Raw genomic sequence first — 226,001 nt, 5'->3', positions numbered from 1 at the left:
TTTGTGCACACCAAAAAAATGTGAGGATAACTCCATGATGTTATACACAAGCCAAGCCATTGTGGGAAATTCAAAAGCGGGCAATTGAATTACGGGGAAAACCTTCTGTTTTGGAATTTCAACGACTTTACGATTTTTATTTCACAATTTGAAGAAAGTCGTTGTTTTTATGTATCAAATTAAAATTAATCGGGTAAATATAAGGTTGCTGTGAGCAGGTTTTTCCGGCTTACAAAAATCTCGCCAATTCTGTGGATAAAAAAAGGTTAATAAATAATTAACAGAAAACACAGACTCTAAGAATCAGAATCCAAGATTCAAAATAATTTCTTTATTGAAACCCTCCTTTGGAAAAGCCAACATAAGCCATGACAAAAAAAGTTCTTGAAGTCCTAAGTGGTAAAACAATATCTCCCCCACCAATCTGGTTGATGAGGCAAGCTGGAAGATTCCTGCCGGAATACCGGGAAGTTAGGGAAAAAGCGGGAAGCTTTCTTGATCTTTGCTATAACCCTCAACTTGCTTTTGAAGTCACAATGCAACCGATCAGACGATTCGGTTTTGATGCAGCAATTCTCTTTTCGGATATACTCGTTGTACCCCATGCTTTAGGAAGGAATTTACGTTTTGAAGAAAAAAAGGGACCAATTCTTGATCCTCTATCAGTAAACGAAATTGAAAATTTAAATGTCGAAAAGGCTCAGGAAAAACTGATCCCGAGTTTTGAAACTCTCTCTCTTCTCAAAAATGCTTTACCTCATGACACAACACTGATCGGATTTTGTGGAGCTCCGTGGACTGTTGCAACCTATATGATTGCCGGACATGGCACTCCGGATCAGGCTCCTGCCAGATTGTTCGGCTTCAATCATCCGGAAGCAATGAAAACTCTTCTTGAACTTCTTGCCGATGTTTCGGCTGACTATCTTGTCAATCAGGTCAAGTCCGGAGCTGAGGTTTTACAGATTTTTGATTCCTGGGCCGGCGTTCTGGATGAACAGAGTTTTGATGAATATGTTATTTATCCGATAAACCGGATGGTCCGGCGGATTAGAAAAGTTTTTCCGGAAGTTCCGATAATCGGTTTTCCAAAAGGTGCCGGTGCACTTTACGAAAATTTTGCTCGAAAAACAGGGGTAACGGCCATCGGACTTGATTGGTCTGTACCGCTTTCCTTTGCCAAAAAACTACAAAAAATAACACCCGTACAAGGAAATCTTGATCCATTGCGGCTGGTTTCGGGTGGTACTGCTCTTGAAAAAGGAATAGAGACTATTCTGGAAAATCTCGGGAATGGACCCTTGGTTTTTAATTTGGGGCATGGAATAACACCACAAACGCCTATCAAAAACGTCGAAAGACTGGTCAAACTGGTGAGGAATTTTAACAAATGACGAATTCTAAAACGCATATGACAACGGGGACAATCTGGCTTCGCGCCATCGTTTCGCTATTGATTGTCGTGGTTGTTTTATGGGCATTGTTTCACGTGAATCCTGATAAATATCCGGAATCGACGTTATGGATTAAATCTTTTCATGTGATTTCTATCATCTGCTGGATGGCCGGTATGTTTTATCTGCCACGTTTGTTTGTCTATCATTGTCAGGCAGAAGCGGGATCCAAACAATCCGAAACGTTCAAAGTTATGGAAAGACGGTTGTTGCGGGCAATTATCAATCCTGCGATGATTGCATCGTGGGTTACGGGACTCTGGTTGGCATGGGAAGTTTATGCACTTCAGGGTGGTTGGCTGCATCTGAAACTTCTCGTTGTGGTTATTCTTTCCGGCTATCACGGATTGTTATCCCGCGGAGTTCGCCATTTTACCGAGGATAGAAATAACTTTTCCGAAAAGACATGGCGGATTTTGAATGAAGTGCCCACAGTGCTCATGATCATCGCTGTGATTGATGTCATTGTAAAACCGTTCTGAGTGAAAATGGCTTGATTTCTTAAGGCAAGGGGGGTAGATGGAATTTACCCTCCTTTTTTATTTTCCAAAGTTTCTGAATAAGGCACTTTTTCAAGGAAAATATTTTTCCATAATCACAAGAGTTTATATTGGATGCAGAATATTCAACAGATGAAACTACAAGAGCTGAAAAGCAAAACGCCGGTTGAACTTGTAGCTTTTGCCGAAACACTGGAAGTCGAAAATGCTTCGTTAATGCGCAAACAGGAATTGATGTTTGCCATTTTGAAAAAGCTTGCCCTTCAGGATGTTGAAATTATAGGTGAAGGTGTTCTGGAAGTTTTGCTGGACGGCTTCGGATTTTTACGTTCGGCCGATGCCAATTATCTTCCGGGCCCCGATGACATTTATCTGTCACCCTCCCAAATCCGGCGGTTTTCATTAAAAACCGGCGATACGGTCGAAGGACCGATACGCAGTCCTAAAGAAGGCGAGCGTTATTTTGCACTATTAAAAATCAATACGATCAATTTTGAAGATCCGGAGAAAATCCGTCACAAAATCCATTTTGATAATTTGACACCTCTCTATCCGAACGAGAGGTTGAAAATGGAGTTGAGTGACCCGACAAACAAGGATATGTCGGCAAGGGTCATTGATCTGATCTCGCCTTTAGGTAAAGGACAACGTGCGCTGATTGTTGCACCGCCAAGAACCGGTAAGACAGTTCTTCTTCAAAACATTGCCCATTCAATTACGGCCAATCATCCGGAATGTTTTCTGATTGTGTTGCTTATTGACGAACGTCCGGAAGAAGTGACCGATATGCAACGTTCTGTCAAAGGTGAGGTTGTTTCGTCAACATTCGACGAGCCGGCATCCCGCCACGTTCAGGTCGCTGAAATGGTCATTGAAAAGGCGAAGCGCCTTGTTGAACAGAGTCGCGATGTTGTCATTCTTCTCGATTCGATTACCCGTCTTGGTCGCGCTTATAATACTGTCGTTCCTTCATCAGGTAAGGTATTGACCGGTGGTGTTGACGCCAATGCTCTGCAGCGCCCCAAGCGCTTTTTCGGTGCAGCCCGCAATATTGAAGAAGGCGGTTCGCTCACAATTATCGCTACGGCATTGATTGATACAGGTAGCCGTATGGATGAAGTTATTTTCGAAGAGTTCAAGGGAACAGGCAACTCTGAAATTGTGCTTGATCGGAAAGTGGCCGATAAGAGAATTTTCCCGGCAATGGATATTTTGAAATCCGGAACCCGCAAGGAAGATTTGTTGGTTTCCCGTCAGGATTTGCAAAAAATATTTGTTTTGCGTCGTATTTTGGCTCCGATGGGCACAACCGACGCGATCGAATTTTTGATTGATAAATTGAAGCAGACAAAAACCAATGCCGAATTTTTCGACTCAATGAATACGTAATTCGGGAATACGTAATTCGGGAATACCTGATTTGGAAATACATGATCGGAGAACACCTGATCTCCGGTCACTTGATCGGGAATGTGCCCCGTCGGATCATGTCTGACAGGTGTTTTTCAAAACATACATATGTAGCTTTTTCCGTCCGGAAAATTTTTCGGGCGGTTTTTATATATCTGCGGTAGCACAATTTGATATGGCGAAGCGGAACGAAGTTTTTGTCAAAAATGGTTATAAAGTTCTGCTTCAAATGATTTGTAGATCATTGGCCGGCTTTTTATAATGCGTTTCTGCGTTGCTAAATGTGGGACATAGCTTCAATAAGACATTTTGACGAACGAGGATAACAACAGTGGATACTATTTTTGCTTTATCAAGCGGAAAACTTCCCTCAGGGGTCGCAGTCATTCGCGTTTCGGGAGATATGACCAAAACGATCGTCAAGACATTGCTCGGTAAGGTTCCGGCACCGCGTTTAATGACATATGGCAAACTTACGTCTCAAGAAGGCGAATTTCTGGACAATGCATTAACAGTGTTTTTTTCCTCACCACATAGTTTTACCGGTGACGATAGCGTGGAATTTCATCTTCATGGCGGCAAAGCCGTTGTGGACCGGTTTTTGAACGAGCTTGAGAAGTTCGATGCATGTCGTTTGGCAGAACCTGGTGAGTTTTCAAGGCGGGCGTTTATCAATGGCAAGCTCGATTTGACAGAAGCAGAAGGGCTGGCTGATTTAATCGAAGCGGAAACGGAAAGCCAAAGAAGACTAGCCATAATGGGAGCGACGGGCAAACTTGCAGCGCTTTATAGAGATTGGCGAAACAATCTTATCAAGGCCCGCGCCATGATAGAAGCAGAGCTTGATTTTTCCGATGAAGAAGATGTTCCGGGTTCTGTGAGCGAGATTGTTTGGGATAATTTACGAAATTTAAGCCGGTCAATTTCCGAATTTGTCGAGAAAAGCGAACGTGTAGCCTCCATGCGTGATGGTATAAAAATTGTCATCGCAGGTGCACCAAACGCAGGAAAATCTAGTATTATCAATAAGTTATCAGGTTTTGATGTTGCAATTGTTACAGATGAAGCCGGCACAACACGCGATGCTTTGGAAACCCGTATCGTGATTGATGGATATCAAATTCTATTGACCGATACAGCCGGATTGCGAGAGACAGAGAACAAAGTTGAAAAACTCGGTATAGAGGTTGCCTATAATCGACTGAAAGACGCCGATCTTGTTTTGCTGGTTGATGACTTGTCAAATCCGGTTCCGATAGAACTTCCTGAAACTGATGCAGACATTTGGCATGTTGGAAATAAAGTTGATTTGGCAAAAGGGTCATTGGAAAAATGGCCGATCCAGTTTTCGACCAAAACCGGTGAAGGATTTGATTCTTTTGTAAAAGCGATTGCTTCATTCTGTTCTTGCTTTTCATATGATGTCGGAGAAGTGGTGACTGCCCGAAAAAGGCAATTAACGCTTTTGAAAACGGCTATCTCTGAAATTGATCACGCGATTCGATATGAAGACCGCGATTTATCTCTAAGAGCGGAACATTTACGACTTGCTGCAGACTCACTGGGTCGTATTACCGGCGATATTGATGTGGAAGATATTTTGGACGTAATTTTCTCGCAATTTTGCATAGGCAAATGAGTCGTTCATAATAATTGGAACTTGATTTTCGAAAAATTGATTCACGTGAAACAGTAAATTGGTGATTCACGTGAAACATTTTGGAAATTAGATGTTCAATCTTCAAAAATAATGATTCACGTGAAACATCTCATATGTTAGAGAACTATTAATTGGTTAGAAGTTCTCCGAAAAAGGTGTTTCTTCTATTGTTTCACGTGAAACGTGATTAAAATAATGGTGTTGATAATAAATTGACTGATAAATTTGATGTGATTGTTGTTGGGGGCGGACACGCCGGATGTGAAGCTGCTGGTGCGGCTGCACGTACCGGTGCAAAAACGGCACTTGTTACCCACCATTTTGCTTCAATTGGAACAATGTCTTGTAATCCCGCAATTGGTGGCCTCGGAAAAGGACATCTTGTGAGAGAAATTGATGCACTCGACGGGCTGATGGGTCGTGCAGCAGATGAAGCCGGAATCCAGTTTCGTTTGCTTAACCGGAGAAAAGGACCAGCCGTTAGGGGACCGCGTACACAGGCAGACCGAAAATTATACAAAAAAGCTATGCAGACATTGATTTCGGAACAGCCAAATCTCACGGTCATAGAAGACGAAGTAATTGATATTATTGTAAAAAATAACGCTGTAACGGGCGTTATCTGTAAGGCTCATGGGCAGCTTGAAGCCGGTGCTGTGGTCTTGACGACGGGTACATTTTTGCGTGGGCTTATACATATTGGCGAAAAGACATGGCCTGCGGGGAGAATGGGCGAAGAACCGAGCAATCTCCTTGGTGAACGGCTTGGACAATATGGTATCCGGTTAGGGCGATTGAAAACCGGTACCCCTTCAAGGTTAAGTAAAAAGACAATTGATTGGGACAATCTTCCAAAGCAGACTGCTGACGACGATCCTGTACCATTTTCATTTTTAACCGAAACAATTCGCCAACCACAAATTGACTGTGCGGTTACCCGAACGAATCACAAAACCCATCAGATCATAAAAGATAATATTCATCGTTCGGCAATGTATTCCGGTGCTATTAAAGGTATAGGTCCTAGATATTGTCCTTCGATTGAAGACAAAATTGTCAAATTCGGAGAGCGTGACGGTCATCAGATATTTCTGGAACCGGAAGGACTGGATGATGATACGGTCTATCCAAACGGTATATCAACGTCATTGCCGGAAGAGGTCCAGCTCGACTTTATCAAGACCATCGAAGGCTTGGAACACGCCAAGGTGTTGCAACCGGGTTATGCAATCGAATATGATTTCGTCGACCCGCGCCAGCTTTATGCAACATTGGAATTGAAAGCGCTTTCAGGTCTCTTTCTCGCCGGTCAGATAAACGGAACAACCGGTTATGAAGAAGCCGGCGCACAAGGCTTACTTGCAGGGCTGAACGCTGCGAACAAAGCTTCCGGCAAAGATCAAATCACCATCAGCCGTTCAACTGCCTATATTGGTGTTATGGTGGATGATTTGATTACGCGCGGTGTCAGTGAACCATATCGGATGTTTACCTCGCGTGCAGAGTTTCGCTTGTCTTTAAGGGCGGATAATGCGGATGAACGGTTGACACCGTTGGGATTGGAATGGGGTATTGTAGGCTCGCTGCGTCATCAGCATTTTCAATATAAGCAAGACTTATTGACTAAAGCGCGTGACCTTTGTCAATCGGTAGCGATCACGCCGAACGAGGCTACGGAAAAAGGGTTGCAGATAAAACATGATGGAATTCGCCGTAGTGCTTATGATTTGCTGGCTTATCCGGAAATGTCACTGTCTCGCTTAATCGATATTTGGCCTATTCTTGGCGAGATTGATAAAAAAACGGCGGAAACATTGGAAATAGAGGCTCAATACGCAGTTTATCTTGATCGACAAGCTCAGGATATTGCCAATCTTCGACGGGATGAACGGCTGCGCATTCCGGCGGAACTCGATATTGACGTGATTTCAGGTCTTTCCAATGAACTTAAAGGAAAAATTCGTCAGCGCGCACCGCAATCCATCGCAGAAGCTCAAAAAATTGACGGAATGACTCCGGCAGCTTTGTCCCTCATCATTACCCATATCCAGCGCTTGAACCGCGAAAACAGGAGAAGCGCCTGATGACAGAATGGGTTGAAGAAAAATATCTGACGTTGAAGGAAATCGTGCCTTCTGTTTCACGTGAAACAGCGGCCAGTTTGATGGCCTTCGAGGAAGCTGTCAAAAAGTGGCAATCACATATCAATTTGATTGCGAATGCTACTTTGCCCGAGCTCTGGACTAGACATATATTGGATAGTGCACAAATAGCAGCACTTCAACCAGATGCAAAAAACTGGTGCGACATTGGTTCGGGTGGTGGCTTTCCCGGAATTGTAACGGCGATTCTCTTGAAAGAAAAAAGCGGTTTTCACATTGATCTCGTCGAAAGTAACAGCAAAAAGGCGGCATTTTTAAGAAGTGTCAGTGCTGAATTCAATTTGCCTGCCACTGTCCATACATGTCGCATTGAAACCAGCTACATTCACATTAAAAAACCGGAAATTATCACGTCACGCGCTTTGGCATCGCTCGGGAAGCTCTTTGAACTAACGCTTCCATGGTTTGAACAAGGTGCAACCGCCCTATTCCAGAAGGGGCGTGATTATAAAAAAGAAATGGCCGAAGCCGAACAAAACTGGACATTCAATTCGATAATTCATCAAAGTAAAATTGATCGTCAATCCGTTATTCTTGAAATTAGCAAGATCAATCCACGTAAGGGGTGAGAAAAATGAGCGAAACACGCATTATCGCCATTGCAAATCAGAAAGGTGGAGTTGGTAAAACAACGACAGCCATTAACCTCGCTACAGCACTTGCGGCAATTGGAGAAACTGTTCTGGTGATGGATATTGATCCTCAGGGAAATGCCAGCACAGGTCTCGGGATTGATCGTGATCAACGTCTCCTTTCTTCCTATGATGTTATTGTTTCGGGCACATCGGTTAATGACGCGGCATTGGAAACGGAAGTTCCTAATCTTTATGTCGTCCCCTCGACCCTTGATCTTCTTGGAATAGAAATGGAAATTGCACCGGCAAATGACCGTATTCAGAGGCTACAAAATGCCTTACGAAAAAATCCGAGAGTAACCGAGAAATTTTCATATATATTGATTGATTGCCCCCCTTCTCTCAATCTTTTGACGCTCAATGCTATGGGGGCAGCCAATTCTGTTCTCGTACCTTTGCAATGCGAGTTTCTGGCTCTTGAAGGACTAAGTCAACTGTTGGAAACAGTAAAACAGGTTCGTGGCTCCCTCAATCCTTCGTTGGAAATACAAGGTATTGTGCTTACCATGTATGATGGCCGTAATAATCTTTCCAATCAGGTTGTAGAGGATGTGCGATCCTTTATGGGTGACAAAGTTTATCAAACCGTCATACCGCGCAATGTTCGTGTATCGGAAGCGCCGTCATTCGGTAAACCGGCTCTTCTTTACGACTTGAAATGTGCCGGCAGTCAGGCCTATTTGCAACTTGCTTCGGAAGTCATTCAACGCGAACGCCAATTACGTGCAGCTTAAGAAATAAATTTAGAAAAAACGAGGAAATAGACGAGGAAATAGATATGAGTGACGATCAATCGAAAAAACGGCTTGGACGTGGTCTTGCTGCTCTTATTGGCGATATTGATCTTGGTCTTGATAAGCCGCTCGCAGCTCCAAATACCTCGTCGGAACGGCAGGTGCCTATTGAATTTATTTCTCGTAATCCGCAAAATCCCAGACGTAATTTTACGGAAACCGAGCTTGATGATCTTGCCCAGTCTATTCGTGAGCATGGAGTTGTGCAGCCGGTTGTCGTCCGTCCATCGCCCGATCATCCAAACCGCTTCGAATTGATTGCAGGGGAACGCCGTTGGCGTGCTGCACAGCGTGCTAATCTCACCGAAATACCGGTCATTATCCGCAATGTTGATGATCGTACCGCTTTGGAACTTGCCATTATTGAAAATGTTCAAAGAAGCGATCTTAATCCTCTGGAGGAGGGGATGGGGTACCAACAACTCATTGACGAGCATGATTATACGCAGGCTGACCTCGCTCAGGTGATCGGAAAAAGCCGCAGCCACGTTGCCAATACACTCCGACTATTAAAATTACCTGCTAAAGTTCAGCAATTCATCAATGAGGGGCAATTATCGGCAGGCCACGCCCGTTGTCTGATAACAGTCGAAGATCCCTTGGCACTTGCCGAGAAAATTATCCGTGACGGCTTGTCTGTTCGTCAGGCTGAAGCATTGGCAAATGGTCAATCAAATGCCAAATCAAAAAGACGCACGCCGACAGAAAAAGATGCCGACACCAAGTCGCTGGAAAAACTTCTTGCCGATGTTATCGGTATGAAAGTTGCCATCAAACACGGGAAAAAAGGCGGGGACGTAAAAATCCATTATTCTTCGCTGGAGCAGCTCGATGATATCTGCAGGCGTTTACAAAACTAGGAATTTTCCGAGGTTTCACGATTGATTAAACCGGTTTTGCTTCGGGTTCGCTAAAAGAATCCGATGAAAGACTTGGCGTTGCACTGCTAAAATGGTTCTTCGGGAAAAAACCGAATGTTTTTCTATAAAATACTTTTGCCAAACAGGCTTTTCTATCAAACAATTCGGGCATTGACTGCTTGAGGTAAGTTATTCCGGGATATTTCCGGAAGACTTTGCTTTGTCGGAATTTTGTTATGGCTTCGCCATGGGCATTGTTTTATTTGCAAACCGAATATTCATTAGAAAATAGCGGAAAATGACCCCGCCTTTTGCTATTTTTCACGGCGGATCCGATTACTCCTCAAAGTGTGACGAGACGTTAGCCACAATTGTTACTATCCGGTTATGCCGCAAAGCACATGGTATTCTGTCGGGTATATACTAACATATTGTTTTTAAGACGAATTTATTGATCAAGCAGTTTGCGGATGCGGTCGGCAAATTGTTTTCCGAATTCGAGATTCTCTTTTGAAACTGTTGCGCTATCATCAAAAAGTGCATCCTGATCGTCGAGAGAAGAAGCTGCTGCAAGAGAGGCTTGCAGGGCCAGATAACCAAGGACGTAATCTTTCGGTTCAAGTGCATTTTTTTTCAAAATGTTCATTATGCGTTCATTTTTGGAAATCGTTTTGACAAGGCCATCAACGCTCGCGTCATTACCGGTTTCGGATTGAGAAAGCTTGATGGACGCATCGGACAGCTCTTTTTGTACATTCTCCATTTTCACCAAAAACTCCTCATTGAGAGGATATTCGGCAACAACCTTGGGATTACCGGTTGGTGAAAGATAGAACTCGTTCTGCTTATTATCCTGTTTCGAGGCGTCGTCGCCAAAAGCGGCAACTGGAAAAACTATCAGACAAAGGGCAATGACAAATCGCTTGATAAACATTCAGAAATGATCCTTGCGTTTTCTCAATTCGGCAAAAACAGCGACATCCGAAGCATTTTGCATTTTTAATGTGTGGCGTATATCTGGGTCATTACAGCGCAAAAAGGGATTTGCCGCTTTCTCGGCTTTGATCGAGCTCGGAAGTGAGGTTTCCCCGACTGCAATAAGCCGGTCAACAGCAGCAGCCCGATTGATGAGCGCAACATTGTCAGGATCGACCGAGCGAGCAAACCGTGCATTTTCTTTGGTATATTCATGGCCACAATAAAGCTTTGTATCGTCAGGAAGAGCTTTGAGCTTTTCAAGCGACGAAAACATCATCTCGGCTGTTCCTTCAAACAGTCTTCCGCAGCCCAGAGAAAACAATGTATCACCGGTGAAAACCAGTTTGTCTTCAGGAAAATAATAGCAAACCGAGCCAAGAGTATGACCGGGGGTTTCAAGCACTTTGACATCGAATTTTGCAAATTTACAGCCCGATTTTTCATTCACCGCTTCATCAAGCCCACCAATTTTGTCGGCTTCTCGCTCCGGACCAATGATTTTCGTGCCATAAACGGCTTTAAGGGCTGCAATTCCCTCGATGTGGTCCATATGATGATGGGTTATGAAAAGAACATCAAGCTTATAACCTTTTTGGTCAAGCTTTTCACGGATTGCCTTGGCATCCGGCGCATCAATCGCCGCAGTTAGCCCGCTTGCCTCGTCATGAAGCAGCACTCCGAAATTATCACTGCGGCAGATGAACTGTGTAATTTCCATTGTTTCAATCCCATCGGTTTTAAAATTCTCGACTTATTCGTCGAGCTTTGTCTGTTTCACACCTATCGGCGAGGTTGCATGTTTCATGACAATCGGCATTTGTGCAATCATAAAGATAATGGTGATCGGCATGACACCGAAGACCTTGAATGTCGTCCAGAAATCATTGCTGAAATTACGCCATACCAATTCGTTCAACACAGCAAGAAAAATAAAAAACCATGCCCAGCGGCGTGTTAGAATTTTCCAACCTTCATCATCAAGTTGAAAGGCAGAATCAAGCACATAGCCGAGAAGCGATTTATTGAAAGCGAGACCACCGAAAAGGATAAGGCCGAAGAGTGTGTTGATAATTGTCGGCTTCATTTTGATGAACGTATCATTATGGAGCCAAAGCGTTAAAGCCCCGAAAATCAATACAAATACACCGGAGATAAGCGGCATGATCGGGAGTTTTCGTGCAATAATCCAAGAGGCCACGAGTGCAATAACAATGGCAACCATGAAAATTGCTGTGGCAGGAAAAATCGGTTTTTCAAATCCCTGAAACAGACCAACATGTTTGATAAGCCATTCGCCCTTGTAATTGGCAAAGAAAAACACCACCAACGGCCCCATTTCCAGAATGAGTTTGAGCGCCGGTGACATATGGAGCTCTTTTACCGCTTTGGTATCTTCGGGATCGGGTTCAAAAAGTGAATTGGTCATTCGTGTTTTCCTGCTATTGCTTCGGCAAAATCCGAAGCTGCAAAGGGCTCGAGGTCATCAATACCCTCTCCTACCCCGATAAAATATACCGGCAATTTGTATTTTGCTGCAATTGCAACGAGAATACCACCGCGCGCTGTTCCATCAAGTTTTGTCATGACAAGGCCGTTCACACCGGCAATGTTGCGGAATATTTCCACTTGGTTCAGCGCATTCTGGCCGGTCGTGGCATCAAGTGTTTGCAAAACAGTATGTGGCGCATCCGGATCATGCTTGCTTAAAACACGCACAATCTTGGCAAGCTCGTCCATAAGTTCGGTTTTGTTCTGCAAACGTCCCGCCGTGTCAATGATAAGAACATCACTTCCGGCAGCTTTGGCTTTTTCATAAGCATCATAGGCAAGGCTTGCTGCATCGGCACCAAGTTTTGTCGAAACAACCGGTGCATTGACCCTGTCTCCCCAAATATGGAGTTGTTCGATAGCAGCAGCACGAAAAGTATCGCCAGCGGCCAGCATCACCTTTAATCCGCCGGCGGTAAGTTTGGCTGCCAATTTTCCGATTGTTGTGGTTTTTCCGGTTCCGTTCACACCGACAACCAATATGACATGTGGCTTATGGCTCAAGTCGAGTTCAAGCGGGCGGGCAACCGGTTCAAGTACTTTCTTGATCTCGTCACTCATGATCGTGCGTACTTCGTCGGTTGATATATCCTTGCCATAGCGGCTTGATGCTAGGGTATCCGTAATACGGATAGCAGTTTCAAGACCAAGATCGGCTTGAATCAATACATCTTCGAGATCTTGTAATGTCGCTTCATCAAGCTTGCGCTTGGTAAAAATGGAACCGATCGAATCACCAAGTTGGCGCGATGAACGGGCCAAACCGGTTTTCAACCGTTCAAACCATGACATTTTTTTTGGTTCATGGAGGGGCAAATCCGGTTTGATGACCTTGTTTTCGTTCCTCGTTACCTTGTCGGTAATTGTTACGGTTTTTTCACTCGCATGGTTACTTGGAGTCTCCGCTGTCTCTACAGTTTGTGAACCAACAAATTCCGCTTCCGGAACTGTCGGTTTTTTTGCCGGTTGATTTTCTTTCTTTTTCTTTTCGGCTAAAGCAGGGTTTTGATTTTCCGATGGAGTATTCGGCCGCTCCTGTTTCGGTTCGGCTGGTTTTTCAGTGCTAGCGGTTTTGTTTTGTTCTTTTGCCTGAGCTGCCTTATAGGCTTCAAAAGGTGACAAAGCGGGTGTTGCCGTGTCTTTTGTCCCTTCGGGTTCAGAATCCGTTTTCGGGTTCGAGCCAAAAGAAAAAACTTTTTTAAATAAACCTTTAGCCATAAAAATCCCCGGTCAGGCAGCGTTACGTTCGGTGAGCTTGGCAATAAGCTTGTCGCCATCCTGGCCGACAATATGGCCTTTAACGATGGTTCCGGCAATTGCACCGTCGATTTTAGTCAGTGTGAAATCTTCCGTGCGGCCGATTCCATCATGTTCGACAAGAATCATGTGTTCGGTGTTTTGTAAATGCTCGAGATGCTTCTTATAGGCTTTTTGCCCCTCTTGCCGCAGTTTTTCCGCTCTCAGTTTAACAATATGGCGATCAACCTGTGGCATACGGGCGGCCGGTGTGCCTTCCCGCGGGCTATAGGGAAAGACATGAAGATGGGTCAGTTTACAATCATCAACAAGCGCCAATGTGTTTTGGAACATCTCATCGGTTTCTGTCGGAAAACCGGCAATAAGATCGGCGCCATAAACCATTTCGGGACGCCTTTCGCGTAAATCATTGCAAAACCGGATAGATTGATCGCGTAAATGGCGCCGCTTCATGCGTTTCAAAATCATATTGTCGCCAGCTTGAAGTGAAAGGTGCAAATGTGGCATCAACCGTGGTTCATAAGCCAGTAATTCCATCAATTCATCATCGACTTCTACCGAGTCTATTGAAGAAAGGCGCAAACGCGCAAGATCGGGAACGTTTCTCAAAATCGAACCGACAAGTTTTCCAAGCGTTGCCTTTCCGGGAAGATCAGGTCCATAGCTCGTAAGATCAACACCGGTAAGGACAACTTCCTGATAGCCGTTTCCGTTAAGGCGTTTTATCTGTTCGACAACCGCACCCATTGGAACGGAGCGTGACGGCCCCCTTCCATAAGGAATAATGCAGAATGTGCAGCGATGGTCGCAGCCGTTTTGCACTTGCACGAAAGCCCGCGAATGACCTTCGATCGAGTCAACCATATGGGGAGCGTTTTCTTTCACGTCCATGATGTCGTTAACTTTGAGTTTTTCGTAATTGTTGACACCAAAATCCGGAAGTTGACGATAGGAATGGGCATGCAGTTTTTCTTCATTTCCCAAAACCAGATCAACTTCATCCATATCGGCAAAATCCTGCCCCAGAGTTTGGGCTGCACAGCCTGTCACAATGATACGTGCAAGTGGATTTTCGCGCCTTGCTTTGCGAATTGCCTGTTTTGCCTGACGGACGGCTTCGGCCGTGACAGCACATGTGTTGAAGATGACAGCGCCGTTTTCCAATTTATCAAGGCCGGCTGCAGCACTTTCTTTGCGCATAACCTCCGATTCAAATGCATTAAGCCGACAGCCGAAGGTGACAATTTCAGTTGCCATTACGAAATCCTTTGATGTTCACCCGAAACCGGATCGAACTCACCGCTAAACTCGAATTCCGTTGGTCCCGTCATGATGATATGGTTGTCTTTATCCCATAAAATATCGAGTTTTCCACCCGGTAGAGTTACAGTCACATGCCGTTTTGTAAGCGAACGTCTTGATGCGGCAACAGTTGCTGCACAGGAAGCCGTACCACAAGCACGTGTAAGGCCTGCTCCTCTTTCCCATGTCCGCAAAGTTAAAGAAGTGGGCGATGTGACGTGGGCAATCGAAATATTGCAGCGCTCGGGAAAAAACGGGTCATGTTCAAGTTCGGGACCATATTTATCAAGAGCTATTTTCTGAATATCATCGCCAACGAAGAAAATTGCGTGCGGATTTCCCATGGAAACCAGCGAGGCATCACGAAGCGGCCCGCGACCAATATCGGCATGATTGGTGTCGGCAATAGCATGTGACACAGGTATTTCTTGCCATTCAAGATGCGGAATCCCCATATCGACCGACACCAAACCGTTTTCACGACGCTTTGCTCTGACTATACCGGCAGCTGTATCCAGTTTGAAATTATCGCCCAGATTTTGTTTATAGAGCCATTCAACGACGCAACGTGTACCGTTTCCACAGGCCTGAGCCTTGGATCCATCCGAGTTCCATATGACAATGTGGTAATCACTACCGGATTTTGTCGGCTTGTGGACTGCCATTATCTGGTCGAACGCCGTATCGCTTTTCTTTGCCAGAGCGATAGCAGCTTTCGGTGTCATATCGGTTTTGGCCTCACGCATATCGGCAACAATTATTTCATTGCCGAGGCCATTCATTTTTTCAAAAGGGATCATATTTTGCCATCTAGCTGATCTTTATTGCGATAATATGACTGAAACTTTAAAAAAATTCCAGCACAAGTAGCTTAAACAGTCGGAATAGACCAGAGATATATAAAACCCGGAAATGTTAAAAATATTGTCCGGATTTTGTAAATGATTGCGGTTCCCGTTGTTCAAAGCCGGTTTCCGGTCATATTTTATTGTGCTTTCTGATAATTTCTCGATTTAAGGTAAACAGCATTGCGGAATAGATCGGTTTTAAAAAATATTAATAAAAACAATATGTTATAAAAAATCTATCAATAATATCAATTTTTCTGGTCGTAACAAAGTCCCGTTCATTGTTCGGTTTCTTTGTGAATCATGAAGAGAAGTGGAGGTTTTTCTTTTTTTCTGACACTTTTTTGCTATGTATAGTCTTTAAATAAAATTTAACCATCGTGCCTTTCCTTTGTACGGATTTTTACTGCGCAATCATGCGATGAAGAAAGTAGGAATATGACAGTCTCGAAGAATTCACTTCTGGTATTGACCGTTATGGCAACAATGCTTGCCGGTTGTGCGAATTCACGATTCGGCAACAATGGCGGTGGTGAGCCACCGCAAGTGGTTATGCCGGGTCCGGCAAGTTCGGGTGGTGTCAGCCAATCCGAGTTGCCACCGCCGGATAATTTTCCGTCAGCGCCCAATAATAGCGTAAGTAGCAGTGTCCCGCAGTCGCAAACAGATGTCGCCAGCCTTCAGCCACCTTCAAACGCTGCCGATTTGACACCGGGAGCAATTGCCGGTGTATGGAAAGCCTCGGTTGGCGGGCTCAATTGTCAGATTGCGACACCGCAAACAAAATATGGTCAAGGCTATCGCGCCGGTCCGTTGCATTGTCCGGAAGCCTTCTCGAAAGTTGCTTCATGGGCAGTGAGTGGCAAGCAACTGAATTTCTATGATGGTTCAGGAAGTCCGGTTGCCACGCTTTATTCAGCTGGTCAAAGCCGGTTCGAGGGCAATACAGTAAACGGTCAATCTGTTATACTGAGTCGTTAAGCAGAATTTTTTATAGAGGCCGTCAACGTCCGGCCTCTTCGTTTTTGATACAAGAAGGGGCTTGTTGATGGGATTAATGCGCGAGCGCTATGATGCTCTGGTTGAAAACGGCGAAATTAGCCGTGATGAAGCGCAAATTGCGTTGATTTCCCATTTTGACCGTCTTCTTGATGAACTATCGGTAAAACGGATATCACAGAAAAGCTCGCCGCTTGGTTGGCTTTTCGGTAAAAATAAAGATAACCACAGTGGTGTCCGTGGTCTTTATGTTTATGGGGAAGTCGGGCGTGGAAAAACCATGCTCATGGATTTGTTTTTTTCGTGTCTCCCTGATGGTGACAAAAGGCGCGCCCATTTCAATGATTTTATGGCAGATGTCCATGACCGGATTAACCGTCACCGGCAGGCATTGACGCGGGGCGAGACCAAACAGAACGACCCTATCCCTCCGGTTGCGGCAAGTCTTGCCAAAGAAGCCAAAGTCCTTTGTTTTGACGAGTTTACGGTTACCGATATTGCCGATGCCATGGTGCTATCAAGACTGTTTACAGCTTTATTCAAGGATGGTGTGACGCTTATTGCCACTTCCAATGTAGCACCTGATAATCTTTATAAAGACGGTCTCAATCGGCAGCTATTTTTGCCTTTTATCAAAATTCTCGAAGAAAATGTCGAGGTTTTCAATCTGGATGCCGATACCGATTACCGGTTGGAAAAGGCTGACCGAAAACCTGTCTACATTACACCTCTCGGCCATGTTGCACAGGAAAAGATGGATGCTGCATGGGCTTTGATCGAACAGGGAAAAACCGCAAAATCCGAAATTGTCGAAGTGCGAGGACATCCGGTACATGTACCGCGCGTTGTGAATGATGCTGCCCGTTTCGACTATATTGATCTGTGTGACATCCCGTTGGCAGCGTCCGACTATCTCGCTTTGTCAGAACGCTATCATACATTTTTCATCGACAATGTCCCGATTATGGACGACGAGCATCGCAACGAGACAAAACGTTTCATTCTACTGATTGATACGCTTTACGATCGGCATATCAGATTGTTTATTTCGGCGGCTGCAACCCCTGACAAACTTTATCAGGGAAAGAACCAGACGACCGAGACATTCGAGTTCGAACGCACTGCATCACGTCTTTTTGAAATGCAAAGTCAGGAATATTTGGCCAATTGGACCGAAAAACAGGGTCAGTAAAGCCAAAAAACCGGTAAACACGTTTAAATTGTGTCAATTTGACGCACAAAAGTGAAGAAAAATTGACGTTTACGTAAAGTGAAGTCAATATAACCGATTGATTTTATTAGCTTTAGATAAATCTATTGTAATTTTCGGCGATTCAGCCTATCGACGTAAGAGGTGTAGGTTTTACGACTGTGCTTTTGTCGCAGGTCGAATCTATACGGGAGTATTAACAAACCCGATTTTTTATTCGGGCTTTCAAGCCGGATAAAAATGAGGGGAGTTTTGATCATGTCGGCGAGGAGCAAATCTGCTTTATTTTTCCGACAGTATTTTTAGGGAAGAAACCAGAATGGCACGCAATAAAATAGCTCTCATCGGTTCAGGGATGATTGGGGGCACATTGGCACACTTGATCGGATTAAAAGAACTTGGCGACGTTGTCTTGTTCGATATTGCCGAGGGTGTGCCGCAGGGTAAAGGTCTTGATATTGCCGAATCTTCACCGGTTGAAGGTTTCGACGCCAAATATACCGGCGCCAATAGCTATGCGGCTATCGAGGGCGCCGACGTTATAATCGTCACCGCAGGTGTTCCCCGTAAACCCGGAATGAGCCGCGATGATCTTCTCGGGATCAACCTCAAAGTTATGGAACAGGTTGGCGCCGGAATTAAGAAATACGCTCCCGACGCATTTGTTATCTGCATCACCAATCCGCTTGATGCAATGGTTTGGGCTTTGCAGAAATTTTCAGGTTTGCCGGCTAATAAGGTTGTTGGCATGGCTGGCGTTCTCGACTCTGCACGGTTCCGTTATTTCCTCGCCGAAGAATTCAAGGTTTCGGTCGACGATGTGACGGCTTTTGTTCTGGGTGGCCACGGTGACTCGATGGTGCCGCTTGCCCGTTATTCGACAGTTGCCGGTATTCCTTTACCTGATCTTGTCAAAATGGGTTGGACAACCGAAGCAAAGCTCGAAAAAATTATTCAGCGTACCCGCGATGGCGGTGCAGAAATCGTTGGTTTGTTGAAAACCGGTTCGGCTTATTATGCTCCGGCAGCATCGGCCATTTCGATGGCAGAAGCTTATCTGAAAGATAAAAAGCGTGTTGTACCGGTTGCTGCGCATCTTTCTGGCCAGTACGGCGTTAAAGACACATATGTCGGTGTTCCTGTTGTTTTGGGCGCTGGCGGTGTTGAACGCGTTATCGAAATTGAACTTGATAAGAAAGAAAAGGAAGCTTTCGATAAATCTGTTCATGCTGTTCATGGCCTTTGTGAAGCTTGCTTAAAACTAGCACCAAACTTGAAATAAGTGGGGGTGGCCCCACTTTTTCATTCACTTAAGTCGGATACACCGATTTTCCGGGACCGGACTTTCGGCCCATAATAGAAAAGGAAAAATGAATGAATATCCATGAATATCAGGCCAAGCGTCTGCTTCATGAATATGGCGCACCGATTGCAAATGGTGTTGCTGTCTATTCTGTAGAGCAGGCAGAGGAATGGGCAAAAAAATTGCCTGGACCTCTTTATGTCGTTAAAAGCCAGATTCACGCTGGTGGTCGCGGCAAGGGTAAGTTTAAAGAACTTGGTCCCGATGCTAAAGGTGGGGTCCGTCTTGCAAAATCGGTTGAAGAAGTTGTTGCCAATGTCAAAGAAATGCTTGGCAAAACACTCGTCACCAAGCAGACAGGTCCGGCCGGAAAACAGGTAAATCGTCTTTATATCGAAGATGGTGCCGATATTGAACGCGAACTTTATCTGTCGATCCTCGTTGACCGTACGGTCGGACAGATCGCCTTTGTCGTTTCGACAGAAGGCGGTATGGATATCGAAACCGTTGCTCATGACACACCGGAAAAAATTCTCACCCTTCCGATTGATCCGGATAAGGGGGTTACTGCTGAAGACAGCGCAAAACTTTGCGATGCTCTGAAGCTTGATGGTGTTGCTCGTGAAGACGGATTGAAACTTTTCCCGATTCTTTACAAAGCTTTTGTCGAAAAAGACATGAGCCTTCTTGAAATCAATCCGCTGATCGTCATGAAAAACGGTCATTTGCGGTTGCTCGACTCGAAGGTGTCGTTCGACAATAATGCACTTTTCCGTCACCCCGACATTGTCGAGTTGCGGGATCCTTCAGAGGAAGATCCGAAGGAAATCGAAGCTTCCAAACACGATCTTGCCTATATCGCTCTTGATGGCAATATCGGTTGTATGGTCAACGGTGCCGGCCTTGCTATGGCAACGATGGATATCATCAAGCTTTATGGTGGCGAGCCGGCAAACTTTCTTGATGTTGGTGGTGGTGCTTCCAAGGAACGCGTAACTGCCGCTTTCAAGATTATTACAGCCGACCCCCACGTTCAGGGCATATTGGTGAATATTTTCGGTGGTATTATGCGTTGCGATGTTATCGCCGAAGGTGTTCTGGCTGCGGTCAAGGAAGTCGGTTTGAAAGTGCCTCTGGTTATTCGTCTTGAAGGCACGAATGTTGATAAGGGCAAAGCTCTTATTAATGAAAGTGGTCTGAATGTCATCTCGGCGGATGATCTTGACGATGCCGCCAAGAAAATTGTCGCAGCCGTGAAGGGAGCTTGAAGTCATGTCGATTCTTATCAACAAGGATACAAAAGTTCTCGTACAGGGTTTGACCGGCAAAACAGGTACCTTCCATACCGAGCAGGCACTTGCCTATCATGGAACCAAAATGGTGGGTGGCGTTAACCCGAAAAAAGGTGGCGAGACCTGGCATGGCGCCAATGGTGAAGAACTGCCTATTTTCGCAACTGTTGCCGAAGGTAAGGACAAGACCGGTGCCGACGCATCGGTGATCTATGTTCCACCGGCAGGTGCTGCGGTTGCAATCATGGAAGCAATTGATGCCGAAATTGGCCTTATTGTCTGTATCACGGAAGGTATTCCGGTTCTTGATATGGTCAAGGTCAAGGCAAAATTGAGAAAATCGAAATCGCGCCTTATCGGTCCGAACTGCCCCGGTGTACTCACACCTGATGAATGCAAAATCGGCATTATGCCAGGATCGATCTTCAAGAAAGGTTCGGTCGGTGTTGTATCGCGCTCGGGAACTTTGACCTATGAGGCTGTTTATCAGACAACGGTCGAAGGTTTGGGTCAGACAACAGCTGTTGGCATTGGTGGCGATCCGGTCAAGGGTACTGAATTTATCGACGTACTCGAGATGTTCCTTGCAGATGACGAAACCAAGTCGATCGTTATGATCGGTGAAATTGGCGGTTCTGCCGAGGAAGACGCTTCCCAATTCCTGATTGATGAAGCCAAGAAAGGGCGCAAAAAACCGGTTGTCGGTTTTATCGCCGGTCGTACAGCGCCCAAGGGCCGTACAATGGGCCATGCCGGTGCGGTGATTTCCGGTGGCAAAGGTGGAGCAGAAGACAAGATCGCTGCTATGGAAGCAGCCGGTATTCGTGTTTCTCCCTCGCCTGCACAAATCGGCAAGACCCTCGTCGAGGTTCTCAAAGATTAATAGTAAAAGCCACCCGGGCGACTGGTTCGGGTGGCTTGATTTTTTTAACAGAAGCAAATGCTTCTTCAACACCAATTCGTAGGGTGTTCCCGCGGATATTAAGGAGACGGAACAGGTGTTCCGGCAGAATATATGGCAAGGCAGGACCAGACAAACGATCTTTTTGAACAAACTTCGTTTTTATATGGTGGCAATGCTGACTATATAGATCAGCTTTATGCCGAATATGAGAAAAATCCCGCTGGCGTAGATCCGCAATGGCGTGAATTTTTCGATAATTTAAAAGATAATAAGGAAGATGTGCTGAAAAATGCTGAAGGCGCATCCTGGCAGCGTGACAACTGGCCGGTAAAACCGGTTGGCGAGCTGGTATCGGCTCTGGACGGTGATTGGTCGGCTGTTGAAAAACATATGGGCGACAAGCTCAAAGGCAAAGCAGCAGAAGCAGCCAAAAAAGGCGGTTCGGCTGTAAGCGATGCCGATATTATTCAGGCTACACGCGATTCAGTGCGCGCAATTATGATGATCCGCGCCTATCGTATACGCGGCCATCTTCATGCGAAACTCGATCCGTTACAATTGCGTGAAGCACCGGAAGATTATAACGAATTGTCGCCTGAGACCTATGGTTTCACAACGGCTGACTATGATCGCAAGATATTTATCGACAATGTTCTCGGGCTTGAATATGCAACAATCCCGCAGATGTTGGAAATATTGAAAAACACCTATTGCAACACAATCGGTGTCGAATTCATGCATATTTCCGATCCGGCAGAAAAAAGCTGGATTCAGGAACGAATCGAGGGCCCGAACAATTGGGTATCGTTCACGCCTGAAGGTAAAAAGGCTATTGTCCATAAGCTCGTAGAAGCCGAGGGTTTCGAAAAGTTTCTGGATACAAAATATAAGGGCACAAAGCGTTTCGGCCTTGATGGCGGTGAATCGCTTATTCCGGCTCTTGAACAGATCATCAAGCGCGGTGGTGCTCTTGGTGTTGAAGAAATCGTTTTCGGCATGGCTCACCGCGGACGTCTTAACGTTCTTTCGCAGGTGCTCTCCAAGCCCCATCGCGCGATCTTCCATGAATTCAAGGGTGGCTCATATAAGCCTGACGATGTCGAAGGTTCGGGCGATGTGAAATACCATCTGGGTACATCTTCCGATCGCGAGTTCGATGGCAACAAGGTGCATTTGTCACTTCTTGCCAACCCGTCCCACCTCGAAATTGTCGACCCGGTTGTTATCGGTAAAACCCGTGCAAAACAGGATTTGCTTGCCGGTCCGAGCCGCAGTGATCTGGTTCCGCTCAGTGAACGCGCAAAAGTTATGCCGGTTCTTATCCACGGTGATGCAGCTTTTGCAGGCCAAGGTGTTATTCAGGAAACATTGGGTCTTTCGGGGCTGAAAGGTTTCCGTGTTGCCGGCTCGATCCACTTCATCATCAACAACCAGATCGGCTTTACCACCAATCCGCGTTTCGGTCGCTCGACGCCTTATCCGTCAGATATTGCCAAGATGATCGACGCGCCGATTTTCCACGTCAATGGCGATGATCCGGAAGCGGTTGTTTATGTTGCCAAAGTTGCAACAGAATTCCGCATGATTTTCCATAAGCCGGTTGTTATCGACATGTTCTGCTATCGCCGGTTTGGTCACAATGAAGGTGATGAACCGTCCTTCACGCAGCCATTGATGTATAAAGCCATTCGTGGTCATAAAACCACTTTGGAACTTTATGGCGAGAAGCTGGAAAAAGAAGGCCTTATCAAGGCGGAAGAACTCGACCAGCAAAAGCGCGAGTGGCACGATAAGCTTGAAAAAGAGTTTGAAGCAGCCACTTCCTATAAGCCCAATAAGGCCGATTGGCTTGATGGCACATGGACGGGCTTGAAAGCCGCCGACAATGCCGACGATCAACGTCGTGGCGCAACCGGTGTGCCGATCAAGACACTGAAAGAAATTGGTGAACGTCTTGTTGACATTCCGGCCGATTTCCATGTTCACAAGACCATTAAGCGTTTCCTTGATAACCGTGCAAAAATGTTTGAAACAGGTGAAGGAATCGATTGGGCAACCGGCGAAGCTTTGGCTTTCGGTTCACTCGTTATCGAAGGTGCACCAGTTCGTCTTTCCGGTGAAGATGTCGAACGTGGTACATTCAGCCAGCGTCATTCTGTTCTCTATGATCAGGAAAACGAAAACCGCTATATCCCGTTAAATAATCTCAAAAAGGGTCAGGCCATTTATGAACCTGTCAACTCGATGCTTTCGGAAGAAGGTGTATTGGGATTTGAATATGGATATTCACTGGCACAACCGCTCGGCTTGAACTTGTGGGAAGCCCAATTCGGTGACTTCGCCAATGGTGCACAGGTTCTTTTCGACCAGTTCATTTCTTCGGGCGAGCGCAAATGGTTGCGTATGAGCGGCCTTGTCTGCCTGTTGCCACACGGATTTGAAGGTCAGGGACCTGAGCACTCTTCAGCCCGCCTTGAACGTTATCTGCAACTATGTGCAGAAGATAATATGCAAGTTGCCAATTGTACGACACCGGCAAATTACTTCCACATTTTGCGCCGTCAGATCAAACGCGATTTCCGTAAACCCTTGATCTTGATGACACCGAAATCCTTGTTGCGTCACAAACGCGCCATTTCTTCGTTGAGCGATATGGGAGCCGATACAACGTTCCATCGCTTGTTGCTCGATGACGCCCAACAGCTCAAGGATCAGGCAATCAAGTTGCAGAAAGACAACAAGATCCGTCGCGTTGTTCTCTGCTCCGGCAAGGTCTATTATGACCTTTACGAAGAGCGCGAGAAACGCGGAATCGATGATGTCTATCTGTTGCGTGTTGAACAACTTTACCCGTTCCCGGCAAAAGCCTTGATCACTGTTCTTTCCCGCTTCTTGCAGGCGGAAATCGTCTGGTGTCAGGAAGAGCCGAAAAATATGGGTGCCTGGTCATTTATCGAACCGTATCTTGAATGGGTACTGGCTCATATCGGTGCGAAATATCCTCGCGCCCGTTATGCCGGTCGTCCTGCAAGTGCTTCGCCTGCAACCGGGCTTATGTCGCAACATCTTCAACAGCTTGCCGCGTTCCTTGAAGACGCGTTGGCTTAATTCTCAAATCACTCTGACGTATGGAAAAAAATTATGGCTAATGAAATCCGTGTTCCTACTCTGGGCGAGTCCGTTACTGAAGCAACCATTGGGAAATGGTTCAAAAAAGTTGGCGATGCTGTCGCTATGGACGAGCCCTTGGTTGAACTTGAAACTGATAAAGTAACAGTCGAGGTTCCCTCGCCTGTTGCAGGAAAATTGACAGAAATTGTTGCCAAAGAAGGTGACAATGTCGAAGTTGGCGCGCTTCTTGGCTCGATCGAGGCGGGTGCTGCCGGCAATGTTGCTCCGCAGCCAAAGCCTGCACCGGCACCGAGCGCTCCTGCACCACAACCGGCAGCAAGTGCACCTGCAGCCGCTTCCGGCTCGATGCAGCCTGCTCCTTCGGCAGCCAAGCTCATGGCTGAAAACAATTTGTCAGCCGGTCAGGTTGATGGTTCGGGCAAGCGTGGACAGGTTCTCAAAGGCGATGTTCTTGATGCTCTTGCAAAAGGCATTTCGGCCGCAGCTCCTGTTGCTGCACCGCGCGTGGCTTCCCAGCCGCAAGATGCTGCACGTGAAGAACGCGTCCGCATGACAAAATTGCGCCAGACCATTGCCCGTCGTTTGAAAGACGCACAAAACACCATGGCGATGCTCACCACTTTCAACGAAGTGGATATGTCTGCTATTATGGACTTGCGTAAACGCTACAAGGAAATGTTCGAGAAGAAACATGGCGTCAAGCTCGGCTTCATGGGCTTCTTCACCAAGGCTGTTTGCCACGCTTTGAAAGAAGTTCCTGCTGTTAATGCCGAAATCGACGGCACCGACATTATTTACAAAAATTATGTCAATGCCGGTATTGCTGTTGGTACAGCCAAAGGCCTTGTTGTTCCGGTTGTCCGTGACGCAGACCAGCTTTCAATCGCAGGAATCGAAAAAGAAATCGGTCGTCTTGGACGTCTCGCACGTGATGGCAAGCTTGCTGTCGCCGATATGCAGGGTGGCACATTCACCATCACCAATGGTGGCGTTTATGGTTCATTGATGTCGACACCTATCCTCAATGCTCCTCAATCGGGCATTCTGGGTATGCACGCCATCAAGGAACGTGCTGTCGTTGTCAATGGCGAAGTTGTTGCCCGTCCGATGATGTATCTGGCTCTCTCTTATGACCACCGTATCGTTGATGGTCAGGAAGCTGTTACATTCCTCGTTCGCGTTAAAGAATGCCTTGAAGATCCGGAACGTCTCGTTATCGATCTTTAAAATAGGATAGTCGTAAATGAATGCACCAGCAGCATTATTGGCCATAAGCGTCATATTGTTGTTGGTGCATATTTTTTTGCAGGCTTTTCTCACAACACGTGAATTGGGACGAAGCTGGAACGCCGGACCAAGAGATGGCGGAGAAACACCGAAATCTGTTTATGCCGGTCGGGCAATGCGAGCGAGTGCCAATTACCGCGAAACTTATCCGGCATTTCTGGCATTGATGTTGCTCGGTGATTTTGCACCCAATAACATCATGTTAACCGTGGCCGGTGGCTCCATATGGGTCGTAGCAAGAATTATCTATATTCCGCTTTACCTCTTGGGTATCCCCTACATCCGTAGCATCGTCTGGCTGGTTTCCATTTTCGGATTGGTCATCATGCTTTTTGCTGCTTTCTGGAGATAATTGATGGCTCCTTATTTTGTCGAATGGTCAACATTGATGGCAGTATTCGCAATTGCGGCAATAACGCCGGGAGCCGATTTCGCATTGATTTTGCGCCAATCTCTGGTTCATGGGCGTGAGGCTGCTTTTGCAACCGCTTTCGGCATCGGCGCGGCTTTGCTCTTTCACGTGAGTTACACAATTCTGGGACTTGGGTTGCTCATCTCGAAATCCCTTATTCTGTTTAATGTCGTTAAATGGCTCGGTGTTCTCTATCTTCTCTATATCGGCATTAAAAGCATTACCTCGCGTGGTATTGCGGGTGAAAAAAACGAAAATATGAAAAGTAAAAAAACACGGCAGAGTTTGAAAAAAGCATTTTTTGCCGGATTTACCGTCAATGCTCTTAATCCCAAAGCGGTGTTTTTCTTTCTTTCTATTTTCTCGACATTTGTCGCACCGATAACGCCTATGGCAGTCAAGTTTTGCTATGGCCTGTCGATGTCGGCACTTCTTATTGGATGGTTTGTTCTGGTTGGCATTTTTATGACAACCCCTGCCATTCGCTCATTATATCAACGCGCTGCCAAATGGATTGATCGCCTTTGCGGAGCCGTTTTCATCGCATTCAGTATCAGGCTTATGTTTCAGAAAGCCTCTTAAGTTTTAGAATTTTCAGGTCTCAGCGGCCGTAACGAAAGGAAAAAGAATGTCTTATGATGTTGTGGTAATTGGAGCAGGTCCCGGTGGATATGTTGCGGCAATCAAGGCAGCGCAACTCGGGCTAAAAACAGCAATCGTGGAAAAGCGCGATACATTGGGTGGTACATGTCTTAATGTCGGTTGTATTCCTTCCAAAGCTTTGCTCTATGCTTCCGAAATTTTTGCCGAAGCCCAACACGGTTTCGAGGCTTTGGGTGTTTCGGTTTCCAAACCCAAACTCGACCTTGCCGGCATGATGGCCCACAAGCAGAAAACTGTTGATGGTAACACAAGCGGTGTCGCGTTTTTGATGAAGAAAAACAAGATTGACACCGTTTACGGCACGGCAAAAATTCTTGGTGCAGGCAAAGTCGAAGTTGCTGCCAAAGATGGCTCGAAACAGACGCTTGAAACCAAAAATATCATTATCGCAACAGGTTCCGACGTTGCCGGTATTCCCGGTCTCAAGATCGATATTGACGAAAAAGTTATCGTTTCCTCAACCGGTGCTTTGTCGCTTTCCAAGGTACCTCATCACATGGTTGTGGTCGGCGCCGGTGTGATCGGTTCCGAGCTTGGTTCGGTCTGGAGCCGGCTTGGTGCAAAAGTCACAGTCGTCGAATTTCTCGACAAGGTTCTTGGGCCGATGGATGGTGAAGTTTCCAAACAGTTCCAGAAACTCATGGAAAAACAGGGCATTGAATATAAGCTCGGCGCAAAAGTAACCGGCGTTGAAAAAACCGCATCCGGTGCAAAAGTTACTTTTGAGCCTGTCAAAGGTGGTTCGGCTGAAACTCTCGAAGCTGATATTGTTCTCGTTGCTACCGGTCGTCGTCCTTACACGGAAGGGCTCGGTCTCAAAGAGGCCGGTGTAGTACTGGATGAACGTGGTCGGGTGAATATCGATTCACATTGGCAAACGAATATTGCCGGAATTTACGCTATTGGCGATGTTGTCAAAGGTCCGATGCTTGCCCATAAAGCGGAAGACGAAGGTGTTGCTCTGGCTGAAATTCTTGCCGGCCAGAAAGGCCACGTCAATTATGATGTGATCCCGAGTGTCGTTTATACAGAGCCGGAAGTCGCTTCTGTCGGTAAAACCGAAGAAGAACTCAAAGCTGCTGGTATCGAATATCGTGTTGGCAAGTTCCCCTTCTCTGCCAATGGTCGTGCCCGCGCTATGTTGAAGACTGACGGATTTGTAAAAATCCTTGCTTGTGCCAAGACCGACAAGGTTCTGGGCGGCCATATCCTTGGCTTCGGTGCCGGTGAAATGATTCACGAAATTGCTGTCTTGATGGAATTTGGCGGCTCATCGGAAGATCTGGCACGGACTTGCCATGCTCACCCGACAATGTCCGAAGCTGTAAAAGAGGCTGCATTGGCCGCTTTTTCAAAACCGATCAATATGTAAGTGAATTGACATATCATTCAAAAAGGCTGCCTTCGGGCGGCCTTTTTATTTAAATCAAACCGGATTGATAAGGTCACTCCGGAATTCTGGTGTCAGCTTGGAATAGGAGTGGCTTCTATTCAGTGCTTCCCGTTTTTAATTAAGGAAAACACGACGATAATATTCGTATCGACGAAAGCCGTGATAGGGATTCTCTTCAAGCTTTCCCATTTAAAGAAATCATTATTGATTTAATAGAAAAAAATGACCGGACTGAAAAAGAGAAACGCGTTTATCCGGTACCTGCCGCAATCGGGCCGCATGAGGTCGTAATTTTCCGCCTTAATGAGCCTTCAATATTGGCAGCAAAAGAAAACCTTCGGCCGTCTTGTTGCTTTTAAAATTGTCAGAATTTGATGGGGCTGACTTTATAGCCATGTTTGCGTAATTGTTCGACAAGCCCGCTATCGCCAACCATATGCGCTGCACCAACCGCTATAAAGCTGTTTCCTTGTTCAATCAAAGGAAGTGCGCGTTGAGACATGCGTAAGTTGCGTTTTGTCACCAGAATATCTTTGAAAATTTCCTGATCTTTTTTGCTGATCGTTGTTTTAAACATTGTATCAAGAACCAGAATTTCTCCAATGCGACTTTGTTTATAAAGTTGTGTTTCGGTATAAAACATATTGACGTAAAATTTGGGGTTTTCGAGGTAGTCTTCAATTGATCTTGCCTGAAAACTTAAAGGCAGTTTTTCAATTGCAGACAATTGTTCATCAAATGTTTCAAGACCAATAACCGGTTTTCCGAGTTTTTTGGCGTTTTGCCCGATTTCTACATCAAGTGCATGGTATCCATGAGCCTCCCGACGCGCCTCGCAGGCCGGTAGGCTCAATGTCATCCAGACGAACCATGGTTTGTTGTTGGAGATAAGATCAAAAGGCAAGTTGTGGTTTTCAAATGTAGCTTTGAGTTTATTGAATTCCTGCCGTGAAAGTCCATCCTTGAAACGTTCACCTTTCTTGGCAGTCAGAAAATCAGGAGAGGCAAGAAGCTTTGTTGCCATTGCTTTACCGTTATCATCTGCTGCTTCACTCAATTCGAGGGCGACACGATCTGCATTTTCAAGTGCTGTTTTGACTCTAGGAGCGAGATTGACGATTTCCGGATCGGTCACGTGCATTGTACCGAAAAGATAGGATGGTTCGGTTCCTTTTTTTTCAACCCTCCAGAATCGCGCATTGCCATTTTTTATTTTTCCGGCACGGCTCAAAAATTTCCGGTTTTCTTCTTTTGAAAATTTTTTAGTTAAATCCTCACCCGAACAGACGGGCGGCTCTGCCTGATTTTTTTGTTCAAGCAGTGCCTTCGGTAAAAATTTTTCAAACAGTTTTGGTTGTGGTGCTGTCTCGTCTTCACTCAATGCCGGTGAAGAAAAGCAAAAAGTGCCGGCAAACAAAGCCAAAAGAAAAGCGAAATGTCTCGATAATCTCGAGATTGTTTTGAAATATATTCGGCTTTTCTTTTGCATCATAACCTTCCGGTTTGCTGGCACTTGTCAGTCATTAAAGCTATAAATCGAGTTTTTTATCTTCTTTTCCTTCGCGAATTCGGGTGGGCAGCCCCATTTCATCAAGCTTCTTCAGAAATGGTTCCGGTGGCAATTCTTCCACATTGGCCATGGTTTTTACATCCCAATCGCCAAGTGCCACTAAGATAGCCGCTGCCACGGCCGGAACACCGGCTGTGTAGGAAATTGCTTGTGAACCTGTTTCAAGATAGGCTTCTTTGTGGTCGGCAATATTATAGATGAACAGTTCACGGTGTTTACCGTCTTTTTCACCTTTGATAAGGTCGCCAATACAGGTCTTGCCGGTATAATCCGGTGCGAGCGAAGACGGGTCCGGCAAAACAGCTTTGACCACTTTAAGCGGAACAACTTCCAAACCCTCGGCGGTTTTTACGGGCTGTTCGGATAAAAGTCCAAGATTTTTCAATACATTGAACACGGTGATATAACGTTCACCAAACCCCATCCAGAAGCGGATGTTCGGCACATCAAGATTCTTTGACAAAGAATGGATTTCGTCATGACCGGTCATATAGGTGTTGCGCCTGCCGACAACCGGCAAATCCCATTCGTGGCCGATTTCAAACATTTTGTTTGAAACCCATTTGCTGTCCTGCCACGACCAGACCTGACCGGTAAATTCGCGAAAATTGATTTCCGGATCAAAATTGGTAGCAAACCAGCGCCCGTGACTACCGGCATTAATATCGATAATATCAATGTCGCTGATCTTGTCGAAATAGTCCTGATGGGCGAGCGCTGCATAAGCATTGACCACACCGGGGTCAAATCCTGCTCCGAGAATGGCCGTTACTTTATGTGCTTCACATTCTTCGCGGCGTGGCCATTCATAATTGCCATACCAGGGGGGTGTCTCGCATATTTTTAGCGGGTCCTCGTGAATGGCGGTATCAATATAGGCTGCACCGGTCTCGATACAGGCGGAAAGAACCGACATATTGAGAAAAGCCGAGCCGACATTGATAACAATCCGGCTTTTTGTTTTGCGAATAAGATCTGCCGTCGATTTTACATCCATCGCATCGAGGTGGTGCGTTTCGAACACACCCTTCACCTTCATGGATTTTTTCTCTTTGACGGATGCGATGATCGATTCGCATTTTTGCAATGTTCGTGATGCGATATGAAGATCACCGAGAATATCGTTATGTTGGGCGCATTTATGAGCAACCACCTGAGCTACCCCACCTGCGCCAATAATCAGGATATTCTTTTTCATTCCCGGTTTGTCTCCTAAATTCTGCTTTCAAAATCTTTGTTAAACTTGGCGCCTTTTTCACGAAAGGCTTTCACAATAGTCTTTATACCCGAATTCGCGTTGAACACGAATGGTTCCATCCAATTCTTTTATCGCAATAGCGGGCATATTAAGACCATTAAACCAATTTTTTTTCACCATTGTATAGCCGGCGGCATCTTCTATCGATAAATGGTCGCCTATTTTCAACTTTTCAGGAAAATGGAAGGTTCCGAAAATATCGCCCGCAAGGCATGATTTGCCGCAAATCATAATTTCATGCGCCCCCTGATTTGGCGAAATTTTCGCTTTTTCCCGATAAACGAGAAGATCAAGCATATGGGCTTCGATGGAACTGTCAACAATCGCAAGATCTTTGCCATTATGCATTGTGTCAAGAACTGTAACTTCAAGTGTTGCGCTATTGGTAATCGAAGCTTCACCCGGTTCAAGATAAACCGTAACACCATATTTATCCGAAAAACGCTTGAGCCTGTCGGCAAAAGCTTCAAGCGGATAATCTTTACCGGTAAAATAGATACCGCCGCCAAGGCTCACCCATTCTACATGGTGAAAAAGTTGGCCGAATTTTTGTTCTATATCGGAAAGCATCCGGTCAAACAAAGCGAAGTCGCCATTCTCGCAGTTATAATGAATCATAAAACCGTTTACGAGCGGCAAAACTGCTTCGATCTTTTCGTAACTTGTTTCGCCAAGACGGCTGAAAGGGCGGGCAGGGTCGGCAAGGTCAAAGCCGGAACAACTGACCCCCGGATTTAATCGCAAACCTCTCCCGATATTTTCGGATTTTTTTTCAAATCGATGAAGCTGATTGATGGAATTGAATATGATTGTATCGGCATAAGTGATCGCTTCATCAATTTCGTAATCGGCCCAGGCAACCGAATAGGCATGGGTTTCTTTGCCGAATTTTTCTTTTCCCAAACGCAGTTCATAAAGCGATGACGATGTGGTGCCATCCATATAGCTCGCCATAAAATCGAAAACGCCCCATGTTGCAAAACATTTCAATGCCAAAAGCGATTTGGCACCCGACAGTTCACGAAGACGTGCAATTTTTTCCATATTGTGCAGCAACTTCGATTTGTCGACAAGGTAATAGGGCGTTTGAAGCATTTTTAAATCCTGCAATATCCGGTTTTTTCCGATGGCTCTTAAAGCCTCGACCACATATAGAAACACATTTCTATAAGCGCAAATATGTTCTTCATTAACTATAGCAAAAAAGAGTGCAGTTTTCTCGATTTGATGTCTGCTATAATTTTCTTGTCTCGTTCCGGGAAGGATTCTTAATGCGTAAATTCAATAAATCTTTTTGCTTGTTTGTCGGACTGCCATTGATCGGTTTGGTTGCGACTTTTTCGTCACTTGCTGCCGATCTTGATGAAAATCTCGTGATTGCGCAAAACGCAAAAACAACAGAATCCTCTGCCATTACAAGCACGAGCCGTGGCGAATTGAACGGGTTCAAAGGCTATCGTCATCACCGTACCGGTTATAAAAAACATACTGATGGCTGGTGGTATCCGGAAGCAGCATTTCAACCGGGAGCACATGCCGATAGCACCAATGTGAAACCTAAAAAAGCGTCACAAAAATCCAAAAAAGACGACGACAAGCCATGGCTTATCAAAAACCATGTCGATTTTTGTTCATCAAAATATAAGTCCTATACAAGTTCCGATAACAGCTACCAGCCTTTTGACGGTCCGCGAAAACAATGTGTATCGCATTATTATAGTCCGAAATGAACATCGTCCGATTGATGACAATCGGACTTCATAAACGCCCCATTCAGGTGAAATGAGGAAAATTTGGAAAAAACGGCAAAATTTTCTCCATTAAACTTTTGAAAAGGCTTGCGTTATATGCTTGAAAAAATCCAATATGGGATTGAGGTAAAACCGATTCATTTCCGGTGACCTATATAGAAACGAGGCCCCGAAAAACAGGATGGTGTACAGATAATGACAACACGGGAAGCAATCTTGATATTGCTGGTAATACTTCCCTTTGTTGGTAGTGCCATTATCGGTTTTTTTCGTTCCACAGCAAAAAATAATGAGGCATGGTTTGTCGGTGCGATTGCGCTTATGGCACTGTTTTGCACCATTATGCTTTATCCGGCCATTTCAGCCGACAATGTTATAAGGCTTGATATTTCATGGTTACCGCAATGGGGATTGAATTTCACCTTGCGGATAGATGGTTTTTCCTGGTTGTTTGCACTTCTGATAACGGGTATCGGCCTGCTCGTTGTTGTCTATGCCCGTTATTATATGAATCCGGCCGATCCGGTTCCGCGTTTTTTTTCATTCCTGCTTGCCTTTATGGGCTCGATGCTCGGAATGGTGTTGTCAGGCAACATTGTTCTCCTCGTTATCTTCTGGGAACTCACCAGTATTTTCTCGTTTCTTTTGATCGGCTACTGGTACCATAATGCAAGTGCACGTGACGGCGCACGCATGGCCCTAACGGTGACAGGGTTCGGCGGCTTTGCGCTTCTTGTCGGCATGTTGATTATCGGCCATATTGTCGGCAGTTATGATTTGGATGTGGTGTTGAATTCGGGTTCACTCATCAAGAGAAGTCCGCTCTATATTCCGGCACTTGTCTGTGTGCTTCTCGGAGCATTGACAAAAAGCGCACAATTTCCGTTCCATTTCTGGCTCCCTAATGCAATGGCCGCACCAACACCGGTTTCTGCCTATCTTCATTCGGCAACAATGGTCAAAGCCGGTGTGTTTCTTATGGTGCGGTTCTGGCCGGTATTGTCGGGAACAGAAGCATGGTTCTGGATTATCGGGCTTTGCGGCTTGATCACGCTTTTGATCGGTGCCTATTTTGCCATGTTCCAGCAGGACCTTAAAGGTCTGCTTGCCTATTCGACAATCAGTCATCTCGGGTTGATAACCACGCTCTTAAGTCTTGCAAGCCCGCTTGCGTGCGTTGCAGCAATTTTCCATATCGTCAACCATGCCATTTTCAAGGCATCATTGTTTATGGCAGCGGGCATTATCGACCACGAAACGGGAACCCGCGATATGCGCAAATTGTCGGGGCTTTTCCGCTATATGCCGTTTACCGGAACGTTGGCGCTGGTTGCAAGTGCTGCCATGGCAGGTGTGCCGCTTCTCAACGGCTTCATATCGAAGGAAATGTTTTTTGCCGAAGCGGTTGAAGTTCACATGGAATCATGGCTCGACAAGAGTACACCTTATCTTGCTACGCTCGCGGGATTGTTGAGTGTTACCTATTCGGTGCGTTTTATCCACGGGGTATTTTTTGGCGGGAAGCCGCATGATTTGCCAAAAACGCCGCATGAACCCCCGCATTTCATGCGTTTTCCCATCGAGCTGTTGGTGTTTTTATGCCTTCTCATCGGCATATTTCCGAAATTTGCCATCGGTGGCATATTGGGAACAGCGGTCCATTCTGTATTGGGGGCTGAAACACCGCATTATGATCTCGCTCTCTGGCATGGCTTCAATACGCCGCTTGTCATGAGCCTCATTGCTTTGATCGGCGGGCTTATACTTTATATTCTCACGCGCAAATATCTGAAATCATGTGAAGGTGGGCCGCCATTTTTCAGACATTTGAAAGGGCAGCGTATTTTTGAACGCGTATTGGTAACAATATCATGGAAATGGGCGCGTTCGGCCGAGGCTTTTCTTTCGACCCGTCGTCTGCAAGTGGAAGCACGCTGGATTATCCTTGCACCCATCGTTGCACTCTTGTTGTTAATTGCCGGCAATCAATGGATTGATGCGGGTGCATTGCCGCTTTTTCCGCTTGATCTACCGTTTTTAATTATCTGGCTGATCGGTGGTGTTTGCGCAATATTGGTTGCATGGCAGGCAAAATTCCACCGCTTTGCTTCGTTGATACTTTTAGGCGTAACGGGGCTTATGACCTGTGCCACATTCTTGTGGCTTTCCGCCCCCGATCTTGCATTGACACAATTGGTTGTGGAAGTTGTCACAACCGTTCTTCTGCTTTTGGGGCTGAGATGGCTGCCCAAACGCTTGCAAGCACCTGACCCTATGCCGGACGGTTTTACGCCATGGTTGAGAAGAGGCCGCGATTTGCTCATTGCTATTGCCGGCGGGGGCGGTTTGGCATGGCTTTCCTATTGTGTGATGACCCGTCCGCAAGGCGCAACAATTTCAGATTTTTTCCTCACCCATTCCTATTCCGATGCGGGTGGTCGCAATGTCGTTAATGTACTTCTCGTGGATTTTCGTGGCTTTGATACAATGGGCGAAATAACGGTGCTCGGTATTGTAGCGCTCACCGTTTTTGCCCTGTTGCGGCGTTTCCGTCCGGCAGTTGAAAGCATCGAGGCACCAACGCAACAACAGGTCCAGTCGGCTTTTGACGAAGCAAGGCCCGATCGGGAGGTTGGTGACACAGTTTCCGATTATCTTGTTATTCCACGCATTATCATGCATTGGCTCTTTCCGGTTATTATGGCCTTTGCGGTCTATTTGTTCATGCGCGGGCATGATTTGCCGGGTGGCGGTTTTGCCGGCGGTGTCACTATGGCTATCGGATTTATTCTGCAATATGTGGCATCGGGAACGCGGTGGGTGGAAAGTCATCTGAAAGTATTACCGCTGCGCTGGATCGGTTTCGGTATTCTTCTGGCTTTGGTAACCGGTATCGGTTCGTGGTTTTTCGGCTTCCCCTTTCTTACCTCCTATTTTCAATATACGAAGATTCCGTTTATCGGAAAAATGCCGACAGCCAGTGCTATGGCGTTCGACCTCGGTGTCTTTTCACTCGTTGTCGGCGCAACTGTGCTGATGCTCATCGCGATAGCGCACCAATCAATCCGGCATTATCGCGTTGGTAAAAGAACTGCTAAAAAAGAGGAGGGACGCTGATGGAAATTGTTCTTTCTCTCGGTATCGGTGTGCTTGCAGGTTCAGGAATCTGGCTCCTTTTGCGGCCAAGAACCTATCAGGTTATTTTGGGGCTTTCGCTTATTTCCTATGCGGTTAATCTGTTTATTTTTTCAATGGCGCGTCCCCGTTCGAATGCAGCACCGATTGTTGACCCTTCCAATCCTGTCAATCCGGCAAATTACGCCGATCCGATACCGCAAGCTCTGGTTCTTACAGCCATTGTGATCGGTTTTGCCACAACCGCATTATTTCTTGTTATTCTGCTTGTTTCACGCGGATTAACCGGTTCGGACCACGTCGATGGAAGGGAAAATAAATGATTGATTATTTTCTTCACCATCTCGTTATTCTGCCCATTCTCCTTCCTATTGCGACTGCGGCACTTCTGCTTTTTTATGATGAAAGACGCCGCAAACTCAAATTATGGATAAGCCTTTCTTCAATAGGGCTACTCGTTCTTGTTTCTATCGGGTTGATCGGGCGCGCTATTGATGTCTCACCCCATGCAGAGGTTTATAACCTCGGAAATTGGCAAGCTCCTTTTGGAATGGTTCTGGTGCTTGACCGGTTAAGTGCGGCCATGGTTTTTCTGGCAAGCATTCTTGCGGTGGCTTCATTGGTATTTTCGGCTGCCCATTGGCATAAAGCCGGTCCACACTTCCATTCTCTCATGCAATTCATGATTGCCGGTGTAAATGGTGCTTTCCTGACCGGAGATCTGTTCAATCTCTTTGTGTTTTTTGAAGTTATGTTGACAGCATCCTATGGGCTTGCCCTCCATGGTAGCGGGCTGGCGAGGGTGCGCGCCGGTATGCATTATGTGGTGATCAATCTGATTGCCTCTTCGTTTTTTCTGATAGGCGCAGCTCTCATTTACGGTGTTTGCGGAACATTGAATATGGCCGATCTTGCGTTGAAGCTCCAAACTCTCAAATCGGCCGATCGTATTATTTTCGAGTCCGGCGCGGCAATTCTCGGAATTGCCTTTCTGGTCAAAGCCGGCATGTGGCCACTCAACTTCTGGCTGACACCGACTTATAGTTCTGCTGCTGCACCAGTCGGTGCAACATTTGCTATTTTGAGCAAGGTCGGAATTTACGTTGTTTTGCGGCTTACATTACTGGTCTTTGGAACAAATGGTGGAACGTTAACCGGTTTTGGTAATGACATATTGTTTTATGGCGGGCTCGCAACTTTGATATTCGGTTTTATCGGAGTGCTTGCAAGTCAGGCTCTGGGACGGCTTGCCTCCTATAGCGTTCTGGTGTCGTCGGGAACGCTGCTTGCTGCTATCGGAACCGGCAATGCTTCGCTCACCGCTGGCGCACTTTTTTATATTGTTTCCTCCACTTTGTCGCTTGCGGCATTTTTCCTGCTCGTCGAACTCGTCGAACGTAGTCAGGATACAGCAGCCAATGTTCTTGCGGTAACAATGGAAGTTTATGGCGAAGACGAGGAAGATGAAGAGGATGAGGTCGGCACTTATATTCCGGCAACGCTTGCAATTCTTGGAGCGTGTTTCGGAATAACAGCTATTCTCATTATCGGTATGCCGCCATTTTCGGGGTTTGTTGCAAAATTCATGATGATTACCGGTGTTTTCAATCCGGATGGACTAAATGGCGATGGTTACCAACCAAGCGCGCGCGATTGGACTTTTGTCGCTCTTCTCATCTTTTCCGGTTTTGCCGCACTTATCGCCATGACGAGAACCGGCATCCGCACTTTCTGGGCGTCGATTGAAGGGAAAGTGCCACGCGTGCAAGTGATAGAATTTGCTCCCGTTGCAGGCTTGCTCGGCTTGTGTCTTCTATTGACCATCGCTGCCGGTCCGGTAGCAGGCTATATGGGAAAAGCCGCAGAAGAATTGCATCATCCGCAAAATTATATCGACAGTGTTTTGCCGCAGCAAACCGTAGCAGTGAGACCGATCCCGTCAAAAGAAATAACGGCGGGACTTATTGATAAGGTTGATGTTGAAAGGGGTGGGAAATGAAACGCATAATCCCCTATCCATTGTTGACCTTGTCGCTTCTTCTCATGTGGATGATTTTGAACGGCTTTACCTTGGGGCAGGGGATCATCGGCATTGTCGTTGGACTTGCAGGCGGGTTTTTAATGCGGCTATTAAAACCGCAGAAGGTGCATATCCATAATTGGGGCTCGGTTATCAGGCTGTTTTTTCGTGTTACGATCGATATTGTAAAGTCGAATTATGAGGTTGCCCTCTATGTGCTTTTCGGCGGTGCAAAACGGAAACAATCCGGTTTCATCACTGTTCCGCTTGAACTTAAAAACCATACGGGACTTGCTGTATTATCCTGTATTATGACAGCAACTCCCGGGACTGCCTGGATTGCCTATCATAGCAAGGATAGCAGTCTTCTTGTCCATATTCTTGATCTTGATATGGATAATGAAAATTATTGGAGAGATTTCATTAAAAATCGTTATGAAAGTCTGCTTCTGGAGATATTCCAATGAGTATTGTTATTCTTTATTGGGGCATCAATATTGCGCAATTGTTTCTGGGACTTGCGATGATCTTGTCGTTTATTCGCCTGATCCGTGGACCGCGTGCTCAGGACAGAATTTTGGGCCTTGATGCACTTTATACGGCGACTTTAATGTTGTTCGTCACTTTCGGTATGCGTTCTGGCACAACTGTTTATTTTGATTCCGCATTGGTGATTGGCCTTTTGGGCTTTGTTTCAAGTTCGGCTTTGGCCAAATTTCTGATGCGCGGGGAAGTGATCGAATGATTGAAGACTTTCCTCTCTGGCTTTCTATCGTCATTGTGTTTTTCCTGCTATTAGGCTCGGGACTGACATTGATCGGCGCCATCGGTCTTAATCGTGCAAAAAGCTTTTATGAACGTTTACACATGCCAACGCTTGGAACAAGCTGGGGTGTCAGTGGCATTATCATTGCCTCGATCATCTATTCAACGGTGAGTGGTCACAAACTCATTTCCCATTCTATATTGCTTGCAATATTTATTATCGTAACAACACCTGTCACACTCATGTTGTTATCGCGGGCAGTCATGCAGCGCGATCAATCCTCCAATTCATCCGAATTGCCGGAGAAAATGCGCTATCAAAAGATTGACGATTCTTTGCCGACGCAGCAAGAGCTTCTTGAAAAAACGCCGAGCCTTGACGATTTCAAATAATGACAAATGGTGAAATGGCTCAACGACTGTAGAGGCGAAACGGCACATTGATTAAGCCGATATAACCGAGCCGACGCTGGCATAAAAGAAATCCGGATTAACAAGAAGGCGCCCTATTTTCTTCGTCAAATATGGGCAATCATTGCTTATCGCTTGTTGCTTTTTGTTTTGAAAGCCTGTTGAGCTACACGGACATGAACCGATCGTCTCAGACAAATCCGGTTATAAGAGATAGTTAAAAGAAGCGCGTTTAATTTTGGCAAACACGCTTCTTTGTGAAGTCCGGTTATTTTTTTAGATCTTCGGGGTGTTTGCGAGCAACCTGACGACCAAAATCGGGTGCATCGACTTCCTGACCCGCATCAATAATGCCGCGTCTTACGGCACGTGTACGCGTGAAAAGGTCGAACAAAGCCTGACCATCTCCCCAGCGGATTGCGCGTTGGAGTGAAGCGAGGTCTTCACTGAAACGTCCGAGCATTTCAATGATAGCGTCTTTATTGTTCAGGCAGATGTCGCGCCACATTGTCGGGTCGGAAGAGGCAAGACGGGTAAAATCGCGAAAACCGGAAGCCGAATAGGCAATGACTTCGGAATTAGTGACTTTTTCAAGGTCGCTGGCCGTGCCGACAATGTTATAGGCAATAAGATGTGGCAAATGCGATGTGATTGCCAGAACCAGATCGTGATGTTCGGGATCCATTCTGTCAACTTTTGCACCACAGGCTTCCCAGAATTGCGTCAATTTGGCGATTGCTTTTTCATCTGTATCAGGAAGCGGGGTCAAAATGCACCAGCGATTGATGAAAAGGTCGGCAAAACCGGCGTCAGGACCGGAAAATTCCGTACCGGCAATGGGGTGACCGGGGATAAAGATGACATTATCGGGCAATTCCGGTTTCATCTGGCGGATAACCGATGCTTTGGTAGAACCGACATCGGTAACAATGGCACCGGGTTTTAGATGTGGTGCAATTTCTTTTGCAACCTGACCAGATGAACCGACCGGAACCGAAACAATAACGAGATCGGCATCTTCAACCGCTTTGCCATTGTCGGTGGTGTAGCTGTCACCGAGTTTAAGTTCGCGTGCCCGTTCAAGCGTTGTGCCTGTGCGGGTGGAAATGGCAATATGATCGGCCAATTTTTTCTGCCGGATGACACGGGCAAGAGAAGAGCCGATAAGGCCGATACCGATAAGGGCGATTTTTTTAAATTTTACTTCAGACATTTTTCTACTTCAAAAAATTTTTCAATGTGGCGACAACGCCGCGATTTGCTTCTTCGGATCCAATGGAAAGGCGCAACGCGTTCGGAAATCCGTATCCGGTAACGCGGCGCAAAATATACCCGTTGGCTTTCAGATAATCATCAGCCTGAGCGGCCGATTTATCCTTGTCTGCCGGAAAATGGATGAGCAGAAAATTGGTGACAGAAGGCGTAACCTTAAGCCCCAACGTTTCGATTTCATGTGTGAGCCAAGAACGCCATTTTGAATTATAGGCTATTGCATTCTTGAGATAGGCACGGTCGCGAAAAGCAACACTTGCAGCAGCCTGTGCCGGTACACTGACATTGAAAGCCCCACGAATACGGTTGACCGCATCAATGACATGAAGGGGCGCATACATCCACCCCACACGCAAACCGGCAAGCCCGTAAATTTTTGAAAATGTGCGTGTCATGACAACATTTTCGTTGACAGAAACAAGTTCTACGCCGGTATCGTAATCATCCTCGGTGACAAATTCGGCATAGGCACCGTCAAGGACTAAAAGCACATTTTTAGGCAGCCCTGCATGAAGCCTTTTGACCTCGGTTGCTGTCAGATAGGTGCCCGTCGGATTACCGGGATTGGCGATGAAAACGATTTTTGTTCTTTCTGTTACTGCGTCAAGAATGGCATCAATATCAATTCGGCAATCTTTTTCTTTCACAATAACAGGTTTTGCACCGGTCCCTCTGATTTGTATTTCGTAAACACCGAAGCCGTGCTCGGTCATAATACCTTCATCACCGGCTGTAAGATAGGTATTGGCTAAAAGACTCAACAAATCATCCGATCCGTTTCCCGCCATCAGATTGCTTCTTGCAAGTCCTGTCACTTCCGAAATGGCTTCAAGAAGCGGTGTGGCCGAACCATCCGGATAGAGTTCAAGATGTGCTGCGGCCTGCCGATAAGCATCAATCGCTGCAGGACAGGGCCCAAGCGGCGACTCGTTTGAAGAAAGTTTGAAAACTTTCTTTGTATTTTTTACCTCGCTTGATCCGGGAACGTAAGCTGCAATGTCCAGAATACCTTTTCTAGGCTGTGGACGGTCAACAAGAACATCTTTTTTCATCGATATTTATCCGGTCTGGTAGTTTAATATTTTACGAAATACCCTTGCTTTCATCCGAAGTCGAGAGAAAATCTTGACATTTGTCAGAGGAGGCGACTAGCTATTATTTTTCTTTCTAGACGGTGCAACCGACATGACACAAATAAAATCGTCCGGAAAATCTTCCGGCGCGAAAAATTCCCAAGCCGATTTTCCTGATAGTAAAGTAGCGCTGTTCGGGCCAGACGAGCCGCTAAAGCTTGATAGCGGCGTTGTTTTATCGCCTTTCCAGATTGCCTATCAGGACTATGGCACATTGAATGAAGACAAAAGCAACGCCATTTTAATCTGCCATGCTTTGACTGGCGACCAACATGTTGCCAACACCCATCCGGTAACCGGAAAGCCCGGTTGGTGGGATATATTGGTAGGGCCCGGTAAAATTATTGATACCGAACGCTATTATGTGATCTGTTCCAATGTGTTAGGAGGGTGCCTCGGCTCTACCGGTCCGGCATCGAAAAATCCGAAAACGGGAAAGCCCTATGCACTCGATTTTCCTGTTATCACGATAGGCGATATGGTGCGCGCACAGGCAATGCTTGTTGAAAAACTGGGAATCAAAACGTTGTTTTGTGTGGTTGGTGGTTCCATGGGCGGAATGCAGGCATTGCAATGGGCTGCAGCCTATAAGGAAAAAGTGTTTTCATCTGTTATTCTTGCGACCGGTGCGCGCCACTCGGCGCAAAATATCGCTTTTGATGAAATTGGCAGACAAGCCGTTATGGCTGATCCCAACTGGTTGGGCGGGCGTTATCTCGAAGCAGGAAAACGCCCGACAAAAGGCTTGGCTGTTGCCAGAATGACAGCCCATGTCACCTATCTTTCGGAAGCGGCACTTCATCGCAAATTCGGGCGGAATTTACAAAATAGAGACCAGATAACGTTCGGTTTTGATGCCGATTTCCAGATAGAAAGCTATTTGCGTCATCAGGGGATGACATTTGTCGAGCGCTTTGATGCTAATAGCTATCTTTATTTGACGCGTGCGATGGATTATTTCGATCTTGAAGCCGAATATGGTGGCCAACTGGCAGACGCTTTCAAGGGGTCGCGCGGGCGGTTTTTTGTCGCTTCGTTTTCCAGTGACTGGCTGTTTACCACCGCACAATGTCGTACTTTTGTGCACGCACTCAACGCTGCCGGAGCGCGGGTTTCTTTTGTTGAAATCAAAACCGATAAAGGTCATGACGCTTTTCTGCTTGATGAACCGGTGATGTTTTCTGCCATTCACAGTTTCCTGACAGCGGCCGCAGAACAGAGGGGATTGACGGCATGAACGAGGATGAAGAATTATTGTCGGCACTAAAATCCCGTACCGATTTTGAAGTGATCGCCAATTTTATCAGGCCGGGCGCCCGTGTTCTTGATGTCGGGTGTGGCGATGGCAGTTTGCTTTATCTGTTGCAAACGCGGCGCAATGTCGATGGGCGCGGTGTCGAATTGTCGCAACAGGGTGTTGACCAATGTTTGCTTAAAGGGCTCTCGGTCATTCAGGGAGATGCCGATAGCGATCTCGTCTATTATCCGGATTCGTGTTTCGATTATGTTATTCTCTCGCAAACCTTACAGGCAACGCACAATCCGAAGGTCGTGCTCGAACAACTTTTACGCATTGGCGAGAGGGCCGTTGTCTCCATTCCCAATTTCGGTTATTGGCGCGCCCGCGCACATCTGCTTTTTCTCGGCCGTATGCCGGTTACCAAAGAGCTTCCCTATAGTTGGTATGATACGCCGAATATCCATTTTTGCACGATTGAGGATTTTATCGATCTGGTCAATGAAATAGGGGCAAAAATCGAAGAAGCGGTGGTGTTGAATCGGCAGGGAAAACCCGTCAAAGGCAAATTGCCGTTGGGAGCCTGGAATTTGTTCGGGCAACAGGCAGTGTTTCTGTTACATCGATGATCAATAAAGCCGAAACCGACCTCCCGACTTTGATAAGGAACAATCTTGCTTGTTGGGATATTCCCAAGAGCGCCCGCATCGACCTTCTCACCATATCGGAAAATGCGACTTTTCGGGTGACTTTCGGGGACGAGACAAGAATTATACGGGTTTATCGGCCTTCCTATCATCAAAATGATGAAATTTTATCCGAACTCCTTTGGCTTCAGGCAATCGAGCAATCCGGCATTGTAACGGTTCCACATCTTTTCACTTCCCGTTCCGGTCAATTGTTTGTCGAAGCGGGCATTTTCAGGCTTGCCTGTTTTTCGTTTATACGGGGACAAGAACCTCAAGCTGATAAGGCGCTTGTGCGCCGGTTTTTTGAACTTGGCAAAATTTCCGCCAAATTGCATCGCCAATCCATGAATTGGGTAAGGCCGGAAAGATTCATTCGTAAACATTGGACTTATGAAACAATGATCGGCCCGAATGCGATCTGGGGAGATTGGCGAAAGGCCGAAAATCTTCGACCTGCCGATCGTGAAATTCTTGAACACTGCGATAAAACGCTTGAATTTTTTTCTTCAACTTTCCCAAAAGATAAAGCCCATTACGGTCTTATCCATGGCGATTTGCGGCTTGCAAATCTGTTGATTGATGGCAAAAACCTTGCCGCGATCGATTTTGATGATTGCGGCTTTTCTTGGTTCGGATTGGATCTTGCCAACGCATTGAGCTTTATCGAAGATAATCCATTTGTGCCAAGCTATATCAATGCATGGCTTGAAGGTTATGGAGAAGTGATGCCGGTAAACCGGGAAATGGCAGATATGATTGTCCATCTTATCATGATGCGCCGGTTGCAATTGACAGCATGGCTTGAAACGCACAATCAAACGCCAACGGCCAAAAAGCTTCGCAAAACTTTTTTGCAAGGCACAGTCGAACTCGCGAGAACTTATCTTGAAAGAGTTACCCCTCTTGCTGGTCGATCAGGGCAACGCCTTTAATTTGGGCATAAACATCCATTCCTTCCCTAAGCCCTAATATTTGCCATGAATGGCGTGTGAGGCGTGAAAGAAAATGCGCTCCCTTTCCATTATCACCCAATTCCAGTCTGACCAGAACTTCAAAATGCCCTTGTTCTCGCATTGTCAGAATGCGCGCCGGCATCACATTGAGGATCGAGCTTTTCAGCGGTTTTTCGACAGCAAGGCTCACATCATTGGCAGCAATGCGAATGCGCATTTTTTTACTTATTGCCAAAGGTGCGGACGGGGCAATGAACGTGCCACCCGGTACATCCACTTCGACAAGGCCGGTATGTTCGTTATAGGATTTGACATAGCCATCAAGATTGACAGCAGCTTCGCGAGTATTGGCAAGCGGCAGATCAGGATTTGCTTCGATTTCTCTCAAACTGCCGGAGGCAATAACTTTGCCACTATCCATCAACACCAATGTGTCGGCCAACCGTTCGACTTCATAAATATCGTGGGTGATATAAATGATCGGCATTGAAAGACGGTCACGCAAACCAATCAGAAAGGGAAGGATTTCATCTCTCGACCGTTTGTCGAGTGCCGATAGTGGTTCATCCATAAGGAGAATCTTGGGATGCGACAAGAGAGCACGGCCAATTGCCACACGTTGACGTTCACCACCGGAGAGGTTGTGCGGCGCACGATCGATAAGGTGGGCAATATTCAAAAATTCCACCACTTCGTCGAAAGTCGGCGAGAGATTGTTTTCGCCTTTCGCCATAGCAAAGGTAAGGTTCTTTCTGACAGACAAATGCGGAAACAAACTAGCTTCCTGAAAAACATAGCCGAGGGGACGTTTATAAACAGGAACGAAACCGGTTTCGTTTTGCCAGCATTCATTGCCGATCTCGACTTTTCCTGAAAACCGGTTAAGTCCGGCAATGCCGCGCAAGACTGAAGTTTTCCCGCATCCGGAAGGGCCGTAAAGCGCAATGACACCGCGAAGCGGTGCATGAAACGTGCAATCGAGCGAAAAATTGCCCAGTGTCCCTTTAAGATCGACAGAAATAGTTTCATTCATAATGTTCGTGCCTGCATAAATTTTTGCAAGAGTGAAACAGTAAGAATGATGCAGAATGAAAAGATAACCATAATGATTGATAGAACATTGGCTTCATGCATCTGACCGGCTTCGACATAGCTCATAATGGTGGTCGAGATCACGGCCGTTTTGCCGGGCAGGTTTCCACCAATCATCTGCACAACACCGAATTCGCCCACTGTATGGGCAAACCCCAAAACTGCGGCAGTCATAAAACCGGGGCTCGCAATCGGAAGGGCGACTTTCCAGAATGCTTTCCATGGCGAAGCACGCAACGTTGCCGCGACTTCCATTGGCCGCCTTCCCATAGCCTCGAATGAATTGCGGATGGGTTGAACAACAAAAGGCATGGAATAAATGACCGAGCCGATGACCAGCCCTTCAAAAGTGAAGGCAAATTTATCCATGCCGAACCATGGTGCAATAAAGCCACCCGGTCCATTAGGTCCCAGAAACACCAGAAGATAAAAGCCCAGAACTGTTGGTGGCAAAACCAAAGGTATGGAGATAATGGATGCGACGATTTCTTTTCCATAAGTTTTGGATCGCGACAGCCACAAAGCAATCGGCGTTCCGATAGCCATCAGAAAAAACGTGGTTACCGTCGCCAATTCGGCCGTAAGCTTGATCGCGGTCCATGTCTCATTGGAAAGTAGCATCATGCTTTCTACTTTGTTTCCGGCAAAGTGTAGCCATATTTTTTGATAATGGTTGCCGCTTCCGGACCTTTGAGGAAGCTCACAAAAGCCTTTGCCGCTTCATTATTTTCACCGGTTTTCAAAAGCACGGCATCCTGACGGATCGGGTTATAGTCGGTTTGTGGAACAATCCATTTCGAGCCGCCTTTTTCATTGATAATCTGCGAAAGTGCAACAAAACCGATTTCGGCATTTCCGGTTTTGACAAACTGGTAGGCTTGCGAAATGTTTTGCCCTTCGACAAGTTTGTCCTTGATTTTGTCGTGAACTTTGAGCGCATCCATTGTCTCGACAGCCGCCTTGCCATAAGGAGCCGCATCGGGATTGCAGAAGGAAATGTGGGTAATTTTGCTATCCGTCAAAGTTTCAGGACCCTTTACAAGGTCATCTTTTGCGCTCCACAGCACCAATGTGCCGATTGCATAGGTAAACTCTGTTCCTTTGACACCATAGCCTTCTTCAACGGCCTTGGTTGGCCTTTCGGTATCGGCAGCAAGAAATACCTCGAAAGGAGCACCATTCTTTATTTGTGTATAGAAATTACCGGTGGCACCAAATGAAAGTGTTGCCGTGTGTCCGGTCTTTTCTTTGAATTGTTCGGCAATTTCCTTGACGGGTTCAGTAAAATTGGCAGCCACCGCAACAACGGTTTCACCGGCATGGGCAAAGGTTACACTTGCCAGCAACAGACCTATCGATAAAGCGAGTTCGGATTTCATTGTCTTCTCCTAACATGTTGCAATAATGATGTTTTCAGCCTTGATAAGCGCAAGAACAGGTTGATTGGCCATCAGTCCATGAAGTGCGGAGTCATCCGGTCTCATAGTTGAGATGAGTGTTTTGTCTTCACCAATTTCAACGTTAAGCTCGACGCTTTTTTTGCCGACAGTGATTGATTGTAAAATTCCCGGAATACGATTTTGTTCAGAAAAATTGTCCTTGTCTTCAAAAGGTACGACCCTCACAAAGGGTGCTTTGATAAGAGCTGCAACCTGACGCCCCTTGACAAGTCCAAGCCGTTCGACACTTTTTTCAGTAATTTCGGCTTTGATGTCGATTTTTCGGGAAATACTGATGGTTACAAATGCGGCAGGTACTGCACTTTCGATCGATAAAATGTGACCCGATAAAACATTGCGTGCCGAGGTTCTCATCATGAAACCTTGTAAAAGTCCTGTCGAACTCAAACCTATTTCCGACAGATTATCGGAAGCTTGCTTCATCATTGTGGCAAGTCCGGTTTCAAGATGGTGAAAAGTTTCGATGAGTTTTAACGCTTCCGGTGTCAGGGTAGCACCACCGCCATTTTTCCCGCCGATATTCTTTTTCAAAAGCGGTTTTGCAACGAGGTTTTGCATGGCGCTAATGCCATCCCATGCAGCCTTGTAGCTAAGCCCGACAGAACGGGCAGCCGCAGAAATCGAACCTTCGCGGCCGACAGCCTCAAGAAGCTTGATGCGCTCCCGCCCGACCGAGCCGATATGATCTTCTGTGAAAGATAAGGTTGCTTTGACCGACATAGATATACCATTCTGTTATATAGTTTACCTATATAACGATTATGACGAAAGCAAGGTTTCCGCACCAATTTTTCTAAAGCCGGTTTTTGGTGGTTTTTCTTTGGCTTTGTCTAGATATTATTTTAATAGCCGCGCATCCGGTTGACGACAGACGGCAATTTTCCGGTTTTTCGCCAATTTGCTATATTTTTCGCCACAATTTTTGCGGCACTTTCTTTGTTTGTAGGCGCCGAAATATGGGGAAGCACGGTTATATTTTCATTCAGCCATAAGGGCGAATCGGGCGGCAAAGGTTCCTGATCGAAAACGTCAAGAACCGCATGATCGAGCTGACGATTATTAAGAGCGTCAAAAAGAGCATCTGTATCAATAACAGGCCCTCTGGAAAAATTGATCAGGCTTGCTCCCTTTTTCATATGGGCAAATTCATTTTGTCCAAGAAGCCCCGTTGTTTCCTTAGTGAGCGGTATAAGGAGAACGACAATATCACTTGTTTCAATCAGTCGCATAAAACCGGCTTTTCCGCTCGAACATGTGACATTATCAAGTGTCTTTTGGCTCTTTGACCAACCATTTACCTGAAATCCGGTAAGTGTCAGCAATTTCGCTGCAGCTCTTCCCAATTGACCTAAACCGAGAAGGCCGATTTTCCATTGTGAGGCGGGCTTATAGCTATGAGCTTGCCAGAGCCGCACCTGTTGCTGGCGATGATAGCGCGGCATATCGCGGGTTAAATAAAGCGTCCATGCAAGAACAGCTTCGGCCATGGCTTCGGTCAAAGCGGGATCAACGAGCCGTACAATTGGCGGTGCATTTTCGGGTAATTCCTTCACCATCCGTTCGACACCTGCCCACAGGCTTTGTATCCATTTCAGATTTGTGAGTTTTTTCAATTGGGCGGGATCGGGGTTTGCAACAATGGCAAGTTCGATTGCGCCATAATCTTCCGGTTTCAAATCGTTGAAATCAACAATCTTTTCATCGCCCAAATTTTCGGAAAGGACTTTTAACCAGTTATCCCTTTCGGTTTGTTCACTACGGCTGACAAAAGCAATCGGTTCTGCCATCGGATATTTTCCTTATGAAAAAAGCGGCACGAAATGATCGGCCGCGACATCTCGGCTATTGCTGCTCTGCCAAATCTGCCTTAAGTTTAGCCAAAATTCCATAGTGATTTTTAAACGCGGAAAATGATCGTCCGGAAAGAGTTGAAGGCTTCCGGTTTCTAAAACCGGAATATCCGGATTCTCTCCGGCATGATAAATGTTTTTCGCTGGTGAATGATGTTGAAGAGGTAAAAATACAATGACACGCACCGTTTATGTCAACGGCGATTGGTTTGATGAAACAAATGCCCGGATTTCAATTTTTGACAGGTCTGTCATGTTTGCCGATTCCGTTTATGAAGTCACCTCTTTTCTTGACGGAAAGTTTCTCGACTTTGACGGACATATCAAAAGGCTGAAAAATTCTCTGAAAGCGCTGGAGATAGAATTCAACGTGGATAGAGATGAATTTCTCGATATTCATCGCGAGCTTATCAAGCGAAACGGTCTTGACAACGGCACTGTCTATCTTCAGGTTTCGCGTGGCGCCGGTGATCGTAATTTTGTTTATGACAATAGTGAATTGAAGCCTTGCCTTTTCATGTTCACCCAGACAGGCATTGTCAAAAATCTTCAAAAAATGCCGCAGTTGAAAATGATATCGGTGAAAGAGGGCCGCTGGTGCCGCCGCGACATCAAGACGACGCAGCTTCTTTATTCGTCTCTGACCAAGACCCACGCCCATGCCGAGGGCGTTGACGATGCAGTCTATGTCGAGGATGGCTATCTGACCGAAGCAACCTCTTCCAATTTCTTTATTGTCGATCGTCAGGGAACACTTGTCACCCGCCAGTTGGATCACTCCATTTTGCCCGGTATTACCCGCGGTACGATTCTGGAGCTTGCCCGCAAAAACGGCATTAATGTCGAAGAACGGCTTTTTACATTGGAAGAAACCTATGCTGCCAGTGAAGCGTTGATTACTTCGACAACCAATTTTGCAGCTCCTGTTTTGAGCGTTGACGGGCGTAAAATTGGCGATGGAAAGCCCGGAAAAGTAACATTGCGCTTACGCGAACTTTATATTGAACACGTCAAACGCAGTTAAGCCCACTGCTTAAAATCGAAAACTAGTTCTGGCGCCTGGATTGAACAGCAAGCGCCAGGAGTGCCTGCCGGATAATCGGTTCGGCAAGAGCTGTATTTTCTCTGCTTTCAAGAACGGCTTTTTGTAACCGCTCCATCGCTTCCGCAATCCGCTTCAATGTCCAACGGGTAAGTGCCTGTTCCATAACTTTTTGTCGGCGAAAGAAAATAGGCGGACGCGCTGAAGCAATAGCGGAAGAGGGCGTTTTCCCCTCGACTTCCACTTGCTGGCGTAAAATTTGCAATTGTTGGAATTGTCTCTCGGCTGCGCTTAATATCAAAAAAAGCGCATTGCCGGTTGCAACCTGACGGTCGAAACGGTTGTTAAAGCCGACAAGATCACCAATGAGTACAGCATCGATAATTTCATCGTAAGTGAGGCCGCTTACATCACTCACGGCAGCTTTTACATCATCAAGCGTAATCTCGCTCTTGTCCATTGCATAAAGGCAAAGCTTGTCCAATTCACTGCGCGAGATAAGCCGGTCGCCCCCCAGACTCTCTCTGAGCCATTTTCTTGCTTCAAGCGAAATGGCAAGGTGATATTCACCGAGCACCTGATCAATCAGTCCTTCAAGCGAGCGTGCATCATCGGCATAACAGGGAAGTGCCATGGCTGATGCTGCCGTTTCCACAGCCGAACGTAAGCCTGCACCTTTTTTAAGATCTCCGGCCTCTATCATCAGATAAACATTTTCAAGGCCGGTTTTTGCAAGTTTTTTGACAACTTCGGTGAGATTTCGTCCATTGCCGGCGTTTTTTATCGAGATGAGCCGTTTTCCGCCAAACAGCGAAACCGTATGGGCTTCGTCGAGAAGGCGCGTCGGGTCACGTTCAAGATCGGCCGCTTCAAGCCTGATATTGGAAAACGGGTCATCAAGTTTGACACCGGTGAGCCTGGCAAATTTCGAAGCCCGTTCGGAAACGAGCCCCTTATCGGGACCGTAAATCAGAACAATGGGGTATTGCGCTTGTAAACGTGAAAGGAAACCGTCGACTTCATGTGCTTTTTTCTGCGCCATGTTAATCCATCAGCAGCTTGTCATCGTCGAGCGCTTCACCTCTGACCTTTTGGAACATGCCGACAAGGTCGCTCACATCAAGACCTTTGCGTTCTTCTTCGTGCACATCAAGTATTACCTTTCCACCATGCAGCATAAAGGTACGATCACCATAATCAAGTGCCTGCCGCATAGAGTGGGTAACCATCAAAGTGGTCAGATTGTTTTCCTTGATGACTTTTTCTGTCAATTTCATGACAAATTCGGCCATTCCCGGATCAAGTGCGGCGGTATGTTCGTCAAGCAGCAAAACATCGGCATCTGACAGCGTGGCCATAATCAACGCCAAAGCCTGACGCTGCCCGCCCGAAAGACTGTCCATCCGGTTCTGGATACGGTCTTCAAGTCCAAGACCGAGAGCGGCAATGCGTGCGCGGAATATTTCGCGATTTTCTTTTGTCAGAGCCGATCGCAACCCCCGTCGTTTTCCGCGACGGGCGGCAAGGGCAAGATTTTCTTCAATAGTGAGTGACCCGCAACTTCCTGCTAGCGGGTCCTGAAAAACCCGTGCGATCATGCCAGCCCGTTCGGCTGTGGATTTTCTCGAAACATCAATATTGTTGATAATGACTTTGCCTTCATTGGGCAAAATATCTCCGGCAAGAACGCCAAGCATGGTCGATTTGCCAGCACCATTCGAGCCGATAATCGTTACAAAGCTGCCACGTTCAATTTTTAGGTTGAGATCGATAAGAGCCTGTTTTTCCAAGGGCGTTCCGGCTTTGAATGTTACGCCGATATGTTGCAGTTCAATCATGCTTTTTTGCCCCCAGATAATGCGGCAAAACAAGAGTCAATACCACAATCAAAGCGGTAATAAGCTGCAAGTCTGTCGATGTATCAATACCAAGGTTACTGCCTTCAAATGCAAATTGCACAGCAACACGATAGAGGACAGAACCGACAATGCAGCTTATGATAATCAGTAAAAGATTTCGGGTTCTAAACAATGTCTCGCCGATAATAACGGCAGCAAGCCCGAAGACAATGGTTCCTGCACCTCCTGTGATATCGGTGGCAATAGCGGTCTGGATATAAAGCGACCCGCCAAGAGCAACCAGAGCATTGGATAACCCCATACCGGCATAAATGAGAAGCGCGGTTTTGATTCCCTGAGCTTTCGCCATACGCTGATTCGTTCCGGTTGCCCGCATGGCAAGGCCGATTTCACTTTCCAGAAAACGCCAGACAAGAAAAGCAACAATGATGACGAGAATACCAACAAAAAGCGGGCGGATAATCATATCCGGCAATCCGAACAGATTATAAAACGGTGTGAGCGCGGTATCTGCCAAACCCAGATTGACATTCGATACCCCCATAATTCCCATAATGCGAAGATTAATGGTGTAGAGCGCCGACATTGTTAAAATGGATGCAAGGAGGTTCAGAATGCCGAATTTCAAATTCAAAAGTGCGGTAACAAGTCCGGCAATCATTCCTGCAATCAAAGCCGAAAACATGGCAAACCACGGATTAAAACCGCATAGAATCATGACACCGCAGACAGTCGAGCCTAGCAGGAACGAACCGTCCACCGTCAAATCCGGAAAATCGAGAATCCGGAACGATAAATAGACTCCGATAGCGACAAACGCATAAACAAGCCCGAGCTCGACAGCACCGGTGAAGGCAAACATACTCATGAGGCAATTGCCCCGCTTGCAATTATGTCAGTATCGAAAAATTCCACCGTCAGGATACCTTATTTGTTGATAATTTTTGCCGCCGTATCAAGGACCGGTTGGGGAATCACAACCCCCATTTTTTCTGCAGCTTGAAGGTCAATCGCCACATTCTTCCCTTCCGGAGTGACAACATCAATGTCTCCGGGTTTTTCACCTTTTAAAATACGGACAACGAGTTTACCGGTCTCGAGCCCCGAATCATAATAATCGATTCCCTGGGCTGCAAAGGCACCATGCCCGATCGAACTCGGATCAGCCGTAAAAAGCGGTGTTTTTGATTCGGCTGCTACTTTCGTTGCACCTTCTAGCACAGAGATAATTGTATTGTCTGTCGGTACATAAATCATATCCACCTTGCCAATAAGGGCACGGGTTGCTGCCTGCACGTCGGATGATTTCGGTGCAGCCGAGGGGATAACCTCGATTCCTTCTTTTTCTGCGAGCTTTTTCAATACATTCAAGGTCGAAACCGAATTGGCCTCAGCAGCATTATAAAGGTAGCCGAGTTTTTTCAGATCGGGTTTGATTTCTTTCAAGAGTTTTATATGTTCTTCAACCGGCGAGCGGTCGGATACTCCGGTAATATTTCCACCGGGTTTCTTCATATCCGGTACGAGCTTTGCTTCAACCGGGTCTGAAACTGCCGAAAAAACAATCGGTATGTTTTTGGTCGCTGCAAGCATGGTTTGTGCCGAAGGCGTTGCAATGGAAACAATCACATCCGGCTTGTCACCGACAAATTGGCGCGCAATCTGGGTTGCTGTGGAAATGTTTCCTTGTGCTGACTGGAAGTTGAGGGTGAGATTCTCGCCATTCTTGTAGCCCTCTTTTGCAAGGACATCCTCTACGCCTTTGCGCACAGCATCCAAAGCCGGATGGGCAACAATCTGCGTAATATCGACTTTCACTTTATCGGCTGCAAATGAAAAATTTCCCAATGCCAAAATTGCTGCGGCTGCCAGAACCAAACGTCGCATAATCACTTCTCCCTCTAAAACCTCTTAAAAGCTTTATTGGAGCCTTGGCCGGAAATCAACATTTTCAACGATTTTTAAAGCATGAAAAACGAATATTGAAAGAATTTTATTTTTTATGTTGCAATCGTCGCAAGGTTGGGTCATATAGGCACGACCGAAGCGAAGCGCTTCCGGTTTGTGAGCGGGTGTAGCTCAGGGGTAGAGCACAACCTTGCCAAGGTTGGGGTCGTGGGTTCGAATCCCATCGCCCGCTCCAATTTATCCCCAATTATAAATGCGAAAGTTTTATAAGTTGGCTAGGCCTAGGCTTGCTGGAACGGTGTCGATTGCCGAGCCATTGTGCCGCGAGCCCCGCCTATTTTTGTTCTCTTTGTTTCTTTATATTTTCATGCCACGCATTCGTTTTTCAAATTATAGAATATTCTTACATGTATTTTGCGTTCCGCTAGGCCGAATTGAAAGTCGGGTTTGTGAATGCGAAGTAGATAAATTTAATGTGTTAATTAAATGCGATCAGGAAAAGCAAGATTTCTTTTGGAAAACACCCGTTTTCATTTCCTCAATATTTGTCATTGTTGACACAACCTATTATTGAACTTTTAGAAGTTATGGCTATCTACAACATAGTTCGTTTCAAAAGGCGAAAATTGTCCTGTGCTATGCTGTCATTAAATAGGAAAATACATAATGACAAAAAAAATTACCCAATTTTCAGGCGTTAATGCTCTTATGATGGGAGTTTTTGATGGTTTATTTCCGATATCGGAAATTAAAAAACATGGAAATTTCGGTTTGGGATGTTCGGAAGGTTTGACTGGAGAAGTCATTATTGATTGTTGTCATTTTTGGGATGCCAAAGGTAACAGACCATTACGAATAATGGATGACACAGAAAGAATGCCATTCGCGCAAATTACAACATTTGCCCCCGAGGCGAGTTTTGCAATTTCATACGTTTCGAAATCAACTCTATATGAGGAATTGTCGAAACATCTGAAGTTCGACAATGTGTTCGTTGCAATAAAATTGGAAGGCAAATTCGATCATTTGAAGGTGCGGAGACCGAGGGAGCTTGATCAGCGTTTTAAAAACGCCATGGAAGTGGCTGAACACCAAATTGTTGAAGATATCAAAGACATTGAAGGGGAGCTTATCGGGTTTTGGACGCCGGAATTTTTCCAGAATGTTTCGGTTGCCGGCTTTCATGTTCATCTCGTTGACAAAAACCGGACAACGGGTGGTCATGTGATCGATTTTTCGATTGAAAAAGGTACTTTGTCATACGAAACCAAATATGGTTTGGATATCGAATTATCCGATAAAAAGGCCTATCTTGATCATGATTTGAAAGTTGCCGATATGGACAAAATCATCAAGCAATTCGAAAATTGAAGCTTGTGTTCTTCGTTTTGTCAGAATGGTCGGAGAACCTTAAATTCCTCCAGAATTTTTGATAGAGGGTGGGTAAGTTGGAAGAAATTTTTTACCCGACTTTTTATCGAAGTTTACCCCTTCCATACAAAATGGTCTTCTGTCTTTCTGTGTCTCCGGTCACGATATACCGATAATGACATTGTCAAAAGACCGGTCAAGATTGCTCGGCAACTATTGTCCATTGTATTGAGGAAACATGGTTACACACTGCCGGTAATCTACACAAACAGGATATAATTCATGATATGGTAACTGGTCATTTGAAGACAAAGGCACTATGCGAAGCAGATTTTTTGAAAGACCGCATCTTAATAAAGGGCTGGTTGAACTTTAAGAATGAACAGAAAAACAATTATAGTGCGGGCAGAATACCTCGCCAATCAGGGTGTCTTTACCAAATGGCATTATACGAGAATTGTTCGGGGCCTTCGGAGAAGAGATTTCCAGTTTTGAGAACAATATGTGGAGGTAATTATTGAAGTACTAAATTACCTATAAAGCGGAAACCAAGTTTGTCGATTATATGAAAAACGGCGGTAAAAGTATCAATTAAACGAAAATTGCCTATAACGTTATTTCTATCAATATGAGATTTTATCGTTTTTCGTTTCAAATCTGGATAATGTGGCAAGAGAAATCATATTATTGCCAGTTTCATTCAAAGTGATATTAAGATGTGGATGTTTCATGAGACCAAGGCTTCTTTTGACTGGTCTATAAACTGAAATCTTCTATATAAAACCCTTACTGGAGAAGCCTTCATAAAGGATTATATTGATGCAATCCCTAAGCAAATTAAACCAGAAACTATCGGAATATGTACCTTTTCGTATTATTCCCGGTATTATTTGTGTGCTCATTTACTGGGCTTTATATATGTCGCCGAAGCCTGCCGGTTTGACTGCAGAAGCTTGGCATTTTGTAGCCATTTTTGTGGCAGCTATTCTTGGCATCATTCTTAAAGTTATGCCTCTTGGCGTCATGTCGATGATTACGATTGCCGTGGTCATGTTGTCCAAGGTGACATCACCAACCTCTCCGAAAGCTGTCGCCGATGCGCTGGGTTCCATGGATAATGCGCTAATCTGGCTGATTGTTATTTCGGTCATTGTTTCGCGCGGCCTGATTAAAACAGGTTTGGGTGCACGGATTGGCTATTATTTCATTCGTCTTCTCGGTAAACGAACCATCGGTATCGGATACGGACTCGCACTTTGCGAATTATTGCTTGCTCCTTTTACCCCCAGCAACACAGCACGCTGCGGTGGTATTATTCACCCGATCATGCGCTCGATTGCCCTTGCCTATGATTCTGTTCCCCAGAAAGGAACGCAAGGCAAAGTTGGTACTTATCTTGCGCTAGTCAATTATCACGCAAATCCGATCAGCTCGGCCATGTTTATTACAGCGACAGCTCCGAATCCGCTGGTTGTGAATTATATTGCCGAAGCAACCCATCAAGGCTTTACCCTTTCGTGGAGTACCTGGGCACTGTGCATGTTGGTACCGGGCATTGTTGCCATGTTGCTTATGCCGTTTGTCATTTATCTGATTTCTCCGCCAGAACTGAAAATTACTCCGAATGCTGTCACTTTTGCCCATGATGAGTTGCAGAAACTGGGTAAGATCAAAGCGCCGGAAATTATTATGCTGCTCACATTCGTCATTATGCTTTTGTTGTGGGCAGGTCTTCCGGCAGCATTGTTCGGCCCGTCTTTTTCGGTTGATCCGACGGCAGTTGCATTCGTTGGTCTGGTCATCCTGTTGTTATGCGGAACACTGACCTGGGATGATGTGCTCAAGGAAAAAAGTGCTTGGGATACACTCATCTGGTTCGGAGCGCTGGTTATGTTGGCCGGACAGCTTAACAAACTTGGTGTTATTGCCTGGTTCTCTGACGGACTGCGCTTTGCTATTGAATCAAGCGGCATGAGCTGGCCTGCAGCGATGGCTGTATTGATCCTGACATTCATGTATACCCACTATGTATTTGCAAGTACGACAGCTCACATCAGTGCAATGATGCTGGCCTTCCTGATGGTTGGTGTTAACCTCATTCCCGGTGATTATATTAATCTGTTCATGTTGCTGATGGCTGCCGCCTCGGCAATCATGATGTGCTTGACCCACTATGCCACCGGTACATCACCGATTATTTTCGGTTCGGGTTACGTCACTCTTGGCCGCTGGTGGGGCGTGGGTTTTGTGATGAGTGTCGTCAATCTTCTGGTCTTCGCAATTATTGGCGGTATCTGGTGGAAAATATTGGGCTATTGGTAAGCCTTTTGAACCATCGTTTATCGATGGTTTCCTCCGGTCTATTATAAAACAGCGGAGAGTCTCAATTATGCTTGAAATGCCGGTTTATACCGGCATTTTTTTTAAAAAATTCATTTTATCGTTTTGACAATCAAGACGCGCAACAGCTCGTCAGGATCCGTGTTTTTCCTGCCATTTCCGGATAATTTTTTTCCGTTCGTCAGTATTATTTTCCTGTTGAAGTTGCTCCACCAGTGCCTTCGGGGCTTTCTCAGGTGTTCCACAATCAAACGGCGGTTCGGGATCATATTGCATGAGCAATTGCGTTTTTTCGGCCGTTTCCTGGCCTAGAAGTTTTGCGATAATGACCAAGCCGAAATCCATACCTGCAGTAATCCCGCCGGCGGTTATAATATGACCATCAACAACCACACGTTCCTGAACAGGAATTGCTCCGAAAAGCGGTAGAAATTCCATGGCGCTCCAGTGGGTTGTGGCTTTGCGGCCTTTGAGAAGGCCGCTTGCACCCAGTATAAGCGAACCGGTGCAAACCGATGTGACAAAGCGGGTTTCTTTTGCTTCTTTACGGAAAAACTCGAGTACCGGTTCATTATTGATAAATTGATTGACGCCATCTCCTCCGGGAATGCACAGAACATCAAGCGGAAGGATTGTGCTGATATCATGATCGGGCGCAAAGGATAAACCGCTCGTCGTTGTAATCGGCTTCAAGGTTTCTCCAATGAGAGAAACCTCTATTTCAGGAGTTGAACAAAATTCATCGTAGGGTGCAGCAAAATCCAAAAGTTGCATTTCATCAAAAATAAAAAATCCGGCTTTTATGGTCATTGATCATCCCTTTTTAAAAATATGTTTTTAAAAACCATAGAGCACGCTAGATTGGCAGTCATGACAAAGACCCCACAATTTAAGCCAAGTAAGAGATGTTCGATTGATTTTTTGGCAGCCATTGCACCGGAAACCATTGCGCCAAAAACGATTGCTATTGTCTGCTTTGATGATGCGCAATTGCTCGATATTACGGGGCCAATGCAGGTTTTTTCCAGCGCCAATGACCTTTATGCCAGTGCCAATGACCTTTATGAAAGTAACGTGAAGCCCTACCAACTTTTGACAATTGCCGAGAATGACAAAATCAGAACGACAAGCGGGCTGGAATTGGCAGTTGGACCTTTGTCCTTGGCTCCCGATCACCTTGACACGCTTATTATAAGCGGTGGTCGCGGCATCAACCGCTTTGCCGCAAACAAAGCCATGCTTCAATGGATTGATATGATGAACCGGAAAACGCGGCGCATAGCATCGGTCTGTAGCGGCTCTCTGGCATTGGCAAAGCTCGGGCTGCTTGACGGGAAAAAAGCAACAACGCATTGGAGCAGGATAGACGAATTCCGGAAGGATTATCCTGATGTTTTATGGACAAACGAAGCAATTTTTATTCGCAACGGTAAAATCTGGACATCTGCCGGAATCACCTCCGGTATAGATATGACTTTGGCAATGGTGGAAGAAGATTTGGGGTTCGATCTGGCAAAATCCGTTGCCCGTCAATTGGTTGTCTATCTTCGTCGTCCGGGTGGTCAAAGCCAGTTCAGCGAACTTCTCGATTTTTATTGCGAGGACGAACGATTCAATCTCCTCAATCAATGGGTTATGAAAAATCTTTCCCGCCCCTTGTCGGTTGCAATGCTTGCCGAAAAATGTGGTATGAGCGAACGGAATTTTTCCCGCCTTTATACGCGTGATACCGGATCATCGCCGGGCAAAGCCATCGAGCTTTTCCGGCTTGAGGCTGCAAGACAATATCTTGAACAGAACTGGTCGATAAAAAAGATAGTTCGCCAATGTGGCTTTGGGAGCGAAGAAACTTTAAGACGGGTTTTTCAACGTCACCTTCATGTTTCGCCTCAAAATTATCGCGACCGGTTTTCAAGACTTCCGGACGAATAAAAGTTTAGTCGCCGATCATCCCGTCTTGCCATAATTCATAAAAATGGTGAACAGGCCCATGCCCGTGTCCGACTTCGAGTTTATTTGAAGCGGCAAGTGCACCGGTCAGATAGCGTTTTGCAAAACGCACCGAATCAACAAGTGGCGTTGTCGGTAATAAAGCGGCAATGGCTGCCGAAATCGTGCAACCTGTGCCATGGTCATTTTTCGTCGCAATGCGTGGCGCTTCAAGTTCTATAACACCGTGGCGGTCACAAAAAATATCGGGACTTGTCGGGGTTTTGAGATGCCCGCCTTTAAGGAGGACAGAACGGCATTGAAGCTCCAGAATATCGGGTGCACACTTCCTCATTTCTTCAAGTGACCATTCCGGTTTTGTTTTGAGAAGGACCGCTGCTTCCGGCAGATTGGGAGTGATAATGGCAGCCATTGGTACAAGTACATTACGAATAATTTCTATGGCATCGTTTTCAAGCAATAAATCGCCGCTTTTGGCCACCATGACCGGATCAAGAACAATATTGCTTGCGCCATAATGGATAAGCTTATCGGCAATAACTTCGGCAATTGAAGCATTGGCCACCATGCCGATTTTCACCGCATCGACTTTGATGTCCTCGAAAACAGCATCAATCTGGTCAGCGACGAAATCGGCATCCATGGCTTTGAATGCCCGAACACCTTGCGTATTTTGTGCGACAACGGCTGTGACAACACTCATGGCGTAGGTTTTCATTGCCGAAAAGGTTTTGATATCGGCATGCATTCCCGCACCTCCGGAAGGGTCGGTTCCGGCAATTGAAAGAATGCGGGGAATCACAGTTCCGTTTTTCTTAACTGGTGACGTCATTGCAGCGTTTTCCTGTCCAAGTATATTGGGGAATGTTCATACCTGTTCCCCAAAGGCCTTCAAATTCATCAAATTTTTCATCAAATTTCCAGATAGCAAGTCCGGAACCGTATTTATCTTTCCATTCGACCGATCGTTCACGACCTTGCTTTTTTACAATTTCTTCGACCGTCCCCTTGGTGACATCGTCCCCATCGCGATAAGTCATGGTGCCGATTAAGCGGCCATCTTCAGTTTTGCCGAGCACGACCTCGGAACGAACCAGATAACCGGCATTATAGACGAAACCGCAATAGCGACCTTCAGGTTCGAAGGACGGGGTTCTGGCAGAAGAAAAGACGAGCGAGCCTGCTATCCATAAAGGGGCGAGCACGAAAACTATCAAGTGATTCTGTTTCACGAGAATATCCCCCCCTTTTCAAACTTTTAACGAAGCATAAACGAAAACAAAAAAATAGAAAATGGATAAAGATATCAACGTTTAAAAATGTGACAATCAACTGAAGGTTTATCACTTTTTCGGAGCTCACGGTCTTGTTGCTTAAATCTTGCCATAATTCGTGTAACGAGGGCACAGTATTTCGCTCGTGGAGGTATTTATGACACGAAAAAATTTGAACGCAACCAACCTGTCCATTACGCGGCGGGGCCTTCTTATTGGGGCAGCAGCATGTGCAGCCGCCGCATTATCGGCCCGTCACGTTATGGCACAGCCACAAGGGCCAGTTCCTTTACAAAACTATCAGCGGTCTTTCTTTAACGCTGAAGAGTGGGCTTTTGTGATGGCCGCTACTGCCCGAATCATCCCTTCAGACGGGAAAGGACCCGGTGCTTTGGAAGCACGTGTTCCGGTTTTCATTGATAAGCAAATGGCTGATCCATGGGGGCAAGGGGACCACTGGTATAGGCAGGCACCTTTCAATCGTGATGCACCGCGTTACACAGGTTATCAGGCAGAACCTTCACCTGCCGAAGCCTATCGCATTGCTATTCCGAAGATCAATGAATGGTGCAAAGCCCAATATGGTGCGATTTTTGCCGAGCTTCCCGCTGAAAAACAGGATGAAGCTTTGAAGCGTATCGAAAAGGATGAAGTCGAAATTGCTGAATTGCGTTCTGGCGATTTCTTCTCGTTCCTTTTGCAAAACACCAAGGAAGGTTATTTCGCAGATCCCCAATATGGTGGCAATTATGACATGGCTGCATGGGTTTACATCGGGTTCCCCGGTGCACGTGCAAGCTTCCTCGAATGGGTCGAAAAGGACAATGTTCCTTATAAACTCGGGCCCGTTTCACTCTCAGGTCAAAGGGCTTAAATCATGACACAAACAATGAAGAAGAAAGACGTTGTCATCATCGGCCTCGGATGGACCGGCGCAATCAGTGGCATCGAACTTGCAAAAGAAGGTTTGGAAATTGTCGCACTCGAACGTGGTGAAGACCGCGATACCGTTCCGAGTTTTGCTTATCCGAAGCCTGCTGACGAATTGAAATACGGTGTTCGTCTCGGTACCGCTGTCCGCCCGCGCGATCATACGTTAACGATTCGTAGAGGCCTTGATCAGGTCGCTCTTCCCTATCGCCAATTGGGTTCTTTTCTTCCCGGCATCGGCGTTGGCGGAGCCGGTATCCACTGGAACGGCATGACATGGCGTGCACAGCCGGAAGAGCTCAGAGCCCGTTCCTATATCGAAGAAACTTTCGGCAATATCATTCCGGAAGATATGACCATTCAGGACTGGGGCGTTACCTATGACGAACTGGAAAGACATTTCGATATGTTTGAAAAGGTCGTAGGCGTTTCGGGTACTGCCGGCAATCTGAACGGTAAAATTCAGGAAGGTGGCGATCCATTCGAAGGCCCGCGCAAGAACCCCTATCCTATGCCGGCTTTGCCTTATACTTATAATGGGCGGCTCTTTGCAGCAGGTGCAAAGAAAATCGGGCTTCATCCGTTTCCGTGCCCGTCGGCTATTGCTTCCGAGGCTTATACAAACCCTTACGGTATGCAGATGGGGCCTTGTAACTATTGCGGTTTCTGCGAACGTTATGGCTGCCTCAATTATTCGAAAGCTTCACCGCAAGTCAGTGTTCTGGCTGCCTTGAAACGTTATAAGAATTTTGAATATCGGGTTAAGTCGGAAGTCTTGCGTATTGAAAAATCTGCAGATGGCAAGACTGTAACCGGTGTTACTTATGTCAATGAAAAGAATGAAGAATTCTTCCAGCCGGCAGATCTCGTTATTCTTGGCGGTTTCATGATCAACAATGTTCACCTGTTGTTGCTTTCCGGTCTCGGTCAACCCTATGACCCGATTACCGGTGAAGGTGTTATCGGCCGTAACTATGCCTACCAGACTGCTATTGGCGGTGGCACATTGTTCTTCAAAGACAAAGTGTTCAATCCATTTGTCGGTACCGGTTGTAACGGTTCTTATCTTGATGATTACAGCTTCAACCAGATCGATATGGCCAAAGAAGGCTTTATCGGTGGCAGCCGTATTTCGTCAGGCCAGACCAACGGCCAACCAATTCGCAATATGCCGTTGCCAGGTGGCACACCGGCATGGGGTGCTGAATGGAAAAAGGCTGTTGGCGATTGGTATGGACATGCCATGTCGATCGGCCAGCACGGTTCGGTTATGTCCTATCGTGATGCCTATCTTGATCTTGACCCGACTTATAAAGATAAATTCGGCCGTCCGTTGATGCGTATGACGTTCAACTGGCACAATAATGAAATCAGGATGTCGCAATTCATCACAGACAAGATCAACAAGATTGCCGAGGCAATTGGTCCTGATGAATATCGCCAGAAACCGGCGATGAAAGAGGGCCAGCAATATGATACCCGTATTTATCAAACAACCCACACTGTGGGTGGTGCGATTATGGGTACAGACCCCAAACGTTCGGCATTGAACCGTTATCTCCAACACTGGGATTACCACAATCTGTTTATTCCGGGTGCCAATGCGTTCCCGCAGAACATCCAGCATAATCCTACAGGAACGCTCGGCGCTTTGACCTATTGGATGCTTGAAAATATCAAGTCCGATTACCTCAAAAACCCGCGGCCTTTGGCATAGGAGAAACATCCGATGAAACGTTTAGTACAAATTATTATTGGATTGGTAATCCTTGCAATTATTGTCATTCTGGCAATCATGTTTGTGCCAATCAAACGAACCGGCCCGACAGAAGCTCTTTCTCCGGACTTCAAACCGGAACAGGGACGGGGTGAATATCTCGCCAGAATGGCCGATTGTGCAGCCTGCCATACCGCACCCGGTGGTCAACCTTATGCGGGTGGTCGCGAAGTCAAGAGCCCGTTCGGCATTATCTATTCATCCAACATCACACCGGATGAAAACGGTATAAAGAATATGACGCTTGACCAATTCCGTGATGCTTTGCGTGACGGTATCGGCAAGAATGGCGAGCTTCTTTATCCGGCAATGCCTTACGAAAACTATCGCAAGATCAGCGAACCCGACATTGTTGCGCTTTATGATTATTTCATGCATGGCGTAAAACCGGTTAGTGCCAAAGTCAAGGAAACCAATCTGTCATTTCCGTTCAACCAACGTTGGGGAATCCGTCTTTGGAACTTCTTTGCAATTTCCGGCAAAGGTGGTTTCGAGCCGCGCTTCAACGATGCGAAACTTGATCGCGGTGCCTATCTTATTGAAAGCTTAGGCCACTGTGGTGCTTGCCATACGCCGCGTGATTTCATGTTCCGCCAATCGGGTACGAATAGCGATAGCAACAAATTCCTGACCGGTGAAACAATTGACGGCTTCTATGGGCCGAATTTGCGCAGCCCGAATTCGTCCGTTACAAATTGGACGGCAGATGATTTGAAGACCTATTTGCAGACAGGTCGCAACAGTCATTCTGCTGTTGTCGGTCCGATGAAGCTCGTTGTCGAAGAATCAATGCAATTTGCAACCGAAGACGATCTTGATTCAATTGTTGCATATCTCAAACATATTGCACTTCAAGGTGACGCACCAAAACAGGTACGCGATCCGAAAAAGACAACAGATATGTTGACTGAAGCAAAACCGGATATGGCACTTGGTGCCCGCCTTTACATGGACAATTGCAATGCTTGTCACTTTGTAAACGGCAAAGGTGCAAATGGCGTCTTCCCTGAACTTGACGGTGCAAAAATCGTCAATGCGAAGGATGCAAGCGGGTTGCTACGCGTGATCGTTAACGGTTCGCGTATGCCATCAACCGAAAAACGTCCTGCCGATCTTGCAATGCCGGGCTTTGGCTGGCGCATGAATGACGACGAAGTTGCAGCACTTGCCAATTTCTTGCGTTCGAGCTGGACCAATGATGCTCCGGCAGTCACTGCGGCAGATGTCGCCAAGGTTCGCACGAAATAATAAAGTGTGAAAATTGCAAACAAATTTGAAAACGGCCTACGGGCCGTTTTTTATTGAGGTGTTTTCTCGAAACATTTTGCTTTATAAGCAAGATTGATTTGAATAGCTTGAAATGGAAACATCATGGTTCTTGCAATCCGGTCAATCCTGTTTACGGCAGCATTCTATGTGACAACTTTTGTCCAGATGATTTTGTATGCGCCGTTCTATTTTTTCCTCCCGCGCAAAAAAGCATGGATTGTTCCCAAAACATGGGCGCGGGTAAATTTATTTCTGCAAAAACATATTGTCGGAACGGATTTTGAAATCGAAGGGCTGGAGAACCTGCCAAAGGGTGCCTATATCATTGCGCCCAAACATCAATCGGCATGGGAAACGTTCGGTCTTGTTCCTTTTCTTGATGACCCCTCGCTTATTATGAAGCGCGAATTGACGTGGATACCGATCTTCGGCTGGTATATGTTGAAAACCGGCATTATTCCTATTGATCGCGGTTCACCTTTGAAAGCCATGAAGGCGGTTCTGACAGGAGCCAAAGAAAAAGCGGCAGAAGGTCGCCAGATTCTGATTTTTCCGGAAGGTACACGCCGTCAACCGGGAGCAGAACCCGCTTATAAACCGGGTATTGTTGCCATTTATAATGAACTCGGTTTACCGGTTGTGCCTATTGCCCACAATGCCGGGCTTTATTGGCCGCGTGGCAATTTCCGCCGTTATCCGGGAAAAATTCGTGTCCGTGTGTTGCCACCTATTGAAGCGAACTTGAATAAACGCGAATTCTTACCACGTTTGATAAAAGATACCGAAAGTGCTTGTGACGAACTGCTCGTGAAAGCCGCGCTTGATCCGAATCCTCCGGCTATGCCACCGACAGCAGTCAAAAGACTGAAAGAGTTGGGCATTGACTGGACAGGGCCAACCCGTAACTAGGCTTCGTATCTCCGGTTGTTCCGGTCCAATCAGTCGGGAAAAATCCTTTATAATCGGGAATTCATTTGCAATGATTGAGCTTAGAAATGTTTGTGTCGAGGCGGGCGGCCATAAGATACTCGATAATTTGAATTTGAAACTTGCCGAGAAGCGGATTGCTATTATCGGAGCCAATGGTTCAGGCAAAAGTACTTTTGTGCGATTGCTCAACGGTTTGAGATTGCCAACATCAGGTGAAGTTCTGGTCGATTCGCTCGATAGTCGCAAATATGGCAAAGAAATCCGTCGCAAAGTGGGGTTTGTCTTTCAAAATCCCGATAACCAGATTGTCATGCCGGTTGTTGAAGAAGACCTTGCTTTCGGCTTGAAAAATATCGGGGTTGAAAAAGCCGAAATCGCGCGACGGATCGATTATGTGCTTGACCGCTTCAACCTTCAAGCTGCGAGGTTGCAATCTGTGCAAAGTTTGAGTGGTGGCCAAAGGCAATTGGTTGCACTTTGCGGTGTTATTGTCATGGAGCCGGAAGTCATCGTTTTTGATGAACCCACCACGCAGCTTGACCTTTCCAACAAGCGTAAAATGACAGAAACAATTTTCGGACTTTCCCAACAGGCTATTGTGGTTTCTCACGATCTTGAAATGCTCGAAAACTTCGATCGGGCAATTGTCATCGATCATGGTAAAGTCGTCTTTGACGACATACCGCAAAAATCGATCAGCTATTATGTGGAGAAGATGGCATGACCGATCCGAGCTACGGGACGACATTTGTTCATCGGCTTCCGGCAGGCTTAAAGCTTTTTATTGTTTTTTTCGTGAGCATCGGGCTTTTTTATTTTGCGTCGCTTCCATTGGCGATTGTTTCTCTCATTGTCGTCTGGTGTCTTTTTGTTCTTGCCGGATTTCCATTTTTCAAACCCGTTTTAGAACTTAAGAAAATTTCGTGGCTTCTCGTCGCTCTATTCATCGTCCAATATTTTTCGGTGAATTTTGAAAGTGCCGCGCTTATTGTCATAAGGTTATCAAGTCTTCTTCTGCTTGCAACACTGGTAACCTTGACGACGCCATTTTCCAAAATGATGGCCTGTTTTGAAAAACTGTTTTCATTTATGCGGTTTTTCGGCGTAAATCCGGCAAAAATATCGCTCGGGCTGTCGCTCACTTTACGATTTATTGCAATCTTTTCCGATATTAGCCAAGAAGTGCGCGAGGCACAAAAAGCACGGGGGTTGGAAAAAAGTGTATTTGCTGTCATTATGCCGGTTCTGATAAGAAGCCTTAAAGTTCAGGCTGATGTGGCAGCCGCAATCGAGGCGCGTTGTTTTGATGAAGATGTGAACAATAAAAACGGGAAAAATTGAGCGGGGGAGAAAATGTCTGTTCGTGATATTGTAGCAGTGGCACTTTTGGCGGCTTTTATAGCTGTTTTGGGATTATTTCCGGCCATTCCGGTGCCTGTCATACCGGTACCTATAACAGCCCAACTTTTAGGAATTATCCTGTCCGGTGCAATTCTGGGCGCTAAAAGGGGTTTTGCCGCCTGTCTTCTGTTTCTGATACTGGTTGCAGCGGGGCTCCCGCTTTTATCCGGCGGGCGTGGCGGCGTATCGGTATTTTTTGCGCCCACAAGCGGGTATCTCATCAGTTTTCCTTTTACAGCAGGCTTTATCGGCTATTTCTATTCGCTCTTTCGCAACAGCCTGACACCCGCAAAAGAAATACTGATCATGATGGTCGGCGTTTTTTGTATTAATCACCTCTTCGGCATTATCGGTCTCGTATTTATTGGCGGAATTGATTTTTCCAAAGCTTTTTTAGGGGATCTTATTTTTATTCCCGGAGATATGGTAAAAATTGTTCTCGCCTATTTGATTGCGAGCCGTCTACGCAGAGCTTTGCCGGATGCGATGGACGGAAATCGTTAAAAAACAAAATTCATCGGGAAAAAATTAATAGGAAAATATATGTTTCATAAAAAAAGCGGACGTAAAGTCCGCTTTTAATAGCACGTTGAATGAAATGATTATTTGATCACCATGACCGGACGTTCACTCATTGCCAGAACTTCCGAAGCCTGACTGCCAAGAATGAGCCGGTTAACACCGCGACGCCCATGCGAGGCAATAATAATAAGATCGGCATTATGCTCGTTTGCCGCATCGACAATGCCGGCAGCAGCAAGTTGATTTTCTGCATGAACGCCTTTGGCTTTAACCCCTTGCTTTTCTGCTTTTTTGAGCGCTCCCTCAAGAATTTTGCGGGCACCGTCTTCCATTTCTTTACGGAATTCGTCAAAGGCTCCCGGGCTTGAAGCCCATTCGGCACCAACAACAATGCCGTAAGATGGCATTAAACTTGTGACAGTTACAACGAAAAGCTCGCCACCGGTTTTTTTCGCAAGCTCGACGGCTGCATCAACGCCACGGTCAGCAAGTTCTGAACCATCCGTTGCTACAAGAATACGTTCATACATATCTGTTTCCTTCCCTCTTCAATTCGGACTTATGCCCTGACACGCAGATAAGAACTAACCCACTCCGCTTCAATATTCTTGGAGCTGTAGTTTAACCAATATATACTATATTTCTATAGAGCATGCATCATGATCGGCAAAAAAACATTTGTTCACAGGCAAATCGTTTTTTAATTCCAATTCGGTTAGGGTTTTTCGTATCAACTTATATGTTATCGGTTATATTTTTATGCGATTTTGAATTTTTTAAGCTATAGAGTGAGGAAGCTTTATCGCTCATTTGGTAAGAGACAGGTTCTAAAGGAACCGCAAACAAAAAGACAAGTCCGATTTGGATCATTTGATATGCATAAGATATTGGGTATATCCACCCTTTTTGTAATGTTTTTTATAAGCCTGACGTCTGCTCAGGCCAACCCTTATATATCCGTTGATGTTGCAACCGGCCGTATCCTTGCTCAAAATGATGCATTCGACCGATGGTATCCTGCTTCACTCACAAAGATGATGACAGCCTATGTCACTTTCCGTGCTCTTCATAATGGTGACGTTACGCCCGAAACAAGAGTAACCGTGAGTGCCGCGGCTGCAAAACTTCCGCCCAGCCATTCGGGATATAAGCCCGGTTCCGTTCTTGATCTCGACACAGCCTTGTCGATCACTCTGGTAAAATCCACCAATGATCTTGCAACGGCAATTGCCGAAACGGTGGGTGGCTCGGAACAAGCTTTTGTTGTTCGTATGAATGCAGAAGCCCAGCGCCTTGGTATGTTCGGAACACATTTTGCCAATGCCAATGGCCTTCCCAATCCGGACAATTATTCAACAGCCCGTGACCTTGCCGTTCTGGCGGTACAGATCCGTCGGGAGTTTCCCGAATATGCCCATTATTTTTCTATTCCTGCGATCGATTTCGGGGGCGGGCGTAAAGTCGAACAAAATACGAATAATCTGATTGGTCGTTTTTCCGGCGCCGATGGCATGAAAACCGGTTTCATCTGCGCATCCGGATTTAATCTTGTTGCATCGGCAACCCGCAACAAGCGCACAATTATCGCCGTTGTGCTTGGTGCCGATCGGATTGATCAACGTGAAGCGCTCGCCGCCAAACTTTTGAATGACGGTTTTGCCAATCAAGGCTCGTCACAAAAGACACTAGCAACTTTGCAGCCTTATGGAACGAAACTCACACAGGTGAGCGATATCAAAGACAGAATATGCAATGACGACGCATGGAAAGCACGTATGCAACATCGCGATGAAAAAGGAAAAGTGGTTTTTGACTCACCTTATATTTCGGCTCAACCGCTTAATGTAACGCCGTTGCAAGTGCGGCTGATTTCGGCACCGGCGCCTGCAAAACCGGGTGAAATACCGGCCTGGAAAATTCCGGTTCCCACCCCTCGTCCCCAATCAATGGATGCGCAATGACGAATTCGATGAACCGCATCGCTGTTACAATTTTTACCGGTTTTCTGGGGTCGGGAAAAACCACATTGCTTAACCGCGTTCTGAAAGACCCGTTGCTCGCCGATACAGCCGTTATTGTCAATGAATTTGGCGAGGTAGGAATTGATAACCTTCTCGTTGAACAAGCCGATGACGGCGTTATCGAATTATCCAATGGCTGCCTTTGCTGTACGATGCGCGGCCAGCTTGTCGATAGTCTCGCAAGTCTCGTCGACCGGCTTCAAACAGGTCGTATCAAACGTTTGAAGCATGTGGTTATTGAAACAACCGGTCTTGCCGATCCGGCCCCCATTCTGCAAGCTTTGTTAGGCCATCCGGCAATGGTTCAGGCATTTGTCATAGACGGGGTTATTACCACTGTCGATTCGGTCAATGGTCTGGAAACTCTGGCACGACATAAAGAGGCACGCAATCAGGTTGCATTTGCCGATCGGATTGTTCTCACCAAAACCGATCTTATAAAAGATAAAAAAACGCTCGAACCATTGATGAGCGAGCTCGGCAAACTTAATCCCACAGCTGAAATTCTTTATTCCGATGCGGCCCATTGCCCACCATCGGCACTTGTCAATATCGGTGTGTTCGATTTGAACAACAAGGCACCAGATATCAGAAACTGGCTTGGTAAAGAAGAAGACCACGAGCATCATCACCACCATCATGATGTCAATCGTCATTCCGATACGATTCATGCTTTTTCTCTCACGCATGACAAACCCATTCCCTATTTTGCGCTGGAAGCTTTTATAGATCTTTTGCGCGCCAATCACGGGGCGAAAATGCTGCGCATGAAAGGCATTGTCGAGCTTGAGGAAGATCCGTCACGTCCGGTTGTCATTCACGGTGTCCAGACCTTATTCCATCCGCCGGTTCGTCTGTCCAAATGGCCGGAAGGCCGTCATGAAACACGGCTTGTTATGATTACCGACGGGATAGATGAAACGACAGTGCGTGAAATGTTCGACGCTTTTTTGGGAAAACCTGTGCTTGATAAGGCTGATCGCGCCGCAATGACAGATAATCCGCTCGCAATACCGGGATTGAAATTCTAGTTTAACAGTTTTTTCGCCCCCGAAGATTTCTGCTCCTATTCAACTGGCCGTTCGTTTTTTGTCAGTCTATGTTTTAATTTTTTTTCATGAAACGGGGCGTCATGAAACGCGGCGCCAAGGCACGCGGTGTTGAATGGTTAAAAAGCTGATAATGGAAAATAGCGCGGTTGATGTTGCTATAGGCGTTGCCAATTTTTGACCGGAAGCTCTCCAAGCAAACGAAATATTATCCGTTCCGGAAAGGTTTGACGTGAGGTAAAAAGCAGGAAAATCAAATAGACGCTGTCCGCAATTCCGATAAAAGCGCGTAGCGTCATGTGCACATAACCGGAAATATTTTCCTGACGAAACGCAAAAGAAAAATTACCTGCCACGTGATAAAGCCGGACTGTCATGAGGCTATCGGAATGAGCAGAATGGCTCGCCTTCAAGAAGCGGGCAAAGAAATTACTCTTTTTCTCTTTTGAATAGATACCGGTTTTCAGGATTTTCCGTGTGGTATGATGGCAAGGTGATGAATGCCGTTTTCGAGACTTTTTTCAAAGTCGTAATTATTCTGGCGGCAATAATTGGCAATATCCAGCGGTGCCAGAGGATCATCGCTTAATATAACGAGCGTCATATTATCCGGTAGTGCGGCTTGCTTTTTTCTTGTCTTTAAAAGAACGAGCGGGCATTTGAGCCCGCGCAAGTCATAGATAAAACTTTTTTCAGCCACCAAATAATTTCCAGAGAGTTTTCTTTTCCTGTGGCTCATTGGCTGCCGGTGTGACCGGTGCTCCGGAATTTTGCGCCTCTTCTTCGGCAAGCGATTGACCGGCGGCTTCGGGCTTCGGAGTAGGTACAACGGTGCTTGCCGTTTTCTCGGCCGGGTTGGCAGCCTTAGATGCAACCGCATTTTCTTTTGCTATATCCGGCGCATCAGGTGTTTCTTTCGATGCCGGTGTCAATGACGGCGGCTCGCGGGAAACCTGAACGCCAGCAGCACGTTTGCGGCTCCAATCGGCAACAAGAGAAGCCTCTTCCACACCTTGAATTGTCGGTGCCGGTGCTTTCATTTTCTTTTCACGGGCAGATGAAAAGGCATCATCATATTTCTTTTGGTATGACGCAAAAGCTGTTTGCAACGATGAATCGGGCGCCGCAGCAGGGCACATGCCAGCCGGTGTCAAAGCTTTCCCGTCGGTATTGCGGTTGAAGACATAGCGTTTTTCACAAACGTCTACCTTCGGCGGGCGTTTCGTTACTTCAAAAATATCATAGCCTTCTTTAAGCATTGTCCAGAATTTATAGTTCGGGTCATTGCGATAACGAGCCATATTTTCGGCGGTCATACGGAACGGAAAGGCTTCAAGCTGGAATTCGCGCTGACCACCTTTGAATGAGTCCCGCCCGAAAGCATAGATCTGCGCAATGTTTTCGTCGCTCATCGAATAGCAGCCGGATGAGGAACATGCTCCATGAACCATCAAATGCTGACCGGTGCGGCCGTTTACCTGATCATAGGCATTGGGAAAGCCGATATTGAAGGCGAGATAATAGTTCGAATTCGGATTCATCTGGCTTGGACGGATTGTGTAAAAACCTTCCGGTGCCTGCCTGTCACCTTCCATATATTTCGGTCCGAGTTTTCCTGACCATTTGCATATATTATAGGTGGAAATGAGGTCATATTTTCCGGTGCGTGTCTGCTTCCAAATCTCGACGACACTTTCTTCTTTGAAAACCCTTACAAGAATAGGCGAATATTTTTCCATATTCTTGGCGGCCATCTTGTCTTGCAGTTTTTTGGGCAATTCCTGTGTTGCTTTGCCGATTTGCGGCAAATTGGATGATTGCTGGCAACCACTCAAAAAAGTTGCTGTAAGGAAAAAAGAAGCAAGAAGTGCGGTTCCAATTTTCATTCACTAAGCTCCGGATGAGCAGGCACTCACCAAATCCCGATTGTTCACTTGGCCGAATTTCATTTTGAGAGAAGTTGAACTCGGACCAATCCCATTTACCTTATCATAATATTAAAAAAATTAAACTTCCCCTAAAAAAGTCGGGGCTTCTTATATCGAACAAAAGCAGGGTCTTTGCTGTTATTCATAAGTCCGTATGATGATATCAGCCCTCGAATGCGTGTTATTTTATTTCCGGCGATTGTTCTTCCGATCGTGCACCAAAAAAGCAAACTGAAGTCGTCTCGCGTTTCCTGTCTATGGCCTGTTATAATATTTTAAAGACAGGAATTTTGAAGAACTGCAGGACAAACCGGCGATAGTGCATTCAAGCTTTGGCTGTTAGCATTGTTAAGCACAACAATAATAACGCCCAATGTAATAGCGAGCGAAAGAACAGCCCGGATAATGCGCATCAACCACATTCTGTTCATACCTCTTCATTTCCGTCTTGCGTTCATTTGCCCATCCCTCTTGTTCTCCCCGACAGGTCATTATCAAAAAGGATGAAATCAAAATTATGACGGATAGCACCTATAATATAGTGATTAGGTGGACGGGTTCTAAGGGGTAAGCGGTAAATGCAGCATTAAATAAATTCAAAAAATGCATTATAAAACCGGTTTTTTGAGCGAAATTCGCAAAAAATAGCGCAAAAACCTGCCAAGAACCGACCAAAAACCGGTAATGATTGCCCGAATGATTATTTGCCGGATTGGCACTTTGTTATTTGCCAGATTGTTACTTGCTTGCAGTCATTATCTTCGATTGCTTTGGAAACACGAAGCTTGAACGTTGCTTTTCTTTCCAGCAATTTTACCGGAAGATAAGCGCGTGCAGGATCACCGACAAGTATAACAGTTTTTGACGGGTCGAAATGTTGAAACCAGTCAATGACAGTTTCACTCATTATTTTGTCATAAAAGACATCACCGGCAAGGATAACATCGAAAGCGTTTTGTAACGCCCCGCCTTTATTGACAAGATTGTCATTTTCAATCGTCACGGACACATTGTTGAGGCGGGCATTAAGCCGAATTGCTTCACATGCAAAAGCATCAATATCATTGGAAAGAACCGATAAAGCGCCCGCCTGTTTTGCAGCAATGCCAACCAGTCCCGAGCCGGAAGCAAAATCGAGCACTTTTTTGCCCCTCACTATTTCAGGGTTTTCCAGAATATAGAGCGCCAATGCCTCGCCACCTGCCCATGGAAAAGCCCAGAAGGGTGGAGGAAGATCTATTTTGCCCATCTCGGCTTCGGTCATGTGCCAGAGTTTGTGGACTTCATCAGCCTGATAAAGTTTTATCGACGGGATGTTGAGACAGGCAAGCGGAGAGGTGTTTTCGAGAATGAATGTTTTTTTATTCATCGCGGTCGCGAATTAAATATTTTGCCAAAATTATCAACCCTGCCAAAATTTTCAGGGAGCCGGTGAAAGTCCGCCCATCCGGCAGACTTCTTGCCATTCATCTTCGCGTACAGGCTGCACCGAAAGGCGCATGGAGGTCACCAAAGACATATTGGCAAGTTTCGGATTGGCTTTGACGGCTTTCAAAGTGACGGGCTTGGGCATATCACAAACAGCGCGGATATCGACACATTCCCAACGCGGGTCATCGGTTGTCGAATCGTGATGGGCAGTTTTGCAAACTTCAACGATTCCGACGATTTCCAGTCCTTCATTGGAGTGGTAAAAGAAACCCTTGTCACCAATTTTCATAGCCCGCATATTGTTGCGAGCCTGATAATTGCGCACACCATCCCACTGTTCGCCTTCGGCACCTTTGTTTTTTTGCATCTTCCACGACCATTTGAATGGCTCGGATTTGAATAACCAATAAGCCATTTCAAGCTTCCTCGGGATTATTGACACTCCAGCGCCACCGACGGATTTTCATATCACTGAAGAGTCCGGCTTTTGCATAAGGGTCGTTTTGGGCATAGCCCTCGGCTTCTTGAAGTGATTTTGCTTCCACAACGATCAAAGTGCCGTTAGGCTTTTCATTATCATCAAGAAAGGGGCCTGCAAATTTAAGGGTTTTGCCAAGGCTTTTCAGATAGTCGAGATGTTTCGGGCGTATGTCGAGACGAACATGCAAATGGTCTTTTTTATCATTGCAGATAACGGCATAAAGCATTGTCTAATCCTCCGATTTCAAAGGGCGGGTAATAAGCGCAGTGACAGCTTCGTCAATGGTGATGCGTCTGTCAAGCAAGTCGGCAACGGCATCAATAACCGGTGCAACGATATTTTTTCTGTGGCAGAGTTCGGCTGCACCGGGGGCGGTGGCAACACCTTCCGCCAATTTCAAACCATCGGTCGATTTTTCTTGGCCCAGCGCAAAACCATAAGTGAAATTGCGCGATTTTGCTGATGAACAGGTGAGTATAAGATCTCCCAAAACGGAAAGGCCGGTCATGGTTTCGGCTCTCGCACCCATGGCCTTTCCAATGCGGCGCAATTCGGCAAAACCGCGGGTTACAAGAGCTGCTTGTGCACTGGCACCAAGGCCACGTCCGGCGGCAGCACCGGCGGCAATAGCAAGAACATTTTTTAACGAGCCGCCAATTTCTACGCCCACAATATCATCGCTCGCATAACAACGGAAAACCGGTCCCGAAAACAGATTGGCAATTTCTTTGGAGAGTTCGATGTTTTTTGCGGCAATTGTTACGGCTGTTGGCAGGCCACGGGCGACATCTTCGGCAAAGCTAGGGCCGGACAGTGTTGCCATTTGATGATTTGGTAAAATATCCGAAACAATGTCGGACATGAAGCGTCCGGTTTTCTGCTCTATGCCTTTGGCACAAAGAATAATCGGGGCTTTTTCAGGAATAAAGCGGGCAAAACTATCCAATGCGGATGCAAAAACCTGAGCCGGAATGACAGCAAGAACAAAATCGGCACCGCCGAGTGCATAAGCTGCATCGGTTGTAGCTAAAAGCCCCGAAGGCAAAATGACATCCGGCAGATAATACGGGTTGATATGATTGTTATTGATTTGTTCGACGGTTTCAGGATTGCGCCCGTAAAGTGCGACATCATGCCCGAGATTATGAGAAAGAACAGCAAGTGCTGTCCCCCACGCACCGCTTCCCATGACAGCAATTTTTTTACCTGTTTTGTTCAAGCTTTGGCTCCCCGTCGTCCGGCACCGATCAATGGTGATGACTGTTCATCAAGTGGCCAGCGCGAACGCGGCGCAATATCGAAGGATGAACGGTCACCGTGAATAAAATGTTGAAGTCCGGCATAAGCAATCATGGCGGCATTGTCGGTGCAAAGACCGATTGGCGGCGCGATAAATTTAAAGCCATGTGCGTCGCACAATTTCTGCAATGAATTGCGAATGGCTTTGTTTGATGCAACACCACCCGCAACAACAAGGCATGCCTCTTTATCAGGATATTCGTTTTTGAAAACAGCAAGCGAACGTTCGACGCGGTCGCTCAATGTATCGGTCACCGCAAGTTCAAAAGAGGCTGCAATATCGGCAATATCCTTGTCGCTCAAAGGTGCCATTTCCATAGCGGCTTGCCGAACTGCGGTTTTAAGGCCGGAAAACGAGAAATCGAGCCGTTTTTCACCTTTCAACGGTCTTGGCAGTTCAATTCTTTGATTATCGCCTTGAGCGGCCAGTTTTTCGATAATCGGCCCGCCGGGATAGGGAAGGCCAAGAAGCTTTGCCGTTTTATCAAAAGCTTCGCCCAGAGCATCGTCAATTGTTGTGCCAAGGCGTTTGTAATCTCCCAATCCTTTGACCAGAATAACCTGTGTGTGACCGCCTGAAACAAGAAGCAGAAGATAGGGATAGTCAAGATTATTGGTGAGTTTTGCTGTCAGCGCATGGCCTTCCAGATGATTGATGGCGATAAATGGCTTGTTTGCGGCAAGCGCCAGCGCTTTTGCCGTCATCAAACCGACAATCAATCCGCCGATCAGACCGGGGCCACCTGTTGCGGCAATGGCATCAATATCCTCGAGTCCCAGTTTTGCTTCTTCAAGGGCGCGTTTGACGAGCCCGTCCAGAATTTCGACATGGGCACGTGCGGCAATTTCAGGAACAACACCACCATAAGGAACGTGTTCTTCAATCTGGCTCCAAACGATATTGCTGACAATATGGGCTTTATCACCCTCGTCACGTTCGACGATAGCGGCAGCCGTTTCATCACAACTCGTTTCAATTCCCAAAACACGCATTTTGCGCCTCAAGTTCCTTTCCATAAGCCATTTCAGGCAAGGTTCGATCTGTCGCCAAGGGGCTTTACCCTCATTGTTGGCAAGGCCTTTTATTGTCAGTTTTAACTTTTTTCGCTATTATTGAAAGCACAACTTTAAAACCGGTTTTACCAAATAGCCAGTTCTATCAAATAGAATCTGTGAAGTCTTGAAGAAAAGCGATAAAGCTTGGATTCCACCGTTCGTTTTAAAGAGAGGGAGTTTTCCTTTATGGTCATTCTGGTGACGCGCCCTGAACCCGGAGCAACGCGAACCGCAGAACATTTGCGTCATTTGAAGTTATCTCCGTATATTTTGTCTTTGTCGAAAACCGTTCAATTACCGGTTCTCCGGCAGGATTTTTCCTGTGATGCGGTTATTGCAACAAGTGAATCGGCATTTTTATATGGAAATTTAGACCTTATTGAAAAATTGCGCGAAAAACCGCTCTATGTCGTTGGAAAACATACAGCAGAGGCAGCAAAAAAAGCCGGTTTTTCCGATATCGTCTTTGCCGCACCCAATGCGAAAACACTTGCACACAAAATAGAAAGAGCACCAGGCGATCGCATTCTTTATCTTGCCGGTCATGTGCGTCGGCCCGATCTTGAAGAACAATTGCACCAGAAATACAAATATTTCGAGACGATTGAACTATATGATACAATACCGATAAAGCTTGACGACGAACAAAAACTGAAGATTCCGCAAAAAATCGATATCGTTATGCTCTATTCAGCTATGGCTGCCGCTGGTCTTGCGCAAATTAGCAGCTATATTAAACACTCGACAGTATTTTTATGTCTTTCGACGCGCATAGCAAATGCTGTTCCAAAAACATTTTTGAATGCAATAGTTATAGCATATGAACCGAATGAAGATGCGATGTTGGATGGGGTGAAGGCAATATTGGCTTAAAACTGTTTTTACCCTTTTCGAATGATATAAACCATTCTTTCATTTCACGCCGGTATTCTGGTCACGGATTAAACAAGGAAAGCGAGGAGCTATGGCAGAGCCTCAAAAACCAAAGGCGAAATCTCAACATTCAGGGAAAGCCCGTAAGCCCCCATTGGTCGATCTTCATGCAGAAAAGACTCTTCACGCAGAAAAGACCGGTATTCCGGATGCCGAACCCGTGGTTATTGACAACAATCAGAAAAGTTCCGTGACAGAAGTGCGAGGGCAGAGTGACAAAACCTCCAGTGCTAAAATCTCGCCCGAGGTAAAGACCGAGACTAAAAAATCTGCCGGTGAAGACGCAGGATTAAAGCCTGCGGATGCGAAAACTGCAGAGGCAGCTGATAGAGAAAAAAGTGGGGTAAAAATGGCAAGTGACCAGACCTCCCATAAAGGTGGAAAGAATAATAATGGCTCACCATCTTCCGGACAAGAAAGCGTGAGTGGAACAAAAGGGGGGAGCAGCCTCAGCCACTTTGCTTCGGGTGTTGCCGGAGGTGTCATCGCTCTTATCATCGGAGCAGGCTTGCAATGGAGCGGTTTGTTGCCAGGTTTTTCAGAACAGGATCGTTCCACGCAAAGCAAACTTGCAAATCTTGAAACCGAAATTGCGAGCCTCAAACAGAATGCGGTGGATGGCGCCACTGTAACAGCAGAGCTTTCTTCTGCCGATCGGCAAGCCCTTGATAACGTTGTGGCTCATGTCAGTGAACTCGACAGTAAAACAAATTCTATGGGCGACCAGTTGTCGGGCGTGATTGATAATGTTGAGACATTGAACAATGTTGTCAATTCTTCCGTCAGCGATAACTCCAATCCGCAGGCAGCAGAAATTCTGACAAACAAATTTACCGACATTCAAAACCGGTTGCAAACTCTTCCCGCGATTTCGGAAAAATCGGTTAAGGCTCTCGATCTCGCTCAAGGAAATGCTCAAAATATAGATCAATTGAAGAAGCAGGTAGAAGAGATAGAAACTGCGCTCAAAACGCCCGTTCAGGGCAAGGATGTTGCTGCAATAACGGCGGCGAATGCGCTTAAAAATGCTATTGATCGCGGTGGTTCCTTTGCAAACGAACTTGGCCTCCTTCAAAATATTGCTCCCGATTTGACAGTCCTAGATGATCTCAAGCAATATGCCGACAAAGGTGTCCCCAATCAGGCCGAGCTTTCAGAAGATTTCGCGCGTGTTGCCGATCGGATTTCGAAAACAGACAATCAACCGGCAGATGATGCAGGTTTTGGTGAAAAATTATGGGCTGGCGCAAAAGGTCTCGTCACCTCCCGCCCTGTAGGCAATGTCGAGGGAAATAGCGCCGGCGCAATTGCTGCGAGAATGGAAGTAGCAATCAAGAAAGGGGACAATGAACGTGCTTTGAGCGAATGGCAAAACCTGCCACAAAGTGCCAAGGATGTTTCATCCGGTTTTATCTCGAAGTTGAAAATAAGGCGTGATGCCGATGCGGTTTTATCGGAGATATTGAACAGCCTTATGTCTCCGTCCACGCCACAAGACTTGAATTAGAGGAGTATGAAGAAAAATGGTTCGCGTCCTCTTTTACGTTCTTGTGATAGCAATTCTTGGAGCCGGTTTTGCCTGGCTTGCCAATAATCCTGGCGATCTGGTTATGGACTTCGGCTCAAGCAGGGTCACTGTTTCTGTTTTGACAGCAGTGATTGCTTTTGTTCTTCTTGTTGTCGTCGTTTTGCTTTTGCTCTTTGTCCTGAAATCGGTTTTTTTAGCGCCGCGCAAACTTTCCCGTCACTTCGAGGAACAACGGCAAAAAAAAGGTCGTGATGCATTGTCAAGCGGACTTTTGGCAGTTCTCTCCGGCGATGTCGATACGGCCAAACGGATGAATAAACGTGTTGCCCGTTATCTTGATAGCGAAAATGAACCTCTCGCCAAATTTCTCGAAGCAAAAACATTGCTTATTGAAAATGATGTTCCCAATGCACTTCGCGTTTATGAAGAGATGAGCAAATCTCCGAAAACACAATTGGCGGGGCTCCATGGGCTTTATCGTGAAGCGATGAGATCGGGTGCTTATGAAGCCGCCGGTCAATATGCTGAAAAAGCAAGTTTGATAGCGCCATCTGTCACTTGGGCCAATCAGGCAATGCTTGACCGGTTATGCGCCGAAGGCTCATGGGACAAGGCGCTCGAGCTTTTTGATCGGGAAGTTAAATCTTTGCCACGCGCCGAACGGTCCAGCAACAAACTCACACATAAGCGGGTGGTTCTTTTGACAGGTCAGGCGAGAGATATGTTCGAATATTACCCTGATGACGCGCGCAAAACCGCACTGAAAGCCCAAAAGCTCGACCCGTCTTTTGTGCCTGCAACACTTGTGGCAGCCGATATTCTCTATCGTCAGCACGAAACCGGTAAAGCTGACAGGCTCATTGAAAATTTATGGAAAAAGTCACCCCATGCCGATCTCGCAAGCCTTTATTTGAATGGCGAAGAGCGTGCCGTCGACCGCTTGAAGAAAGCAAAAGTTCTGGCGCAAAAAATTCCGCAAAGCTTTGAATCATGCTTCATTGTTGCGCGCTCGGCTTTCGATGCAGGCGAACTTCAGCTTGCGCGCGATCAGGCAGAAAAAGCGGTGAAGATTGCACCCCGCGAGAGTGCCTATCTTTTGCTTGCCGATATAGAAGAAGCGCAAAGCGGTGATCAGGGGCGGGTACGTCAATGGTTGTCGCTGGCGGTGCGTGCCGATCGTGATCCGGTTTGGATGGCAGATGGCAAAACTTTTGACAAATGGCAACCGGTCTCGCCGATCAGCGGCAAATTGGATGCTGTGCATTGGCAAGCTCCCTCACGCACTCCCGGATTGACTTTAAGTCCTGATGAAGTCATTCCCGCTACGATCGAACAAATGCCGGTAAAAAGCAAAAAAACTGCCGGTACAGATCATGGCAACACAACGAAAACCGACAGCACTTCAACAATGATAAAAGACCGAGAAGACAATAGCAAAGCAACACAAATCTTTCATACCAAACCGGTTGTTGTTGTTGATGCCGTTGACCCGTCAAAACCGGATATTCCTGTTGATGTCACAAGGATTAATGTTGATGATCCGGGCGTACGCAAAAAATAATGTTTAAAAAACATTGGAAATTGGGCAATAGTTTGAAAATTTATTGCGAATAATTGGTCGTTAAAGGGTTTATCAGGACTATAGGGGCAGGCTTTTTAAAGCCCAATGAAAAGACGGGTCAAACGCTTTTATGTGTTCAGGATAGTCTGTGATTTCGAACGTCTAACTTAATCTGAATGGCGAGGACAGAGATTGATATTACAGAAATTTGCAGACTTTTTACAATCACTCGGACAAACCGGTCCCGAGTTTGGAGAAGATGATCCTCGCGTGGCGGCGATCGCCTTGGCTTTTCACATTGTTGATGCTGATGGTCAGGAACAGGGTGTCGAGAAAAAAGTCCTCTATGACATTGTCTCCCACGAATTCGAACTTGCCGGACCGGAGGTAAAAGCTCTGATTGAAGCTGGCAAAGCGGCCAATCGTGACAGTCTTGATATTTTCAAATTTACCTCGACATTAAAACGCCATCTTACAAAAGAAGAATGTATCAACTTTATTGGATTATTGTGGGAAATTGCTTATGCCGATGGTTATATTTACGAATTGGAAGACACGCTGATCTGGCGGATCGCCGAAATGATCGGTGTTGATCGTAAGAATCGTTTGGAATTGAAAAAAATGGCGGCACAGAGAAAACAGGTTTTGGAAATGCCGAAAAGCCCGCCATTAAATAAATAGGTCGTTGAAATAAAATGTCATTGGCGGACGAAAAATCTTCCACGGAAGAGAAAAAGCAAAAAATAGCGGTTGTCTTGCATCAGGCCTCTTCAAGTACCGGACGCATCGGCCAAATCTTGCAAAAGAACGGGTTTGAACTCAGCATTTATCGGCCGGTATTGGGGGATTGTCTTCCGAAAACATTGAAAGATTATGCGGGTGCAATCATTTTCGGTGGCCCGATGAGCGCTAATGACAATGAACCCTTTATCAATCGCGAGATGGACTGGATATCGGTTGCGCTTAAAGAAAATAAACCATTTCTCGGAATTTGTCTTGGAGCGCAATTGCTGGCCAGAAACCTTGGCGGGGTGGTCAAACCGCGTAGCGATGGTGAAGTCGAAATCGGCTGGTATCCGATCGAAGCGACCGGAAGCGGTAAGCGTATCATGGATTGGCCGAAAATGGTTTATCATTTCCATAGCGAAGGCATTTACGATTTGCCACAAGGTGCGGAACTTCTGGCCAAGGGGAACACCTATCCTACTCAAGCCTTCCGTTATGGTGACAATGCGTGGGGTTTGCAATTCCATTCCGAATTGACACGTGCAATGATGCAGCGTTGGGTGGTGCATGGTGCCGAACGGTTAGAGTTGAAAGGTGCCCAATGTGCAAAATCGCAACTCGAAGGACGTTTTGTCTATGATCCGGCGTTGCGCCGCTGGATTGAACAGGCACTTGTCAAAATGTTTGGCAAGCCGCAAAAAACCATCCAGTCCTGACCGGTAATATCCGATGCAGTTTTAAAGGTTGTCGATTATTGGAAGCCATCAGTCTTGAAGAAGTTTTGCAAGCTTTTCCAAAGACTTGTCGGGAATGCCCATTTTTCTTAAACTTGCTGCAGTATTGACCACGTAATCAATGTTGGAGCCGGCAAGCCCATGACTTTGACGGATAATCATCGCCATATTTTCCTGATCCATCTTTTTTGCATATTGTTCGTGTGATTGATCGGCAACAAAAAATAGTCCGTTGACGATGCGTCCATCTTTCAGGTGGATAGGTTTCAGTTTTTCGATATAGACACTGTTTACCTGTTCACGTTCAATCAGGTAATCGTAGGTTTTTTTTGTGTCCTCTACCGGAACATGAAATGCCAGCCCGTCACAACAGCCACCGCGGTCTAACCCCAGAACAAGGCCAGGATTTTCGACGGTTCCACGATAGTGGTTGGAATAGATACATAAAGAACGATGATAGCCGTAAAGTCGGGCGGGCGACATAAAATCATAGTGAAAGCCGGGATTCCACATCAACGAGCCATAGCCGAATACCCAAAAGTCGTGCATTTGTCGCTCATCCTCATTTCATGCACTTTTCCATGGATTTGATATATGCACTAAAAAAAGCATAAATGTCTATGGAGATATAAAGCTTTATTCTCTATGATCAGTGCACCGGTCTTTGTGGAAAATGCGAGAAAACCGAAAGATGACCTCATCCGACTTTGTGTCCCACTCCAAATCAGGCAATCATAAATGTCTCAAATGGAGTATTTTTATAGTTGTTCTGATCATTATCCTTTATTCGGTCATCTGGTATTATCTGGCGCAAAAAGTCGAAAGACGCGTCTTCGAGCACTTGGCAGCCTATAATGAAAACGGGTTTGTTGTTTCATGTGAAAACATGCATAAAATAGGCTATCCGCTCAGAATTGGTGTTTCCTGTGATAAGGTCAATTTACAACAATTGATGAAAGGCTTTGCGTTTTCGAGTGAAAAAATAATCGCCGGTGCGCCCATTTATGCACCACACTGGCTTGAACTATCACTCGCTGCGCCCGTTTCTCTCGAATTGCCGGGTTTTGTCCCAATTGGCGCCAAGTGGAGCGATATGAAGCTCGAAACGGATATCAGCCGGACTATTCCCGATGCCTTGAGTTTGCGAACGGAAAATATCGAACTCGGTGTCGACCCCCGTGGCATGTTTGACAAAGCGACCGCGAAATTCTTGCGACTTGACGCCCATGGACTGAACAGTAATCTCGATGGACGACTGACTTTCGAAGAACTTAATCTGCCATTGAAAATTCCGCATGAAAATACACCAATGCCGGAAATGAGCGGGGATATCAAATGGTTACTCGAGGAGGCTTTTTCACTTTTCGAGGCGGATGAAACAGCAAATAATCTTGTCGAACGGTTGCGCGGACATAAAGGCAATTTGAAGCCGTCGACCGTGCAATTTGCATCAGGTGGGGCGATGACCGTCGCGGGACCATTTTCGTTTAACGATGACGGTTATCTCAATGCAAAACTGGATATCACGATCATTGACCAGAACAAGCTGTTACAAACAGCACGCAATGCATTTCCTTCTCAGGCCGACAATCTCAAAACAATCTTTTTTGCGTTAAGCGCCATGCCAAAAAACGACAAAGGAGATCCCGTGCTGCAACTATCAGTGAAAAACGGAGAAGTCCGATTAGGCTTTTTCAAAATCGGTCACGTCAATCCGATTTGAATTTTAAGATTTTTGACAGGTGCATTTAAGCCGCAAAAATTCGTTATCATTGAAGACGAGTTTTCTTCACAGCTTTCGCGCTTTAAACCGGAATTATTCGTTTTAAAATGAGCTTGAAAATTTTATTTGAAATTATTTTTTCAATTAAAAAACAATAGTTTGTGAAAAAGAAACGAATAAATCCGACGACACTCGACTAATGCTATTTAAGACGTGTCTTTAACTTGCCCAAGGATTTCACTCCGGTTCTATCGGGCAGAATATTCTTGGCATCAATCATCACTTTCGCACTTGTGAGGAGGGGCAACAGGTTTTAAATAATAACTTGTTTTATGAAAAAGGCATTGTTGATGAGCAATTCTGGAAAATCTGTTCTTGTTATTTCAAGCCACGTTATTCGCGGTTCGGTTGGAACGCGCGTGAGTGTCAATGCTCTTGAACAAATGGGATATGCTGTATGGGATATGCTGACCGTCAGTATGACATGGCAACCACGCCATGGGCCATCCCATCGTCTCATTGTTCCGGTTGCGGATTTCAAGGCTTGGGCTGATGATATTATCCGCTCGAAGTGGGTGGGAGAGATTGCAGCCGTTATGACCGGTTATTTCGGAAGTGCCGAACAGATCAAAATTACCGCCGATCTCATCAAAACGCTCAAGCAGAAAAACCCGAATCTAATCTATTTTTGCGATCCTGTTCTGGGGGACGAAGGCGGGCTTTATGTCGGGGAAGACATTGCCAAAGAAACAGTCGAACAACTGTTGCCGCTTGCCGATATTCTCAAACCTAACCGGTCGGAACTTGAATGGATTGTGTCGAAAAAACTTGAGACCAATCACGAGATTATTGAAGCCGCACGAAAAACGGGTTGCAAAACAACTCTTGTCACTTCTGCATGGCCACTTTTAAAAAATGCTACCGGCAATCTGCTTGTAACAGATAAATCCATTCTGCTTGCCGAACACCCTTTGGTGAAAGATCCGGTCAATGGTCTCGGTGATCTGACGGCTGCACTTTTTCTTGCCCGTATTCTTGATGGTGACAATGAAGAAGATGCTCTCCGTTTTGCTACCGCTTCTGTTTACACTATGCTCATGGAAACAACGAGGCACAATGGTTATGAGCTGATGCTTGAAAGCGGGCTTCATCGCCTTGGCACGCTCGACGAGCGCGTTACGCTGCGTTATCTCAAAGATATGGCGGAAGTGGCAAAAAACAAATAAAAAGCGTGGAATACGCGAAAGCTGCCCAAGTAATTGTCAAGTGATCATTTTATGTTAGATTTTCCCGAAAAGCTTTTAAAAGGCTATCATGTGTTCATGAACACGCGGCTTGTTCAGGAACGCGAGCGCTATAAGCAATTGGCTTATGAAGGCCAAAAACCTGAGACAATGGTTATAGCCTGCTGCGATTCACGCGCTGCGCCCGAGACAATTTTCGATACGGATCCAGGCGAAATATTTGTTATGCGCAATGTGGCCAATCTTGTTCCGCCATTTCATCCCGATAAAGAATATCATGCAACATCGGCAGCGTTGGAGTTTGCTGTCCAGTCATTAAAAGTCAAAAACATTGTTGTACTCGGTCATGCCCGTTGCGGAGGAATCAGGAGTGCACTTGATCTTGATGGCAAGCCGCTTTCTTCTGTCGATTTTATCGGTAAGTGGATGGGGCTTTTGACGCCGGCTGCCGAAGCTGTTGCAACCAATACATTGATGACGTCAAGTGAACGTCAAACAGCATTGGAGCGCATTTCCATCCGCTATTCCATAAATAATTTGCGCACGTTTCCATGGATAAAACGGCGTGAAGATCAAGGAAAGCTTGCTCTCCATGGAGCGTGGTTCGATATTGCGACAGGCGAATTATGGATTATGGATCGCCGCACCGGCGACTTTATTCGGGCTGACGATTAATCCGTCGACATAGTGTTTATCGTCCAACAAAAATTTTCATAGAAAAAAAGCCCGTCAATCAAACAGGCTTTTTCGGTTTTTTTAAAATATTGAAGCAATAACGGGCCATAACTTTTAACGGTTATAGGCACGGAAAATTCCAACCGTAATTTCACGGTCGGTTGTTTTATCAATTACCATCTATCTGTTTGCCCATAATGGCAATCGACTGTTGGTAAACGCTTGCATCATTCCAACCTTGAATGGCGGCAAAATTGGGCTCTCCGGGTTGATAACCCTGTCCCGGTTGCCAACCGTGATTGCGTAGGAAATTGAATGTTGAAGCAAGAGCATCAGCCTTAGAATTGATCATGTCGATATGACCGTTCCCATCACCATCGGCGCCATAAAGCAGAACGTTTTTCGGCAAGAATTGGGTTTGCCCGATTTCGCCATGCATGGCACCGATAGAATTCGGGTCAAAATCTCCGCGGTCAATCAGCTTTAAAGCGGCATAGAGCTGGTCGGTAAAAAAGGCGCTGCGTCGACAATCATAAGCCAATGTTGCAACGGCTGACAGCGTATGTTGTTTCCCCATATAGGAACCGAAACTCGTTTCCATGCCCCAAATGGCAATCACCGGACCGGATGCAACGCCGTATTTTTTCTCGAGCCGGTCAAACAGTGCCGCATTCTGCTTTTTCATCACTCTGCCACGGGCAACAATGGTTGATGAACCGCGTTTCTTCATGAATTGGTCAAGGCTCAGTTTGAAACTTTTCTGACCACGGTCTGCATTGATGGTTGCTTGTGCATAATGCACATTGTTCAAAGCGGCTATGCCACGTTTGCCAATTCCGTTTTCTGCTGCTTCCTGCTTGGTTGCCTCTACCCAGTTTTCAAAACCGGCCGAAGTACTTCCGCATTTTGGAGCTGCAAGGGCAACTCCTGTGGTTGCGGCAAATACCAAGCCGATAAAACCGGCCTTTATCGCGCTTTTACAAAACATTCGAGCTGTTCCTTCTCAAAAACCTGACCTTTTGCGGGTAAAATGTTGTTTATCGCTTATAACAAGTTGCCCCCGAAACCAAGTGGGATTACACATTATTATATATTATAGTTACAGAATATGCTTTGGCCTTGACGCTTCAACCTTGACAAAAGGTTCTTTTTGCTGTTTTAAGACGCTTTAAATCTGCGACAAGCTTATCAGACTTGGAGCCACCGACCGGGACCCGTAACGGTATAAAGAGATCCCGGAGGTCAACATCCGACAGCGCGATGCGCCCTCGGGTGGGTGTTTCGTTTGGTTCGGGTTTGTTGGCTTATTAAAGAGGTAGACAATGTTTGATTCCTTACAGGAACGTCTGGGCACTATTCTGAACAATCTGACAGGGCGGGGAAGCTTGTCGGAGCAGGATGTTGCAACCGCTCTGCGTGAGGTTCGTCGTGCGCTGATCGAAGCCGATGTTGCACTTGATGTTGTGCGCTCCTTTACCGACCGTGTCCGTGAAAAAGCGGTTGGTGCCAATTTGCTCAAATCAATCAAACCGGGGCAAATGGTTGTCAAACTCGTTCATGACGAGTTGGTGGAAATGCTTGGCACAGAAGGCATTTCTATTGATCTCAATGCACCCTCACCGGTTGTTATCATGATGGTCGGCCTGCAAGGTTCAGGTAAAACGACAACTTCGGCAAAAATTGCCAAACGTCTCACTGAAAAGCAGAACAAAAAAGTTCTGATGGCTTCTCTTGATACACGTCGTCCGGCGGCTCAGGAACAATTGCGCCAGCTCGGTGAACAGATTCATGTGCCGACATTGCCGATCATCGCCGGCCAGACACCGGTTGAAATAGCTGCCCGTGCTGTTCAGGCTGCAAAACTTGGCGGTCAGGATGTTGTTATTCTCGATACTGCCGGTCGTACCCATATTGATGAGCCGCTTATGGTCGAAATGGCCGACATCAAGGCCAAATCCGCACCACATGAAATATTGCTTGTTGCCGATAGTCTGACCGGTCAGGATGCTGTCAACCTTGCCCGTTCATTTGACGAGCGTGTGGGCATTACCGGTATCATATTGACACGTATGGATGGTGACGGGCGCGGTGGTGCTGCCCTTTCAATGCGTGCCGTGACCGGCAAGCCGATCAAGGCCATTGCAACCGGCGAAAAAATGGAAGCGCTGGAAGAATTCCATCCGCGCCGCATTGCCGATCGTATTCTTGGTATGGGCGACATTGTTTCGCTGGTTGAAAAAGCTGCCGAAACGATAGATCAGGAAAAAGCCGCCGCACTTGCCAAAAAAATGCAGAAGGGCAAATTCGACCTGAGCGATTTGGCCGAACAGCTCAAGCAAATGAAAAAATTGGGCGGCATGGGCGGCATTCTCGGCATGATGCCGGGCATCGGAAAAATGAAAGACCAGATTGCGGCTGCTGGTCTTGATGACAATCTCTTTAATAGGCAATTGGCCATTATTTCTTCCATGACCAAAGAAGAACGTGCCAATCCCGATCTTTTGAAACATAGCCGCAAACAGCGCATTGCCAAAGGTTCGGGTACCAATGCGGCCGACATCAACAAGCTTCTTAAAATGCATCGCCAGATGGCCGACATGATGAAAATGATGGGCGGCAAGGGCAAAGGTGGTCTGATGCAGAAGATGATGGGTGGCATTGGCGCCAAATTGGGATTTGGCGGTTTGGGTGGTGGTCTTCCCGACCTTTCGTCAATGGATCCCAAGCAATTGGAAAAAATTCAGAAACAGGCTGAAAGTGCAGGCCTTGGAAACAAGCTTCCCGGTCTTGGTGGCGGGGGATTGCCCGGACTACCTTCAAGTGGAACCAAATTTCCGGGGCTTCCAGGTCTGCCGAAGAAGCATTGAAAAACGAAGAAACGTTGAAGATTATGAGTGATACAAAAATTCCTGAAGAGCTTTTGCAACTTCGTGAATCAATCGACAATTTTGATGCCGCACTTGTGCATATCCTTGCCGAACGGTTCCGCTGCACCAAAGCTGTGGGAGTATTAAAGGCAAAATATGGCCTTCCGCCTGCCGATCCGTCACGCGAAAAACGGCAGGTCGAACGTTTGCGTAAGCTTGCTGAAGAAAGCCATCTTGATCCCGATTTTGCGGAAAAATTTTTAAATTTCATCGTCAAGGAAGTCATTCGTCACCACGAAGCGACGGCTTTGAAACTGAATTCGAAATAAGGAAACAATTCTGCCGGAACAGGAAAAGGCCGGCGGCAACCCCATTGGTAAAAAGCCAAAACCGACAATAGGAGATAAAACATGTCGTTGAAAATTCGTCTGTCACGCGCAGGTTCAAAAAAGCGTCCTTACTATCATATCGTTATCGCCGATATCCGCAGCCCGCGCGATGGCCGGTTTATCGAACGTGTCGGTTTCTGGAATCCGATGCTTGCCGACGAGAATGATCGCGTAAAGATGGATAACGAGCGCATTCAATATTGGCTCGGACATGGCGCTTTGCCGACAGATCGCGTTGCACGTTTCCTTGATGCTGCCGGTCTTTTCAAACGCAAGCCCCGCAACAATCCGAATAAAGCGCAGCCCGGCAAAAAAGCTCAGGAACGTATTGCTGCTGCCAAACAGGCTGAAGAAGAAGCTAAAGCTGCCGCTGCTGCTCCTGCTGAGGAAGCAGCCCAGCCGACAGAATAAGATTTTAAAAACACAAATTTTCGAGACTTTTGATAAGTCAGGAAAAGAAAGCAATAAACGGGCATTTGATGCCCGTTTTTTGTTGGAATTTTTGTGTGACGCATAAGCGTAGAATAGGTTGTTTTTTTACATTCTCCATTTTTATCTCGGGGTATAACTTTGTAGCTGAAATTCAGTGCAGCAATGGTTTTCATCCGGCAGACGACCGGTTTACGATCAACTATCTGTGGCATGCAACGAGAAAAGCTTTTTAAAAAAGTGCCAGAGCCTGTCCGATCAAACCGGAAAGGCGGGAAAGCTTTCTATATTGTCCATTACAGAATGGAAATAATGACAGGAACATCATTACGGGAAAATGTTTTTCTTATGAACTCAAGCTTGAAATAAAAATCGGTGAAACGCAAAACAACAGCTTGTAAAAGCCGGTTTTGAAAAAATGATGTAACATATTATTGCGACACATATTAAAAGAGTAGTCTTGTTAAGCAATATCGCGCAAAGCAAATCAATGTCGCTTGAAACAGGCTTAGTCGTTCAATAAAGCGAGGTTTATTTGAACGAGCTTTCAAAAATCAGAAGTCGATAGCCCGCCCTTTTATTTCCCAATCTCCATAACGTGAAGGGTCGTTACCACCACGGCCACCAATTTCCTTCGGCGCATCGGTTTTTTTGGCTTTTTTACGCCGTTCCTCGGCTTCTTTCAGTGCTCTTTGTGCAGCAGGCGGAAGTTCTTTTTTTACGGAATTTTTATTCTCTATATTTTGTTCTTGTTGTTTGTCAGTCATTTTTCATAGGTCTTCCATTGAAGAAAACGGAAATATTCACCATCATATAAGGACAAATATGCGTTATATCGGAGTTGTTGACAATGAATTTTATGCGTACCGCCATGCTTCTTGCTTTCATGACGGCACTGTTAATGGGCGTCGGTTACCTGATTGGCGGCAGTAATGGCGCAGTGATCGCATTTCTCGTTTCAGCCGGAATGAATCTGTTTTCCTATTGGAATTCGGATAAAATGGTTTTGAATATGTATGGCGCTCGTCAGGTTGATGAGCGGAGCGCCCCCCAATATTACCGGATTGTCAGTGATCTTGCCAAAAAAGCCGGTCTTCCCCAACCGAAAGTCTTTGTGATTGATGATGCTCAGCCCAATGCTTTTGCAACCGGCCGCAACCCCGAACATGCCTCTGTTGCAGCCACAACCGGCCTGTTGAATGCGCTTAGTCCGGAAGAACTGGCCGGTGTCATGGCGCACGAGCTGTCACATGTGCAAAACCATGATACGCTGACAATGACGATTACCGCTTCGATTGCCGGTGCCATTTCGATGCTTGGTAATTTCGCGTTGTTTTTCGGCAGCAGTAACCGTGATTCCAATGGCAATTCCAATTCATCGGGTATTATCGGTACAATTATTGCGATGTTCGTGGCGCCTTTTGCTGCAATGCTTGTGCAAATGGCGATCAGCAGAACACGTGAATATGCGGCCGACAAACGCGGTGGGCAAATATGCGGAAATCCGCTATGGCTTGCTTCGGCTTTGAACAAAATTGCCCGAGGTGTTGAAACTATCCCCAATGAGGAAGCAGAGCATAATCCTGCAACAGCACATTTGTTTATCATCAATCCCCTGAATGGCAGCGGGGCGGATAATCTTTTTTCGACCCATCCCTCGACAGAAAATCGTATTGCAGCCTTGCGTAAACAGGCCGAGGAAATGAATATTACGACAACAAGCGGTTCGCCATGGGAAAATCTGCGCCGCACTGTTGAACGTCCGTCATGGATGCGCAATAACACGCCGAAAGGTCCATGGTCATAACGAGTCGATATTGGCAACTAAACGTAAAATAGATCAATCCGGTTTGTCAGAAAAAAAATCCGCAGTGCCTGTTCCGGGACTTCCGGCAAGACAGGCCGCAGCCCGCCTTCTTTCGGCAGTGGTTGACAAAAAGACTTCGCTTGATGGTCTCACTGATAATGAGCACGGGCATCCTCAATATTTGGCACTTGAAATGCGCGATCGTATGCTGGTGCGCGCCATTTTGGGGGCAGCACTTCGCCATCGTGCCGATATTGAAAGAATCTTTAAGTCTTATCTTGATCGGCCTTTGCCGCAAAATGCCCTGTCGTTAAGGCATCTTCTCCATGTTGCGGCAGCACAAGTGCTCTATCTTGACGTTCCCGACCATGCGGCAATTGATCTTGCAGTCACGGCCGCTAAAAGCGACCCGCGCAATCAGCGTTTTTCCGGCCTTGTCAATGCGATTTTGCGAAAACTTGCCCGCAATGCCGATAAGGAACGGGCGCAAAGCCCGGCCACGGAAAATATTCCGGCATGGTTTTCGGAAATGCTTGTTGAAAACTATGGTCGCGAAAAGGCGGCAAAAATATTGGCCGCACAGGCAAATGAACCAGCAATTGATATTACCGTCAAAAGCACCCCAGAAATTTGGGCGGAAAAACTTGGCGGGCATGTTCTCTTTAATGGCACAGTCCGGCTTGAACATGTCGAAGGGGCGGTAAGCGATCTTGAAGGTTATCAGCAAGGGGACTGGTGGGTGCAAGATGTCGCTGCCTCTCTTCCCGCCCGTTTGCTCGGCAATATTAAAGATAAAGCTGTTGCAGATTTATGTGCGGCACCCGGCGGAAAAACGGCAGAACTTGCCATTCAGGGCGCCCATGTGACAGCAATCGATCTTTCGGCAAACCGCTTGAAACGTTTACAACGCAATATGGAACGGCTTAATTTGAAGGTTGCAACATGGGCTGGCAATCTCGAAGATTTCAAACCGCAAGAGCTTTTCGACGCTGTTTTACTTGATGCTCCCTGTTCGTCGACCGGAACAATCAGAAGACATCCCGATATTTTATGGACAAAAGATATTAGTGACGTTGAAAAACTTGCAAAATTACAGCTTGAACTTCTTGTCGCTTCCATTTCGCTTGTCAAAATTGGCGGTTTGATTGTCTTTGCAAATTGTTCGATTGCCCGACAGGAAGGTGAAGAGCTCGTCAATAATGTTCTCTCAAGCCGCAATGACATCAAGCTCGTGCCAATCCGTGACGAGGAAGTGGGGGGAAGAAAGGAGCTTTTATCAAACGGAGTTTTGCGGACAACTCCTGCCGATCTTGAAGGACAAACACCTTCATTATCGGGTATGGACGGCTTTTTTGCTGCGAGATTCAAACGTATTGCTTAAGCTTTTCGCAACTTCGCTATTTTTTCGGCTTCTCCGGTATATTCTGACAAAAGAGAAATGAGGCTATGACACCTTCAGTTTTTTGAAAATTTGTTTTGTGAATTTTAAATTGCTGATGGGCAGAATCCGGAATTTTTAATGCCGATATTTCAAGGTTGAACGTTTGAAACGGGGAGAGTAATTCAGCTTTTTTCCAAAAATAGATGATAATAATTTCATTTGATCGCGATGGTCTATTGCGAGTTTTTTACCAAAATTAACCAATCATTCACCTTAATCAAAGAAAATACACTCAAGTTTGTTTTCTTGGAGTTCCGATCGTGTCCACTACAGTTGATCAGCAATATAAAACATCGCCGGCGCTTTATGCTGCGATGCGTGTGTTGCGGCGTGTGTGTGTGGGGCCGTTGTTCCGTTGGCGTTTTTCCGGCTTTCGTCCGCAGCGCATTCTGGCCGAACCGGTCGATCTTCATTTGGCCGATCCGGAAATGGCGCATGAATTCTATCATGGCCGGTTCGCACTTGCCGGACGAATTGTGCAGACAGGGTCAATCTCTCCTTTTGCGATCGAGCCACCAACGCCGGCCTGGGAAGCGGCACTTAACGATTTCAGCTGGCTCCGGCATCTTGATGCGGCACGCACTCCTCTTGCCAATGCCCATGCCCGTTCTTTGCTCAATGATTGGCTTGAACAATCCGGAAAACATGTCAAAGGGCCTGCCTGGTATCCCGATGTTGCGGCACGAAGACTGATTTCCTGGCTTTGCCATGCACGAATGTTGCTTGATGGAGCAAATGAAAATTTCGAACGTCGTTTCATGCGTGCATTGGGTTTTCATGCACGGTTTCTAAGAACGGCTATCCGCAATATGGACGAGGATGAAAACCGTCTTCAGGCGGCAACGGCGTTATGCTTTGCGTCCATTTGTTTACCGGTGTCCCCTTCAATGAAGAAGGCAGCACAGGCACAGCTTACCCGCTCTTTGACCCGACAAATATTGCCGGATGGCGGGCATATTTCACGCAATCCTGCAACATTGCTTTCGCTTTTGACCGATCTTATCGCATTGCGTCACCTTTATGCCCATAGCAAAGAGACTGCACCCAGAATATTGGTTGATTCGGTTGAACGCATGTTACCGGCTTTGCGGTTTTTTGTTCATCAGGATCAGACGCTTGCCCATTTTAACGGTGTCGGACCGGTTTTGCCGGAACGGCTGGCAGTTGTTTTAAAACTCGACGAGACAGCCGGTATGCCTTTTTCACATGCTCCCTATTCCGGCTATCAAAGACTTTATGCCAATAACACAACCATCATTGCCGATACCGGAACCATACCGCCGCGTCAGGTTTCCTATCAGGCGGCCGCAGGCTGTCTTTCATTCGAAATGTCCTCGGGTGCTGACAGGTTTATTATCAATGCAGGAATCGACCCTTATGGACCGGCCGATTATGCTTTGATGGCGCGGGCAACCGCAGCCCATTCGACTGCAACATTGAATGATACCTCTTCCGGTAAATTCTATAAGCGGAAAGGCAAAACCCGTGCCGCACTCATAAGCGGCCCGACAATTGTCAATATAAAGCGGGTTGAAGAACCGGATCGTATCGGTTTTGTCGCAAGTCATAACGGTTACGTCGGATCATTCAATATGATTCACGAACGTGGATTGCTGCTTACATCCAATGGCAATATTATCGACGGTTACGATTCCTTCTATGCTCCTGCCGGCAAATCCATCAAGAGCGATGGTCGTGACAATGTAGCGGTGCGTTTCCATCTTCATCCGCATGTCGAGGTGAGCCATGATGGGAACAGCTTGCGTCTGGAAGTTTTGAAGGGAGACGTGTGGAATTTTATTTCTCCCGATGCCGATATCCAGCTTGAAGATTCAATCGACTTTGCAGATGCAAGCGGCCCCAAAAGGACACGGCAGATTGTCTTGAATTTTCGGCCGGTTCTCACCGAAAAAGTCCGTTGGCGTTTTACACGTATTACCGGTGCAAGCTAAGTATTTGACCTGAAAATGAAGATAGTTCGAAAAGAGCTTATCTAAAAGTTTCAAGTCAAAACCGTTCACTTTTCTATTCACAGCGTGTTTTTTCCAACTTCCTGTGCTATGGCAGTTAAGGTTATTTCTTCTGCGTAAATTTCAGGAACAATACTATGACTGTGACATCGAAACACATTCCCGCGCCCGATTTGCTTCGGGTGCGTCGGGCTCTTATTTCCGTATCGGATAAAACCGGTCTTATCGACTTTGCGACGCGACTTCATGAATATGGCGTCGAGCTTATTTCGACAGGCGGTACTGCAAAGGCTTTGGCTGAAGCCGGTTTGCCTGTCAAAGATGTCTCCGAAGTTACCGGTTTTCCGGAAATCATGGATGGTCGGGTCAAAACTCTGCATCCGGCAATTCATGGAGGCATACTAGCAATCCGTGATGATCCCGAACATCAGGCCGCAATGAAAAAACACGGAATTGTCGGCATTGATCTTGTTGCTGTCAATCTTTATCCGTTCGAGGAAACAAGACTTTCCGGTGCCGATAATGAAACCATTGTCGAAAATATCGACATTGGGGGGCCGGCAATGATTCGCGCGGCCGCAAAAAACCATGCCTATGTTACAGTTGTGACAGATTCGGATGATTATAATCTGGTATTGGCTGAACTTGATAAAAATGAAGGCAGTTTGAAGCTTTCTTTCCGCCGTATGCTGGCTGCCCGTGCTTTTGCCCGTACAGCTTCATATGATGCAGCAATATCGAACTGGTTTGCCGAGAAGCTTGAAATTGATACGCCGAAATGGCGTGCAATTGGCGGCGAGCTCGAAACAATCATGCGCTATGGTGAAAATCCGCATCAAAAGGCGGGTTTTTATCTGACCGGTGAAAAGCGCTTTGGTGTATCAACCGCGCAGGTTTTACAGGGAAAACAGCTTTCCTATAATAATATCAATGATACGGACGCAGCCTTTGAAACGGTGGCCGAATTCGATCCGGAAAAGACTGCTGCAGTCGCTATCATCAAACATGCCAATCCTTGCGGGGTTGCCAAAGGCAAAACGTTGAAAGAAGCCTATCTCAAAGCCTTGGCTTGTGATTCTGTTTCGGCTTTTGGTGGTATTATCGCGCTTAACCGTCCGCTTGACGAAGATTGCGCTACCGAAATTACCAAAATTTTTACCGAAGTTATTATCGCACCGGACGCTACAGAAACAGCCCGCGAAATTATTGCCAAGAAGAAGAATCTGCGTCTTCTGATTACCGGTGGTCTGCCTGACCCGCGCGCTCCCGGTTTGACAATGAGAACCGTATCTGGTGGCATGTTGGTTCAGACGCGCGACAATGGTGTAATTGACGATCTCGAATTGAAGGTAGTTACAAAACGTCAACCGACCGAAGCGGAAATGCGCGATCTCAAATTTGCGTTTCAGGTTGCCAAACACGTCAAATCAAATGCCATTGTCTATGTGAAGGATAATGCAACAGTCGGCATTGGTGCCGGTCAGATGAGCCGTGTGGATTCAGCCCGTATCGCTGCGCATAAAGCGCTTGATGCAGCTAAAATTGCAGGGATAAGCGAGCCTTTGACCAAAGGTTCGGTTGTTGCCTCCGACGCTTTCTTCCCGTTTGCTGATGGATTATTGTCGGCGGTTGAAGCGGGTGCAACAGCGGTCATCCAGCCCGGCGGTTCTATCCGCGACGACGAGGTGATTGCAGCAGCTGACGAAAACAACATCGCTATGGTCTTTACCGGCATGCGGCATTTCCGTCACTGAATAAGTGGTTAAAAATAAAAAGTGCAATTTTAATCAAAAGCTGCCGAATGAGTTCCGGCAGCTTTTTTAAAGCTATCGTTGTTTCCGATACTTTCCGGAAGTGATCAGAGGCCACGTTGATCAAGCTTCAAAACGGAGGCATCGGAGAAAAATAGCGATTATTTCAGCAAAAATATTTTTAAAACCGGCTAAGCAATGTTTTGATAGATTTACCGGAGATTTCTACAAAACTGTCCACTTTTCTCAAACAGCATTATGTCTATGAGGCGTATCGCACAGCAAATTCTTGTTTCACAATTGCAATCGATATGCCGCGATTCATTGAAACAGATCAGGGGTTTCTTGGCCAAGACAGTTTCGAGATCGCAAACGATCGCGCGAATAAACAATAGCGCTCGTCAAAAATTATTTGCTTATGCCGACAATATATTTCAAGTTCGTGATAGGAATTACTCTAAACGAAAAATTAACCATGATTTATGAAATTTTGTAGAAAATATCGTTAACTTACAAGTTATTTTGCACAGGTAACTAGAATTTCGTTCTTTCAAATTTGTAATTTGGATTAATTTAATACAATTTCCATGAAATTTTTGGCAGGAATTATGGCAAAAAACGAAGATTTATTTCGTAAATAAGGCGAAATGTCATGGAATGAGGCAAAAGGCGGACAATTCTTAATGAATTGTGACTAAAAAATACGCAAATTGCTTAAACGTTGCACAGCAGCTATGCAATCTTGTCACTCCTCAATCAATAAAGTCAGGCTTATATACGCCTCAACAAATTCAAACATAATAATATAAATCAGGTGAGTGTCATGAATCTTCTTCGTAGTTTTAATAAATGGCGCCGTTATCGTACAACTTATAATGAATTGAGCCGTCTTTCTGCTCATGAGCTAAACGATCTAGGCATTACCCGTTCAGAGATTGCGGCGATTGCTCGCCGTACAGCACGCTAAAAGCTCACAGAGCCTTCCCCCTCGGGCTCTGTGTGGAAAGCCTTTCCTTCCCTTGAGGCTTTCCCTTTGTAACGTCTGCTGCTCCCTCCCGCAGCAGGCGTTTTTTATTTCCTCCCTTTGTAACGTCTGCTGCCTGCTCCCTTAAGCCAAGCGTTTTTTATTTTCTTCCTTTGGGGCTTTTCTTTTGTAATCTCTGCTGCCCACCCCCCGCAAACAAGGCGTTTTATTTCAAAGCTCTATTTCAGTCTTTTAGAACAATACAGCAATCCGGTCGCAAAGCATTCCTATATTAAAAGACGTGTCTCGCCATCGGTTCATTGATTGCGGCGATTGCTCGCTTTATAGCACGCTGAAAACTTGCGAGATTTCTTCTCGGGCTTGCCAGCGAAGTTTTCTTCACATTAGGCTTTTTTATTTTTTCACGGGTTCTTTTTCGATCGATGAAAATTCAGTCGGGCAGGGGAAAGGAACTGATTTTATGGATTTAAGTATTTTATGGCGTGGCTTTTTGTGGTGTGGTTTGAGTACTGTGATGTTTTTCACGCATGAAAGTTAACAGACTCGAAGCCATGATCAGGATAATGCCAATGATCATGGGAAGATCGAGATGATCGTTGAAAATGAAGTAGCCGAATAAGATAGCCCAGATCATCTGGCTATATTGCGGGGTAGCAATTGCAATGGCGGGAACGCGACGAGCCGCAGCCATGAGGAAAAGCGCGCCAAGAGCTGCAAATAATCCATAACCGGCAAGATAAAGCCATTCGAAGTTATGCGGTTCGATATAGCCTGGTAAACTCAATAAACCACAAATAACAATCGAACCGATAATTCCGCTGGAATAGAGTGTGATGCGTTTTTCACGTCCTCCCATATGGCGGACAATAATAATGGAAATAGCACCGCTCAAACCGGCAAAAACAGCTCCCACATGTCCGATATTGAGCTCGCGAAAACCTGGTCGCAAAACGACAAGTACACCGATAAAGCCGATAATGATGGCCAACCAACGCCGCCACCCGATGGCTTCTTTTAAAAATATCATGGAAAGAATACTGACAAACAAAGGCTGTAAAAATATGAGTGTAAATGCCTCTGCCATTGATAAATGTGTAAAGGCCGTCACACTGCCAATAACGCCAAATGCGCCCGATATTGTGCGCAAAAACCACATTGGCCAGTTTTGTGAACGAATAATGTCTATCCATTTATTGTCACGGTTTTTCAAAAACGGAATGACAATAATGCTGATTAAAGCTCCGAAAAAAGCCGTTTCATAAGGGGGAAGTGCACCATCAATAAATTTGACACAAGCATCACTGATCGCGTAGGCGGCATAAGATGCAAAGGAAAGGAAAACTCCATAAACCATGTTTATTCCTTCCGTTTGCTTTTACCTGCGTTATCTGGTTGTTCGTGTTCGCACCACCGCATTCGCTTGATCAAATTCGCCTCACTGAATTCGAATACCCGAAAACGATTTTCCAGCAAACAATTGAGCACATAAAATTATTAGCACCCGTTTATCAGCTTCGTTCCGGTAATTTCGTGAAGTGGCTGTGTTCCAATTCAAAAATATCAATATGATAAAAGATCAAAAAAGAAAAGGGGCGAAAAAAAGTTTCTTCAAGAAATATATTTAGAAATTTTAAAATAAAATAGCAAAGCCAAAACCGGTTTTTATGGTGTTAAAAATGTTGTTTATAACTTTGTGTATGTAAATCTTTAAGGGATTATTAGAAAACGATTTTTTCGATTATATTGCTTTAATAGAAATTGTTTTCGACGAACTTTACAGGGTGGTAGATTTTGAGCGTATGCAGGATTTTTTTCGAGAACTATAAAATTTGATTTCGATAATAGTGAAATGATCTCCCCAAAAAAGGAATGATGATGATTGATGAAGATCGTTTTCTTCTATTCGGAAACCGGTTGCAATTTCGATTTGAAAATCAGATTTTTTGAAGCAAGGACAGCACCGCCGGTGATGAGTAGACATGCCGCCAACAAACGCCATGACGGCTCTGCAAGCCCCGTTGCCACCATGATAAGCGTGGAAAGCAAAGGTGCACTATAACTTGCAACGCCTAAAAGCTGGATATTGCCCCTTTTGACACCAAAATCCCAACAGTAAAAAGCCAGTCCGACAGGAAAGAGACCTAATAACAGAACGGATAGCCATTGTGTGCCGGTCCCCGGCAAAATGAAGGGTTCTGAAAAAATGAAGTGGCAAAGAAATGCCAAAATAGATGTTACAAGGCAAAAGGCTGCCACGACTGTTGTTGGAACTTTTGACAATCGACGTGAAAGAAGTGAATAGGCCGCCCATGCAAAAGCACTTCCCAATGCAACGAGATAGCCATAGATGTTTTTTTCATCAATAACAAATCCGCCTTTTCCGGCGATGACCAGCACCATTCCGGAAAAGCCCAATAAAGCACCGAGAACATGGAACCAGCGCAATTTTTCACCCGGCATGAGTGCAGAACCGAGCACAATCAGCAAAGGCCATAAATAATTGATCAATGCTGCATCAACAGGCGGCGCATTTCTCAACGCTGTGAAATAAAGGAAGTGGTAGCCGAACAGGCCACCGATGCCCACCACCCAGACGACGAGGGGTTGTTTTAAATCTTTCAATGTTTGAGGATGTTTGATCCAGATCACCACCCCCGGAATTGTGCCGATGAGAAATGTCATGGATGTCAACAGGAGAGACGGAACTTTTCCGGAAAAAGCGGTCAAGGTCGCAAGAAGCGACCACATGAGGATTGCCAGAAAACCGATTCCTGTTGCTTTATTCATAAACGATACCACGCCGCCGCCGCTTTTCAGAAATAATTAAAAATATTGATGCTGCAAATACACCGGCGGCCAAAGTAAACCAAGTAATAGCATAGCTCAAGTGATTATTCGGAAAGCTGACTACAGTTAAACCACCAATTGGTAAACCGCCTTTATTGGGTGTTCTGTCGGCATCGATGAAATATGGGGCAACGTCATCAAGCCCGACTTTCTTTGCCATAGCGGGCAATTGCCTCGTATACCACAAATTACTATCCGGATTATTTTTGCGCGGGAAAAAACCGCCACCTTCACTCATGCGTAAAAGACCCGTTACAGTTGTTTCCCCGTCAATTATGCCGGCTTTACGCGATCGTTGATCGCGCTTATCCATGGGGACAAATCCCCGATTGATGAAAGTAATTGCCCCGTCTTCTGTTTCCATGGGGGTCAGCACCCAATAACCGGTGTCTTCATCGGCGACAGCAGTTACCAGAACTTCTTTATCATTCAAAAAACGGCCGGTGAGTGTGACAGGGCGGTATTCGTCATTATCATATGTTACCTTTCCCCATTCACTTTTTGCTGGTGCAGCAATTGGCGCAAGGTGGATGCGTTCATTGGCATTTTTAATCAGATTTTCTTTCCAGCCGAGTCTCTCGACCTGCCAGACGCCCAATGCTGAAAAGGCACAAAAAAAGAATAGACACAGGAAGCCGAAAATGCCCAGAAATATAGGGGAACGGCCACGGGAACGGGGAGTATCGGTTTTTATATCACTCATCATGGTATTGCTTTTAGCATATCCCGATTAAAAAAACAGATTTCTTACGTTTTAACTTTCGTCTATCACATGAAAACCCTTGACCTTTTCATCCAAGCCCCCTATAGAAACGCAACTTACCAATTTTTGGGAAGCTAATCTATGCGCGTGTTCATTGGAAATTTAACATGCTTGTCGGTTGCTTCTATTAGAATTTAAAGGTGAAACCTATGTCCCGCGCCTGCGAATTGACTGGAAAAACAGTCCAATATGGCAATAATGTCAGCCACGCAAATAACAAATCGCGTCGCCGTTTTTTGCCAAATCTCTGCAATGTTACATTGATCTCGGATGCTCTCGAACAAAGCTATCGTTTGCGCATTTCAGCAAATGCTTTACGTTCGGTTGAACATCGCGGTGGTCTTGATGCTTTTCTTTTGAAGTCCGGTGACAAGGAATTGTCGCAACGGGCCCGCTTGTTGAAGCGTCAGATTGAAAAGAAGCTCGCTGAAACAGCAGCCTGATTTTTTTCAATAAACGATTCGTCTTGAGGGCCGATTTTCGGCCCTTTTTTCTGGTTCCATCACCCAGGGTAAAAAAATGAAACAGACCCAGCATCTTATTTTTGCAGTTTTTGCAATGTGCCTCGCGGTGACGGCATCCAATGTTCTGGTGCAATATCCGTTTCACTGGTTCGGATTAGAACACCTTCTGACCTATGGCGCGTTTACCTATCCATTTGCTTTTCTCATCAACGATCTGACGAATCGTCGTTACGGCCCCCATGCTGCAAGACGTATTGTTTATGCCGGTTTTATTGCCGGTCTTGCTGTTTCGTGGATTCTTGCAAGCCCTCGATTGGCAATTGCCTCGGGAACGGCTTTTCTTTTTGCACAATTGCTGGATATTCTGGTGTTCAATCCATTGCGGCGCAAAACCTGGTGGATTGCGCCGCTTGCAGCTGCAATTACCGGCTCGGCACTTGATACCGTGTGGTTCTTCGCGGTCGCTTTTTCCAGCCATTTTTCGTTTATCGATAAATTGACCGGTTACAGCGATAGCTCGATTCCGACTATGACAAACCTGATGGGGCTTGAGATACCGGTCTGGCTTTCATTGTCATGCGGCGATTTTTGCGTGAAACTGTTTATGGGCGTTTTTATGCTTTTGCCATATGGTGCCATTCTGGCAATCTTCATGCCGGACATCTATCATGGAAAAGTTCACGAAAAAGGCGATCAAGCCATTTGATTAAGAATGGTTCGGGCGGCTTCGCCAATCATTGCTTTGTCATTGCTCAATGTCATGAACTGGTAACCGAGTGACTGATAACGTTTGGCAAATGTGCTGTTCGGGCAATAAACTCCGGCAATTAGATGCGCATCACGGGCTTTTTCTGCAATCGTTGTCAATGGCTCTATTATTTCAGGACTTGAAGGGTTAGCCTCTTTTCCTCCACTCCAGCCGACCGAAAAATCAAAAGGACCAACGAAAACACCATCCAATCCCTGAACGGTCAAGATCTCGTCGAGATTTGCGAAAGCCTCACGCGTTTCGATCATGGCGAAAATTGTGACATGTTGATTACAGCCGCTGAAATAATTGCCACTGCCAACAGCACCAAAACTGGTATTTGGTTGTAACGCTCCGAACGAACGTTGACCAAGAGGTGGGTATTTTACAAATTCGATCAATTTACGCGCTTGTTCGGCAGAGTTTATCATTGGTGCAATAATTGCATCGGCGCCGAAGTCCAAGGCACGGCTTGCCGTATCGAAACGATTGACGGGAATGCGCACAATTGTCGTTTTATCACGGGATTTTGCACGATCGATAGCTGTAATGATGCTCGTTTCATCATGTGCGCCATGCTGCATATCAAAAACGATTGCATCAAAATCTGTTTCGGCCAATGCGGATATTGCAACAGGATCGGTAAAATTACTCCATGCCGAAAAAACATGGCCCTTTTCTTTAACAATCGTTCTAATGCTTTTTGTCATCTTATTATCCTCCCCATCAATCAGCTATCGCTTCTTTTTGTACTACTGTGATATACGAGTAGAATTGTTTCATAAATAGAATATCCCGGTCAATTTTCCGAAAAATAATATTTCTGTATGAGATTCGATTTCAAATAAGCGAAATCGTTCAAAACCAAATAATTCCGAACCAAAGAAAAGAAAAATTGGCATTATCTGATCAACCGGTCAGTGTTTGCGCCCGATATCTTCCTCCGTCAAAGCGGTTTTTGGCAAGAAGAAAAGGTAGATCATAGCTGACAGAATGCCGATGCATGAACCAACCAAAAGCGCCGGAATAAAACTTCCTGTAAATTGTGCAATATAACCGGTCACAGTAGGTGCCAGTGCACCCCCCACATAACCGAAGGCACTCATTATGCCGCCCAGCGAACCGGTAACACTTCGGGCTGCCAAAACAGAGACCATAGCCCAAGCCATTGCTGTAGCCGAACCCACACCGAACATAACAATGCAAATAAAAATAACGGCTAAAACATTGCTCGCTGTTAATGCACATAAAAAGGTGAAAACCGACATTATGACAAGACTGAATGATACAATATACCGGCGGGCTTCAACCGGAGTTATGCCTTTCGAGGAAGCCCAATCAACAATATAACCTGTTCCAATGCTGCCGATTATGCCGAAAGCATAGGGAATGGCCGCGACCCAACCGGTTTTTTGCAAACTCATGCCGCGTTCCATTTCAAGATAACTCGGAAGCCATGTCATAAATAGCCACATGAGGTAGATGGTGCCGAAATACCCCAACATCAGTCCCCATGTTACACGAAAGCGGAATAGACCTATCCATTCGGCAAAATCGGTGGTGCTTTCAGGTTCATTTTCTTCGCCCGCTACAAGGTAGTTTCTTTCTTCTTCTATGAGATCCGTGTGGTGAGGATCTCGATAAATGATGAACCAGATTATTGAAACAATAATACCGACAATACCCATGATGATGAACATCCAACGCCAGCCGAAATTCAACATCAATGCTGTTAATAGAGGCGGTGCCACAGTCGGTCCCAATGTTGAAACACAATTATAGATACCTGTCGGTTTTCCCCGCTGACTGAGAGGGAACCAGTCACGTACAGCGCGTGCATTTGAAACAAACATTGGTGATTCACCCATGCCCAGACATACTCTGGCAATGATGAATTGGAAGAAGTTGAAAACCATACCACACAATGCCTGGGCAAGTGACCAGATAAATAAGCCTATTCCTAATACGCGGCGCGCTCCGAATCTATCGACGAGAAGTCCACAAGGTAATTGTGAAATTGCATAAGCCCATAAAAACGCGGAAAGCAGCCATCCCATTTGGGTCAGGGATAAGCCAAGGTCCTGACGGATCAATGTGTTACCTATTGAAAGCGTCGAACGGTCGATATAGTTGATGGTTCCGATCAGAACCAGCATGAGAAGCGTCGTATTTTGTCTTCTGCGGACTTTAGGTGTGGCGCGTAATTCCGTCATGGTTGTTCTCCTCCCCGTTCTTCTTCCCCTCGAAAAACTTCCCCGATAAAAACGGATTGATTGATAAATGAAAGACAGATATTCAAGTTAGAAATTGGTCGATTATTGATATATCTGATGTAAAAATCAATAAAATTATTTAACGGGAGCGGGGCAGATAACAGGTTTTTTATATTGCAAAAAACCTATCTGTTGAGGCTTTTTGAGCGGTGGCGAAATTTGTGCCGGAAAACCGGTGATAACGTATATTTCGGAAGGGTTTGATTTTCTGAGGCAGAACGTGCGCAAGTACTGCGGCAAAATGTTGATAACGCCTGCTGCCAGGGGATTGCGTAACCACCTCCAGAAAGTCAGGCTGATAGTGAAACGTAATTTGGCGTCAAAACAAGGTGACCTGATAAAACAGCTTAACCGGTACTGGTACTACGGGGTTGGACAAATTATCATCGTCATATTGTTGCCAAAGAGACGTTTGGCTATATCGACTATCGCGTCTGGAAGTTGCTCTGGCGCTGGTCGTGTCGACGGCACGGTAATTGCAACAAATACTGGCTGAAGCAGAAGTATTGTCACTCGATAGGTGGCGAGAACTGGGTATTCCAGTGTATCGATGCGGAAAACGGCCTACAAAGGTTGGTATCCTGTAAAGATATCACTATAAAACGTCACATTAAAATCAGGTCTGAGGCTAATCCATATGATCCGGTTGACGAGTTGTACTTCGAAGAGCTGCAGGTTAAGCGCTGGAAAGAAGGTAAATGCAGCGAGGAAAACTGAGATTAATTTGGGCGCGACAGGGCCATTGATGTCCGATCTGCCACCAGATCTTCAGAGATAACAATGATTAGGATGTCCATCGCATTATCAGACGAGTAGATGGAGGTGGTGATGAAATCGATAATTTAATGATGATGCATCCTAACTGCCAATAATTGATCCATAACCATGAAGTGGGTTAGATACTACATATGGTGTTTTTATATAAAATAAAGATCAATATGTTGACATTGAAATGAATGCCATGGTAATACATGCAGTATTGTCAAAATTGTTAATAGGTGCCCCATGGCAGGTAAAAATCAACACGTAGTTAAACGAACTGACGGTTGGGCTGTGCGTGGTGAAAAGAACTCCAGAGATACTTCACATCATCGCACGCAGCAGGAAGCTTTCGAAGCTGCGCGTAATATAGCAAAGAATCAAGGGAGTGAGGTTTTCATTCATGGTGAAAATGGGAAAATCCGTGAGCGGAATACTTACGGTAATGATCCTTTTCCACCAAAAGGCTAACCCAACAATTAAAATGTTGCTGGCCCAAACGTAGTGCGGGCTTATAAAGGCTTGAGTCGGACGCGAGGTTGCATATACGGTTCTTAAGCGGTCGGCACAGTAATGTGCTGCTGCTACCCGATACAGAACGGATTTCCAATTTTTAAAGAATGCCGATTTGATGATTGTCTCATCGGTTAGAGAAACGCATGTTTAAACAGCATGGTCGGGTTTCACTGCGGGATTGGTGTTCTTATGCCGTGGTATGAGAGTCAAAAAGAATCTTTAGGATGAAAGCCTCGAGAATATTGCATCGCTTCCGCTAGAAAATGTCATGGCTTGATAGAGCAGAAGTGCAAATCCCGATGGCATTTTCGTCTTGATAAATTTTTGCGTTAATGCGTAGAAATCAGGCTGAAAGCCGTTTGTCTTCCTGCAGTTACCTGTTTGGTTTTTAAAATCCAGCAAATAAAGAAGAAAATGAACAGGATAATAGGCATGCAACAGTTTGGGAAAATGCGGAATTAAAGCAAATTTCCGAAAACTCGGTTACGTTTTAACAAAGATATTCAAAGACGCTGTGATTGCGTGATTGTTTGTCGCAAAATTCTGATTGAAGAGGTAAAAATTACGGAACCGCAGCAAGTAGAAGATAGGTTCTGTTAGCGAGTTTTACGGGATTCATTCTCGTCAAACAGGCTTGCAAGTTGTTCTGTCATGGCGCCGGCAAGTTCTTCCGCATCGACAATTGTCACAGCACGCTGATAATAGCGGGTGACATCATGACCGATACCGATTGCAATCAATTCGACCGGCGAGTGAGCTTCTATTTCTTCGATAACAGCGCGCAAATGCTTTTCCAGATAATTACCCGGATTGACAGAAAGTGTGGAATCATCAACCGGAGCGCCGTCGGAAATCATCATCAGAATGCGCCGGTATTCGCGCCGGCCAAGTAACCGTTGGTGCGCCCATATCAAAGCTTCGCCATCGATATTTTCTTTAAGCAGCCCTTCGCGCATCATCAGGCCGAGATTGCGCTTCGCGCGCCGCCAAGGTGTGTCGGCACTTTTATAAATAATGTGGCGGAGATCGTTCAGGCGACCCGGATTGGCAGGCTTCCCGTTGGCGAGCCATTTTTCGCGGGATTGGCCACCTTTCCATGCTTTTGTCGTAAAGCCCAGAATTTCAACCTTCACGCCGCAGCGTTCAAGTGTTCTTGCCAGAATATCGACACAGGTTGCAGCAACAGTAATGGGGCGCCCTCTCATGGAGCCGGAATTATCGATGACCAGCGAGACAACGGTATCGCGAAAATCGGTATCGCGCTCCTGTTTGAAAGAAAGCGGTTGTGTCGGGTCGATAACGACACGCGGCAGCCGTGCCGAATCGAGATAGCCTTCTTCAAGGTCGAAATTCCATGACCTGTTCTGTTGCGCCATCAAGCGCCGTTGCAAGCGGTTGGCGAGCTTGCCGACAGCACCTTGCAAATTGGTTAGCTGCTTATCAAGAAACGCACGTAATTTTGTGAGTTCTTCAATGTCACAAAGTTCGGATGCTTCGACTTCCTCGTCAAATTCGCGCGTATAGACTTTGTAATCGCCAAGCTCGTCCATATCGGAAAATGGCGGTTGCGGGCGTTTGGTTTGACCAGGGGTCTGTTCGGTGTCTATCTCTTCGGAATCGCTGCCATCATCATCTGCCGAATCGGATGCTTCCATGTCTCCGTCTTCGGCATTTTCATCAACATCATCAGATGGCTCGCTTTCGGTTTTGTCGGAGCCTTCCTGTTCTTTTGAATCGCCGTCCTCGTTTTCCTGAGGCTCGTTGTTTTCATCCTCGTTCTCACCCTCGCTATCAGTCTCGTTATCTTCAAGACTGTCAGCAAGTTGCATGGATGCCAACATATTACGCACGATGCGGGCAAATTTGTCTTGGTCATTGACATTTTTTGCCAGATGATCGAGGTCTGTTCCGGCTTTTTCCTCAATCCAGTCACGCCATAAATCAACGACGGGACCAGCTTCTTCAGGTGGTTTACGGCCGGTAATCTTCTCGCGCACCATCAGTGCCAAGGCTTCTTCAAGCGGTGCTTCTTCTTTTGTGGTGATAGCCTGATAATTTGCCCGCTTGTATTTATCGGCAAGCATCGCATCAAGGTTTTCTGCCATGCCTTCCATGGCAAGTGTGCCGATTGCTTCAACACGGGCCTGTTCGACCGCATCATAGACGGCACGTGCTTCGGGCACTTGCGGAGCAAGATTGGAATGGATTTCACTATCATGCCAGGCCTGACGCAAAGCCATGGAATCGGCAAGTCCACGGGTAACAGCAAAATCATTATATGTCGGGTGGCGCGGTATTTCGGGAAGTCTTGCATGTCCTCCCACTATTGAGGGGCGGTCTTCACCGAAGACCACATCCAGCTCATGATCACCCGAGACTGCACGCATGCATACAGTTGTCGCCCGTTTAAACGGCTCACTGTCAATCAGTCCCGAAGGACGTTCGCGTGAATTGTCTCCTGATTGTGCTGCCAAAGCTGTTTTCCTTATGACAAAACCGAGTTGGCAAGGGATTCAGGCAATTCCTTGCCAAAAGCCCGTTGATAGAATTCGGCAACGATCGGGCGTTCCAATTCGTCGCACTTGTTTAAAAATGTAAGGCGGAATGCAAATCCCAGATCCTTGAAAATTTCGGTGTTTTCGGCCCAGGTAATAACGGTACGCGGACTCATGACTGTCGAAAGATCGCCATTGATGAAGGCTTGTCTCGTCATATCGGCAACATGAACCATTTGTGAAACTGTCTCGCGGCCTTCTTTGGTGCGGAAGGATTTTGCCTTTGCCAGAACAATATTGACTTCATTGTCATGCGGCAAATAGTTCAAAGTTGTCACAATCGACCAGCGGTCCATTTGCGCCTGGTTGATTTGCTGTGTGCCATGGTAAAGGCCGGTTGTGTCACCCAGACCGATTGTGTTTGCTGTAGCAAACAGACGAAAAGCAGGATGCGGTGAAATAACGCGACTCTGATCAAGCAAGGTCAAACGTCCGGACGATTCCAATACACGCTGGATAACAAACATAACATCAGGACGACCGGCATCATATTCATCAAAAACCAGTGCAACATTTCTTTGATAGGCCCATGGCAGAATACCATCCTGAAATTCTGTCACCTGCATACCGTTTTTGATAACAATCGCATCCTTTCCGACAAGGTCGATACGACTGACGTGGCTATCAAGATTGACGCGGATACAAGGCCAGTTCAAACGCGCGGCAATCTGCTCGATATGGGTGGATTTGCCGGTACCGTGATAGCCTGAAACCATCACACGACGATTGAAGGCAAAACCGGCAAGGATGGCTAAAGTTGTTTCCCGATCGAATAGATAATCCGGATCAAGCTCGGGCACATTGGGATCTGTTTCGCTGAACGCTGGAACCTTCATATCGGTATCAATACCGAAAAGTTCGCGTGCCGAAACCGTTATATCCGGCACATTATCAATACCCAGATCGTCCTTTGTCATCATGCCTCCATACGGGATAAAACCGCTGTCCGAATTAAATATGAACACACCTTATAGCTATAATGTGTTTTAAGTTGAAGAGCTACAAGCTCTCGATCTGTTATCAGACAGTCAGACAAGAATTTCAATGTTCCATTGAAAAGAATTGTCTTTTGGTCTTCAATTTGACGTTAGCAAAAGCCGGCATTTTTCAGCAGGTTATATGCCTGTAATACTTCGCGCAAGCGATCTTCGGAAGACCGGTCACCCCCATTTGCATCAGGGTGATGAAGTTTTACCAGAGCCTTGTATTTCGCCTTTATGTCACGGCTGGTTGCATTGGCGTCAAGGCCCAATGTCATGAAAGCCCGCGCTTCCAGTGTTTTCAATTTTCGTGGTGCGTTGGTTGCCCGGCTTTGTTGATTGAACATATGAAGCGGATCGTTTACCCGGTTCTGATAAGCGGCTGAACCGGAACGGATTCTCGAAAAATCGGCTGCAGGCTTGGCAGCAGCGGCATTGACACCCGATTTCCAGGTCGGGCGATGGCCGGTCAGTGCATCTTTCTGGAATTTCGCGATTTCTTCATCTTTCAAACCGGTGAAATAATTGAAATTCTTGTTATATTCGCGCACATGTTCGAGGCAGAAATGAAGATATTCTCCCTCATGATCGCGCCCTGCTGGAGCCCGATGAGTGCCGGGTTTTGTGCATCCTTCCCACTGACATTGGGGAACCTGAGGTTCCACCTTCTTTTTTCTGTTGGAACTGATGCGGATTGAGTCAAATAATTTCGATGTGGTCGTCATGTTTCCGACTTAAAACACAATATACATGTTTGGCAAGAATTGACTTTCGGGATTTTTGTTCCCACATGTGAGTTGCCGATTTCCTGAATATCAAGAATCGGGTGAAACTTACCGCTCACATATGGGGTTAAAAGAAGAAAATGTCCAGCACAGTTGCAGAAACTATCAAGAAAAAGCTTCAAGCTGCCTTTTCTCCATCTGTTATTGAAATTATTGATGAAAGTCATCTTCACGCCGGTCACCAACACGATGATGGCCGTAGCTTCGATGGTAAAGGCGAAACGCATTTTCGGGTCAAAATTACTGCAAAGGCTTTTAAAGGTATGAAACGGGTGGATATCCATCGTGCAATCAATCATGTTCTCAAGCATGAACTTGAAAGCGGTATCCATGCTTTGGCGATTGAAGCCAAGGCCGAGTAACCGGATGTAAGATCATCCGGTTTCATTTTACAAAACAATAAAGCCTTTTAAATCATACCGGATCAATCTTGTGCTTCAGACTGATTGTCGAACAAAATTCCGGATTTCAAATATTCCACAATTTTAAATGGTAAAGTCAATGACCGTTTATCAACGGTAATTCGGCAAGCATGTTTTTGAGATTGAGTGCATCCCACGGGAGATGTTCGGCAATTCCGACGCCAACAATAGTGGTGATTTCATTGACATCTTTGACCAGCTTTACAACATTATCCATTGTCAGACGACCTTCGGCAATGCCGGCATATTTATCGGCACTTACTCCCGGTTCCGCCATCAATAACGCATGAAAGAGATGAAAATCGAGGACATCAAGGTCAATGTGGATAGCAAGATATTTGATATTTTGATTTTTTATCCATTGTAAGACCGGTTGGTCGGACATTTTCAATTGTTCCGGTGAAATCATAGCAATATCATGATCTGTCAGGAACTTTTTTTCATAGTCTGTCGGATCGTGGATACCTGCAATCATGACCTTTCTTGCCGGTACCGGTGTTTTGACATCTTTAATAAGGTCGGGATCGCCATTGCCCATAAGTGCCCCCAGAACGTGGGCGTGGGAATGAGCAAATTGTTTCGGTGTCATAACGTCCGGATGGGCATCAATCCACAATATGCCGAACGATTGACCATAGACGCTACTCAGATATGAGAATGGTGCCAGATCGACCAGACAGTCACCACCGAACATAACGATTTTGTCGGGTTTTTCCCTGTTGATAATGCTATAAGCACTTTCAAGCTGGTTAACGACTTCTTTTCTTCCCATAATGCCGTTTTCATTTTTGAGCGGCATGCCCGGTTTTGTAACAGGAACGGTAAAGGAAGGGGTTTTTGTGCTTGGAGCAAGATAATTCAATAATTCGGCACCAAGGTGATAGAGCGGATTATCTCCACCTTGCCATTGCGGCATCACAAGACGGATTGTTTTTGATTGGGTCATAACATCCTCCAATATGGTTTGGAGCACGACATTCGTTTTGAAGTCGGGTTTTCTTTTTAATAATTTTTAGCACGTGTTTTTTTATCATTAAAAAGGGTATATCAGCAATTGACCGGCATATTTTAATCCATGGCAATCTTCAGTGTGGATGGGCTTTTTTATAAACTTCCATGAGACGGTCGGTATCGACACCGGTGTAGATTTGTGTGGTCGAAAGACTTGCGTGACCGAGCAATTCCTGAATGGTGCGAAGATCTCCCCCGCGCGACAATAAATGTGTTGCAAAAGAATGCCTGAGGGCATGCGGTGTAACACTATCGGGAAGGCCGAGGCTTGAGCGCAATTGTTGAACAGCGCGTTCGACAATTGCCCTTTGCAATTTTCCACCACGCACACCACGGAATAAAGGTTGATCGGGTGGTAGAATGAATGGGCAACAGGAAAGATAATCATCTATTGCCTCATGGACAGCCGGAATAACCGGAACGAGACGGGTTTTCCCTCCCTTGCCGGTCACATAAATGCTGGTAGCATTTTTGTCGCTAAAATCTGCAGGCGTTAGTGATAAAGCTTCCGATATTCTCAGGCCGCATCCATAACAGAGAGTGAGAATGGCAGCGTTTCTGGAAGCAACCCAAGGTTCGTCATCAAGCTGGGTTTTCTTGTCAACAATATGCAATGCATCGGCGATATTGAGCGGTTTTGGCAAAGATTTCGGTTGTTTCGGTGTGCGCACAACACGCGCTGCCGGCACATCGGCAAGTCCGGCACGTGTTAAAAAGTTGAAAAACGAGCGTATACCGGCAAGACCGCGCCCGAGTGAACGCGAGCCAACGCCTTCATTGCGCCGATAGGCAAGAAATGATCTTATATCGGCAACGCGAAGTTCGGAAAGATCGGAAATGTCGGGACGATGTCCGAGATGCTCACAAAGAAAACCTAGGAATTGTCTACTATCCCGTTCATAAGCTTCAACTGTGAGTTTAGCAACACGGCGCGTTTTTTCAAGCTGCTCGAGCCAGTCTTTGCGCGCAGACAAAAGCTTTGGCGTTGCTTCCAATAATGGAAGATCGGAGGTAGAGATCTCTGTCATGGCATCAATCTACCATGACAGAGTTTAACATCGGGTTTCTCTGTTCGAGAGACCTTAATTGATTTTTGTTGAGGCAGGTTTATTTTTTTTAGTGCCTTCGCCGGTTTTATCGGATATGGCCGACTTTGGTGCAGCTATTGCATTTTTCATATGGGCAATGTGGAGATTCATTAAGCCAGGCAAGTTGTTCATCGACATTAATTGGGCAAAGATCCAGCCAAGAAAGCCTTGTTTGTGGAGTTTTGCCAGTTGGTCGCCTGAAAGCTTGTTGAATTTCTCGGTGTCGATAATCCAGAAATTTTCGAGCCTTGCCGTCTGTCCGCTTTGCGAGCGTATGTCGATCGACTGTTTTTTGAACAGGCCCATTTTGGCAATCGTTTCCAGAAATTTGTTTGTCTGTTCCATGCTGTTTTTGAAAGCGTTCAGGAAATTGATACGATCTTCCATAAAAGGTGAAACACTGCCATCGCTGTTAAAGAGATCAATTCCTTCAACTTCGTTGAACATGCCTGATTCGGAATCGAAACAGACAGTCAATTCTTTCTGGTCAGGTGCACCTGCCAACACAAATGGATAACGGCGGACGAACGCCGGAATATATGTGTCGGGGCGCCACTTTTTATCCTTGTCAAGATAATCGTTTTCATCATTTGCCAAACCGAGCATGGCAACGGCAGTATAGGTAATTTTACCTTCTTTATCTTCGGCACCCATAAACAAAATCGGGTAGTTCAAAGCGGCCTGATAGAATTCTTCACCTGCCAATGGAACCCAGTGGGTATTTGCTGCAAAGTCGAGATTTTTCGGAGCACTGAATTTCAGTTTTTTGTGTGTTTCGCGTGAAATGGGGACGATGTTTTTATAAAAAAGCATAACTGTTGGCATAGAAACTCTCCTGAAGTGTTTTTAAAATGGCTACGTTTTGCAATGTTTTGACCCCAAAGCCGCCATTGTTGCTTTTTAATCGGGATAGAACGGTTTTCTCTCGATCCCTATTGAATATAGTAGATGAACCATATTAAAGCGAACAGCTTGAATTTTGAGCGGGTATTATTAAAAAAGTCTCAAGCTTGAAGTAAATTTTTAAGAAAAGCCGATTTTTAAGAGCCGAAAGCCGCAAATTGGAGCAAAAGTAGAACCATATGGGAAAAAGCAAAGATAATTTTGTGCGCCTTGCAACCATCGCGGCAGCCCACGGTATTAAAGGCGATGTAAAACTTGTAGTATTTACCGCCGATCCTCTCGGACTTTCGTCTTATGGTAAGCTATTCGACGAAAATGGCCGATCTTTCAAGATTGACCATATCAGAAAAACGGGCAACGCTGTCATTGCGCATTTTTCAGGTATTGATGATCGCAGTCACGCCGAGGCACTCAATGGAATAGCGCTTTATGTCGATCGCCAACAATTGCCGGATGATCTAGAAGAAGACGAGTTTTATCAGACCGATCTTATCGGTTTGCGTGTCAGAGACGAAAATAATGGTCACGTGATCGGCAAGGTCAACGCCGTCTTTGATTTCGGTGGTGGTGATATTCTTGAATTGAAGATTGAAGGCGAGGGGCTCAAGCTCATTCCCTTTTCAAAAGCTGCCGTCCCTGAAATTGATATCGGTGAGGGATTTATCTCCATTGATCGGGTTGCAGCAGGTCTTGTTGACGATGATCTGGATTCGGGTCACGAGGAGGAACAATGAGTTTCAAGGCTCAAGTACTTACTCTTTATCCGGAAATGTTTCCGGGGTTCCTCGGCCACTCAATGGCGGGGCGTGCATTGGAAAACGGCATCTGGTCGCTTGATAAAGTCCAGATAAGAGATTTCGCGTCTGACCGTCATCATAGTGTGGATGACACACCCTCCGGCGGTGGTGCCGGAATGGTCATGAAGCCCGATGTGCTCGCAAAAGCCATTGACAGTGTTGACAATCATTATCCCCGTTTGTTGATGAGTCCGCGCGGGCGCAGTTTCAACCAGAAAATGGCTCATGAATTGAAAGATGGCGGGGGCGTAACGCTCGTCTGCGGCCGTTTTGAAGGTGTGGACGAGAGGGTGATCGAAGCCAGAAATCTTATCGAGGTTTCGATCGGTGATTACGTTCTTTCCGGTGGCGAGGGGGCGGCACTCATTATACTTGATTCGATTGTGCGGCTTTTGCCCGGTGTGATGGGGAACAATCAATCGGGCGAACAGGAAAGTTTCGAAGCAGGACTTCTTGAATATCCGCAATATACAAGGCCACAAATATTTGAAGGCAGATCAATTCCCGAAGTTTTGACCTCGGGAAACCATCAGGAAATTGAAAAATGGCGCAAACACCGGTCGGAAGAAATAACCAGAGCAAGACGGCCGGATCTTTATTCGATTTACGAGAAAAATAACAGGAAAGCTTGATTCAGTTTGCGCGATAGTGTAATGGGCAAACCACGTTTTCAGATGGTACGTCATCTGCATCCGGAAATTAATGGATGGTGAACCCGCTCCTGCCGCAAGGCATAGCCGAAGGAACAAGGTTTCGAGGGCAAGAGTCGAGCGCTCTGACTGTTCGAGAAGAACATGAAGGATTGATGAGATGAATATTATACAACAGCTCGACGCCGAGCAGCGCGCAAAAATTGAAGAAAAGCGCAAACTCCCTGCCTTTCAGGCCGGTGATACACTTCGCGTTTCGGTTCGTGTGACTGAAGGTACACGTACCCGTGTTCAAGCTTATGAAGGTGTTTGCATTGCCCGTTCGGGCGGTGGCCTTAACGAGACATTCACCGTTCGTAAAATTTCCTATGGCGAGGGTGTAGAACGCGTATTTCCGGTTTATTCACCACTTGTCGAGGGCGTTGAAGTCGTTCGTCGTGGTAATGTGCGTCGTGCCAAACTCTATTATTTGCGTGGCCTTACCGGTAAAGCTGCCCGCATTTCCGAGAAAAGAGACTACCGCAAGAAGGCTGTTGATGTTCCAAGCACCGGTGTGGCTGAAACTGTCACTGTTGAAACAGTGGCTGCACCGCTACCGGAAGCTGAACAGAAATCAGAATAAAAGCCGATTGGTTTTATTTGAGATAAAAGCGGCTTTTAAGCCGCTTTTTTATTGCATCGGTTTCTTTATGGAATTTGATGCGGGCTTTGCAAAATCGTCCGATCGTTCTTATCTCATGTCATGTTGATTGACTTTTGGAACAATCGCCGAATAATGGCCGATTTGAAAGTTGAAAACGCTTAATTTTTAATATTCAAGGACAAAAAAATGAGTGCCCCGCGTACACTTTATGACAAGATTTTTGAAGATCATATTGTAGACCGTCAGGAAGACGGTACTTGCCTACTCTATATTGATCGTCATCTTGTTCATGAAGTGACCAGCCCTCAAGCTTTTGAAGGTTTGCGTATCGCTCATCGTCCTGTGCGCCATCCGGAAAAAACATTGGCAGTTGTCGATCATAATATTCCGACATCTCCCGATCGTGCAAAAGGTATCAAGAACGAGCAAAGCCGGACACAGGTCGAGGCTTTGGCAAAAAATACCTCCGAATTCGGAATCGAATATTTTAACCAGAACGATAAACGTCAGGGTATTGTCCATATTATAGGACCCGAGCAAGGCTTTACTCTGCCCGGCATGACCATTGTGTGTGGCGATAGCCATACCTCGACACATGGCGCTTTCGGTGCTCTTGCCCATGGTATCGGAACGTCCGAGGTCGAACATGTTCTGGCGACCCAGACACTGATCCAGAAAAAATCGAAAAATATGCTGGTTCAGGTCAATGGTAGTCTGCCAAAAGGCGTGACGGCAAAAGATCTTGTGCTGGCCATTATCGGAAAAATCGGCACAGCCGGCGGAACCGGCCATGTGATTGAATTTGCCGGTGAAGCAATTCGTGGCCTTTCTATGGAAGGTCGCATGACTGTCTGCAATATGTCGATTGAAGCAGGTGCACGAGCCGGAATGATTGCACCGGATGAAACCACTTTTGACTATATCAGAAGTCGTCCGCGCGCGCCGAAAGGTGAAATGCTGGAAAAAGCAATTGCCTATTGGAAAACACTGAAATCGGATGAAGGGGCACATTACGATACTGTCGTCACACTTGATGCGAGCGAGCTTGTGCCATCGGTTACGTGGGGATCATCGCCGGAAGATGTCGTGCCGGTTACCGGCGTTGTGCCCGATCCGGAAGACATTGACGATGAAACCAAACGCGCATCCAAAATGCGGGCGCTCGAATATATGGGGCTGAAGGCCGGAACCAAAATGACGGATATCAAGATTGATCGGGTCTTCATCGGTTCTTGCACCAATGGACGTATTGAAGACATGAGAGCCGCGGCTGCAATGGTTAAAGGCAAAAAGGTTGCACCCACCGTTTCGGCAATGGTCGTACCAGGCTCGGGTCTCGTTAAAGAGCAGGCAGAAAAAGAAGGGCTTGATAAAATCTTCAAGGAAGCCGGTTTTGATTGGCGGGAGCCCGGATGCTCCATGTGTCTTGCGATGAATGATGACAGGCTGGAGCCGGGAGAACGCTGTGCTTCAACGTCCAATCGTAATTTCGAGAGCAGGCAGGGCTATAAAGGGCGCACGCATCTGGTGTCACCTGCTATGGCTGCGGCGGCTGCAATTGCCGGTCATTTTGTCGATGTCAGAGATTGGAAATAGGAACTGCGGCAAATTGTATTTCCTGAAGCAAGAACTCTTTACGTTTTGATCCGGTCACTTTAAACATAGATCAAGTGAAAAACCCACCAAAGGGAGTTCGGGTATGATGACGACTAATAAAGAAGACCGGCATGATGTGGCAATCAGCCTTTTACATTTGAAGGATGCACGTTTACTTGCTCCTCTTCTTGCAAGTTATACCCAGGCGTTGAAACGGGGTGCACCGCGTCGGCCCGACGAGTATTACGCCGAGCAACTGCTACAGGACCGTACGGCCGAAGTACTTGGCGCTCACGTCAACGGTGAACTCGTCGGATTTGTCATTTTTTATGATCATCCCGAACCGGTTTCCGGATTGCGTGCAGGGCAGGTAGATCATATTCATGTGCATCATGAGTATCAGGGTAAGGGCATCGCCAAAGCTATGATCGATCTTCTTTGTGATAAAGCCGAGGAGCGTGGCTGGACAAAGTTGATTTTGAATGCTCCCCGTATTCCCGAGGACGGGCGCAAACTTTATGAGCAAATTGCCGTTAAAGGGGACTGGACCGGCTATATTATACGGTTCGACTGAAATGGCTGAAGCTCGTTTGCTCCTATAGCTTAATTATTCAAAATAAAACCAGGAAAACCGTTTTGTCTGAAAATGCAAAACGGTTTTCTGCTATTCGAGCAATATTTGAGTAAATATGGGCGGTAACCGAGAATCAGTTTATGTGCCTACCGTCGCTTCTAAGGCCTCACAAAAGGAAAAATATGATTGATTTTATCATGTTTTTAAACGATTAAAACGCGATTTGTAATAAAAACTCTACCCAATCCCAATGATTTGATGACAAGAATATGCTTTACTGCTTTGACGTGGAGCAAAATCCGCATTAGAAGAATAATGTTCTTTAGTTTTGACTATGGAGCATTCGGTTGTTTTTGGGTGTGACCTTTAATCCGCCAACTGAAATGGCCGGCCTGTAGCATTGGATGAAAAATATTGTTCCGGTGCATTGAAAGTTATTTCCAACCTGTTTGCAAAGCAAAACAGACGGGAGGAATGGCGGGGGTGGTTATTCCATAACCGCAGTCAAAACCAGGTCAGGAAAGCCTATGACAGATACGACAACAACAAAACCGCGTCCTATTTCACCGCATGTCAGCATTTATCGCTGGCCGATTACGATGGCGATGTCTATCGCCCACCGTATTACGGGAGGTGCTCTCTATGTCGGGACCTTGTTCCTTGCAGCATGGTTGATGGCAGTAGCTTCCGGTGGTGGGGCATTTGAAGCAGTGAACGGTTTGTTCAATTCATTTATCGGGCGCTGCATTCTGTTTCTATATACATTGGCTCTTGTCCATCACCTTGTTGGCGGTGTGCGGCATTTTTTCTGGGATACAAGAACGTATCTCCTTGAAAAACATTGCGCGACCAAAACGGCTTGGGCAACAGTCTTTATTTCCATTATCGTGACGCTTCTTATCTGGATCGTCGGTTATTGCGTTCGTTAATGGCAGGGAGAAGATATTCATGAAAAAAGATTTCAGAACAGAACTTGGAAAAGTTCGGGGCTGGGGAGCTGCCCATACAGGAACGAGCCATTTTTGGGCGCAACGTATGACAGCACTTGCCAATGTCCCGTTATTTATCTTTTTCATCGTGCTTGTTGTCTCCCTTGTTGGCAAGGATTATGCGACGGTGCATGCAACATTGGCAAATCCGATTGTAGCCGTTGTGATGGCTTTGATGGTTCTTTCCGGTGTCTATCACATGAAACTCGGGATGCAGGTCATTTTGGAAGATTATTTTCCGAATGAAGCAACACGCATCTTGATGTTGGCACTCAATACGTTCTTTTGTTACATTATTGGTGCGGGTCTGCTTCTTGCCCTTCTAAAAATTACATTGGGAGGTTGATCTCTATGGTCACCACTTCTTCAACTAGTTCCACAACAAAAAGTGGAAAAGCCTACCATTTTGTTGATCACAAATTTGACGTCGTCATTATTGGTGCCGGTGGTTCGGGGCTACGTGCAACATTGGGAATGGCCGAACAGGGGTTAAAAACCGCCTGTATTACCAAGGTTTTCCCGACACGTTCTCATACCGTGGCAGCACAAGGTGGTATTGCAGCATCTCTATCCAATATGGGGCCGGATAATTGGCAGTGGCATATGTATGACACGATCAAAGGGTCCGACTGGCTAGGCGATATGGATGCCATGGAATATCTGGTGCGCAATGCACCGGCGGCCGTCTATGAGCTTGAACATTATGGTGTTCCGTTTTCGCGTACCGAAGACGGTAAAATCTATCAGCGCCCGTTTGGCGGACATACAACAGATTTCGGAGCCGGTCCGCCCGTTCAGCGTACATGTGCTGCTGCCGACCGTACAGGTCACGCTATTTTGCACACACTTTATGGCCAAAGCCTGAAGCATAATGCGCAATTCTTTGTCGAATATTATGCGCTTGACCTCATTATGACCGATGGCGTTTGCACAGGTGTTGTAGCCTGGAATCTTGATGATGGCAGTATTCACCGTTTTTCGGCAAAAATGGTTGTGCTGGCGACAGGTGGTTATGGCCGTGCCTATTTCTCGGCAACATCTGCCCACACCTGTACAGGTGATGGCGGTGGTATGATTTCCCGTGCGGGTCTACCGTTGCAGGATATGGAATTTGTCCAATTCCATCCGACCGGTATCTATGGTTCGGGATGCCTGATCACCGAAGGTGCACGTGGCGAAGGTGGCTATCTCATCAATTCGGAAGGCGAGCGTTTCATGGAACGCTATGCTCCCTCGTTCAAGGATCTTGCTTCGCGTGATGTTGTTTCGCGTTGTATGACGATTGAAATCAGGGAAGGACGCGGTGTTGGTCCTAAAAAAGATCACATCTATCTGGTCTTGAGCCACATTGATCCTGCCATTTTGCATGAGCGTCTACCGGGTATTTCCGAATCAGCCCGCATTTTTGCCGGTGTTGATGTCACGAAAGATCCGATACCGGTTATTCCGACGGTTCACTATAATATGGGCGGCATACCGACCAATTATTTTGGCGAGGTATTAAACCCGACAGATGATGAACCCGATCGTGTTCAACCAGGCTTGATGGCCGTCGGTGAAGCAGGGTGCGCATCTGTGCACGGTGCCAACCGTCTCGGTTCGAACTCGTTGATTGATCTTGTAGTGTTTGGTCGCGCGGCGGCTATCCGGGCTGGCGAAGTTATTGATCGCAAGTCGGAAATTCCGCCAATAAACGAACAGGCAGTCGAGAAGATCATGGATCGGTTCGATCGTATCCGTTATGCCAATGGAGCCAAGCCGACAGCCGAGTTGCGTGAAAAGATGCAACGCGCCATGCAGGAAGATGCGGCGGTTTTCCGTACGGAAGAAACGCTTCAGCAAGGTTGCAAACGCATTTCGGAAATCTGGAATGAATTGCCGGATGTGAAGGTAACCGATCGCTCACTCATCTGGAATTCCGATCTGATGGAAACATTGGAGTTGGAAAACCTGATGGCCAATGCGATTTCGACGGTTTATTCGGCTGAAGCCCGTCATGAAAGCCGTGGTGCTCATGCACGTGAGGACTACCCTGAGCGTGACGACAAAAACTGGCGTAAGCATACGGTTTCGCGCTTGTCTGAAGATGGGAAAGTTTCACTATCCTATCGTGGTGTCCACCTCAACCCGTTAACCAAAGAGGAAGACGGTGGCATTTCGCTCAAGAAAATTGCGCCTAAGAAGCGCGTTTACTAAGGGGAGATACTGATAATGGTTCATATGACGCTTCCCAAGAATTCGCAAATCAAGCCGGGTAAGGTTTGGCCAAAGCCTGCTGATACGTCGAAACTGACCGAGTTCCACATTTACCGCTGGTCGCCCGATGACGACCAGAACCCGCGTCTCGACACCTATTATGTCGATCGTAATTCTTGCGGTCCTATGATTCTTGATGGCCTCTTATACATCAAGAATCACGTTGATCCGACTTTGACATTGCGGCGTTCCTGTCGTGAAGGTATTTGTGGCTCTTGTGCCATGAATATTGACGGGTCCAACACCCTTGCCTGTATTACAGGCATGGATGACGTTAAACATCCGATCAAGATTTATCCTTTGCCATCAATGCCGGTGGTAAAAGATCTGGTTCCTGATCTCAACCGGTTCTATGCTCAACACCGCTCGATCGAGCCGTGGTTGCATACAGTTTCACCTGAACCGCAGAAAGAATGGCTACAAAGCCATGAAGACCGCCAGAAACTGGACGGACTTTATGAATGCATTCTTTGCGCATGTTGCCAGACATCTTGCCCGAGCTATTGGTGGAATGGTGATCGCTATCTGGGACCGGCTGTATTGTTGCAGGCCTATCGCTGGATTGCCGATTCGCGTGATGAAGCCAAGGGTGAACGTCTTGATAATCTGGAAGATCCGTTCCGGCTCTATCGTTGCCACACAATCATGAATTGTGCGCAAACATGCCCGAAGGGGTTGAACCCTGCAAAGGCTATTGCCGAAATCAAGAAATTGATGATTGAACGGCGCGTTTAACGACTAGGGTCAAGTCTATTTCATTTAAAAGCCGCGTGAATTTTCACGCGGCTTTTTTAATTTATCCTCGACATTTGCGGGTGTTCTTGAAACACGACAAGGTCGTAAAAATACAGAGCTTCATAAAAATACAAGGGGTACGACTGCAAAAACAACGATGTTTAGAGGTGAAAGGTCGAAACCTGCGAAAGGCTTTTATGTCTATTGCCTAACCGGCAAGAGACTATGTTTTTCAGGATGCCCATAATATTGGCTAAACACTTTATATCGGCTAAACGCTTTAGGAACTTTGTCACATCGTGACTATCTAAAATTTGCCACGCTTCCACCAATTTTTTGAGTGCCGACTGAATTGTATTTCTTCAAAAGGAAATGGGCGCGTCGCAATCCATATGATCAAGCATAATTTTTATTTCCATTCCCGAGGCTTCATTTAACTCTTAGGGATAATTTTTATTGAACGATTGAGAATGATTTTTATTGAACGGTTGGAGATGTTTTTTGTTGTTTTGCCGAGCGGGATAAGTGGAACTATCCATGTTGATGAAGTTTCGCTCATTTTTATCCAACCCGCTTCAAGGCTTTTTTCTTCGGATACAATTTTCCAAGTGGTCAACGGGCTGACTTTATTATGCCGGATGATGATGGAATTTTATGTTCCGTTTTCAATGGCTTTTGCAGTCCTGATTTGAAAACAGTAAAAATCCTTGAATTTTAAAAAGCTTAAAATCCGGAATAAACATAATCCGGTTTCTTGGCTTAAAAAAACCGGACGGCACTTTATTCTGTGCCAAAGGGCATGGGGTTCATAATTGTTGAATTGCAAGATCTAGTCTTTGCCAGTTGCTTGACTGATGTGGTCTTGACGAAATTACAAAAAGCGGGCCGGAAAGGAGAACAAGGGAATGACCGGTGAAATAAAAGCGGGGAAGGCATAGTTTAAAAAGCGGGAAAGTCGTCATGCGAAAAGTGCAAAGCGCGAATTGACCGGCCGCCAACGCTCTCCAATCCGGTTTTTGAATTATTGAGAACCCGAATTACTCATTTTGTTATCAGACCCGATTTGAGGGTTACTCGCTTGGTACGGGTCTGATTGTTGGACTTCTCTTTCAAGGAATTTGCTTTTCCTTGATTAAGCTCTTTCTCAGAGTGCTTCGCCTAAAAGAAGTTTGGGAGAACCGTCAGTAATTCCGGCCGCTTCCTGAATGAAATAATTCTTCATTTTTGGCATCCGTTCAACGAGGCCAAGACCGACATCGCGCAATAAACGGATTGGCGAAATGTCATTGGAAAACAGTCTGTTAAGCACATCTGTTGTTATCCCCATGCGCACCGTCTCGAATCTGCGCCAAGCCTGATAGCGTTCGAGCCCGACAATGGAACCTATATCAAGGCCAAGGCGAGCCGTTTCGACGATAATTTGTGCAAGTGCCGCAACATCCCTAAACCCGAGATTCAATCCCTGCCCTGAAATCGGATGAATGCCATGGGCCGCGTCTCCTGCAAGTGCGAAACGCGGTTTGACAAAACTTCTCGCCAAAGTGAGGCCGAAGGGGAAAGCACGTTTTTCTCCCACCACTTTCAACGCACCAAGATGATGTCCGAAACGAAGCTCGAGTTCGGATTCAAAAACAATATCATCGGCAGCCATCAGGCGTTCGGCGTCTTTATTGCGTTCGTTCCAGACAAGCGATGAACGGTTGCCTTTAAGCGGCAAAATGGCAAAAGGTCCCGCAGGCAGAAAATGTTCCTCCGCACGTCCATTATGCGGGCGCTCATGCTCGACAGTACAAACAATACCCATTTGCCCATAAGGCCAATAAATTGTTTTGATATCGGCAATGTCACGAAGCTTCGAGCGCACACCATCGGCAGCGACAAGAAGTCGGGCCTGCAATGTCTCACCATTGCTCAATTCTATATGCATCTCGTTACCGTTATTGGTAAAATTATTAACGCTCAAAGCTTCTAAAACAGGTATTTCCAATTCTTCCGCACGACGGTGAAGCGAGGCGTTCAGATATTTGTTTTCCACCATATAGGCAAAAGGTTCTCCGGGAGCGACGTCGCCATCAAAGGTGAGGAAAACCGGTCTTACCGGATCACTATTGCGTGAGTCGGTAATGATCATGTCATTGATTGGTTGTGAGAGTGGCTCGATTTCATCCCAACATTGAAGTTGTCTCAGCATACGAATGGCAGCCGCAGCAATTGCCGATGCACGCGGATCGGTTTTCCAACTATCCTTCGGGGCTGCATCAATCACAGCAATCTTGAGGGACGGCACAGCCTGTTTAATCGCAACGGCGAGTGAAAGACCGACATAGGCACCTCCTGCAATGACGAGATCCAGAACTTTATGGGGGTGGATTGCCGAAGAAGACATAGAGCTTCCTTTCGTAAGTATTGATGAGCGGGATGGTTGTTGACAATCATCTGCTTTCCTGTTTCACCTAATCGGTTTCGTTCAACTATCCAAGTGAATATGGCTCATGACCGATCGACTTCAACATCTATTATCCATACTGGATTTAGAAAAAATAGACCAGAATTTGTTTCGTGGTCAAAGCGGAAATTCGCATTGGCAGCGTGTTTTTGGCGGTCACGTTATTGCGCAGGCCTTGGTTGCTGCCCATCGCAGTGTTGCACCGGACAGATTTATCCATTCTCTTCATGCCTATTTTATCCGTCCCGGGGATCCTGATCATCCGATTATTTATGAAGTCGAACCACTTCGCGACGGAAGAAGCTTTTCTGTGCGGCGGGTTGTTGCCAAGCAGAATGGCGTTGCTATTCTTTCTTTTTCATCATCCTTTCAGGTTGATGAACCGGGGCTTGATTACCAGCGCCCGATGCCGAAAAATTTGCCCGAGCCCGAGACATTGTCCAGTGAACAGGCAATAGACAAAGCGATTCTCGAATCTGCACCTGATAATATTCGTGATTACTGGAACGAGCAGCGTCCGTTTTTGATTCGCCCTGTCGATCTTGATGACTATCTCAATCGCGACAAACACCGGCCGGTACAACGCTGTTGGTTCAAACTGAATGGTAAAGTCGCTCCTACCAGAAGCCTGAATTCAGCTCTTCTTGCCTATCTTTCAGACATGACCTTGCTTGATACATCGCTGATTGTGCATGGATTATCCGTTTTGACTCCCGGTCTCATTCCTGCAAGCCTTGATCATTCTATGTGGTTTCATCGTCCGTTCAGTCTCGACGACTGGATGCTCTATGACATTGAAAGTCCCAACACTCATGGCGCACGTGGATTTAGTCAGGGATATATCTACACGCGCGACGGAACATTGATTGCAAGTGTGGCTCAGGAAGGCCTCATCAGGCTAGTCAGCCCGAAACCATAAAACTATAAAGCAATGATTGGATATAATATATTTTATTCAGCCAAAACGGATTTATTTAATTGATTAATAATAAAAAGTAAGCATTTTTTTATAAAATAACTTTTTTAAAAATTACATTATAATTTAAATATATTTCTATAAACAAAATAAATTATAAAATAAATTAATATTATACATATAAATTATTATTATGTGAAACGAAATTGTAAGGACAATGGATAGACCGGAAGCGGTGTCATAACCTTATCAATTTCAACCAATTTATTATCAAGCTAGCGACAGACAAACTTCTTGCAGACTCCTTGTCCGGTTTGTTCCCCTTCCAGAAGCGAAATTTTTTCAATGTTTGGTGCCAATTGGCATGAAGCTTGAATGGCTTTCTGTGTTGTTGAAATTTTTAAATCCTTTTTTGGTCAACATAAATCGAGGAGTTGTAGGAGACATGAAGTTTATTTCCGCAATTATAAAGCCATTCAAATTGGATGATGTGAAAGATGCTCTTCTAAATATCGGCATAGATGGCCTTACCATTACCGAAGTCAAAGGATATGGGCGTCAGAAAGGGCATACCGAAATCTATCGCGGTGCAGAATATGCCATTAGTTTTTTGCCTAAAATAAAAATTGAAGTCGCGGTTCCAACCGATCAACTTGATCGGGTACTGGAAGTCGTGACCGAGGCCGCGCGCACCGGACAAATTGGCGATGGTAAAATATTCGTCTGGTCTCTTGATAGAACCTTGCGGATAAGAACCGGCGAAACCGACGAAAATGCGCTTTAGAAAATTGTCTGCCAAAGGCAGAATGCCCAAAAAACAGGCAAATAGTAAAAATGGTTATCATATAAGCGTTTTTTATTGAGCTATATCGCGGGGCAAAGCAGTTGGCATGAAACTTGTTAGGTAAGTAAACGAGTGAACGTAAAGCGCGTTCTTTTCCAAATGGAGAGGTTTGATGGCGAGTTTGAAAAAATTGATTCCTGTGGCTATTGGGGCGTTTGCATTAATGGGGACGACTGCAGGCTATGCGCAGGAGGTAGAAACAGTCACCGAAGTCGTTAACGAAATTCCGGCTAAAATAGATTCTGGTGATACTGCATGGATGCTCGTTTCGACGGCATTTGTTTTGCTCATGACGATACCGGGGCTTGCCCTTTTTTACGGTGGCATGGTGCGTAAGAAAAATGTTCTGGCAACAATGATGCAAAGCTTTGCAATTTGCTGTCTTATCAGCGTTATCTGGTTTGTTGCGGGCTATTCTTTCGCGTTTTCCGGAAAAAATCCGTATTATGGCGATTTTTCATTGTTGTTTTTAAAAGGCATATCTATTGATGATCTGAATGGTACATTTCCTACCTATCTTTGGGTTACGTTCCAGATGGCCTTTGCCATTATTACACCGGCACTTATTACCGGTGCATTTGCCGAACGTATGAAGTTTTCTGCAATGTTGTGGTTTATGGGATTGTGGTCGCTTCTTGTTTATGCACCTATTTGCCATTGGGTCTGGGGCGGCGGCTTTCTTGGACAAGATGGTGTCCTCGACTTTGCTGGCGGGACGGTCATTCATGTCAATGCCGGTGTCGCCGGTTTGATTACTGCTCTTGTTCTTGGCAAACGGCAGGGTTATCGCACCGTTAATATGGCTCCGCATAATCTTACTCTTTCGATGATCGGTGCTTCGCTATTGTGGATCGGCTGGTTCGGTTTCAATGCCGGTTCTGCCGGTGCTGCAAACAAAGTTGCAGCTGTTGCAATGTTGAACACGCAAATTGCTACCGCTGCTGGTGCTTTGTGCTGGATGATTGCCGAATGGGCAGTATCCAAAAAGCCGTCGGTTCTCGGCATTATTTCGGGTGCTGTTGCCGGCCTTGTGGCCATTACTCCGGCAGCAGGTTTTGTCGAGCCATCAGGCGCAATCATAATCGGCATCATCGCCGGACCGGTTTGCTATTTTGCTTCCGTTTTTGTCAAACGTGCATTGGGGTATGACGATTCGCTTGATGCGTTCGGCGTCCATGGCGTAGGCGGTATTATTGGTGCACTTTTGACCGGTTATTTTGCTTCCGATATTTTCTTTTCCGATCCGGAAGCTTATGCAAAAGTTTCTGTACTCAATCAGGGCTTTGGTCTTATTGTCGCCATTATATACACTGCGGTTGTCACAACCATCATTCTTTATGTTGTCAAGGCCGTCATTGGTTTACGCCCGACAAAACAGCAAGAAATTGAAGGACTCGACATTTCCTTGCACGGGGAAACAGTCCAGTAGATTTTCAGTAGCATAAAAAAATGAAAGCCCGTTTTCCACAAAACGGGCTTTTTATTTTTCAGGCTTTTTTTTATTGGTTAATAACCCGTTAACTCTCTGGCTTTATAGTCGATCATAAAAAATCTCTTTCGACTATTATCGGGTTTTCAGGTTAGGTTATGCGTCAGGATTCATCCCCTTATGATTTGACAACAGATGGTGCTTATCAAAGCCCGCATCTGGTGGAGATGTTTTCCCGACAACTTGGCTCGTTTGTCGGTATCGGCATATTGGTATTGATAGGCCTTGCCGCCGCCGCCTTGGCAACATGGAATGTTGCAGATCCGTGCCTGAGTTATGCCAATAATAATCCGGTTACAAATATCATGGGGTGGCCGGGAGCCGTCTTTGCAGATATTGCCATGCAATTTTTCGGGCTTGCCAGTGTCGCGGCTCTTCTTCCTCCTTTCTTTTGGTCGGTTCTTCTGATTGCCCAAAAAGATATAGGAAGACCATTACACCGGCTTTTCTTCTGGCTAATTTCGGCATTCTGTTTTTCAGGTCTTATCGCGCTGGTGCCGCCTTTCGCGCATTGGCCCATGCCAATCGGACTTGGTGGTGTTTTTGGCGATAAAATTCTGAATTTTGCCAATCTTTTTCTTGGATCTGTACCGGCGGTGGTTTCAACATCAATCATTGCTGCCATTTTAGGACCCTTGGCATTTTGGACCGCCGCCATAGCAGGGGGCGTTGTCGGGCGCCGTAGCCCCAAGAAAAAAGCAAATTCCAGACGTAAAGCGGAAAACCGTATGGGAACAGAGGAAGATGACGGTCCGGCACGCGCATCTTTGATGGTTACTGTTCTTGGCGGAACAATGCATCTTTTCTATTTGTTGAGAGCAGAAATCGGCCGCTTTTTTCATCGCAAGGAACCGATGTTTCCTCCGGTCCCGAATTTTGAAGGGACGAATGCGCTCTATCATGAACGGGTCGAACCCGAATTTTCAACGCCTTCAGACACTGCACCGGATGAAATGCCATGGGCCGAACCGGAACAGGAAACTGTCCTTCCAAGAGAAACAGCAAGCAAAGCGAAGTCGCGGCTTGCCGATGGATTCGAGTTACCCAGTGTCGACTTTCTGGCCGAACCGAAGCCTATCGAAAAAAGTGATCTTCTCACTCCCGAAGCTTTGAAAGAAAGAGCAGGCCAGTTAGAGAGTGTATTGGAAGATTTTGGCGTCAAAGGGCAGATTATCAATGCGCGTTCGGGACCGGTTGTAACGCTTTACGAGTTCGAGCCTGCACCGGGTATAAAATCCTCGCGTGTTATCGGATTGGCAGATGATATTGCCCGTTCGATGAGTGCTATTTCATCTCGTGTCGCTGTTGTTCCGGGGCGTAATGTTATCGGCATTGAACTGCCCAACCCGAAACGCCAGATTGTCTATCTTCGTGAAATTATCGCGACCCAGGACTTCTATAAGAATAAAGCCAAACTCGGACTTGCTCTCGGCAAGACAATAGGTGGCGAGGCCGTCATTGCCGATCTTGCGAAAATGCCGCATCTGCTTGTCGCGGGTACAACAGGTTCGGGTAAATCGGTTGCAATCAATACCATGATTCTTTCACTCCTTTACCGGATGACACCGGAACAATGCCGGATGATCATGGTCGATCCGAAAATGCTGGAATTGTCTGTTTATGATGGAATTCCCCATCTTTTAACACCGGTTGTTACCGACCCTAAAAAAGCCGTTGTTGCGTTGAAATGGGCAGTTCGCGAAATGGAAGAACGCTACCGTAAAATGGCGAAAGTCGGCGTCAGGAATATTGACGGTTTTAATGAACGGGTAAAAGAAGCCGAACGTAAAGGTGAACAGCTTTCAAGAACTGTTCAAACCGGTTTTGATCATGAAACCGGCGAGCCGATCTACGAGACCGAAACTCTTGATCTGACAACGATGCCTTATATCGTCGTCATTATTGATGAAATGGCGGATTTGATGATGGTTGCCGGAAAAGATATCGAGGGAGCTGTCCAACGTTTGGCACAAATGGCTCGTGCTGCCGGTATCCACGTAATTATGGCAACGCAACGTCCGTCTGTCGATGTGATTACCGGTACAATCAAGGCGAATTTCCCGACTCGTATTTCATTTCAGGTAACTTCCAAAATTGATAGCCGTACTATTCTCGGAGAACAGGGTGCCGAACATTTGTTGGGGCAGGGCGACATGCTTTTCATGATGGGGGGTGGCCGTATCCAGCGTGTTCACGGACCGTTTGTCGGAGATGAAGAGGTTGAACAGATTGTCCAGCATCTCAAGAGTCAGGGTGTTCCGGACTATCTTGATGCCGTCACACAAGAAAATGATGATGAAGGTGATAATGACATTTCAGGTGGCTCCAGCCATTTTGAAGATTCGCAAGACCCTTATGATCAGGCGGTTGCCGTTGTCCTGCGGGATCGCCGCGTTTCAACCTCCTACATTCAACGTCGGCTCGGTATCGGCTATAATCGTGCTGCAACGATTGTTGAACGGATGGAAGAAGAAGGTTTGATAAGCCCTGCCAATCACGCGGGAAAGCGTGAAATTCTTGTTCCCGAAGAAGGCGAAAATTTTTAAAGACTGAATTTCATGTCATTGTCGGATCGCTGCTTTCGGGGCGCGTTCTGTCACAGTGATGCCACAGGTTACTGCAAAGATGAATGCAGGAGATTATGAATGACAAAGAAATGTGCACCCGCTTTCAAAATTATGTTTGCCGCTTTTGCTTTTGCAACTTCCGGTGTGACGGCATCGACAATGATACTTCCTCCGGCTTTTGCCCAGAATACCAATTTGGCAGCTCATGCACAGGATATTGCCAATCATTTTGCTGCAATACAGACAATGACGGGTGATTTCATCCAGTTCAGCCCGAAAGGTGAAATGACCGAAGGAACGTTTTACCTTGAAAGACCGGGTAAAATCCGTTTCAGTTATAAAAATTCACCGGTACGCGTCATTACAGATGGCAAATCTGTTGCGATCAACAATCGCAAACTTGACACTTGGGATCTATACCAATTGTCGCAGACGCCCATGAAAATGTTGCTGGATACAAAAATTGATCTTTCGGACGGTAAGCTTCTAAACGTCAGTCAGGATCAAGGGTCAACGACAATTGTTCTTGCCGATAAAACATTGGGTAAAGGTCAAATTCGTATGATTTTTGATTCCAAGACTTACGAACTTTTGCAATGGACCATTGTCGACAAACAAAATCTCGAGACCACTGTGCAGATTACCAATGTTCGCACTGGTGTGAGATTTGCAAAAGGAATGTTCGATATTCCCTACCAGCGTATTTCGATGAAACGGAATGGCAATTGATGTTTGCCAAATTATTCCGATACTGAATAGAGCTTCGTTTTTATATATTCAAACCGGAAATCTTGTATTTAACGGCTTGTTAAAGTTCTATTTTCTTTTATATACAATTTATCATATCGAATTTTAAATAGATTTATAATATTTGTTCTTATGGTTATACGAATTTATTGATTTTAAAATCGGTTTATATTGATATTTCTCTCATTAAGAACGTATTTTTACATTTTATAAAAGACACGATCGGTTTTGATAAACATTCGCAAACGACAGAACTGTCTTTCGGGATTGTTATTGATCGTCGACAGTTCGGAAGGAAAACAGGTGCTTTTTAACAGATCAGGTTTTGCGAAAGTGTGCGTTTCATTGATTTCATTCCTGATTGAAATGAGGACATCAGTGTACCGGTGTTGCTAAAACTGGATTTTCTCCGTTTTTGCGCTTAAAGAACCGGTAACCGCATATTTTCAATCAAGGTTAAAGTTTGATGAGTTTTTCAGTTGCAACGTGGAATATCAATTCGGTTCGTTTACGTTTACCTCTTATTCTTAAAGTTATAGAAAAAGAAAAACCGGATATTTTGTGTTTGCAGGAAACCAAATGTCCTGATGATAAATTTCCGTATAAAGCTTTGCGTGCGGCAGGCTATGAACATATCGCTGTTCACGGACAAAAAGGTTATCACGGTGTGGCAACCTTATCGTTGCGGCCTTTTGAAAATGTTGAAAAAATGGAATTTTGCAACAAGCATGATTGCCGGCATATTGCTGTAACAGTCAAAGCTGGCGATAAACATATCCGAATTCACAATTTCTATGTTCCCGCCGGCGGGGATGAGCCGGACCCCGAAATCAATCCGAAATTTCGTCATAAACTCGATTTTCTGGAAGAAATGAAAGCCGTCAAAGCCGATATGGGCGACGGGCTTTCAAGCATTCTCGTGGGCGACCTCAATATTGCTCCTTATGAAAATGATGTCTGGTCGCATAAACAACTTTTGAAAATTGTCAGCCATACGCCGATAGAGACAAAAACATTGATTGATCTTTGTTCGCAAGGTGGTTGGGTTGATCTTATGCGCAAGAAAATTCCCGAACCGGAAAAAATTTTCACATGGTGGAGCTATCGGGCCAAAGATTGGGCCTCGTCCAACCGTGGACGCAGGCTCGATCATATCTGGTCATCGCCGGATCTTGTACCACATATGCAGGAAATGGAAATTTTGACCGAGGCAAGAGGAATGGAAAAACCGTCTGATCATGTTCCCGTCATCATGCATTTTGACCTTGCATAACAAAAAGTGAAATTCGTTGTTATTGATCTATTGCTTTTGACAAAACATGAACAAAATTTCACGAGATTTTCGCTTCTGTTTATGAAATAAGAAGCAAAATTAAAACCTTTGCCGTTTTATAATTTTTGATCGGAGCAGGAAAATAATGCAGAAAGGCTGTTTCAAAACTGTCGGCCGATCAACTTTTTCCTTGATTGCACTGACTTCAGTTTTGATGCTTTCGGGCTGCCTCGTCGGCCCCGATTATCAAAAGCCGATTTTCAAGCTCGATTCCAAATGGAGCGGCTCTTCACATGAAACACCGTCAACACCGCCGGAACTTGCAAACTGGTGGCAAAGACTGAATGATCCCTTGCTTGATAAACTGGTGTCTGACGCGATTGCTGGTAACAATGATGTCCAGTCGGCAAAAGCCAGGGTGCGTGAAGCAAGAGCAACTTTGTGGCAGACAACCGGAACATTATTACCAAGTATCGACGGCTCTGCTTCGGCCAACCGGAATAAATCGGCAGGCGGGCCCGAGCGCAGCCAATATCGTGGTGGGCTCGATTCAAGTTGGGAGATTGATCTTTTCGGTGCCAACCGGCGGGCAGTCGAAGCTGCAAAATACGGTCTTGATGGCGCCAAAGAAGATATGCGCGCAACAATGCTGACCTTGATTGGAGATGTTGCAACCAATTATGCGGAAATACGCGGGCTACAACAGCAGATAGCGCTGGCTCAACGCACCGCAATTGCGCAACGGCGCACCGCACAATTGACCAAAGACAAATTTGCCGCCGGTGCGGTTTCCCAGCTTGATGTATCCAATGCCGAAGGTCAGGCTGCCACCACGGAAGCCGGCATTCCACAAATGCAGGCCAATCTCGCAACAACAATCCACCGTTTGTCTGTTTTAACCGGCCAAAGCCCGACCGCTCTTAATGATATCATGGCAAAAACAGGTAAAATTCCTGAACCGAAATGGCCGATACCGGCGGGCGTTCCTGCCGATATTCTGCTGACACGTCCGGATGTTCGTCTGGCAGAACGCCAATATGCGCAAGCCACCGCCCGCATCGGCCAGAAAGAAGCCGACCGTTATCCGTCTTTGACGCTAACAGGCAATATTTCCACCTCTGCAACCCAGCCGGGTGAACTTGGAAAAAGTTCTTCAATAAGTTGGTCGGCCGGTCCTGGTTTAAGTATACCGATTTTTGAAGGTGGCCAGAGAATGGCTGCTGTCGAGGTAGCCCGTGCCCAGCGTGACCAATCTTTTATCAATTATCGAAGCAGCGTGTTGACGGCATTGGAAGATGTCGAAAATGCACTTGTGTCGATGAGCAAAGAAAGACAGCGTTCGGCAAAACTTGCCATTGCTGCCAATTCCTATGCCAAAGCACTGAGCCTGTCGCGTTCGCTTTATCAAAGCGGCAATACCAGTTTTCTTGAACTGTTGAATGCAGAACGTTCCCATTATTCATCCGAACAGTCACTGATTGAAAGTCAGGTTTCGATTACCAAGGACTATATTTCACTCATGAAAGCTTTGGGTGGCGGTTGGAATGGCGCGGTAGACGACACAAAACCGGAAATTGTCGACGGCTATACAGGGCCGCACATCAGAAAAGTTGAAACAGAGAGCAAAACGCGATGAAAGCAAAAAAAACAGTCGTTATCATCATTGCTGTGATTGCACTGATCGTGCTTTTGATATTTGTCCACTCGGCGTTTTTTTCGACGACTGCGCCAACCTATATGACGTCGAAGGTCAAAAGGGGCGATATTGAAGTCAGCGTTCTTGCAAACGGCACAATCAAACCACACCGGCTGGTGGCTGTTGGTGCGCGCGCAACGGGTCGTATCGTTTCGATGAAAGTAAAGCCCGGAAGCATTGTCAAGCAAGGTGATTTGCTTGCCGAAATCGACCCGACAACCCAGACAAACGATTTGAAAAGCAAGGAAGCAGCTCTTGCCAATTATCGTGGAAAACTTGCCGAGCAGGAAGCACAACTTGTTCTTGCCAAACAGAATATGACCCGCCAGCAAACGATGATCTCTTCGCATGCTGTTTCCAAAGCCGATTTCGATGATGCCGATGCGCAAGTCAAAATCCGTGCGGCACAAATCGACCAGTTGAAAGCCCAGATTGTGCAGGCGGAAGTTGATGTCGAGACAGCCAAAGTCAATCTCGGTTATACGCGTGTAACGGCGCCGTCCGATGGTACAGTTCTTGCCACGGTTGTTCAGGAAGGGCAGAACGTTAACGCCGTACAGTCGGCACCGACGATTGTTATTCTCGGCGATTTGTCGATGATGACTGTTCGTGCCGAAATATCCGAAGCGGATGTTATCAATGTCAAACCCGGTCAGGACCTTTATTTCAATGTTTTAGGCAACCGTACGCGGCGCTATGAAAGCCGGTTGGAAAAAATCGAACCGGCACCTGAATCCATCCGTAATGATATCAGCTTCAATTCATCCTCGACGGCTTCTTCGAGCTCGTCGACTTCACAGGCCATTTATTATAATGGCACATTCAATGTGCCGAATGATGATGGCGTTTTGCGCACTTATATGACAGCGGAAGTCCATATTATTCTGGGACGCGCTCAAAAAGTGCTGCTTATACCGAGTGATGCGTTGAACGATGTTTCCGGCACACGAGCAGTGGTCAATGTTCTTGATCAAAACGGCAAGCTTGAAGCCCGCAACATTGAAACCGGATTGAATAATAAAGTTATGGTCGAAGTTGTTTCCGGACTTAAAGAAGGTGAAACCGTTGTAACCGGTGTCAGCAACGGCACAATGCCTTCGACCACCGGAAGCCGTCATCGTGTGGGGCCGTTCTGATCGATGGAAAACACTCACAAAGATGCGGTCATTGTTCTTGAAGATGTCGTACGTGAATTTCCGGCAGGTGAAAGTAAAGTACGGGTCCTGAAAGGTATCAATCTGACTATCCGACGTGGAGAAATGGTGGCCATTGTCGGCGCGTCGGGGTCGGGAAAATCGACATTGATGAATATTCTCGGCTGTCTCGATCGGCCGAGTTCGGGAAGTTACAAAGTTTCCGGTAAAGAAACCTCGCAACTTTCCGCTGATGAACTTTCGTCTCTTCGTCGTGATCATTTCGGGTTCATTTTCCAGCGCTATCACTTGCTCGGTGAGTTGACAGCGCTTGATAATGTTGAAATTCCGGCAATTTATGCGGGACGTTCTCCACACGAAAGAGAAAGGCGTGCAGCCGCGCTTTTACAACGTCTTGGCATGGGCGAGCGCATCACCCATCGTCCGGGACAACTTTCCGGTGGTCAACAGCAACGTGTTTCGATTGCGCGTGCATTGATGAATAATGGCGAGGTTATCCTTGCCGACGAGCCGACGGGAGCACTTGATAGTCATAGCGGTGAAGAAGTCTTGCGCATTCTGGAGGAAATCCACGCAGAAGGGCGCACAATCATTATCGTAACGCACGATATGTCGGTCGCAAAAAAAGCCGAACGGATTATCGAAATCAGCGACGGGGAAATTTTGTCGGATAAACCCAACCGCCCGACAGAAGTAGCCACCGGTCATGCCGACGAAGTAGCAACAGAAGTCGTGAGCAACAAAAAAATCGGACTGTTGAGATCATTTCTTGACCGCTTCCATGAGGCTTTCCGTATGGCTTTGTTGTCAATGAATGCGCATCGTATGCGCACATTTTTGACCATGCTTGGTGTTATTATCGGTATTGCTGCCGTGGTTTCCATGGTTGCTTTGGGAAATGGTACGCAAAAACAGATTCTTGAAAACATCAATAGTCTGGGAAGCAATACCTTGAATATCTTTGCCGGAAAGAGCTTTGCCGATATGCGATCGGGCAAGGTTACGACATTGGTCGATTCCGATGCGACAGCACTTTCCGAACAACCTTATGCCGATGCTGTAACACCGACTGTCACGACATCATCTACTGTCCGCTACGGGTCGATCGAATCGAATGTGACGGTTTATGGTGTAAGCGACCAATATTTCAAAGCACAAGGCGCAAAACTGGTTGAGGGACGATTATTCGATTCCGAAAGTGTGCTTTCACGGGCAACCGATCTCGTGGTTGAAAAACAGGCTGTGCCAACGCTTTTTCCCGATAGTCACGAAAGTCCGATCGGACAGGTGGTTCTGGTTGGAAAAGTTCCCACCCGTATTGTTGGTGTCATAGAGTTGCAACAAATGGGACCGCCTTCCGATACTTTGCAACTTTATTTGCCATATACAACTGTGCAGACACGCTTTCTCGGCAACAAGACCGTACGCTCCATTACATTGAAAGTTGCCGACAATGTCGATTCCCGTTTGGCCGAGGCTGCGGTTAAACGCTTTCTCATTATGCGGCATGGCACAGAAGACTTTTTCATTCGCAATTCCGAAGAATTTCGTGAACAGGTTATTGCAAGCACGCAAGTTCTGACATTGCTGGTTGCCTCCATTGCGTTGATTTCGCTTCTGGTGGGGGCATAGGTGTGATGAATATCATGTTAGTTACCGTATCCGAGCGAATCAATGAAATTGGTGTGCGGATGGCTGTGGGCGCACGTCAGAGTGACATTCTCCAGCAATTTCTGATAGAATCTGTCCTTGTTTGTTTGATCGGCGGTGCCTTGGGTATTTTGCTCGGTCTTTCTGTCGGGTGGATTTTTGCCGTGAGCGGCGCACCGTTTAAACTTGTTTACTCGATGGGTTCAATTATTATAGCTTTTGTTTTTTCCACGCTTATCGGCATCGGCTTCGGTTTTCTGCCTGCACGCAATGCCTCTAAACTTGACCCTGTTGCCGCTTTATCGCGCGACTAGCCGCATCGATTTGAATTGACGCGTTGATAAATATTGAATTTGAAGGAAGTCTAAAGTGTCAAAAACCACTCCGGCAACCGCCTTTCTTGATCATAACCATATCGAATACGAGTTTATCACCTATCACTATGACCCGCATGCTGATCGTGTCGGCCTGCAGGCAGCAGAAGCTGTCGGGGCTGATCCGGAAACAGTTTTCAAAACATTGATGGTCAGCGTTGACGGTAAACCCCATGTTGCGGTTTTGCCATCCGATCAGGAAGCCAATATGAAAAAACTCGCCGCCGCTTTTGGTGGAAAACATGCCGAAATGTTAAGCGTCGAAGAAGCCGAAAAACTAACGGGCTACAAGGTGGGTGGTATCTCGCCTTTCGGACAAAGACGGCATTTACCAACAATTTTCGAAAAAACAGCTGAATTGTTTGATAAAATCTATATCAATGGCGGTGGACGCGGTTTTCAGGTCAAGATGCATTCGAAAGATGCCATTGCTGTTCTTTCGGCCAAAGTTGCCGATTTCAAGCGCTGAACACTCAAAACCGATTGTCATTCCGTTATCATTTTGCCAATTATCGAACATGTGGCTTTGAAAGAACCGGTTTAAAAAAATTGCGTCTTTATCAGAAATAGGCTCTAAGCTCCGCACCGATGAATTTGATATATTCGCTTGCAAGCAATCTCAATTCGCCTAATTGACGGAGCAGGCTTTGTTCTCCTGTTCCGTCGCTAATCGGATAGGCGATGAAGTCTATCTCAGGCATCAAGCGGTTCAATTCGCGTAACGAACGCGGCATATGATAATCGTTGGTGACGATATAGACCTTTTGATAGTGATTTTTTCTTATCCAGTCGGTCGCCTCTTCGGCGTTTCCGATTGTATTGACAGCTTCGTGCCCGAGATCCACACAACACTCGAATAATTGCGGGTCACTATGGGTCACACGTATTAAGGCCTGACTATTGGTGGATGGATTGACACCGCTGATCAACAGTCGTTTGCCAAGTCCTTTGCCGAGCAGATCAAGACCGGCTTCCATCCGGCTTTCACCGCCAGTCAGCACAATAATTGCGTCAGCGACCGGAAGCGGATCCGGTGGGGCGAGGCGCGATATTTTTTCACTGAAATAGAAAAAACCGCTGCCGAACAGAATAATGCAGACGAGAATAAAAATACTGACCGGCGGCAGATGTTTGAAAAAACGCCTTTTCCAACGCAATAATCTGATCTGGCGAAGCTTTTTCCGCTTCTGCACTGGATCTGCCAATTGCGCATATAAGGTGTATTCGCTCATCGTTAAAATAACTCGCTTTCGCTACGGTCAATAGATTTTAACTGGCTTAAAATGGTGAGGCGGCTGGTCATCATTGTCAGTAAAGAGACGAAGCTCACAAGAATAAATATCTTGATATAACTCGACAGGCCAAGACTGAAATGGCCGAACAAGGCCGATGTCTGGTCGCCGCCAGGTGTACCGGAAACAAAGCCTGACCAGAATGAAAAAGCAATAAAGACGATAATGGCGGAGAGGCCGCCGTAACAAGCTCCTTTGAAACCGGTCTTGAAAAAATGCAAGTCGAACTGACGGGCGATAAAGCTTGATTCCGCACCGATGAAATGCAGCACTTCGACAATGTGCTGATTGGCTGAAAGGGCGCTGCGTGTTGCAAATATAATCGTAAGGGTCAATGCCGAAATGACAAGAGCCAATATGACCAGTCCGATAATAATGGTTGCATGTGCCATTGTGACGAGCCGGCTGATTGCGTTGCGATGATCGTCAAAACTTCCTCCGGGTATTTGTGTTGCAATGGCATCGCTTATCATACCGAAATCGACCGGAACGGAATCATCAAGTGTCACGGCAATAAGACGCGGAATGGGAAGGTCGTTCAATTCCAGTCCGGTTCCAAGCCACGGTTCGAGAAGACGTTCTGTTTGGGTGCGGTCGACGATTTCGGCAGATTTTACACCCCGAAAGCTTTTGGCGAGTTCTACGGCATATTTTAAAGTTTTTTCTATATCAAGGCCATCAGTCGGACGGATTTGAATAGTGGCTTCTCTTGAAACCTGATTTTCCCAATTATGCGCCGAATGACCGATAAGATCCACGCCGCCAATAGCCAGAGATGCGAGAAACGTCATGATCGCAATCACAACGACCAAGGCTTGTCCCGAAACATCACCCGCAGGAACAATCGATGTTTGAGCGGTTGGGCTTTTCCGGAACCAGAATTTTTTGAGCGGTTCAGTTGAGGAAAGCTTAGTCATAAAGTTCCAGCCTTCCATCGTTAAGAATCATGCGACGGGCATCAACCTGCTCCATCAGATTGACATCGTGGGTTGCAATAATCACAGCAGTTCCCGAACGGTTAAGCTCGATAAAAAGCCGCAATAGTCTGCGTGCAAGGACGGGGTCGACATTACCGGTCGGTTCATCTGCCAATAAAATTTCGGGCTGGTCAATCAAAGCACGGGCAATCGCGGCGCGTTGTTTTTCTCCGCCGGATAGAACAGGAGGCAATACGTCCATGCGTTCACCAAGTCCTACCCATTGCAGAAGCTCTTCTACTTCGGCCCGGTAGGTTGCTTCTTCACGCCCCCTCACACGTAAGGGAAGTGAAACATTTTCATATGTTGTCATGTGATCAAGCAGGCGGAAATCCTGAAAAACAATGCCAATTCTCTGACGCAATTTCGGCATGTCCTGACGTTTTAAAAGGGCGGTATCATGACCGAATATATTAATAAGGCCGCGCGTCGGTTTTAATGCGAGAAACATCAACCGCAACAATGTTGTTTTGCCGGCACCCGAAGGACCCGTCAAAAACTGGAATGATCCGTGCGGAATATAAAAGCTTATATCACGGAGGACTTCCGGCCCCATGCCATAACGCAAGCCTACATTTTCAAAACGAATCACTGTTAATTTACCTATTCTAACCGCAGAAATTTTATCCGGTTTTGCCCTGTTAGCCGCTACTGTCCTTCAGAGGCATTCATTGCCAACTCCTGAAAGGTACCTTGACCAGGTGACCCAATTTTTCCTATCCTTGATGAATATGGTTAAGTCGCGGTTAAAATTTGGCGGTGACAATTGCTTTCTTAACGCGATTGTCTGTGTTAGGCCACGGCCATAAAATTTTATATGGATAATAATATGCCCTTGATAGATGGAAAGTCGATTGATGTTCTGTTTTCGGAACAAGACATTGCCAAACGCAATCGTATAATGGCAACTGAAATTGCAGCTAAAAAGCCGCAAAATTTGCTGGTTTTACCGATTTTGAAAGGGTCTTTTATCTTTGCAGCAGATCTTATCAGAGAACTTCATCGCGCCGGTGTCAGCTCGACTGTCGAATTCATAACAATTTCAAGCTATGGCGCTGGTCAGGAGAGCGGAGAGATCAGACTCCTTCATGATTTTGATAGCGATATTACGGGGCGCGACATTCTTTTAATAGACGATATTCTGGAATCGGGAAAGACACTGAAATTTGTTCGCGATCTTTTGAAAACGCGTGGAGCCGGACGCATTTTTATCGCAGCCCTCCTTGATAAGGCGATGCGCCGTCAGGCTGACATTGAAGCGGATTTCGTCGGTTTTTCCTGTCCTGATCAATTTGTTGTGGGTTACGGAATGGATGCGGGCCACGCATTCCGCCAGCTTCCTTTCGTCGGTGTCATTCATAAATAAATGCATAAAATTTCATAACACCGGATAATCTTTCCGGTAACCATCATAATGAAATGTCCGATAGCGCGTCTCACAAATTTTTCTGATAAAACACTGGCGCGAGACCGACATTGCTGCCAAATCCCATTTTGTTTTTTTGTGTTTATCTGATCATTGAAATCACCGAATAGGCAGGAATATCTGATAATCGGTCAGTTTGTCAGCAATAATAAAACGCCCGTTCGGTGTTTTTAGAGTGCACTGCCAAAGTCGGCTGTCCTATGTGCCAAGCTCCGGAAATAGTTAATATTACCCGATTTGCATTTCCCGTCCATTCAACAGAATATTTTGTGCCAGCAAATATTGTTCAAAATCGCTACCCCGAAATGAATCTGTTGCATTTTTTCCAAAGGTCACATTGATTTATCAACCAGGAAAATTCTCTGCTGTTCGAGGTGCTTTTAGTTCAAAGGAGAAACCTTCCGGCGCATATTTCAATTCGGCATGTCCGTTGAAACGGGCTGGCAAAAGACGCTTTATCAGTTTGCTGCCGAAACTGAGCTTTGTTGGCTGACTAACTGTCGGGCCACCTTTTTCACACCACGAAAAATGGAATTCATCCTTATCGAGAGTCCAGTTAATTTCAACGATTCCGCTCTTTGAGGACAAAGCACCATATTTGACAGCATTGGTGCTCAATTCATGAAGTGCCAAAGCCATGGACAACGCTGTTTGTGGCGAGAGTGATACGGGCGGACCCGATATGATGAACCTTTTTTTGGTTTTGTCATGGATATCAAGACTGCTTTCGACAATTTGTTTGAGGTTGGCACTGTTGGTTGCACCTTGTGTCAAAATATCCTGTGCATGGGCAAGTGCATTCAGCCGTACCGAAAAATCCTGTAATGCTTTTGTCACCGATGTCGATTCGGTGAGAGTTTGGTTGGCAATGCTCTGAACAATTGCCAAAATATTTTTGACACGATGGGCAAGTTCACCTGAAAGGAGTGCCTGTTTTTCTTGTGCGTCGCGCCGCTCGGTCACATCCTGTAAAACACCCAAGATTCGATGTTTCATCAACTTGCCAACGTCTTTTGGAGCAGCTTCCGCCCAATAACCGATCCAGCGTAATTGTTTGGTGTCAGCCCTTTTGATCTGGAATTCCAAATGTGTAATCAGACTTTCATCTTGTCTCGTTTGCAACATTTGCTTTGCAATCTGTTTCGGATTATCGACGATGACGGAATAAAAGTCATTCAAGGGAAGTTCAGGGCTTTCCTTGAACCCCAGAAGTTTTAAAAATTGCGGTGTCGCTTCAATTATTTTGCGATCACGGTCAATTTCGAAAGCACCGATGCCGGCAGCCTGCTGGGCGAGCCGCAACCGTTCTTCACTCAACCTTAATGTTTCGGAATGACGTTGTTCGTCTGTACGATCGCGGACAATTTTTAAGAATCCCTGCTGCTTCCCATCATCGCTATAGAGGGCTTGAAGATCTCCCGATGCCCAGAATGTGGTACCATCTTTTCTTTGGTGAAACCGCTCGACAACGTCTATCCGGTGCAAACTTGCCATTTGTTGGCGCGTTTCCGGAAGCCTGTTCATCCTGTCTTCTTCTGTGAAAAGAACATCAAGCGGTTGACCGATTATTTCTTCCGGTTTCCAGCCGAACAATTTTTCGGCGCCCGGACTCCAGCTGACAATAAGCCCGTTCATGTCAGCCGTTAATATTGCATAATCCAGGGCATTATCGAGAATAAGCTGGTTACGCCACTCCTGTTTTTCAACACGTTTCATCGTGGTTATACAGACTCCGTTTCAATAACCCATAAATACTTTCATGTACAAACAGGCTTTTAGCGTCATCCCGCATTTCCCACGGAAACTTATATCATTTAATAATCACCTTGTTAACTGTTTATCATATCGGTTTATTGTAAAATTAACGCATAAAATTATATTATTTAACTTATCGAGGATTTTACCGGATGAGTTATGAAAAATCTCAGTCAATCTTTCCCGACAAGACCGCTCAAAATAAAACGCTGTGATTATTCCTATCTTAAGCGCGGACTAATCTATTTTTTATTGTTCAATGTTATTTTTTTAGGGTTCTGTTTTTTCTGGAAGCCACATTTTATTGAAGATTTCAAAATTATGGATAAGCCGGAATATGTCCAGAATTTTACTTTGGAAAATAATCTTTGCCGTGCAACACTACTGGTTTTTCGAGAATGCCGGACAGACGCGAAAATAACGCTCGGAAATCAGAGTTTTATAAAACATTTTTCAGTGCGATTTTTAGGTTTAACAAGGAATTCTTATCCGGTATATATTGTTTATCAGCGCGACAATCCGGAAAAAATGGTGCTTAACCTTGAAATAGAGCACATATGGCAACGGTTGTTTGTGTTTTTTATTGTTTTGATAATTGCATTTCTAATTGCGATAAAAAGTTTTGCCGATTTTATACAGCAATATAGGCAATGGAGAATTGTCGGAAGCCAACGTAAGATGATGCCGACAATTGTTGCTTTGACAAAATTATTTTTCGGTTATTGGTTTTACCGAATTCATTTGCCTGATGGCAAAATTCAAAAACGTTTGCTCAAAGTAAAACGCAAAGATCCGTTGGTCTTTGTCGATCAGTCAAGGGGATATGTTCTTGGCGCTATACCTGAAGGATGCAATTTCGCTATTGTATTTGATCAAAAACTCGATCATGTTGATTTGACAGAGGCCGAAAAGAAAGAATTGATGGGTACAATCGCCCGTCTCGCAGAATCAGGCGAAAAAATAATGCGGCCAATGTTCTAGTTAAAATTGTTGTTGGAAGGAAATGACGATGGCAGCAAAAAAACACGGACGTTATGATGCTTATCTCGAACAAGCGCGCGATCTTCCTCCCATCAAAACGGCAATTGTCCACCCCTGTTCAAAAGAAGCCATGGTGGCGGCTATTGAAGCCTGGCAAGAAAAATTTTTGCAACCGGTTCTGGTCGGGCCGGAATTAAAAATCAGGAAAGCTGCAAAAGAAGCAGGCGTCAAAATAGATGATCTCGAAATCATACCGACAGAACATAGCCATGCGGCTGCCCAGAAAGCGGTCGAAATGGCAGCAAGTGGAAAAGTTCAGGCGTTAATGAAAGGGTCGCTCCATACCGACGAGCTTCTGGGAGCTGTGGTCAACGCACAATCGGGGTTGCGAACAGAACGACGCATCAGCCACGTTTATGCAATGGATATTCCGGCCTATTCAAAGCCGCTTTTCATTACTGATGCGGCAATCAATATCCGTCCGGATCTTGATGACAAGCGCGATATTGTTCAAAACGCGGTTGATCTTATGCGCATTCTGGGGCGTGAAAAACCGCTTGTTGCGGTGCTTGCGGCGGTAGAAACCGTTAATTCGAAAATGCCGGCCACCCTTGATGCAGCAGCTTTGACTGTCATGTCGATGCGCGGGCAAATTACCGGTGCTGTTGTGGATGGACCGTTGGCTTTTGATAATGCGATCAATTTGAAGGCGGCCGAAATAAAGGGTATTGTTTCACCGGTCGCAGGAAAAGCCGATATTCTTCTGGTGCCGGATCTTGAAGCAGGCAATATGCTTGCCAAGCAATTGATGTATTTTGCCGATGCCGGTGCTGCCGGACTGGTTCTCGGTGCGCGTGTGCCGATTATTCTCACCAGCCGATCGGATAAAGTGTCAGTGCGTCTTGCCTCCGCAGCACTCGCAAAAATCATGGTCGAGCGGCGGTTCAAACTGGAGAAGGCGCATCATGCATAACCGGATTGTAACGTTCAATTCCGGCTCTTCATCATTAAAGGTCGGACTTTATGAAATAAAGGGCTCCCGCGCAGAGCGTCTTGGAAAAGGTTCGATTGATCTCAGGCGTAATTGTTTTTCTTTCCGGATTGAACAAACCGGCGAGCAGATAGCGGCTGCACCGCTCCCAGAAAAAGCCGATGATAAAGAAATGCTCAAGCAAGTGTTTGGCTGGCTTGTTGAGCGAATGGATATCGGAGAAATCAAAGCGGTTGGTCATAGAATAGTACACGGCGCAGATATCTTCAGAAATGCGTGTATCGTCAATGATAAAACATTGGATTATATGGAATCGCTTATACCGCTTGCACCACTCCATCAACCGGCCAATCTCCGATTGATTTATCTGGTCAAAAAACTTTATCCGTCACTCATGCAAACAGCCTCTTTTGACACAGCTTTTCATCAGGGCCAGAGCGATAGAGTGAGACGTTTCGCCATTCCCCGAATTCTGCACAACCGCGGTATCAAAAAATACGGGTTCCATGGACTTTCCTACCACTATATTTCGGAACAATTACCAAAATTGCCGAAAGATGTTCGTATAAAGAATGTCGTTGTGGCCCACCTTGGCAGTGGTGCCAGTCTCTGCGCATTGAAAGATCAGCAGAGTGCTGAAACAACCATGAGCTTTACCACACTTGACGGTGTGCCTATGGCAACGCGTTGCGGGTCACTTGATGCGGGAGTTCTCATCCATCTGTTGCGCAACAAGCGCCATAGTGTCAGTGACATGGAATATATGCTTTATCATTCGAGCGGCCTCCTTGGTATGTCTGGCATCAGCGCCGATTGTCGTGATCTGGTGGCATCCAAATTGGAACAGGCAAAACAGGCTCTTGATGTTTTTACTCTTCGTATTGCGCAGGAAATCGCGCGTTTGGCAGTCACTCTGGAAGGGCTTGATACCATCATTTTCACGGCCGGCATCGGTGAACACCAACCGGAAATTCGCGAGGCTGTATTGGAACAATTGCGATGGATGGGCATCGAGATTGACTATGAAGCCAATAATGCCAATCAATCACGGCTGACAACGCTTAATAGTCCTATTGCCGCGTTCATAATTCCGACGGACGAAGAACAACGTATTGCTGATGACGCTGCCCTTCTTTTGACCGAAAACGAAAAAACAGCTCATTGAATTTTTAAAATAACAGGTTGGAATTTTTGAATAACAGGTTGCGTGGCGCAAATTGCTTGATTGCACCGTGGGGTTAAGCCAATTGTTCAACTCTAGCTGAAATAGCTGAAATAAATAAAAAGAATATGCAATTGCGCTTGTCATATCGAAATCAGTCTTGAAGAAAACGGACGCCAGCATCAGCGCAGCAACAATCATTCTAGACTATATTGCTCTCATCGCTCTTTTAGTGGACAGAGCATTGAAAGCCGAATTCTAACGTTCGAATGCGTTCCTTAAAATCCGTTCTTTATTAGAGATGTCTATAGCCCTTAAGGAATTTTTCATAAGAATTGTAAGCTCAATTTTTAAATCAATGAAGCACGCTCGCTGTTTTTCATATTGACCCAAGTGAAGCCTGTCGGATTGTATATTTTGACTAACGAAGTGAACGCTCCAGTTAATTTCACTCGTCGCTTCTTCTTGGTGAAGTATGTGCTGGCAAGATTATGTATTTTTAAGGCAGAGCGTAAAGTTTGCGCCAAATATTGGCGGATACCCGTAAATATTGGCAGATGCACCTATAACGAAGACATTCGAATTACTAAAAAATTCAGGCTAACAGGAATTCGACAATAGGTCGCAGCAATATCGGCGGAATATTCCGCCGATATTATTTTGGTGCTTAACGTTTGTTCAAACGGTTAGCAATCAGGTCTTCAACAACCTGCGGTTCTGCAAGTGTCGATATATCGCCCAGATTTTCAAATTCGTCTTCGGCAATTTTACGCAAAATTCGCCGCATGATTTTGCCCGAACGTGTTTTTGGCAGACTCGGAGCAAACTGGATCTTGTCGGGTGTGGCAATCGGTCCAATCTCGTTTCTGACATGTTTGATAAGATGTTGACGCAATTCTTCTGTCGGTTCGATACCTTCCATCAATGTCACATAACAATAGATACCCTGTCCCTTGATCGGATGCGGGTAACCTACAACCGCAGCTTCGGAAACATTATGATCGGAGACGAGGGCCGATTCAACTTCTGCCGTGCCAAGACGATGGCCTGAAACATTCAAGACGTCATCGACGCGGCCGGTAATCCAGTAATATCCGTCATGATCACGACGACAGCCATCACCGGTAAAATATTTGCCCTTATAGGTCGAAAAATAGGTTTCTACAAAACGGTTATGATCGCCATAAATTGTGCGCATTTGCCCCGGCCACGAGTCGGTAATGCATAAGTTTCCATCATTTTCACCTTCGAGGACTTCTCCTTCAGTGTCGACAAGCTCGGGCTTGATGCCGAAGAAAGGAAGTGTTGCCGAACCGGGTTTCAGATCGGTTGCACCGGGTAGCGGGGTGATCATATGGCCACCGGTTTCGGTCTGCCACCATGTGTCGACAATCGGGCAGCGATCATCACCGACTTTATGATAAAACCAGTTCCATGCTTCCGGATTGATCGGCTCGCCAACCGAACCAAGAATACGTAATGATGTCCGTTTCGAGCGTTCGACATATTCGTCACCGGCTCCCATTAATGCACGAATAGCTGTTGGTGCGGTATAAAGAATATTGACCTTATGCTTGTCGACAACTTCCCAAAAGCGCGCCTGATCGGGGAAGTTCGGGACACCTTCAAACATAAGCGTTGTCGCGCCATTACATAATGGCCCGTAAACCAGATAGGAATGTCCGGTCACCCAGCCGACATCGGCGGTACACCAATAAACGTCGCCTACATGATAATCGAATACATATTCATGCGTCATGGAAGCATAAACAAGATAGCCGCCGGTTGTATGAAGGACGCCTTTCGGTTTACCCGTAGAACCTGACGTATAAAGAATAAAAAGCGGGTCTTCGGCTTTCATGCGCGCTGGCGGGCATTCGGTTTTTGCATTGGCCATTTCTTCATGATACCAGAAGTCACGGCCGGGGGCCCAGCCGATTTTGCCGCCGGTTCTACGCACAACCATCACCTGATTGACCAGAACATATTGGCGTGCGGCAATGTCAATTGCATGATCGACATTTTCTTTCAAAGGGATGGGCTTGCCGCCACGTACACCTTGGTCGGCTGTAATGATAAAGGTCGATTCGCAGTCGACAATACGCCCTGCAAGTGCTTCCGGTGAAAAGCCTGCAAATACGACTGAATGGACTGCGCCGATACGTGCACAGGCAAGCATTGCATAAGCGGCTTCCAGAATCATGGGAAGATAAATGGTAACCCGATCGCCTTTTTTGACGCCCCGTTTTTTTAGGATATTGGCAAACCGGCAGACGTTTTCGTAAAGTTCCTTATAGGTGACTTTTTTATCAATATAGGGGTTGTCACCTTCCCATATCATCGCAACCTGGTCACCGCGACTTTTCAAATGTCTGTCGATGCAATTATAGGTTACATTTGTGATGCCGTCTTCATACCATTTTATGGATACACGGCCTCGAAAGCTGGTATTTTTAACTTTTGTAAACGGTTTGAACCAGTCAATGCGCCGGCCATGTTTCGACCAGAATGCATCCGGATCCTTGATACTTTCATCATACCATTGAAGATATGTTTCACGATCAATCAAGGCATTTTTCTTGATATTATTAGATACAGGATAGACTTTATCCGTCATCTTCTCCTCCTTTTTGTGTTGCTATTCTCCTCACGCAACACGTTCTTTATAAAATATCCATTTGTGATGGATATTTGATATTTACATTAAATGGTATCATCGGTTTCTTGGAAGTCTTAAAATAATTTTTTAAAAAACTTATCGTGAATGACTAGAAAAAACCGAAGTAAAATAATTATAAATTGTCAATTTTTGTTTCTTTTTTACTGAAAAAGGCCAGCGAGGCATCGATTTTAAAACAGCGAGCAGTAGTTAAAATAGCGAAGTGATACCACTTCGTGTTGTGTCCGGTATTTGAAAGGAAAATGCTATGTTGGACGAAAAGCTGATAGTCTCGCGTGAAGAAGCGTTGAAAAATGGAGCTGATGTGACGTCAAAGAAGTCAGGTCACCGGATGGCGGCGCAAACAGCTTCGTTGAAAAATCCGGTAGATGCTTATCCGCAGCCTCCCTATTCGACAGAAAAACAACAAGCTCCGGGACTTGCATCAAAGTTGACGCCAAAGGCAGATCACGGAGAAAAAAGCTACAAAGGTTCCGGTAAACTTTTAGGCAGAAAAGCCTTGATTACCGGCGGTGACAGCGGCATCGGGCGGGCAGTGGCAATCGCTTTTGCACGTGAAGGTGCCGATGTTGCAATCAATTATCTGAAGGAAGAAGAGTCCGACGCGCAAGAGGTTATCAAGCTCATCGAACAGGCAGGGCGCAAAGGATTTGCTATTCCCGGTGATTTGACCGATCGGCATTTTTGCGAAAAATTGGTCGAGGAAGCAGTCAAAAAACTGGGCGGACTTGATATTCTAGTGAATAATGCCGGCCGTCAACAGGCGGTGGAAGCTCTTGCCGATCTCACAGACGAATCTTTTGACCAGACGATGAAAACCAACATTTATGCACCTTTCCGTGTCACAAAAGCTGCATTGCCACACATTCCTGCGGGTGGTTCCATCATTATCACGTCTTCGGTACAGGCATTTGACCCGTCTGCAACCTTGTTTGACTATTCACAAACCAAGGCTGCCAATGTTGCGTTTGCCAAATCGCTGGCAAAGCAACTCGCTCCGAAAGGCATTCGTGTTAATGCCGTTGCCCCGGGTCCCTTCTGGACACCATTGCAACCCGCCGGTGGCCAGCTCATGAAAGCCATGCCGCAATTCGGTTCCGAAACACCTTTGAAGCGTGCAGGCCAGCCGGTTGAAATTTCCCCCCTTTATGTTTTGCTGGCATCAGAAGAAGCAAGCTATTGTTCAGGCCAGGTCTTTGGCGCGGCCGGCGGAATTGGCATGGATAGCTGATTATTGGTGAGTAACCGGCGGACGATGACCGAATATTGCCGAACCGACGCGCACACTCGTGGCACCGAAGGCAACGGCTGTTTCATAGTCCGCCGACATTCCCATTGACAGTTTTTTCACTTCCGCCTCTTTAGCCAATTTTGCAAGAAGAGCAAAATAGGGACCGGGATTTTCACCGACTGGCGGAATACACATCAAGCCGACAATATCGAGATGATGGTCGTTTTGGCAATGTTTGACAAACCCGACTGCCTCGTTCGGCGCTATGCCGGCTTTTTGTGGCTCTTCTCCGATATTGACTTGCACGTAGCAGGCGAGCTTGCGATTTTGTTTTAACATTTCTTCTTGAAGAAATTTTGCAATTTTTTCTCTGTCAACCGTTTCGATTACGTCAAAAAGCTGGACTGCTTCTTTTGTTTTATTTGATTGCAATGGCCCGATGAGATGGAGCTTGAGATCAGGAAATTCTTCGCGCAATTGCGGCCATTTGCTTTCAGCTTCCTGAACACGGTTTTCACCGAAAACTCGTTGTCCTGCTTCAAGAAGCGGGTGAATATCTTCAACTCCAAAAGTTTTCGACACAGCGATAAGCTGAACGTCATCAGCTCTACGTTTTGCATCATTGCACGCTTTGACGATATTCTCTTTGACTTTTTGCCATTGTGCAATAACCGCATCCATAGTCATTTTCCCTTCTTCATCAATTTTAATGAATAAAAGCGCATAGAAATGGTTGACGCTTTCCTTAATCCGTGGTGAAGCACGTATTGAGTTTTTTGACCACATTTTGCAAGAGTATAATTGTAATGGCAACCGAACGCTACAATCCACGCGCGACTGAACAGAAATGGCAGTCAATCTGGGGTGAAAAAGAAGTTTTTAAAACCGATAATAATGACCCGCGCGAGAAATATTATGTGTTGGAAATGTTTCCCTATCCTTCGGGACGCATTCACATGGGGCATGTGCGCAATTATGCGATGGGGGATGTGGTTGCCCGTTATAAACGCGCCCGTGGATTCAATGTTTTGCACCCGATGGGGTGGGATGCTTTCGGTATGCCGGCAGAAAATGCCGCTATGCAACACAAAGTTCACCCGAAAGACTGGACTTACCAGAATATCGCTTCCATGAAAAAGCAGCTGAAGTCCATGGGGCTTTCTCTTGATTGGTCGCGCGAATTTGCAACCTGCGATGTTGAATATTATCATCGCCAGCAGATGCTTTTTCTCGATATGTATGAAAAAGGGCTGGTTGATCGTAAAACATCCAAGGTCAATTGGGATCCGGTCGATCATACAGTGCTTGCCAACGAGCAAGTCATTGACGGGCGCGGCTGGCGTTCCGGTGCGCTCGTTGAACAGCGGGAGCTTACGCAGTGGTTTTTCAAAATCACCAAATTCAGTCAGGAACTTCTGGATGGTTTGAACGGCCTTGATGAATGGCCGGAAAAAGTGCGCGTTATGCAACGCAACTGGATTGGCAAGTCCGAAGGTGCGCTTTTGCGCTGGGAAATCGCCAAGGAAACACCGATAGACGGTTTCAGTGAAATCGAGTGTTTTTCAACCCGCCCCGATACGATATTCGGTGCTTCCTTTATCGCTATTGCTGCCGATCATCCGGTTGCCCGCAAACTTGCCGAAAAGAATGCAAAACTGAAAGATTTTATCGACGAATGTCACCGCAAGGGAACGTCGACAGCCGAGATTGAAACAGCCGAGAAAAAAGGCTTCGACACCGGCTTGAAAGTCGTCCATCCATTCGATGATAAATGGGAAATACCTGTTTATGTCGCCAATTTCGTTTTGATGGAATATGGCACGGGTGCAGTTTTCGGCTGTCCTGCCCACGATCAACGCGATCTTGATTTTGCCAATAAATATGAATTGCCGGTGCGTCCGGTTGTTTTGCCCGAAGGTGCGGATCCCGACAGTTTTGTTGTGACCGAAGAAGCCCACACCGAAGACGGTATTATGATCAATTCCGGTTTTCTGGACGGCTTAAAGCCGAAAGCCGCATTTGAAGAAGTTCTCAAACACTTGTCCGGCCAGATGTTGAACGGTCGCCCGCAAGCCGAGCGCAAAGTTCAATTCCGTCTGCGCGACTGGGGTATCTCTCGGCAACGCTATTGGGGTTGTCCGATCCCGATTATCCATTGTGATGATTGCGGGGATGTGCCGGTTCCACGCGCCGATTTACCGGTAAAATTGCCCGATGATGTTACATTCGACAAGCCCGGCAATCCGCTTGACCGCCACCCGACATGGAAATTTGTCAAATGCCCGCGTTGTGGCAAACCCGCACGGCGGGAAACCGATACGATGGATACCTTTGTCGATTCCTCGTGGTATTATGCCCGCTTTACTGCCCCTTGGGAAAATGAGCCGACCAACAAGGACGCGATCAGGAAATGGTTGCCGGTCGACCAATATATTGGTGGTATCGAACACGCGATTTTGCATTTGTTGTATTCGCGCTTTTTCATGCGGGCAATGAAATTGACCGGCCACGTTAATGTTGACGAGCCGTTCAAAGGCCTTTTCACACAAGGTATGGTGGTTCACGAAACCTATCATAACAAGGAAGGTTGGGTGGCCCCTGCCGATATCCGGATAGAAGAAAAGGATGGTGTGCGTCGCGCGACACTCCTTTCCGATGGCAGTCCGGTAGAAATCGGTTCGATCGAAAAAATGTCGAAGTCGAAGAAAAATGTCGTCGACCCTGATGATATTATTTCTTCCTATGGCGCTGATACCGCACGGCTTTTCATGCTTTCCGATTCACCGCCCGAACGTGATGTTATCTGGACCGAAGCGGGTGCGGAAGGTGCCCACCGTTTTGTGCAACGCGTCTGGCGGTTGATTTCGTCAAGTGCCGAAATATTGGCACATGTCAAACCGCAAGCCGGAACAAAGGGTGCAGCGCTCGATATTTCCAAAGCGGCTCACCGCACACTTGCGAAAGTGGCAGATGATATTGAAAAGCTTGCTTTCAACCGCGCTGTGGCGCGCCTTTATGAACTTGTTAACAAGCTCGCTCCGGAATTGCAAAATCTGGAACAAGCCGACGACGAAATGAAGGCTGCTTTGAGACAGGCATTGGATTTCTTTATCGTCATGATATCGCCAATGACTCCACATCTGGCGGAAGAATGTCATGCAGCTTTGGGAGAGACAAATCTGGTTGCCCAAATGTCTTGGCCACATTATGATCCTGCTTTAATTGTGGATAACGAGATTACTATCCCTATCCAGATTAACGGGAAAAAGCGTGGTGATTTGACAATTGCACGCAATGCGGATCAATCTACTATCGAAAAGGCTGTTCTTGCCCTCGATTTTGTGCAATCAAATCTGGCAGGCAAGAAGCCGAAGAAAATTATCGTAGTTCCACAGAGGATCGTCAATGTTGTTGCCTGACCATATTCTGAATAGCATCAGACCCATAACAACTGCTGTACTATTGGGGACAACGCTCGCCATATCGGCCTGCACTGTTCAACCTCTCTATCATGGAGACTCGAACGGGACGGCGCAACTGAATGTTTCACCGTCCATCCGTTCGAAATTGTCTGGCGTTATTATTGACGAGCCAACCGACCGGTTTAACCAGTTGGTTCGTAACCGATTGATTTTCTTGTTGAATGGTGGTGCAGGAGAGCCTTCTGATCCAACCTATCAACTATCGCTTGGCACAAGCTACAGCATCCGGACTGCAGTCCAGATGGATATAGGCGATTCGACCGATCGTACGGGCCGTGCATCTGCCGGTGCTGTTGATGGTCGTTCGGCTTATGTTTTGAAAGATATGAAAAATAAACCGATTGCCAAACGCACACGGACTGTCAGCGCTTCGTTTGACCGTCCTCGTCAGGAATATGCAAACTTGCAAGCTGAAGAGGATGCCAAGAAACGTGCCGCAGAAGAATTGGCCGAGCAGATCTTCCTGTCTTTGGCTCAGGATATGTCGAAATTGAAATGATTCGTTTTGGTCAGACGATTTGACCGCCTGACCGACGTTTAATTTTATGACGGTTCTACCAATTATTTATTCAAATCCCGTCGTGGCAAGATTTGGTGCGATACTATTTCTCTTGTTCCGATGGGGGCTCATTATCTGGTGAGTGGTTATGCGCTTTATCGAAGAAATATTGTTCGGAATATAGATTTAAACTTGGTTCGCCATATTTGTTTTGGCCTTTTTGGCTTCTCATCGGGCAAAGTATCAGAGCGAAAAGAATATAGATTGCGGCCGGTACACCCAAAAGCAGGTAAAACATCGGCTCTCCGGTTTTCAAATGGAAAAGTTGTATCGGCAATAATCCGACCAAAAATATCCATATAACGAGACCGAACAGGCCGGTTAAATGATAAAAAATTGAAAAAACCAGCCATAAAATTATAAGTGGTAAAAGAAAAATTATCCCTATGAATGGAAAAATCAGCCATAAGCCATGCCATTCTACGTCGTGAAACCGGCGGATGATGAGCGAGACGCTCGGGATATACAAAAAAATACCAAGAGCGGTTATGGGAAAGTTGAGGATTTGACTAAAAATACTGTTAGTGTCAAAAAAAGCGATAAGAAACAAAACAGTAAAAGCGAAAACGTCAAATAACAAAAACAGGCTGAATTCTTTTCGATTTGCCCGTCCGTCGAAAACTGTCATATTTGAAAATGCCGATTTTACAGCTTCCCAAATAACTAGCACTCTTTAACCCCCTCTGTCAGAATGACTTTCTTTCAAGCCTTTGGTCGTTTTAAAACAGCAAAGCCATGGCAAAAAATGGCTAATGCTGTTCTTGCTATATTACCCGCTCGTCTTCAAATCATGAACTGCTGCTTTCCAATTAGGGCTGTTATTTTTTTAGCCAATAGTTTGTCCGGTCTTTGCCCAATCTTTCATGAATACATCCAGACCTTTGTCGGTGAGAGGATGTTTTATCAACAATTTCAAAACGGCAGGCGGGATTGTCGCGACATCGGCACCAATAAGTGCAGCTTCCTTGACATGGTTTACTGTGCGGATAGATGCGGCAAGGATTTGGGTTTTAAAGTCGTAATTGTCGAAAATTGTCCGGATTTCACCAATAAGATCCATCCCGTTCAATCCGAGATCATCAAGCCGTCCGATAAAAGGAGAAACATAGGTTGCACCGGCTTTGGCTGCAAGTAATGCCTGATTGGCCGAGAAACATAAGGTCATATTGGTATTCAAGCCCTTCGAAGAAAGTGCTTTACAAGCCTTCAATCCGTCAAATGTCATAGGAAGTTTGATACAGATATTATCGGCAATTTTTGCCAAGATCTGGGCTTGTTTCATCATTCCGTCGAAGTCTGCTGCGGTGACTTCTGCTGATACAGGGCCGTCTATCAGGGCGCAAATCTCTTTTGTTACTTCGATGATATCCCGTCCGGATTTCAAGATCAGTGAAGGATTGGTCGTAACACCATCAACAAGTCCTAGATTATTGAGCTCCGAAATTTCTTCAATAATGGCAGTATCAACAAAAAATTTCATATTTAGACTCCAAGTTTTCTGGCCCGATCCGGCAATTGGCAATTGCTATGATTTTGCTGTTATGGTCCATTGTTTTATGCAAAAGCAAGTCCAACATGATACGAACGATGATAAAAAACGAATCAGACACACCAAAAACCGTTTCAGTGTTGGTACCGATGCCGGCAGAGACGGCGTATAGCTATTCTGTGCCGGACGATATGAATGTCAAAGTCGGTTCGATTGTGCGCGTGCCTTTGGGGCCAAGAGAAGTGGCCGGTCTCGTTACCAATGAGGCAAATAGCGATAGCAAAGTGGCAGCTAAAAAATTGCGGCCGATTTCCGAAGTGTTCGATTGTCCGCAACTGCCGGCCGATATGATGCGTTTTATCCATTTTGTTTCCGACTATACTCTTTCACCGCCGGGAATGGTTGCACGTATGGCTTTGCGCGTTCCTGCGGCATTTGATCCGGAACCGGCAATTGCCGGATTGCGCTATTGTGGTGGCAAAGTCGAGAAAATGACTGCTGCACGAATACGCGTTCTCGAGCTTGCGCAAAATGGCCTCGCCTGGACAAAATCGGGGCTTGCCCATGCCGCCGGAACATCGACAAGCGTTGTCGAAGGATTGAAAAATTCCGGTATATTCGAGGAAATCGAAATGCCGCCCCCTCCGGTTGTGGCGCTCCCTGATCCCGACTATTCAAGCCCGACACTTGAAAAAGCGCAAAAACTTGCCGCCGATAAGCTGATAGAGGCCGTCGACGGGGATTGTTTTAAAGTCTTGCTGCTTGACGGTGTTACGGGGTCAGGCAAAACAGAAGTCTATTTTGAAGCTGTTGCGCAGGCGCTTGAAAAAGGCAAACAGATTTTGATTCTTTTGCCGGAAATAGCATTAACGCAGCAATTTCTCGATCGATTTGAAAGCCGTTTCGGTGCGCCGCCTGCCGAATGGCATTCCGATCTCACCCCCAAACAACGTGAACGGGTCTGGCGGCAGGTCATTGAAGGGCGGATAAGAGCCGTTGCCGGTGCACGTTCCGCACTTTTTCTACCTTTCGAAAATCTCGGACTGATTATCGTCGACGAAGAACATGATACAGCCTATAAACAGGAAGACCGTGTCTTTTATAATGCGCGTGATATGGCTGTGGCGCGTGGCTCTTTCGGCGGTTTTCCGGTCATTTTATCTTCTGCCACCCCATCGGTAGAAAGCAAGGTCAATGCTCTTCAGGGACGCTATCAGGCGGTTCATCTTCCATCGCGTTTCAGAAAGGCCGCACTGCCGGATTTGCGCGCTATCGACATGCGCAAGAATGCCCCTCCCTCAGGGCGGTTTTTGTCACCGCCACTTGAACTTGCCATGCGCGAGGCGCTTGATCGCAAAGAACAGGCGCTCATATTTCTCAATCGTCGCGGCTATGCACCGTTGACTTTATGCCGCGTTTGCGGTCACCGTTTCCAATGCCCGAATTGTTCGAGCTGGCTCGTTGAACACCGCTTTCGCGGGCAACTTATGTGCCATCATTGTGGCTATCACGAACCGATCCCCGAAGCTTGTCCGGAATGCGGAACACTTGATCATCTCGTTGCCTGTGGGCCGGGTGTCGAAAGGATAGCCGAGGAAACATTGAAGCTGTTTCCGGAAGCGCGCATTCTTGTATTGTCGACCGACCTGATAGGGGGTGTCAAAAGATTAAGGCTGGAGCTTGAAGCCATTTCAAAAGGCGAGGTCGATATTGTCATCGGAACACAACTGGTTGCCAAAGGCCACCATTTTCCGGGTATTTCACTCGTCGGTGTGGTTGATGCGGATCTGGGACTTTCCAATGGGGACCCGCGCGCGGCAGAACGCACATTCCAGTTGTTGTCTCAGGTTACCGGTCGTGCTGGTCGAACCGGATTGAAAAGCTTGGGGTTGATACAGACTTATCAGCCGGAACATCCGGTCATGCAGGCAATTGTCTCGGGCGACAGCGAAGCATTTTATAAAAGAGAAATTGACGAGCGGGCACGCCACAATCTCCCGCCTTTCGGGCGTCTCGCAGCGCTTATTGTTTCATCTGAAAGCCGCAGTGACGCCGAAGCACATGCGCGCGCTTTGCGTCAGGCAGCGCCATCGGCAAATGAAATATCGGTATTGGGACCGGCCGAAGCGCCATTGGCATTGGTGCGCGGACGATATCGGTTCAGACTGCTTCTACAGGGAAGCCGTCGTGCCGATATGCAATCTTTTATTCGTGCAATGATTGCACGGGGGCCCAAAATTCGTGGTACAATACGGGTGCAGGTTGACATTGATCCGCAAAGTTTCATTTAATGTCCGTGCTTCTCGCTGAACGGGACAAACAGTAACAATGTGGCAGGTGGTCTGTTTGGCATAGATCAATCGTTTCAGAGGTTTGGAATGATGCGTTTTTTATTGATATTGTCGACGTTACTGTTTTCAATAATTCCGGTTTTTTCCCAATCTGTTTCTGATGTCATCGGGCACGATAGCCAGAATAATAAGAAAAGTGCCGATGTTACCGTTTTTGTCTTTGCTTATAGTATGCTCAAAGAATCGGACAAAGTATTTATGCCAATGATTGACGAACCGGCAAACAGCATGATGAAATCATGTAAAAAACCTTCATCCAAAGCCAGACAATGGGTCTATATGAATATTGTCCAGCAATATGATCATATTCTGAAGGAAGTTTATCAACTCGAAAAAGGATTGAGTATTAACGGAAAGGTTGAACCGGGGCCGGTGGCGACACGCATGATAACTACCTTAAGCCAGCGTCGCGATATGATAGAAACGGCACGCGCTCTCGATCTTTCTGCTGAAGTTGTCGAGGTGCGTATGGAAAATAATGATGCTTTGTTGGATAAAGCATTGATCGAGACAGGTGACACGGTAGCCTCATCAGCCTTTGATACATTCAAGGAAACAAATACAGCAAAGATCAAATCGGTACCTCAGGACATTGAAAAAATATTGCAGGACAATTGCCTGAAAGATCCGACCGGAGAAGAAAATTTTCTTTCGGGTCCGGCACAATAATATTGCTACCCGTTTCTTTTTTTAAAAAAGCGTGCATATAGAACTTATTGCTTAAATGGTTAGAAAATTCGGCCTTGAGAGGATTTGAAGGTAGGTAACGATGATTGAACTTTACTTTCCCCAAAGTTGCGGAGAGTGGCTTGCATGGTTCGTAGCGTGGGGTTTTGTTCTGGTAGGTCTGTTCTATTTAATCTGGCCGAAAATTGCGATGCGGATGTTCTGGACTTATCCGCAACAAGAATCAGCTTCACTCCTTGCTGCGGTGCGCGGCAATATGGGCGGGCTGCCGCTCGGCTTGGGAATTGGCTATTTATTGTTTGCACAACCTTTTTTAGCGGTTGCGCTATTTTTGGCGGTATTTTTCTGCATTGTCGGACGGCTTGTCTCATTTATAATTGACAAAAGCTTTTCTGGCTTTAATGTCATTGCGCTATTGATCGAAATAGTGTTTGCAATAGCGAGTTTTGTTTATGCTTTCGGTTTTGTAGCTTAAATATTAAAAAAAATAAGGCATAGTTTTAAAAAGCAGCCTGTTGCGGTGTTGCGAGTCTCAATTGTGTATGCTAGATGCCTATCAACTTTTAATATTTGAATAGCGGTCACATACCGACAACGGGAAAAGTTATCTGGCATTATCGAGTTGGCAGTTATTAAGGTCAACTCTCTGCTAAGGGGAAAGACAGGATAGAGTGTCAAAGTCGTCTTCGCTAACATCTGCAGTAGCCGAGCGTTATGCTGCATCACTTTTTGATCTCGCACGAGAAGCCAAATGTGTCGATGCTGTAGAAAAAGAACTATCTTCATGCCTTTCATTGATCGAATCAAATAGTGATTTAAAACGTCTGGTCTTCAGTCCGGTTTTTTCATCGGTTGAACAGGAAAAGGCGGTTGCTTCTCTTTGTAAAGAAGCCGGCATGGATAAAAACGCCACCAGTCGTTATGTTGCCAATTTTTTATGTGTCGTCGCATCCAATAGACGGCTTTTTGTGTTGCCGGCCATTGTTTCTGCTTTCCATAATCTGGCTGCCAACTTCCGCGGCGAAATTTCGGCAGAAGTTGTTTCGGCACAGGAATTGACTTCAGCTCAGGAAAAAGAGTTGAAAGCAACATTAAAAACCGTGGCAGGTAAAGATGTGAACCTGCATAAAACCGTTAATCCGGATATATTGGGTGGTCTTATCGTCCGACTCGGTTCGCGTCAGATTGATACGTCACTGTCATCGAAATTGTTTTCGCTTAAGCTTGCACTGAAAGAGGTCGGCTGATGGATATTAAACCGTCGGAAATATCTAAAATCCTGAAAAGTCAAATCGAAAATTTCGGTAAAGAAGCCGAAGTTTCCGAAGTTGGTCAGGTTCTGTCTGTGGGTGACGGTATCGCCCGTGTTTATGGCTTGGATAATGTTCAGGCCGGTGAAATGGTCGAGTTTCCCGGTGGCATACGTGGTATGGCGCTTAACCTCGAAAGTGATAATGTCGGTGTTGTTATTTTCGGTTCGGATCGTGACATTTGTGAAGGTGATACGGTCAAGCGCACGAAAACTATCGTTGATGTTCCTGTTGGTCCGGAGCTTCTTGGACGCGTTGTGGACGCTTTGGGAAACCCGATTGACGGTAAAGGTCCGATCAATGCCAAAGAACGTCGTCGTGTTGACGTCAAGGCTCCAGGAATCATCCCGCGTAAATCGGTTCATGAGCCGATGTCGACCGGTCTTAAGGCGATTGATGCACTTATTCCGATCGGGCGTGGCCAGCGCGAGTTGGTGATTGGCGACCGTCAAACAGGTAAAACGGCAATTTTGCTTGATACATTTCTTAACCAGAAGCCGGCACATGACAAGAATATCGAAAAAGATAAACTTTATTGTGTCTATGTTGCTGTGGGTCAGAAACGTTCGACTGTTGCACGTTTTGTGAAAGCACTGGAAGAACGTGGCGCACTGGAATATTCGATCATTGTTGCGGCGACTGCTTCCGAACCGGCTCCGATGCAATTTATTGCGCCATTTGCCGGTTGTGCGATTGGTGAATATTTCCGTGATAACGGCAAGCATGCTTTGATTGGTTACGACGATTTGTCAAAACAGGCTGTGGCTTATCGCCAGATGTCTTTGTTGCTGCGTCGCCCGCCGGGGCGTGAAGCTTATCCTGGCGACGTTTTTTACTTGCACTCCCGTTTGCTTGAACGCGCAGCCAAGATGAATGATGCTCATGGTGCCGGTTCGCTGACAGCGCTTCCTGTTATTGAAACGCAGGCAAATGACGTATCAGCCTATATTCCGACCAATGTGATTTCGATTACCGATGGTCAGATTTTCCTTGAAACGAACTTGTTCTATCAAGGTATCCGTCCGGCAGTGAACGTTGGTCTATCGGTTTCCCGTGTTGGTTCTGCTGCGCAAATTAAAGCAATGAAGCAGGTAGCCGGTTCGATCAAGGGTGAACTTGCCCAATATCGTGAAATGGCCGCTTTTGCCCAATTCGGCTCTGATCTTGATGCATCGACCCAGCGTTTGCTTAATCGCGGTGCGCGGTTGACCGAACTGCTGAAACAGCCACAATTTTCGCCGTTGAAGACAGAGGAACAGGTTGTTGTTATCTTTGCCGGTGTAAATGGTTATCTCGACAAGATTGCTGTTAATCAGGTTAGCAAATTCGAACAAGGATTTCTGGCATTGATGCGCACCGACCATACGGATATTCTTGATGGTATCCGCAACGAACAGAAGTTGACTGATGAGCTGAAGAACAAGTTGACGACAGTTCTCCAGACTTATTCCAAGAACTTTTCTTGATCTTATGATGGGACGGTTTAATGGCTTCGCTAAAAGATCTTAGAGATCGTATCGCCTCGGTTAAGGCGACGCAGAAAATAACCCGTGCGATGCAAATGGTCGCTGCGGCAAAGCTGCGTCGTGCAGAAGAGGCAGCAGAAGCAGCGCGTCCGTATGCGCAACGTATGGCCGCGGTGCTTACCGATCTGGCTTCTCATATCGGTGCAGAAGATGCACCGAAATTGATGGTCGGCAACGGGAAAGATGATGTGCATCTTCTCGTGGTCTGTACAGCAGAGCGTGGACTGTGTGGCGGTTTCAATTCGCAAATTGCCCGCCATGCAATCGAGCATATCAAGGCACTGCAAGTTCAGGGAAAAAAGATAAAAATACTCACTGTAGGGAAAAAAGGCTTCGATATTTTGCATCGCGATTTCGGTCAATATATCATCGACCATGTCAGCCTGAGAGAAGCCAAGCACCTCAATTATTCGCATGCTAAAAACATTGCGGATAAAATAATTGAATTGTTCAAAAAAGACGAATTTGATGTCTGCACATTGTTTTATTCCGACTTCGTGTCAGTCATCAATCAGCAACCGACTTCCCTGCAACTTATCCCCGCTCCGAAAGAAGATGAGAACGAAGATATACAGGAGAAAGCAGTTGTTCCTGCCGTTTATTCGTATGAACCTGACGCCGCAACAATCCTGAATACACTTATCCCGCGCAATATTGGCGTACAAGTTTTTCGGGCGCTACTGGAAAATGGTGCCGGAGAAATGGGTGCCAAGATGAGTGCAATGGATAATGCAACGCGTAATGCGGGTGAGATGATCAATAAACTGTCGGTCACTTATAACCGTCAACGTCAGGCTCAGATCACGACAGAACTGATTGAAATTATTGCGGGCGCAGAAGCGCTCTAATATGGAAGGTAAGGATCGATGGCAAAAGCGGCGACCCCAAAGACGGCAACCACAAAGGCTGCGGAAAAGAAAGTAACAGCAAAAGCTGCTGCCAAACCGGCAGCTTCTAAAGCTTCAGTCAAAGCGGAAGCTCAAGAGCAATCTGGCAAGGCCAAGAAAGCATCGGTATCTGTTACCGAAACCAAAGGTAATTACAAGCTTGATAAGACTAAAGGCGTTTTAGGCCATATAACACAGATTATCGGTGCTGTTGTCGATGTGCAATTTGACGGACATCTGCCAAAAATTTTGAATGCTTTGGAAACCGAAAATCTTGGCCATAGGCTGGTTCTTGAAGTTGCACAGCACCTTGGCGAGAATACAGTTCGCACAATTGCGATGGATACGACCGACGGTTTGGTTCGCGGTCAGGAAGTTGTCGATACCGGCGCTCCTATTTCGGTTCCCGTTGGCGAAGCAACGCTTGGTCGTATCATGAATGTTATCGGCGAACCTGTTGATGAAGTCGGGCCAATAAAATCCGACAAGATTCGTGCGATCCACCAGCCTGCTCCGGCCTATGTCGATCAATCGACAGAATCGGAAATTCTGGTTACCGGCATCAAAGTGGTTGACCTGCTTGCGCCATATTCCAAAGGCGGCAAGGTCGGTTTGTTCGGCGGTGCCGGTGTTGGTAAAACAGTTCTGATTATGGAGCTCATCAACAACATCGCCAAGGCGCATGGTGGCTATTCGGTTTTTGCCGGCGTTGGTGAACGTACCCGTGAAGGTAATGACCTTTATCACGAAATGATCGAAAGCCACGTGAATGTTGATCCGAAAGAACATAACGGTTCTGCAAAAGGTTCAAAATGTGCTCTGGTTTATGGACAGATGAACGAATCACCGGGTGCACGCGCCCGTGTTGCACTATCGGGTCTTACGGTTGCTGAAAGCTTCCGTGATGACGGTCAGGATGTTCTGTTTTTCGTAGATAATATTTTCCGCTTTACCCAGGCCGGTTCGGAAGTTTCGGCTCTGCTCGGTCGTATTCCTTCGGCTGTGGGCTATCAGCCGACTTTGGCCACCGATATGGGTGCTTTGCAGGAACGTATTACAACCACCAACAAAGGGTCTATCACGTCCGTTCAGGCAATTTACGTTCCTGCCGATGACTTGACCGACCCGGCTCCGGCAACATCGTTTGCCCACCTTGATGCAACGACTGTTTTGTCGCGTTCCATTGCTGAAAAGGGTATTTATCCGGCTGTGGATCCGCTTGATTCTTCCTCGCGTATGCTTGATCCGCTTGTTGTTGGCGAAGAACACTATAGTGTTGCCCGTCAGGTTCAAACAATTCTTCAACGCTATAAATCGTTGCAGGATATCATCGCCATTCTCGGTATGGACGAGCTTTCGGAAGAAGATAAACTTGTTGTTGCTCGTGCCCGCAAGATCGAACGTTTCTTGTCGCAGCCTTTCCATGTTGCGGAAGTTTTCACGGGTTCTCCGGGAAAATTGGTTGCTCTTGAAGATACGATCAAAGGCTTTAAAGGTCTTTGCGCCGGTGAATACGACTATTTGCCAGAATCTGCCTTCTATATGGTAGGCTCGATCGAGGAAGCTGTTGAAAAAGCACAGCGTCTTGCTGAACAAGTCTCGTAATTAAAAGGGTTCTGTCGCCTTTTATAGTGGCGACAGAGCCATTTGCAGTGGCTTGCCCATTGGGGAAAAATCTATTTTTGCACTGCAAAGAGTTTGAAATCTTCAGGTCTTTTTTGGACTTTTGTGGATTTTACTGATTGTCTTTAGGGTAAGGTGACGAAAGATATGGCTAAATCATTTTTATTTGAGCTGGTTTCTCCAGAACAATTGCTACTTTCGGAAAAAGCAACTGAAGTTGTCTTGCCGGGAAGTGAAGGCTATATGACCATTCTTCCTGATCACTCTCCTGTTATGACCGCGGTTACTCCCGGAATTATCACAGTAAAATCGGCAACCGGTCAAATGTCATTTGTTGTTTATGGCGGCTTCGCCGATATTAATCGTCACGGTTGTTCTTTATTAGCTGAATCAGCCGTTTCCGTTGAAAAATTCGATGAAAGCGATCTGGAACGCCGTATTAGTGAAGCACGTGAAGTCTTTGAAGGCGCCGAGAATGATGAAGCACGCAATAAGGCGGAAGATTTTCTTCATCAATTGACATCTATACAAAACGTCATTTCGACGTTTTGATCAAACGCCACTATTTGCAAATTGGCGTTTTCCTGTCTTCGGCATTTACTGATCACGCTCCCTTGCGCATAAAAAGCTCACGATTTTGGTGAGCAGATAATATTTCCGGAATCAAATTCTATTTCCAAACCTATCTTGCTTTTTGCGATGTCTCCCCAATGACAGCCGCCTATCTCGCCGGAAAAATTCTGTTTTTGTTTGGCACTACTCCTCGGCTTTCAAGACCTTCTTGGTTCTTTTTAAGGGTGGAAGCGCAATACCAATGGAGACAAAGAAAACCGTCAATCGACAAATTGCGATTGTGACACAAACTGTTATTGGAAAGCCAAAACATCACCGGTTTTTGACTTAAAAACAAGCGCAAATCCAGTTGAGTTCGGCGAGGGGACTTGCCGGAAAAGCAGGAAGTGCCTTGAAAAATCGCAAGCAGCTCGGCTTATCGACAACTGCCTGCTCATTTTGCTTAAATAAAATTCACTTCGAAAATAATTTTGCAGTTTCCAAGCGGAAGCCAATCTTGAACCGGAGCAATAAGGTTTTTATCGGAATTTTTGAATGCCGCTTAAGATTGTTGATTGCATATTGGAATAAGCAAAAACCGTAAATTGTGCGTTGCCCTCCGACCGATAATTCAAGCCGAACTTCATTAACGAATTGACGAAATGCCATTTCAAAACGCGCTGCCGTCTGAATCGCGAGAACGCGTGATTTATAATTCCAGTTATCGATGCTGTTGACTTCCGCTAACGATTGTTCATTCGCTCCGCCAATATTAGGGAAAGGCAGAGCACCTTAATCCGGATTGTGAAAACAGCAGCTTATTATGTGACAAAAACGGCGTAAGATTATTTATCTTTTCGTTTTCCATTATTGACCAACAAGTGCCACAATCAGTGCTTGAATAAAGAAAGCCGGTTTTCGGCATCGAACGAATAAAAATCCATAGCCGATAAATGAGAACAGTTGCGTTTCATGTGAATTGCGGTTGCAATCCGCTTTTCAAAACCGGTTCAACCCTTTGTGAGCAATAAGGAAGTGAATTGCGAATGGCATTTTAGCCTTATATATGTCGCATCATAATTATTAGCATACTACATAAATCCTCTGGACGAGTTCATGAAAAACGCCACTCAATCAGTGCTGTTTATCGATTTGTTATTCAAGGTTAGCCGTAAACTGCGAAATTTGCTGGACGCGCGCATTCGCCAGCACGGTTTGACCTTGGCCCGCGCACTCACCTTGTCGGCCCTGAAAGATCAGGATGATTTTTTCCAGAAAAATTTGGCTGAAGAATTAGGCATTGAACATGCAACTTTGGTTCGGCTTATTGATGCATTGGAAGAACAGGGTCTGGTTATACGAAATGTTGCAGAAGATGACCGGCGTGCCAAGCGCGTTACTTTAACGCCGGAGGGGAAAAAAATAGTCGAGGAAATAGAAACTTATGCCGCACATCTCAGTCACGAGGTGATGTCCGGCATTGACGGCAAAAATATCACAAACGCTATGGGTGTTCTTGAGCATATTGCCGATGCGGTTGAAAGAGAAGGCCGCTCATGAGCGCAGGCGTTCTTCCACTGCCCGATGATGAACGGGAACCACCTTTTCCCAATCCCGGCAAAATATTTGCCGGTCCCATCCATCGCTGTCTGCTTTATATTTTTGCCGCCAGTCTTTTACAGTGGGTTTATGGCCTCGGGGCTAATATGGTTCAATCCAATATTACCCAACTCACAGGTTTTTTCCATGCAACTGTTGAAGAAACAACATGGCTTATTGGTGCTTATATGGCGCCCAATGTCAGCCTGTCTATTTTTCTTATCAAGATAAGAAACCAATATGGTTTGAGACTTTTTGCCGAATTGTCGATTATCGGCTTTTTATTGACATGTATATTGCATTTGTTTGTCACAAGCTTGCAATCGGCAATTATTATCCGGTTTTTCGCAGGTATTGCGGCGGCTCCCATGTCGTCACTTGCTTTTTTCTATATGATTGAAGCATTCGCACCAGCCAAAAAGCGCACGGTGGGCTTAAGTCTCAACTTGATGAACATTGCTCTTGCTGTTCCTTTATCAAGGCTGGTTTCGCCTGCGTTGATTGATCATGCCGGCTTTCACGCCTTGTTTGCTTTGGAAATGGGGCTTGCACTCATTGGCTTTGCTTGCATTTTCTATTTGCCTTTAACGCCGATCAAACGGGCAAAAGTTATCGAGAAGTTGGACTATGTGAGCTACGGTCTTATCGCTGTTGGTCTTGGAATTAACGCAGCAATTATGCCGGTTGGTCGATTATATTGGTGGCGTGAGGTATCGTGGATGGGGTGGTGGCTCGCTATAGCTGTTTTCTGCCTTATGGCCGCGTCAGTCATAGAACTGAACCGGAAAAATCCGTTAATTGACTTGCGCTGGCTATTCAGCAAAGAAATGCTTCATATCGCAATCGTTCTTATGATGTTCAGAATTTTGCTGTCGGAGCAGGCAACTTTAGCATCCAATTTTTTTAATTTGTTCGGTCTGCTCAACCGTGAAATGGAAGTTATGCATGCAGGCGTGGTTGTTGGTACCGTTCTCGGAGGCCTTTCATGTGCTATATTTTTCAAGCCTGGCCGCGAGGATTTGTTCCACGTCATTGCGCTTATCCTGCTTGCTGGCGGGTCCTTCATAGATAGTCATGCAACCAATCTCACAAGACCCGATCAGATGATATTAAGTCAATCAATGATTGGCGTTGGCTATGCGTTGTTTTTACCGCCTTCCATGTCGAAGGGGCTCGCAACCGCAATTGCCAGAGGGCCGAATTATATTCTGAGCTTTATTGCAGTCTTTCTGTTTACACAAAATACGGGCGGACTGATGAGCTCGGCGTTTTTCGGCAGTTTACAAATTGTATTTGAAAAATATCATTCAAATATCCTCACCCAGCAAATTGTTATGAGTAATCCGATTGTCGCAAATGATGTCAATCAGCTCTCCGAGGCCTACGTCCACGTGATCAGCGATCCGGTATTGCGACATAGCGAGGGTCTTGCAGCATTAGCAAAAAGGTCGACACTCGAGGCCAATGTTCTGGCTTATAACGATGTGTTCCGCCTTTATTCATGTATCGCTCTTATTGTTCTGGTGATCTTGCTCATCAGAATAGCTTTACGTGGATATAAAAATTTTCGTGACAAACAAGTCCAGTTATCGACACAAACAGCCTGAAAACAGGCGTTAAAATGCGGATGAAAGAGAATGATAAGGTTTTTACGTTCAAAAGCAACGGCTGTTTCCATTATCGCCGGTATTTGCGGGATATTATTGATATTATGGGCGTGGCAACTGCCTCCTTTTATCAGCAGTATCGAAACTACAGACAATGCTTATGTTAAAGGCTTTGTGACGATGATCAGCCCGCAAGTGGCGGGGAATATTTCGAGCGTAAAGGTCAAAGATTACGAGCGCGTCAAAGAAGGTGAGCTTCTTATCGAAATAGAAGATCGCATTTTCAAGCAAAGGGTGGAACAGGCAGTAGCTACACTCGATTCAAAAAAGGCCGCATTGGCGAGTTCCTACCAGCAGGAGGAATCAGCGAAAGCCGATATTCGCTCCGCAGAGGCTGCCTTCACCAAGGCGGAGCTTAACTGGAAACGTGTTGAACCATTGACGCAACGCGGTGTGTCATCGCAAAGCAGTGAAGATTCCGCCCGTGCCGATCGCGATCAAAAAAGTGCAGAACTTGAAGTCAGAACACAGGCGTTAAAGAAAATTCTTGTTGATCGGGAAGGCTTGAAGGCCGATGTCGAAAGTGCCGAAGCAGCGGTTGAACTTGCAAAAATAGATCTTGATCATACCAAAATTTATTCCCCACGCGACGGGCGTGTCGGTGAAGTCGGTGCCAAACTCGGCCAATATGTCACAGCGGGAACGCAACTCCTTGCCGTTGTACCCGATGATGTCTGGATTGTCGCCAATTATAAAGAAACACAATGTGCCAATATGAAAGCCGGACAACCGGTAGTATTTTCTGTCGATGCGTTGGACGGATATAAGCTCAAAGGGCATGTTGCCCGCTTTTCGCCGGCGGCCGGTTCGGAATTTGCTGTTTTGAAGCCCGATAACGCAACCGGAAATTTCACCAAAGTTGCCCAGCGCATTCCGGTTCGCATCGAGATCGACCCTGACCAGAAATATGTTGATCGATTAATACCCGGTATGTCGGTCATTCCCCATGTTGATACATCGGTAAATCCGGAAAAATTACAAAATTAAATTTTTGCTTGAACTGCTTTGAACCGTTTTATAGCCAAGCAGTTTTAGAAAAATCAAAAAATACTATGAAACCGCGTTCGATTGCGTTAATCCCTATTCCGGCTCTTTGCTTTCGGCATGACAGTTGGTATTGTAAATTTAGAAAAATAACATAGGGGACATACACTCAATGGATTATTTTTTTCAGCAACTAATAAACGGAGTTGCTTTGGGGGCTATTTATGGGCTTATCGCTATTGGCTATACTATGGTCTATGGCATATTGGGCATGATCAATTTTGCCCATGGTGATGTGTTCATGATCGGTGCCTTCATTGCGATGATCGTTTTTATGATGCTGCTGACATTGCCTGCGGCCGTGCCTATTGCCCTGGCACTTCTCATAATGCTCATCGTTTCAATGGTTTTCACATCTGTCTGGGCTTGGGTTATCGAACGGGTTGCTTATCGGCCATTGCGCGGCTCCTTTCGTCTTGCTCCATTGATCACAGCAATCGGGATGTCGTTTGTTTTGCGCAATTTCGTTCAGGTCGAGCAGGGCCCACGTAACAAGCCTATTCCGGAAATGATCAGTGGTGGTTTTGTCATTCCGGGAACCGACGTTTTTATTTTGAACAAGCAACTTCTGGTCGTGGTCGTTACCGCAGTTCTGCTTTTTATCTTTTCCCATATTGTCAGCAAAACACCGCTCGGGCGCGCCCAACGCGCCGTCGAACAGGACGGCAAAATGGCGGCTCTTTTGGGAATCAATGTGGACCGGATTATTTCGGTGACCTTCATTATGGGGGCAGCGCTTGCAGCAATAGCCGGAACACTTTACCTGATGAATTATGGACAAATTCATTTTGCCGATGGTTTTATTCCTGGAATCAAAGCTTTTACCGCCGCCGTTCTCGGGGGAATCGGGTCGTTGCCCGGTGCAGTTCTTGGCGGTCTTCTGATCGGCTTGACAGAAGCTTTGTGGCAAACCTATTTTCCGCCGGAATATAAAGACGTTGCAGTCTTTCTCATTCTTGCAATTGTTCTCGTATTTATGCCATCCGGTATCCTTGGACGGCCAGAAGTTGAAAAGGTTTAGACGGCGGCCATGAACCAGATAACATCTTTGCCAAATGCCGGAAGAATCGACTTTAAACGCGCTTGTCGCGAAGGCATTGTGACAGCTTTTATCGCATTATTGCTGTTTGCCTTTATCGTGGGTTTCAGGGCTGATCTCAATTTGCGGAACGAGATGACACTGACACCGCAAATCGGTTATCTTCTCAATTATGTGATTATTGCCGGTGTCGGGCGTTTTACGTGGTGTCTTTTTGGCGGTGGTACAAAGGGAGCAGTTTTTGCACTTGTCCCTTCTGTCATATTGTTCATCGCCTATCGGGCATGGCTTTATTATGAAGATGCCTCTGCCCAATCCACTTATAATTTGTCGGCTCAAGCCCATCAGCTTTTCATTGCCGGAATTGTCGTCGTCGCTTTTGTGCTGCTTGCCATTGTTTTTCTCTATGCCAAAGGTATTCAACAGGCAATCAGGATAACGGTCAGGGAAGTCACACCGGGGTTTCAGAAATATGCTCCGGGATGTATTTTGGCGCTGTTGCTTGTGTATCCGTTTTTTGTCACGACTTTTCTGGTTGATAATCTCGCCCAATCGCAAAAGTGGATCGACAATTATGCAATCCAGATATTGATTTATATCATGCTTGCCTGGGGGCTCAATATTGTGGTTGGCCTTGCCGGCTTGCTTGATTTGGGATATGTCGCTTTTTATGCCGTGGGAGCCTATACGGTTGCCCTTCTCGGCAATCATTTCGGCTTTTCATTCTGGCTGTGCCTGCCTTTGGCCGGTATTTTTGCAGCCCTTTGGGGAATGATGCTGGGATTTCCGGTATTAAGATTGCGTGGTGATTATCTTGCCATTGTTACTTTGGCTTTCGGAGAGATTATCCGCACAATTTTGCAGAACTGGACGCCGGTTACCGGCGGCGCTGCTGGGTTGTCGGTTCAAAAAGCAACATTCTTCGGTGTTCCCTTCACAAGGGGCGAAGGCGGATTTGCCGAGCTCTTCGGATTAAATTTTCAGGCTGCCCATTATAAGATATTTCTCTATTATGTCATTCTTGTCATGGTGGTGATTACCGCCTGGGTCGTGATGAGGTTGCGTCGACTGCCAATCGGACGGGCATGGGAAGCTTTACGCGAAGATGAAATTGCCTGCCGCTCGCTTGGAATCAACACAGTAACAACAAAATTGACGGCCTTTTCCATCGGTGCAATGTTCGGCGGTTTTGCCGGAGCATTTTTTGCAGCAAGACAGGGGCGCGCCGATTACACGAGTTTTATTTTCGACGAATCGGCAATTATTCTGGCAATTGTTGTTCTGGGGGGTATGGGGTCACTAGGTGGAATTGCTGTGGCTGCTGCTGTCATGATTGGTGGCACAGAGTTATTGCGCGATGTTCCGGCGCTACAGATGATATTCGGTCCTGATTTTGACCCGCCACAATATCGTATGCTTTGGTTCGGTCTGGCGATGGTGTTCGTCATGGTGTGGAAACCGCGCGGCTTTGTCGGTAAACGGGAACCGAGTGCATTCCTGAAAGTGAAGAAAGCTGTTTCGGGTGATTTTACAAAAGAAGGAAACGGCTAATGGCTGACGATAATACCCTTCTCCAAATCGAGCACCTCAGGATGCAATTTGGTGGTCTCGTTGCCGTTGACGATTTGAGTTTCAATGTCGAGCGGGGCAAGATTACGGCTTTGATCGGGCCGAATGGTGCAGGTAAAACAACTGTTTTTAACTGTATTACCGGCTTTTATCGGCCGACTGGCGGGATGTTGTCTCTCCATACGAGTGAAGGTAAAACTTTTCTATTGGAGCGGCTTGCCGATTATGAAATTACCAAGAAAGCGAAAGTTGCCCGCACCTTCCAGAATATCCGCTTGTTTACCGGCTTGACGGTTCTCGAAAATCTGCTCGTTGCGCAACATAACGAGTTGATGCGCGCTTCCGGCATGACCGTGCTTGGCCTGTTCGGTTTTCCTTCATATAAGCGGGCAGCCAAAGAGGCGATCAAAAAAGCCGAGCTTTGGCTTGAAAAAATAAATCTTGTCCATCGTGCCGATGATCCTGCGGGAGATCTTCCTTATGGTGATCAGCGGCGTCTCGAGATTGCACGTGCGATGTGCACCGAGCCGCAACTTTTATGTCTTGATGAACCGGCGGCCGGTCTTAACCCTAAAGAATCGCTTGAACTGAACGATCTCCTTTTGGATATCAGGGATGTCGAACATACCTCCGTATTGCTGATCGAACATGATATGTCGGTGGTGATGGAAATATCCGATCATGTTGTTGTTCTCGAATATGGGTCAAAAATTGCCGATGGTACGCCGGAGGTCGTCAAAAACGATCCGAAAGTGATTGCAGCTTATCTTGGCGTTGACGAGGATGAAGAGGCATCTCCTGAAACAGCAGTTGAGGATGTCGCGGCTTCTGTTGAAATATCGGAAACGGAAATCATTACTGCCGACTCGAAAGAACAAGAGGGAAAGCGTTCATGAGTAGCGATGCACCAGCACTTCTTAAAGTCGAAAATATTGAAACTTATTACGGTGCTATTCAAGCTCTACGGGGCGTCAGTGTTGAAGTCCGGCAAGGCGAGATTGTTACACTCATCGGCGCCAATGGTGCCGGTAAGTCAACTTTGATGATGACGATATTCGGCAAGCCGCGTGTACGGTCAGGTCGTATTTGGTTTGATGGTCATGACATTACCTATATGGAAACGCATGAAATTGCCCGATTACGTATTGCGCAGTCGCCGGAAGGGCGGCGCATTTTTCCGCGCATGACCGTGCTCGAAAACCTGCAAATGGGTGCAAGTATCGATAACCTCAAATATTTTGACGAGGATGTCGAGAAAATGTTTGCTTTATTTCCACGCCTGAAAGAACGCTTGCAGCAACGCGGCGGAACATTGTCCGGTGGCGAACAGCAGATGCTGGCAATTGCGCGTGCGCTTATGTCGCGTCCGAGACTATTATTGCTTGATGAACCTTCATTGGGGCTGGCGCCGCTCATTGTTAAACAGATATTCGATGCGATCAAAGTACTAAACAAGGAAACCGGTCTCACTGTTTTTCTGGTCGAGCAGAACGCTTTCGGGGCGTTAAAACTCGCCCATCGCGGTTATGTTCTTGTGAATGGTGTTGTTACAATGAGCGGAACCGGTGCAGAACTTTTATCGAACCCGAAAGTCAGGGCAGCCTATCTTGAAGGTGGTCGACATTAATCAGGATATTCAAAATCACCACTGGTGTTTGAAGCTTTAGGGAGAAAAAATGCAAGGTATCCTTTATCAAGAGTCTTCACTTTTTGTCTTTGTACTGGTGACTATCATTCTTGGTGGCTGGGCAGCGTGGATGACGGGGCGCGCTTGTGCACTGACCTGGCATGGGTTGAAAGTGGCGCTGATTTCGATGGTTCCGCTCGCCGCGGCTGTCCGCTTCATCCATTATATCCCGCCCTTCAACGGCACTCTGTTATCGCTTCATTATTATCTTGTCGATCTTGTTGTTTTGCTGATTTTTGCAGGTCTGGGTTTCCAATTTACGCGGACAAACCAGATGGTTCGCCAATATAGTTGGCTTTACAAGAAATCGTCGCCTTTTACCTGGCACAAGAAATAAGCTTTTCTTTGATGTTGTCTGGAAAAAATACTTTGGATGTTTTACAACTTATGAAGAAAAAGAGGAGAACTGGAATGAAGAAAGCATTATTGGCAACCGTTGCAGCAATTGCTTTTGGCACGTTCATGAATAGTGCTTGGGCAGATATCAAAATCGGTGTTGCAATTCCTGCTACGGGACCGAGCGCGGCGATTGGTGCACAAATTCAGCATGGCGCCGAAATGGCCGTTAAAAATATCAATGACAAGGGAGGCATCAAAGGCGAAAAGCTCGTTATCGAGATTGTCGACGATGCATCGGACCCCAAACAGGCCGTTTCGGGTGCCAACAAGCTTGCCGGCGATGGTGTGCAATTTGTCGTAGCCCATTATAATTCGGGTGCAGCGCTTCCGGCAGCAACTGTTTATGATGAAAATGGCATGCTGGCAATTTCAGCCGGTGTTACCAATCCTAAATTGACTGAATCGGGCTATCCGATGCAGTTTCGTGTTTGCGGACGTGATGACCAGCAAGGGTCATTTGCCGCTGAATTCATAAAAAAGCATGTTCCTGATCCGAAGGTCATGATTATTCACGACAAAACCGCTTATGGAATTGGTATTGCCGAAGAAGTCAAAAAAACACTGAACAAGCTTGGCGTGACCGAATTGAGTTTCGATGGTGTCAATGTCGAGGATAAGGATTTTTCGGCCATTATTGCAAAAATGAAGCAGAGTGGCGCAAATGTTGTCTATTTTGGCGGGCTTTATACACCGGCCGGATTGATGTTGCGCCAAATGGCGGAACAAAAAGTCAAACCTGTCTATATCGGTGGTGATGCCTTTGCCAGCAATGAGCTTGCCGCAACGGCGCAAGATGCAGTTGTTGGTGTTATGAATACCTTCAACGCCGATCCTCGTGGCAATAAGGACAATGAGGAATTGGTAAAATCTTTCCGGGCGAACGGATTTGAACCGGAAGCATTCACACTTTATTCCTATGCGGTTGTGCAGCTTATGGCCGAAGGTATTACTGCCGAAGGGCAAAACCCGCAAAAAGTGGCGCAATATCTGAAAACAAAAGGGCCTTTCAAAACAGTGCTCGGACCTTTGGATTTCACCGAGAAAGGCGATCCGAAGGAAGGTGGTTTTGTTATGAACCGATGGTATAAAGCTCCGGACGGAAGCTATAATTATTCCGAAGTCAAGGATTGAAAAATAAAGTCGGAAAAGAACTAAAGTAAGCCAAAAGAGCTGAAAACGACTGGACAATAAAAAAGCGCGTTTAACGCGCTTTTTTATTTGCTTATCTTTTTCTTTATCAGGTCAGATATGACCAAGCGGACCTTTTGGATGTGCTGTTCATTTTAAAAAATTTGTTTCTCAACTCTTAGTGAGACAAACTTTATTCGAACACAAATGCAATCTTGTTTTTATCGTTCCGATTATTTGCGACGGAGGAGAAAATAAGCTGCAACTCCCAAGACACCGACAACCGCCAAAGCAGTTTTGGGATAATTTTTTGTTTGCTTGGTAATATAGTGGGCTTGTTCACCGACAACATCAAGCGCCTGACGCCCCTTATCCTTTATTGTTTCGGCAATTTCGCCTGTATTGCTCATGAAACCGTCGCCTTTGGTCAGTGAATGGGTGAGCGATTGGAGCTCGGCTTTAAGATCCTGAATACGTTTTTCGACTTTTTCTTTCGTGTCACTGCCGTTAAGAACATTAAACATTGTTTTTCCCTTGCGCTGAAGCCCCGTATAAATCGAACACAAGGCTGTAACTACTATCTATTACAATAGATAATGCGTAAAAAAGTTCCTTCCAGTGGAAATGAAAAACCTCGGGCCGTAATTTTTTCTCGAAAACGGTATATTCAAATCGGGAAATTTTCTAAAACCGGAAAGATGCAATGAAAAACATAAAAAGCACGGGACGGTTTTAATTCATCACTGACCTCAGGTAATTTCTGAAAAAAGACATTACGATAATCGGAAAAGTGAAAATCTTTTTCAAAATTCCGATTGGGAAAATGGGTTTAAAACAGTTATAACAAAACGATATGATTATGATGATCAGGCAATAAAAGAGACATCATCCGAAAATGAACACGCACGAATATTTTTCCAAACCTTTTCCGCGTCGCAAATCTGTTGCTGTCAATGTTGGCGGCGTTATGGTGGGAGGCGATAATCCTATTGTCGTGCAATCAATGACCAATACGGACACAGCCGATGTGAATGCAACCGTGGCTCAGGTCGCAGCACTCGCCAAGGCAGGTTCGGAACTTGTACGCATTACTGTCGATAGGGATGAATCGGCAGCCGCTGTACCAAGAATAAGAGAACGGCTGGACAATCTTGGAATTACAGTTCCGCTCATCGGTGACTTTCATTATATCGGTCACAAATTACTCGCCGAATATCCTGATTGTGCAAAGGCCTTGGCAAAATATCGCATCAATCCCGGAAATGTCGGGTTTCGTGAAAAACGTGACAAACAATTCAGTGAAATAATCGAATTTGCGATTCAATATGACAAACCGGTTCGTATCGGCGTGAACTGGGGGTCGCTCGATCAGGAATTGCTGACACGGCTGATGGATGAGAATGCTGCAAAAGGCGGGCCGCTCTCGACCGATGAGGTCATGCATGAAGCGGTGGTGCAGTCTGCACTTATTTCGGCGCATCTTGCGGAAGAAATCGGCCTTGGGAAGGATAAAATTATTCTGTCGGCAAAGGTCAGTCAGGTACAGGACCTTGTCGCTGTCTATACCATGTTGGCCAAGCGCTGCGATTATGCTTTGCATCTGGGGCTTACCGAAGCAGGTATGGGAACCAAAGGTGTTGTCGCCTCTTCGGCAGCTCTGGGCATTTTATTGGAACAGGGAATTGGCGATACCATACGTATTTCTTTGACACCTGAACCGGGCGGCGATCGCCGGCGTGAAGTGCAGGTTGCACAAGAGCTTTTGCAGGTTATGGGATTCAGACAATTTATACCCACTGTTGCCGCTTGCCCCGGCTGTGGACGCACCACCTCGACGGTGTTTCAGGAACTTGCACAGAAAATTCAGGGTGATATCCGCAAAAATATGCCGGTCTGGCGGAAAAAATATCCCGGTGTCGAAACACTCAATGTGGCCGTCATGGGATGTATCGTCAACGGACCCGGGGAATCGAAACATGCCAATATCGGTATTTCACTTCCCGGTACCGGAGAAATGCCGGCTGCCCCCGTTTTCATTGATGGTAAAAAGGTCAAGACATTGCGCGGGGCAAATATTGCGGCTGAATTCGAGCAGATGGTAGCTGAATATATCGAAGAGCGTTTCAAATAGAGTTGCAATCGTCCATTCAAAAACCATGAAGTGGACATTTGAAACGAGTGTCCAACTTTGATTTGCGCGTTTTTTGCTGAGGTTTTCAAACGGCAAAAAGGTGCATTTGCTTTTTTCGTCATCAAAAACGATGAAAAGCCCGGTTCAACTATTGCAAGAAAAAAAGCTTGAATGCGTTTAAAAATCCAAAATGTTAAAAGCTTTGTTGGAAAACTAAAAATGTGCTTCGCCCGATAAAGCCAGAAACCGGACAGTTAGGGATGACAGATCGTGGAAGCGCTGGATGAGGTGTTGGTCATCCGAAAAGCAATTGTTTTTGAACGTGTCGCCCATCGGGCGTTCTTCAATCAAGTAGAATCGAGAAAAAATAGCAGCCAAATTGATAGCCATCTTAGTTTGACAAGAGTTTTATAAATTTGGAGAAAACTTCTATAAAGACATGTCGGAGCGGGAGTTTTCTCCATCAATCAGGATTTTTCCGCTGCTTATGTCTTTTATCCAGTCAATAAAGTTTTCTTGTTGTGGCTTTGGCAAACGGAGTGTCACTTCACATCCGAAATCGTCAAAATGCCGGTTATCAATCTGTGCAAGAAAATTTTGAACCTCGTTTTCGACAATTGGTAAGAGATTGAAAGGGCAGTGAAAAGTCAAAATCTGCCAGTCCACAAGTTCGACAAGTTCGGCCTTTTGGAGTGTTCTTGACGCACCGCCCCCATAGGCACGAACCAGCCCACCGGTGCCGAGTTTAACCCCTCCGAACCAACGTGTGACAATGACGAGAACACAATCGCAGTTTTTGCCTTCAATGGCATTGAGGATCGGTTTACCGGCAGTTCCTGTCGGTTCACCATCATCATTGAAGCGGTAATTTGAATGGAATTTCCATGCATAGCAATGATGTGTCGCCTCTTCTTTGCGGATTGTTTCAATAATCGCTTCGGCTTCGGCTATGGAATTGATCGGAAAAGCACGCGTTAAAAAACGGCTTTTTTTAATTTCTTCCATAAGCTCTGTTGCAGAAGCAAGAGTAAAGGCCATGAGTATTTTCCGACGTCTTCTTTTAAATGTCTTTGGCTTTGCTAATGATAAGTTCTTGAAGGGGCGAAAGAAAGCAATGTTAAACGAAAATGCCACCCATCATTACCGAAGCAATTATCTTGTGAAAAGAGCAAGCGCCCAAAACCAAGAGTGGCTTCTTCATGAACATAAAAAACATTATCCTAAAAAAGCTTTATTTATTTTGCGAAACAAACGCCAAGACATTTTTCTTTATCGCAAAAAACAATCACTTGGCTTTAACGAAAGTTGAATGTGTCGCTTTTTCTTCTGGTAAACGCATGAAATTCACTGCGAATGCCCTATGAATGCCTAAAATTTTTTTGCAGGTCTTTTTTGTTGTTCAGTTTTTTCTTTCTATAATAAATCTTGCTGTTGCCTTTAGAATATCGGCCTTGTTGCCAAATGGTTCGAGTAAGTCATCAGCCTGTTTCATCAGCCCTTCCAGTTGGTGCTTGGCCCATTCGACACCATGGAGGGCAACCAAAGTTGCTTTATTGGCGGCTATGTCTTTACCGGCAGTTTTGCCGAGTGCTTTGGTATCGGAAGTCACGTCGAGGACATCATCGGCAAGCTGGAAAGCAAGGCCGATCGCCGAGCCGAATTCGGAAAGTCTTTCGCGGTCTTCGCGGGTGGCGTTGGAAAGAATAGCGCCGGCTTCACAGGCATAGCGGATAAGTGCACCGGTTTTCATCGCTTCCAATGTGATAATGCCGCTTTCGTCAGGTTTTTTTGTCTCTGCTTCGAGATCCAGCACCTGCCCGCCTACCATGCCGCCAAGACCGGCACTGCGGGCAAGACCATTGATCAGTTTGAGCCGGATTTTTGCATCCAGTTCAAGTTTGTCATCGGAGAGAAAATCAAAAGCAATTGTCAATAATGCGTCACCGGCGAGAATGGCCGTCGCTTCGTCGAATGCTTTATGGACAGTGGGTTTGCCACGCCGCAAATCATCATTATCCATGGCCGGCAAATCGTCATGTATCAATGAATAGCAATGGATTGCTTCAAGGGCTGCACCAACACATTGTGCCGCTTCGATATTGGCATCAAAAAGTCGGGCAGTCTCGATAACAAGAAAAGGCCGCAATCTCTTGCCACCATTCAAAACACCATGACGCATTGCGGCGAGAAGACGGGACGGGCGGGCAATTTCTCCCGTCTCGATATGGCTGGAGAGTTTTGCATCCAGCATTTCACCAATCTGGCGGGCATTTTTTGCAAGTAAATTGGTAAAATCTTCCATTGAGAATTCCTTTAATCTTTGCAAGATGGACATGAAACATTCCAACCTTGCCGTCAACACTTATGAGTTAGACAATAAAGATATAAAAAAGAGATAAATTGCGAGACGATTATAAACAGGGAATGAAGATTGAACGAGGCTTAATTGTTTGCTGAAGACAGGAAATCTCTAGACCGTTCTGATAAAGGGCATTCGAAAAGACTTCGCTTGGTGTTCTACGCGTTGGCAATTTTGCTATCTTTCCCGTTTTTGCTAATGCTTCTTTATAATCTGCCATTTATCCATCCGGTTTCGACCTTGATGCTGCGTGACCAGATTACTTTTACTCCTTATGAACGGGAGTGGCGTAGTATTGACGATATTTCTCCCAATCTCGTTTATGCCGTTGTCATGTCTGAAGATGGTCAATTTTGTTCACATAGCGGTGTTGACTGGAACGCAATGAAAACTGTTATTTCGCGTGATGGAGGCCCTAACAGAGGTGCGTCGACAATTACGATGCAAATGGTGAAAAACCTGTTTTTATGGCATGACCGGTCTTACTTGAGAAAAGGTCTTGAAATTCCTTATGCGACGGTCGCCGATGCTGTTTTGTCCAAACGACGTATTATGGAAATTTATCTCAATATTGCCGAATGGGGGCCCGGAATCTATGGTGCTGAAGCTGCTTCACAACATTTTTTCAAACGTTCGGCAAAAAATCTCAATCCAAGACAGGCTGCCTATCTCGCAGTCACTTTACCCAATCCGAAATTGCGTAATCCTTCCCGTCCATCCGTGAATTTGACAAGGCTTGAACGTCTGATAGAAAAACGTGTACGTCAATCGGCTGCTTATACCCAATGCTTGCGAGAACCGGTTTCAGAGCAGTAATGAAACTGAGTCGGATTTGACCGGTTGGACAATTTCGCAAGAGCAGCAAAAACATGCCGGCAGTTTTGGAAGATTTTAAGCAAAAAGGTGATTTTAAAATTTTTCCGCTTATAATAGGCACAATATCGACCTATTTCATAAAAAATGCTGATTTCAGTCTGGTCAAAGTCTGATAATCAGTGTATAGGCTCGCCAAACCTTCTATAATTTTGTCTGCCGATATAGCTTCGGGTTATGGTGGCAGATACGTTTTAAGCAAATTTGGAGTATAATTCCATGGCTGTACCTAAACGAAAAACGACCCCGTCAAAGCGCGGTATGCGTCGTTCTGCCGACGCCCTCAAGGCTCCGACCTATGTTGAAGACAAAACTTCCGGCGAGCTTCGTCGCCCGCACCATATCGATCTTAAAACCGGTATGTATCGTGGTCGTCAGGTTTTGACACCGAAAGACTGAGGTCTTTTTGAATTTAAAGAAAAACCGGTCTATTGGCCGGTTTTTTTGTGTCCAAATCATTCGACGAATTTTTGATGTATTTGGTGCGCCGGTTTGGTGAAAATTCTCCAACTTGTTTTGTGGAATTTTATTGTCCGGTTGACTTGGCAACACGTTGATAGAATCGGAAAACCATGCCTGTCCGGATTGGCTATAAATGGTTTCTGTCGCTCAAATCCGGTAAACGATTTCCTGTCTTTGTCCCGTCTTGCTTCAATTTTGAAGGGAAGCCAATCTCGTCGATCGCGAATGTAATTTTTCTCATCAATTTTTCTTCCTTCACGCTTCACAATCAAACCGGTTTATCGATAAAAATTCGGAATCGGTTGGTGCTTGTTTTTACCTTATCAGAAACAGCGGCTTCAAAAACCCTTGCGCAAACTGTGTTGGGAAAACTTTATTATCTATAGCGGAAATACATTGGCAAAAAAGGTTTGGTGAAAAATGCCCGTTTATAAGGAAATAGAAGCGGTGGACACTGTGCTTCAAGAACATTGTAAGCTTAAGAATAGTCAAAAGTTATGAATGATCCGGCAGGCAAATTTCCGGTTTATCCTGAAGCGTTTGTTGCAAAAGAATATATTGTGCCAAAAAAGGCTATTTTTAATCACAAAAAATATTTTCCGGCATGAAAGGCTTATGCCTGTCGGAGCTTCAATAGTGACCCCATTATGGTTAATTGCAATGACCCCGTTTTCCGGATTATTCCTTGACCTTATTGCTATATTTTGGTTTCTCTCCTAGTAAGAACACAGTATCTGGTGAGAACATATCAAGAACATGGTAATGTCAGCGATTCGTCGCTGATTCGTTCCGGTACTGTTCCAAAGGTTAAGAATTATGGTTAACGTTTCGTAAATTACAAAGCTTGCTTGTCGTTTGATAAGGCGTTAAGGCGTATTTTGGCGGCTATGTCCGGCAAAATCTGATTATTTGGAGTAGACGATGGCTAAAGCCCCTCTCATCCTTTCGGGGCGTGATGTAACAGCCGTTCTGGGGCCGACAAATACCGGCAAAACCCATTTGGCAATCGAGCGGATGCTTGCCCATGATAGCGGAATGATCGGACTACCGTTACGACTTCTTGCACGGGAAGTTTATAACCGTATCAGCGAAAAGATCGGCCCGAACAGAGTTTCTCTCATTACGGGGGAAGAAAAGATTATTCCTCTCGGTGCCCCTTATTCTGTTTGCACGGTGGAAGCTTTACCAAGGGAAACCAAGGCTTCTTTTGTCGCGATAGATGAAGTACAACTTGCCGGTGATCTCGCTCGCGGCCATATTTTTACCGATCGGATTTTACATTTGCGTGGCACACAGGAAACGATGTTGCTCGGTGCTTCGACGATGCAAGGCATTCTGCAAAAACTTTTGCCCGGTCTTAATGTTGTCAGTCGGCCGCGGTTTTCGCAATTGCTCTATGCAGGCTCGAAAAAGTTGACCCGTTTGCCAAGCCGCACAGCAATTGTCGCCTTTTCTGCCGATGATGTTTATGCAATTGCCGAATTGATCAAGCGCCAGCGTGGTGGGGCAGCGGTGGTCATGGGGGCGCTCTCGCCACGCACAAGAAATGCACAGGTAGCCCTTTATCAATCGGGAGACGTGGATTTTCTCGTGGCAACCGATGCAATCGGTATGGGACTTAATCTGGATGTCGATCATGTGGCTTTTGCCCAGACAAGAAAATTTGACGGATACCAGTTTCGCGATTTGACCGCAGCGGAAATGGCGCAAATTGCAGGACGTGCCGGCCGTCATATGCGTGATGGCACCTTTGGCGTGACCGGACGGATTGCCGATCTGGATAAAGATCTTGTTGAACGAATCGAATCACATCATTTTGATCCGGTCAAAGTTTTGCAGTGGCGTAGCGAAGACCTCGATTTTACAACGCTTGACAGTTTGAGAAAATCACTGGAAGCGGCAGCCCCTGTGGAAGGATTAGCCCGTGCATTACCGGCTGTGGATGCGCAAGCTCTTGATAATCTCTCGCATGATTATGATATCGCCCGATTGGCTGACAGGCCCGAGCGCGTGGCATTGCTTTGGGACGCATGTGCACTTCCCGATTATCGCAAAATTGCACCCGCGCAACACGCGGAAATTATTGCCAACATCTATCGTGATCTTGTAAAACGCGGCAGCGTCAATGAAAACTATTTGGCCGAGCAGGTCTCCCAAGCTGATCGAGTCGATGGTAATATTGACACTTTATCGCATCGGATTGCCCAGATTAGAACCTGGACATTTGTGTCTCACAGACCCGGATGGCTTACCAATCCGCAACACTGGCAAGAAAAGACGCGGGAAATTGAAGATAGATTGTCAGATGCGTTACATGAGAGGTTGACGAAACGATTTGTAGACCGCAGAACAAGCGTACTTATGAAGCGGCTTAGAGAGAATGTGATGATGGATGCCGAAATAGTTCAAACTGGCGATGTTCTCGTAGAGGGGCATCATGTTGGAAAACTTGATGGGTTTCGTTTTATTGCCGATGTCAATGGCGAAGGTGCCGATGCAAAAGCTCTAAGGGCTGCTGCAGATAAAATATTGGCCGGTGAATTCGAAAAAAAGGCAGATCGTTTGGCCGCTTCGGCCAATGGCGATTTTGCGGTCGGTTCGGATGGTGTGGTTCGCTGGATTGGCCAACCTTTGGCAAGCCTTGCTGCAACCGATGATATTTTGAAGCCAAGGGCGGTACTGCTCGCCGATGAACAATTGACGGGGCAGGCGCGTGAAAAAGTTGCCGAACGGGTCGATCGTTTTGTGAGCTTCCATTTTGAAACAGCATTGAAACCGCTTTTTGATCTTATCAATGCGGATGCGCTGGTTGGTATGACACGTGGACTGGCATTCCGTCTGGTTGAACATCTGGGCGTTTTGCCGCGCCGTGACGTTGCAGAAGAGGTCAAAAGCCTTGACCAGATTTCACGTGCAGCCTTGAGAAGACTCGGAACACGTTTTGGCGCTTTTCATATTTTTCTGCCAATGATGTTGAAGCCGGCACCGGCGCAAGCCATTACGCTTCTATGGGCATTGAAAAACCATGCGCGCGATTTGGCGGGTTATGGCGATGTTCTGCAAGTATTGGCAGCCGGCCGTACATCGGTTGTTGTCGACCCGACTTTCGACCCGACCTTTTATCAGCTTGCCGGTTATCGGATTCTGGGGCGCCGCGCCGTACGTGTCGATATTCTTGAACGTCTCGCCGATCTCATTCGTAATGCAGTGAACTGGAAGCCCGGTAGCGGGCCGCGTCCGGATGGTGCTTATGACGGGCGTCATTTTCTGGTTACTCCGGCAATGATGTCGATACTTGGTGCGACAGCCGAGGATATGGAAGAAATTCTTAAAAGTCTGGGTTACCGTTTTGATAAAAAAGACAAGGCAGAAATTGCAGCCAAGCTTCAGGAGCTTGATGCAACACCGGAGGAAGCAAAGCCTGCTTCAGTTGTCGAACATCCTGCCGAACCGGTAGGCGATTTTGCGACGACCCCTGCAGTTCAGGAAACTGCAACAACAGAAGAGGTGAAAACACCGGAAGCTGAACCGGTCGGTCCTCATTTCACAAAGAAGACTACGGAAGAAGAGGAAAAACCTGTATTGCTTTGGCATTATCAGGGGCGGCATGATTATCGTCAGTCAAGGTCGAATGGCGACAAAAAGAAACGTTCCGTACAGCGGTTTGAAAAAACAGGTGAAAGACCGGAAAAGTCGGGCGAATCACGTCGTGACAAACAACGTCCGCGTAAAAATTCGTCTTTTAACAATCCGAAAGCGGATGCTTCTTACAAACAGCATAAATCAAAGTCGCAATCGAAACCGGTTGACCCCGATTCGCCTTTTGCAAAACTCGCAGCCTTGCGCGACCAATTGAAAAAATGAGCGAAGAGACCGTTTCGAGACAGCGCTTGGACAAGTGGCTGTTTTTCTCACGGACGGTCAAAACGCGTAGCCTTGCTGCCAAACTCGTCGAGGGCAGCAAGGTCAGAGTTAATCGTGTGAAAATTGACAAGCCGGGCTATTCGATAAAAGTCGGAGACGTTCTGACTATCCGGCTCGAACGTTCGGTGGTTGTTTATAAGGTAACAGGACTTGGCGAGCGTCGGGGACCTGCAGTGGAAGCCCGATTGCTTTATGAAGATTTGACACCCACCGAAGTTGTAGCAGACAGACAGAATATTATTTCATCAGGTCCCCGACCGACAAAACGTGACAGAAGGCAATTATTGCGTTTTTTAAAACAGGAAATGTGAACAAATTGGTTCATATGCGGGGTTGAAACGATCAGACAAAAACGTTAATTCAGTGCTGTTATCGTTTCATTTCCGTTTAAAAGTGTGACAGGCTTTTGTCGGAATGCGCTTGACGTGAACACTGGAGATTGAACAATGACCTATGTTGTGACCGACAATTGCATTCGCTGCAAATACACTGATTGTGTCGAGGTTTGCCCCGTTGACTGTTTCTATGAAGGGGAAAACATGCTTGTTATCCACCCTGACGAATGCATCGATTGTGGTGTCTGTGAACCGGAATGTCCGGCTGAAGCAATCAAGCCGGATACCGAGCCGGGGCTCGAAAAATGGCTGGAGCTCAACATGGAATATTCGGCAAAATGGCCGAATATAACGGTTAAGAAAGATCAGTTGCCCGAGGCAACTGAAATGGACGGCGTCACCGGAAAACTTGAAAAATATTTCTCGCCCAAGTCTGGAAGCGGTGATTAGACGTGCAAATAGTTGAACTTAACTGCCCGATGATTGATTTCGTTGGATTTTTGTGTTAAGGTTTTGCCGTTAAGCCGATACTGAATGTCTTTGACGTTTCTTTTTCTCATCGAAAGGTGTTTTAATCAGGCATAGTTCGCGTCGTATCGTGGATGTTTTCATCACGTGCAGTGGAATAATGCAAGATTGGGTGGACTTATCGGAACATTTGCTTTGCAAATGTGCAAAAGCTTATTGTGCGGGATAAGTCGGAAGTAATGTTGAAAATTCGGGGATCGGATAAGGCTCTTTGTTTTGGAGCCTTCAACCTGTGTTTGTCGGCAGCAGTGCCGAGCACAAATGGAGTTGGTTAAAAATATGTCATCCCCCAAGAAAAAATCCCCGGCACGGCACGGGTTTAAGGCTCAAGAATACATCGTTTATCCTGCCCACGGTGTTGGCCAGATTGTTGCTATTGAAGAACAGGAAGTTGCAGGTATCAAGCTTGAACTGTTTGTCATCCATTTTGAAAAAGATAAAATGCATGTCAAAGTTCCGGTTGCCAAAGCTTTATCGATTGGCATGCGCAAATTGTCCGAGACCGATTTTGTTGACCGTGCGTTGAAAGTGCTACAGGGGCGGGCACGTATCAAGCGGACAATGTGGTCTCGTCGTGCACAGGAATATGACGCAAAAATCAATTCGGGTGATTTGATTTCGATCGCCGAAGTGGTGCGGGATCTTTTCCGTGCTGAAAATCAGCCTGAACAATCCTATTCGGAGCGTCAGCTTTATGAAGCAGCGCTTGATCGCATGGCGCGTGAAATTGCTGTTGTCAACAAGATTTCGGAAACAGAAGCCGTTCGCGCAATTGAAATCAATCTCGCCAAGAGCCCGAAGCGCAGTGCTAAAAGTGATGCTGACGGTGATGTCGATATTGATGTTGATGGTGAAGACAGCGAGAACGTCGCTGCTTGACCATAATTGGCGAGACAGCCAACAATATAGTCTTTGATATTTTAAAAGCCCGCTTTTAAAGCGGGCTTTTTATTTTTCAATGATTTAAATTTATCAAGAGAACACGTAAAAATTGCAAAAAATCTATCGAAAATTGAATTATTTTAACTTTTAGTTGTTTTTTTATGGAACCAACTCTTTCGGCAGACGTTAGCAGCCTGAAAGGAAAATAGCGTTTTGTTTTCCTGCTAACACTTTTCCTACCGAGGGGGCAATCATGTCCAACATCTCCACGTCAACGCAAGTGACGACAAATTTCAATTCGGGTACCGACAATATGCTTGGTCGGAACATGATGCGTTCGGCTATGAAAGCTCCCTACCTCGAACGAGAAGATGAACACATGCTCGCATTGCGTTGGAGGGATGATCAGGACAGCGTTGCCATGCATAAGATTGCCGTCTCCCATATGAGATTGGTCATTTCAATAGCGGGCAAGTTCAAACATTTCAAATTACCTTTGGGAGATATGGTTCAGGAGGGCTATGTCGGGCTTCTTGAAGCAGCCGCACGTTTTGATCCCGAGCGCGAAGTGCGCTTTTCCACCTATGCAACATGGTGGATAAGAGCTTCTATTCAAGATTACATTTTGCGCAACTGGTCAATTGTTCGTGGTGGTACAAGTTCGGCCCAAAAGGCATTGTTTTTCAATTTACGACGTTTGCGTACCAAGCTTGCCGCCGAAGATAGAACCATGACAAAACAGGATATCTATCGCAATATATCGGAAAAGCTCGGCGTTTCCGTTTCCGATGTCGAAACAATGGATTTCCGGTTTTCGACAACCGACAATTCATTAAGCGCTCCGATGATCGGGGATGATGAAAATTCGGGCAGCAAAATGGATTCGCTCGTTGATAATCACCCGTTGCAAGACGAACTTGTCGAGGACGAAATTGATGGACAACGTCGCTCGAAATGGCTTCATGATGCACTGCAGATTTTGAATGAAAGAGAACTTCAAATTATCCGTTATCGACGTTTGAATGATGAAGGCGCAACTCTTGAAGCCTTGGGTGAAGAAATGGGCATTTCCAAGGAACGTGTCCGTCAGATCGAAGCAAGGGCATTGGAAAAATTGCGTAATTGCCTTCTTTCTGTTAACACTGTCGATGCTTATCAGGTTTAATTGCCAAAAGAACGCGTTTCGTCATCTCAAGGCGATCCTGCTAAAAGGGTAAATACCTGACAGGATCACAGGGTAGAATTGGCCAGGAGAACCGGTTTGTCACCGTTTGACAAAAACGCACATATTGAACAAAAATTACTCGCATATTCTATTCTGGCAACAATAGTTCTGGCAATTGCAGCGATCATCACGGGCATTCTTTCGGGTGCGTCCTCAATCATTTTCGACGGGATGTATTCGTCGATTGATTGTCTATTCAGTATTGCTGCACTTCTCGTTGTCCGGCTCATCGAGATTGACGTAAACCGGAGGAGCCGCAAAGCACCCAAATTTGTCGAGCGCTTTCAATATGGTTTTTGGCATCTCGAACCAATGCTGCTTGCAATTAACGGCTTATCTTTAATGATTGCCATTATTTATGCTTTGTTTGAAGCCGTTGGTAAAATTTTGAATGGCGGAAAACTTCCGCATTTCGATGCCGCTATCGGGTTTTCGATCTTTGCTGTCATCCTTTGCTTTGGAATGGCGTTTTACGAACAATATTTCAATCGCCGGATAAAGTCGGCTTTCATAACAATTGATGCAAAGAGTTGGATTATATCGGGTGGCATAGGGCTTGCTCTTCTATGTGCTTTTACCTTTGCCAATCTGATAGAAGGTACGGGCTACGAATGGATTTTACCCTATATTGATCCGGCTATTCTGGCACTCATTGCGCTTATCATGTTACCAATGCCGGTTAGAACCGTTTTACGCGCCATGCGCGATATCCTGATGATCACGCCGGTTGATCTTGATGAACACGTCAATAATGTTGTGGATGCCATTGTGGAAGAATATGGTTTTGTCGGCTCCCAGAATTATCTCGCCAAGGTGGGGCGATCGACAATGATCGAGATTCATCTCATCTTGCCGGAACATTACAAAATTGCCGAGGTTGAAGAGCTCGATAAAATCCGTACCGAAATCGGCGAGAAAATAGGTCATGCGGGACCGGATCGGTGGCTGACCGTGTCTTTTACGTCAAGTCCGCAATGGGCTTATTAAGAGAACAGAGCTTTTTAAGATACGGATTTTTCGCGACCTCGTCGAAATCTATTCGGAAATAATTTTGATTCGGTCACCCGCTGATAAATTGGCTGTTGCCGGTAATGCGTTGATGATGCGCAACAGTTTTTCTTTGGCATTGGTCCCCTGCATGCGAGCTGCAACGGATGCAACAGTTTCTCCGCCTTTAATTGTCAGGACATGGATACGCAACGGTTTAAGGGCAGAAACCTCGCGTGACGAAAGCGCTTTAAAGGAAGATGTTGTGGCATTAGCCACCGAATTGAGCGCGGACGAATTTTTCGGAGCAGCCGTCAAGAACCGGAAGACATGATCCTTGACAAAGATCACAACGACATCGAATTGCCAGCGATCATTGGCAGCATGGGCACGTGCCGCTTCTAAACCATTAATAGTAATGGCCTGTATAGTAGATGGATCAAGACCGCTTACCCAACCACTTTTGATATAATCGACAGGCGAGGAGCCGCGCGGGAGTGCAACACCGTCGAAACGCACAGCAATGTCGTTATTTCCGCTGGCAATGACAGCGGCGGAAGAATTATCTATTGTAAATCCTTCAGGCACCGTGAAAGTAATACCCAATTTGGGGTGGATAAACTGGTTTCCGCGAATATAACCTTCATCAGCGGTATCGCCAAAAATCATTCCGTCAATGCCGTTCAGGAAATCATCCCGGTCGGTTTTACCAACACCGGGTGCTCCTACTTTGCGGGCTTGATCGGTTGCAAGCTGGATACGTTGGGGCGTTGACGGGTGACTTGCCAGAAAGTCGAGTGTTGCATCGGTTGCACCGGAAACATTCCGATAGGCAGCATAGGCTTCCATGGCTTGGAGGAAACGTGGCGAAGCAAACGGATCATAGCCGGCTTGGCCCAACATTTTTATGCCGATTGCATCCGCCTGCAATTCCTGATTGCGCGAAAATTGTGCAAGCCGCAATTTTCCGCGAATGGCTGTTTCACGTTCGGCTGAATGGTCTTCCAGAACTTCACTGACGACCTGATTTGTCAGCTCCACTTCGGCTTCTTTTTGCTGGCGTAAAATACCGTGATTGGCGGTGACATGTGCCATTTCATGGGCAAGAACGGCTGCTACTTCCGAAGAATCATTGGCAAGTGCAAGAAGACCGCGTGTGACATAGACATAGCCGCCGGGAAGCGCAAAAGCATTGACATTGGGAGAATTCAAAATAGTAATCCGGTAGGTCTGGTCAGGTTTGTCCGAAACTGCAGTGAGCTTACCGACAATTTTTGCAACCATCCGTTCGAGTTTCGGGTCGCTATATTCACCGCCATAAGTTTGTAAGATTCGCGGATGTTGCGAGGCCCCCAATTGTGCAAGAGAATCGCCTTTGCTTACTTTGTCGACTGTAACCGGTGTGCCTGAAGGCATAAGACCGCCATCCGGTTTGTTATAATCAACAAGCTGGCAGGCTGATAATCCCGATAAACCCAAACCGATAAAAATGGCAAAGCCAATTTTCTTTGGCGCAAGCGTAAAAATGCGTGGCAATAAATGCGACTTCATTTTTCCCAATCGTTTGTGTTTATTCATCTTGGCAGGCACTTTCCCTAGTTCACAGGGAGAACAATGATTTCCACTATGTCGAAAAAGTTGAAAATAACATGCTTTTTGGAAATTTCATCTATATTACAACAAGTAGAATTGAATTGTTATGACATATGGAGGACGATCAGACAATTTAAATAGAGGGCGAACTGATAACTGGCATAGAAAATTTGAAAAAAGAAAAATCGGGAAAACTGACAAAACAAAAATGGGCGTTTGAGTGAAAAGCTTTACTGTTCTTCTTGATGGCGATCTTTATGTGACCGAACGGCTTATGAAGCAGATCGGACATGGCCATATTATCGTTGCTGACGGGGCAATCCGTTATGTCGAAATGCTTCATGTGAAACCGGAATTGTGGGTAGGAGATTTCGATTCAACGAAAGCCGACTTGAAGGAACGTTATAAAGATATCGAGAAGAAGTCTTTTCCTGTGGCAAAGGATAAGACCGATGGAGAACTCGCTATCGATTTTGCTTTGGAACGAGGAGCCGAACGCATTATTTTGTGTGGTGCTCTTGGTGGCAAACGTTCCGACCACGCTTTTTTCCACTTTGCTCATGCATTGGCGATGAAAGAAAATGGCATTGATGTTCTTCTAACGAGTGGCAAGGAGGAAGGATATGCTCTTCTTCCGGGCGCTTATTCATTCGATTTGCCTGCCGGCACAATTTTCAGTCTTATCGGCTTTGATGACCTTGATGGTCTTACAATCGAGGGCGCCAGATGGCCGCTTTTGAAAAAAAATGTGCCCTTTGGTTCATCATTGACTCTTTCCAATGAAGTAAACGGCCGATTGAACGTGACCCTGTCGCAAGGTCGTGCAATCTTGTTGGCAACATTGGTTTGAAGAGCATAAATTTTGCGGATAGCTCTTTAGAAAATATTCGTTTTATCCATATGTTATATCAAGATAAGGATGAATCGAGTGCTTTGGCCTTATCTTGGTTTTGCCTTATTATTAAGACACAGTGTCGAAAAATTAAAAAGAGAAAGAGTGAGGACATGTTTAAACGTATTTCTGTAATTGCCATGGTTTCAGCTTTGGGACTTGCAACTGTCGCCTGTTCGCCGAATGAACAGCGTACTGCCGGATATGGCGCTGGTGGTGCGGCTTTGGGCGCACTCGCAGGCGGTGCTATCAAGGGGAATGGCAAGGGTGCTTTGAGAGGTGCTGCAATCGGTGCTGCGGCAGGTACGCTTGTTGGTGTTGCAACAAAGCGTAATGGCGTTCAGTATTGTAACTACCGCGATGCCTATGGGCAAATGTATCAGGCACCTTGCAACCAATACCAATAAGGTTTTAAAGACCTGAAAAATGAAGGGGTCGGTTCTGCTGGCCCTTTTTTATTTTATGTGTTTAAAAAATATATTTTGCTATTAATCGGAAAAAATAACCAAACGGAATCATAATGGCGCCTCCTCTTTTACGTCTCGACCACATTTCACTCACCTTTGGCGGTACACCATTGCTGACCGATGCTGCTTTATCGGTTTCAAGCGGTGATCGTATTGCGCTTGTCGGGCGTAACGGTTCGGGTAAGTCGACACTTCTTAAAATTGCTGCCGGTCTTGTCGAGCCGACAGATGGAGAGATTTTTAAGCATCCCTCGGCAACAATCCGCTATTTGCCGCAATCACCCGATCTTGACGGCTTTGAAAATGTGCGTGCCTATGTCGAAGCTGGACTGGGGCCTTTGGATGATGTCCACCGTGTCAGCTATATGCTCGATCATCTGGGCTTGAGCGGTGAAGAAAAACCCGACCAGCTTTCAGGCGGCGAGGCGCGCCGCGCCGCATTGGCGCGTGTTATTGCACCGGCTCCCGATATTCTGCTGCTGGATGAACCCACCAACCATCTTGATCTCACGACAATCGAATGGCTTGAAGGTGAACTTAAAACAATAAGGTCAAGCATTGTCCTGATTTCGCATGATCGGCGTTTTCTGGAAAACGTCTCGCAATCGACAATCTGGCTTGATCGGGGGCAAACAAAGCGCCTTGGCAAGGGATTTGCTTTTTTCGAGGAATGGCGTGACAAACTTCTTGAAGAAGAAGAAATCGAGCAACAAAAACTCGGCCGCCAGATTGTACGTGAAGAGCATTGGCTGCGTTACGGTGTGACAGCGCGGCGCAAACGCAATGTTCGCCGTCTCGACGAATTGCAGAAATTGCGGCAGAAATACAAGAGTTATCGCGGGCCGCAGGGCAATGCTGTCATGGAGTTGAGCGATTCACAGGAATCCGGAAAACTGGTGATCGAAGCCAAAAATATCAGCAAAGCTTACGGCGAACAGGTTCTTGTCGATCATTTTTCCACCCGTATCCACCGCGGTGACAGGGTGGGACTGGTGGGTCCCAATGGCATTGGTAAAACAACATTGTTATCCATGCTGAGCGGGGTTTTGATACCCGATAGCGGAACAGTGAAACTTGGCGTCAATCTTGAAATTGCCACGCTTGATCAAAAACGCTCGCTTGATGAAAATGAAACGCTTGCCCATTATTTGACCGACGGCCGCGGCGACAGTGTTATCGTCAATGGTGAACAACGTCATGTTGTCTCCTATATGAAGGACTTTCTGTTTTCGCCTGAACAGGCGAGGACGCCGATCAAAGAATTGTCGGGCGGCGAAAGAGCGCGGTTGATGCTGGCGCGCGTCTTGTCTCGTCCTGCAAATCTCTTGATACTCGACGAGCCTACAAATGACCTTGATATGGAAACGCTTGATCTTTTGCAGGAACTTGTCAGCAATTTCCCGGGAACTGTTCTGCTTGTCAGCCACGATCGCGATTTTCTTGATCGCACGGTTACGAGTATCATTGCTCCTGAAGGCAATGGTCGCTGGCTCGAATATGCCGGTGGCTATAGCGATATGATAGCGCAAAGGAAAGGTCGGGAAATCGAACAGAAAAACGTTGCGAAATCATCTTCGCCACAAACATCAGCTCCAGCCGAACGGGCAAAACGGGAAACAAAACAGAAGCTATCCTATAAACAGAAATATGCTTTGGAAAAATTGCCTTCGGAAATTGATGCGCTTCATGACGAGATTGCAAAGATGGAAAAAGAGTTTTCCGATCCCGACCTTTATACAAAAAATGCCAAAAGGTTCGAGGAACTTTCGCGCCTTCTCGAACAAAAGCGAAAAGACCTTGAAATAAAGGAAAACGAGTGGCTCGAGCTTGAAATGCTGAAAGAAGAACTCGAAAAATAGTTTCATTTTTTGAAAACTATAGGGTGTCCGCCAACGCGAATTTTTTGGCATTGAAAAAATGCTGAACCGGTAAAGGTGGATGGCATGGTCACACCCCCCGCATAATCACCGGTAATTCGTATGATATAACAAAAAGCCTTCCGGAAACGGAAGGCTTTCGAGTTTTCAAAAAACTAAAAATCAGCTCATTCCGAGTGCGTCTTTATAGAGCTGGATCATGGCTTCCTCTTCCTGACGCTCATGGTCTTCTTTTTTACGCAAACGGATAATTGTGCGTACAGCCTTGCTGTCGAAACCACTTCCCTTAAGCTCGGCATAAACTTCTTTTATGTCGTCGGAAATTGTTTTCTTTTCTTCTTCAAGGCGTTCGATACGCTCGATAAAAGAACGCAACTGGCCAACGGCCACTGCTTGTTTTTCGTCTGTCACTTCACTCATGGAAATGGCCTCCAGATAAATCGTGTTCAAACGAGTCGTTAAGTCGATCGTTCAGTTTCCTGTTGATGTCCGAGTCCTGCCCTCGGAGTCAAGATGGCGGGTTTAATTTTTACCCCCGATATTTTAGCCAAGTGCCCAGTTCTGGAAGTTACCAGTCGGCACGTGACGGGAAAATCTGTTTCATGTGAATCATCGGCATTCCGTTTATTTTATGAAATAGCGGTTGCAGATAATCTGCCCATTTGATCACACCCTCTTCGTTTGCTATCAAATCCTGTCGGACTTCAATAAGGATGTGGGCAATACCCTTTGTTGTACAATGACGGTACATTGTATCGCCTTTCAATGCGCCATCATAGGGTTCGTTATCGCCAACTTTGATCTCGGCAATTTCGTTCAAGCCGGTAAATAACGGGTCGAAAGCACGTCTGTCACTGTCCCATAAAAGACCGATATGCCAAGGACGTGCTTGACCATGCCAGACGGGTGTAAAAGAATGTACTGAAACCACAAATGGACTTTTACCGCTTGCCTCCTCGACACCGGCGATCAACCGCCCGACAGCCAGATCGTAGGGTTTATAATAGTTTTCGATTCGGCGTTGTCTTTCGGTTTCGCTCATCGGATAATTATCGGGAATAACCGAACCGTCAGACAATTGCATAATCAATGTCGGATCATCTTCTCCACGGTTGGGGTCGATCAAAAGTCTTGAGAAATGGCTGACAACCGCAGGTACTTCAAGGCGTTTTGCAAGCTCTTTTGTAAGCATTTCAGCACCTATATCATAGGCGATGTGACGGAAAAGCTCGGAAGATTGAAGTCCGAGCGAGCCATATTCATCAGGCAAAGCGTTGCTTGCATGGTCACAGATGAGGACGAGCCCCGCTTCCATATTGCCGGGAATTTCTTCAAAGGGATAGAAATTTTCTTTCTGTTTCATTTTTTTATCATCACTTTATAATATGGCTGTTTTGAAAATCTCTGACATTGACAAATTTTAAGAAACTACACAAAACACAAATGAAGTGCAAAAGAATAGCGGTCAGGACAAAATAAAACCGAAGGTGCCAGAAATGTTGTTGAAAAAGACCAGGATTATTCTCTTCGGTGTGGCGATCATGCTCGCTCTTTCATGTGCGGCTCGTGCGGATTTCCGTGTCTGCAACACAACTCAGGAAGCCATCGGCGTTTCCATTGGCTACCGTGCAAAAGCCGGATGGATGTCCGAAGGTTGGTGGGTCGTCGGTCCAACCCGTTGCAAGACGATTATTGACGGGCCTTTATCCTCGCGTTTTTATTATCTTCATGCGGAAGACGCCAAAAATCACGGGCGTTGGGATGGCCCCATCAATATGTGCGTGAAAGATTCTGAATTTACCATTAATGGTGTCAACGACTGCTTTGCACGAGGCTTTCAGAAAGCCGGTTTTCAAGAAATCGATACGGGTACGCAAACAAGCTGGATGGTTCAGCTTACAGAACCCGTGTCCAATAATCCGGCGTTAAATACGCCGCTTGTTACAGGAGCTCCCACAAAATGAAACGTAACCGTAAAGTAAAGATTGTTGCTACGCTCGGACCTGCATCGTCCGACGAAAAAATGATCGAAAAGCTTTTTTTAGCGGGGGTTGACGTTTTTCGCATCAATATGAGTCATGCCGATCATGACACAATGCGCTCTTTGGTTAAAATCATACGTCATATCGAGAAAAAACAAGGGCGCCCGATTGGTATACTTGCCGATTTGCAGGGGCCGAAATTACGTGTGGGAGAATTTGCAAACGGCAAGGTTGATCTTGTTGCCGGGCAAACTTTTACGCTCGACAATAAAGATATTCCGGGTGACAATACCCGTGTCTATTTGCCTCACAAGGAAATTTTTGACGCGGTCAAGCCGGGCGAACGTTTGTTGATTGATGACGGTAAACTCGAGCTTTTGGCGGAGAAATGCACGCATACCGCTATTGAATGTAAGGTCGTTGCCGGAACGCACATTTCCGATCGCAAGGGCGTGAGCCTGCCGGACACGCTGCTCGGTGTCGGTGCAATGACGGAAAAAGACCATAAAGATCTTCTTGCTGTTCTTGAACAGCCGATTGACTGGATTGCACTTTCCTTTATTCAGCGCCCTGAAGATATTGCCGAAGCCCGTAAAATTGCCAAAGGAAAAGTGGCGATCCTGTCAAAAATCGAAAAGCCGCAAGCCGTTCGCAGAATTAACGAGATTGTCGATTTATCCGACGCTGTTATGGTGGCACGTGGCGATCTTGGCGTTGAAATGCCGTTGGAAACGGTGCCGGGTATCCAGATGGATATTATCAAACTCTGCCGGCGCGCTGGTAAGCCGGTTGTGGTTGCAACCCAGATGCTTGAATCGATGATCACCTCACCGGTTCCGACCCGTGCTGAAGTTTCGGATGTTGCGACAGCCGTTTATGAAGGGGCTGATGCTATCATGCTTTCGGCTGAATCGGCGGCCGGTGCCTATCCGGAAGAAGCTGTTCGCACAATGGATAAAATTGCCTGCAAGATCGAACGGGATTCCAATTACGAACCGATGATTGATGCGCAACATCCGGCTCCCGAACCGACAGGTGCCGATGCGATTTCGCTTGCCGCAAGGCAAATTGCTGAAACGCTCAATCTTTCGGCCATTGTCGCTTACACGGCTTCCGGCGCGACAGGTATTCGTGCGTCTCGCGAGCGGCCGATGCCATCCATCATTGCTCTTTCACCGATTACCGAAACGGCGCGGCGTCTTGCTCTTGTCTGGGGGCTTCATTGTGTTGTCACTGAAGATGCGCACAATCTTGATGATATGGTCGAAAGAGCCGCTGCCATTGCACTGCGGGAAGGCTATAGCGTTCCAGGTGACCGAATTATCGTAACCGCCGGTGTACCGCTTGGAACACCGGGTGCAACCAATATGCTGCGCATTGCCTATGTTGCCAAGGAAGATGGCAAACGCAGATAATCATCGGTAAATCCTGATATTCATCGGCAGAACCGGATTCCTTGGGTTCTGCCGAAATCTATTTTCGCTGATGATTTTTAAGGGTCTCTTTCACCTCGCTTACGAGGGGACGAGTTTTCGAGGGGCAGAGTTTCCAACATTGAAAGTAAGCGGTTCAGGCTTTCTTTGAACAGGATATCGGTTAAGCTTACACAAAAAGCCGTAAACTGAAGATCTGGTTTTATAGAAAACTATTCTGGTAAAGGGAGCCAAAAAAAGCTCCTGATAAAAAACCATCCGGAATAAGTGTAATATCAGAATACAGAAATGACTTACGGAGTGTTGCAACACACTATTTAAGTGCTCGTTAATTATTTATGTGCACGTTATTTGTGGAGACTTTTGAAACAAAGCGGGCTTTTGCAATCCTGATATTTTGATAAACAGTTTTTATTTCCCTTTTATGGAAAAATGTTTTTCAATGGAGACAACGGGAAAGACTCCAAGATATATGCGGTCAGTGTTCGCTCTTACTGGTTTTTCACAAGCTCACGGGCAAGCGCATCAATATGACTGGCCGCCCGATCAATTGCTTTGGCTGCGACTGTTTCGTAGCGTTCACAGGCATCGGTAAGCTGTGTATTTTCCTGTCGCAACATGTCGTTTTCCTGTTTCAGGCTATTTAGCTGACGACGCGCTTCATCAAGCTCGTCCATAACCATTATGCCTGCCATAACAGAAAGGCGATGATCTCCGATCTCGCCGAAATTCGATTTCAAATGGCTGATGTATTGGTCAAGCTGATGGGCAAGACCGGCAAGATGGTCTTCTTCGCCTTCATCGCAAGCCATGCGGTAGGTTTTTCCATCAATCGTGACTGATACAGTTGCCATATTTATTGCCCTTTACCGGTCAACCACCGTTCGTATCGTTTCCATTGCGGTAATAAGACGGCGCGATACTTCTTTATTGGCTTGTTCAAGGCGTTCAGCGCGCGATTCAGATGTATCGAGTGCTTGCGCCAGACGGCTGCGATCTGCATTCATGCGCTGGATTTCTTCCTCGAGCTCACTGGTGTCATATGTATCTTTATTGTCATTGACAACGGCATTTTCAAGCGTCTTAAGAGCGTTTTCCAGACGATTGATCGCTTGATCGAGAATTGATGTATCTTGTGGCATCGAGTTCCAGATCCTTTGTGTAAAAGATAAATTCAAAAACGAATCATTCCGGCAAATTTTATCCGAGTTTTACTATTCTTAAATGTCTTCTCGGCTTGTGGCAAGAAATCCACCGTATCAAAGCTGGTGACAGTGGGATTTTATTGACTCACACGGTTTAAGTGATATTTGTCAAAAGAAGCATTAGACCGAATTTACTAGCGATCAAAGAGTAGCCAATTTTCATGAAAAATAATGACAAGCAGAACCAGATGGCCAATGCTATCCGTTTTCTTTCCATCGATGCAATCGAGAAAGCAAATTCGGGGCATCCTGGTCTTCCGATGGGTGCCGCCGACATTGCGACAGTGCTTTATACAAAATTTTTAGCCCACGATCCGAAAAAGCCGAATTGGCCTAATCGGGACCGTTTTGTTCTCTCGGCTGGACACGGTTCCATGTTGCTTTATTCAGTCATGTATCTTTCCGGATATGAAGACGTTACGATAGACGAGATAAAGAATTTCCGTCAGCTTGGCGCAAAAACTGCCGGTCATCCGGAATATCGTCATATCAATGGCATTGAAACGACAACCGGTCCGTTAGGTCAGGGCATAGCCAATGCCGTTGGAATGGCACTTGGCGAGCGCATCATGAATGCACGTTGGGGAGATCTCATCGATCATTATACTTACGTGCTTGCCGGTGATGGCTGCCTGATGGAAGGTATCTCGCAAGAAGCTATTGCTTTTGCCGGACACATGAAGCTTAACAAGCTTATTGTCTTCTGGGACAATAACCAGATATCAATTGATGGTGCGATTACGATTTCGGATAATACCGACCAGTGTGCACGCTTTGAAGCTTGTCAGTGGAACACAATCAAGGTTGACGGGCACGATCAGGACGCAATCGCCAAGGCAATCGAAAAAGCCAAAACCTCCGACAAACCGACATTGATCTCGTGCCGGACAACAATCGGTTTCGGCTCTCCGCACAAAGCGGGAACCAATAAGGCTCATGGGTCGCCGCTCGGCAAGGAAGAAGTTGCCGAGACACGTAAATCGCTCGGCTGGGAAAGCGAGCCTTTCGTTATTCCCGCCGAGATTCTCGACAACTGGCGGCTTGCCGGTCTCAATGCTGCAAAAAAACGTCAGGAATGGGATAAAAAGCTTGAAGCTCTTGATCCACAAAAACGTGCCGAATTCGAACGTTTAATGCGTGGTGACCTGCCCGGCAATTTCGATAGCGTTATTAATGACTACAAAAAGAAACTTGCTGCTGACCAGCCGAAAGTTGCAACGCGTGTTGCCTCGCAGATGGCGCTTGAAGTTATCAATGGGGCAGTTGACGAAACAATCGGTGGATCGGCCGATTTGACAGGCTCCAATAACACCAAAACAAGCCAGACCAATGATATTACACCGGAAGATTTTTCCGGTCGTTATATTCATTATGGTATTCGCGAACATGCCATGGCCGCGATTATGAACGGCTTGTCACTTTATGGTGGTATTATTCCCTATTCGGGAACTTTCTTGTGCTTTTCCGATTATGCCCGTCCGGCAATGCGGCTTTCATCATTGATGGGTATTCGTGTCATCTATGTGATGACACATGATTCCATCGGCCTTGGTGAAGATGGTCCGACCCATCAACCGGTTGAACATCTGGCAAGTTTGCGGGCAATTCCCAATCATCTTGTTTTCCGTCCGGCCGATGTGGTCGAGACCGCCGAATGTTGGCAATTGGCATTGAAATCAAAAACAACGCCTTCGACTTTGGCATTGACCCGTCAAGGTTTGCCCACTTTGCGCAAAAACTATGACGAAGACAATCTTTGTGCCTTGGGTGCTTATGAATTGATGACGGCGAGTGATGAAGCAAAAGTTACGATTTTTGCATCCGGTTCGGAAGTTGAAATAGCGGTGAAGGCACGCAACGAACTTGAAAACAAAGGAATTCCTACAAGAGTTGTGTCGGTCCCTTGTTTTGAACTTTTCGAGCACCAAGTAGAGTCCTATCAAACGGCTTTGATAGGTACAGCGCCTGTGAAAATTGCTATTGAAGCAGCAATTCGCCAAGGATGGGATCGTTTTATTGGTCGAGATGGTGTATTTATAGGAATGCATAGTTTTGGTGCGAGTGGTCCTATCGACGCACTTTACAAACATTTCGGGATAACCCCCGAAGCCGTCGTTGCAGCGGCGGAAGCAAAGCTTTAATATTCAAATATCTCAATTAAAGGGAGAGATAATATGGCAGTACGTGTAGCAATCAACGGATTTGGACGTATTGGACGCAATGTTGTGCGTGCAATCATTGAAAGCGGTCGCAAAGATATTGACATTGTTGCAGTTAACGATTTGGGGCCGGTTGAAACAAATGCCCATCTGTTGCGCTATGATTCGGTCCATGGACGTTTCCCTCATGAAGTAAAGGTATCGGGTGATACCATTGACGCCGGCCGCGGGCCGATCAAGGTTACGGCTGCACGTGATCCGGAACAATTGCCGTGGAAAGAACTCGGCATTGATATTGCTTTGGAATGCACCGGCATTTTTACCGCCCGTGAAAAAGCTGCTGCCCATCTTGATGCAGGAGCCAAGCGCGTTATCGTTTCCGCACCGTCAAAAGGCGCTGACCTGACAGTTGTCTATGGCGTTAATCATGACAAGCTCACAAAAGAGCACAAAGTCATTTCGAACGGATCCTGCACAACCAACTGCCTTGCTCCGGTTGCCCATGTCCTCAACAAAACTGTCGGCATTGAAAAAGGCTTCATGACAACCATTCACTCTTATACAGGCGATCAACCGACTTTGGATAAATTGCATAAAGATCTCTACCGTGCACGCGCTGCAGCTTTGTCGATGATTCCGACATCTACCGGTGCTGCCAAGGCTGTTGGTCTGGTTTTGCCGGAACTTGCAGGCAAGCTTGATGGCGTTGCTATTCGTGTTCCGACTCCGAATGTTTCGGTTGTCGACTTTACCTTTATTGCAAAGCGTTCGGTTACACCGGAAGAAATCAATGAAGAAATCCGTAAAGCTGCAAATGGTCCTTTGAAGGGTATCCTCGGCTATACCGATGAAAAACTCGTCAGCCACGATTTCAACCATGATCCACATTCTTCTATTTTCCATACCGAGCAAACACGCGTTATGGATGGAACATTCGTTCGTATTCTTTCCTGGTACGACAATGAATGGGGCTTCTCCAACCGTATGGCTGATGTTGCTGTCGCATTTGCAAAGACGATCTGACAATAATAATGGGGGCATCAGCCCCCATTTTCTTATTAAAAATGAAGGTCTTGTTGAGTTGTTTGTCCCAAGACTTTCAATAAAACGGACTTGAATGGGCCACATTGAGATAAAAGCCCGTTCCTTGAAAATCTGGAGAAAAATATGGCTTTTCGCACCCTTGATGATGTTGATGTAAAATCGAAGCGCGTGCTTCTGCGCGTTGATCTCAATGTGCCAGTCGCTGACGGAAAAGTAACGGATGCCACTCGCATCGAGCGGGTTAAACCAACCATCACCGAACTGAGCAGAAAAGGTGCAAAAGTTATTTTGCTTGCCCATTTCGGGCGTCCGAAAGGCAAAGTTGTTGCCGAATTTTCATTAAAGCAAATTGTCCCGACGGTCGAAAAAGTTTTAGGGAAAACAGTTGCTTTTGCCGAGGACTGCATTGGTGAAAAAGCAAAAGCCGCTGTCGATGCCCTGAAAGACGGGGATATTGTTCTTTTGGAAAATACACGCTTCCACGAAGGCGAAGAAAAGAACGATCCGGCATTTGCCAAAGCATTGGCTGAAAATGGCGATATTTATGTGAATGATGCGTTTTCCGCCGCTCACCGTGCCCATGCGTCGACAGAAGGGCTTGCCCATGTTTTGCCAGCCTATGCCGGCCGCTCCATGCAGATGGAACTCGAGGCACTGGAAAAAGGGCTCGGTCATCCGGCTCATCCGGTGGTAGCCATCGTTGGTGGTGCCAAAGTTTCGACGAAGATTGATCTTTTGAACAATCTGATTGAAAAGGTCGATGCACTTATTATCGGCGGCGGCATGGCCAATACATTTCTGGCGGCGAGAGGTTTAAGTGTCGGAAAGTCGTTATGCGAGCATGAACTCGGAGAGACTGCCCGTGCTATTTTGACCAAGGCAAAGACCGAAAATTGTTCAATTATTTTGCCGGTTGACGCTATTGTTGCCGAAAGTTTTGAAGCAAATTCGCCTAACCATCGTTATGGTATCGATTCAATTCCCGCCGATGGTATGATTCTTGATATTGGTGAAAATTCTGTCGAACGTATCAATGCGGCCATAGATGACGCTGCAACGCTGGTCTGGAACGGACCTCTTGGCGCTTTTGAATTGCATCCCTTTGATGCAGGCACAGTTGCGGTTGCCAAACGTGTTGCTGCCCGTACAAAACAGAAAAAGCTCACCTCCATTGCTGGCGGTGGTGATACGGTTTCGGCACTTCATCATGCCGGTGTTGCTGCCGATTTTACCTATATTTCAACAGCGGGCGGAGCATTTCTCGAATGGATGGAAGGCAAACCATTGCCTGGTATTGTCGCATTGGAGAAATAAAATGATGAAGTGGGGAAAATTGTTTTTCAGATTTCCCCACTTGCATATTGAAATGATTGGAACGGGGGTTTGTCCGTTTCACTTTGGATACAAATTGTTATTGTCTGGCTATTAAAAAAGAGGAGCCACCCCAATGAGTGAACGTCTTGAGGATATTGCAATTGCTATGACGGCAGGAGGAAAAGGTCTGCTTGCTGCTGATGAAAGCACAAGCACCATAAAAAAGCGGTTCGATACGATCCATCTCGAATCGACCGAAGAAAACCGTCGCGACTATCGTGAGATGTTGTTCACGACCAAAGAAGCTATGGAAAAATACATTTCCGGTGTCATTCTTTTTGATGAAACAATTCGTCAAAAAGCCTCGGATGGTCGCATGTTGACCGACATTATCAGACAGGCCGGTTCGATACCCGGTATCAAGGTCGACGAAGGGGCAAAGCCGCTCGCCGGTTTTCCGGATGAAACGATTACAGAAGGGCTTGATGGTTTACGGGGACGCTTGAAAGAATATTACGAACTTGGCGCTCGTTTTGCCAAATGGCGCGGTGTTATTGCTATTGATAGCAATAAATTCCCGACATGGGGTGCTGTAAGACAAAATGCCCAAGCCTTGGCGCGCTATGCCGCACTTTGTCAGGAAGCACAGATTGTTCCGATCGTTGAACCGGAAATTCTCATGGATGGCAAACCCGGAAATCACTCGATTGATCGTTGCTATGAAGTAACCGAACATGTGTTGAGAACCGTTTTTGACGAGCTTTTTTCTGCCCGCGTCAAATTGGAAGGCATGGTTTTAAAGCCGAATATGGTTATTGACGGTAAAAATGCCCGCAAGGCTTCTGTCGAGGAAGTTGCTGAAAAAACCGTTCGTGTTTTGAAATCAACTGTTCCGGCAACCGTTCCCGGTATCGCATTCCTTTCCGGTGGCCAGTCGGACGAAGAAGCAACAGCTCATCTTTCGGCAATCAACGCAATCGGCAACCTGCCGTGGAAGGTAACATTCTCTTACGGACGTGCTCTTCAAGCTGCTGCTATCGCGGCATGGGGCGGTAAAAAGCAGAATGTTGCAGCCGGACAAAAGGCTTTTGCTCACCGTGCAAAGATGAACTATCTTGCAGCACTTGGCAAATGGACCAAAAAGGACGAACAAGCCGCCTGATTTGGAATTGGAATTATAAAATTTTCAAAAAGCCCGAAGCACCTGTTTCGGGCTTTTATTATAAAAGTGTATCATATTTGTTACAGATTATCTCTTAAAAACAACTTAGAAATAAAAAGGCCATTAAAAACTTGAATAGATTCTTCAAGTTTGCATAGATACTCAGAGCTTATATGTGCTCGTTTCAATTTGCATGGACATGACGGGCGAGGGAATTCAGATGTCCATGTCAAGCAGTTCACACCTAAAGCTGTCGAGATGATCGATCAGTAACTTTTCGGGGCAATGATGAAAAAATTATTTCAAGCATTCATGGTAACTTCCGCGGTTATTTCAATTCAAACAACAGCGGCAAAGGCAGCTGATGTCGCCTTGCCGGAAGCCGAGCCGGTTGAATATGTTCGCGTCTGTGATGCTTATGGCGAGGGATATTTCTATATTCCCGGCACAGATACATGTCTGAAACTGGGTGGTTTTATTTATGCACAGGCGAAGGGTGGTGACGATGTTTATGCCCGTTCGCGTGACGAACGTAATATGAAAACCTGGCGCGATGAAGTCCGTGCCCATTTGCTTGTTGCAACAGCTTCCGAAACCGAACTTGGAACCTTGAAAACACATATCGAATTGCGTTCCGATTTCGATGACGGGACGGATTCATCTTCATCGCAATTGCGTTTCGGTTATATTGAACTCGGCGGTTTGCATATCGGTGTTGATGAATCGGCGTTGAATACATTTTTCGATTACTATGGCGACTTCATCAATGACGATGTTGTTCTGGGTGGTGCCTATCGGACCAATATGATCCAGTACCAATATGCATTCAGCAATGGTCTGACTGCAATGGTTTCAATCGAGCAAGGTGGCGACGAAGATACCGACTTCAACGGAACGATAGAAGATTATACCCCCGATGTTGTTGCCGGTTTGAAATTCGATCAAGGTTGGGGATCGATTACCGGTGCCGGTGCTTATGACGCTGTCAATGAAGCCTGGATTGGCAAGGCAAAAGTCAATCTGAAAATTACCGATGCATTCAATGTCTGGGTCATGGGGGCTTATAAAGACCTCAAAGACAAATATTATGAAGATATTGATGACGAGGACACTCTCATCCGTGATGGTCGTCGCGGTATCCGTGCTGTCGACAGTTTCTACGGTACATGGGGCGGAAAATGGGTTGGCTGGCTCGGCGCCTCTTATAAATTCACACCGAAAACAACTGGTAACTTGCAGTTGACTTATGAAGGCGTAGGCAACACCTACACGGCTGTCAATGTTGCTTATGAAATGCTTCCCGGTCTTACTGTTATGCCGGAAGTCAACTATCGTAAATGGAACGATGTCCATTCCGATTTGTATGATCAGGATGCTATAGGCGGTGCCATTCGTATCCAGCGCGATTTCTAAGATATTTGGCGTAACTCATTAAAAGCCCCTTTTGGGGCTTTTTTATGGGTATCTTTCGCTCCATTCATTCGGAACCAAACTTCCGGACTGGCTAAATTCCGCAAATTGCGAGGGGGAGGAGAGAAAAGTCCATTTTTATCGTGATAATCAAACCATGAATAAATATGATCGGGACCCTTTTGTGAAAACCAGTTTGGGTTGGATATTTTTTCGAGTTCGCGGAAATAATACGACTGATAGAATTTATAGATGGGAAAACTAGCGAAAAATGGTTCAGCCGAAAATATGCAGCATCATTTGTTCAAAACAATATTGGGTTTAGATTTTTCAATTTCAAAATATATTGCTATCCAAAAATTCTAACGCTCTCTGAAATTTCATAACGCAACCGGTCAGTATCAATAAAATAAAAATTAAACAGTTAAATTTTTAAATAATGTTTATCCGAATTGATTGGCACTATGTGAATTATGTTAAGGCGTGTATTAAAATATATTATGAATAATTATTTTTATTGACGGAATTTTTTGTAAGAAGAGACATTAATATTTCTTATAAGAAAATGAATGCTTTTCAAGCGCTTATGTCTTGAATTTTACAATTCAGAAATTCGTCAATTCTGGTAGAATTCGGATATTATTGATATGAAATTATTCTCTGGCGGGTTCTGTTTTGCTGCGATCAACGCAAACTCATATCCAAAATCAGCCGGTCCTTTATATCCATGCTGCCCAACGGATTTTCTACTAAATATGTCTCTTCTGCCGCACTATAATGCTAAGTAAAATGTTTTGTAACGAAGCTTTTAGTCGCGGAGGAACAAATTTCATAGAACCTTGCCCGTTGCGTTCAAAGATGTGCCCGTTGCGTTCGAAGATTTGAAAGAACGTTGTCTTTCCATGGGCATTAACCCTATATCTACTTGTAACGGGGCTTTCAAATAACCCTTCATTGTCGTCAATATAAAAAATATAGAATATCGACTCTCGCGGGGCCGCTCCAATATAGGCGCATAAACTCTTAAAGAATTGGTTGTCCTAATTGCGATTGTGCAGAGTAAATTTACGAATGTTGAAGCGTTATAAAAAAGACAATAAGAAAGCCAAAAATATTACAGATTCCGGATTCCGAAATACGACTATGGATATACAATCAATTTTTCTTTTTATAGTTTTATGAAAGAGGATTGTCTTGAAACAAAGACAAGACCTTAAGTCTTATGGTGTCGATAAGGAAAATATCAATCATAAATGTACAAACATTCATGAACCAAGTGAAATGAGAGAACCCACCCCTCGGATAGTGGTCATCGAATATAGTTCAATATTTTTCAACCTTGCCCGATTATTGGAGAAAGCGCACTCTCGAACTCCGGCAATTTTGGCGATCAAGCAGCGGTAAAAGGGAAAAGCAAAAGAAATCTCAAAAGCTGTGCTGAATTTCTAATACAAAATCGAAACTTTAGCTTGGGTTGACACCAAACCATTTCTTGTAGATTGCTGCATATGTTCCATTATCTTGTAGATGTTTGAGTGCAAGGTTGTAGCGATTAAGCCACTGGCTACCCTGCGGGAAGGCTGCACCGTAACTCTGTTGTTCCAATACGCCTCCCACGACTTTTACCTTATCCTTCCCTTCGGTTGCTGCGTAATGCATAACAACCGGAGCATCAAACAACACAGCATCTACTCCGCCATTAACGAGGTCGTTAAATGCCGCATCGATTTCCGGGAAGAGGTGACGCTGGGTATTCGGTAAATGTTCAATTGCATAGGGAAAAGCGCTTGTGCCATTTTTTATGGCAATTGTTTTGCCTTTGAGATCATCAACGGATTTTATAGTGCTGTCACTGCGAACCAGTAATACAAGCCCACCTTCATAATATGGTTTGGAAAAATCGACCACATTGGAGCGTGTGCGGGTAATAATCAGACCGGCCATAGCAACATCAATCTGGCCAATATGCACGTCCGAAATAACCGTCGAAAAATCCATCGGTGTCGTGGTATATTTAACACCCATTTCTTTTGCGATGGCATCCCACAATTCTACATCAAAGCCAACGAGCTTGCCATTTTCCATATAGCTAAAAGGAATATTGGAATTATCAGTCGCAAATTTCACTTCTTGTGCATTCGTAACGTGCACAAAACCTAAAGCCACCACCACGATGATGGCTCTAAAAATAAATTTAAAAATCATTACCCACCCCCTTTATTAACGAACTTGAGATCACGTCCGATAATCGCATCCTTTCTTGTCAGCCAAACCCCCGCCGTTACAGATATGGCTATTCCAAAACCAATGACCAATAAAAAATTCTCTAAGATAAAAATATTTACATGAGCTTTTATTCATAAATAGTAAAAATTTACCATTTCTTCCTTAAAATTCGTTAAATCAGGCTATTTATTTTTGTGAGAGCGCATTTTCCCAGCTCGTGATGAATTGATCGGGCAGCCTTCTAGGCCGGCCTTCGGAATTGACCAAAGCCAGTTGAACATCTGCCGAGACAAGTAATAAGTCGTTGCAAATAATTTCCTGCGCCATGACAATTCGTGCGCCTGTCACTTTTGTTATCTTCGTTCGTATATCAAGTATATCGTCAAACCGGGCAGATTTATGGTAGTTGACGGTTAATTTATGGACAACCCAACCTAATTTTTCGGTTTCTTCGGTGTCGTGCGGTTGTTGGTGTTGAGCCATGCTCAATCTTATAAATTCCGATCTTCCGCGTTCAAAAAATTCCAGATAACGGGCATGGTAGACGACGCCGGTAAAATCGGTATCAGCATAATAAACTCGGGCGAAAAGATGGTGCACATTACCAATAAATTCGCCGCAAAAAGGAACATTTTCAATCATCTGAACCGCCAAACATATTAAATTGGGCCTGATCAACCGCTTTCGGTGGATTTAACCCCATATGGGTCCAGGCTTTTGCAGTCATCACCCGACCTCTGGGGGTTCTCTGTATAAACCCTTGTTGGATGAGATAAGGCTCTATAATATCTTCAATCGCATCACGCGGCTCTGACAAACCGGCTGCAATCGTCTCGATCCCTACAGGTCCACCGCCGAAATTTTCGGCAATCATACCAAGATAGCGTCGATCAAGCTGGTCAAGTCCAAGCTGGTCGACTTCCAAACGCAACAATGCCTCATTGGCAATATCGCGGTTAATTGTTGTAGCCCCGGAAACGGAGGCAAAATCTCTGACCCGGCGCAAAAGTCGGCCGGCAATACGCGGTGTACCGCGTGCACGACGTGCAATTTCCCGCGCCCCGTCTTCGGCAATAGGCATATCAAGAATATGGGCATTGCGTTTGACGATATGCTCAAGCTCGTCAACGGTATAAAAATTCAGTCTTATCGGAATACCGAAACGATCACGCAAAGGGGTGGTCAGCAAGCCAAGTCTTGTTGTTGCTGCAACAAGGGTAAATTTTGAAAGATCGATTTTGACGGAACGTGCAGCAGGACCTTCGCCAATAATCAGGTCAAGCTGGAAATCTTCCATAGCCGGATAGAGGATTTCTTCAACCGCCGGACTTAAACGATGAATTTCATCAATGAAAAGAACATCGCGCTCCTCAAGATTTGTCAAAAGCGCGGCAAGATCACCCGCTTTGGCGATAACAGGTCCGGAAGTGGAATGAAAATTGACACCGAGCTCTTTTGCGAGAATTTGCGCAAGCGTTGTTTTGCCGAGCCCGGGAGGACCGACAAACAAAACGTGATCCAAAGCTTCATTACGATTTTTTGCAGCTTCGATGAAAACCTTCAGATTTGCTCTTTGGGCTTCCTGACCGACAAAATCATCAAGACATTGGGGACGCAGAGAAACGTCACCATCTTCATCACGTTTATTGGCAGATATCAGGCGTTCATTATTTTCCATGAAAACATTTTACCTTGAAATTTCTTTTAGACCAAGCCGTATCAGCTTTGCCGAATCTGCGTCATTACCCGCTTCACGCAATGCACTGGCAATAGCATTGGCCGCCTGATCGCGCGAATAGCCCAAATTTTCCAAAGCCGAAACGGCGTCCGATATGGCCTGCGATGTGGCTCCTTCGCCGAGGTCCTGTTTCAGGGCCAAATTGTTGTCATTACCGGCAAACTCGGGAACTTTGTTTTTCAATTCTGTCACAATACGTTCGGCTACTTTTTTACCAATTCCGGGTGCGCGGCAGATCATGGCAATATCTTTCAAGGCAATTGCATTGCCAATTTCGGAAGGGGACAATGTACCGACCAGTGCAAGAGCCACTTTTGCGCCAACACCTTGCACGGTCTGTAACAGTGCGAACCATTGTTTTTCGGCCTTTGTGGTAAAGCCGAAAAGCTTTATAGCGTCTTCTCGCACTTGTGTTTCAATGAAGAGCGTTACAGCTTCACCAATGCCCGGAAGGCTTCCCAGAACACGCGGGCTTGCAAAGACAATATAGCCAACGCCATGAACATCGACGATTAGGTGATCAACATTGATTTCGTCAATAATGCCTTTCAGTTTTCCTATCATACCAAAGCTCTCAAACGGTTTTCCAGACTATTGCGGTTATGGGCGTGACAAATAGCAATGGCCAAAGCATCAGCCGCATCGCTTGAATCAAAACTGGCCCGTGGCATCAAAACTTTCACCATCATATGAATTTGTTGTTTTTCGCCATGTCCGACGCCAATGACAGCTTTTTTGATGGAATTAGGTGCATATTCGGCAACCGGCAAACCGGCCTGTGCGGGTGCCAATAATGCGATGCCGCGCGCTTGTCCGAGCTTCAATGTGGCAGTTGCGTCCTTATTGACAAAAGTTTGCTCGACAGCTGCTTCCTCCGGCATAAAAGAATGGATGATCTTAGAAAGGCCGTCGTAAAGCGTAGACAGCCTTGAAGCCAGACTTAATTTATCATCCGAACGGATTGTACCGGATGTAACAAATTTCAGATTATTTCCCAGAACGTCTATGACGCCATATCCAGTACGTCTTAAACCGGGATCGATACCTATAATACGAATCGCTTCAGCCATAATCCGGAGCATAAAGCTTTTATGCTCTGTTTTGTAGCAGATTGTGAACAAAAGGGAAACAAAATGAACAGCAAGTTAATTATGCTGAAAGGCTGCTTTGATCATATTGATTTGTTTGTTGACAGGGTTCAACCCGTTTTCATCATGGTTCAAGGCGCTTTCAACATCTCGATCCATATGGCGGACGCGTTCTTCTATCCGCAACGAAAGTTCGACAAGATGTTTGAATTCTTCGGGCAGCTCTTTCCAATTCGGATTTTCGTCGATCAATGAAGGAGTGTTAAGACAGACTTTTGCTTTTTCCTGGGCAATTTGGTCTTTCGTCATTTCTTTTTCGCGTGCTGCGCGAAATAACAATAGCCATGAAGCAACTTGCATAAGCCGTGTACTCATACGCATAGCTTCGGCTGCATAAAGTGAAGAAGCTTCTCCCGAAAGGTTTCGCGAAGCAATTTTTCCATCACCATCAATATAGGCGGCGGTTTTTTCGATCAATGACATTCCTTCGTCATAAAGACGCGAAAATGCATTGTCGAATGCACCATGTTCAAACATGACAATCATATTGTCGTTATGAAAACCTTGCGGATGCAACCGTTTTACTCCAACTCTTTTTCCCGATTTCAACAATTCGAAAGACAGAAATCTTTTCGGTAATTGTTCCATCAAGATTTTGCAGAAACAAAAACTGCACTTTTTTGGATCTTTTCGCAATGAAATCCTTAATGCAAGGTTAACGGCTTCAAAGCGTTGAGTCTATAGTGCCTTATATCGGTTTGGCCGGACAATTTTTTGGTTCGACCGGCTTTTGTTTCAACCGGATTTTTATCATTGCGGTTTTTCTATTGAACAAGAGACTTGGAAATCGTTTCTGCAACGAGCTTTGACGAGGTCAATTGGCCCTGATTTCATGCTTTTTGCCAATGTTTATCAGCAAGTTTTGTTGATGAGAGCTTTTCCTGTTGTCCCATCGCTTGGGAGCTGCGCGCCACATAGTAGGTTTGCCCCGTGGTTGTGAGTCCTTTCGTTGCAAGTTCTTTTGTAGCGATTTTTATCCATTCGAAATAATAGGCTACGGCAAATTGTATGACGATTCCTGTGGTCAAAAGCAATGTGTCGTAATAAAGCCCACCGGGATTTACTATTTTAAGAACCTGACTTGCCATAGCCAGAATCGTACCGGCGACAAAGACAGCAAGACTGTGTTTACCCAGTATGGCAAGTGGATGATTGCTTCTGACCGTAGCCAATTTGTTTAGCGGTGTGATTGTGGCAATGAGATAGGCCAACGCCAGAATATGGAGAAGACGCGGCAGAGAAAGAAAAGTCTTGTTAAAACCGGCAAGAGTTGCGGGAAGTCCCATTGTCGGATTTATCCACCACCAGCCAAGACGCACCCACAGACACGAGATGACGAGATAGCTTGCTGCGACAATCACCAGAAGAGGATGGCGAGGAAGTTTGCCACCCTTTTTGATATAAATTGTTGTTGCACAGCCGATAACAAACAAAAATTGCCATGAAAGCGGATTGAGAAACCATACACCCTTGGTCGGGAAGTTATGCGGTGCAATCCCATAAAATCCTGCTACGAGATATATTGTAAAGGATAAAGCGAGCAGAAGCCTGAGCGATTTTATCGCAAGGTAAAGTATAAAAGGTGTCGCCAGAACCAGAACAAGGTAAAGCGACAATATATTGTTGTAGCCGAGCTGGTGACCAAGTGTGACGAGACCAAGCAACGATGATGCAGGGTCCTTTAACAAAGGCGGTATATTGTTGAGATGCAAAAATTCCGGTCGTTGAAAAAATAATGCTGCAGCGACAAAAATTGCCAGACTCATCAATGTTGTCAGTATGTGGGCTGAATAAAGAGTAGCCGAGCGGCGTAAAAGTTTTAAAGAAATGAGCAACCGGTTTTGGCCGAAAAATTTGCTGCCATAGGCCAAGCCGACAGCTATTCCGGAAATAAGAACAAAAGCTTCTGCCGAATCGGAAAAGCCGAAATGCTTGTGGGTAAGCCATTCGTAAATAGTGCCGGGAACATGGTTTATGAAAATGGTCAGCAATGCCAATGCGCGAAACACATCGATTCGGGTGTCCCTTTTAGACATTGTCATTTGCTTCATAGAATTCTAATCCCTGTTGACCAAACGGCCGATCAAATAAAATTTGTTCAATGCGTCATTATCTGATTTGCCGGCAATTTGAAGTCGAAATATGACAATGCATAATCACATTTCTTTCCAAGGTGAAATCATTGTAAGAAATGATTAGTGTGGAAATGATAGATTCGCCCTAATTCGTCCTTTTTATAGACCTAAATGATAATGCCATGAGTAAAGAGATAAATCACCTACGCCAAAGACTTGTGATGACACTTGACATGCGTCGCAACATAAAGGCCGATCTGTTGATGGATGTTCTCGATAAGGGTGATTTTGCTAGCCTCATTGTCTATGATTCGCAAAATGATCCGACATTTCTACAGCAACAGGCCGAATTGCTCGTAAATGCAACCGAGGCAAAATCTATAGCTTTTCTTGTTTCCAATGATAGCCGCATTGCCGGTCGTATTCACGCAGATGGAATTCATCTCGAAGGCACGATTGAAGACCTCCACACATTGCTTGAACGCCGTCATGATTCAATGATTATCGGCTTCGGCAATTTGCGTGACAAACACAGCTCTATGTTGAGCGGCGAATGTGAGCCGGACTATTTGATGTTCGGTAAACTTGGAGCCGATAAAAAACCGGCTCCTCACCCGCGCAATATTGCACTTTCATCGTGGTGGGCTGAAGTTATGGAAATTCCGGCAATTGTTCAGGCGGGTTCCGACATTGCGACATTTGGCGACGTGATTGCAACGAAAGCCGAGTTTATTGCTGTTGAAGACATTATTTTTGGTCACGAAAATCCGCAACAATCAGTGCGTCAAATTATGCAGTTGATTGAAGAGTGCGATGTTCTCGACGGGGAGCTTGCTGAATGAAAACATTCACAAGCAAACTATTGGGTGCGTTTTTTGTGATGCTCTTCGCCGGTAGTTCATGGGGCAATGCCGAGGACGCCCGTTCGGATAAAGGTGCAAAGCCTGTAACACCGCAACAAACGGGAGAAAATAATTTAAAAGCCGGTCAATATGACAGTGCCTATGATAATTATATGGCAGGAAATTATAAAACCGCATTTCTGGAAGCCTTGAAAAGAGGCGAAGAAGGGGATGCGACAGCTCAAACGCTGTTGGGGCGTATGTATATGGAAGGCTATGCCGTTGCAATTGACGGGGCACGGGCAGCTCTATGGTTTGGCCGCGCTGCCAAGCAGGGCGACCCGCAAGCGGAATTGCGTTACGGGCTGTTGGTTTTCAATGGAACCTATGTTCCCAAAGACCCGTCATTAGGCGAGGAATATATAAAAAAAGCCGTGGATGCCGGTGTCCCTGAAGCCTATTTTTATTACGGCCAATTATTATTGAGCAAATCCGATAGCGATGACGCTTTGGAGACCAGTCTCAGCTATTTTTTGAAGGGGGCTGCACGGGGCAATCCGGATTCGGCATTTGCCGCAAGCCAGATATTGGCGCGCGGTACGCCAAAACGTCCGCGTGATGACAATAATGCACGCAAATTGCTGGAGGCAGCTTCTGCAAAAGATCATGTTCCGGCGCAAATTACTTTGGCCAAATGGATGGTTGAAGGGCGCGGTGGTCCGCGCGATTATGATGGGGCGTTCAATTTGCTCTTAATGGATGCAAGCAAGATGATTGCTCCGGCCCAGATCAATCTTGCGAGGCTTTATCGCGATGGTATCGGAACCGAGGGGGATATTGTAAAAGCCGCCGCTTGGTATATGGTAGCCAAACAGGCTAAAATGGAAGCCCCCGATCTCGAAAATATGTTGGAAGGCATGTCAGATGAGCAATTGGCAACAGCCCGCCAAAAAGCAGAACAGCTTATGCCGACACTTTAAAGTTCAAGCATGTCCTTAAATTTGAAGCCGCCCCTTGCTTAAAGACTTTTTTTATGGTCTTGAACAGATTAATCAAGAACATTTTCAAATGTCCTTATTCCACAATAATCTAATGTCGGATAAAAAAGATGAAGATCAATGGTAATGAAATCCGCCCGGGTAATGTGATTGAACATAATGGCAGCCTCTGGGTTGCAGTCAAATGCAATGCAGTCAAACCGGGAAAAGGTGGTGCATTCAATCAGGTCGAATTGAAAAACCTGCTTGATGGAACAAAATTGAATGAGCGTTTCCGCGCAGCTGAAACTGTTGAAAAAGTAAGACTCGAACAGAAGGACTATACGTTCCTTTACGAGCAGGGTGACGCACTTGTTTTCATGGATTCGGAAACTTTCGAGCAACTTGAATTGCAGAAAGATTTTGTTGGCGAGCGTGCTGCTTTCCTTCAGGATGGCATGAAGGTCACGGTTGAACTTTATGAAGAAAAGCCGATCGGCATCGATTTGCCAGATCAGGTCACATTGACGATTACCGAAGCCGATCCGGTTGTTAAGGGGCAAACTGCTGCTTCTTCCTATAAGCCGGCGGTTCTCGAAAATGGCATCCGCATTCTTGTGCCGCCGTTTATTTCTTCAGGCGAGAAAGTGGTTGTCGATACAAACGAGCTTATTTATCTGCGTCGTGCAGATTAAGGATTGGTTTGATGGCGCGTTCAGCGATAATGAATGTCATGGTACAAGCGGCAATGAAAGCGGGGCGGTCGCTTGCCCGTGACTATGGCGAGGTACAAAATCTTCAGGTGTCTTTGAAAGGTCCGGCCGATTATGTCAGCCAGGCCGATCGACGCGCAGAAGATATTGTCCGGACAGAGCTTTTAAAAGCGCGTCCGGATTATTGTTTTCTCATGGAAGAATCGGGCGAGATCAACGGTAGCGACACCCAACATCGTTTTATTGTCGACCCGCTTGATGGAACAACCAATTTTCTTCACGGTATACCTTTTTTCGGCGTTTCGATTGCATTGGAACGTCAGGGCCAGATTGTTGCCGGTGTGATTTATAATCCCGCAATGGATGAACTCTTCACTGCCGAGCGCGGTGGTGGCGTGTTTTTAAATGACAGGCGCATGCGGGTTGCCAATCGTCGCAAGCTTGAAGATTGCGTTATCGGAACAGGTATTCCTCATCTTGGTCGTGGTCATCATGGCGAATATCTTGTTGAACTGCGCAATGTGATGGCCGAAGTGGCCGGTATCCGACGCATGGGTGCGGCTGCGGTTGATCTTGCTTATGTTGCAGCCGGTCGTCTTGACGGTTTTTGGGAAGATAATCTACAGCCATGGGATATGGCGGCTGGCCTTTTGATGGTTCGGGAAGCTGGCGGCTTTGTCAGTGACAAGGATGGCGGGCAGAATATCTTCGGGAAAAAGAATATCGTTGCCGGAAACGAGCTTATTCATAAAGCACTGATGAAGACGATCAAAAAACCGATTTGATGGCTAAGCTCTGTTCAAAAAATTCTATCAAATTCCATTCCCGCTTTAAAAAAGCGGGAATTTTTTTGAGTTAAATCCTGCACATACTTGTTTCGCTTGAGATGTTCTCACTTCATAAATCACCACCAGCAGCGGCTTGTTCCTTTTTCAAACGGTATCGGGCAACAAGCGAACGGATCGGATCGGGAATAATAAAGCTCGGATGACTGTTCTCGCGAATGAAGCGGATTTCTTCATTATCGTCACCAGAAATAAAGTCCGCCGCGCAAACACCGAGATATGTGCCTTTTGCTACGCCAACGCCGTTACAGCCATTCAAAACCATGATGTTTTCGGCAGGTTTATGGAAAACATAATTCTGGTTAAGCGTAACGGCAATCATTCCGCCCCAGGTGTATTCAAACGGGATATGGGAAAGCATAGGGAAACGGTTCTCGAACGAACGCCTATGGTGGGTCAAGGCAAAGTCGAGATCATCTTTTGAAGTCGTCAATGTCGGGGCAAAACGCAATATATTACGAATAAAGATGCGGTGGTCTGGTGTATAGCGCACTGTCGTTCCTGCCGGATGAGCCGAGGTGATGCCCCAAGGTTTTACATTGGAAAAATGCTTTTCCAAATCATCAGCCTCAAGCGGTTTCGTCAGGCTGGCATAAGTGTAAACAGGTGCAAGACGGTGCTTTTCATAGCCGAATTCACTGTTAAAAATATTGCCTGCCTCGAAGATAAATTTTGCCGTAATACGCCCGCGGGTGGTTCTAATCACATGCTTTGAACCATAAGTGATTTCTGTAACGGGTGTTTGTTCGAAAAGGCTGACAGATGGTGGCAAGGCTTTGGCAATACCACGGATAAGTGCGGCAGGATTAACAAGAACATTGCCCGGTGTATAGATTGCCCGTTGATAATAGGTAGTTCCCAATCGTTTCGCTAAATCGTCTCCAGCAATATCCTGATAATCAAACCCGTCATTTTTGAGTTGTTCGGCAAAATGGTCAAGATTGCCGAGGTTGCTCGTTTCATGGGCGGCCATATATTTACCGCTTTCCTGCCAGTCACAGGAAATAGCAAAACGGTCTTTAAAATCACGCAAACGCTTTATGGAAAATTTATTCAATGCATAAAGCCGCCGGTCATGATCGGGGGTTGTTTTGCCGCCATCCACATTGTGAGGGACATCAATGATAAAGCCGGCATTCCGCCCCGAAGTGCCTTCGCCAACTTTAAGCGCATCAATGACCGCAATCTTGGCATCCGGTTGTCGTTCGGAGAGCCGATGAGCCAAGGAAAGGCCGATAAAGCCTGCTCCGATAATCACAAAATCAAAGTCTTTATTGTCTTCAAAGCTTTTGCCAATCGTCTGGTCGTGATCGGGCGATGTGGCAAACCAACCCGAAACGCCGTCAATTTTGGGCTCAACGCGAATCTGAACCATAATATGGCCTGTTTTCTAATCCCTGTATTTTCTTTTCTCTGAATTGTCGTCAATGCGAGAATTGTAGTTTTGCCAAACGCGCATAAAGGCCGTTTTGAGCAACAAGTTCGTCATGTGTACCTTCTTCGACAATAGCACCTTTATCAAGAACAACAATTCTGTCGGCTTTCAAAACTGTTGCCAAACGGTGGGCGATAACCAGTGTTGTGCGATTTTTCATTAATCCTTCAAGCGCTCTTTGTACAAGCATCTCGTTTTCTGCGTCGAGTGCAGATGTCGCTTCGTCAAGCAAAAGAAGCGGCGCATTGCGCAAAATTGCACGTGCAATGGCTATACGTTGCTTCTGCCCGCCTGAAAGGGTAATGCCGCGCTCGCCGACTTCAGTTTCAAAACCGTCTTTCAAATTATGAATGAAGTCGAGTGCATGGGCAGCCTCGGCCGCTTCTTCAATAGCTTTATTATCGGCCAAAGGATTACCAAAGGCGATATTTTCCCGCAAAGTTCCATCAAAAATGGCGACATCCTGCGGTACATAGGCAATACGCGAGCGTAAATCCTCAAGCTTGACTTTGGAAATTTCCGTCCCATCGAAAGTAATATTGCCGCTATCGGGATCATAAAACCGCAAAATCAATGAAAAAATTGTACTTTTGCCGCCGCCGGAGGGGCCGACAAAGGCAACCGTCTCTCCGGCTTTGATCGAAAATGTCAAATTGTGCAAGACAGGTTGTGATTTTCTGGTTGGATAGGCAAATTCGACATGATTGAAGTTGATTGCACCCCGTGCCGGTTCAGGCAGTTTTAACGGGGAGGCGGGAACGGTAATTGCTGTTTTTTCAACAAGCAGTTCGGCAAGTCTTTCGGCCGCGCCTGTTGCCTGTGCAAGCTCGGCGCCAACTTCCGATAATTGGCCGAATGCGCTAGCACCGAAAACCGCATAGAGCACGAATTGCCCCAATGTTCCGGCTGTCATGGTTTTATTCAAGACATCGTTCGAGCCAATCCATAACACCGCTACAACGCTGCCAAAGACAAGGAAAATGGCAAAAGCGGTTAAAAACGCGCGCGACAGAATGGAGCCGCGTGCCGATTGGAAAGCTCGTTCGATCAGTTGAGAAAACCGCTTATTGACACTTTTTTCTGCCGTAAAAGCCTGAATGGTGCGGATAGCGCTCACCTGTTCGGAAGCAAGTGCTGTCGCATCGGCAAGGTGGTCTTGTGCGAGGCGGGTTCTTTTGCGCACTTTGCGGCCGAAAACAATAAGCGGAATAACAACAATGGGAATTGCCACAAGCACCATTGCCGACAGTTTCGGACTGGTCACAATCATCATGATAATGGCGCCAACAGCCATGATAATATTGCGTAAGAAAACCGAAGCTGTAGCACCGACAGCCGATTTTACTTGCGTTGTATCAGCAGATAAGCGCGAGATAATTTCACCGGAACGGGATTTATCGAAAAATTCCGGTGACAGGTTGATAATATGGGAAAAAACATCACGCCGGAGATCCGCCACCACATGTTCTCCCAAAGTAATCACCGAATAATAACGTCCGGCTGAAGCAAGAGCCAGAATTGCAGCAAGCAAAAACAGCACCGCAAAATAGGAATTGATCATGGTGCCGTTGCTTAAACTAAAGCCATGATCGAGCATACGGCGGATAGCGATGGGAAGAGCCAACATAACAAGGGCTGCAACAATCAAAGAAACAGCAGCCGAAAAGGCAAGTTTTTTATAACGGAATACATAAGGTTGCAGTGCTGATAATGGACGCAAGCTATGTTTTTTCGGGGCAGATAGTCTTTTTTCGCCATTTTCCATGCTGTTCTTCTTATCCATATTCTATTGTGCCCTTGTGCTATCGTTCGTGCTGTTGTATAGGCAACACCAGATTTTTATCAAAGTCCGGCCATGCCCGGGCTTTGTTTACCAAATTGATGAACGGATGGCATCATGAAAATACACCATGTAACCGTTCGTTACCGTTAGAAGCAGGAAGTTCGCGTCATGAAAGCTGATATTCATCCCGATTACCACACCATCAAGGTTGTGATGACAGATGGCACCGAGTATTTCACCCGCTCCACATGGGGCAAAGAGGGTGATACCATGAATCTTGATATTGATCCGAGAACACATCCGGCATGGACTGGTGGTTCACAGACTCTCGTTGATCGCGGTGGTCGTGTTTCCAAGTTCAAAAACCGTTTTGGCAATCTCGGCCTTTAATAAGTTTCTATTTCCCTTTAAAACCCGCCAATCCGGCGGGTTTTTTATTTTTTTAAACATCACAGTTATCGGGATAGTGACAATTTTCCAACTGCCCGTCTTGAACCTTAGCCGAAAGCTTTTGTTCAAATGGTAGAGAAGAAGATAAAAGCACGAAAAAATAACAAACAGCCCGATAAAAAGTCCGTTCCTGAAAAACCTACTTTTCAACAAACAAATGGTTTTTGAAGAGGTGAATAAATCCGGAGAACGGAAAATAAATTCGCCGCCTCAATAAAAAACCGGCTTGCGGGAGTTTAAAAAACACCCGAAAGCCGGAACAATTCAATTGGAAACTTCAAGAATAAACTTATTCGGCGGCAAGCTTTGCCATGACTTCGTCACTCACCTCGAAATTGGCATAGACGTTTTGGACGTCTTCATCTTCTTCCAAAGTGGAAATCAGACGAAGAACCGATTCGGCTTTTTCTTCATCAATCGGCGTTGTTGTTGTCGGCTTCCAGACGACTTTGACCGATTCGGCTTCACCGAGTGCTGCTTCAAGTGCTTTGGAAACTTCGCCGACATTTTCAAAAGCACAGGTAATGACGTGGCCATCTTCATCAGACTGGACATCATCGGCACCGGCTTCAATAGCTGCTTCCATAACTTTATCCGCGTCACCGGCTTCCGGTTTATAAACAATTTCGCCAACGCGATTGAACATGAAGCCGACCGAACCTGTTTCACCCAATGCGCCACCCGCTTTGGTGAATGCGGCACGAACATTGGAGGCAGTACGGTTGCGATTATCTGTCAAAGCTTCGACAATAACTGCAACACCGGCCGGGCCGTAACCCTCGTAGCGGACTTCTTCATAATTTTCGCTATCATTACCGGCAGCCTTTTTAATCGCCCGTTCGATGTTGTCTTTCGGCATGGACTGGGCTCTCGCATTTTGCACAGCCAAGCGTAGACGGGCATTCATCGCAGGATCCGGCACACCAAGCTTGGCCGCAACTGTAATTTCGCGGGCGAGTTTGGAAAACATCTTCGAGCGCATCGCATCCTGACGACCTTTGCGATGCATAATATTCTTAAACTGTGAATGGCCTGACATAGATCACCTTTCGGTTTTCACCGACAGCGAGCCTTGGAATGATCGAAGTATCCTGTCGGACAATGTTCTAATAAAAATCTGAATGAGCGCCTTATACGGAAAACGAGTGAAAAGGTAAAGAGTTGCCCGTCTTTCACCAAAAATCCGGCAAGCATTCTTCCAATCGCGGTCCAAGCCGCAAGGCGGATACTTTTTCTGCAAGTCCTGTGCGGTCGGAAATTTCAACAGCCAGCCCGCAAATAGTGGCGGGGCCACTTGCCGGTTCATAGCGGCCACGCGATATTTTTGTAACAAAACGGTTAAGCGGCTCTTCTTTATCCATGCCGAGCGACGAATCATAATCACCACACATACCGGCATCCGACATGAAGGCTGTGCCGCTGTTAAAAATCTGATAATCGGCTGTCGGAACATGGGTATGGGTGCCCACCACCACACTGGCGCGACCATCAAGAAAATGGCCAAAACATTGTTTTTCGCTTGTGGCTTCGGCATGGAAATCAAAAATCACAGCATCGGCCTGCTCGCCGAGCGGACATTCGCCGACAATGCGTTCGGCTGCCTCGAACGGATCGTCAAGATCGGGATGCATGAATACCCGTCCCATAACATTGGCAACAAGCACACGCGCACCGTTTTTTGCTATATAGACACCCGAACCTTTGCCTGCCGTTCCTTTCGGGAAATTTGCAGGTCTTAAAAACCGGTCGGCATGATCGGCATAATTTAAAGTTTCTTTCTGGTCAAACGCATGGTTACCGGTGGTTACAACATTTGCACCGGCTTCCAGTGTTTCATTATAGATTTTTTCGGTAATGCCAAAACCGGAAGCTGCGTTTTCGCCGTTAACGACAACAAAGTCGAGTTTAAGACTTGATATCAGGCCCGGAAGCTTCTGGAACACTGCCGTGCGGCCGGATTTGCCAACCATGTCACCTAAAAATAAAAATCTCATAATTCTACTCTAAACATCTCTTCAAAACGATCTTAAACCACTTTCGGTGAGTATCATTGCCAATTTTTGATCGTGTGGCTCGGCCGGTATTGATGGAACTTCCTGACAATCAAAAGCAAGTCCTATCAATAAAGGGTTATGCCCGTTTTCCCTCATGCTTGCAATTGCCCGATCATAGTAACCGGCACCATAACCGATCCTGTTTCCTTTGCTGTCAAAAGCCGAAAGCGGAACGAGGAGTGTTTCCGGCGTAACAATTTGCGCGTCTTCGGATGGCCCCACTGTACCAAACCCCATATCAACGAGTTTTCCCTCATCTTCAAAAATTCGGAAAACCATTGTTGTTTTATCGATAATGGCAGGTAGAGCCAGTTTAAATCCATGTTCTTTCAGTGCCAACATAATCGGGCGCGGGTCAATTTCGCTTTTGATCGGCCAGAAACCTGCAACAGTTTTGCCTTTTAAAATGGCAAGCAGCTTTTGAAGCTCATCGACGAGTTTTTGCGAAATGATAACGCGCTGTTCTTGCCGCATCCGGTCACGTCTTGCCAGTGCTTCCTGTCGAAGCGTTTTTTTGTTGTTGGTCATCTTGCGAGAAACGTCTTCCACTTCCGTTTATTTCTTCAAAGCTGCTCTGCAATTTATTGTTAAAATCCGGATTAACTTTAACGATAATGGACGATCATCCGGTTTTGTCAAAGCTGTTTTGAAAAATCTTATCAAGAGAACAGTGGAAACCTTTAAATCGTGACGATAACCGCCATGGCTTCTTTAATCATCACAAATCCTCACAAAGATCGGCAAGGGGCAGAAATTGCGATCATTGATCGAAACAATTTGAAGATGATTGTAAGTTCGATGTGAAAAGATAAATTTGAAGCAGGAAGAGAAGGGCAGCTCAAAATCGAAATGGGCTATGGCTTAAAAGGATAAACTGATTATCGTTTATGCCCTAAACAATTTGAGAGAAGAAAGTGGCGATCCGCAGCAACCGGTGGAATGTATTTGATCCCGGGAAACCTACAACGTAGGTGGGCGCCATATGAAAAGGCCCACGAGCCTAATCAGGGACAGCTCCCTTAGAGATCAATAAGGCCCCGGGGATGCAGTTATTCCTGTCGAGAAGAGCAGAACGCCTCGGCCAATATAGGTTAAGTCCCGACTTGTTACCAGTCCACAATCAGGTTTTTGAAACTTAATTTGCAAGTTTTATTTAAATCCCTAAATCTTTGAAGAAATCAGATAGCCCGTCCGGTTTGTTCTTCAAGAATGTCGCCAACACGTTTTTGCGCGCGTTGCATTTGCGGGTAAATTTTCAAGGCATCTTCATAGGCGTGTAGCGCAAGTTTATTTCGTCCGGTCATTTCCAGAATCGACCCGACGAGAAACAGGGCATTGTAATTTCTGGGTTCCAATGAAAGCGAGCGGTGAAGATCACTCATTGCGAGCGTCAAGTCATTCAATTGCACATGAACTACTGCACGACGCGCCCATCCTTCAGCATAATCGGGCTGCAAGGCCACCACATTATCAAGAAAATCGAGCGCCCTGGCATAGTCTTGCTGGTTAATACCATCTTCAGCCCATTGCATAAGAAGATCAATCGTATCACTTCCCGATTGCGACCATAGGCCTTGAATCTGGCGACTGATTTTTGCCGCTTCCTTTTGATTGGCGGTTCTTTTCAAAACAGCAAGCAAGTGGTCAAGTTCAGCCTGCTTTTTTTGTGCTGCATTCTGATCTTTTCCAAGATCGGGTAATGCTTCTTCCCGTGACGGTTTGTCGGGAATCATATCTTCCGGTGATAATGGCGGAGAATCAGGGTCTTCTTGTGGTGGAAGTTCCGGCAAGCCTTGAGAAAACACTGTAGCGGGCGACACAGCCGTTATAATGGACAGAGAAATTATGAAAAAACGAATTTTCCATTTATTCATCATGATTTCCTGTGTCAGGGCCGTTTTTCTTTGTCACATGAAGTCCGCGACAGATGATTTTGTTTTTCAACGCCCGCCGCATATTATGGCAGCAATATTATAATGATGAGGGAATTGAAGCAATGGTGGAATATAGTGCAAAATAAAAAAGGCCCCATAATGGAGCCTTTTTAAATCATATATCGAATAATCAACCCTGACGGGCTTTAAAACGCGGGTTGGTCTTATTGATAATGTAAATACGACCTTTGCGGCGAACCATGCGGTTGTCGCGGTGACGACCCTTGAGCGCTCTGAGCGAATTTTTAATTTTCATTTCAATCACCGTTTGTATAACCCGTCGCCGGGTAAAAGGATTGGACCCATAATCGGGCTTGAATTTCGTCGGTCAAATAGCCTGACGATAGAGGGTTTGTCAACTCTAAATCACGCAAAAATAGTGTTTCCATTGTCAAACTCTATCAAGAATCACGCTTTGGAGACGTTCAAGCCTGTCGTTTTGCTGTTATTCGGCACGACCGGTCAGTCTTATAATGTGCCCCATTTTTCTTCCCGCTCTTATGTCCGCTTTCCCGTAAAGGTCGATGAAAGTTTGCGGTTCCGCCAACAGATCGGGCAAGCGTTTCACATCTTCGCCGATCAGATTTTCCATCACACAATTGCTATGCCGCGTTGTTTTCCCCAAAGGAAGACCGGCGACTGCACGTATATGCTGCTCGAATTGCGAGATAAGGCAGGCAGCTTCTGTCCAGTGGCCGGAATTGTGAACGCGTGGTGCCAATTCATTGGCCAAGACAGAGCCATCTTTGAGAACAAAAAATTCCACTCCGATCACACCGATATAATCAAGTTCGTGAAGAACTGTTTTTGCAGCCTTTTGCGCTGCCTCGATGGTTTTTTTGTCGATAGAGGCAGGAACGGTCGATGTCCTTAAAATTCCATCACGGTGAACATTTTCAGGGCAGTCATAAAAGGCAATATTGCCATTAAAGTCACGTGCGGCAATCACCGATATTTCTTTTTTGAACGGAACAAATCCTTCAAGAATGGCAGGCACATTGCCGATATCGGCAAGGGCTTTGTCAATTTCTTTTTCATCCGGATTATCAAGCCGCACCTGCCCTTTGCCATCATAACCGAATCGGCGTGACTTCAGAATGCCTTTGCCGCCAACATTGCCGAGACCGGCAATCAGCATTTGACGATCGTCGACGAGAAACCACGGAGCCGTTTTAATTCCGCTGTCATTCAGAAATTTCTTTTCGGTAAAGCGATCCTGAGAAACTTCGAGTGCTGCCGGTTTTGGCAAAACAGTGGCTTTCTTGGCAAGCCGGTCAACGGCACGTGCCGGAACATTCTCGAATTCGTAAGTGATCACATCGGATAAATTGGCGAGTTCATCCAGCGCTTTTTCATCATCATAATTTGCAACAATTTGACGATTGGCTGTTTGGGCGGCCGGACAATCTGGTGTCGGCTCAAGAATAATTGTATGAAATCCAAGCCGTGCAGCGGCACTTGCCATCATACGGGCAAGCTGCCCACCACCGATAATGCCGATTGTATCTCCTGGTTCAAGATTTTTCATTTTTTCACCTCATCGATGGGAAATTCCGAAACACTGGCCGTTTGATTGGCTCGCCATTCATCAAGCCGACCGGCAAGGGCTTTGTCAGAAAGGGCAAGAACAGAAGCGGCAAGGAGTGCGGCATTGATGGCACCCGATTTTCCGATGGCAAGTGTTCCGACCGGCACACCCGCCGGCATTTGCACAATGGAAAGAAGCGAATCCTGTCCCGATAATGCGCGCGACTGTACCGGAACACCAAATACCGGAAGACTGGTCATTGCGGCAGTCATTCCCGGCAAATGGGCAGCGCCTCCGGCACCGGCAATAATAATCTTGAAACCGGCCTTTTTGGCGCCTTTGGCAAAATTATACAAGCGATCAGGAGTGCGATGAGCCGAAACGATTCTTGCTTCATAACTGATGCCGAGACTTTTTAGCGTTTCAGCAGCATGGCGCATTGTTTCCCAATCGGATTGGCTGCCCATAATAATGGCAACATCATGTGTTTTCGTGCCCATATTTTTTCCTGTCATAGTTTTTATGCAATAATGTCGGGAATAATACGATCTTCGAGCTTTTGCAGTTGATCTTTAATCGCCAGTTTCTTTTTCTTCATTCGCTGGATTTGTAACTGGTCACAGCCTGTTTTTATCATTGCGTCAATTGCTGCATCATAATCTGCATGTTCCTGCTTCAATTTTGCAACAGCCAATTTGACATCAACCTGTTCCTGTTCAGACATTTAGCGGCCGTCCTATTTTGCATGGGCTTGTTCATCGGGCATTGTTGTCGCCCATCGTCATTTTTTCGCCTATACCACGAAAGAAAAATTGCGAAAATGTTTAATTGCCAAAATCTGTGGTAATTCATTTTAAAGTCGACAATTAATGTTAAAGATGCCAAGCTATTCTTTGCCGATTAGAAAAGGCTTCGCAAGAATTATGAAGTTAATATCAAAGAGATAAGGAGCATAGTTATGGCAACTGAAGCACATCTGGCATCTTTGGAACGTAAGCACCAGGAGCTTGAAACAAAAATCGACAAAGCCATGGCTTCGCCTTCGGCTGATGATCTTGCCATTAATGAACTCAAACGGAAGAAGCTTGCTCTCAAGGACGAGATCGAAAAACTCAAAACGCTTTAGTTTTAATTGATTGTTTAAAGTTTTATCGATTTTTTGAAACAGGTTACAAAATTATTTTGTCCTGAGTGAAGCTTGCATGAAGGAAAGGGGAGATTTTCCCTTTCCGGACAAGGTGTATTTTCACACCAAACGAGGCGTTTTTTTATAACACGGTTTTGTAAATTTTTTACAAAAGTTTCGCTGGCTACTTGTACAATGTGCCGTTAAAAATAATGTACAAGTTTTTTTGACAATCACTCTTTTGGCTTAAGCCTTATTTCTTGCTATTACTTCATTGAACATGAATTTCCCGATATCATAGGGGGGGCATAAAGTTTTTGTTACGCAAAAATGGTTCTGGATAAAAGGAAATTGCACGGAAATAGACTTTGCGGGGGCAAAGACCATATGTCATGAAAGACATTTACACATAAAATGCCAGAGCAGGACTGTTATGTCAGGGCAAGATTGGCACGAATGTCGGAAGTTTGAAGAAAGGGTTTACAATGACTGTCTCGAAAAAGACAATGAAGGCTATTGAAATTGCCGGTAAAGGCGGGCCCGAAGTGCTCAAACTCGTTGATGTCAACATTCCGGACATAAAGAATAATGAAGTTCTTGTGCGTGTTCGTGCAGCCGGTGTGAACCGTCCGGATGTTTTCCAGCGGATGGGGAGTTATCCGCCGCCGGAAGGAGCCTCGCCACTACCGGGCTTGGAGATTGCCGGTGAAATTGTCGAGCTTGGTGGTGCAGTCAAACAATGGAAGGTTGGCGACAAAGTCACGGCGCTGATTGCCGGTGGAGGTTATGCCGAATATGCGGCTGTTGCTGCCGATAATGTTTTGCCTGTTCCACATGGCTATGATTTTATAAAAGCGGCGGCGCTGCCTGAAACTTTCTTTACCGTCTGGAGCAATGTGTTTGATCGCGCACATTTGAAATCGGGTGAAGTTTTTCTTGTTCACGGTGGCACTTCGGGCATTGGCACGACAGCTATCCAATTGGCAAAAGCTTTCGGTGCCAAGGTGCTTGCCACAGCAGGAACAGCGGAAAAATGCGAAGCCTGTTTGAAACTCGGGGCCGATCTTGCAATCAATTACC

At 46.0% G+C, this 226,001-nt stretch carries 212 protein-coding genes, 1 tRNA gene, 1 other RNA gene and 4 pseudogenes (1 of these 218 only partly in view); 137 read left to right on the top strand and 81 right to left on the bottom strand.

What is annotated here, in order from left to right:
• The first annotated feature begins 368 nt into the window (after window positions 1-368).
• The 8 genes from hemE (at window position 369) to BBC0178_RS11620 (ending at window position 9,475) form a co-directional block, all read left to right on the top strand.
• On the top strand, window positions 369-1,394 hold the full coding sequence (hemE, locus tag BBC0178_RS11655; protein ID WP_078040275.1) for a uroporphyrinogen decarboxylase: 1,026 nt from the start codon (window positions 369-371) through the stop codon (window positions 1,392-1,394).
• Window positions 1,391-1,936 (top strand): protoporphyrinogen oxidase HemJ, encoded by a 546-nt coding sequence (gene hemJ, locus BBC0178_RS11650; RefSeq protein ID WP_078040274.1) that lies wholly within the window; start codon window positions 1,391-1,393, stop codon window positions 1,934-1,936. The genes hemE and hemJ overlap by 4 nt, the downstream gene beginning before the upstream one ends.
• A gap of 141 nt (window positions 1,937-2,077) precedes the next feature.
• Window positions 2,078-3,343: a transcription termination factor Rho gene (rho, locus tag BBC0178_RS11645; protein ID WP_078040476.1), complete on the top strand. Its 1,266-nt coding sequence runs from the start codon at window positions 2,078-2,080 to the stop codon at window positions 3,341-3,343.
• A 352-nt stretch (window positions 3,344-3,695) separates the two neighbouring features.
• Window positions 3,696-5,003: a tRNA uridine-5-carboxymethylaminomethyl(34) synthesis GTPase MnmE gene (gene mnmE, locus BBC0178_RS11640; protein WP_078040273.1), complete on the top strand. Its 1,308-nt coding sequence runs from the start codon at window positions 3,696-3,698 to the stop codon at window positions 5,001-5,003.
• 233 nt (window positions 5,004-5,236) lie between these two features.
• A complete protein-coding gene (mnmG, locus tag BBC0178_RS11635; protein WP_078040272.1) occupies window positions 5,237-7,108 on the top strand; it encodes a tRNA uridine-5-carboxymethylaminomethyl(34) synthesis enzyme MnmG in 1,872 nt (623 codons plus the stop codon).
• On the top strand, window positions 7,108-7,755 hold the full coding sequence (rsmG, locus tag BBC0178_RS11630) for a 16S rRNA (guanine(527)-N(7))-methyltransferase RsmG (RefSeq protein ID WP_078040271.1): 648 nt from the start codon (window positions 7,108-7,110) through the stop codon (window positions 7,753-7,755). The genes mnmG and rsmG overlap by 1 nt, the downstream gene beginning before the upstream one ends.
• A gap of 5 nt (window positions 7,756-7,760) precedes the next feature.
• Complete coding sequence (locus BBC0178_RS11625) at window positions 7,761-8,555, top strand: ParA family protein (RefSeq protein ID WP_077973379.1); 795 nt, start codon at window positions 7,761-7,763, stop codon at window positions 8,553-8,555.
• 44 nt (window positions 8,556-8,599) lie between these two features.
• Window positions 8,600-9,475, top strand: a complete 876-nt coding sequence (locus BBC0178_RS11620) for a ParB/RepB/Spo0J family partition protein (protein WP_078040270.1) — start codon at window positions 8,600-8,602, stop codon at window positions 9,473-9,475.
• Window positions 9,476-9,923: 448 nt separating this feature from the next.
• Here BBC0178_RS11620 and BBC0178_RS11615 read toward each other — a convergent pair whose 3' ends face one another.
• The 6 genes and pseudogenes from BBC0178_RS11615 to dapF form a co-directional block, all read right to left on the bottom strand.
• Window positions 9,924-10,409, bottom strand: a complete 486-nt coding sequence (locus BBC0178_RS11615) for a hypothetical protein (protein WP_078040269.1) — start codon at window positions 10,407-10,409, stop codon at window positions 9,924-9,926.
• Complete coding sequence (gene gloB, locus BBC0178_RS11610) at window positions 10,410-11,171, bottom strand: hydroxyacylglutathione hydrolase (protein WP_078040268.1); 762 nt, start codon at window positions 11,169-11,171, stop codon at window positions 10,410-10,412.
• A gap of 33 nt (window positions 11,172-11,204) precedes the next feature.
• Window positions 11,205-11,879, bottom strand: coding sequence for a septation protein A (locus BBC0178_RS11605; protein WP_075869488.1), 675 nt, complete (start codon window positions 11,877-11,879; stop codon window positions 11,205-11,207).
• Window positions 11,876-12,805 (bottom strand): annotated as a pseudogene (gene ftsY, locus BBC0178_RS11600) (signal recognition particle-docking protein FtsY); the annotation flags it as partial. The pseudogene ftsY and the gene BBC0178_RS11605, both read right to left, overlap by 4 nt.
• 426 nt (window positions 12,806-13,231) lie before the next feature.
• A complete protein-coding gene (mtaB, locus tag BBC0178_RS11595; protein ID WP_078040266.1) occupies window positions 13,232-14,515 on the bottom strand; it encodes a tRNA (N(6)-L-threonylcarbamoyladenosine(37)-C(2))-methylthiotransferase MtaB in 1,284 nt (427 codons plus the stop codon).
• Window positions 14,515-15,360: a diaminopimelate epimerase gene (gene dapF, locus BBC0178_RS11590; protein ID WP_078040265.1), complete on the bottom strand. Its 846-nt coding sequence runs from the start codon at window positions 15,358-15,360 to the stop codon at window positions 14,515-14,517. Before dapF ends, mtaB begins: the two co-directional genes overlap by 1 nt.
• A 486-nt stretch (window positions 15,361-15,846) precedes the next feature.
• Between dapF and BBC0178_RS11585 the strand changes: the two genes are divergently transcribed.
• From BBC0178_RS11585 to lpdA, 10 genes are all read left to right on the top strand, one after another.
• Window positions 15,847-16,389: an AprI/Inh family metalloprotease inhibitor gene (locus BBC0178_RS11585; protein WP_078040264.1), complete on the top strand. Its 543-nt coding sequence runs from the start codon at window positions 15,847-15,849 to the stop codon at window positions 16,387-16,389.
• A gap of 67 nt (window positions 16,390-16,456) precedes the next feature.
• The gene (gene zapE, locus BBC0178_RS11580) at window positions 16,457-17,599 is read left to right on the top strand and encodes a cell division protein ZapE (RefSeq protein ID WP_077973364.1); all 1,143 of its coding nucleotides are present in this window, start codon (window positions 16,457-16,459) and stop codon (window positions 17,597-17,599) included.
• Between the two features lie 337 nt (window positions 17,600-17,936).
• On the top strand, window positions 17,937-18,899 hold the full coding sequence (gene mdh / locus BBC0178_RS11575; protein WP_077973362.1) for a malate dehydrogenase: 963 nt from the start codon (window positions 17,937-17,939) through the stop codon (window positions 18,897-18,899).
• Between the two features lie 92 nt (window positions 18,900-18,991).
• Window positions 18,992-20,188 (top strand): ADP-forming succinate--CoA ligase subunit beta, encoded by a 1,197-nt coding sequence (gene sucC, locus BBC0178_RS11570; protein WP_078040263.1) that lies wholly within the window; start codon window positions 18,992-18,994, stop codon window positions 20,186-20,188.
• 4 nt (window positions 20,189-20,192) lie between these two features.
• The gene (sucD, locus tag BBC0178_RS11565) at window positions 20,193-21,095 is read left to right on the top strand and encodes a succinate--CoA ligase subunit alpha (RefSeq protein WP_078040262.1); all 903 of its coding nucleotides are present in this window, start codon (window positions 20,193-20,195) and stop codon (window positions 21,093-21,095) included.
• Between the two features lie 132 nt (window positions 21,096-21,227).
• Window positions 21,228-24,224 carry a 2-oxoglutarate dehydrogenase E1 component gene (locus BBC0178_RS11560; protein ID WP_078040261.1) on the top strand — a complete coding sequence of 999 codons (2,997 nt, stop codon included), beginning with the start codon at window positions 21,228-21,230 and terminating at the stop codon, window positions 24,222-24,224.
• Window positions 24,225-24,257: 33 nt separating this feature from the next.
• Window positions 24,258-25,475: a 2-oxoglutarate dehydrogenase complex dihydrolipoyllysine-residue succinyltransferase gene (odhB, locus tag BBC0178_RS11555; protein ID WP_078040260.1), complete on the top strand. Its 1,218-nt coding sequence runs from the start codon at window positions 24,258-24,260 to the stop codon at window positions 25,473-25,475.
• 16 nt (window positions 25,476-25,491) lie between these two features.
• A complete protein-coding gene (locus BBC0178_RS11550) occupies window positions 25,492-25,887 on the top strand; it encodes an MAPEG family protein (RefSeq protein WP_078040259.1) in 396 nt (131 codons plus the stop codon).
• Window positions 25,888-25,890: 3 nt separating this feature from the next.
• Window positions 25,891-26,529, top strand: a complete 639-nt coding sequence (locus BBC0178_RS11545; RefSeq protein ID WP_077973354.1) for a LysE family transporter — start codon at window positions 25,891-25,893, stop codon at window positions 26,527-26,529.
• A gap of 46 nt (window positions 26,530-26,575) precedes the next feature.
• Window positions 26,576-27,982, top strand: a complete 1,407-nt coding sequence (gene lpdA / locus BBC0178_RS11540) for a dihydrolipoyl dehydrogenase (RefSeq protein WP_078040258.1) — start codon at window positions 26,576-26,578, stop codon at window positions 27,980-27,982.
• Between the two features lie 385 nt (window positions 27,983-28,367).
• On the opposite strand, the gene BBC0178_RS11535 is transcribed toward lpdA, so the two are convergent.
• The 3 genes from BBC0178_RS11535 to BBC0178_RS11525 are packed head-to-tail and all read right to left on the bottom strand — an operon-like array spanning window position 28,368 to window position 31,926.
• Window positions 28,368-29,495, bottom strand: a complete 1,128-nt coding sequence (locus BBC0178_RS11535) for a TraB/GumN family protein (RefSeq protein ID WP_078040257.1) — start codon at window positions 29,493-29,495, stop codon at window positions 28,368-28,370.
• 37 nt (window positions 29,496-29,532) lie between these two features.
• Window positions 29,533-30,771, bottom strand: coding sequence for a saccharopine dehydrogenase family protein (locus BBC0178_RS11530; protein WP_078040256.1), 1,239 nt, complete (start codon window positions 30,769-30,771; stop codon window positions 29,533-29,535).
• 57 nt (window positions 30,772-30,828) lie between these two features.
• Window positions 30,829-31,926, bottom strand: coding sequence for a carboxynorspermidine decarboxylase (locus tag BBC0178_RS11525; RefSeq protein ID WP_078040475.1), 1,098 nt, complete (start codon window positions 31,924-31,926; stop codon window positions 30,829-30,831).
• A 176-nt stretch (window positions 31,927-32,102) separates the two neighbouring features.
• Between BBC0178_RS11525 and BBC0178_RS11520 the strand changes: the two genes are divergently transcribed.
• The 7 genes from BBC0178_RS11520 to mnhG all read left to right on the top strand — a co-directional run bounded on the left by BBC0178_RS11520 (window position 32,103) and on the right by mnhG (window position 38,895).
• Window positions 32,103-32,561 (top strand): BA14K family protein, encoded by a 459-nt coding sequence (locus BBC0178_RS11520; protein WP_078040255.1) that lies wholly within the window; start codon window positions 32,103-32,105, stop codon window positions 32,559-32,561.
• A gap of 216 nt (window positions 32,562-32,777) precedes the next feature.
• Window positions 32,778-35,699, top strand: coding sequence for a monovalent cation/H+ antiporter subunit A (locus BBC0178_RS11515; protein WP_078040254.1), 2,922 nt, complete (start codon window positions 32,778-32,780; stop codon window positions 35,697-35,699).
• On the top strand, window positions 35,699-36,040 hold the full coding sequence (locus BBC0178_RS11510) for a Na+/H+ antiporter subunit C (RefSeq protein ID WP_075869471.1): 342 nt from the start codon (window positions 35,699-35,701) through the stop codon (window positions 36,038-36,040). Before BBC0178_RS11515 ends, BBC0178_RS11510 begins: the two co-directional genes overlap by 1 nt.
• Entirely contained in the window at window positions 36,040-37,716 is a 1,677-nt protein-coding gene (locus BBC0178_RS11505) for a monovalent cation/H+ antiporter subunit D (protein WP_078040474.1), read from the top strand. The genes BBC0178_RS11510 and BBC0178_RS11505 overlap by 1 nt, the downstream gene beginning before the upstream one ends.
• Entirely contained in the window at window positions 37,713-38,204 is a 492-nt protein-coding gene (locus BBC0178_RS11500; RefSeq protein ID WP_077973338.1) for a Na+/H+ antiporter subunit E, read from the top strand. The genes BBC0178_RS11505 and BBC0178_RS11500 overlap by 4 nt, the downstream gene beginning before the upstream one ends.
• Window positions 38,201-38,482, top strand: a complete 282-nt coding sequence (locus BBC0178_RS11495) for a K+/H+ antiporter subunit F (RefSeq protein WP_078040253.1) — start codon at window positions 38,201-38,203, stop codon at window positions 38,480-38,482. Before BBC0178_RS11500 ends, BBC0178_RS11495 begins: the two co-directional genes overlap by 4 nt.
• Complete coding sequence (mnhG, locus tag BBC0178_RS11490; protein ID WP_078040252.1) at window positions 38,479-38,895, top strand: monovalent cation/H(+) antiporter subunit G; 417 nt, start codon at window positions 38,479-38,481, stop codon at window positions 38,893-38,895. The genes BBC0178_RS11495 and mnhG overlap by 4 nt, the downstream gene beginning before the upstream one ends.
• Before the next feature lie 286 nt (window positions 38,896-39,181).
• On the opposite strand, the gene BBC0178_RS11485 is transcribed toward mnhG, so the two are convergent.
• Both BBC0178_RS11485 and hisC read right to left on the bottom strand, forming a co-directional pair.
• The gene (locus BBC0178_RS11485; protein WP_075913782.1) at window positions 39,182-40,126 is read right to left on the bottom strand and encodes a prephenate/arogenate dehydrogenase family protein; all 945 of its coding nucleotides are present in this window, start codon (window positions 40,124-40,126) and stop codon (window positions 39,182-39,184) included.
• Between the two features lie 4 nt (window positions 40,127-40,130).
• Window positions 40,131-41,237: a histidinol-phosphate transaminase gene (hisC, locus tag BBC0178_RS11480; RefSeq protein WP_078040251.1), complete on the bottom strand. Its 1,107-nt coding sequence runs from the start codon at window positions 41,235-41,237 to the stop codon at window positions 40,131-40,133.
• Between the two features lie 133 nt (window positions 41,238-41,370).
• Between hisC and metX the strand changes: the two genes are divergently transcribed.
• From metX to BBC0178_RS11465, 3 genes are read left to right on the top strand one after another with little or no spacing between them, the layout of a single operon-like run.
• Window positions 41,371-42,555: a homoserine O-acetyltransferase MetX gene (metX, locus tag BBC0178_RS11475; protein WP_078040250.1), complete on the top strand. Its 1,185-nt coding sequence runs from the start codon at window positions 41,371-41,373 to the stop codon at window positions 42,553-42,555.
• Window positions 42,552-43,184 carry a methionine biosynthesis protein MetW gene (gene metW / locus BBC0178_RS11470; RefSeq protein WP_078040249.1) on the top strand — a complete coding sequence of 211 codons (633 nt, stop codon included), beginning with the start codon at window positions 42,552-42,554 and terminating at the stop codon, window positions 43,182-43,184. The genes metX and metW overlap by 4 nt, the downstream gene beginning before the upstream one ends.
• On the top strand, window positions 43,181-44,176 hold the full coding sequence (locus BBC0178_RS11465; protein ID WP_078040248.1) for a phosphotransferase enzyme family protein: 996 nt from the start codon (window positions 43,181-43,183) through the stop codon (window positions 44,174-44,176). The genes metW and BBC0178_RS11465 overlap by 4 nt, the downstream gene beginning before the upstream one ends.
• On the opposite strand, the gene modC is transcribed toward BBC0178_RS11465, so the two are convergent.
• The 5 genes from modC to BBC0178_RS11440 form a co-directional block, all read right to left on the bottom strand.
• Window positions 44,139-45,230 (bottom strand): molybdenum ABC transporter ATP-binding protein, encoded by a 1,092-nt coding sequence (modC, locus tag BBC0178_RS11460; protein WP_078040247.1) that lies wholly within the window; start codon window positions 45,228-45,230, stop codon window positions 44,139-44,141. The two genes, BBC0178_RS11465 and modC, sit on opposite strands and share 38 nt — an antisense overlap.
• Window positions 45,227-45,913 carry a molybdate ABC transporter permease subunit gene (gene modB, locus BBC0178_RS11455; protein WP_075869462.1) on the bottom strand — a complete coding sequence of 229 codons (687 nt, stop codon included), beginning with the start codon at window positions 45,911-45,913 and terminating at the stop codon, window positions 45,227-45,229. The genes modC and modB overlap by 4 nt, the downstream gene beginning before the upstream one ends.
• A gap of 5 nt (window positions 45,914-45,918) precedes the next feature.
• The gene (gene modA, locus BBC0178_RS11450; protein ID WP_078040246.1) at window positions 45,919-46,668 is read right to left on the bottom strand and encodes a molybdate ABC transporter substrate-binding protein; all 750 of its coding nucleotides are present in this window, start codon (window positions 46,666-46,668) and stop codon (window positions 45,919-45,921) included.
• A 9-nt stretch (window positions 46,669-46,677) separates the two neighbouring features.
• A complete protein-coding gene (locus tag BBC0178_RS11445) occupies window positions 46,678-47,469 on the bottom strand; it encodes a TOBE domain-containing protein (protein WP_078040245.1) in 792 nt (263 codons plus the stop codon).
• Between the two features lie 122 nt (window positions 47,470-47,591).
• Entirely contained in the window at window positions 47,592-48,536 is a 945-nt protein-coding gene (locus BBC0178_RS11440; RefSeq protein ID WP_078040244.1) for a 2-hydroxyacid dehydrogenase, read from the bottom strand.
• Between the two features lie 238 nt (window positions 48,537-48,774).
• Here BBC0178_RS11440 and BBC0178_RS11430 point away from each other — a divergent pair, with 238 nt between their 5' ends.
• Window positions 48,775-49,623, top strand: a complete 849-nt coding sequence (locus tag BBC0178_RS11430; protein WP_078040242.1) for a D-amino-acid transaminase — start codon at window positions 48,775-48,777, stop codon at window positions 49,621-49,623.
• 22 nt (window positions 49,624-49,645) lie between these two features.
• Here the strand turns inward: BBC0178_RS11430 and holA are convergent, their stop codons facing one another.
• The 4 genes from holA to BBC0178_RS11410 are packed head-to-tail and all read right to left on the bottom strand — an operon-like array spanning window position 49,646 to window position 53,387.
• Window positions 49,646-50,683, bottom strand: a complete 1,038-nt coding sequence (holA, locus tag BBC0178_RS11425; RefSeq protein ID WP_078040241.1) for a DNA polymerase III subunit delta — start codon at window positions 50,681-50,683, stop codon at window positions 49,646-49,648.
• Between the two features lies 1 nt (window position 50,684).
• A complete protein-coding gene (locus BBC0178_RS11420) occupies window positions 50,685-51,479 on the bottom strand; it encodes an ABC transporter ATP-binding protein (protein WP_075869455.1) in 795 nt (264 codons plus the stop codon).
• The gene (locus tag BBC0178_RS11415) at window positions 51,472-52,368 is read right to left on the bottom strand and encodes an ABC transporter permease (protein WP_078040240.1); all 897 of its coding nucleotides are present in this window, start codon (window positions 52,366-52,368) and stop codon (window positions 51,472-51,474) included. The genes BBC0178_RS11420 and BBC0178_RS11415 overlap by 8 nt, the downstream gene beginning before the upstream one ends.
• Before the next feature lie 59 nt (window positions 52,369-52,427).
• Complete coding sequence (locus BBC0178_RS11410; RefSeq protein ID WP_078040239.1) at window positions 52,428-53,387, bottom strand: ABC transporter substrate-binding protein; 960 nt, start codon at window positions 53,385-53,387, stop codon at window positions 52,428-52,430.
• Between the two features lie 181 nt (window positions 53,388-53,568).
• Between BBC0178_RS11410 and BBC0178_RS11405 the strand changes: the two genes are divergently transcribed.
• From BBC0178_RS11405 to BBC0178_RS11390, 3 genes are all read left to right on the top strand, one after another.
• A tRNA-Gly gene (locus BBC0178_RS11405) sits at window positions 53,569-53,643 on the top strand.
• 431 nt (window positions 53,644-54,074) lie between these two features.
• Window positions 54,075-54,779, top strand: a complete 705-nt coding sequence (locus BBC0178_RS11395; RefSeq protein ID WP_078040237.1) for an acetolactate decarboxylase — start codon at window positions 54,075-54,077, stop codon at window positions 54,777-54,779.
• An 819-nt stretch (window positions 54,780-55,598) separates the two neighbouring features.
• Window positions 55,599-57,101 (top strand): DASS family sodium-coupled anion symporter, encoded by a 1,503-nt coding sequence (locus tag BBC0178_RS11390; RefSeq protein ID WP_077973278.1) that lies wholly within the window; start codon window positions 55,599-55,601, stop codon window positions 57,099-57,101.
• Between the two features lie 150 nt (window positions 57,102-57,251).
• On the opposite strand, the gene BBC0178_RS11385 is transcribed toward BBC0178_RS11390, so the two are convergent.
• Window positions 57,252-57,929 carry a DJ-1/PfpI family protein gene (locus tag BBC0178_RS11385; protein WP_078040236.1) on the bottom strand — a complete coding sequence of 226 codons (678 nt, stop codon included), beginning with the start codon at window positions 57,927-57,929 and terminating at the stop codon, window positions 57,252-57,254.
• A 60-nt stretch (window positions 57,930-57,989) separates the two neighbouring features.
• Here BBC0178_RS11385 and BBC0178_RS11380 point away from each other — a divergent pair, with 60 nt between their 5' ends.
• The gene (locus BBC0178_RS11380) at window positions 57,990-59,051 is read left to right on the top strand and encodes a GlxA family transcriptional regulator (RefSeq protein ID WP_078040235.1); all 1,062 of its coding nucleotides are present in this window, start codon (window positions 57,990-57,992) and stop codon (window positions 59,049-59,051) included.
• Between the two features lie 4 nt (window positions 59,052-59,055).
• Here the strand turns inward: BBC0178_RS11380 and thiD are convergent, their stop codons facing one another.
• On the bottom strand, window positions 59,056-59,901 hold the full coding sequence (gene thiD / locus BBC0178_RS11375) for a bifunctional hydroxymethylpyrimidine kinase/phosphomethylpyrimidine kinase (protein WP_078040234.1): 846 nt from the start codon (window positions 59,899-59,901) through the stop codon (window positions 59,056-59,058).
• On the bottom strand, window positions 59,885-60,301 hold the full coding sequence (locus tag BBC0178_RS11370; RefSeq protein WP_149867492.1) for a hypothetical protein: 417 nt from the start codon (window positions 60,299-60,301) through the stop codon (window positions 59,885-59,887). The genes thiD and BBC0178_RS11370 overlap by 17 nt, the downstream gene beginning before the upstream one ends.
• A 199-nt stretch (window positions 60,302-60,500) precedes the next feature.
• On the opposite strand from BBC0178_RS11370, the gene BBC0178_RS11365 reads away from it, so the two are divergent.
• The 7 genes from BBC0178_RS11365 (at window position 60,501) to BBC0178_RS11335 (ending at window position 67,154) form a co-directional block, all read left to right on the top strand.
• Complete coding sequence (locus BBC0178_RS11365) at window positions 60,501-61,217, top strand: gluconate 2-dehydrogenase subunit 3 family protein (RefSeq protein WP_077973268.1); 717 nt, start codon at window positions 60,501-60,503, stop codon at window positions 61,215-61,217.
• A 3-nt stretch (window positions 61,218-61,220) separates the two neighbouring features.
• Complete coding sequence (locus tag BBC0178_RS11360) at window positions 61,221-62,990, top strand: GMC family oxidoreductase (protein ID WP_078040232.1); 1,770 nt, start codon at window positions 61,221-61,223, stop codon at window positions 62,988-62,990.
• A 12-nt stretch (window positions 62,991-63,002) separates the two neighbouring features.
• Window positions 63,003-64,298 carry a c-type cytochrome gene (locus BBC0178_RS11355; RefSeq protein ID WP_078040231.1) on the top strand — a complete coding sequence of 432 codons (1,296 nt, stop codon included), beginning with the start codon at window positions 63,003-63,005 and terminating at the stop codon, window positions 64,296-64,298.
• 123 nt (window positions 64,299-64,421) lie between these two features.
• Window positions 64,422-65,228: a lysophospholipid acyltransferase family protein gene (locus BBC0178_RS11350; RefSeq protein WP_078040230.1), complete on the top strand. Its 807-nt coding sequence runs from the start codon at window positions 64,422-64,424 to the stop codon at window positions 65,226-65,228.
• Window positions 65,229-65,298: 70 nt separating this feature from the next.
• Window positions 65,299-65,973: an energy-coupling factor ABC transporter ATP-binding protein gene (locus BBC0178_RS11345; RefSeq protein ID WP_078040229.1), complete on the top strand. Its 675-nt coding sequence runs from the start codon at window positions 65,299-65,301 to the stop codon at window positions 65,971-65,973.
• Window positions 65,970-66,590 (top strand): energy-coupling factor transporter transmembrane component T family protein, encoded by a 621-nt coding sequence (locus tag BBC0178_RS11340; RefSeq protein ID WP_078040228.1) that lies wholly within the window; start codon window positions 65,970-65,972, stop codon window positions 66,588-66,590. Before BBC0178_RS11345 ends, BBC0178_RS11340 begins: the two co-directional genes overlap by 4 nt.
• 12 nt (window positions 66,591-66,602) lie before the next feature.
• Complete coding sequence (locus BBC0178_RS11335; RefSeq protein ID WP_078040227.1) at window positions 66,603-67,154, top strand: biotin transporter BioY; 552 nt, start codon at window positions 66,603-66,605, stop codon at window positions 67,152-67,154.
• A gap of 98 nt (window positions 67,155-67,252) precedes the next feature.
• On the opposite strand, the gene BBC0178_RS11330 is transcribed toward BBC0178_RS11335, so the two are convergent.
• Window positions 67,253-67,702: a universal stress protein gene (locus BBC0178_RS11330; protein ID WP_078040226.1), complete on the bottom strand. Its 450-nt coding sequence runs from the start codon at window positions 67,700-67,702 to the stop codon at window positions 67,253-67,255.
• 345 nt (window positions 67,703-68,047) lie between these two features.
• Between BBC0178_RS11330 and BBC0178_RS11325 the strand changes: the two genes are divergently transcribed.
• Window positions 68,048-69,133 (top strand): D-alanyl-D-alanine carboxypeptidase family protein, encoded by a 1,086-nt coding sequence (locus tag BBC0178_RS11325; RefSeq protein ID WP_078040225.1) that lies wholly within the window; start codon window positions 68,048-68,050, stop codon window positions 69,131-69,133.
• On the top strand, window positions 69,130-70,224 hold the full coding sequence (locus BBC0178_RS11320) for a CobW family GTP-binding protein (protein ID WP_078040224.1): 1,095 nt from the start codon (window positions 69,130-69,132) through the stop codon (window positions 70,222-70,224). Before BBC0178_RS11325 ends, BBC0178_RS11320 begins: the two co-directional genes overlap by 4 nt.
• Window positions 70,225-70,705: 481 nt before the next feature.
• Here BBC0178_RS11320 and BBC0178_RS11310 read toward each other — a convergent pair whose 3' ends face one another.
• From BBC0178_RS11310 to tsaD, 8 genes are all read right to left on the bottom strand, one after another.
• The gene (locus BBC0178_RS11310) at window positions 70,706-70,942 is read right to left on the bottom strand and encodes a sulfurtransferase TusA family protein (protein ID WP_188317739.1); all 237 of its coding nucleotides are present in this window, start codon (window positions 70,940-70,942) and stop codon (window positions 70,706-70,708) included.
• Window positions 70,935-72,128, bottom strand: a complete 1,194-nt coding sequence (locus BBC0178_RS11305) for a L,D-transpeptidase family protein (protein ID WP_078040221.1) — start codon at window positions 72,126-72,128, stop codon at window positions 70,935-70,937. Before BBC0178_RS11305 ends, BBC0178_RS11310 begins: the two co-directional genes overlap by 8 nt.
• Window positions 72,129-72,445: 317 nt before the next feature.
• Entirely contained in the window at window positions 72,446-72,601 is a 156-nt protein-coding gene (locus BBC0178_RS11925; RefSeq protein ID WP_188317738.1) for a hypothetical protein, read from the bottom strand.
• A gap of 269 nt (window positions 72,602-72,870) precedes the next feature.
• Window positions 72,871-73,539, bottom strand: coding sequence for a class I SAM-dependent methyltransferase (locus BBC0178_RS11300; protein WP_078040220.1), 669 nt, complete (start codon window positions 73,537-73,539; stop codon window positions 72,871-72,873).
• Window positions 73,540-73,590: 51 nt separating this feature from the next.
• Complete coding sequence (locus BBC0178_RS11295; protein ID WP_078040219.1) at window positions 73,591-74,016, bottom strand: EVE domain-containing protein; 426 nt, start codon at window positions 74,014-74,016, stop codon at window positions 73,591-73,593.
• A gap of 1 nt (window position 74,017) precedes the next feature.
• Window positions 74,018-74,308, bottom strand: a complete 291-nt coding sequence (locus BBC0178_RS11290) for a YciI-like protein (protein ID WP_078040218.1) — start codon at window positions 74,306-74,308, stop codon at window positions 74,018-74,020.
• A gap of 3 nt (window positions 74,309-74,311) precedes the next feature.
• Window positions 74,312-75,301, bottom strand: a complete 990-nt coding sequence (locus BBC0178_RS11285; protein ID WP_257787874.1) for an NAD(P)H-dependent glycerol-3-phosphate dehydrogenase — start codon at window positions 75,299-75,301, stop codon at window positions 74,312-74,314.
• Window positions 75,298-76,374 carry a tRNA (adenosine(37)-N6)-threonylcarbamoyltransferase complex transferase subunit TsaD gene (gene tsaD, locus BBC0178_RS11280; protein ID WP_078040217.1) on the bottom strand — a complete coding sequence of 359 codons (1,077 nt, stop codon included), beginning with the start codon at window positions 76,372-76,374 and terminating at the stop codon, window positions 75,298-75,300. The genes BBC0178_RS11285 and tsaD overlap by 4 nt, the downstream gene beginning before the upstream one ends.
• A 249-nt stretch (window positions 76,375-76,623) precedes the next feature.
• Here tsaD and BBC0178_RS11275 point away from each other — a divergent pair, with 249 nt between their 5' ends.
• From BBC0178_RS11275 to BBC0178_RS11255, 5 genes are all read left to right on the top strand, one after another.
• The gene (locus tag BBC0178_RS11275) at window positions 76,624-77,310 is read left to right on the top strand and encodes a uroporphyrinogen-III synthase (protein ID WP_078040216.1); all 687 of its coding nucleotides are present in this window, start codon (window positions 76,624-76,626) and stop codon (window positions 77,308-77,310) included.
• A gap of 91 nt (window positions 77,311-77,401) precedes the next feature.
• Window positions 77,402-78,877 carry a COG4223 family protein gene (locus BBC0178_RS11270; RefSeq protein WP_078040215.1) on the top strand — a complete coding sequence of 492 codons (1,476 nt, stop codon included), beginning with the start codon at window positions 77,402-77,404 and terminating at the stop codon, window positions 78,875-78,877.
• Between the two features lie 16 nt (window positions 78,878-78,893).
• Complete coding sequence (locus BBC0178_RS11265; RefSeq protein ID WP_078040214.1) at window positions 78,894-80,459, top strand: heme biosynthesis protein HemY; 1,566 nt, start codon at window positions 78,894-78,896, stop codon at window positions 80,457-80,459.
• A 192-nt stretch (window positions 80,460-80,651) separates the two neighbouring features.
• Window positions 80,652-81,140, top strand: coding sequence for a tellurite resistance TerB family protein (locus tag BBC0178_RS11260; protein ID WP_077973225.1), 489 nt, complete (start codon window positions 80,652-80,654; stop codon window positions 81,138-81,140).
• 14 nt (window positions 81,141-81,154) lie between these two features.
• On the top strand, window positions 81,155-81,901 hold the full coding sequence (locus BBC0178_RS11255) for a glutamine amidotransferase (protein WP_078040213.1): 747 nt from the start codon (window positions 81,155-81,157) through the stop codon (window positions 81,899-81,901).
• Between the two features lie 48 nt (window positions 81,902-81,949).
• On the opposite strand, the gene BBC0178_RS11250 is transcribed toward BBC0178_RS11255, so the two are convergent.
• Window positions 81,950-82,468, bottom strand: coding sequence for a gamma-glutamylcyclotransferase (locus BBC0178_RS11250; protein ID WP_078040212.1), 519 nt, complete (start codon window positions 82,466-82,468; stop codon window positions 81,950-81,952).
• A gap of 142 nt (window positions 82,469-82,610) precedes the next feature.
• On the opposite strand from BBC0178_RS11250, the gene BBC0178_RS11245 reads away from it, so the two are divergent.
• The 3 genes from BBC0178_RS11245 (at window position 82,611) to BBC0178_RS11235 (ending at window position 85,561) form a co-directional block, all read left to right on the top strand.
• Window positions 82,611-83,642 carry a DUF2125 domain-containing protein gene (locus BBC0178_RS11245; protein WP_188317737.1) on the top strand — a complete coding sequence of 344 codons (1,032 nt, stop codon included), beginning with the start codon at window positions 82,611-82,613 and terminating at the stop codon, window positions 83,640-83,642.
• 350 nt (window positions 83,643-83,992) lie between these two features.
• Window positions 83,993-84,868 (top strand): pyridoxal kinase, encoded by an 876-nt coding sequence (gene pdxY, locus BBC0178_RS11240; protein ID WP_188317736.1) that lies wholly within the window; start codon window positions 83,993-83,995, stop codon window positions 84,866-84,868.
• A gap of 51 nt (window positions 84,869-84,919) precedes the next feature.
• Window positions 84,920-85,561, top strand: a complete 642-nt coding sequence (locus BBC0178_RS11235) for a carbonic anhydrase (protein WP_077973215.1) — start codon at window positions 84,920-84,922, stop codon at window positions 85,559-85,561.
• A gap of 169 nt (window positions 85,562-85,730) precedes the next feature.
• Here BBC0178_RS11235 and BBC0178_RS11230 read toward each other — a convergent pair whose 3' ends face one another.
• Entirely contained in the window at window positions 85,731-86,549 is an 819-nt protein-coding gene (locus BBC0178_RS11230) for a lytic murein transglycosylase (protein WP_078040210.1), read from the bottom strand.
• 334 nt (window positions 86,550-86,883) lie between these two features.
• On the opposite strand from BBC0178_RS11230, the gene ffh reads away from it, so the two are divergent.
• The 3 genes from ffh to rpsP all read left to right on the top strand — a co-directional run bounded on the left by ffh (window position 86,884) and on the right by rpsP (window position 89,228).
• The gene (ffh, locus tag BBC0178_RS11225) at window positions 86,884-88,428 is read left to right on the top strand and encodes a signal recognition particle protein (RefSeq protein ID WP_078040209.1); all 1,545 of its coding nucleotides are present in this window, start codon (window positions 86,884-86,886) and stop codon (window positions 88,426-88,428) included.
• A gap of 23 nt (window positions 88,429-88,451) precedes the next feature.
• Window positions 88,452-88,757 (top strand): chorismate mutase, encoded by a 306-nt coding sequence (locus BBC0178_RS11220; protein WP_078040472.1) that lies wholly within the window; start codon window positions 88,452-88,454, stop codon window positions 88,755-88,757.
• Window positions 88,758-88,838: 81 nt separating this feature from the next.
• Window positions 88,839-89,228, top strand: coding sequence for a 30S ribosomal protein S16 (gene rpsP / locus BBC0178_RS11215; protein ID WP_077973205.1), 390 nt, complete (start codon window positions 88,839-88,841; stop codon window positions 89,226-89,228).
• 572 nt (window positions 89,229-89,800) lie between these two features.
• Here rpsP and BBC0178_RS11210 read toward each other — a convergent pair.
• Window positions 89,801-90,013, bottom strand: a complete 213-nt coding sequence (locus BBC0178_RS11210) for a DUF1674 domain-containing protein (RefSeq protein WP_077973200.1) — start codon at window positions 90,011-90,013, stop codon at window positions 89,801-89,803.
• An 83-nt stretch (window positions 90,014-90,096) separates the two neighbouring features.
• On the opposite strand from BBC0178_RS11210, the gene htpX reads away from it, so the two are divergent.
• The 5 genes from htpX (at window position 90,097) to BBC0178_RS11180 (ending at window position 97,182) form a co-directional block, all read left to right on the top strand.
• Window positions 90,097-91,053, top strand: coding sequence for a zinc metalloprotease HtpX (gene htpX, locus BBC0178_RS11205; protein ID WP_078040208.1), 957 nt, complete (start codon window positions 90,097-90,099; stop codon window positions 91,051-91,053).
• Between the two features lie 10 nt (window positions 91,054-91,063).
• Window positions 91,064-92,434 (top strand): RsmB/NOP family class I SAM-dependent RNA methyltransferase, encoded by a 1,371-nt coding sequence (locus tag BBC0178_RS11200; RefSeq protein WP_149867491.1) that lies wholly within the window; start codon window positions 91,064-91,066, stop codon window positions 92,432-92,434.
• A 374-nt stretch (window positions 92,435-92,808) separates the two neighbouring features.
• Window positions 92,809-94,446 carry a heparinase II/III family protein gene (locus BBC0178_RS11195; RefSeq protein ID WP_078040471.1) on the top strand — a complete coding sequence of 546 codons (1,638 nt, stop codon included), beginning with the start codon at window positions 92,809-92,811 and terminating at the stop codon, window positions 94,444-94,446.
• Window positions 94,447-94,601: 155 nt separating this feature from the next.
• Window positions 94,602-96,218 carry a bifunctional phosphoribosylaminoimidazolecarboxamide formyltransferase/IMP cyclohydrolase gene (gene purH, locus BBC0178_RS11190; RefSeq protein ID WP_077973197.1) on the top strand — a complete coding sequence of 539 codons (1,617 nt, stop codon included), beginning with the start codon at window positions 94,602-94,604 and terminating at the stop codon, window positions 96,216-96,218.
• A gap of 820 nt (window positions 96,219-97,038) precedes the next feature.
• Window positions 97,039-97,182 carry a DUF1127 domain-containing protein gene (locus BBC0178_RS11180; protein ID WP_077973196.1) on the top strand — a complete coding sequence of 48 codons (144 nt, stop codon included), beginning with the start codon at window positions 97,039-97,041 and terminating at the stop codon, window positions 97,180-97,182.
• A 493-nt stretch (window positions 97,183-97,675) separates the two neighbouring features.
• Here the strand turns inward: BBC0178_RS11180 and BBC0178_RS11175 are convergent, their stop codons facing one another.
• The 3 genes from BBC0178_RS11175 to BBC0178_RS11165 all read right to left on the bottom strand — a co-directional run bounded on the left by BBC0178_RS11175 (window position 97,676) and on the right by BBC0178_RS11165 (window position 100,750).
• Entirely contained in the window at window positions 97,676-98,554 is an 879-nt protein-coding gene (locus tag BBC0178_RS11175; protein ID WP_078040205.1) for a DMT family transporter, read from the bottom strand.
• Between the two features lie 545 nt (window positions 98,555-99,099).
• Window positions 99,100-99,987 (bottom strand): aromatic amino acid exporter YddG, encoded by an 888-nt coding sequence (gene yddG, locus BBC0178_RS11170; protein WP_078040204.1) that lies wholly within the window; start codon window positions 99,985-99,987, stop codon window positions 99,100-99,102.
• On the bottom strand, window positions 99,980-100,750 hold the full coding sequence (locus tag BBC0178_RS11165; RefSeq protein ID WP_077973671.1) for an SURF1 family protein: 771 nt from the start codon (window positions 100,748-100,750) through the stop codon (window positions 99,980-99,982). Before BBC0178_RS11165 ends, yddG begins: the two co-directional genes overlap by 8 nt.
• 209 nt (window positions 100,751-100,959) lie before the next feature.
• On the opposite strand from BBC0178_RS11165, the gene rpmB reads away from it, so the two are divergent.
• Both rpmB and BBC0178_RS11155 read left to right on the top strand, forming a co-directional pair.
• Window positions 100,960-101,253, top strand: coding sequence for a 50S ribosomal protein L28 (gene rpmB / locus BBC0178_RS11160; RefSeq protein ID WP_077973192.1), 294 nt, complete (start codon window positions 100,960-100,962; stop codon window positions 101,251-101,253).
• 76 nt (window positions 101,254-101,329) lie between these two features.
• On the top strand, window positions 101,330-101,980 hold the full coding sequence (locus BBC0178_RS11155; RefSeq protein WP_078040203.1) for a queuosine precursor transporter: 651 nt from the start codon (window positions 101,330-101,332) through the stop codon (window positions 101,978-101,980).
• On the opposite strand, the gene BBC0178_RS11150 is transcribed toward BBC0178_RS11155, so the two are convergent.
• A complete protein-coding gene (locus tag BBC0178_RS11150) occupies window positions 101,968-102,732 on the bottom strand; it encodes an HpcH/HpaI aldolase family protein (protein ID WP_077973186.1) in 765 nt (254 codons plus the stop codon). The two genes, BBC0178_RS11155 and BBC0178_RS11150, sit on opposite strands and share 13 nt — an antisense overlap.
• 207 nt (window positions 102,733-102,939) lie before the next feature.
• The gene (locus tag BBC0178_RS11145) at window positions 102,940-104,235 is read right to left on the bottom strand and encodes an MFS transporter (RefSeq protein WP_078040202.1); all 1,296 of its coding nucleotides are present in this window, start codon (window positions 104,233-104,235) and stop codon (window positions 102,940-102,942) included.
• A gap of 280 nt (window positions 104,236-104,515) precedes the next feature.
• Between BBC0178_RS11145 and BBC0178_RS12090 the strand changes: the two genes are divergently transcribed.
• The 4 genes from BBC0178_RS12090 to BBC0178_RS11135 all read left to right on the top strand — a co-directional run bounded on the left by BBC0178_RS12090 (window position 104,516) and on the right by BBC0178_RS11135 (window position 105,525).
• Window positions 104,516-104,791: a hypothetical protein gene (locus BBC0178_RS12090; protein ID WP_225868321.1), complete on the top strand. Its 276-nt coding sequence runs from the start codon at window positions 104,516-104,518 to the stop codon at window positions 104,789-104,791.
• Window positions 104,689-105,012, top strand: coding sequence for a group II intron maturase-specific domain-containing protein (locus tag BBC0178_RS12370; RefSeq protein WP_225868377.1), 324 nt, complete (start codon window positions 104,689-104,691; stop codon window positions 105,010-105,012). The genes BBC0178_RS12090 and BBC0178_RS12370 overlap by 103 nt, the downstream gene beginning before the upstream one ends.
• 83 nt (window positions 105,013-105,095) lie before the next feature.
• Window positions 105,096-105,167, top strand: a complete 72-nt coding sequence (locus BBC0178_RS12365; RefSeq protein WP_149867527.1) for a hypothetical protein — start codon at window positions 105,096-105,098, stop codon at window positions 105,165-105,167.
• Window positions 105,168-105,300: 133 nt separating this feature from the next.
• Entirely contained in the window at window positions 105,301-105,525 is a 225-nt protein-coding gene (locus tag BBC0178_RS11135; protein ID WP_078040200.1) for a DUF2188 domain-containing protein, read from the top strand.
• 641 nt (window positions 105,526-106,166) lie between these two features.
• Here the strand turns inward: BBC0178_RS11135 and cobT are convergent.
• The 3 genes from cobT to BBC0178_RS11115 all read right to left on the bottom strand — a co-directional run bounded on the left by cobT (window position 106,167) and on the right by BBC0178_RS11115 (window position 109,830).
• Window positions 106,167-108,044: a cobaltochelatase subunit CobT gene (gene cobT / locus BBC0178_RS11125; RefSeq protein WP_078040198.1), complete on the bottom strand. Its 1,878-nt coding sequence runs from the start codon at window positions 108,042-108,044 to the stop codon at window positions 106,167-106,169.
• 11 nt (window positions 108,045-108,055) lie between these two features.
• Window positions 108,056-109,042, bottom strand: coding sequence for a cobaltochelatase subunit CobS (gene cobS / locus BBC0178_RS11120; RefSeq protein ID WP_078040470.1), 987 nt, complete (start codon window positions 109,040-109,042; stop codon window positions 108,056-108,058).
• 170 nt (window positions 109,043-109,212) lie between these two features.
• Window positions 109,213-109,830 carry a J domain-containing protein gene (locus BBC0178_RS11115; RefSeq protein ID WP_077973180.1) on the bottom strand — a complete coding sequence of 206 codons (618 nt, stop codon included), beginning with the start codon at window positions 109,828-109,830 and terminating at the stop codon, window positions 109,213-109,215.
• Window positions 109,831-109,970: 140 nt separating this feature from the next.
• Between BBC0178_RS11115 and BBC0178_RS11110 the strand changes: the two genes are divergently transcribed.
• A complete protein-coding gene (locus BBC0178_RS11110; RefSeq protein WP_077973179.1) occupies window positions 109,971-110,252 on the top strand; it encodes a BolA family protein in 282 nt (93 codons plus the stop codon).
• A 136-nt stretch (window positions 110,253-110,388) separates the two neighbouring features.
• Here the strand turns inward: BBC0178_RS11110 and BBC0178_RS11105 are convergent, their stop codons facing one another.
• From BBC0178_RS11105 to BBC0178_RS11095, 3 genes are all read right to left on the bottom strand, one after another.
• Window positions 110,389-111,258: an arginase family protein gene (locus BBC0178_RS11105; protein WP_078040469.1), complete on the bottom strand. Its 870-nt coding sequence runs from the start codon at window positions 111,256-111,258 to the stop codon at window positions 110,389-110,391.
• 139 nt (window positions 111,259-111,397) lie between these two features.
• Window positions 111,398-112,351, bottom strand: a complete 954-nt coding sequence (locus tag BBC0178_RS11100; RefSeq protein ID WP_078040197.1) for a tyrosine recombinase XerC — start codon at window positions 112,349-112,351, stop codon at window positions 111,398-111,400.
• Between the two features lie 54 nt (window positions 112,352-112,405).
• Window positions 112,406-113,236, bottom strand: coding sequence for a SapC family protein (locus BBC0178_RS11095; protein ID WP_078040196.1), 831 nt, complete (start codon window positions 113,234-113,236; stop codon window positions 112,406-112,408).
• A gap of 257 nt (window positions 113,237-113,493) precedes the next feature.
• On the opposite strand from BBC0178_RS11095, the gene rimM reads away from it, so the two are divergent.
• The 10 genes from rimM (at window position 113,494) to BBC0178_RS11045 (ending at window position 122,246) form a co-directional block, all read left to right on the top strand.
• Window positions 113,494-114,048, top strand: a complete 555-nt coding sequence (gene rimM / locus BBC0178_RS11090; protein ID WP_078040195.1) for a ribosome maturation factor RimM — start codon at window positions 113,494-113,496, stop codon at window positions 114,046-114,048.
• Window positions 114,045-114,743: a tRNA (guanosine(37)-N1)-methyltransferase TrmD gene (trmD, locus tag BBC0178_RS11085; RefSeq protein ID WP_078040194.1), complete on the top strand. Its 699-nt coding sequence runs from the start codon at window positions 114,045-114,047 to the stop codon at window positions 114,741-114,743. Before rimM ends, trmD begins: the two co-directional genes overlap by 4 nt.
• Window positions 114,744-114,921: 178 nt before the next feature.
• The gene (rplS, locus tag BBC0178_RS11080; RefSeq protein ID WP_077973169.1) at window positions 114,922-115,383 is read left to right on the top strand and encodes a 50S ribosomal protein L19; all 462 of its coding nucleotides are present in this window, start codon (window positions 114,922-114,924) and stop codon (window positions 115,381-115,383) included.
• A gap of 207 nt (window positions 115,384-115,590) precedes the next feature.
• The gene (leuC, locus tag BBC0178_RS11075; RefSeq protein ID WP_078040193.1) at window positions 115,591-117,000 is read left to right on the top strand and encodes a 3-isopropylmalate dehydratase large subunit; all 1,410 of its coding nucleotides are present in this window, start codon (window positions 115,591-115,593) and stop codon (window positions 116,998-117,000) included.
• Window positions 117,001-117,106: 106 nt separating this feature from the next.
• Window positions 117,107-117,574, top strand: a complete 468-nt coding sequence (locus BBC0178_RS11070) for a GNAT family N-acetyltransferase (RefSeq protein ID WP_077973670.1) — start codon at window positions 117,107-117,109, stop codon at window positions 117,572-117,574.
• A gap of 527 nt (window positions 117,575-118,101) precedes the next feature.
• A complete protein-coding gene (sdhC, locus tag BBC0178_RS11065; protein ID WP_077973165.1) occupies window positions 118,102-118,503 on the top strand; it encodes a succinate dehydrogenase, cytochrome b556 subunit in 402 nt (133 codons plus the stop codon).
• Window positions 118,504-118,522: 19 nt separating this feature from the next.
• Entirely contained in the window at window positions 118,523-118,909 is a 387-nt protein-coding gene (gene sdhD / locus BBC0178_RS11060) for a succinate dehydrogenase, hydrophobic membrane anchor protein (RefSeq protein ID WP_078040192.1), read from the top strand.
• A gap of 5 nt (window positions 118,910-118,914) precedes the next feature.
• Window positions 118,915-120,759 (top strand): succinate dehydrogenase flavoprotein subunit, encoded by a 1,845-nt coding sequence (gene sdhA / locus BBC0178_RS11055; RefSeq protein ID WP_078040191.1) that lies wholly within the window; start codon window positions 118,915-118,917, stop codon window positions 120,757-120,759.
• 15 nt (window positions 120,760-120,774) lie between these two features.
• The gene (locus BBC0178_RS11050; RefSeq protein ID WP_077973159.1) at window positions 120,775-121,554 is read left to right on the top strand and encodes a succinate dehydrogenase iron-sulfur subunit; all 780 of its coding nucleotides are present in this window, start codon (window positions 120,775-120,777) and stop codon (window positions 121,552-121,554) included.
• Window positions 121,555-122,024: 470 nt separating this feature from the next.
• A complete protein-coding gene (locus BBC0178_RS11045; protein ID WP_078040190.1) occupies window positions 122,025-122,246 on the top strand; it encodes a hypothetical protein in 222 nt (73 codons plus the stop codon).
• Between the two features lie 452 nt (window positions 122,247-122,698).
• On the opposite strand, the gene BBC0178_RS11040 is transcribed toward BBC0178_RS11045, so the two are convergent.
• Complete coding sequence (locus tag BBC0178_RS11040) at window positions 122,699-123,940, bottom strand: ubiquinone biosynthesis hydroxylase (RefSeq protein ID WP_078040189.1); 1,242 nt, start codon at window positions 123,938-123,940, stop codon at window positions 122,699-122,701.
• A 106-nt stretch (window positions 123,941-124,046) separates the two neighbouring features.
• On the opposite strand from BBC0178_RS11040, the gene BBC0178_RS11035 reads away from it, so the two are divergent.
• The 10 genes and pseudogenes from BBC0178_RS11035 (at window position 124,047) to ybaK (ending at window position 137,179) form a co-directional block, all read left to right on the top strand.
• On the top strand, window positions 124,047-124,919 hold the full coding sequence (locus BBC0178_RS11035) for an acyl-CoA thioesterase (protein ID WP_078040188.1): 873 nt from the start codon (window positions 124,047-124,049) through the stop codon (window positions 124,917-124,919).
• A gap of 442 nt (window positions 124,920-125,361) precedes the next feature.
• Window positions 125,362-125,700 carry a P-II family nitrogen regulator gene (locus tag BBC0178_RS11030; RefSeq protein ID WP_077973154.1) on the top strand — a complete coding sequence of 113 codons (339 nt, stop codon included), beginning with the start codon at window positions 125,362-125,364 and terminating at the stop codon, window positions 125,698-125,700.
• A gap of 319 nt (window positions 125,701-126,019) precedes the next feature.
• Entirely contained in the window at window positions 126,020-127,189 is a 1,170-nt protein-coding gene (locus BBC0178_RS11025; protein ID WP_225868021.1) for an ammonium transporter, read from the top strand.
• Window positions 127,190-127,347: 158 nt separating this feature from the next.
• Window positions 127,348-129,795: a DNA translocase FtsK gene (locus BBC0178_RS11020; protein WP_078040187.1), complete on the top strand. Its 2,448-nt coding sequence runs from the start codon at window positions 127,348-127,350 to the stop codon at window positions 129,793-129,795.
• 132 nt (window positions 129,796-129,927) lie between these two features.
• Window positions 129,928-130,545 (top strand): outer-membrane lipoprotein carrier protein LolA, encoded by a 618-nt coding sequence (locus BBC0178_RS11015; protein ID WP_370541268.1) that lies wholly within the window; start codon window positions 129,928-129,930, stop codon window positions 130,543-130,545.
• A 484-nt stretch (window positions 130,546-131,029) separates the two neighbouring features.
• Window positions 131,030-131,836, top strand: coding sequence for an exodeoxyribonuclease III (locus BBC0178_RS11010; protein WP_078040186.1), 807 nt, complete (start codon window positions 131,030-131,032; stop codon window positions 131,834-131,836).
• 145 nt (window positions 131,837-131,981) lie between these two features.
• Window positions 131,982-133,472 (top strand): efflux transporter outer membrane subunit, encoded by a 1,491-nt coding sequence (locus BBC0178_RS11005; protein WP_078040185.1) that lies wholly within the window; start codon window positions 131,982-131,984, stop codon window positions 133,470-133,472.
• Window positions 133,469-134,668 carry an efflux RND transporter periplasmic adaptor subunit gene (locus tag BBC0178_RS11000; protein ID WP_078040184.1) on the top strand — a complete coding sequence of 400 codons (1,200 nt, stop codon included), beginning with the start codon at window positions 133,469-133,471 and terminating at the stop codon, window positions 134,666-134,668. The genes BBC0178_RS11005 and BBC0178_RS11000 overlap by 4 nt, the downstream gene beginning before the upstream one ends.
• Window positions 134,669-134,671: 3 nt before the next feature.
• Window positions 134,672-136,650: pseudogene (locus tag BBC0178_RS10995) on the top strand (MacB family efflux pump subunit).
• 55 nt (window positions 136,651-136,705) lie between these two features.
• Entirely contained in the window at window positions 136,706-137,179 is a 474-nt protein-coding gene (gene ybaK, locus BBC0178_RS10990; RefSeq protein ID WP_077973137.1) for a Cys-tRNA(Pro) deacylase, read from the top strand.
• Between the two features lie 91 nt (window positions 137,180-137,270).
• On the opposite strand, the gene BBC0178_RS10985 is transcribed toward ybaK, so the two are convergent.
• The 3 genes from BBC0178_RS10985 to ftsE are packed head-to-tail and all read right to left on the bottom strand — an operon-like array spanning window position 137,271 to window position 139,571.
• On the bottom strand, window positions 137,271-137,942 hold the full coding sequence (locus BBC0178_RS10985) for a YdcF family protein (RefSeq protein WP_077973136.1): 672 nt from the start codon (window positions 137,940-137,942) through the stop codon (window positions 137,271-137,273).
• Window positions 137,943-137,944: 2 nt separating this feature from the next.
• A complete protein-coding gene (locus tag BBC0178_RS10980; RefSeq protein WP_078040183.1) occupies window positions 137,945-138,919 on the bottom strand; it encodes a cell division protein FtsX in 975 nt (324 codons plus the stop codon).
• Entirely contained in the window at window positions 138,912-139,571 is a 660-nt protein-coding gene (gene ftsE / locus BBC0178_RS10975) for a cell division ATP-binding protein FtsE (protein WP_077973134.1), read from the bottom strand. Before ftsE ends, BBC0178_RS10980 begins: the two co-directional genes overlap by 8 nt.
• Window positions 139,572-139,808: 237 nt before the next feature.
• Between ftsE and hpt the strand changes: the two genes are divergently transcribed.
• Complete coding sequence (hpt, locus tag BBC0178_RS10970; protein WP_078040468.1) at window positions 139,809-140,345, top strand: hypoxanthine phosphoribosyltransferase; 537 nt, start codon at window positions 139,809-139,811, stop codon at window positions 140,343-140,345.
• Window positions 140,346-140,750: 405 nt separating this feature from the next.
• On the opposite strand, the gene BBC0178_RS10965 is transcribed toward hpt, so the two are convergent.
• On the bottom strand, window positions 140,751-142,121 hold the full coding sequence (locus tag BBC0178_RS10965; RefSeq protein WP_078040182.1) for a sensor histidine kinase: 1,371 nt from the start codon (window positions 142,119-142,121) through the stop codon (window positions 140,751-140,753).
• Window positions 142,122-142,319: 198 nt separating this feature from the next.
• On the opposite strand from BBC0178_RS10965, the gene BBC0178_RS10960 reads away from it, so the two are divergent.
• Genes BBC0178_RS10960 through BBC0178_RS10950 form a run of 3 tightly spaced genes read left to right on the top strand, consistent with a single transcriptional unit; the run spans window position 142,320 to window position 145,297 of the window.
• Complete coding sequence (locus BBC0178_RS10960) at window positions 142,320-143,141, top strand: hypothetical protein (RefSeq protein ID WP_078040181.1); 822 nt, start codon at window positions 142,320-142,322, stop codon at window positions 143,139-143,141.
• Between the two features lie 28 nt (window positions 143,142-143,169).
• Window positions 143,170-144,114 carry a bifunctional enoyl-CoA hydratase/phosphate acetyltransferase gene (locus BBC0178_RS10955; RefSeq protein ID WP_335340927.1) on the top strand — a complete coding sequence of 315 codons (945 nt, stop codon included), beginning with the start codon at window positions 143,170-143,172 and terminating at the stop codon, window positions 144,112-144,114.
• Window positions 144,107-145,297 carry an acetate/propionate family kinase gene (locus BBC0178_RS10950; protein ID WP_077973127.1) on the top strand — a complete coding sequence of 397 codons (1,191 nt, stop codon included), beginning with the start codon at window positions 144,107-144,109 and terminating at the stop codon, window positions 145,295-145,297. Before BBC0178_RS10955 ends, BBC0178_RS10950 begins: the two co-directional genes overlap by 8 nt.
• A 664-nt stretch (window positions 145,298-145,961) precedes the next feature.
• Here the strand turns inward: BBC0178_RS10950 and acs are convergent.
• Window positions 145,962-147,911 (bottom strand): acetate--CoA ligase, encoded by a 1,950-nt coding sequence (gene acs, locus BBC0178_RS10945; RefSeq protein ID WP_078040180.1) that lies wholly within the window; start codon window positions 147,909-147,911, stop codon window positions 145,962-145,964.
• Window positions 147,912-148,221: 310 nt separating this feature from the next.
• Between acs and BBC0178_RS10940 the strand changes: the two genes are divergently transcribed.
• Window positions 148,222-149,205: an SDR family oxidoreductase gene (locus BBC0178_RS10940; protein ID WP_077973123.1), complete on the top strand. Its 984-nt coding sequence runs from the start codon at window positions 148,222-148,224 to the stop codon at window positions 149,203-149,205.
• Here BBC0178_RS10940 and BBC0178_RS10935 read toward each other — a convergent pair whose 3' ends face one another.
• Window positions 149,206-149,886 carry a YggS family pyridoxal phosphate-dependent enzyme gene (locus BBC0178_RS10935; protein ID WP_078040467.1) on the bottom strand — a complete coding sequence of 227 codons (681 nt, stop codon included), beginning with the start codon at window positions 149,884-149,886 and terminating at the stop codon, window positions 149,206-149,208.
• Window positions 149,887-150,011: 125 nt separating this feature from the next.
• On the opposite strand from BBC0178_RS10935, the gene leuS reads away from it, so the two are divergent.
• Together leuS and lptE are read left to right on the top strand one after the other, a co-directional pair.
• Window positions 150,012-152,624: a leucine--tRNA ligase gene (leuS, locus tag BBC0178_RS10930; protein WP_077973121.1), complete on the top strand. Its 2,613-nt coding sequence runs from the start codon at window positions 150,012-150,014 to the stop codon at window positions 152,622-152,624.
• Window positions 152,611-153,186 (top strand): LPS assembly lipoprotein LptE, encoded by a 576-nt coding sequence (lptE, locus tag BBC0178_RS10925; RefSeq protein WP_078040179.1) that lies wholly within the window; start codon window positions 152,611-152,613, stop codon window positions 153,184-153,186. Before leuS ends, lptE begins: the two co-directional genes overlap by 14 nt.
• A gap of 103 nt (window positions 153,187-153,289) precedes the next feature.
• On the opposite strand, the gene BBC0178_RS12360 is transcribed toward lptE, so the two are convergent.
• Window positions 153,290-153,874, bottom strand: a complete 585-nt coding sequence (locus tag BBC0178_RS12360; protein ID WP_077973117.1) for a DUF805 domain-containing protein — start codon at window positions 153,872-153,874, stop codon at window positions 153,290-153,292.
• Window positions 153,875-154,072: 198 nt separating this feature from the next.
• A complete protein-coding gene (gene fsa, locus BBC0178_RS10915) occupies window positions 154,073-154,726 on the bottom strand; it encodes a fructose-6-phosphate aldolase (protein ID WP_078040178.1) in 654 nt (217 codons plus the stop codon).
• Window positions 154,727-154,833: 107 nt separating this feature from the next.
• On the opposite strand from fsa, the gene BBC0178_RS10910 reads away from it, so the two are divergent.
• From BBC0178_RS10910 to BBC0178_RS10825, 17 genes and pseudogenes are all read left to right on the top strand, one after another.
• A complete protein-coding gene (locus BBC0178_RS10910; RefSeq protein ID WP_078040177.1) occupies window positions 154,834-157,026 on the top strand; it encodes a primosomal protein N' in 2,193 nt (730 codons plus the stop codon).
• An 87-nt stretch (window positions 157,027-157,113) separates the two neighbouring features.
• Window positions 157,114-157,755 (top strand): hypothetical protein, encoded by a 642-nt coding sequence (locus tag BBC0178_RS10905; RefSeq protein WP_078040176.1) that lies wholly within the window; start codon window positions 157,114-157,116, stop codon window positions 157,753-157,755.
• A gap of 100 nt (window positions 157,756-157,855) precedes the next feature.
• Window positions 157,856-158,248 carry an AGROH133_08824 family phage infection protein gene (locus tag BBC0178_RS10900; RefSeq protein ID WP_077973108.1) on the top strand — a complete coding sequence of 131 codons (393 nt, stop codon included), beginning with the start codon at window positions 157,856-157,858 and terminating at the stop codon, window positions 158,246-158,248.
• A gap of 196 nt (window positions 158,249-158,444) precedes the next feature.
• Window positions 158,445-159,020, top strand: coding sequence for a F0F1 ATP synthase subunit delta (locus tag BBC0178_RS10895; RefSeq protein WP_078040175.1), 576 nt, complete (start codon window positions 158,445-158,447; stop codon window positions 159,018-159,020).
• Window positions 159,020-160,549, top strand: coding sequence for a F0F1 ATP synthase subunit alpha (gene atpA, locus BBC0178_RS10890; RefSeq protein ID WP_078040174.1), 1,530 nt, complete (start codon window positions 159,020-159,022; stop codon window positions 160,547-160,549). Before BBC0178_RS10895 ends, atpA begins: the two co-directional genes overlap by 1 nt.
• A 20-nt stretch (window positions 160,550-160,569) precedes the next feature.
• On the top strand, window positions 160,570-161,457 hold the full coding sequence (locus tag BBC0178_RS10885) for a F0F1 ATP synthase subunit gamma (protein WP_077973105.1): 888 nt from the start codon (window positions 160,570-160,572) through the stop codon (window positions 161,455-161,457).
• Between the two features lie 18 nt (window positions 161,458-161,475).
• A complete protein-coding gene (gene atpD, locus BBC0178_RS10880) occupies window positions 161,476-163,101 on the top strand; it encodes a F0F1 ATP synthase subunit beta (RefSeq protein WP_078040173.1) in 1,626 nt (541 codons plus the stop codon).
• Window positions 163,102-163,266: 165 nt separating this feature from the next.
• Entirely contained in the window at window positions 163,267-163,671 is a 405-nt protein-coding gene (locus BBC0178_RS10875; RefSeq protein ID WP_078040172.1) for a F0F1 ATP synthase subunit epsilon, read from the top strand.
• A 1,116-nt stretch (window positions 163,672-164,787) separates the two neighbouring features.
• Window positions 164,788-165,231 (top strand): MarR family winged helix-turn-helix transcriptional regulator, encoded by a 444-nt coding sequence (locus BBC0178_RS10865; RefSeq protein WP_078040170.1) that lies wholly within the window; start codon window positions 164,788-164,790, stop codon window positions 165,229-165,231.
• Window positions 165,228-166,877 (top strand): MFS transporter, encoded by a 1,650-nt coding sequence (locus BBC0178_RS10860; RefSeq protein WP_078040169.1) that lies wholly within the window; start codon window positions 165,228-165,230, stop codon window positions 166,875-166,877. Before BBC0178_RS10865 ends, BBC0178_RS10860 begins: the two co-directional genes overlap by 4 nt.
• Before the next feature lie 30 nt (window positions 166,878-166,907).
• A complete protein-coding gene (locus BBC0178_RS10855) occupies window positions 166,908-167,924 on the top strand; it encodes an HlyD family secretion protein (protein WP_077973098.1) in 1,017 nt (338 codons plus the stop codon).
• Between the two features lie 169 nt (window positions 167,925-168,093).
• On the top strand, window positions 168,094-169,002 hold the full coding sequence (locus BBC0178_RS10850) for a branched-chain amino acid ABC transporter permease (RefSeq protein WP_078040168.1): 909 nt from the start codon (window positions 168,094-168,096) through the stop codon (window positions 169,000-169,002).
• 153 nt (window positions 169,003-169,155) lie between these two features.
• The gene (gene livM, locus BBC0178_RS10845; protein ID WP_370541267.1) at window positions 169,156-170,571 is read left to right on the top strand and encodes a high-affinity branched-chain amino acid ABC transporter permease LivM; all 1,416 of its coding nucleotides are present in this window, start codon (window positions 169,156-169,158) and stop codon (window positions 170,569-170,571) included.
• A pseudogene (locus BBC0178_RS10840) lies at window positions 170,571-171,377 on the top strand (ABC transporter ATP-binding protein); the annotation flags it as partial. The gene livM and the pseudogene BBC0178_RS10840, both read left to right, overlap by 1 nt.
• Window positions 171,378-171,481: 104 nt before the next feature.
• Complete coding sequence (locus BBC0178_RS10835; RefSeq protein WP_077973090.1) at window positions 171,482-172,216, top strand: ABC transporter ATP-binding protein; 735 nt, start codon at window positions 171,482-171,484, stop codon at window positions 172,214-172,216.
• Window positions 172,217-172,265: 49 nt separating this feature from the next.
• Window positions 172,266-172,613, top strand: coding sequence for a DUF6867 family protein (locus tag BBC0178_RS10830; protein ID WP_078040166.1), 348 nt, complete (start codon window positions 172,266-172,268; stop codon window positions 172,611-172,613).
• Window positions 172,614-172,687: 74 nt separating this feature from the next.
• Window positions 172,688-173,806 carry a branched-chain amino acid ABC transporter substrate-binding protein gene (locus tag BBC0178_RS10825; protein WP_078040165.1) on the top strand — a complete coding sequence of 373 codons (1,119 nt, stop codon included), beginning with the start codon at window positions 172,688-172,690 and terminating at the stop codon, window positions 173,804-173,806.
• 230 nt (window positions 173,807-174,036) lie between these two features.
• Here the strand turns inward: BBC0178_RS10825 and BBC0178_RS10820 are convergent, their stop codons facing one another.
• Complete coding sequence (locus tag BBC0178_RS10820; RefSeq protein ID WP_077973077.1) at window positions 174,037-174,327, bottom strand: hypothetical protein; 291 nt, start codon at window positions 174,325-174,327, stop codon at window positions 174,037-174,039.
• 371 nt (window positions 174,328-174,698) lie between these two features.
• Here BBC0178_RS10820 and ispG point away from each other — a divergent pair, with 371 nt between their 5' ends.
• Entirely contained in the window at window positions 174,699-175,934 is a 1,236-nt protein-coding gene (gene ispG / locus BBC0178_RS10815; protein WP_078040164.1) for a flavodoxin-dependent (E)-4-hydroxy-3-methylbut-2-enyl-diphosphate synthase, read from the top strand.
• Window positions 175,935-176,363: 429 nt separating this feature from the next.
• Here the strand turns inward: ispG and BBC0178_RS10810 are convergent, their stop codons facing one another.
• Window positions 176,364-176,972 (bottom strand): IMPACT family protein, encoded by a 609-nt coding sequence (locus BBC0178_RS10810; RefSeq protein ID WP_078040163.1) that lies wholly within the window; start codon window positions 176,970-176,972, stop codon window positions 176,364-176,366.
• Here BBC0178_RS10810 and BBC0178_RS10805 point away from each other — a divergent pair.
• Window positions 176,971-177,243 carry a hypothetical protein gene (locus BBC0178_RS10805; protein ID WP_078040162.1) on the top strand — a complete coding sequence of 91 codons (273 nt, stop codon included), beginning with the start codon at window positions 176,971-176,973 and terminating at the stop codon, window positions 177,241-177,243. The two genes, BBC0178_RS10810 and BBC0178_RS10805, sit on opposite strands and share 2 nt — an antisense overlap.
• Before the next feature lie 90 nt (window positions 177,244-177,333).
• On the opposite strand, the gene BBC0178_RS10800 is transcribed toward BBC0178_RS10805, so the two are convergent.
• Window positions 177,334-178,236 carry a polyprenyl synthetase family protein gene (locus BBC0178_RS10800; protein ID WP_078040161.1) on the bottom strand — a complete coding sequence of 301 codons (903 nt, stop codon included), beginning with the start codon at window positions 178,234-178,236 and terminating at the stop codon, window positions 177,334-177,336.
• A gap of 144 nt (window positions 178,237-178,380) precedes the next feature.
• On the opposite strand from BBC0178_RS10800, the gene mtgA reads away from it, so the two are divergent.
• The 8 genes from mtgA to BBC0178_RS10755 all read left to right on the top strand — a co-directional run bounded on the left by mtgA (window position 178,381) and on the right by BBC0178_RS10755 (window position 187,509).
• Window positions 178,381-179,109 carry a monofunctional biosynthetic peptidoglycan transglycosylase gene (gene mtgA / locus BBC0178_RS10795; RefSeq protein ID WP_078040160.1) on the top strand — a complete coding sequence of 243 codons (729 nt, stop codon included), beginning with the start codon at window positions 178,381-178,383 and terminating at the stop codon, window positions 179,107-179,109.
• A 276-nt stretch (window positions 179,110-179,385) separates the two neighbouring features.
• Entirely contained in the window at window positions 179,386-179,565 is a 180-nt protein-coding gene (rpmF, locus tag BBC0178_RS10790; protein WP_075869347.1) for a 50S ribosomal protein L32, read from the top strand.
• A gap of 984 nt (window positions 179,566-180,549) precedes the next feature.
• Window positions 180,550-183,492 carry a DEAD/DEAH box helicase gene (locus BBC0178_RS10780; protein WP_078040158.1) on the top strand — a complete coding sequence of 981 codons (2,943 nt, stop codon included), beginning with the start codon at window positions 180,550-180,552 and terminating at the stop codon, window positions 183,490-183,492.
• Window positions 183,489-183,863 (top strand): RNA-binding S4 domain-containing protein, encoded by a 375-nt coding sequence (locus tag BBC0178_RS10775; RefSeq protein ID WP_078040157.1) that lies wholly within the window; start codon window positions 183,489-183,491, stop codon window positions 183,861-183,863. The genes BBC0178_RS10780 and BBC0178_RS10775 overlap by 4 nt, the downstream gene beginning before the upstream one ends.
• Window positions 183,864-183,998: 135 nt before the next feature.
• Complete coding sequence (fdxA, locus tag BBC0178_RS10770; RefSeq protein ID WP_078040156.1) at window positions 183,999-184,337, top strand: ferredoxin FdxA; 339 nt, start codon at window positions 183,999-184,001, stop codon at window positions 184,335-184,337.
• Window positions 184,338-184,694: 357 nt separating this feature from the next.
• A complete protein-coding gene (locus tag BBC0178_RS10765; protein ID WP_078040466.1) occupies window positions 184,695-185,294 on the top strand; it encodes a CarD family transcriptional regulator in 600 nt (199 codons plus the stop codon).
• 256 nt (window positions 185,295-185,550) lie between these two features.
• Window positions 185,551-186,462, top strand: coding sequence for an RNA polymerase factor sigma-32 (locus tag BBC0178_RS10760; protein WP_078040155.1), 912 nt, complete (start codon window positions 185,551-185,553; stop codon window positions 186,460-186,462).
• A gap of 96 nt (window positions 186,463-186,558) precedes the next feature.
• Entirely contained in the window at window positions 186,559-187,509 is a 951-nt protein-coding gene (locus BBC0178_RS10755) for a cation diffusion facilitator family transporter (protein ID WP_077973047.1), read from the top strand.
• 48 nt (window positions 187,510-187,557) lie between these two features.
• Here the strand turns inward: BBC0178_RS10755 and BBC0178_RS10750 are convergent, their stop codons facing one another.
• Window positions 187,558-188,988: a M48 family metalloprotease gene (locus BBC0178_RS10750; protein ID WP_418214921.1), complete on the bottom strand. Its 1,431-nt coding sequence runs from the start codon at window positions 188,986-188,988 to the stop codon at window positions 187,558-187,560.
• Window positions 188,989-189,322: 334 nt separating this feature from the next.
• On the opposite strand from BBC0178_RS10750, the gene BBC0178_RS10745 reads away from it, so the two are divergent.
• The 4 genes and pseudogenes from BBC0178_RS10745 to BBC0178_RS12355 all read left to right on the top strand — a co-directional run bounded on the left by BBC0178_RS10745 (window position 189,323) and on the right by BBC0178_RS12355 (window position 192,320).
• Window positions 189,323-189,952, top strand: a complete 630-nt coding sequence (locus BBC0178_RS10745) for a thiamine diphosphokinase (RefSeq protein WP_078040154.1) — start codon at window positions 189,323-189,325, stop codon at window positions 189,950-189,952.
• 155 nt (window positions 189,953-190,107) lie between these two features.
• Window positions 190,108-190,401, top strand: a complete 294-nt coding sequence (locus tag BBC0178_RS10740) for a glycine zipper 2TM domain-containing protein (RefSeq protein ID WP_078040153.1) — start codon at window positions 190,108-190,110, stop codon at window positions 190,399-190,401.
• A gap of 113 nt (window positions 190,402-190,514) precedes the next feature.
• Window positions 190,515-192,000: pseudogene (locus BBC0178_RS10735) on the top strand (ABC-F family ATP-binding cassette domain-containing protein); the annotation flags it as partial.
• On the top strand, window positions 191,979-192,320 hold the full coding sequence (locus BBC0178_RS12355) for a hypothetical protein (protein ID WP_418214920.1): 342 nt from the start codon (window positions 191,979-191,981) through the stop codon (window positions 192,318-192,320). The pseudogene BBC0178_RS10735 and the gene BBC0178_RS12355, both read left to right, overlap by 22 nt.
• A gap of 180 nt (window positions 192,321-192,500) precedes the next feature.
• On the opposite strand, the gene BBC0178_RS10730 is transcribed toward BBC0178_RS12355, so the two are convergent.
• Both BBC0178_RS10730 and BBC0178_RS10725 read right to left on the bottom strand, forming a co-directional pair.
• A complete protein-coding gene (locus BBC0178_RS10730) occupies window positions 192,501-192,758 on the bottom strand; it encodes a DUF2312 domain-containing protein (RefSeq protein ID WP_075869337.1) in 258 nt (85 codons plus the stop codon).
• Between the two features lie 148 nt (window positions 192,759-192,906).
• Window positions 192,907-193,701: an N-formylglutamate amidohydrolase gene (locus tag BBC0178_RS10725; RefSeq protein ID WP_078040151.1), complete on the bottom strand. Its 795-nt coding sequence runs from the start codon at window positions 193,699-193,701 to the stop codon at window positions 192,907-192,909.
• Window positions 193,702-193,834: 133 nt separating this feature from the next.
• Here BBC0178_RS10725 and BBC0178_RS10720 point away from each other — a divergent pair, with 133 nt between their 5' ends.
• Together BBC0178_RS10720 and pyk are read left to right on the top strand one after the other, a co-directional pair.
• The gene (locus tag BBC0178_RS10720) at window positions 193,835-194,302 is read left to right on the top strand and encodes a DUF1036 domain-containing protein (protein WP_078040464.1); all 468 of its coding nucleotides are present in this window, start codon (window positions 193,835-193,837) and stop codon (window positions 194,300-194,302) included.
• Window positions 194,299-195,735 carry a pyruvate kinase gene (gene pyk, locus BBC0178_RS10715; RefSeq protein WP_078040150.1) on the top strand — a complete coding sequence of 479 codons (1,437 nt, stop codon included), beginning with the start codon at window positions 194,299-194,301 and terminating at the stop codon, window positions 195,733-195,735. Before BBC0178_RS10720 ends, pyk begins: the two co-directional genes overlap by 4 nt.
• A 509-nt stretch (window positions 195,736-196,244) precedes the next feature.
• On the opposite strand, the gene BBC0178_RS10710 is transcribed toward pyk, so the two are convergent.
• Together BBC0178_RS10710 and BBC0178_RS10705 are read right to left on the bottom strand one after the other, a co-directional pair.
• On the bottom strand, window positions 196,245-196,607 hold the full coding sequence (locus BBC0178_RS10710) for a cell division protein ZapA (RefSeq protein WP_078040149.1): 363 nt from the start codon (window positions 196,605-196,607) through the stop codon (window positions 196,245-196,247).
• A 12-nt stretch (window positions 196,608-196,619) separates the two neighbouring features.
• A complete protein-coding gene (locus BBC0178_RS10705) occupies window positions 196,620-196,895 on the bottom strand; it encodes a DUF4164 domain-containing protein (RefSeq protein ID WP_077973037.1) in 276 nt (91 codons plus the stop codon).
• Between the two features lie 224 nt (window positions 196,896-197,119).
• Between BBC0178_RS10705 and tkt the strand changes: the two genes are divergently transcribed.
• The 5 genes from tkt to BBC0178_RS10680 all read left to right on the top strand — a co-directional run bounded on the left by tkt (window position 197,120) and on the right by BBC0178_RS10680 (window position 204,050).
• Entirely contained in the window at window positions 197,120-199,099 is a 1,980-nt protein-coding gene (gene tkt, locus BBC0178_RS10700) for a transketolase (RefSeq protein WP_077973036.1), read from the top strand.
• 33 nt (window positions 199,100-199,132) lie between these two features.
• Window positions 199,133-200,140, top strand: a complete 1,008-nt coding sequence (gene gap, locus BBC0178_RS10695; RefSeq protein WP_077973035.1) for a type I glyceraldehyde-3-phosphate dehydrogenase — start codon at window positions 199,133-199,135, stop codon at window positions 200,138-200,140.
• Window positions 200,141-200,284: 144 nt separating this feature from the next.
• Window positions 200,285-201,475 carry a phosphoglycerate kinase gene (locus BBC0178_RS10690; protein WP_078040148.1) on the top strand — a complete coding sequence of 397 codons (1,191 nt, stop codon included), beginning with the start codon at window positions 200,285-200,287 and terminating at the stop codon, window positions 201,473-201,475.
• 133 nt (window positions 201,476-201,608) lie between these two features.
• Window positions 201,609-202,637: a class I fructose-bisphosphate aldolase gene (locus BBC0178_RS10685; protein ID WP_078040147.1), complete on the top strand. Its 1,029-nt coding sequence runs from the start codon at window positions 201,609-201,611 to the stop codon at window positions 202,635-202,637.
• Between the two features lie 312 nt (window positions 202,638-202,949).
• Window positions 202,950-204,050 (top strand): porin, encoded by a 1,101-nt coding sequence (locus BBC0178_RS10680; RefSeq protein WP_225868319.1) that lies wholly within the window; start codon window positions 202,950-202,952, stop codon window positions 204,048-204,050.
• 1,461 nt (window positions 204,051-205,511) lie between these two features.
• On the opposite strand, the gene BBC0178_RS10675 is transcribed toward BBC0178_RS10680, so the two are convergent.
• From BBC0178_RS10675 to BBC0178_RS10645, 7 genes are all read right to left on the bottom strand, one after another.
• On the bottom strand, window positions 205,512-206,252 hold the full coding sequence (locus BBC0178_RS10675) for a transporter substrate-binding domain-containing protein (RefSeq protein ID WP_078040145.1): 741 nt from the start codon (window positions 206,250-206,252) through the stop codon (window positions 205,512-205,514).
• 207 nt (window positions 206,253-206,459) lie between these two features.
• Window positions 206,460-206,915 carry a YbgC/FadM family acyl-CoA thioesterase gene (locus BBC0178_RS10670; protein WP_077973030.1) on the bottom strand — a complete coding sequence of 152 codons (456 nt, stop codon included), beginning with the start codon at window positions 206,913-206,915 and terminating at the stop codon, window positions 206,460-206,462.
• The gene (gene ruvB, locus BBC0178_RS10665; protein WP_078040144.1) at window positions 206,908-207,951 is read right to left on the bottom strand and encodes a Holliday junction branch migration DNA helicase RuvB; all 1,044 of its coding nucleotides are present in this window, start codon (window positions 207,949-207,951) and stop codon (window positions 206,908-206,910) included. Before ruvB ends, BBC0178_RS10670 begins: the two co-directional genes overlap by 8 nt.
• 9 nt (window positions 207,952-207,960) lie before the next feature.
• Entirely contained in the window at window positions 207,961-208,575 is a 615-nt protein-coding gene (gene ruvA / locus BBC0178_RS10660; RefSeq protein ID WP_078040143.1) for a Holliday junction branch migration protein RuvA, read from the bottom strand.
• Entirely contained in the window at window positions 208,572-209,081 is a 510-nt protein-coding gene (gene ruvC / locus BBC0178_RS10655; RefSeq protein WP_077973656.1) for a crossover junction endodeoxyribonuclease RuvC, read from the bottom strand. Before ruvC ends, ruvA begins: the two co-directional genes overlap by 4 nt.
• Before the next feature lie 75 nt (window positions 209,082-209,156).
• Window positions 209,157-209,645: a protease adaptor protein RcdA gene (gene rcdA, locus BBC0178_RS10650; RefSeq protein ID WP_188317792.1), complete on the bottom strand. Its 489-nt coding sequence runs from the start codon at window positions 209,643-209,645 to the stop codon at window positions 209,157-209,159.
• A 344-nt stretch (window positions 209,646-209,989) separates the two neighbouring features.
• The gene (locus tag BBC0178_RS10645; RefSeq protein ID WP_078040463.1) at window positions 209,990-211,201 is read right to left on the bottom strand and encodes an OpgC family protein; all 1,212 of its coding nucleotides are present in this window, start codon (window positions 211,199-211,201) and stop codon (window positions 209,990-209,992) included.
• 215 nt (window positions 211,202-211,416) lie between these two features.
• On the opposite strand from BBC0178_RS10645, the gene BBC0178_RS10640 reads away from it, so the two are divergent.
• The 4 genes from BBC0178_RS10640 (at window position 211,417) to BBC0178_RS10625 (ending at window position 214,551) form a co-directional block, all read left to right on the top strand.
• Window positions 211,417-212,076, top strand: a complete 660-nt coding sequence (locus BBC0178_RS10640) for a thiamine phosphate synthase (protein ID WP_078040142.1) — start codon at window positions 211,417-211,419, stop codon at window positions 212,074-212,076.
• Entirely contained in the window at window positions 212,073-213,056 is a 984-nt protein-coding gene (locus BBC0178_RS10635) for a tetratricopeptide repeat protein (protein WP_077973025.1), read from the top strand. Before BBC0178_RS10640 ends, BBC0178_RS10635 begins: the two co-directional genes overlap by 4 nt.
• Window positions 213,057-213,184: 128 nt before the next feature.
• The gene (gene efp, locus BBC0178_RS10630) at window positions 213,185-213,748 is read left to right on the top strand and encodes an elongation factor P (protein ID WP_077973024.1); all 564 of its coding nucleotides are present in this window, start codon (window positions 213,185-213,187) and stop codon (window positions 213,746-213,748) included.
• 11 nt (window positions 213,749-213,759) lie between these two features.
• Window positions 213,760-214,551: an inositol monophosphatase family protein gene (locus tag BBC0178_RS10625; protein ID WP_077973022.1), complete on the top strand. Its 792-nt coding sequence runs from the start codon at window positions 213,760-213,762 to the stop codon at window positions 214,549-214,551.
• A 112-nt stretch (window positions 214,552-214,663) separates the two neighbouring features.
• On the opposite strand, the gene BBC0178_RS10620 is transcribed toward BBC0178_RS10625, so the two are convergent.
• Window positions 214,664-215,986, bottom strand: a complete 1,323-nt coding sequence (locus BBC0178_RS10620) for an NAD(P)/FAD-dependent oxidoreductase (protein ID WP_078040141.1) — start codon at window positions 215,984-215,986, stop codon at window positions 214,664-214,666.
• Window positions 215,987-216,035: 49 nt separating this feature from the next.
• The gene (locus BBC0178_RS10615) at window positions 216,036-217,829 is read right to left on the bottom strand and encodes an ABC transporter transmembrane domain-containing protein (protein WP_078040140.1); all 1,794 of its coding nucleotides are present in this window, start codon (window positions 217,827-217,829) and stop codon (window positions 216,036-216,038) included.
• Window positions 217,830-217,997: 168 nt separating this feature from the next.
• Between BBC0178_RS10615 and rpmE the strand changes: the two genes are divergently transcribed.
• Window positions 217,998-218,219, top strand: coding sequence for a 50S ribosomal protein L31 (gene rpmE, locus BBC0178_RS10610; protein ID WP_075869314.1), 222 nt, complete (start codon window positions 217,998-218,000; stop codon window positions 218,217-218,219).
• A gap of 349 nt (window positions 218,220-218,568) precedes the next feature.
• Here the strand turns inward: rpmE and BBC0178_RS10605 are convergent, their stop codons facing one another.
• From BBC0178_RS10605 to BBC0178_RS10565, 9 genes are all read right to left on the bottom strand, one after another.
• Window positions 218,569-219,318 carry a YebC/PmpR family DNA-binding transcriptional regulator gene (locus tag BBC0178_RS10605; RefSeq protein WP_078040139.1) on the bottom strand — a complete coding sequence of 250 codons (750 nt, stop codon included), beginning with the start codon at window positions 219,316-219,318 and terminating at the stop codon, window positions 218,569-218,571.
• 133 nt (window positions 219,319-219,451) lie between these two features.
• The gene (locus tag BBC0178_RS10600; RefSeq protein WP_078040138.1) at window positions 219,452-220,273 is read right to left on the bottom strand and encodes a TIGR00282 family metallophosphoesterase; all 822 of its coding nucleotides are present in this window, start codon (window positions 220,271-220,273) and stop codon (window positions 219,452-219,454) included.
• A 21-nt stretch (window positions 220,274-220,294) separates the two neighbouring features.
• Window positions 220,295-220,882: a 5-formyltetrahydrofolate cyclo-ligase gene (locus BBC0178_RS10595; protein WP_335617866.1), complete on the bottom strand. Its 588-nt coding sequence runs from the start codon at window positions 220,880-220,882 to the stop codon at window positions 220,295-220,297.
• A 366-nt stretch (window positions 220,883-221,248) separates the two neighbouring features.
• A non-coding RNA gene (gene ssrS, locus BBC0178_RS10590) (6S RNA) lies at window positions 221,249-221,410 on the bottom strand.
• Between the two features lie 101 nt (window positions 221,411-221,511).
• The gene (locus tag BBC0178_RS10585; RefSeq protein WP_078040136.1) at window positions 221,512-222,210 is read right to left on the bottom strand and encodes a tetratricopeptide repeat protein; all 699 of its coding nucleotides are present in this window, start codon (window positions 222,208-222,210) and stop codon (window positions 221,512-221,514) included.
• Between the two features lie 187 nt (window positions 222,211-222,397).
• The gene (ykgO, locus tag BBC0178_RS10580) at window positions 222,398-222,523 is read right to left on the bottom strand and encodes a type B 50S ribosomal protein L36 (protein ID WP_075869311.1); all 126 of its coding nucleotides are present in this window, start codon (window positions 222,521-222,523) and stop codon (window positions 222,398-222,400) included.
• A 189-nt stretch (window positions 222,524-222,712) separates the two neighbouring features.
• Window positions 222,713-223,795, bottom strand: a complete 1,083-nt coding sequence (locus BBC0178_RS10575; RefSeq protein WP_078040135.1) for a 5-(carboxyamino)imidazole ribonucleotide synthase — start codon at window positions 223,793-223,795, stop codon at window positions 222,713-222,715.
• Window positions 223,792-224,295, bottom strand: a complete 504-nt coding sequence (gene purE, locus BBC0178_RS10570; RefSeq protein ID WP_078040462.1) for a 5-(carboxyamino)imidazole ribonucleotide mutase — start codon at window positions 224,293-224,295, stop codon at window positions 223,792-223,794. Before purE ends, BBC0178_RS10575 begins: the two co-directional genes overlap by 4 nt.
• Before the next feature lie 20 nt (window positions 224,296-224,315).
• The gene (locus BBC0178_RS10565; RefSeq protein WP_077972986.1) at window positions 224,316-224,519 is read right to left on the bottom strand and encodes a YdcH family protein; all 204 of its coding nucleotides are present in this window, start codon (window positions 224,517-224,519) and stop codon (window positions 224,316-224,318) included.
• Window positions 224,520-224,753: 234 nt separating this feature from the next.
• Here BBC0178_RS10565 and BBC0178_RS10560 point away from each other — a divergent pair, with 234 nt between their 5' ends.
• Both BBC0178_RS10560 and BBC0178_RS10555 read left to right on the top strand, forming a co-directional pair.
• A complete protein-coding gene (locus BBC0178_RS10560) occupies window positions 224,754-224,921 on the top strand; it encodes a YdcH family protein (RefSeq protein WP_077972984.1) in 168 nt (55 codons plus the stop codon).
• Window positions 224,922-225,406: 485 nt separating this feature from the next.
• On the top strand, window positions 225,407-226,001 hold the 5' portion of the coding sequence (locus tag BBC0178_RS10555) for an NAD(P)H-quinone oxidoreductase (RefSeq protein WP_078040134.1). Its footprint extends 407 nt past the window's final position; only the first 595 of its 1,002 coding nucleotides appear in the window; the start codon lies at window positions 225,407-225,409; its stop codon lies off the right edge, out of view.

This window comes from Ditibartonella apihabitans (assembly GCF_002007485.1).
Taxonomy (GTDB): Bacteria; Pseudomonadota; Alphaproteobacteria; order Rhizobiales; family Rhizobiaceae; genus Bartonella; species Bartonella apihabitans.
The sequence above is the reverse complement of the archived record's forward strand: the minus strand, read 5'-3'. Positions and strand labels throughout refer to the sequence as shown.

Bases quoted from the DNA above. Each gene is read 5' to 3' on its own strand.
- hemE (WP_078040275.1), top strand. From the start codon at position 369: ATGACAAAAAAAGTTCTTGAAGTCCTAAGTGGTAAAACAATATCTCCC.
- hemJ (WP_078040274.1), top strand. From the start codon at position 1,391: ATGACGAATTCTAAAACGCATATGACAACGGGGACAATCTGGCTTCGC.
- rsmG (WP_078040271.1), top strand. From the start codon at position 7,108: ATGACAGAATGGGTTGAAGAAAAATATCTGACGTTGAAGGAAATCGTG.
- BBC0178_RS11625 (WP_077973379.1), top strand. From the start codon at position 7,761: ATGAGCGAAACACGCATTATCGCCATTGCAAATCAGAAAGGTGGAGTT.
- BBC0178_RS11620 (WP_078040270.1), top strand. From the start codon at position 8,600: ATGAGTGACGATCAATCGAAAAAACGGCTTGGACGTGGTCTTGCTGCT.
- BBC0178_RS11615 (WP_078040269.1), bottom strand. From the start codon at position 10,409: ATGTTTATCAAGCGATTTGTCATTGCCCTTTGTCTGATAGTTTTTCCA.
- gloB (WP_078040268.1), bottom strand. From the start codon at position 11,171: ATGGAAATTACACAGTTCATCTGCCGCAGTGATAATTTCGGAGTGCTG.
- BBC0178_RS11605 (WP_075869488.1), bottom strand. From the start codon at position 11,879: ATGACCAATTCACTTTTTGAACCCGATCCCGAAGATACCAAAGCGGTA.
- mtaB (WP_078040266.1), bottom strand. From the start codon at position 14,515: ATGGCAACTGAAATTGTCACCTTCGGCTGTCGGCTTAATGCATTTGAA.
- dapF (WP_078040265.1), bottom strand. From the start codon at position 15,360: ATGATCCCTTTTGAAAAAATGAATGGCCTCGGCAATGAAATAATTGTT.
- BBC0178_RS11585 (WP_078040264.1), top strand. From the start codon at position 15,847: ATGACAGTCTCGAAGAATTCACTTCTGGTATTGACCGTTATGGCAACA.
- zapE (WP_077973364.1), top strand. From the start codon at position 16,457: ATGGGATTAATGCGCGAGCGCTATGATGCTCTGGTTGAAAACGGCGAA.
- mdh (WP_077973362.1), top strand. From the start codon at position 17,937: ATGGCACGCAATAAAATAGCTCTCATCGGTTCAGGGATGATTGGGGGC.
- sucC (WP_078040263.1), top strand. From the start codon at position 18,992: ATGAATATCCATGAATATCAGGCCAAGCGTCTGCTTCATGAATATGGC.
- sucD (WP_078040262.1), top strand. From the start codon at position 20,193: ATGTCGATTCTTATCAACAAGGATACAAAAGTTCTCGTACAGGGTTTG.
- BBC0178_RS11560 (WP_078040261.1), top strand. From the start codon at position 21,228: ATGGCAAGGCAGGACCAGACAAACGATCTTTTTGAACAAACTTCGTTT.
- odhB (WP_078040260.1), top strand. From the start codon at position 24,258: ATGGCTAATGAAATCCGTGTTCCTACTCTGGGCGAGTCCGTTACTGAA.
- BBC0178_RS11550 (WP_078040259.1), top strand. From the start codon at position 25,492: ATGAATGCACCAGCAGCATTATTGGCCATAAGCGTCATATTGTTGTTG.
- BBC0178_RS11545 (WP_077973354.1), top strand. From the start codon at position 25,891: ATGGCTCCTTATTTTGTCGAATGGTCAACATTGATGGCAGTATTCGCA.
- lpdA (WP_078040258.1), top strand. From the start codon at position 26,576: ATGTCTTATGATGTTGTGGTAATTGGAGCAGGTCCCGGTGGATATGTT.
- BBC0178_RS11535 (WP_078040257.1), bottom strand. From the start codon at position 29,495: ATGATGCAAAAGAAAAGCCGAATATATTTCAAAACAATCTCGAGATTA.
- BBC0178_RS11530 (WP_078040256.1), bottom strand. From the start codon at position 30,771: ATGAAAAAGAATATCCTGATTATTGGCGCAGGTGGGGTAGCTCAGGTG.
- BBC0178_RS11525 (WP_078040475.1), bottom strand. From the start codon at position 31,926: ATGCTTCAAACGCCCTATTACCTTGTCGACAAATCGAAGTTGCTGCAC.
- BBC0178_RS11520 (WP_078040255.1), top strand. From the start codon at position 32,103: ATGCGTAAATTCAATAAATCTTTTTGCTTGTTTGTCGGACTGCCATTG.
- BBC0178_RS11515 (WP_078040254.1), top strand. From the start codon at position 32,778: ATGACAACACGGGAAGCAATCTTGATATTGCTGGTAATACTTCCCTTT.
- BBC0178_RS11510 (WP_075869471.1), top strand. From the start codon at position 35,699: ATGGAAATTGTTCTTTCTCTCGGTATCGGTGTGCTTGCAGGTTCAGGA.
- BBC0178_RS11500 (WP_077973338.1), top strand. From the start codon at position 37,713: ATGAAACGCATAATCCCCTATCCATTGTTGACCTTGTCGCTTCTTCTC.
- BBC0178_RS11495 (WP_078040253.1), top strand. From the start codon at position 38,201: ATGAGTATTGTTATTCTTTATTGGGGCATCAATATTGCGCAATTGTTT.
- mnhG (WP_078040252.1), top strand. From the start codon at position 38,479: ATGATTGAAGACTTTCCTCTCTGGCTTTCTATCGTCATTGTGTTTTTC.
- BBC0178_RS11485 (WP_075913782.1), bottom strand. From the start codon at position 40,126: ATGTCTGAAGTAAAATTTAAAAAAATCGCCCTTATCGGTATCGGCCTT.
- hisC (WP_078040251.1), bottom strand. From the start codon at position 41,237: ATGAAAAAAGATGTTCTTGTTGACCGTCCACAGCCTAGAAAAGGTATT.
- metX (WP_078040250.1), top strand. From the start codon at position 41,371: ATGACACAAATAAAATCGTCCGGAAAATCTTCCGGCGCGAAAAATTCC.
- metW (WP_078040249.1), top strand. From the start codon at position 42,552: ATGAACGAGGATGAAGAATTATTGTCGGCACTAAAATCCCGTACCGAT.
- BBC0178_RS11465 (WP_078040248.1), top strand. From the start codon at position 43,181: ATGATCAATAAAGCCGAAACCGACCTCCCGACTTTGATAAGGAACAAT.
- modC (WP_078040247.1), bottom strand. From the start codon at position 45,230: ATGAATGAAACTATTTCTGTCGATCTTAAAGGGACACTGGGCAATTTT.
- modB (WP_075869462.1), bottom strand. From the start codon at position 45,913: ATGATGCTACTTTCCAATGAGACATGGACCGCGATCAAGCTTACGGCC.
- modA (WP_078040246.1), bottom strand. From the start codon at position 46,668: ATGAAATCCGAACTCGCTTTATCGATAGGTCTGTTGCTGGCAAGTGTA.
- BBC0178_RS11445 (WP_078040245.1), bottom strand. From the start codon at position 47,469: ATGTCGGTCAAAGCAACCTTATCTTTCACAGAAGATCATATCGGCTCG.
- BBC0178_RS11440 (WP_078040244.1), bottom strand. From the start codon at position 48,536: ATGGCAGAACCGATTGCTTTTGTCAGCCGTAGTGAACAAACCGAAAGG.
- BBC0178_RS11430 (WP_078040242.1), top strand. From the start codon at position 48,775: ATGACACGCACCGTTTATGTCAACGGCGATTGGTTTGATGAAACAAAT.
- holA (WP_078040241.1), bottom strand. From the start codon at position 50,683: ATGGCGCAGAAAAAAGCACATGAAGTCGACGGTTTCCTTTCACGTTTA.
- BBC0178_RS11420 (WP_075869455.1), bottom strand. From the start codon at position 51,479: ATGATTGAACTGCAACATATCGGCGTAACATTCAAAGCCGGAACGCCC.
- BBC0178_RS11415 (WP_078040240.1), bottom strand. From the start codon at position 52,368: ATGAGTATGTTTGCCTTCACCGGTGCTGTCGAGCTCGGGCTTGTTTAT.
- BBC0178_RS11410 (WP_078040239.1), bottom strand. From the start codon at position 53,387: ATGCGACGTTTGGTTCTGGCAGCCGCAGCAATTTTGGCATTGGGAAAT.
- BBC0178_RS11395 (WP_078040237.1), top strand. From the start codon at position 54,075: ATGACAAAAAAAATTACCCAATTTTCAGGCGTTAATGCTCTTATGATG.
- BBC0178_RS11390 (WP_077973278.1), top strand. From the start codon at position 55,599: ATGCAATCCCTAAGCAAATTAAACCAGAAACTATCGGAATATGTACCT.
- BBC0178_RS11385 (WP_078040236.1), bottom strand. From the start codon at position 57,929: ATGACCATAAAAGCCGGATTTTTTATTTTTGATGAAATGCAACTTTTG.
- BBC0178_RS11380 (WP_078040235.1), top strand. From the start codon at position 57,990: ATGACAAAGACCCCACAATTTAAGCCAAGTAAGAGATGTTCGATTGAT.
- thiD (WP_078040234.1), bottom strand. From the start codon at position 59,901: ATGACGTCACCAGTTAAGAAAAACGGAACTGTGATTCCCCGCATTCTT.
- BBC0178_RS11365 (WP_077973268.1), top strand. From the start codon at position 60,501: ATGACACGAAAAAATTTGAACGCAACCAACCTGTCCATTACGCGGCGG.
- BBC0178_RS11360 (WP_078040232.1), top strand. From the start codon at position 61,221: ATGACACAAACAATGAAGAAGAAAGACGTTGTCATCATCGGCCTCGGA.
- BBC0178_RS11355 (WP_078040231.1), top strand. From the start codon at position 63,003: ATGAAACGTTTAGTACAAATTATTATTGGATTGGTAATCCTTGCAATT.
- BBC0178_RS11350 (WP_078040230.1), top strand. From the start codon at position 64,422: ATGGTTCTTGCAATCCGGTCAATCCTGTTTACGGCAGCATTCTATGTG.
- BBC0178_RS11345 (WP_078040229.1), top strand. From the start codon at position 65,299: ATGATTGAGCTTAGAAATGTTTGTGTCGAGGCGGGCGGCCATAAGATA.
- BBC0178_RS11340 (WP_078040228.1), top strand. From the start codon at position 65,970: ATGACCGATCCGAGCTACGGGACGACATTTGTTCATCGGCTTCCGGCA.
- BBC0178_RS11335 (WP_078040227.1), top strand. From the start codon at position 66,603: ATGTCTGTTCGTGATATTGTAGCAGTGGCACTTTTGGCGGCTTTTATA.
- BBC0178_RS11330 (WP_078040226.1), bottom strand. From the start codon at position 67,702: ATGTATGAACGTATTCTTGTAGCAACGGATGGTTCAGAACTTGCTGAC.
- BBC0178_RS11325 (WP_078040225.1), top strand. From the start codon at position 68,048: ATGCATAAGATATTGGGTATATCCACCCTTTTTGTAATGTTTTTTATA.
- BBC0178_RS11320 (WP_078040224.1), top strand. From the start codon at position 69,130: ATGACGAATTCGATGAACCGCATCGCTGTTACAATTTTTACCGGTTTT.
- BBC0178_RS11305 (WP_078040221.1), bottom strand. From the start codon at position 72,128: ATGAAAATTGGAACCGCACTTCTTGCTTCTTTTTTCCTTACAGCAACT.
- BBC0178_RS11925 (WP_188317738.1), bottom strand. From the start codon at position 72,601: ATGAACAGAATGTGGTTGATGCGCATTATCCGGGCTGTTCTTTCGCTC.
- BBC0178_RS11300 (WP_078040220.1), bottom strand. From the start codon at position 73,539: ATGAATAAAAAAACATTCATTCTCGAAAACACCTCTCCGCTTGCCTGT.
- BBC0178_RS11295 (WP_078040219.1), bottom strand. From the start codon at position 74,016: ATGGCTTATTGGTTATTCAAATCCGAGCCATTCAAATGGTCGTGGAAG.
- BBC0178_RS11290 (WP_078040218.1), bottom strand. From the start codon at position 74,308: ATGCTTTATGCCGTTATCTGCAATGATAAAAAAGACCATTTGCATGTT.
- tsaD (WP_078040217.1), bottom strand. From the start codon at position 76,374: ATGCGTGTTTTGGGAATTGAAACGAGTTGTGATGAAACGGCTGCCGCT.
- BBC0178_RS11275 (WP_078040216.1), top strand. From the start codon at position 76,624: ATGGTCATTCTGGTGACGCGCCCTGAACCCGGAGCAACGCGAACCGCA.
- BBC0178_RS11270 (WP_078040215.1), top strand. From the start codon at position 77,402: ATGGCAGAGCCTCAAAAACCAAAGGCGAAATCTCAACATTCAGGGAAA.
- BBC0178_RS11265 (WP_078040214.1), top strand. From the start codon at position 78,894: ATGGTTCGCGTCCTCTTTTACGTTCTTGTGATAGCAATTCTTGGAGCC.
- BBC0178_RS11255 (WP_078040213.1), top strand. From the start codon at position 81,155: ATGTCATTGGCGGACGAAAAATCTTCCACGGAAGAGAAAAAGCAAAAA.
- BBC0178_RS11250 (WP_078040212.1), bottom strand. From the start codon at position 82,468: ATGCACGACTTTTGGGTATTCGGCTATGGCTCGTTGATGTGGAATCCC.
- BBC0178_RS11245 (WP_188317737.1), top strand. From the start codon at position 82,611: ATGACCTCATCCGACTTTGTGTCCCACTCCAAATCAGGCAATCATAAA.
- pdxY (WP_188317736.1), top strand. From the start codon at position 83,993: ATGAGCAATTCTGGAAAATCTGTTCTTGTTATTTCAAGCCACGTTATT.
- BBC0178_RS11235 (WP_077973215.1), top strand. From the start codon at position 84,920: ATGTTAGATTTTCCCGAAAAGCTTTTAAAAGGCTATCATGTGTTCATG.
- BBC0178_RS11230 (WP_078040210.1), bottom strand. From the start codon at position 86,549: ATGTTTTGTAAAAGCGCGATAAAGGCCGGTTTTATCGGCTTGGTATTT.
- ffh (WP_078040209.1), top strand. From the start codon at position 86,884: ATGTTTGATTCCTTACAGGAACGTCTGGGCACTATTCTGAACAATCTG.
- BBC0178_RS11220 (WP_078040472.1), top strand. From the start codon at position 88,452: ATGAGTGATACAAAAATTCCTGAAGAGCTTTTGCAACTTCGTGAATCA.
- rpsP (WP_077973205.1), top strand. From the start codon at position 88,839: ATGTCGTTGAAAATTCGTCTGTCACGCGCAGGTTCAAAAAAGCGTCCT.
- BBC0178_RS11210 (WP_077973200.1), bottom strand. From the start codon at position 90,013: ATGACTGACAAACAACAAGAACAAAATATAGAGAATAAAAATTCCGTA.
- htpX (WP_078040208.1), top strand. From the start codon at position 90,097: ATGAATTTTATGCGTACCGCCATGCTTCTTGCTTTCATGACGGCACTG.
- BBC0178_RS11195 (WP_078040471.1), top strand. From the start codon at position 92,809: ATGCGTGTGTTGCGGCGTGTGTGTGTGGGGCCGTTGTTCCGTTGGCGT.
- purH (WP_077973197.1), top strand. From the start codon at position 94,602: ATGACTGTGACATCGAAACACATTCCCGCGCCCGATTTGCTTCGGGTG.
- BBC0178_RS11180 (WP_077973196.1), top strand. From the start codon at position 97,039: ATGAATCTTCTTCGTAGTTTTAATAAATGGCGCCGTTATCGTACAACT.
- BBC0178_RS11175 (WP_078040205.1), bottom strand. From the start codon at position 98,554: ATGGTTTATGGAGTTTTCCTTTCCTTTGCATCTTATGCCGCCTACGCG.
- yddG (WP_078040204.1), bottom strand. From the start codon at position 99,987: ATGAATAAAGCAACAGGAATCGGTTTTCTGGCAATCCTCATGTGGTCG.
- BBC0178_RS11165 (WP_077973671.1), bottom strand. From the start codon at position 100,750: ATGAGTGATATAAAAACCGATACTCCCCGTTCCCGTGGCCGTTCCCCT.
- rpmB (WP_077973192.1), top strand. From the start codon at position 100,960: ATGTCCCGCGCCTGCGAATTGACTGGAAAAACAGTCCAATATGGCAAT.
- BBC0178_RS11155 (WP_078040203.1), top strand. From the start codon at position 101,330: ATGAAACAGACCCAGCATCTTATTTTTGCAGTTTTTGCAATGTGCCTC.
- BBC0178_RS11150 (WP_077973186.1), bottom strand. From the start codon at position 102,732: ATGACAAAAAGCATTAGAACGATTGTTAAAGAAAAGGGCCATGTTTTT.
- BBC0178_RS11145 (WP_078040202.1), bottom strand. From the start codon at position 104,235: ATGACGGAATTACGCGCCACACCTAAAGTCCGCAGAAGACAAAATACG.
- BBC0178_RS11135 (WP_078040200.1), top strand. From the start codon at position 105,301: ATGGCAGGTAAAAATCAACACGTAGTTAAACGAACTGACGGTTGGGCT.
- cobS (WP_078040470.1), bottom strand. From the start codon at position 109,042: ATGACAAAGGACGATCTGGGTATTGATAATGTGCCGGATATAACGGTT.
- BBC0178_RS11115 (WP_077973180.1), bottom strand. From the start codon at position 109,830: ATGACGACCACATCGAAATTATTTGACTCAATCCGCATCAGTTCCAAC.
- BBC0178_RS11110 (WP_077973179.1), top strand. From the start codon at position 109,971: ATGTCCAGCACAGTTGCAGAAACTATCAAGAAAAAGCTTCAAGCTGCC.
- BBC0178_RS11105 (WP_078040469.1), bottom strand. From the start codon at position 111,258: ATGACCCAATCAAAAACAATCCGTCTTGTGATGCCGCAATGGCAAGGT.
- BBC0178_RS11100 (WP_078040197.1), bottom strand. From the start codon at position 112,351: ATGACAGAGATCTCTACCTCCGATCTTCCATTATTGGAAGCAACGCCA.
- BBC0178_RS11095 (WP_078040196.1), bottom strand. From the start codon at position 113,236: ATGCCAACAGTTATGCTTTTTTATAAAAACATCGTCCCCATTTCACGC.
- rimM (WP_078040195.1), top strand. From the start codon at position 113,494: ATGGGAAAAAGCAAAGATAATTTTGTGCGCCTTGCAACCATCGCGGCA.
- trmD (WP_078040194.1), top strand. From the start codon at position 114,045: ATGAGTTTCAAGGCTCAAGTACTTACTCTTTATCCGGAAATGTTTCCG.
- rplS (WP_077973169.1), top strand. From the start codon at position 114,922: ATGAATATTATACAACAGCTCGACGCCGAGCAGCGCGCAAAAATTGAA.
- leuC (WP_078040193.1), top strand. From the start codon at position 115,591: ATGAGTGCCCCGCGTACACTTTATGACAAGATTTTTGAAGATCATATT.
- BBC0178_RS11070 (WP_077973670.1), top strand. From the start codon at position 117,107: ATGACGACTAATAAAGAAGACCGGCATGATGTGGCAATCAGCCTTTTA.
- sdhC (WP_077973165.1), top strand. From the start codon at position 118,102: ATGACAGATACGACAACAACAAAACCGCGTCCTATTTCACCGCATGTC.
- sdhD (WP_078040192.1), top strand. From the start codon at position 118,523: ATGAAAAAAGATTTCAGAACAGAACTTGGAAAAGTTCGGGGCTGGGGA.
- sdhA (WP_078040191.1), top strand. From the start codon at position 118,915: ATGGTCACCACTTCTTCAACTAGTTCCACAACAAAAAGTGGAAAAGCC.
- BBC0178_RS11050 (WP_077973159.1), top strand. From the start codon at position 120,775: ATGGTTCATATGACGCTTCCCAAGAATTCGCAAATCAAGCCGGGTAAG.
- BBC0178_RS11045 (WP_078040190.1), top strand. From the start codon at position 122,025: ATGATTTTTATTGAACGGTTGGAGATGTTTTTTGTTGTTTTGCCGAGC.
- BBC0178_RS11040 (WP_078040189.1), bottom strand. From the start codon at position 123,940: ATGTCTTCTTCGGCAATCCACCCCCATAAAGTTCTGGATCTCGTCATT.
- BBC0178_RS11035 (WP_078040188.1), top strand. From the start codon at position 124,047: ATGACCGATCGACTTCAACATCTATTATCCATACTGGATTTAGAAAAA.
- BBC0178_RS11030 (WP_077973154.1), top strand. From the start codon at position 125,362: ATGAAGTTTATTTCCGCAATTATAAAGCCATTCAAATTGGATGATGTG.
- BBC0178_RS11025 (WP_225868021.1), top strand. From the start codon at position 126,020: ATGCTCGTTTCGACGGCATTTGTTTTGCTCATGACGATACCGGGGCTT.
- BBC0178_RS11020 (WP_078040187.1), top strand. From the start codon at position 127,348: ATGCGTCAGGATTCATCCCCTTATGATTTGACAACAGATGGTGCTTAT.
- BBC0178_RS11015 (WP_370541268.1), top strand. From the start codon at position 129,928: ATGTTTGCCGCTTTTGCTTTTGCAACTTCCGGTGTGACGGCATCGACA.
- BBC0178_RS11010 (WP_078040186.1), top strand. From the start codon at position 131,030: ATGAGTTTTTCAGTTGCAACGTGGAATATCAATTCGGTTCGTTTACGT.
- BBC0178_RS11005 (WP_078040185.1), top strand. From the start codon at position 131,982: ATGCAGAAAGGCTGTTTCAAAACTGTCGGCCGATCAACTTTTTCCTTG.
- BBC0178_RS11000 (WP_078040184.1), top strand. From the start codon at position 133,469: ATGAAAGCAAAAAAAACAGTCGTTATCATCATTGCTGTGATTGCACTG.
- BBC0178_RS10985 (WP_077973136.1), bottom strand. From the start codon at position 137,942: ATGAGCGAATACACCTTATATGCGCAATTGGCAGATCCAGTGCAGAAG.
- BBC0178_RS10980 (WP_078040183.1), bottom strand. From the start codon at position 138,919: ATGACTAAGCTTTCCTCAACTGAACCGCTCAAAAAATTCTGGTTCCGG.
- hpt (WP_078040468.1), top strand. From the start codon at position 139,809: ATGCCCTTGATAGATGGAAAGTCGATTGATGTTCTGTTTTCGGAACAA.
- BBC0178_RS10965 (WP_078040182.1), bottom strand. From the start codon at position 142,121: ATGAAACGTGTTGAAAAACAGGAGTGGCGTAACCAGCTTATTCTCGAT.
- BBC0178_RS10960 (WP_078040181.1), top strand. From the start codon at position 142,320: ATGAAAAATCTCAGTCAATCTTTCCCGACAAGACCGCTCAAAATAAAA.
- BBC0178_RS10955 (WP_335340927.1), top strand. From the start codon at position 143,170: ATGGCAGCAAAAAAACACGGACGTTATGATGCTTATCTCGAACAAGCG.
- BBC0178_RS10950 (WP_077973127.1), top strand. From the start codon at position 144,107: ATGCATAACCGGATTGTAACGTTCAATTCCGGCTCTTCATCATTAAAG.
- acs (WP_078040180.1), bottom strand. From the start codon at position 147,911: ATGACGGATAAAGTCTATCCTGTATCTAATAATATCAAGAAAAATGCC.
- BBC0178_RS10940 (WP_077973123.1), top strand. From the start codon at position 148,222: ATGTTGGACGAAAAGCTGATAGTCTCGCGTGAAGAAGCGTTGAAAAAT.
- BBC0178_RS10935 (WP_078040467.1), bottom strand. From the start codon at position 149,886: ATGGATGCGGTTATTGCACAATGGCAAAAAGTCAAAGAGAATATCGTC.
- leuS (WP_077973121.1), top strand. From the start codon at position 150,012: ATGGCAACCGAACGCTACAATCCACGCGCGACTGAACAGAAATGGCAG.
- lptE (WP_078040179.1), top strand. From the start codon at position 152,611: ATGTTGTTGCCTGACCATATTCTGAATAGCATCAGACCCATAACAACT.
- BBC0178_RS12360 (WP_077973117.1), bottom strand. From the start codon at position 153,874: ATGACAGTTTTCGACGGACGGGCAAATCGAAAAGAATTCAGCCTGTTT.
- fsa (WP_078040178.1), bottom strand. From the start codon at position 154,726: ATGAAATTTTTTGTTGATACTGCCATTATTGAAGAAATTTCGGAGCTC.
- BBC0178_RS10910 (WP_078040177.1), top strand. From the start codon at position 154,834: ATGATAAAAAACGAATCAGACACACCAAAAACCGTTTCAGTGTTGGTA.
- BBC0178_RS10905 (WP_078040176.1), top strand. From the start codon at position 157,114: ATGATGCGTTTTTTATTGATATTGTCGACGTTACTGTTTTCAATAATT.
- BBC0178_RS10900 (WP_077973108.1), top strand. From the start codon at position 157,856: ATGATTGAACTTTACTTTCCCCAAAGTTGCGGAGAGTGGCTTGCATGG.
- atpA (WP_078040174.1), top strand. From the start codon at position 159,020: ATGGATATTAAACCGTCGGAAATATCTAAAATCCTGAAAAGTCAAATC.
- BBC0178_RS10885 (WP_077973105.1), top strand. From the start codon at position 160,570: ATGGCTTCGCTAAAAGATCTTAGAGATCGTATCGCCTCGGTTAAGGCG.
- atpD (WP_078040173.1), top strand. From the start codon at position 161,476: ATGGCAAAAGCGGCGACCCCAAAGACGGCAACCACAAAGGCTGCGGAA.
- BBC0178_RS10875 (WP_078040172.1), top strand. From the start codon at position 163,267: ATGGCTAAATCATTTTTATTTGAGCTGGTTTCTCCAGAACAATTGCTA.
- BBC0178_RS10865 (WP_078040170.1), top strand. From the start codon at position 164,788: ATGAAAAACGCCACTCAATCAGTGCTGTTTATCGATTTGTTATTCAAG.
- BBC0178_RS10860 (WP_078040169.1), top strand. From the start codon at position 165,228: ATGAGCGCAGGCGTTCTTCCACTGCCCGATGATGAACGGGAACCACCT.
- BBC0178_RS10855 (WP_077973098.1), top strand. From the start codon at position 166,908: ATGATAAGGTTTTTACGTTCAAAAGCAACGGCTGTTTCCATTATCGCC.
- BBC0178_RS10850 (WP_078040168.1), top strand. From the start codon at position 168,094: ATGGATTATTTTTTTCAGCAACTAATAAACGGAGTTGCTTTGGGGGCT.
- livM (WP_370541267.1), top strand. From the start codon at position 169,156: ATGACACTGACACCGCAAATCGGTTATCTTCTCAATTATGTGATTATT.
- BBC0178_RS10835 (WP_077973090.1), top strand. From the start codon at position 171,482: ATGAGTAGCGATGCACCAGCACTTCTTAAAGTCGAAAATATTGAAACT.
- BBC0178_RS10830 (WP_078040166.1), top strand. From the start codon at position 172,266: ATGCAAGGTATCCTTTATCAAGAGTCTTCACTTTTTGTCTTTGTACTG.
- BBC0178_RS10825 (WP_078040165.1), top strand. From the start codon at position 172,688: ATGAAGAAAGCATTATTGGCAACCGTTGCAGCAATTGCTTTTGGCACG.
- BBC0178_RS10820 (WP_077973077.1), bottom strand. From the start codon at position 174,327: ATGTTTAATGTTCTTAACGGCAGTGACACGAAAGAAAAAGTCGAAAAA.
- ispG (WP_078040164.1), top strand. From the start codon at position 174,699: ATGAACACGCACGAATATTTTTCCAAACCTTTTCCGCGTCGCAAATCT.
- BBC0178_RS10805 (WP_078040162.1), top strand. From the start codon at position 176,971: ATGAGTATTTTCCGACGTCTTCTTTTAAATGTCTTTGGCTTTGCTAAT.
- BBC0178_RS10810 (WP_078040163.1), bottom strand. From the start codon at position 176,972: ATGGCCTTTACTCTTGCTTCTGCAACAGAGCTTATGGAAGAAATTAAA.
- BBC0178_RS10800 (WP_078040161.1), bottom strand. From the start codon at position 178,236: ATGGAAGATTTTACCAATTTACTTGCAAAAAATGCCCGCCAGATTGGT.
- rpmF (WP_075869347.1), top strand. From the start codon at position 179,386: ATGGCTGTACCTAAACGAAAAACGACCCCGTCAAAGCGCGGTATGCGT.
- BBC0178_RS10780 (WP_078040158.1), top strand. From the start codon at position 180,550: ATGGCTAAAGCCCCTCTCATCCTTTCGGGGCGTGATGTAACAGCCGTT.
- BBC0178_RS10775 (WP_078040157.1), top strand. From the start codon at position 183,489: ATGAGCGAAGAGACCGTTTCGAGACAGCGCTTGGACAAGTGGCTGTTT.
- fdxA (WP_078040156.1), top strand. From the start codon at position 183,999: ATGACCTATGTTGTGACCGACAATTGCATTCGCTGCAAATACACTGAT.
- BBC0178_RS10765 (WP_078040466.1), top strand. From the start codon at position 184,695: ATGTCATCCCCCAAGAAAAAATCCCCGGCACGGCACGGGTTTAAGGCT.
- BBC0178_RS10760 (WP_078040155.1), top strand. From the start codon at position 185,551: ATGTCCAACATCTCCACGTCAACGCAAGTGACGACAAATTTCAATTCG.
- BBC0178_RS10740 (WP_078040153.1), top strand. From the start codon at position 190,108: ATGTTTAAACGTATTTCTGTAATTGCCATGGTTTCAGCTTTGGGACTT.
- BBC0178_RS12355 (WP_418214920.1), top strand. From the start codon at position 191,979: ATGATAGCGCAAAGGAAAGGTCGGGAAATCGAACAGAAAAACGTTGCG.
- BBC0178_RS10730 (WP_075869337.1), bottom strand. From the start codon at position 192,758: ATGAGTGAAGTGACAGACGAAAAACAAGCAGTGGCCGTTGGCCAGTTG.
- BBC0178_RS10725 (WP_078040151.1), bottom strand. From the start codon at position 193,701: ATGAAACAGAAAGAAAATTTCTATCCCTTTGAAGAAATTCCCGGCAAT.
- BBC0178_RS10720 (WP_078040464.1), top strand. From the start codon at position 193,835: ATGTTGTTGAAAAAGACCAGGATTATTCTCTTCGGTGTGGCGATCATG.
- pyk (WP_078040150.1), top strand. From the start codon at position 194,299: ATGAAACGTAACCGTAAAGTAAAGATTGTTGCTACGCTCGGACCTGCA.
- BBC0178_RS10710 (WP_078040149.1), bottom strand. From the start codon at position 196,607: ATGGCAACTGTATCAGTCACGATTGATGGAAAAACCTACCGCATGGCT.
- BBC0178_RS10705 (WP_077973037.1), bottom strand. From the start codon at position 196,895: ATGCCACAAGATACATCAATTCTCGATCAAGCGATCAATCGTCTGGAA.
- tkt (WP_077973036.1), top strand. From the start codon at position 197,120: ATGAAAAATAATGACAAGCAGAACCAGATGGCCAATGCTATCCGTTTT.
- gap (WP_077973035.1), top strand. From the start codon at position 199,133: ATGGCAGTACGTGTAGCAATCAACGGATTTGGACGTATTGGACGCAAT.
- BBC0178_RS10690 (WP_078040148.1), top strand. From the start codon at position 200,285: ATGGCTTTTCGCACCCTTGATGATGTTGATGTAAAATCGAAGCGCGTG.
- BBC0178_RS10685 (WP_078040147.1), top strand. From the start codon at position 201,609: ATGAGTGAACGTCTTGAGGATATTGCAATTGCTATGACGGCAGGAGGA.
- BBC0178_RS10680 (WP_225868319.1), top strand. From the start codon at position 202,950: ATGGTAACTTCCGCGGTTATTTCAATTCAAACAACAGCGGCAAAGGCA.
- BBC0178_RS10675 (WP_078040145.1), bottom strand. From the start codon at position 206,252: ATGATTTTTAAATTTATTTTTAGAGCCATCATCGTGGTGGTGGCTTTA.
- BBC0178_RS10670 (WP_077973030.1), bottom strand. From the start codon at position 206,915: ATGATTGAAAATGTTCCTTTTTGCGGCGAATTTATTGGTAATGTGCAC.
- ruvB (WP_078040144.1), bottom strand. From the start codon at position 207,951: ATGGAAAATAATGAACGCCTGATATCTGCCAATAAACGTGATGAAGAT.
- ruvA (WP_078040143.1), bottom strand. From the start codon at position 208,575: ATGATAGGAAAACTGAAAGGCATTATTGACGAAATCAATGTTGATCAC.
- ruvC (WP_077973656.1), bottom strand. From the start codon at position 209,081: ATGGCTGAAGCGATTCGTATTATAGGTATCGATCCCGGTTTAAGACGT.
- rcdA (WP_188317792.1), bottom strand. From the start codon at position 209,645: ATGATTGTCATGTTTGAACATGGTGCATTCGACAATGCATTTTCGCGT.
- BBC0178_RS10645 (WP_078040463.1), bottom strand. From the start codon at position 211,201: ATGACAATGTCTAAAAGGGACACCCGAATCGATGTGTTTCGCGCATTG.
- BBC0178_RS10640 (WP_078040142.1), top strand. From the start codon at position 211,417: ATGAGTAAAGAGATAAATCACCTACGCCAAAGACTTGTGATGACACTT.
- BBC0178_RS10635 (WP_077973025.1), top strand. From the start codon at position 212,073: ATGAAAACATTCACAAGCAAACTATTGGGTGCGTTTTTTGTGATGCTC.
- efp (WP_077973024.1), top strand. From the start codon at position 213,185: ATGAAGATCAATGGTAATGAAATCCGCCCGGGTAATGTGATTGAACAT.
- BBC0178_RS10625 (WP_077973022.1), top strand. From the start codon at position 213,760: ATGGCGCGTTCAGCGATAATGAATGTCATGGTACAAGCGGCAATGAAA.
- BBC0178_RS10620 (WP_078040141.1), bottom strand. From the start codon at position 215,986: ATGGTTCAGATTCGCGTTGAGCCCAAAATTGACGGCGTTTCGGGTTGG.
- BBC0178_RS10615 (WP_078040140.1), bottom strand. From the start codon at position 217,829: ATGGATAAGAAGAACAGCATGGAAAATGGCGAAAAAAGACTATCTGCC.
- rpmE (WP_075869314.1), top strand. From the start codon at position 217,998: ATGAAAGCTGATATTCATCCCGATTACCACACCATCAAGGTTGTGATG.
- BBC0178_RS10605 (WP_078040139.1), bottom strand. From the start codon at position 219,318: ATGTCAGGCCATTCACAGTTTAAGAATATTATGCATCGCAAAGGTCGT.
- BBC0178_RS10600 (WP_078040138.1), bottom strand. From the start codon at position 220,273: ATGAGATTTTTATTTTTAGGTGACATGGTTGGCAAATCCGGCCGCACG.
- BBC0178_RS10585 (WP_078040136.1), bottom strand. From the start codon at position 222,210: ATGATGAATAAATGGAAAATTCGTTTTTTCATAATTTCTCTGTCCATT.
- ykgO (WP_075869311.1), bottom strand. From the start codon at position 222,523: ATGAAAATTAAAAATTCGCTCAGAGCGCTCAAGGGTCGTCACCGCGAC.
- BBC0178_RS10575 (WP_078040135.1), bottom strand. From the start codon at position 223,795: ATGAAAAATCTTGAACCAGGAGATACAATCGGCATTATCGGTGGTGGG.
- purE (WP_078040462.1), bottom strand. From the start codon at position 224,295: ATGGGCACGAAAACACATGATGTTGCCATTATTATGGGCAGCCAATCC.
- BBC0178_RS10565 (WP_077972986.1), bottom strand. From the start codon at position 224,519: ATGTCTGAACAGGAACAGGTTGATGTCAAATTGGCTGTTGCAAAATTG.
- BBC0178_RS10560 (WP_077972984.1), top strand. From the start codon at position 224,754: ATGGCAACTGAAGCACATCTGGCATCTTTGGAACGTAAGCACCAGGAG.